The organism is Sinobaca sp. TMA16-18 (assembly GCF_059510535.1).
The window spans coordinates 57,672-285,424 of the sequence record NZ_JCAKFM010000003.1; the positions used below are offsets into that span (position 1 = coordinate 57,672).

The window sequence follows — 227,753 nt, forward strand, 5'->3', positions numbered from 1 at the left end:
TTACAGTGGTCAATCGCCGGCTGTCCGGTATTTACATCCGTAAACGTAATTTCGATCATCGTATCGGCATTTGATTTTTCTATCGTTTCGATACTGTCCCAGCCTCGTACTAGCCCGCTGCTTTCCGGATAGCCTTCCAGCGTTTTGTGCTGTTTCAGAGAATCAAGCACCTTCTCGAGATCAAGTCCGTCCGGGTCATGAATGGACCCTTTGTACAAATCGGAGATAGAGACCACTTGAAAATCGGTACCGTACTGCTCTTTTAGTTTTTCTTTTTTATCGATGAGAATAGAGGCTAGTCCCTGCCCTACTCCTCCAAATCCAATAAATGCAAGCTTATGTGCCATACGCTCTCTCCTTTTCGGTTTACGTATTACTTCTTTTGCTGTGACGAAGGGCTGCATTTACTAGTATAGCTGCGCCGACTGGAAGCACTGCCTCTTCGAAATCAAACAGCGGCATGTGAAGCCCACTGTGGCTGCGCCCGGGTATTCCGGCTCCAATAAACATCATAGCCGCCGGCACTTCTTTCGCCACGTGGGCAAAATCTTCTCCCCCCAGCCCGTATGGCTCCTGCAGAATAGTCATTTCAGGAAACAGGTCTGCTACAGTATCATCTAGAAACTGCACCGTCTTCCGGTCATTTAATAAAGCCGGTTCCCCGCGGTGGGTAGAGAGCGTGTACGTTCCGCCGAGCGAATCAATAACATTAAATGCCTGTTTTAATTCCCGCTCCATCCGGCTGCGTGTGCTTTCGTAATAGCTGCGCATTGTGCCTCGTATATACACTTTGTCTGGAATTACATTGTAGCTGGACCCTGCTTTAATTTCCCCAATACTTATTACGGCAGGTTCAAGCGGAGAAATCCGCCGGGAACTTACTCCTTGAATGGCCTGCAGGAGAAACGAAAGCATCCACGTCGGATCAGTTCCCAGATGTGGATAGGCGCCGTGCCCGCCTGTTCCTTCAATAACTGCTTCAAAAGTATCCACGCTTGCCATACTCGCGCCTTCATGAAGTCTGACGCTCCCCAGAGGATGTTCCGGGTCTATATGGAGCGCATAAGCCTGGTCCACATCATCATAGATCCCGCTTTCCAGCATATAAGACGCTCCCGTTTTGCCGGCCCGGTCCGTATCTTCCTCGGCAGGCTGAAAAATAAATTTAATCGTTCCGGCTGCGTGCTCTATATTTTCAGCAGCAAGTCGTGCTGCACCCAGCAGCATAGCGGCATGAGCATCATGGCCGCAGGCGTGCATCACTCCTTCATTTTGGGAAACGTAGTGATGGTCATTTTCTTCTGTTATAGGCAGCGCGTCAATGTCTGCGCGCAGGGCGGTAACCGGACCTGTCCCCCGCTTCAGAATTCCAACGACACCGGTTTCAACCCCGGTGTCTTTTTTGCCTTTTAATACGGTCATTCCTCGGATTTTCTCCAGCTTTTCAGCAATAAAAGCGGATGTGTTTGTTTCCTGAAAGCTGAGCTCCGGGTATTGATGAAGCTCTCTTCTCCAGGAAGTAAGCTGCTCTGTCATAGCTTTTGCCTGAGTATAAATGTGGTGGCTGGAGTCCATGCATCTAGTCAACCTTTCTTTTAATAGCTTTTGGCTGCAACCGGCTCCGGCAGACACGCCAGGGCCTGGTTTAAATCTCTGATCAGGTCATCGGTATCTTCAATACCTGCAGAATAACGTACGAGGCTTTCCGGGATACCCAGTGCCGCTCTTTCTTCCGGCGTGTTTTCCACATGGCTCGTGGTTCTGGCCGGGCCTACCGTCGTTTCGACTGAACCGAGGTTTGCTGCTCTATTGGCCAGTTCCAATTTAGGAAGAAACAGCTTTACTGCCTCCAGTCCGCCTTTCATAGAAAAGCTGAACATCCCTCCGAAATCTTTCATCTGCCTTTTAGCGATGTCGTGGCCTGGGTGATCTTCAAGTCCCGGATAAAATACTTCGTCTATTTGATCATGATTTTTAAGAAACGTTGCAATTTTCATAGCGGATTCGCACTGCTGCCTTACACGGAGATGAAGAGTCTTCATGCCGCGGATCATAAGATAGGCAGCCATCGGATCCATAGTCGCCCCATTGATTTCACGATAATGATACACCTGTTCAACAAGCTCTTTGCTTCCACAGATTACGCCTCCAAGAGCATCGGCGTGGCCTCCAAGAAACTTCGTAGCACTGTGAAGAACCAGATCCACTCCGTATTCCAAAGGATTTTGGTTAATAGGGGTGGCAAACGTATTATCTACAAAAACAAGCGCTCCGGCATCGTGCCCGATTTTAACCATCTTTTCAATATCTGTAATTTTAACGGTTGGATTGGTCGGTGTTTCTAAATAAAGGACTTCGCAGCCTTTATTTACTTCTTCTTCAATCTGGGCCTCGTTGCCCGTTTCACAGAGCATAACATCTATATTCATCTGCGGCAGGAATTCGCTGAAAATCTTATTTGTCCCGCCGTACGTATCTTTAACAGAAACAACACGGTCTCCCGGGCGCAGAAACGTAGCAAGGGAGTTGCTGATGGCAGCCATTCCTGTTGAAAAGCTGGTTGCCGCTTCTGCTCCTTCAAGCTCCTGCACTTTTTTTTCAAAGGATTCAACGGTTGGATTCGTGTTTCTACCATAGATATGGCCTTTTGTTTTACCGATTGCTACATCATACCAGTGGTCTAAATCATCATACGTATAAGCCACGCTGTGTACTACAGGAACCTGGGATGCCCCAAAAGCACGGTATTCCTTTTCGCCTGCCCATACTGATTTTGTTGAGGCTTTTACGTTGTTATCTTTAAATTCTGTCATTTTAAACCACTCCTTATTCGTATACAATTTCCTGTCTACCTTTATTGTATAGAAAGATTTATTATAATCCATTCGTCAAATTGTATGAAGTTTCTGACTAAGCGTTTGACAAGTTGGATAATAGATTATCTCCCATAAACATATGCTACAATAAATGCAATAGAATACACTGTAGAAAAAAGTGGGGTGATACCTTTGTTTACCGTAAAAGATGTAATGGATCTTCCAGTGATGGATCAATCATTCCTGCTTACAGCTTATGAAGCAAGCAAACAAAACCAAGTAGAATGGGTATCAATTATTGAAGCCCCTGTAGAAGATTTTGTCCGTAAAAATGAGGTCGTGCTGACGACCGGTATCGGCTACAAAGACCATATAAACAGCCTGCTTACTTTTGTGCAGGAAGTAAGGGAGGCCGGGGCGGCCGCGCTGGTAGTGTCGATAGGCCATTACATACCACAGCTGCCGGAATCTGTCATATCCTATTGCAGTGAACAGAAGTTCCCTCTTGTTCAACTTCCCTGGGACGTACGGTTCAGCGAAGTAACCCAGCAGATCTCTTCTGCTTTAAACCAGGAAGAACGGGACGCTGTGAAGCGATCCGACGGCATTCGAAAAGAACTGCTGGAGATCGTCCTTCGCGGAGAGGGGCTTGGTGAAATCACCTTTTATCTTCAGCAGCAGCTGGAGATGCCGGTCATTGTGACAGACCGCCGCGGCCGTTTGAAACACCAGACACGAAATGCCGAAAGGCTTAAATTGCTTTGGAACGATTATCTTCTTAACCAGGGAGATCCTCTTTCCTACTCCTATGAAGACGGCGTGGACGCAAAGACCCTTCCAAGCAACATGCATTGGATCAGCACCAGCCAATCCAGCATCCTGCAGCTGACAGTGCAGACAGCACGGGAAATTCAGGGGTTTATTTTAATTCAGTGGCCTAGTAAAGGAATAAAAGCGGAAAAAGAACTGCTTGACCACCTCATTCTTTTAGAACATGCAGCGACAACGTCTGCTTTATGTTTTCTGCATGACCAGACGGCACTGGAAACCGAGCTTCGCTTAAAGGATGATTTTGTATGGAGCCTGGCTAAAGGAACGTTTGACTCGCTCGATGACGCTTTATCGCGGGCCAAATCTTTGAACTATGACCTGGATACAGAATATTTATGCCTGATCGCAAAGCCGGAAAACAACAGCCAGCTTTTTAAGCACGGCAATCACGCGTCGCATTCTTATTCTACCTGGCTCCGCTCCATTGGGGACGTTCTTGAGGAAGAAACGTACCATGCCGGGCGCACTATGAACATAAAAACAATGAGCACCTTCCAAAAAGAAGAATTGATCATATTTGTGGAACTTTTCACCGAAAAAAGCATTGAAACCGCCTATCCTTTTATTGACCTGCTGCAATACCGGCTTGAACAGAAAAACCCCCAGGCTGTTGTATCCTGGGGAGTGGCAAAAACGTATGGACGCTACTGCTTTAACGTTAGTTTTCAGGAAGCAAAAGCGGCGCTTGATATCGGGCATGCCCACAAAGAGAAGGGATTTATCAGCACATTTGCTGACACTCGTTTTGACCGCGCTTTATTTGCCATGACGGAAAATGAGGAACTTGAAGAAATTACAGAGATTACTATCGCTCCTCTCCGGAAGTATTCAAAAGAAAGGGGAATAGACCTCGTGCACACTTTTGTCGTCTACAATCAGCATAAAGGAAATGTGAGCCAGACGGCACGGGCATTGAATCTTCACCGCCAGTCCCTTTTGTACCGGTTGAAAAAAATTGAGAACCTTACCGGCTGCAGCCTGGATGACTCTGACGAACTGTTTCTTATTGATTTATCCGTAAGACTTCATATGCTTCGTTCCGGAACGCCCTACGGCTTTTCGTCTTTGCATTAAAACGTATAATCTTCGGCTGCTTTCTGCAGTGTCTCGAGAGACTTCTTGTCAAAAGGAGTCTCTTTGTTTTCCAATTCCTCAAAATAGGCAGTGTATGCCTGCTTTAATGTTTCGTTGTAGCTGCTGCCGCACAGCTCGGCCTCTTTAACCATAGCAGTTGGAATCCAGACTTTTTCAAATTCCGCCAGCGCTTTACGCTCGTGAAACATCGCTACATCCACCTGATTCGGATTATGCAGGTCCCCCTGTTTTGGATGTTTACGAACTTCCCGGACTTTGATCAGTGATTTATCGTTTTTTTCATCTATTTTCTCTCCGATGTATACCCCTGTTTTATAAGGAACACGAACAATAGCTGTTTCCATAGTATCTCTTCCTCCTGTTTAGTAAATGTTTCAGCCTCCGGGTGTTATCAGCACAAACCAATCCCACAGTCTTTCAGACCAGGGAGTTAACGTGTCATCTGCAAACGGACGGAGACTGCTTAGTCCGAACACTTCGTCTGCTACTATAATAGCAAAGGAAAGCATAACCGTAATAATGGTGGCAGTCAGAATCAATACAATCACCGCAGCATAGACGGCTAGTATTCTAAGTAGAAATTTCCATGCTTTTTTCATAATTTCCCTCGTTTATTTAAGTGTTTTTTTCATCTTACCAAAGTTTTGCAAAAAAATCATTTTTAATATGGTTTGTGAAATTATATAAAATGCCTAAAAGAAACACCCGGCTGCCCGGGTTATTCTTTTATACTAAATTGGTTGCACCCATTAAATATCTATCGCATTCTCTGGCTGCTTCACGGCCTTCGTTAATAGCCCAGACGACAAGGCTCTGCCCTCTTCTGCTGTCACCGGCTGCAAATATGCCTTCACGGTTGGTTACATATTTACCGTATTCCGCCTTCACGTTGCTGCGGCTGTCGGTTTCTATTTTCATATCTTTTAAGATGCCCTGCTCCGGTCCGGTAAACCCTACCGCAAGAAGAATCAGTTCAGCTTTCCAGACACGCTCTGTATTTGGAATTTCTGTACGGATTTTTTCTCCGTCTTTCCATTCCGTTACTACATCAATCGTATGAAGCTCTTTTACATTCCCATTTTCATCGCCGACAAATTTCTTTGTCATCACTTTATACGCACGTGGATCTTCTCCAAACACAGCTTCTGCTTCTTTATGCGCATCTTCTTTGCTGTGAACGATTGGATAAAGCGGCCATGGATTGTTTTCTTTTCTTTCCTCATCTTTTTGCACGTTAATATCAAATTGAGTAAGTGACGTACAGCCGTGGCGGAGAGATGTTGTTATGCAGTCTGCTCCGGTGTCCCCGCCGCCGATTACGATGACATTTTTATTTTCCGCATTGATATATTTATTATCGGAGTACTCTGAATCAAGAAGGGATTTCGTATTCTGGCGTAGAAAATCCATCGCATAATGAATCCCTTTGAGATCATTTCCTTCTGCCGGGACGTCGCGGTGTACTTGAGAGCCCGTGCACAAAATAACAGAATCGTAGTCGTTGGTCAGCTCTTCTGAAGAAATATCTTTGCCAATTTCTACGCTGGTGCGAAATTCAATGCCTTCTTCTCTCATAATATTCAACCTGCGGTTAACAATATGAAAAGGAAGTTTCACGTCAGGAATACCGTATGTCAGTAAACCGCCGATCCGGTCATCTTTTTCGAACACCGTCACCGAATGGCCGGCTTTATTGAGCTGGGCGGCAGCGGATAGGCCGGCCGGCCCTGAGCCGATCACGGCTACTTTTTTGCCGGTTCTTTTCTCAGGAATCTGTGGTTTAATCCATCCTTCTTTAAAGCCTTTTTCTACAATTTGAAATTCTATCGATTTAATGGAAACAGGATCATCGTTGATAGCTACCGTACAGGAACCTTCGCATGGTGCCGGGCAGACTCTTCCAGTGAATTCCGGAAAATTGTTCGTTTTATGAAGCCTTGTTAATGCTTCTTTCCATTTCCCCCGGTACACTAAATCATTCCATTCAGGAATAAGATTGTAAACAGGACAGCCAATATCGCCGGAACCAGGCATGGATGTACCTGTCTGACAGAAAGGGATTGCGCAGTCCATACAGCGCGCTGCCTGCTTTTCTACTTTTTCTTCAGGCATAATAATCGTAAACTCCTGCCAGTTTTTCACTCTGGCAAGCGGGTCTCTCTTTGATGGAGTCTCTCTTTTATACTCCATAAATCCTGTAGGTTTCCCCATTTCCTTCACTCCAAACATTCTTTTCTAGTCAATCTATGTGTGAAAGCAGGGGAAGAAAAACGTCTTCCCTTATCCTGCCTTTTTAGTTTTTACCAGCTTCCGCCTTGCTGAGCTTGCTTTCATCAAAAGCCTGCATGATCGCTTCCTGCTCATCAAGTCCGCTGTCTTTTGCTTTTTCAATAAACGACAGCATCTGCTTAAAGTCATGCGGTATTACTTTTACAAATGCATTCACTTTATTGTCCCAGTCCTGTAGAAGACTCTCTGCAAGGGCACTATCTGTATATTTGAGGTGGTTTTCCACCATCTGCTTTAGTTCCTTTTTGTCTGCGTCGGTTTCCACTTTCTCAAGATGCACCATTTCTGTATTGCAGTGGGTTTCAAAATGACCGTCTGTATCAAGAGCATACGCCACTCCGCCGGACATTCCAGCTGCGAAATTCCGTCCGCAGGTGCCCAGGTTCACGACAACTCCGCCGGTCATATATTCGCACCCGTGGTCTCCAACGCCTTCCACAACGACATTTATACCGCTGTTTCTAACGGCAAAGCGCTCTCCCGCCATTCCACGTACATAGGCTTCACCGGAAGTAGCTCCATAAAAGGTGGTGTTTCCAATAATAATGTTTTCCTCTGCAATGAATGTAGCCTCATCGGGCGGCACTACAGTGATCTTTCCACCGGATAAGCCTTTTCCGATATAGTCATTGGCATCGCCTATCAGGTTCAGCGTCATCCCTTTTGGAACGAATGCACCAAAGCTCTGGCCGGCGGACCCTTTAAAGGTAAACCGGATCGTATCATCCGGCAGCCCGGCACTTCCATACTTTTTCGTAACCTCACTGCCGACAATGGTTCCTGTTACCCGGTCCGTATTCTGAATTGAAAATTCTCCGAATACCGGCTCACCGTTGTCAAGAGCTGGCTTTGCGGCTTTCATCAGCGTTGTGCGGTCAAGTGAAACATCAAGGGAGTGATCCTGTTTGATTGTTCCAAAATGCTTGGACTGGTCCAGCTTTCTTGGACGATACAATAAATTAGTCAGATCAACTGTACTTGCTTTCCAGTTGTCTACTTCCTGTTTCTGCTCCAGAAGGTCCGTGCGTCCTACCATTTCATCGATGGTTTTAAAACCAAGCTCTGCCATGATCTCACGCATTTCTTCTGCTACAAATTCCATAAAATTGACTACATCATCCGGTGTGCCCATAAACTTCTTGCGAAGTTCCGGGTTCTGCGTTGCTACGCCGACCGGACACGTATCCAGGTGACAGACTCTCATAATAATACAGCCGAGAACAACAAGCGGTGCCGTAGAAAATGCATATTCCTCTGCGCCCAGAAGCGTAGCAATAGCTACGTCTCTTCCGGTCATCAGCTTTCCGTCTGTTTCCACTGTAATACGGTCCCGAAGGTTATTAAGCACCAGCGTCTGGTGGGTTTCCGCCAGGCCGATTTCCCACGGAAGGCCGGTATGCTTAAGGCTTGTTCTGGCAGCTGCTCCCGTTCCTCCGTCGTATCCGCTGATTACGAGATGATCGGCACGGCCTTTGGCAACACCGGCAGCGATCGTTCCTACTCCGGTTCCGGAAACAAGCTTTACACTCACCCGGGCTTCTGGATTGGCATTCTTCAAATCATGAATCAGTTCCGCCAGATCTTCAATGGAATATATATCATGGTGAGGCGGTGGAGAAATCAGGCCTACTCCAGCCGTGGTGCCTCTTACTTCTGCTACCCATGGGTACACTTTATTGCCGGGAAGCTGGCCGCCTTCTCCTGGCTTGGCTCCCTGCGCTATTTTAATTTGAATTTCGTCGGCATTTACCAAATAGTGACTTGTCACGCCGAATCTTCCGGACGCTACCTGTTTAATCGCACTTCGTTTCAAGTCTCCATTTTCTTCCGGATTAAAACGCTTCGGGTTTTCCCCGCCTTCTCCTGTATTGGACTTTCCTCCAATTCGGTTCATGGCAATCGCTAATGCTTCATGGGCTTCTTCCGAAATCGACCCAAAAGACATTGCTCCTGTTTTGAATCGTTTTACAATATCGGATACCTGCTCTACATCTTCGATAGAGATCGGGTTCAGGCCATTCTTTTTAAAAGCAAGCAGCCCCCGGAGCGTCGTTTGATCTTTTTCCTGCTTATCGATTGCTTCGGAATATTTCTTGAATAACTTATAGTCCTTGCGTTTAGTTGCATGCTGAAGCATATGGATCGTATGCGGATTATACTGATGCGGTTCACCATTTCTTCTCCATTGCAGATCATCACCCGGATCGAGGGTTTTGTCCTGTCCTGCAAGTTCCGTATAAGCACGGCGGTGCCTCATCATCACTTCTTCACCGATCATATCAAGCGTTACGCCTCCGATACGTGAAGGTGTCCACGTAAAGTAGTCGTCCACCACCTGCGTATCAACACCGATCGCCTCAAATATCTGGGCGCCGCGGTAGCTCTGAATAGTGGATATGCCCATTTTGGACAGTACTTTCATAACTCCCTTTGTAACGGCTTTAATATATGTCTGAACGGACTCCACGTAGGAAGTATCTTCGAGCAGGCCGTCCCTGACCATTCCATCAAGGGAGTCGAACACGAGATAAGGGTTCACTGCTTCTGCACCGTAGCCCAATAGCACGGCAAAATGGTGTACTTCTCTTGGTTCTGCCGATTCAACCACCAGACTGACCTGCGTACGCAGACCGTTACGGATTAAGTGATGGTGCAGTCCGGACAAGGCAAGGAGTGCTGGAATTGGAGCATAGTTTTTGTTAACATCCCGATCGCTTAAGATAAGGATGGTAGCGCCCTGCTCAACGGCACGGTCAGCTGCATGAAACAACCTGTCCATCGCAGGTTTCAGGCCTCTTGCCCCTTTTTTGCTTTTAAATACCATAGAAAGCGTGACGGACCTTAAGCCTTCAGTTCTATTTGACCGAAGTTTTGCTAACTCTTCGTTGTTAATAAACGGCGTTTTCAAATAAAGATGTCTTGCACTTTCCGGTTTCGGATGGAGCAGGTTGCCCTGACGTCCAATTGAAGTGCCGACAGCCGTTACCAGTTCTTCACGTATTGCATCAATAGGCGGATTGGTCACCTGGGCGAAAAGCTGTTTGAAATAATTGTACAAAAGCTGCGGACGTTTAGAAAGCACCGCCAGCGGGGAATCGTATCCCATAGAGCCAACAGGGTCTGCTCCTTCGAGCGCCATCGGTTTGATCATTTTTTCCATTTCTTCATACGTATAGCCGAAAGCGAGCTGTTTTGTTTCAAGCTGCTCGAAATCCGTATTGTAAACCTCACGGCTTTCCAATACATCTTCCAGATCAATCATATGTTCTTCTACCCACTGCTTGTAGGGCTTTTCGGAAGCAATTTCGTGTTTGATCTCTTCATCCGGAATGATTCTGCCTTCTTTCATATCTACAAGCAGCATCTGACCGGGGTGAAGTCTTTCTTTATAAAGTACATCTTCCGGCTCAATATCAAGAACGCCAACCTCGGAAGACATGAGTATGTGATCATCTTTAGTTACATAGTACCGGGCAGGACGGAGTCCATTCCGGTCCAGACAGGCTCCTACCTGGCTGCCGTCTGTATAGGCTATCGCTGTAGGGCCGTCCCACGGCTCCATCAGCGTGCTGTGGAATTGGTAAAATGCTTTTCTTTCTTCGCTGATTGAAGCATCATTCTGCCATGGCTCCGGGATCATCATCATTGCTGCATGAGGCATTCTGCGGCCGGCAAGCGTCAAAAACTCAAACGCGTTGTCAAACATAGCCGAGTCGCTTCCGCTTTGGTCGATGACAGGAATTTTATTAATATCTTTTTCGAACACTTCTGAACGAAAAATAGCTTCTCTGGCGTGCATCCAGTTTACATTTCCTTTGATTGTATTGATTTCGCCATTGTGAATTAAATAACGGTTCGGATGGGCTCTTTCCCAGCTTGGAAATGTATTCGTTGAAAAACGCGAGTGAACAAGCGCCACCGCTGTATCAAACGAAGGATTAGAAATATCAAGATAAAATTCCTTTACCTGTGCTGTTGTAAGCATGCCTTTGTAGACAATCGTCCGCGAAGAAAAGCTGGCAAAATAAAACGCATCATTTTCCTGAAGCCCGTTTTGCGCTTCATCTTCGCTGCGCTTTCGTATAACATACAGCGCCCGTTCAAATGCTTCCCTGCTTTTTATATGATCAGGACGTTTCACAAACACCTGACGGATCGTCGGCATCGCTTTTAAGGCAGCTTTTCCGAGCGTGCTGTCATCATGCGGCACATCTCTCCACCCAAGAAGTTCTGCACCTTCCTGGCTGATTATATCTTCCACCTGCTGCTCGCACTTTTCGCGTCTTGATGCATCATTGGATAGAAAGGCCATTCCTACTCCGTAAAAGCCTTCCTCAGGAAGAGAAAATTCTAAGTCCGCTTCTTCTTTAAAGAAACGATGCGGAACCTGCAGCAGTACTCCTGCGCCGTCTCCTGTGTTTGGCTCATCACCCTGGCCGCCTCTATGTTCAAGATTTCTTAAGATCTGCATCGCTTTTTCTACTATATCGTGCGACCTTTTTCCTTTAATGTTTGCAAGAAAACCAATACCACAGTTATCATGCTCAAATTGAGAGTCATAAAGACCCTCCCTCCGTGAATATACAGGCTTTGTCATTGCCCTCTCCACCCCTCTGCTACTATATATAATTCATTTACTTCTTATTTAATATACAAAAGCATATCATTTTTCTGACATTTCGGCAAATTATATCCCATGAAAAAAAAGTATTGAAAACGCTTTCTTTAGGGGTTTAACAGAATTTTTTATTTATTCAACGAATGTATAGTGATAAAAGCTATTACATATTTATACAACTACTTCTGCCAAACATTTTCTGTCGTAAATGTAATCGACCGATCCCCGTCAGCCTTTCCCTCTTCGTTTACGAGCCGTTCTGTAATCTCTACTCCGCCTTTGTTATTCATTAACAAAATAGTTTGAGATCTTGTTCCGTATTCTTTCATTTTAATAAAAACCGAGGAAAGGTTCTTTTCCAGGTCTTTTCCCACCCCGGTATCAGGAAGGTCCGGCTCTTCATACTTCCGTTCGCTTGACAGGCAGGAAAACAGCTCTTCTCTGCTGATCTTATCACGAGCGGCAGCTCTACTTACCCCTGCCTTTAATTCCTCTACTTTCGGCCACGGGGTATCAAGCGCTGCGTTACTCAGGCCGTAAAGCCCTTTTTCAAGCCGCACAGGCTTTTGGTCGCTTTGGTTGGAGTGATAATACACTTCTTCAAGGCTGCCCGTGAGCAGATTATACCCCGAGTAACGGTACCTGCTTGTATGAAGCGCTTCTAAATAGCTCTCCAGATTCTCCGCTTCCAAAGCTTCCTTCACAATAAATCCTCTCGACAGATCCCCCGGCTGTTCCAGTGGATTTCTTACATTTGTGACGAGGGCAAAACGACCGGCTTTTGTCACTCCCATCCAGGTGCCGCCAAGCTTTAAGTCTTTGCCGGCGATAATAGGAGAGTCTGTCCATTCATGGAGCGGCTCTGTCGGTCTCTCGAAAAATTCATCACGGTTGGCGGCAATGATCAAAGGATAATCTGATCTCATGTTATAGCTTATTGTCAATAAACACATGTACGTCTCTCCTAATCACTCATCTATATAGTTTACTTTTCTTCTTTTCTTATATGTTTCAAAAACGCCGTGATAATGCAGAATTTCCGCTTCTCCCTGCTTCCAGCATAAAAGAACCGGACTGCCGTCTATCTTGGCCGGAAAATCCACGAGACCCTGATCAATGCTTTTTACAAAAATGCTCTGCTTCTCCAGCTGCTGTATAAGCTGGCGGGACTGAAACTCCCAAAAATCTATTCTTGCTTCCAGCATAAACAGTTGTTCTTCATCTGCCTGACTGCCGGCAGAACTTTCCTGCTTGTGATGAAGACGCACGGCCAGCAGTTCCCGGTATTTCAGCTGCAGTTTCTGCAGGGCGAGCATTTCCTCAGCCAGGTCTTTCAGTGTTTTATTTGCTTCTTCAAGGGTAAAATAATAGGAAAACACGTTAAACGCTCCTTTTTTATAACAAACCGCCTTCTATCTGTTTCTACTGGTTTATCCAATGAAACGAGCGATGAGGTTAATCGTATCTAATAATGAGGAAAATAGGAAGTCATTTGCACACAGTTTCCGGCAAAATGATATAATATTTTCAATATAGATGAGAATGTTTTTGAACGAATCCAAAGGAGGATACAAAATGGATACGAATCAACACCTGAACGCAGATAAAGAAAAAAGTACATCCAAAGAGGCGGAAAAGTTTATACAGCGTTTCCGTGAATCTAAAGATACAGATGCACTGCTCACATCTCTTGGCGGACTGGGACAGTCTGAACAAAAAAGCGCCGGGGATTCCCTCGATTCACTAAAACGGCCTGTAAAGGAAATGATGAATCAGGAGGGAAATGATCTCCCGGACAGATTGTACGAGCTTAAAGGAATGGTCAGCGAGCTGGAGCCTGAATATTTAAATGAGACAAAACTGCAGAAAACCTGGAACAAGCTGCTCCGCCGGAATCCGATTGAACAGTATTCCAAGAAATATGAAACGGTAGAAGCCCAGGTGGAAAACATTGTGGAAGCCCTGCTTATAGGGCGCGATAAGCTGCAGGAAGATAACCTGATGCTCGATCAGCTGAAAATAACAGCACGTGAACGGATACTAGACCTCGAAAAGCAGATTGAAACCGGACGGCAGCTTAATGACATGCTTGAACAGGAAATGACAACGGAGGAATGGAAAGATAACCCGGCTGAACTTCAAAAAGGCCAGGTGAAAGTGATTTCACGCGTTAAAAATATGAGCCAGGCTGTTATGGTACTTCAACAATCCCTGGCAAGTGTCGATCTTATTAAAGAAAACAACGAAAAGCTGGAAGAAGCCGTATTTAACGCGATTACGATGACGAAGAATATTATTACGGTAACAGCATCCATTCAACTGGCCCTCGGCAATCAGCGTAACGTTATAAATGCAGTTAACAGCGTCAATGAAGCAACGGAGAACATGATATTAACGAACGCACAGATGCTCAAAACCAATACGGAAGACACACTTCGCACGCTTGAAGAACCGGCAGTGGCTATGGAAACATTCCGAAAAGCCTACGCCGATGTGCAGGCAGCTATTGAACTAACCGAACAGTCCAACGAGCGCATTGTCCACTCCGGCAAACAATTTATTTCCGAGCTGGATGAGTTGAATAAACAAATGAAAACAAAGCTGCTCGATTAAGTGAAAGCAAAGAGGTGGTAGACATGGCGAAGAATTGGATGGCTCATCCATGGGTGGACCGTTTTGTTCCAGACCACCGTCGACAAGTAGAAGATCAGATATTTTCCGATGCACACGGTCTTGTCATGATTCAGGATATGGAGGCGGCACTTGACCGGCTCATTGAGTTTGGCAAACAAGTTAAAACAACCCAGACCTTCAAAAAATCCGGGAAAACATTTTACTTCCGGCTCCGCGTTAATCAAAAAAGGATGCGGCTGCTGAGTTATGAAACGTATAAATCGGAGGCGGCCATCAAAAAGCGCGTCACGATTGAATATGTCCGAAAAGCTTACAATCCCGGTTCAAAACAAAATCGTTTCAAAGAAGCCTATATTCAATACCGTAAAAATGGCGAAACGTATTTACGCAGCATCCGAAAATCCCGTTTTTTTCAAGGGGTATTTTATAAACTGGAGCAGCTCGATGACCAGCTGCTCGGCAGAATTCCCGCGGCTGAACCGACAGCTTCTTCTGCTCTTACCACAGAAGACAAGCACTTTGTCGATTCTTCCGAAGAGCCGTTTCAGTTTATTTATAAAACAGAAAGCCACATTAAACTGGCCCGCTCCGGATTGTCGCGTGCTTCGGAACGCTGTCTTATGGAAATTGTGCAGGAGGCCCGGGAAATCACCAAACATTACGAGCTTCTTGATCTTGAGGAACGGTATACGGTTAAGCGCATGCTTCAAAAAGACATTCCTTCCCTGCTCGAAGCTTACCGCCTTCTTTCTCCGGACAATCAGCTTGTACGACAGGAAGAACTCACCTCTACTTTGCGGCAGATGCGTTCCACACTTGAAGAACTTCATCATAAAGTGGACACGCTGAAGGCAGAGCGTGTTGATTATTTGTTTAAGCTTCATGAAAAACGATACCCTCCAAAAGACCAGCGGTAGCCTGCGCCGCTTTTTGGTTTTATCTTTTTTGTAAACCCTTACATAAAAAAGGAGTGACACGATGGATCAATTAAAAAATATGACAAAGCTGGAAAACGACTTATGGATTTCAGATGGGATGGACTTATCGGTGCCGGGACGTACAGGTACCTATGTTTTACCGGGTGACAGCCTCGCAGTGATTGAAACGGGTCCAAGTTCTTCTATTTCCCATTTAAAAGAAAACCTTCAGGAAATTGGGTACTCTTTTAAAGATATCCGCTATATTATTTTGACGCATATTCATCTTGATCATGCCGGTGGAGCCGGCCTGCTGCTTCGGGAATGTCCGAATGCCGAAATTATCGTACATCCAAAAGGCGCCCGGCATTTAGCAGACCCATCCAGGCTTATAAAAGGCGCCAGAGGAGTTTACGGCGATGATTTTGACCGGCTTTTTAACCCGGTCCTTCCGGTGCCTGCAGCCCGCATCATATCCGCAGCGCCTGGGGAAACCCTCTCTTTATCCTCTGAGAGAACGCTGACTTTTTATCATACACCCGGACATGCTGCTCATCATATCAGTATCCACGACAGCTCTTCGAATGGCATTTTCACAGGGGATACGATCGGCATCCAATATGTCGATGCCACCGCTCATAACAGACAGATATTTCTTCCCACTACATCTCCCAACCAGTTTGATCCAGAACAAATGCTTGCTTCACTGGACTTTCTTCTCTCACTACAGCCTGCCGCTATTTATTTCGGGCATTTTGGCAGGAGTGAAGACATTACAGCAGTCAGCAGCCAGATCCGCTATTGGCTGCCTGTGTTTGTAGAACGGGCAGAAAAATTCTCCGGTGAAGATAATGCCCTGGAAAATCTCCAGAAAGATTTATACCGGGAAATTCTTGACTATTATGATCTTCCCCTGCTCGCAGAAGATGATCCGTTAACATATCTTCTGCAGCTGGATATGCACGTCTGTGCGATGGGACTTCTTGATTACGTTAAAAAGAAACAGCAGAATAACTAATTCTTGCGAAAAGCAGCCAAAATTGCTTATAATGGTTACATTTCCATGAACGATAAATAGTTATATATATGCAATTGGAGGTTTTTTTGTGAATCGAGCAGATGCAAAGCAACAACAGGGCCGGACCGTTTTGATTGACCTTGGAAACGAAGGGACATTTTTTGCTACATTACATTCGATCGTAACCCCGCCCCAGCAGGTATGGAATGGAGAAGTGACAGTGACCGGTATTTTTACACTGCCTGTCTTTTCTAAAATCGATACTCTGCTGGATAAGCCCGGCAAAACAATGCACGTCAACGGGCAGAAAATATTCCCGGTTTCTCCGGACCGTCAGCAGGTTTCTTTTTCTGTTACACTATCCGAAGCGATTGAAGATAAAAAAGCACAGATTACAGAGCGGAGCAGACAGAACTCCCTTGAGATGAAGCAGTACAATGATATACTCCGCCAGCTGTCCCCAAAGGATGCCGCTCTTCATCCTCCTATCGATGACGTCCACTATATTTATTATAAAATAGAAAGATCCAAAGACGTTATTTATTTAACCGAACCTAAAATGGGAGACGTGCTGGAACTGGCAAACTGCCCTTTTCAGCTGGAAGCAGCCGATCCCAAGCAGGGATGGATCAACGTCACCCATATTAAAGGGTTTCGTTTTGCCGATGAAGCCGGTGATATTTTGACACTTCGCAACCATGATTGGGTACGTATCCATCCAGAACAGTTTGAACCGTATACCATTCTTTTAACTGAACTGGATAAAACATCCCGCCAGGGCTTAAAACAGGCGCTTGTTCATTTTTCGCTAACAGACAGCGACCTGCTTGAATGCCATAACCGTCTTTTGTATGAGCTGCTGCAGAGCAGCCCGGAAGCCACGTTGAAGGGCGTTAATTTTATTTCCTACCAGCGTAATGGTTTGACGGTTATGATTCAGCATCACTACGTACGCCATATTCATAATAAAGAAACAGATTATGTATATGACCGGTTTGAATGCACCGCAGACAACGGGGAACGTAAAATTTATGTGTATACAAACAATGCGTATACAAAAAACGAGAAAACCGATCAATAATTTATAATAAAAAAGAAGTGCGTGCAGTTACTCTGCAGGCACTTCTTTTATTTTTGGTGCTTCTGAAAACCATTGAAGAAGCTCTTCTCCTTTTTTATCCTCTGTATCGCGGAGGTGAAATTCCCTGCCGCCGCTTGACGATAAAATATCGACCGTAATGGAACATAATTGATGCCTTTCCTGTAAATAATGATGCTGTTTTGTATAAGACTGGATGGCGGTTTTTGGAAGGACCGCATGCTGTTTGCTGACAAGACGGTTCTGCAGCACGAGCTTACTGCTGTTTTCAAACAAACCGGCCGCGCGGTACTGATTCCAGCCCAGCCAGCATAGTAGCAGCGGCAGCACAAACAGAATATAGCCATAAGGCACCCAGATAGCTGCGGCACCCGCCAGCAGCCATGATATCCAGGATGCCCTGAACATATAGCGCCTCGCCGCCCGCTTTGGTACATGGGAGAGATCCGGCTCCATCTGCAGATCGGGGCGGACGTGGCGAATTATTTCTTCTGCTGCGTGCCGCGGCCCAAGCGGAAGCAGTACGGTGGAAAATGATTCTTTTTCCGATCCGCCCCCCGCGCTGTCAATATAAATTCTCCACAAACCGAGCATCTGCTGAAATGGATTACACGTATAGCGGACGCTCGTAATTCGTTCGGGCCGGAGGGTAAGCTGCTTTTTCTCGAGCAGCCCCCGTTTAATAATCATTTCTTTATTAATCAGTGTAATTTCAAACTGGCCGTACTGCAGCATTGTTACAATTGTCGAGCCGGTCCAGGCAATGATCGCAATTAAAAATAAAAATAAAACAAGAAACCACAAGCTTAAATCCAGAATATACCCAACGGTGCTTTGGTAAAAGGATTCAGGAATAAATTGATCAAACTGCGAAAAGACAGCCGCCGCCGCTGAAAAAAACAGCCCGACCTTTCCGGAGGTAAGCCCTGCCAGAAGAATGTAACGGGTTGGTATTTTTTTTTGGTACGTTATTTCTTCCCGCGTTACTTCCTGCTTTGGATCTGTATCCAGCGCTTCGGCCTCTTCCAGATCTGCAGAATCCGGCGTTCCATATAAAAGAGATTCCCGGATTTCTTCTGCTTCTTCTTTTGTAAGTGCAATAATGCTTACCTCGGGAATGGTGCCGCCGCCTGCTGTTTCAATTTTAATTTTCACAAGGCCGAACGCCCTTTGGATAATTCCTGCTGATATATCCACAGACTGGACTTTTTTGCGCTGTATGTACCGCTTTTTTTTCACAAATATTCCCTGTTTAATGCGAAGTTCCTGTTCTTCCAACCTAAAACGGAAAAACAGCCAGGAAAATAAACTATGCAGAAATAAGATAAGCAGCAATGCTGGAAATATCCACTGCTGACCAAATAAAGTACCTGTACCGCCCGCGAAAAACGTTAAAATCAGCGGAAAAATAAAATCTTTTATCCGTGATACAAAAAGAACGGCTATGGCAGCTCCATGCATTCGCTTCCATTTATTCATCATCCGCATCAGCTTCTTTCCTGCTGTATAAGCTGTCTTCTGCCTCCGCCAGCCTGGAAATATGGTCCCTCAGCTCCTGCCCGACTTCCTCGGAAAGCGCCGGGATTTCATGAATACCGGCTGCAGTGGAGATGGTCAGCGCGGAAAGTCCGTATTTTTTATAAAGCGGTCCCTGGGCTGTATCTACGTGCTGGATGCGCGACATCGGAATAAGAGTATGCCTGGTGATGACTACACCGCGCCGCAGCTCTACCTCTTTTTCATATACTTCGTAGCGCCAGCGCTTCCAGGTCATTGCCGGAAAAAACCAGGCTTTCCATACGGCAAAGACAGCGATTACAGGAAACACCACGCTTACAAGCCATACCGGCCAGTCCTGTCTGATTGTAAAAATAAGCAGAGCAGTCGGAAGCGCCAGATAAACCAGCGCTTCGATCGCTCCTTTTATTCTCCATACAGATAATGCTTTTTTAGATATTTTTTGGGAAGGAAGAGGACGGGAATTCATTCGTCATCCTCTTCCACATAAATAATTGTGACGCCTTCGTTTTCCAGAACAGCAAGCGTTTCCCTGTTTAATTCTTCATCAGCCAGCAGGCCGAGCGAGCGCACCAGCTCGAGTTCATCCAGATGGCCTTTTTCCGCATCTTCCACGAGTTCCAGTGCTTCCTGCAGCTGCTTTTCTCTCAGCTTGCTTTTTACTTCGTCTTTTGTCATCGAAATTGCCTCCCGCCCTTAAATTATTTACCTTCTGACATCCGCTCGGTCATTTGTTTCCATACAGAGCCTTTTGCTTCTTCCCCGCCTTCAATACGCTCGAGTGCCATCTGCGCCTGAAGGGCCACTTCAAACTCCGTGTCTTCTGCAGCTTTCTTCAGGGCAGGCACAGCAGAATGATCCCCTACTTCATAAAGAAACATTGCTGCACGCCAGCGCACAAGTTTATTCTTGTCTTCCAGCGCCTCAATCATAGCAGGAGTGCCGCCGGTGTCGCCTAAATCGGAAAAACAGTCTCCGGCGGTCCGTCTGACGGTTACCGACTTGTCGTTTAACCCTATAGTCAAGTAGGGCAGAATAATCGGATCTTCTATCATTCCCAGATACATGACAGCCAGCCTTCTAATGGACGGCTTTTCATCGTGCAGGGCTTTCTCCAGAACCGGAATATCTTCTTTTTTGGGATCCATTTGTTCGAGCAGCGCGTACCGTTCTTTCCAGTCCGGAGCATCCAGCATATCAAGCGTTACTTTTTTAAAACGCTGGGCATACTGTTCGCTGTTTTCTTCTTCGGACAATGCCATTTTCACCAGACGGTCCAGCCGATCCTGGTTGTAGACAGCAGAGATCTCTTCCGCTACTTCTTCTCCAATCGCATCCAGGTCGTTTCCGTAACGAATGCCGTGCTCTTCCCATTTTCTCTGCAGAACAATGTTATCTTCTTCTTTCTGCGCCTTGAATGCTGCTTGCTGAAAGCGCTCAGGAAGTCCCTGTCTTTTCTCTTCTTCTCCGGCCATAATTTTCAGCTGCATCGGAATTCCTTTAAACATCTGCTTTTGGATCATAACTTCGCCAAATGCTTCCGTTCCTTCTTCTCCCCCATCAGCAGATACTTCCGCTTTTTCGCCGAATAAATTCCTTACCTTGGGAAGCAGTTCTTTCCAGTCTGCTTTCGGGTGGCGTTCAATTGCCATGAAATCGGCTACGTGATAAACGCCTTTAATTCCTTCTACCGTAAAAATATTCTGGATTACCTCCGGAGCCTCTTCTTTATTTTTCAACGTGAAGTTGTGGCTTTTTCCAGCCTCCAAAGACTCATCGAGCGTCAACTTCATCGTGTTTGGACTTGGTGTTGGTTCTATCGAAGTAATTCTCATTTTATCATCCTGCCTTTCCTGTCGTATCAGGTTTTCTTTCTTTTAAATTGTAACATACCCACGTTTCAGACAGCCAATCTCCACTATTTGTTTTCAAAGGAATATGTGGAGATTCATGTATGAAAAAGCAGGGATAGGGTATACTAGTAAAGAATTCAGCTGTACAGCTGTTAGAGGCAGTAGCACAAGGAGGTCATTACGATGAAAGTAGCCGTCTTATCCGACATACACGGAAACGCCAAAGCATTAAAAGCAGTTCTCCGGGAGCTTACGGACCGGAATATCGACAAAATGTACATCATCGGGGATTTGAGCTTTAGAGGTCCTGAACCAAAAAACGTCCTTGAAACCGTACGCTCCACTCCAGCTAAAGTATTAAAAGGCAATGCGGATGAATGGATCACAAGAGGCATAAAAAAAGGCGAAGTGCCGGACCGGGCGCTTGGCCTGATGAGCCAGGAAAGGGACTGGGCGCTGGAGCGTCTGACAGAAAACGATCTAACTTACCTGGCAAACCTCCCCACTTCTTTTTTGGACGAGCTTGAGGGTGGTATTACGATGCATGCCTTCCACGCTGTTCCATCCAATCCCTTCGATGTCGTGCCTGCAGATGCAAGTGATGAAGAAATGCTCGATAAGCTTGCTTCGGCTGAAGAAGCCGATATTTATATTTACGGGCATATTCATACGCCTTTTGTCCGAAAAATTGGAAACAAGACGATTGTAAATACAGGAAGCATCGGTCTGCCGTTTGATGGGGATCCCCGTCCTTCTTTTGCACTTCTTACGATAGAAAACGGCCAGGTGGAAGCTGTGATAGAACGCGTTGATTACGATAACACGCGCGTCATTCAACAGTATGACGCAGGCGATTACCCAAATAAAGACCAGATGAAAAACATCGTAAAAACTGGCAAAAAGCCCAAGTAAGGCTTCTTGGAACTACAAGCAGCTTTAAAATCCCGGACCAAACACAAAAAGAGAGACCTTTTGCCAATGGCATGGTCTCTCTTTTTATTTATTTAACGCTTTATTAACTGATGAATCCCTTGGATAATTTCCGGAAAGGAAGCTTTGTCCGAATAGCTTTTCTGTATTTCCAGATGTTCGTCCAACAGGAAAGTAGTCGGTACTCCACCGCATTGATAAGCATCATATACCTTGGTGCCGTTATCCTTTAAAACAGGAAAGTGGTAGCCCGTCTTTTCCAAGAAACGGACGGCATCGTCTTCCCTGCCTTCTCTGCCCGTTACGTTAATGGTTAAAAACCCCATAATGTCTTTATCCATTTGTTCATAAAACAGGTGTTTATAATGAAGGTCTTTCATGGAATCCGGACACCAGGATGCCCAAAACGTCAAAATCAGCGGTGTCCCTTTCCATTCTTCCAGCCGATGCATCGTATCACTGTGTATATCCGGCAGTTGAAAGTCCGGTGCGTTCATTTTCGATAACTCCTTATTTCAGCATGCTTTGCAGCTGTCCGTGAAGCTGTTCCAGCACATAAGCCGGATTGTCAAATGTATGCATTTTCTTTACAGACTTTCCATTTTTGAAAACAATCAGGCAGGGCACGCTCTGAATTTTTTCTGTCACAGCTTCCTGCGGTATTTCATTAATGTTTACTTTATAAAAAGGAACGTCATATAACTTTTTCATTGGTTCTATTACCCGTTCGGCAATTTGGCATGTTCTGCAGAAAGGAGACGCGTAAAACACTGCGCCGGATGGCTTTTCTTTCAGCAGCTTGAGATCTGTTTGATTAATCTGCTCCATTTTCTCCTCTTTCTACGACTCGTGGACGGCGTCATTCCACTTCTTTATATCATTGGCGACTTTAGGGAAATCTTCTGCAAAAGGATATTCTTTTAAGCTCTCTTTGCGGTCGAGGTCACTCATTTTGTTCCATACTGCCTTTAATTCGTTAGCAGCTCTGGTAAATTCCTGTAGTTCTCTTTTTAATTCACTCATAGGTTCTGCCTCTTTTCTTCAAAGGGTTTGAAACGCTTCAACTAATGCTTTACCGTATTGGGGAAGGTCAGGCGGACGGCGGCTCGATACAATGTGGCCGTCTGTAACGACCGCTTCGTCTTTCCAGACCGCTCCTGCGTTGGTCATATCGTCTTTAATTCCTGGTGTACTCGTTACCGTGACGCCCTGCAGAATCCCTGCACTGGCAAGTACCCAGCCGGCATGGCAGATCTGGCCGATCACTTTCTTGTTTTCATCCATATGCTTTACAAAGTTCAGGACTTCTTCATAGCGGCGCAGTTTATCCGGTGCCCATCCGCCCGGGACAAGAATTCCATCAAACTGGGCTGCGTCAAGATCTGTGAAAGCTGCCTCTGCTTCTGCGGGAACGCCGTATTTTCCTTTATACACACGGCCCTTCTCTTTTCCTGCAAGCACCACTTCGGCGCCTTCCTCACGGAGCCTCATAACCGGCACCCAAAGCTCCAGGTCCTCGAAATCATCTTCTACTAATGCAATCACGCGTGTATTGGTTAAACTCATATCCAGTTCCCCTTTCTCTTGCTGTGCTGTTACTTATTTCCCCTGTTTTTCCTATACGAAACGAATTTTCTGGGGCATTACCTGGAGCTCTGCTGTACTGACCGCTTTGTTTCCTTGCTGCCACATATCTTTCGGCAGTTTTCTGCCTTGAATCGTAAAACTAAAAGAATCCAAAAAGGGAAAAGGCTTCATCTGCACAGACGAGCTGTCCTGCCAAAGCGGATACACTTTTTTCTTGCCGAGAAAAGAAAAGCGGTGCCGGAATCCCTGCTGAAACCAGCTGATTTCCTCTGCTTTTGGGGTGCCTGCTTTGTTCATGCAGGCATATAATGATACATCATCAAAAAACTGGAGAACGCTCAAATGCCTGTCCAGACGACTTGTATCTTTTATTCTTTTTTTCCAGTCTTTCTGCCGTTTCTGCTCTCCTTCAAAAAAAGACACGCCTGCTGCAGACGTATCATTTTTTAGAAAGGAAGCATAATGCATACTCAACAGAATACCGCTGTACAAATCTTCTTTTCCTGCCGCTTCGATTCCTTTTTTATATGCATCCAGCTTCTCCTCGAGCGGGTAATTCAAAAAAGAGTAAGGATGACCTTCCGGAGAAGAGAGAACGACCCGGTCCAGAGGAATCCAGGCGTTGTCATGCCGGCGGATTGCATATAAAAGCGAATCCCACTTTTTGTCTTCTTTCCAATTCGGATTATTAATCTGCGCGGCTGCTTCTGCACTGAGCCGGGCATGTTCATGCTGTTCTATTAAAAAATAATATGAGGAGAATTCCTGGACAATCATGCTCTCGGCCTCCTTTTAAATCAAGAAGTTAAATAAACTTTCCTCTTTATCGATTTCTTTGTAGGAAAATCCTTTTTTGTTAATTCGTTCAATCAGAGGTTTATAATCTTTCTGGTTTTTTAACTCAATGCCGACGAGAGCCGGTCCATTTGCTTTGTTGTTCTTTTTATTATATTCAAACCGGGTAATATCATCGTCGGGTCCGAGAACTTCATCCAGAAATTCACGCAGTGCCCCCGCACGCTGAGGAAAAACAACAATGAAGTAATGCTGGAGTCCCTCATAAATTAAGGATTTCTCCCGCATTTCTTCCATTCTTCCAATATCGTTATTTCCTCCGCTTAAAATGCAAACGACGTTTTTTCCTTTGATTTCCTCTTTGTAAAAATCAAGCGCTGAAATAGGCATAGCACCGGCCGGTTCCGCCACAATCGCATTCTCATTGTACAGCTCCAGAATCGTCGTGCAGATTTTGCCTTCCGGCACGAGCTTAATTTCATCAAGAATCTCTTTGCATACTTCGTACGTAATATCTCCCACCCGCTTAACGGCTGCTCCATCAACAAACTTATCTATTTTCTGAAGTTCCGTGACGCCGCCGTTATCAAATGATGCTTTCATTCCAGCTGCTCCGGCGGGCTCGGTGCCGATAATCTTCGTGTTCGGGGAGATGGATTTAATATAGGTACCAACGCCGGAAGCAAGTCCGCCGCCGCCGATCGAGCAGAAAAGATAGTCGAGCGGCTCTTCTATGTCATTCATAATTTCCAGGCCTGCGGTCCCCTGGCCTGCAATTATTTTTTCGTTGTTAAATGGATGAATAAAAGCCATTTGATGTTCGTCACAGTAAGCCATCGCTTCCTTATAGGAATCATCAAACGTATCTCCCGTCAGAACAACATCTACATAATCGCCGCCGAACAGTTTAACCTGTCCCACTTTTTGGCGCGGAGTAGTCGTTGGCATAAAGATGCGTCCTTTCACTTTTAAGGCGCTGCAGGAATAGGCTACCCCCTGCGCGTGGTTCCCTGCACTAGCACAGACTACCCCATTTTTCATCGTTTCTTCGGAAAGGCTGTGCATCAAATGATAGGCCCCTCTGATTTTAAAGGACCGGACTACCTGCTGATCCTCTCTTTTTAAGTAAATATTAGCCTGATAGCGCTCAGACAAAACCTGGTTCTTCTGGAGAGGCGTATGATTAACAACGTCCTTCAGCGTTTGGTTCGCAATAATGATATCTTCTATATGAATCCTGCTCATTTGTCATTATCCTTTCTGCCTCACAAAACTATCCTGCACACATTCCATTATGCGCCTGCTGTCTTCTGTGTTCAACTGCTGTACATTGTACTACATCTGGGAACCTTTGAAAATAAAATGGAGAGGAAATACAGTGCTTAATTGATTAAATACAAAAAATTCACTATACTATATAATAGGTAAGCAGTTTTGTGTTATGTTTTACATAAGTTAAGCATTTTACAGGGGGTAAGCGTATGTACAAGTGGATGGCTGCATTAATGACAGCCGCAGTTCTAGCTGTTTGGCCTGCTTCAGCCCACGCATCTGTAAACGCGTGGAATGATGCAGAACCTTTATTACTTGTCGTATTGACTGTTTTTTCTATTGTAAGCATTATGGCGTTTATCTTTTTCATGGTGCGGGATAACGGTTGAAGAAGGGAAAATAAGCTTCCTGCAGGGACGGACTAATTCTGTTTCGGGGGGCTTTTTTCTTTTACCGTGTTCGTTTCTCCGTTCCTGCCGATTAAAATGAAAAAAACAGGGAATATAAATACAAACAAAACCGGAAGGACTGACGATAATGAATGATATGTTAAAAAGAGGCTTTTTTCTAGGTCTGGGAGCCGCAGCATACAGCCGGGAGAAAGTGCAGAATTATTTGGATGACTTGGTCTATAAAGGAAAAATCACACCTAGAGAAGCGCAGGAGTGGAAAGAGGAATTAATCCAGCGCGGCCGGGAAAAAGAAAACAAGTGGAGTGAAAAACGCAAGGATAAAACCGAGCAGTCTTTCAAAGATATGGGCCTTGCTACGGAATCCGATATTCTCCGCCTCGAAGAAAAGCTGCATGATATTGAACAAAAGCTTGCTGAGAGGCCGAAAAAAGACGGATGGGATCACCCGGCTGAGTGATACAGGCTGAGGAAAGGAAGCAGGAACCATGGCTATTACGAAAGGACTAAAGCATGCGAACCGATACAGACAAATTGCAACAACGCTGGCCAAACACGGCTTTGGTTATATACTGCGTGAGGTAGGACTATTCCATATCCTCTCTCTTCCTAAACGATTGTCTGCAGAATCGGATGATTTTAACGCGCAGTCGATCGGTACGAGGCTTCGACTCGTCATCGAAGAACTCGGTCCTACCTTTATCAAACTCGGCCAGCTTGTCAGCATGCGCAAAGATATTTTCCCCCCTTCTATTATAGAAGAACTGGAGAAACTTCAAGCTGAAGTTCCTCCTTTTTCAGTAGAGCTTGGAAAACGCATGATTGAACACGACCTTCATGCACCGGTAGACGAAATTTTTCAGTCCTTTACAGAAGAACCTCTGGCTGCAGCTTCTATCGGACAGGTGCACCATGCCGTTCTACATACGGGGGAAGAAGTAGCTGTTAAAATATCCAGACCCCACATTAAAGAAATAATTGAAAAAGACATTGACGTTCTCCGGGATCTTGCCAGGCTCTTGTGCCAGCGTTTCCACTGGGCCAGGTACTACAGGCTTGATACGATCGTGGAAGAATATGTAGAAGCTATACGTGATGAAGTCGACTATTACATCGAAGCACGTAATACGCAGAAAATAGCTAGAAATATGGAAGAATTTTCTTCCGTTTACATTCCTCATATTTATGAAGAGTACTGCAGCCGCCGTGTGCTTACGATGGAATTTATACAAGGCGAAAGCCTGCATCATTTGGAACATTCCCCGATAAAGTATGATAAGAAAAAACTGGCACGTCAGCTCGCTGATTCTTTTCTTCATCAAATGATGATTAATGGTTTCTTTCACAGTGATCCTCATCCCGGAAATATTATTTTTACAGGGAAAGACACGGCCGCCTATATTGATTTCGGACAAATTGGCCGGTTAAGCCGTTCGATGCGCTGGGAATTTGTCAACTATGTCATCGCCATGACTAAAAAGAAGCCGGATGAAGTGACAAAAGCTATATACGAAATGGCAGATTTTCCGGACGACCTGGATACCGAATTATTTACAGAAGATATTGAATACCTGTTATCCAAATACTACGAGACGCCCTTACATGACATGAGCATCGGAAAAGCCATAAATGATATATTTGCCACCGCCCACCGCTATGAGATTAAAATTCATAAAGAGTACGTTATGCTGGCCAAAGCCGTGATTACGATTGAAAGTGTCGTAGAAGAGCTTGATCCGGATCTCAGCATTATGGAGCTTTCCGAGCCTTATGGAAAACGACTTTTTAAAGAAAAAATTCATCCCAAACGGTATATGGATGAAGCAGTAGACGAAGCAAAAAAACAATCTGAATATTTATGGGACATGCCTAAACACATGCGCGATTCACTCGAGAGAGTGGCTAAAGGAAAAATCGGCGTTGATATGGATATTCCGGAAATACATTTTATTCTTAATAAAATGGACCGAATCAGCAACCGGCTTTCCTTCAGCGTCATTCTGCTTGCGTTTAGTATTATAATGGTCGGGCTGATCATCGGCTCCACTTTCGGCGCTTCCTCTTCTCCGCTTGTGCAGATCCCGGTTATTGAAATTGGCTTTATTATTTCCTTTTTTATGTTCATTTGGCTGTTATTTGCGATTTTTCGTTCGGGACGCTTTTGACGGACTTGCCAATAAACGGCAAATCATTTATTATAATGAGACTTTGTTTTATTGATTATACAGAGATTTGGCTTATCAGCCGGGTCTCTTTTTTATGGGCGGAGTAAATACCGGAAGAGGGCGGATGCAATGATTTCATGGGAATTATTAAATATTATTGGTACGATTGCTTTCGCTTTAAGCGGCGTGATTGTAGCGATGGAAGAACGATATGACATTATCGGTGTGTATATATTAGGTTTTGTGACGGCTTTTGGAGGGGGCGCGGTGCGTAATCTGTTGATCGGGGTGCCCGTTTCAGCTCTTTGGGACCAGGAGCTGCTTTTTACCATTGCTTTTCTTCTAATGACAGGGGCCTTTTTTCTGCCCCAGATCTGGTTCCGGCAGTGGACGAGATGGGGCGTCCTGTTCGATGCGGTAGGTCTTGCTGCATTTGCCGTCCAGGGGGCTATATTTGCTGCACAGATGGATCTGCCGCTGAGCGCTGCAATTGCTGCAGCCGCATTAACGGGAGCCGGTGGCGGGATCATCCGTGACCTTCTCGCCGGCCGCCGCCCGCTCGTATTGAGTCGTGATATATATGTAGCCTGGACGATTCCTGCCGGTTTATTAATAGGCAGCGGACTCATTGATCAATTCTTAGGCTATGTTCTTATTCTCGCCTCCATTGTTGCGCTCCGCATGTTGAGCGTTTATTATAACTGGCAGCTGCCCCGAAGACAGCTTCCAAGTTCATAAGCAAAGCCCGGTGCTTTCCGCACCGGGCTTTTTCCTATTTGTTTTCGTTTGTCTCAATCGGGAGATCCGGGTAGGAGGACCAGTCGCTCCAGCTGCCTGCATAGAGCCGCACATGATCAAATCCGGCTTCTTCCATGGCCAGGACGTTTACAGCCGCAGTTACGCCGGAACCGCAGTAAGAGACCACCTGATCATACTCCCCAAGCTCCTGGAAGTGTTCTTTGAGCTGGTGCGGGGTTTTCCATGTGTCTGACCCGCTTACAACATCACTCCAAAAATAGTGATCTGCGCCCGGAATGTGGCCGGCCTGCGGGTCTACTTCGTCTTTTTGTCCGGAATACCGTTCATAATCCCTTGCATCAATGAGCTTTGTTTTGTCATCATGCAGAGCTACTTTTACTTCTTCAATATGAACGAGCATATTCGGCTTTAATTCGGTCGTAAATATCTTTTTATCCGGCGCCGGAATGTTTGTATCTACCGGTCGCTTTTCTTTTTCCCAGGAAGAATAAGAACTGTTGAGCACATATACATGTTCATGCCCGAGATAGCGCAGCATCCACCATAGTCTGGCTGCCATTGCCCCGTTCTGATCGTCATAAACGACTACCTCTGTAGTAAGATCAATGCCCCACTCTCCTGCTTTGACAGCAAAGCTGTCCATATCCGGCAGCGGGTGCCTGCCTCCATGCTCTTCAGCAATATCAGATAAATCTTCTTCCAGGTGTGCATAGACTGCTCCCGGTATATGTCCTTTTTCATACTCCTGCCGCCCCTGTTCCGGCTCGCCAAGTGTAAAGCGGCAGTCTGCTATTACTGTTTTTGTTCCGAGCTTTTGTTCCAGTTCATCTGCTGTAATAAGATGCTTCACCTTTATCCCCTGCTTTCCTTCTCTTTCCAGGCGCTTTCCAGGCTCCGGAGTACATAATGGATAGATTGGTTCATCTCTTTAAATCTTTTTTCCTTTGTGTCCGGCTGAAAACACGTAACAGAAGCGATCGTCATATTCTCGTGCGTATCTTCGAGCTGCTTTTGATGCAGATAAACCGGCTGTTCTTTTAGTACCCATTCTGAAGCAAGTGAAAACCACTCATCGGCGAGCGTTTTCACTTTATCAGCAAAAGGTTTGACCGTTTCAAAAAAATAGTCTCTATTTTTCGCATGTTCCATGCGTTCTTCATAATAGCGCAGCATCGCTTCATTCTGCTCAAGAAGCTCTTCTGTCACTTCGATTAGTCTATTCATGCCAAAGCCTCCTTAATCGTTTTCATGAAGTCTTTGGGCTACCGTTTCCGGCTGAATCGCGGAAAGCATGACGTGGTCACTGTCTGATAGAATAATGCTTCTTGTTTTTCTGCCATTCGTCACGTCGATCAGCATTTTTCTTTCTCTTGCTTCCTGTATCATCCGTTTTGTCGGCGCTGAATCAGAACTCACAATCGATACGATCCGATCCGAAATAACCATGTTTCCAAACCCTATATTAATTGCTTTTTCTGTCATGATATCCCCCTTTTTCTTTCCTATGTAATCGTAACATGAAAGTTCATTCCTCTGTCCACCCCCCGCCGCATTCTTCTGATTCTCACATTGTGCAGTTTGTGCTATTATAGTAGAGATGTCATGCCATTCGTAAAGCAATGAAAGGAGCGAATCATTAATGGCATTCCGTTATCCAAATGGAAAAAAATATACACCGCTCTCCCATGAGAAGAAAAAAAAGCCTGTCCCTGTCTCTGCCAAAGATTATGCAAACCGGGGCATGTCGCTTGAAGAAGATATTAACGCCACTAATGAATATTATCTGGAGATGAATATAGCCGTTATTCATAAGAAACCGACGCCTGTACAGATCGTTAACGTCGATTATCCTTCCAGAAGCGCCGCCAAAATCACGGAAGCTTATTTCAAACAGGCTTCCACTACCGATTATAACGGCCTTTATCAAGGACGCTATATTGATTTTGAAGCAAAAGAAACCAGAAACAAAACATCCTTCCCGATGCGTAACATCCATGATCATCAGGTGGCGCACATGAAACGGATCATAGATCAGGGAGGGATTGCATTTCTGCTCATCCGCTTTACGTTGTTAGAAGAAGTATACTTTTTTGAAGCCCGCCACTTTCTGGAATGGTATGACAATAGTGACACACGTAAATCCATTCCTAAAGCAGCGTTCGAAGAAAACGGCTACCTTGTTCCCCAAAGCTATCAGGCCAGAGTCGATTACTTACAGATAATCGATTCCCACTACACATAGGAATGTAACTTTTTTAAAAGATCAGCGACTAACGGCTGCTGATCTTTTTGAAAGCAGGATCGAAGAAAGGAAGAATAACTACATGAGTAACGAATACCGTTCCCGCCAGGATAGGCGTAAATCTTCAAAAAGCAGAGGCGCTGAAAAGAAGCCTGCCAAGAAAAAAAGAGGCCTGCCTCTATGGAAGAAATTATTTATGGCTTTGATCGCCGCCGCCCTTATCGTAATGACCATCGGGGCCGTAACCGCCGTTGCCATGATCAGCGGTGCACCGGACCTTGATCCGGAGCAGCTTGTTCTCTCGGAAGCGGCGGAAATATACGACCAGAACGGGGATCAGATTACGCGTCTGCAGTCCGGGGAAAACCGGACGCTTATCGATATTAATGAAGTACCCGATGATGCAAAAGCGGCGTTTATCGCCGTAGAGGATGCCCGGTTTTATGATCATTTCGGCATAGATTTCCGCCGTCTCGGCGGTGCCCTGCTCGCTAACGTTTCCGATGGATTCGGGGCAGAAGGTGCCAGTACGATTACCCAGCAGGTTGTTAAAAACGCCTTCTTATCTCCAGATAAAACAGTCGCAAGAAAAGTTCAGGAACAGTATCTGGCTGTCCAGCTTGAACAGCAGTACAGCAAGGATCAAATCCTGGAGATGTACTTGAACCTTATTTATTTTAACCAGGGAGCCTACGGCATCGGCGAAGCCTCCAGTATTTACTTTAATAAAGAAGCAGCCGAGCTGGAAATTGAAGACGCAGCATTACTCGCTGCTATCCCAAGACGCCCAAGCTACTATGACCCTCTTCAGAATCCGGAAAATTCGCTGGAGCGCCGGAATCTTATTATTCATCTAATGGAAGAACAGGATTTCATTACAGCGGAAGAGGCGGAACAGGCATCCAGCGTTCCGTTGGAAGACCAGCTTGACCATACCCCTTCCGAGGAAGGTGCTGTCTATGATTCCTTTATCAGCCATGTGCAGAATGAACTTGAAAACATAGAAGGAATTACTTCCACCGATTTATATTCTGCCGGCATGCGGGTGTATACGACACTTGACCGCGATGCTCAGGATTATGGTGAAGAAGTGGTTCAGTCCAATGAACAAATAGCGGGCTTTCCGGATAGTGAAGAATTTCAGGTCGGCTATTCATTAATAGACACCGAAACCGGTGCCATCAAAGCGATGGTCGGCAACCGCCAGGGAGCTGATGTTGCCCGCGGCTTTAACTACGCGACCGGGGCGAACGCCGATGCCGGCTCGACTATTAAGCCTATCGTCGACTACGGTCCGGCCATTGAGAACAACCAATGGTCCACGTATCATCAGCTTACGGATGCAGAACACTCTTATTCAGATGGCACACCGATACGAAATGCTTCCAGAAACTACGCCGGGGAAGTCAGCATGCGTGAAGCACTGACCCGTTCATTGAATATTCCGGCACTTAAAGCTCTTCAGGAAACCGGCCTTCCGGAAGCAGAGGAGTTTGCTGAAGGACTCGGCATTGAATTTGATGAATTCTACGAATCCGCCGCCCTTGGTTCATTTGAACCCGGCGTGTCAAGTCTTGATATGGCCGGAGCCTACGCGGCTTTTGGCAATGGCGGTACGTACAATGAACCACATGCTATTACCCGGATTGAATTTCCGGATGGTCGTGAAATAGAAATGGAGCCGGAATCCACTGAAGCGATGAGTGATTACACGGCTTACATGATGACAGATATGTTAAAAGATGTAGTGTCTGAGTCATCCGGAACCGGACAGGCAGCAAACATCCCTGGTCTTCCTCTTGCAGGAAAAACCGGGACGACCAACTTTACCCAGGATGAACTTGATGCGAACGGCATTCCGGAAGGCGGCGTGCCTGATGTCTGGTTCACCGGCTATACGAGCCGGTATACCGCTTCCGTCTGGACCGGATTCAGCGGCCAGCGCGGAGCCAATTATATGAATGAATCCGAACGGGAAATTGCGAAAGAAATATTCAGGCTTACAATGGATGATATCTCTGCCGGAATCGATACACCAGATTTTGAAATGCCGGATTCTGTAGAGGAAGTAGATTTAGTTAAAAGCACAGGAGAGCGGGCCACCGGCTCCACGTCTTCATCTGATATTACAACCGAGCTGATTGTCAAAGGCAGCAATCAGGACTTGACCGCTCCACCTTCCGAGCCCGACATCGGCTCCAGTGATGATGCCGGCGAAACGGATAATGCACCAGTAGAAGAAGTTCCGGTAGAAGAACCGGTCCAGGAAACAGAAGAAGCACCAGAAGAAGAGGCTCCTCCTGAAGAGGAAGCAACCGAAGAAGAGGAAGTTACGCCGGAAGATGAACCTGAAGATGGGGAGTCTTCCGACGGAACAGATGGCACGACAGAAGAAGAAAGCACAGAAACAGAGGATGAACCTGCTGACTCAGGCGGTACGGAAACAGAACCTTCCGAAGACAACGGCGGCCAGAACAGTGGTAACACCGAAGAAGGCAACTCCGGTGAAACCGATCAGGGCAGCGGCGGGTCTTCCACGGAAGAGTCAAGCCCCGATGAAGGAGCAGAATCCAATAGTGCACCAGAGGATGAAGGATCTGCTTCATCCAACAGTGTGCCCGATTCTTCAGAAGAAGAATCAACCGATTAAGCAGTATTATATAAATACAAAAAGAGAGCAGCCTGCCGGGGCTGCTCTCTTTTCGGATTGTCGAGAAACTATTTCACCTTGGATATCTATATATGATATCGAATTCTATTAATACTTTGTTGGAGGGGTGACTCCTGCAGAACAGCCATTGGTGAAGATAAAGAGGTCGTTCTTTTCCTCTTTAGCTGAGGTATGACCTGCGGAAAGCACCCCTATATAGGCTTTTGTATAAAAATACGTATTTATTGTCTTTTTGTACGTCGTTAGGTTTTATTTCCAAATACTTTTACTGGTTTTCAAATTCGGCTTTCAGCCAGTCTGCTTCTTCTTCGATAAAAGATTTTTTGTTAATATCGTAGAGCCATTTCAGGCGCTCCAGCTCATCGTTCAGCTGCTGTTCGAAGCCTTGAGCGGCCCTGGTTTCCAAATCAGCCGTAATCGCTTCTGTTTCTTTTACAAGCAGCTCCTGGTAAGTTTTGACGATCGTATTCATCTGGGAACGAATATCGCCGGACACCTGCTGTTTCATATCCAGGTTCACTTTATTTTCAAAAAAATCACGGCTCGAACGAAACATTGACACGTACACTTCTTCTTCAAGAGACGGGAAGGTAATCGGTGTTTCCCATTCTTTCCACTCCACCTCCGGAACATCCAGAAGCGGCAGTTCTTCTTTCCATTTATCTGCGGTAAGATTCATTTCCTGCATCGTTTTTTTCTTTACAAGGGATTCTATCCGTATATGCAGGGTTTCTTTTTCCTGCATCACAAACTGGCGTACAAATCCATCCACTTCTCTAATACCATTTCTCAGCTGCTCTTTCTGCTGCTTCTTGGATGAGGCCGAAATGACAGCAGGATTCACTGCCATCGAGAAGTAATCGTTCATTCCGAATGTTACCCGGTCAATTAAGTAAGCACACTGTTCCTCAATTTCCTGCAGAAAGGTCGGCAGGTGCGGGTGCAGGGAAAGCTCCTGCAGTTCGCTTTTTTTAGCATGAACAGCCTGTTCCTGTTTCCGCTTTTTATTTTCCAGCTCAGCTGTGTCCCTATTCATAGCCTGCAGCGTACGCTGCAATTCTTTTGTTATGCTGGAAATGCGGTTTTGGATAGCTGCCAGATGGCTGGAACGGAGGTCGTGCCAGACTGAATTAGTGAACTGTGTTTCAAAGTCCTGAAACCCGCTCGATACAGCCCTGTTGCCCTCCTGTTTATCCGTTAACGCCTGTTTGCTTGATACAGCAGTAAGACGCGGTGCTTCAAATCCATTCCGCTTTAACTGATCGCGCACATGGCTTTTTACTCCATTTAGTTCGGCAGGGCTGTCCGCGAGATCCGCTGCATTTATTAGGAAAAACAGCTTATCCTGGGAGAAGCTCTCATTAGCCCGGTTCAGCTGCTGCAAAAAGATCTGGTCGGCTTTGGAAAAAGCATGGTTATAGTACGTTACGTAAAAAATAGCATCGGACTGTCTGATCTGCTCGAAGGCGACATTCGTATGCCTTCCGTGAATGGAGTTAACTCCGGGTGTATCAATAAGTTCCAGACCTTTTCGTGTCCAGTCGCAGTCATAATATACGATTACCTCTTTAATCATGGAGGCTTTCTCTTCCTGAGCCACCCAGTCCTGAAGCTCGTCCAACAGAATGGTTTTTTTCGTTCCCAGGTCCTGTTTGTAGCGGTTTATACTTTGCTGCAGCGTGTATAAGTGCTGATAGTATGTCCTCAGCCGGGCATTAGCCTGCTGGCCGGATGGGCGTTTCCAGTTTTTCAACGTGTGAAACGTCCAGCTTTCGCCGATTTCTTTGGAGACAGCCTGTATTTCTTTATCCAGAAATAATTCTTCTTTTAAATGCAGATCCACCGTTCCGTGTTCATGCGTATCATCACTCTTCAGCACACGGTTTATCGCCGCGGTCGTTGGGTGTGGAGACACCGGAAGCACATTACTGCCGAGCATCGCATTAATAAAGCTTGATTTCCCTGCGCTGAATGCCCCGAATAAAGAAATTTTAATATGGTTGTTATTATACTGGTTTACTTCACGTCTTAAGGCCTGCTTCTCTTTTTGAAACAGCGGCTTTTCAATAAATTTTTCTAAATAAGATTCTACTGCAGGAATAACCGATTCATCCATTTGTCTAACTGCCGCTGCTTCCTCCGTATATTCTTCTGCGCTGATCAGGCTTTCCGTCTCCTGCACGATGTGCATTTCCGGAATGTCCTGAGGCGCTTCCTGTACGGAGGCCTGTTCAATCTGCTCCTGCAGTGCTTTGGATTCGTTTTGTTTCAGCCAGTTTCGGGCCGCCTGTTTTTTTGCTTCCAGCTGCTGTTTTGTTTCTTTCCACTGCTCCCACCACTGTTTGTACGCCGCGGAATGCTCTGCTTCCTGCTTCTGTTGGGAGGCACGATTTTCATAATACGTATGCACCGCTTCCTGCAGCGTATCAAACAGATCAGCTGACTGTGTTTTTAAATGGCGGGCTGCGGACTGGGATACCTGATCGATAAATGTATACAAAAATTGGCGGTCGGTCGTCTGGGAAGAAATAAACGAGCGTAGAAATGCAGAGTCTGCTTCAAACGATACACGTTGAATGGCTTCTTTATTTGTATTAAAAAGCTCTTCATCATATGTTTCCATTTGATTTAACAGATCGCGGAGGTGAAAGACCATTTGTTTTTTAATTTTTTCGTTTAGATCCGCACAAAGTTCTGCTTCCCTTTTTTCTCTTTCCGCTTCAATTTTTTTCTTTGATTTAAGTAGTCCTCCTGTTTTGAAACCGGGATCCATACTTTCCAGCCATGATTTTGCTTTTTCAGTCGTTGTATGTGGAAAAAGAATCGCATTTTCCAGTATCTGCTTTCTTTCTTTTGCCGTGTGCGCCAGCTTTTCTTTTTTCTCCGCTTCTTCTTTGGAACGGTCTTCACCGGCTCTGTCTATTTTCTGAAGAACCGCCGGGTCCATGCCCTCCGCCTGCACTTCTTCTTCCCATTTCTCCCAGGCTTCTTCCTGCTCATCTTCAAGCTGTTCGAGAAGATCATATACGGCTGCTGTTTCGAGTGCCTGGATGCTTGGCGCTTTCAAGGATTCGCTGTGATACAGAACGGACTTAATAAACCGGGTAAAGTCCTGTTTTTGATTTAAAGGGTGGGACTCTTCTTTCATCGAAGTAAAAAACAGCGATAAAATACGTATATTGGATTTTGCCAGCATATTTCTTACCGCATTTTCAAACGATTGGATGCTTAACTCTTTGTCATTATGTTTATCAATTTGATTAATAACGAGAACAATTGGTTTTTTCTCTCTGGATAACTGCTGCAGAAACTCAATATTTGTTTCGGACTGTACATGATTGTAATCGGTCACGTATACAATCATATCTGTCGTAAACAGCTGGGAGGCTGTTATTTTCTGATGGTCCGGGTCCGTAGAGTCCACACCGGGCGTATCAATAATGGCTGCATGGTCGTCAAGAAAAGGAAACGGCCCGTAAATTGTCATTTCTTTAATCGCATTGCCGTCCATTCCCCATTTTCTTGCTTTATCCCAGGGGATTTCCTGCTCCCATTTGCGCGTGCTGCCACCCTGGTCCACCAGCTCAAGCGCCACCTCACCCTTTTTAATCGAAATAATGTTGGCACTGGTTGGAATAGGACTTGTAGGAAGTATGTCATGGCCGAGAAGATCATTGATTACGCTTGATTTACCGGCGGAGAAATGACCGCAGAACGCGAGTTCAAAAGAGTTCTTTTCAGACTTCTCCTGTAGTGCCTCCCTCCGGCGGAGGCTTCTTTGTTCAAATAAATCTTCCCAGGTTGATACCGCTGTGTTTTCCACCTTGAATGACCCCCCTCTTTCTTTTTCTTTACTGGTTACGTTTAAGTACAGCAGCCTTCCGGCGGCATTCTTCATAAAGTTCATTAAGCTGGGCAAAACTGTGATGATGCACGGGCCGGCTGCAGATAAAGTCGATGCGTTCCCTCCCGTTCACAGGAAGTATGTCCAGTTCGTCCCAGCTGCCTGCATCAAGGCCCGCCGGCCGGCCGTTCATCCAGAAAAAACTTTCTATTAAACCGGAGATGGCGGGAACGATTAATGGATTGGCTTTTTTTCCTTCTCCTGCGGCAATAAGGTCTTTTATTTCTGTTTTTGTCTGCTGCCAGTACAGCTGCCACTGCTCTATCGAAGCAAATGGATCTTCCCATAAGGCGAAACCCTCGTGGCCATTTTGAAAAGCAATTTCAGCTAAAAAGGGATAAATGCCCATTTCCTCTTTCCAATCGGTGGAACCCGCCTGAATTGAAACAGCCTCTTTTTGATAAAAAGGAGGGGTTTTCCACTCGGAATAAATCATTAATTCAGGCATGGGCCTGGAGTTTCTTCATCCGCTTCGTGCCTTCACGGCAGAGAAGGAGAAGAGGACAATCCTCGCACTTGGGACGCTGGGCCCGGCAGTGATAGCGTCCAAAGAAAATAAGCCGGTGATGGGAATCAGACCACTTTTCTTCCGGTATTTTCTTCATAAGGGTCTTCTCGACTTCTGTCACGGAGTCTTTCCAGCGGCAGATACCAAGCCGTTTGGATACCCGCTCTACGTGTGTGTCTACCGCGATTGCTGGCATTCCAAAGGCGACGGATGCCACTACGTTCGCTGTCTTTCTTCCTACTCCGGCAAGTTCCATCAGCTCCTCACGCGTTTTCGGGACTTCGCCGTTGTGCTGTTCGATCAGCGATGCACAGAGCTTCTGGATGTTTTTTGCTTTGCTGCGGAACAGGCCGATCGAACGGATATCCTTTTCAAGTTCTTCCTGCTCGACTTTTGTATAGTCTAAGGGGCTTTTGTATTTTGCAAACAATCCAGGGGTTACTTTGTTTACTAAAGCGTCCGTGCACTGCGCCGAAAGCACGACCGCAATCAGCAGCTCAAATGGATTGGCATGAACCAGTTCGCATTCGGCCTCCGGGAACATTTCCTCAATGATATCCATTGCCTCCGTCGTTTGTTTGTTCGTCAGCATGCTGTTTTTCCTCCATTATTCATCAAGCCAGTTTATATTCGGATACGAAGCCGGCTTGTTTTTTTCTTTCTGCTGGGGGGGCTGAACCTGGTTTCTCCGGTACGTATCATTGTGCGCTTTTGCCTGTTCTTCGGTCTTAATACCGCGCCGGTGCCATTCAAGCAGAATCCGGTCAATGTAGCGCAGGCTGAGCGTCTGTGACATCACGGCTTCTTTCAGTGCTGCTTTGATCATATCCGGTGTATAGTGGTCCTGGTCAAACCATACGCTGATTGTTTCTGACTCCATCGGCGAAAGCGGACGGGACAGTTCTTTTTCAAACATTGCGTAGATTTCTCCTTCTTCGGTTACATCTTTATGGGCCTTCTGCTGCTGCCTTTCTGATGTAATGGACTCCACGATCCGTTCGTAAAGCGGGCGCAGCGAATAGGTTTCAAAGCGCACCCGCTCGTTATTTTCCCGTTCCTCTATCGTAATAAAGCCGTGGGCGACCAGGTGGCGGAGTGCTTTTGCGCACTGTTCGGCTGTAATTGTCATTTTTGCTGCAATGGCATCGGGTGTCGGGAAAAATTCTCCTTCTTCCATAAAGCGGTGCAGATGAAGCAGGATCATCATTTCAGAATCAGAAATGTCCATCTGATTGTAATGATCAAATAAAAATTTAGGGACACTTAAATACCCGCTGTGCATAATATCAATAATATCCGATTGTTCCATGAGCCGATCTCTCCTTCTGCCATGTTTCATTTTATCATTTACCTATAGGACTTAAAAGCAAAACCCTCACAGTAGAGGGCTTTGCTTTAAGGGCTGCAGCTATTGGTTTATGGGTAAAGCCTGTTTAACAGACGCGGGAATGGAATGGTTTCTCTTACATGTTCAATACCGGACATCCATGCAACGGTCCGTTCCAGTCCCAGACCAAATCCGGAGTGCGGTACAGATCCGTACTGACGAAGCTCCAAATACCAGCGGTAAGCATCTTCGGAAAGACCGTGTTCTTCAAACCGCTGTTCGAGCAGATCGAAATCGTCAATACGCTGACTGCCGCCGATAATTTCGCCGTAGCCTTCCGGTGCAATAAGATCCGCACACAGCGCTACTTCCGGATTTTCAGGATCCGGCTTCATATAGAACGATTTAATGCCAAGCGGATAATGCGTAATGAACACCGGCTTGTCATAAGATTCTGCGATAGCCGTTTCGTGAGGCGCACCAAGGTCTTCACCCCAGGTAATATCAAATCCTTTTTCTTTTAGAAAAACGATGGCTTCATCATATGTGAGGCGTGGAAACGGTGCCTGGATCTGCTGAAGCTTCGTAATATCGCGTTCCAATGCTTCGAGTTCCAGCGGACAATGGTCGATAACGCTTTTTGCAATATGCGATACGTACTGCTCCTGGATCTGCAGACTTTCTTCGTGATCCGTAAACGCCATTTCCGGCTCTATCATCCAGAATTCGATTAAATGGCGGCGCGTTTTTGATTTTTCGGCCCGGAATGTAGGGCCAAATGAAAAAACGCGGTTGAATGCCATCGCGGCGGCTTCAAGGTAAAGCTGCCCGGACTGGGAAAGGTAGGCATTCTCATCAAAATATTTAGTGTGAAATAAGTTTGTTGTGCCTTCTGCTGAATTACCTGTCAGTATAGGCGGGTCAATTTTGACAAACCCTTCTCTGTCAAAAAAGGCATATGTTGCCCGGATAATTTCGTTACGGATACGCAGAATAGCATGCTGTTTTTTGGAACGCATCCACAAATGGCGGTGATCCATTAAGAATTCCGTACCGTGTTCTTTCGGAGTGATCGGATAATCGACGGCTTCATGAATAATTTCAAGCCCTGTTACCTGCAGTTCGTAACCGGACGGAGAACGTTCGTCGGTTTTTACGATTCCTTCCACGTACATAGAGCTTTCCTGTGTTAATCCCTTTGCTTTTTGAAACAGGTCTTCGCCTACATCACTTTTGACTACAATTCCTTGAATAAAGCCTGTACCGTCCCGAAGCTGCAGAAAAGCAATTTTTCCGCTTGAACGTTTATTGGCAAGCCAGCAGCCAAGCGTAATCGTCTGATCTACGTGCCGGCTGATTTGTTCTATCGTTGGTTTCATTTTCCGGACCTCCTGTTAATCCTTAATCTTTTCTAAAGCTGTAGCGCTTAATAAATTCTCCGTCTGCCATCCGGATATAGTAATACTGAAGCCTGCCGTCTGCTTCGTATACTCCCTCATAGACCGGTACGCCGTCTTCTATTCCCGGCGTCACTTTATTTATTCGTTCCAGGTTGTTGTCTTCCATAATACGGGATTCAGCTTCTTCCACCGTAAGCGCCTCTGCGGCATTTATCCGGTCGACTGCCTCTTCTTCATTTAAAAATACCCAGTCGCGGCTGTCGTCTTCATTTGTGACTAATGTACTGTATAAAAAAGTGCTCCCATTATATATGAACACGTCATCCACGCTTTCGACATTTTCTTCTTCGAGCGCCAGTTCTTCGCCCTGGGCTCGTTCTTCCAGAAGAGGTCCTCGTGCAATCAGAAGAAAAATAAACACTGCAGCTAAAAACAAACCAGCTGCTGCAGGCAGAATAACATACCATTTTTTCAGCATAGATCTGCCTCCTTTATGTGCGGTAGATCGTAAATACCATATACTCCGGATCTTTTTCATCCAGAGAAAGCCCAAACATTAAATCATCGTCTTTTAAGGTTCTGTTTAAGGTGTCTACTATTTTGTACACGTCATCTGCGGCTTTAAACCGCGTTGTTGCCATTACTTCAATTTGATCACTCATGTTAATCCTCCTATTTTCTGCTTTGATATACTTTCTCCAGTTTATCAAACTGCCGGTTTACGTTATAGAGGATTTTTTCTTCATCCATCGTAAGCAGCTCCCGGTCTTTCATTAAACGATGCCCGTTTACAAACACATCCGTTACATCCCTGCCGGAAGCAGCGTAGACGAGATGCGAGGAAATGTTCTGCTTTGGCTGCAGATGAAGCTCCTCTGCATTAATAAACAGAAAATCAGCATCTGCCCCTGGTTCCACCGTACCCGCATTTCCAAATCCAAGGGTCTCCGCCCCATTTTTAGTCGCCATTTTATAAAGTTCTTCAGAGGAAATGACAGCTGGATTTTCATGAGATGCTTTCTGCATAAATCCGGCCATCCGCATTTCCTCAAACATATCCAGGTTATTATTGGACACGGTGCTGTCCGTACCGATAGAAATCGCCAGGCCGTTTTCTTTCATCTGCATCATCGGCATGATGCCTGAGCCCAGTTTAGCGTTGCTCATTGGATTGTGGGAAATATAAGCAGGCTTTTCTTTAAGCTGCTGCATTTCCTTTTCGCTCATATGAACCGTATGCGTAAGAATGGTCTTTTCCTCGAAAAATCCCATATTCATCAAATCCTCAAATAAATCGACGCCGTTTTCTTTCTCGTAATCTGTTTTCTCGCGGCGTGTTTCCATTAAATGAATGCCGAGCGCCCACTTTTTGTCATGGGCGGCCTTTACTACTTCCTTCATGAAATCCGGTGGACACGTATAGGGGGCATGTGGAAACATCATTCCTTTAATACGGGATCCGCCTTCTGTGTCCCATTTTTCTCCAAGGTATACAGCTTCATCGAGACGCCGCTGCTGTTCAGGCTGATCAACTAAACCAATCATGGCACGTGCCAGCACTGCCTTTAAACCGGAATCCTGAGTGGTATGGAAGACCGCATCCATATCGACGTGATACATATCCTGAAACGCTACCGTTCCCGAACGGATCATTTCAGCCTGAGCCAGCATGGTTCCTGCCTCTGACACTTCTTTATCAAACAGCGCTTCCCTTGGCCAGATGTTATTGCCAAGCCATTCCTGCAGCACGACATCATCGGATACGCCGCGCAGGAGCGCCATTGGCGTGTGACCGTGGGTATTGTACATGCCCGGGGTCAGCCACCTTCCTTTTCCGTCAATGATTTCTTCTCCAGCCTGCAGATCAGGCTCTCCACTGCCTATGGCTGCAATTTTTTCGTCTTCAACCCGAAGCCATTGATCATAAGAGACAGCATTATCCTGATCTCCTCGAACAATATGAACATTTTTTATAGTGTAACGCATGGTTATCTCCTTTATTAATTAATTTCGTTATAAAAATCATGAATATAGTTTAACAGCGCATCTGACTGTTTATGCACAACCGGCATATCCGGCAGGGAATCTAAAAACGCCGGCCCGTACGACGCTGTCATGATTCGTTTATCAAGCACGACGACGGTCCCCCGGTCCGAGTGTCCCCGGATCATCCGGCCGAACCCCTGTCTAAAACGAAGGATTGCCTGCGGCAGAGACATTTCCTGGAATGCACTGCCTCCCCGTTTTTCAATCCGCTGCATTTGAGAATGAATAAGTGGATCTCCGGGGGGAGAAAATGGCAGCCTGGCAATAATTAAACAGCGCAGCTGATCTCCCGGTAAATCAATTCCTTCCCAAAAAGCATTTGTTCCTAAAAGAATCGTCCGCTTGTTCTGCTGGAACGTTTTGAGCAGTTTGCTTTTACTGCCGCTCTGAATGCCCTGGGCTATAATGGTGAAACTATTCATTTCATCCCAGTCCCGGAGCATATAATACGTGTCGGACAGCATATCAAAAGAAGTAAACAAAATAAGCACTCTGCCTTCTGTAACAGAAGCGGTATGATAAATAAAGTCAGCCATCGCTTCTACATACCCGCTCGCCCGAACGCCGGGGAAATCACTTGGTATGAGAAGAGCGGAGCGGTTCTTATATGAATACGGCGAAGGAATGTACAACGTTTCCGGTGTAAAATCCTCCAGTCCCCATTTTGATACAGCATAAGAAAAGGACTGTTCGACCATCAGCGTAGCAGACGTCATAATAACACTGCTTTTGGCGCCGAACAGTTTATCTGCAAGATCATCTGAAACATCCAGCGGACGTTTGTAAACAGCTACTCCGTTTGCAGCCCCTTTATGGTCAGCTTCCATCCAGTACACGTGGTCTTCTTCCTGCACGAGTGTTACCTGGCTGAGCTCGCTGAATGCCTCACTAAGGTCATCTGCGGTCTGCTGAAAATCCGTAAGCAGGGCTTCATTATAATCTGAATGGATCGTATTTTTCTGTAGAATCTGCTTAAAATACGTCCATTCTTTTTTCTCCTCCTGAAAGATCATCTCGAGGCGGTGGACCGCTTCCCTCGCTGCTCTCCAGGCCGGTCCGTTCTGAGCCGCGGGCTCGTAGCGGTAGAGCATTCGTCCTACATCCGTGCGCCCGGAATGGCTGTTTTTCATACAAATCTGCCGCAGAAGTCGAAACAGTTCACTGCACTCATATTTCAAGAGGGCGATGTGGTCCCGGCGTTTTTGATACCAGATTTCTGTCAGTGCATGAACGGTTTCTTCTTCGATTAACTGCAGTTTAAAAAAACTGCCCTTCCCGGTACCGGCATCGATTTTGTTTAATAAATACTGGAATGAATAATAATCAACGTCTGCTCCGAGATGTTTGGAAGCCGCTTCTTCGATCTGATGCGCTTCATCTATAATAAGTCTGTCATAGGGCGGCAGTATACTGTTTCTGCGTTTCACATCCGAAAAAAGCAGGGCATGATTGACGATCACAATCTGGCTTTCGGCTGCCTGTTTTTTGGCACGTTCGTAAAAGCAGTAAGGAAACCACGAAGAGCCGGGTCCTGGTGCAGTCGCTCTCCGGCTGCATATTTTCTGCCAGATCGCATGATTATCTCCTCCGGCCCGGTTTAATTCATTTAAATCGCCGGTCTGTGTTTCAAGCAGCCATACGGTTACCTGCGCGAGGGCCAGTGCTTCATCGTGCGTGGCCACAGGTTCCTGCCACTGCATGGAAAAGCGGCGCAGGCATAGATAATGCTGTCTTCCTTTAAGAATAGATGCTTTGAATGAAAATGGCAGCATCGTTTTTAAAAAAGGAATGTCTCTTTCATACAGCTGTTCTTGAAGCGCATTTGTATAAGTAGAGATTACAATCTGCTCCTGCTGTTCAAGACTGCGGAAAACAGCAGGCGCTAAGTAGGCTAAAGATTTACCAGTTCCCGGACCCGCTTCGATTAAAGCATGGGAACGCTGAGAAAAGCAGGCCGTTATTTTATCTGCCATTTCCTGCTGGCCTTCCCTGAATTCAAACCCATCCCACTTCTCTGAGAAATAGCCGTCCCTGCTGAAAAGGGGCGGCATGGAAAGAGAAGGAAGCGTTTCTTTTACAGACGGTGCCTGTGGGGACTTTAACGCTATATTGTGTATTACTTGAATGTTCTCCGATTCTTTGAGCCGGAGGTTATTTTTTGCCTGCATAAATACCGGCTCCAAGTGGCTCTGCATGTATCTGGAAGCCGTCATCAGCTTCTGAAGGGCAGGAACCGGCAGTGTTTCTATTTTTCTTTTTATGGCAAGCCAGATTTCAGCCGTAACGATTGCATCGCTGTCTGCCTGATGCGGCCTGTCGTGGGAAATATCGAGCCAATCAGCGAGCTGGGTCAGCTGATAGCCGGGTGCTGTTGGGAACATGAAACGCCCGCATTCAACCGTATCAAGCGTCTGGCCCTGAAACAGAGGCAGACCGGCATTGGCTAACTCCGCGTTTAGTACACTTAAATCAAACGGAACGTTATGAGCTACCAGCACCGCATCTTCAAGCCAGGCAAGCATGGGTGCTGCTGCAAGAGCAAACGGTTCTGCTTTTTCCACATCTTCGTTTGTAATCCCTGTCAGCTCCATAATAAACGGGGGGATCGAATGAGCCGGGCGGATATAAGCAGAAAACGTGTCAACGATGGAATCATCTTCCATTAACACGGCTCCTATTTGAATAATATTATCTCCGGCCTGCGGCGCATTTCCTGTTGTTTCCGTATCAATTACTACATATTTTGGCAAGCTCATTCACCCCGTTATTATCGTTGCACGTTAACGTTCTGTTTCCAGCGTCGCTGCGTGTATTTCTTTATTAATGTACTGCTCAATTTTATTCTCTGCATTCAGCACCGCTATTTTAGGCTGCCACGAAGCAGCCTGTTCTTCTTCTATCATCGTATAGGCGATAATGATTACAGTGTCGCCCGGCTGCACAAGGCGTGCTGCTGCCCCGTTAAGACAGATGGTGCCTTCGCCCCGAGGTCCGGTTATAACATACGTTTCGAAACGTTCTCCATTGTTATTATTTACGATCTGCACTTTTTCGTTTTCCAGCAGATCGACGCTTTCCATTAATTCTTCATCAATCGTGACGCTGCCGACATAATGAAGGTTCGCTTCGGTTACTGTGGCCCGGTGCAGCTTTGATTTCATCATTGTTCTATACATGGCTCTTCTCCTTTTTTCCTGTCTGAACGTAAGGGGATACTGCTGGTACCGTTATATTGTCGATGAGCCGCGCTTTATTAAAATAAACTGCGCAGGCAATCACCCACATTTCACTTGTAGTATCCGATGGATCAAGAGAAGGAAAAGGCAGCGCCTCCACGTAGTCAATGCGTCCCGTCGTATGTGTGGTTAGATGCTCTTTTACAGCAGCCACTGTCTTCTGCGGCAGTTCACCGTTCTCCCAGAGCGTCCCGGCTTTTGTCAGAGCTGTATAGATGTGGGCCGCTTCCTGCTTTTCGCTGCTGCTTAAATACACATTGCGGGAACTTCTGGCCAGGCCTGATACTTCTCTTACGGTATCACAGATAATTAACTCTGTGTCCAGATGATAGTCACGAATCATATTTATCAGCACGGCTGCCTGCTGAATGTCTTTTCTGCCAAAATAAGCACGATCAGCCGGAACAATATGCAGTAGTTTATTAACGACAGTGGCCACCCCGTCAAAATGGCCCGGCCGGCTTTTTCCGCAGAGTACATCGGCCCCTTTTTTCACATGGATCACCGTCGTCATCGGGCGGGGGTACATTTCCTGAACGGACGGCAGAAACAAGAGGTCCACCCCATGCTTATCGGCTGCAGCGATGTCTTCTTGTTCAGACCGCGGATACGCCTCCAGGTCTTCGTTCGGACCGAACTGCAGGGGATTTACAAATATACTGGCCGCAGTGTATTTATTTTCTTCAGCCGAGCGTTTAAAAAGGGATGTATGCCCTTCGTGCAGAGCACCCATCGTAGGAACAAATCCGAGCGAATGGCCCTCTGCTTTCAGCCGGCTGACTTCTGATTTCATTTCCTGGATCGTACGGATTATTTTCATATGCCGGCACCTGTTGTTACTTTTTCCAGAATAGCTGTGGGCATCGTAAACGTATGGGACGCATCAGGAAACGAGCGCTCCTTTACTTCTTTTACATAATCCGCAAGCCCCGTATGAATGGATGGTTCCAGTTCAACAAATGCTTTGACAAAAGAGGGTACGTGCCCGTTTCCTATACCGAGAGCATCATGGTACACAAGCACCTGTCCATCCGTTTGGCTGCCGGCTCCGATTCCGATAACCGGGATAGAAAGGATGGATGTAATGTACGCTGCTAATTCACCGGGAACACACTCGAGTACAAGAGCAAAAGCCCCGGCCTGCTCCACCTGCTTTGCGTCTTCAATTAAGCGCGAGGCTGATTCTTCACTTTTTCCCTGTACTTTATAGCCTCCAAGCACAGCAAACGACTGCGGCGTTAATCCGAGATGGGACATGACGGCTACGCCTCCTTCTGTAAGAGCGGCAATCAAAGGAACAAATCCTCCGGCTCCTTCGATTTTTACAGCATCCGCTCCGCCGTCCTGAATCGTACGCCTTACGGCCGACACGGCTTCACCACGGCTTCCGCTGCAGCTTAGAAAAGGCATATCCGTGACGGTAAAAACATCAGGTGCCCCGCGTTTCACCGCCCGCGTATGCAATATCATATCATCTACTGTGACGGGCACCGTCGACGTGTATCCATGGATGACCATCCCTGCAGAATCTCCAACTAACAGCAGATCCATTTCTGCCTGCGCGCAGGCAGCAGCTGATGGGGCATCGTATGCGGTCATCATCGCTATCGGGATATGTTTCTGTTTTAACTTTCGTAATGTTGATGTGGTATGCATGCTAATCTCTCCTCCTAATTTATAGGGAGAAGGATGAAATACAAGATTCATCAAGTAATTATGCTTTCATCTTTCTCCGTCCCCGTCCATTGCCGGATCAAGGCAGACCAACCATTCGTCGTATCGGGCAGGCGGTACAGTTCGATAAAATCGATACTGTCCTTAAACGTTGAAGATGCATTTAGTATATCAAATTTTATTAAGAACTGCGCTATTCATGAATGTCTGCACTGTAAATATATTCTATTTTTCCGTCCTGCGTTTCAAGAAGAAGTACGCCGTCTTTTGTAATGCCTTTGGCAAGTCCGTGCATTGTTTTTTTCGAAGTGACTGCTGTAATTTGCTTTCCAATGGTAACAGCCAGAGACTCCCATTTTTCACGCACAGGGCCAAATCCTTCATCGAGCATTTTAAAATACCAGTATTCATATTCTTTTAATATTTCTGCGAGCAGCCGGGCCCGATTGTAGAGCTGATTTCCCTCTAATGCAAGCGAAGTTGCACGGTCCTGGATGTCCTCTGGAAAGTCCTCTGTTTTCTGATTTATGTTTAAACCGAAACCAACGATCACCGCGTGGATCTGATCAGGATCTGACTGCATTTCAATGAGAATTCCTGCTATTTTTTTATCCGCAATTAATAAATCATTCGGCCATTTAATATCCACAGGAAGACCGGTTACTTTTCTTACTCCTTCTGCAATAGCGACAGCTGTTAACAGCGTGAGTTGAGGGGCCTGCTGCGGAGGAAAGGAAGGACGCAGAATCAGGCTGCACCAGAGTCCGGTTCCTTTTGAGGAGTGAAAGGGCCTGCCCAGCCGCCCCTTTCCTTTCAGCTGCTCTTCTGCCACCACAATGGTTCCTTCCGGCGCCGCTTCTCTTGCCGCTTCATGGGCGGGAATCTGGGTCGAAGCCACTTGATCAAACGAATGAATAACCCGGCCGAACGCTTTAGTTTCCAAATGGGCGTTGACTTCGTCAGCGGTTAAGGAGTTGGGAGTATATTCGATTTGATAGCCTTTTTTCGTTACCGCATTTATTTTATAGCCTTTTTTGCGCAGTTCTTCGATATGCTTCCATACGGCCGTTCTGGATATTCCCAGCTTATCGCTTATTTCCTGTCCGGAAACAAAAGAGCTGTCTGATTCATTTAACAATGCCAATAGCTTATCCCTCACTATTTTCCCTCCCTCTTTTTGTTGTATAAATACCGGCTTCCTCCAAAAGTGTATGTTTTTCGTTGGCGATTTCTCCAGTTACTACTTTTCTTTCCAAAAAACGAAGCAGGCTGCTATAACGGGAAGACGAAAGCTCTGGAAACTGCTTTTGAATATCTTTTCCGTTTACGGCTAGATCTCTGATTGATTGTATAGGAACGGCGTTCAACCGGCTGTCAAATACTTTTAGTTCCTGTTCATCCGGAGTATACTGATACTTCCATTGATGCAGCGTATAGCCGCGTACGGCCTGCTCGCGTCCTAGTGTATAAAGAGTGTACAGATCCTGCTTGTACCCTGGATCTTTTACTGCCTCCAAAAGCCGTCGGATTTGTTTTTTCTGCTGGTTGGAAAACGGCCAGCTTCCTAAAATCACCGATCCCGCCTCTCCATACAGCATAAGAAACAGACCCGTCCAGCGCAGGAGTTCATCGTCTAATTTTTCACTCGGGTACCGCCATAAACAAAGCGGATGCGATCGAATCATCCCGGGAAAAAACTGAAACACCCGGAATTCATCTGCTTTTTGAAGCGCACTGGCTGCAAATCTGCCTTCAAGAAGAAGCGAACATTCTTCTTTTATGCGTTCAACAGCTGTTTCCTGCAGGGTTTCTGTCTCCTTTTTGCAGACATCTTCTGTGTCGGTATCTATACGCCAGCCGAACTGGGCTTTAAATCGAAGCGCCCGCAGAATCCGAAGCGGATCTTCCTGTACACTGCGGGTTAAATCAACGGCTTTAATTAAACCGGACCTAACAGCACTTATGCCATCGAAAGGATCCACCAGCTCTCCATCTGCATCAACCGCCATCGCATTGCATGTAAAATCCCTGGAAGACAAATCCTCGTGGATGCCCGCGCCTTTCAACTCTGTTAACTCATAAATATGTCCCCCGCGCCTAATAATAATCGTTTCATGCCTGTTGGACATACGGTGTGCTTTGCCGAACTTGCTTTTTACTTCCTGGGCGGAAGCATCCACTGCTATGTCGATATCCCGGGGGATAGAATCCCAGCCATTTTTCACCCAGTCTCTTACGCATCCCCCGGTCAGCCAGCCTGTTATACCCCGCTTCTTTAATAACGAAAGAAACGCTGCTGCTTCGTTATAAACGTTCTCCATCAGCAAGCACCCTTTTGTACACGTCTTCGTATTGCTGGACGATTTTTAATGCTGAGAATTCTTCATTGGCACGCTTTTTTGCTTCACTGGAAAAAGATTGAAACGTATCGCGCCCTGCCATGATCTGCAGGGCTGCCTTTCCTGCCGCTTCCGGATCTGCTGCCGGAACGATCAAGCCTGAGCGGCCGTCTTCGATTACTTCCGGAATGCCGCCCACATCGGTTCCCACTACAGGAACCCCGCACGCCATTGCTTCTAAAGCAGCCAGTCCAAAGCTTTCTTTTTCTGATAATAAAAACATCACGTCCGACATATATAAAAAGTCGGATATATTCTTCTGATTCCCTAAAAAAAGAACGGACTCCGCGATGCCAAGTTTTTCTGCGAGCTGCCATGCTTTATTCAGATCCGGTCCATCTCCAAGCATCAGCAGGGTGGCTTTTTGTTTCAGCTGCACCGTATAAAATGCTTTAATAACATCCTCGACCCGTTTGACCGGACGGAAGTTGGAAATATGAATCAGCACTTTATTGTCTTCAGGAATTTTGTACTCCTGTTTCCACCATTGTCTGCTGTGTTCTTGAACGGCATCGGTATGATCAATAAAATTATATATACAGTCAATCGGCGCTTTAATGCCAAGCATATCTTTTGTCTGCTGGGCGAGCGACCGCGACACGGCTGTGACAGCATCTGATTTTTCTATTGCATAATAAATGGATTCTTTCAGTGAAGCATCGTTTGCAAGGACCGTGATGTCGGTTCCATGAAGCGTTGTTACTACCTTTAATCCAGTCTGGGCCATGTCTTTAGCCAGCAGAGCACAGACCGCATGAGGCACAGCATAGTGCACGTGAAGAATATCCAGCTTTTCCCGTTTGGCGACTTCTGACATTTTACTTGCCAGCGTTAAGGTATAAGGAGGATATTGAAACACTTCATATTGATTTACTTCCACCTCATGATAATAAATATTCGGGTATGTTTTATTCAGGCGGAATGGCATACTTGTTGAAATAAAATGAACCGTATGCCCTCTTTCTGCCAGTTGTTTTCCAAGTTCTGCTGCAACGACTCCTGATCCGCCTACTGTCGGATAGCAGGAGATACCAATATTAAGTTTCATTCTTCTTTCCTTCCTGGCAGTTCATTTAATAGTACGGGTGAATAAGGAGTGAAAGCTTCTGCATAGGAAACAGAAGCCTGCTTGCCCATAAGAAGATCACGTGCCCGCACGGATTCAATATACATGCTCGTAAGCGGTGTCTGTACACTTTCTTCGCCTAAAATAAATTGACTTTCATAGCAGAGCAGTGCCTTTTCTTTAACCTGTTGAACATTTGAAATATCTATATAGAAGCCGGGGCGGTTTATCATTCCGTTTATGCTGTACTGATAGGAATACGGCACGCGCCATGCCTCTCCTCCCGCTTCCGTATATCTGCGGATTCCCGCATCAAACAGTGCCTCTTTTATAATGGTGCCGCACATGATGTGATCCGGATGGCGGTCTTCATGCCAGGGGAAAAATACGAGATCCGGCTGCAGGGAACGGATCAGCGTCACTATTTCTGCATACTCCGGGCTTTCTTTTGTTAATTTTCGATCGGGAAAATTCAGCTGGTACCGCTCTTGTGCCCCGATCACTTCCGCCGCCCGCGCCGCTTCCTTCTGCCTTGTTTTGATATCCCCATTGCTTGAAAGCTCAGCTCTCGTTAACGCACAAAAAGCTACTTTATCGCCTTTTTGAGCATGAAGGGCGGCCGTGCCTCCCATTCCAATTTCTATATCATCCGGGTGGGCGCCAAACGCCAGCAGGGTCAACGAAGCAGCCATTATAAGTCCGCTTTCTTTGGTGCATTACGAAAATCAAGGAGCCCATCTTCGATTCCTTTAATCAGGACTTCCGCTGTAGCCATATTTGTAGCCAGCGGAACACCGTGTACATCACAAAGTCTGAGCAGGGCTGATACATCCGGTTCATGCGGCTGCGCAGTTAACGGATCGCGGAAGAATAAAATACAGTCCATCTCGTTTGTTGCCACAAGGGCGCCGATCTGCTGGTCGCCGCCGATCGGACCAGACTGAAAGCAGTGAACGTCAAGACCTGCTTCTGTCTGGATCCTTTTTCCTGTCGTTCCGGTGGCAAACAGCTGATGTTCCTGCAGTATACGGCTGTATGCCTGGGCGAATCCGACCATGTCTTCTTTTTTCTTATCGTGGGCGATCAAGGCAATATTCATGTTCGTCCTCCTACATTATGTTTTCTAAACCGTACACAAGCACGTTGTTCTCTACTACATATTCTACAGCCAGCTGAACGCCCGGCATAAAGGATTCACGGTTGATGGAATCATGCTTGATCGTAAGCGTCTGGCCTGCTCCTCCAAACATTACCTGCTGGTGGGCTACAAGTCCCGGCAGCCGGACGCTGTGAATTTTCATTCCGTCTATATCTGCCCCTCTGGCTCCGGCAAGCGATTCGGTTTCTTTTTCATGTCCCTGTTTACGAGGTTCACGATTTTCTTTGATCAATTCAGCTGTTTTGATTGCCGTCCCGGACGGGGCATCCAGTTTACGGTCATGGTGCATTTCCATAATTTCTACATCCGGCATGTAGGCTGCTGCCATTTTGGAAAATTTCATCATCAGAACAGCACCAATAGCAAAGTTAGGAGCAATAACGACCCCAATCTGCTTTTCTTGCGCTTCGCTGCTCAGTTTCTCAATATCGGCTTCTGTAAAGCCGGTTGTGCCTACAACAGGTGCTACACCGTGCATGAGAGCCGCTTCCAAATGCTTTCTGCCGATTTCCGGATTGGTTAAATCGATCAGTACGTCTATTTCATTTTCCTGAAAGCATTCGTGGATGTCAGTATACACCGGTATATCCAATGCCGGCATGCCGGCAATATCCTTTAAGCGGCTTCCATTATTTTTAGAGTCGATAACGGCACGAAGATCAAAATGCTCTGTCCGGTCTGCAAGCTTCACTGCTTCTTGTCCCATATTGCCGCGCGGGCCTGCTACAGCTATACGTATATGTTTTGTCATCAATCATTCTCTCCCTGTTCTTTTTTTGTCCAACGATCTGCATCCCGTGATTGAAATTTATCCATAACGAGATCAAATGCTTCATCCAGATCAATATGTAAAGAGTTTGCAAAGCATATTAATACAAATAGGATATCTCCCATTTCCTGTTCCATTGAATTTTCCTGTTCCTCTTTCTTTTTGGGCTTTTCCCCATAGGAATGGTTGACTTCCCGGGCCAGTTCGCCGGTTTCTTCACTTAATCGGGCCATCATGGCAAGCGGGCTGAAGTACCCCTCTTCAAACTGGCCGATATAGCGGTCTACTTCCTGCTGCATGTCCTGTATCGTCTTTTTACTCATTTGGTTATCCGCCTCCTGCTGATATCGTATCTGATTCCCTGCTTATTGACAATCCGAAACAAATTGTCTCCGAGTGCCTCTTCGCTTATACTGGTAAAGGCTGATGGAATAAAGGAGGAAATCTCGATGAAAACGAGCACGCATTTGACTAACATTGCTTTTGTTATTTTCGGCTCTGCCGTGATGTCTTTTGGACTTGTCTATTTTAACATGGAAAACAATCTCGCTGATGGCGGGCTGACTGGTATTGCATTAATTTTATATTTTATGTTCAACATAGATCCCGCTTGGTCAAACCTTATATTGAATATTCCGCTTCTATTTATCGGCTGGAAAGTACTCGGCCGGGTCGTATTCGTCTATACTATTATCGGCACGTTCAGTATCTCTTTATTTTTATGGCTCTTTCAACGCTTCCCTCTCGTTCATCTTCCCCTCGCGGAAGATTTGACGCTTGCTGCCTTGTTTTCCGGGGTTCTTGTCGGTTCCGGCCTGGGCATTGTTTTCCGCTTTGGAGGTACGACGGGAGGGGCTGACATTTTGGCCAAAGTAGGCTTCCGCTATTTCGGGTGGAGCATGGGCCGGACACTGTTTTTATTTGATGCCGCTGTTATTACGAGCTCACTTGTTTATTTAAACTACCGGGAGGCTATGTATACGCTTGTGGCTGTTTTTGTTGCTGCAAAGGTCATTGACTTTATCCAGCAGGGGGCATACTCTGCGAAAGCATCGTTTATTATATCGGATTATACAGAAGAAATATCTGCTGCCATTACGAAAGAGATGGGCCGCGGTGGAACAATGCTTAAAGGGACAGGATCTTTTACCGGATCCGATAAACAAGTGCTGTATTGTGTCATCGGCCGTAATGAACTCGTCCGGCTTAAAAACCTGGTGGAAAACATCGATCCGCATGCCTTTGTGACCGTAAACGACGTGCAGGACGTGATTGGTGAAGGATTTACGCTGGATGAAAACAAAAAGCCGATTCATATTTCATAGCTCTAAACAGAAGGAAAGCCGAGAAGATCTCTCTTCTCGGCTTTTTTCTATACTGTTTATTAGTCGTCCATCATAAAATACATGGCGATGAATCGCACAAGTTCCAGGACAGCGACTAGTGCTGCGGCTACATACGTTAATGCAGCGGCATCAAGTACTTTTTTTGTTTCTTTTTCTTCGTTGTTTTTTATAATTCCAGTACTGACAACCTGGGTCATTGCCCGGCTGCTGGCATTAAATTCGACCGGAAGTGTAACCACTTGAAACAGGACAGCTGCACTCATGAATACAATACCGGCGAGCAGCATACCCTGTGACTGTAGAAGCACACCGGCAATAATAAAGATAAACGAAAAGTTTGATCCTGTCGTAGCGGCAGGTACCAGCTTGCTGCGGACACGAAGGAAAGCATAATCTTCTGCATCCTGAATCGCATGGCCGACTTCATGGGCTGCGATCGCCTGGGCCGCTACTGTACGTTTGTTGTAGTTCCCTTCAGAAAGACGCACTACTTTTTTACTTGGATCATAATGATCGGTAAGCTTGCCTTTTACTGGCTCTACTCTCACATCGTATATACCATTTTCATGTAAAATCCGCTGCGCTACTTCCGCACCCGTCATCCCGGACGAGTTCGGCACGTTGGAATATTTCTTGTACGCTCGTTTTACCTTTGCCTGTGCCCAAAGGGGAATTCCCATCAGCAGCAGGAAGTAAATAATAAATGCACCTATTCCCATAGTGTCTTTGACCCCTCCATAATTAGTGTATACATTAATTTTATGTAAAACGTCAAAGAAAGTCAATCACTACGCTTTAAAGGTTTTGACGATTATATGACAACGCTGGCGCAGGCTTACATGGGACTCATCGTTTTTCTTCGGTTCCGCACGCCGAAGAAATACACAGCTCCGACAGATAGCATACCCAGCCAAAACGTAAAATACCCGATATGGGAGATGTACTCGCTTAAGGCCGGGGATAACCAGGGATACATCCCGTACACATAGTCAATAATATCGTTATGGACCGTCCAAACTGCCGCCACTGAAAGGTGCCAGGCTTTGATACGGTAAAAAGGCATATATAAAAATGCCTGTAACGCCATACCTGCATGGGAGGCGATGAGCATATAGTGCTGCCATTCAAGGGCCCCGCCGGAAAGGCCGGCTGCGGTATTCATCACTACCGCCCATATTCCGTATTTAATAAGCGTAACGGCAGCAAGTGCTTCTATCAGCCCATTCTGTTTTCGAATAATAAACAAGAATAAGACAAAACAAAAAAACAAGCTTGCTGTCGGGCTGTCCGGGACAAAGGGAAGAAATATAGGAGGGGTTGCCGCCAGTTGATATGCGTACCAGTAATACCCATAGAGCGTCCCGAACACATTAATTGTAAGCAGTATCCATAGTACTGGAGAATAGGTCATCCACCGGAGAAAAATCATATAGTCCCTCTTTCCAATAGCATTTTTTCCATACAAAATCGTCCTATAAACGATATCGTTTACAGGACGATGATGTCAATGCTTTATTCTTCTTCTTCGCCCTCTTCTCCGCCTTCTTCCCCACCTTCAGGGTTTCCACCGGAAGCGATATATTCAGCAAGCGTCTGAAGATCTTCATCGCTGCCTTCAAATTGATCTGCCGGCATTTCACCAATACCATTAACTGCGATATCTGCTACACCTTCTGCATCATAAGGTACATCAAATATAGGCGGTCCGGCAGCACCTGAACCCTGCAGCTGATCGCCGTGGCAGCCAATACAGCCCTGCTCCGAGTATATTTCATACCCGGCAGCTTCCATATCGACACTTTCCGCGGCTTCCATTTCCTCTTCATCAAGCATTTCGCCCTGCGCTTCCGCTTCTTCCCAATCGTGGCTGTCTACTGATTCCCACGTGAGATAAACAGTGGCCAGCACACCCAGCACCATTAATGAAGTAGCAATAGGACGTTTAGAAGCTCTGCGCTCCGGTCCTGTATCCAGCCATGGTGCCAGCAGAAGTGCTCCAAAAGCCAGTCCCGGAATAACAACGGCGCCAATAACAGTAAGTTGTCCAGAAGCGTATTCGTATTTTAACAGCTGGTACAAAAACAGGAAATACCAGTCAGGAAGCGGTATGTAGCCTGAATCCGTAGGATCAGCCAGCCTTTCCAGCGGAGCCGGATGGGCAATAGTTAAACATAAGAATCCGATAAGGAATACGGCACCAACGAGCCACTCCTTAAGAAGGAAGTTTGGCCAGAAAGCTTCCGTATTTCCTGGAAACTCCGAATAGTCTTTTGGGATATTCGGTTTTTTATTGTCAGGCACACGGGAGTCTCCGACAAATTTCATGCCTTTTCCTCTATGCATCGTTTATATCCCCCCAATCAATATATTCTTCACTGTCCTTTACAATGGACCAGAAATACCTTGTTTTCTAATCATAATAAAGTGGGCAGCCAGCAATCCGAGCAGTGCACCCGGCAGGAAGAATACATGAATGGCAAAAAACCTGGTTAATGTCTGCGCCCCAATAATATCAGGATCTCCCGCCAGCAGTGTCTTCGTCAGTTCCCCAACGATAGGAACACTCTCTGCGATTTCAAGTCCAACAACTGTTGCAAAATAAGCTTTCATATCCCAGGGAAGAAGATACCCTGTAAAGCCCAGTCCAAGCATAACGAAAAATATAAGTACACCAACTACCCAGTTTAATTCACGGGGCTTTTTATAAGATCCGGTAAAAAAGACACGCAGAGTGTGAAGAAACATCATAACAATGACGAGACTCGCTCCCCAGTGGTGCATCCCCCGGACAATTACTCCAAATGCCACTTCCCCCTGGAGGTAACGAACGGATTCATACGCATTTACAATATCTGGAACATAATACATCGTTAAAAACATACCGGATAAGATCTGAATCACAGTAATAAAAAAGGTAAGGCCGCCGAAACAGTATACAAAAGCGGAAAAATGGTGGGCCGGGTTGACGTGCTCCGGCACTTCATGGTCCGCTATGTCCCTCCACATAGGAGTGATATCGAGACGGTCGTCTACCCAGTCGTACACGCGCTGCAACATATGTAATTCACCCCCTATAATTGTGGTTCTGCTGTACCTAAGTAAACTGTGCCGTCCCGTACTTCTGTTACAAACTTATGAAGCGGCTCTGTAGGCGGTGTTCCCGCCACATTGGTTCCGTCTTTTTCAAAACGGCCGAAATGACAAGGGCAGAAGTACTGTCCCGGGTAATCTTCATTGGCATCCCAGTTGACCGTACATCCTAAATGCGTACAGGTAGGTGAAAGTGCAACGATATCGTCCCCTTCTCTGTAAATCCATGCAGTTTCAGTAACTTCTGACTGATACCATGCATCGACCTGCTCGAAGGAAAAGTCAAACCGCTGCGGCTCTTCCGTTAAATCCGCCAGTTCAGCAACCGCGTACATATCGCTTTCCGCCCCCGCTTTCAAAATCGGGTCTACTGCAAATCTCGCCATAGGCAGTATCACTCCTGCCGCCATAAATCCGCCAACTCCAGTAAGCGTGTATGTAAGAAACTGGCGCCTGGATACATTATGCTTTTTTTCACTCAATCTATTTCCCTCCCCCATTTAAAAAGAAATAAAGCCCTTACAAAACAAACGAAAAAAAGAAACATCATTCTGCTTTTTTGATTTGTTATTGCAGAGACACGCCTTTAAAGGCAGAACTACACCATTTTCGTAACCTGGTTCGTTAACTATAGTATAACAGAAAACAATCCCTCTTTCCTGTCTTTCTGGATAAAAAGAAAGCTGGGATACATTTATAATATCCCAGCTTTTAACTATATGTCAACGTTGTCTCCAAACCGCGTTAAAACGCGCCGGTTATTCGTTCCATTTCATTGTAAGCAGGGGCAGCAGTTGTTTCATCTGCTCTGAAATAATTTGTTTTTTATAAGAACTTTCCAGGTTTTCAAAAGGCACAAACGGCATCCATAAAAGCATCCCGTCCAGGTTTTTTTCCACCTGTTTCCAACTGGCATCCGACGTGACAAATATAATATGGGAAAAGCCGCCCTGCTTCGCCTCTTCTATCCATTTCTGGATTTCCGGCACCTGCTCTTCCACCGATTCTTTTTTTAAATAAGGAAAGGCGGGAGAGAGCATGATCCTGCCTTTGAACTGCTTTTCTATTTCCCAGGTTAATGCTTCTACAAATTCCTGCATCGAGGCACTTTGTTTTATTTCGTCTGTAAATGATACAGGCTGCAGAGGCAGCAGCAGTGTATCTATATATTGTTTTTCCCTGTGAAAAACGGTCACATCATCTGCGGTCCATTTCAATACAAACCCTCCTATTATTCCTGTTCCAGCTCCTCAAGTCTAAGCACTGCCGCCTGATTATCCGGCTCTTCTAAAAGAAGCTGCTTCCACATCATAATCGCTTTGTCTTTATAACCCATCTCCAAAAGCAGTGCCGCGTATTCATCAAGAAACACGGTGTTTTCTTTCAGTTCAGGATAAATTTTTTCAAATAGAGCAAGTCCTTCTTCCAGATCATCTCTGCCTGCATATGCTCTGGCTTTATTCCAATCAAACAATACATCTGTTTCTCCAAGATTCTGGAGGTGCTCAGCCAGATCAATCATCTGGTCATATTCATCATTTTGATGCCACATAGAAAATAAAACGGAGGCTGCTTCTGCATTAGCCGGGTTCAGAGCAAGCGCTTCTTTTAAATATCCTTCGGCAAGCTCTGTATTTTCAAGAGAGCCTTGGACAATGCCTGCTTCTACATAAAGCTGATCATTAAAATTATCTACTTTCAGCCCTTCCTGAACTGCTTCAAACGCTGCTTCCCATTTCTTCTGATGCTTGTAGGCCTGAATTAAATAAGGGTATAAAGAGGCGTATTCATAGTCCATCGCTTTTAGTTCTTCAAATTTCTGTGCTGCCAGTTCATAGTCCTTCACCTGAAGAGCCGTATACGCATAACCGAACAGCGCGTTCATTTCACGCTTTTCTTCCAGGCCCGTTTTGTAATATTTCATGGCATCTTCAAACTGGCCGGTAGCACTGTAGGCTTCGGCGAGACGTAAAGACAGGCTGCCTTCCGGGTATTGAAAGCCATGCTGTTCTGCCTGTTTTAAATAAGGAATCGACTTGGCAAAATCTCCTCTTTCCAGGTAGTACTCCCCCAGCCCGGCAAGCAGAACCGGCTCTTCCGGTGCTTTCTGCAGCGCCTGCAGAAGCCTTGATTCTGCTACTTCATCAAGTCCCTGCAGCTGATACAAATCAGCCAGCAGCATTTGGGCCTGCAAGAAGTTTTCATCTTTTTCTTTTATTTCCAGCAGCCATTCAATCGCATCTTCCTCCTGGTCGAGGTCAATTGCATTTTCTGCTGCAATTAAATACAGTTCGGTTTCATCAGGGTAATGCTGAATAAGCTCATCAATAATAGGCTTGGACTTATCTGCAAGACCGAGCTCTTCATAAACCTGCAGGATGTCGTATTTTTCCTGGTGTGATGCGGTTTTCTCAAGTGCTTCAAGCTTTTCGAGTCCTTCTTCTACTTTGCCGTTATTTATCATATCGTAAATATTTATTAAATCCACTGGTTTAAAACCCTCCATCGTTCTTTCTGTATTCCTCTTTGCCTCGTATAGTATATCAAATTATACAGTTTAGTTCGACCGGCGCCTTTTATGTAGGAACACGAAAAAAAGACCTGATTCGTAAACGCTTACAAATCAGGTTAGCAAAAAATTGCTATTCAATTGAATGAGTATGGATAGGAGTGGAGAGAAACCATACGCTAACTATATTCTATCAAAAATTTCCATATTGTCAACTCTTTTTAGAAGAAAAACCGCCTGAAAAAAACAGACGGTTTACAAATTATTATTCAGCTAAATACGTATCATATAAGGAATACTGAAGGAATCGGCTTCCCTCTTCCCGGTCTTTTTCCGAACGGAATGTCAGCTGAAGAACACCGGTAATATCTTCTCTGGTTTCCATAATACGAATATTAATAATGCTGATATTATTCTTCGCAAGAATGCCGGTGACATCCGAAATGACCCCCGGATGGTCCGGAACATCTACAAATAAATCATAAAAAGACTGCAGTGCTCCTTTTTCCCGTGTTGGCAGTGTATCGCGAAAACTTTTCGCTTCTGAAAAGTAATCCAGAATGTTGTTGCTGTCTTCTTCTTCTATGAGCAGTTCCATTTTATTCATTTGAACTTTCCAATCAGCAAGAAGCTTCAGGAGCATTTCTTTGTTCTGCAGAAGTATGTCCCGCCACATGATAGGGTTGGCAGATGCAATTCTCGTAATATCCCTGAAGCCTCCGGCTGCCAGCTGGCTTGCCATTCCGTCTTTCTCTCCGGCATCCCGGACCTGGTGGACAAGTCCGGCAGCTATGATATGAGGAAAGTGGCTGATAAGACCGGCCAGCTGGTCGTGCCTCTGCGGCGCCATTTCAATAAATCTTGCCGACGTGCCTTTCAGCCAGTTCTGCAGCTGAATGACCCGATTCATGCCGGTGCCGCTCACGGGTGTCAGTACATAATAAGCGTTCTCGAATAAATGTGGTTTGGCTGCCTGTACCCCGCTTTTATGCGATCCTGCCATAGGGTGGCCTCCGATAAAGGTAACCCCCTGGTCTGCAAAATCTGCTGCTGCGCAGATTTGCTGCTTCGTGCTTCCAACATCGGTAATGATAGCTCCCGGCTTCAGCTCAGTATCCTGAAGCCGTTTTAGTATATTGACGGTTTTTGTTACGGGCACAGCTACGACGATCAGATCCGCTTCTTTCACTCCCGTCTCAAGCGATTCGGCACAGACGTCAATCACACCCAGTGATTTAGCCAGGCGGAGCTGATTTTTGTCTACGTCGACACCCGTTATTTCAGCATGATGTTCTTTTTTTATCGCCAAAGCAATGGAACCGCCTATCAGGCCCATTCCAATGACACTTACTTTTTTATTTGCCACTTTTGTACTCCTTTAAGCGTATCCTTTGTTACTTGGAAGATACGTTGACTTCTTCTAAACAGGCAGCGAATGCTGTCATAAATGCTTTATTTTGTTCTTTTGTCCCTATTGTTACCCTAATTGCTTCCGGAAAGCCAAGTGCCTGACCGGATCGGACGATAAACCCTTTCTTAAGGAGAGCATCAAACATTACATCTCCCGGCACTTTAACGTAAATTAGCAGAAAGTTTGCCTGTGTAGGCAGGTACGTAAGGTTGTGTTTGCTGCAGAATGCCTGCAGTTCTTCCAGCCCTTCTGCATTATCTGCTACACACTGCTTAATATGCTCCTGGTCCTCTAGTGCTTCAATCGCAGCAACCTGGCTTGTTGTCGTTAAGTTGAACGGCGGTCGCACTCTATCCACAAGAGAGATCAGCTCCGCTGAAGCGATTCCGAAGCCTACCCGCAGGGAAGCCATCCCATATGCTTTAGAAAACGTGCGCAGCAGCATTAAATTCGGCGTGTCAGCCAGCATAGACATCGTCTGTGGGTAATCGTCTGCTGTAACATATTCAATATACGCTTCATCCGATACAATCAGCACGTGCTCCGGTACCTGTTCGACAAATTTTCGAAAAGCTGCATCGTTTACATACGTACCGCTTGGATTATTCGGATTGCATACCCATACGATCCGCGTCTGCTCATCGATTGCTTCAAGCATCGCATCGAGGTCATGTACTCCGTCCTGCAGAGGGACTTCCCGAATTTCAGCGCCTTCAATTAACGCGTTGTGTTTATACTGCGAAAAAGAGGGCGTAGCCATCACGGTGTTCGTCGTATGATCAAGAAAGGTACGGCAGAGCATAAGAATCACTTCATCGGAACCTGCTCCAAATACGAGCTGCTCCCCTTTCACTCCAAGAAAATCAGCTGTTTTTTTACGCAGTGCCGCAGCATAGCCGTCCGGGTATATTTCCAGACGGGAAGCGGTTTCTTCAAGCGTATGCTTTACCCGGTCGGAGGCCCCGCGAGGATTTTCATTGGAAGCAAGCTTAGTTACTTCTGAAAGACCAAGCTCTTTTTTTACTTCTTCTATCGGTCTTCCCGGTTGATACGGTGTCATACCGTATATCTGCTTTTTAGCTTTCATTTGGATTCCTCCATTTATTGTTGGTGGGAGGAAGGGACCGCTAATAAACCTTCTACATACTGCTGTATGGACTCAAGCGCATCCCTGCGTTTCGCTTCATGCTCTAATTCAGCCTGAAGTCCTTCCACTTTTTTCATAATCGCACTACCAATAATAACCCCATCGGCTGAGCCTTGCAACCTCTTCACCTGCTCGGGGGTGGAAATGCCGAACCCTACGGCAACCGGCACTTCACTGCTCGCTTTTACCTGTTCGATAAAGGTATAGGCTTCAGGAGGAAACTCATCTCTTGTGCCTGTAACGCCCAGGCTCGAGACACAGTATAGAAATCCTTCCGCCTGCGCTGCGATTTTTTCCAGCCTTGTGCTTGAAGTCGGAGCCACAAGAGAAATATTAGCCAGATTTTCTTTTTTAGTTAAGGTGCTTAATTCTTCACTTTCCTCTAGAGGAAGATCCGGAATAAGCACGCCGTCTGCTTCATTTTCTTTCAGCTTTTCTATAAAGGTCTCAATTCCCATTCGCAGGACCGGATTATAGTAGGAAAAAATAATAACCGGAATCGTTAGTCCTCTTTTTCTCATTTCAGGAATTAATTCAATAGCAGCAGTAAGCGACATTCCGTGCTTAAGAGCACGCAGGGCGGAACGCTGCAGGACGGGACCATCAGCCAGCGGATCAGAATAAGGAATTCCCAGCTCCAGTATATGGGCTCCGGCTTTCTGCATCGTCACTGCCAGCTCAATCGTCGTTTCTTTATTTGGGTCCCCTGCCATAATAAATGGAATAAACAGCGGATAGGAGGCGCCTTCAGCGGCCTCCCGGACGGTTTGTCTTGTCATGACTTATCCTCCTGTTCCAATGATTCCTTTATCGTGTTTACATCTTTATCGCCGCGGCCGGAAGCACAGATAACCAGTATTTGATCTTTAGACATCTTTTTCGCCTGGGCAAAAGCCAAATGAAGGGCATGCGCCGTTTCAATCGCCGGAAAAATGCCTTCTGTCCGGGTTAATTCTTTAAGGGCTTCCAGTGCTTCATCGTCTGTTACCGCTTCGTACTGTACCCGGCCGCTTTCAGCAAGATGCGAGTGTTCCGGACCGATGCCCGGATAATCAAGGCCGGCTGAAATAGAATACGGTTCAATAATCTGTCCGTTTTCGTCCTGAATTAGATAGGTAAGGGAACCGTGAATCACCCCTTTTGTGCCTTTGCTGATAGTCGCGGCATGCTGGTTTGTTCCGATTCCCATGCCGGCAGCCTCAGCGCCGTACAGCTCTACATCGTCTTCCAAAAACGGATAAAACATGCCAATGGCGTTACTGCCTCCTCCGACACACGCTACTGCTGCATCAGGCAGGGACTGTTCGATCTTCTGGAGCTGCTGCTTTGTTTCATCGCCGATAATGCGTTGGAAATTGCGGACAACTTTCGGATACGGGTGGGGCCCTACGACAGAACCTATCAAATAAAAAGTGTCTTCTACATTGGATACCCAGTAACGAATGGCTTCGTTTGTCGCATCTTTAAGCGTTTTGCTGCCGGAAAGTGCAGGGACGACTTCTGCTCCGAGCAGTTCCATCCGAAAGACATTCAGCGACTGCCGTCTCATATCTTCTTCTCCCATAAACACTTTGCATTCCAGCCCCATGCGCGCGCAGACGGTCGCCGTAGCCACTCCGTGCTGACCGGCTCCGGTTTCTGCAACTATTTTCTTTTTGCCCATTCTTTTTGCCAGAAGCGCCTGGCCGACAGCGTTATTTAATTTATGCGCGCCGGTATGAAGCAGGTCTTCGCGTTTTAGGTAAATTTTAGCGCCGCCAAGTTTTTCTGTCAGGCGTTCGGCATACGTAAGAGGAGTTGGACGACCGGCAAATTCTTCCAGCGTATGATGGTAATCGTTCATAAATGCTTCATCATTCCATGCTTCTTCAAAGGCCTGTTCCAATTCTTCCAAAGCATACATTAGTGTCTCCGGGACAAATTTCCCTCCAAAAGCCCCGTACCGTCCTTTATCATCTGGATATACTTTACTCATTTTTATATAACCTCTTTTCCAGTTGTCGTACTTTTTCCGGATCTTTTTCTCCACTGCTTTCGAGACCGCTCGAAAGATCAATTCCCCACGGCTCATGGTCCAAAAGCTCCTGCACATTATCAGGCGTTATGCCTCCGGCAATAAACAAAGGCACATTCAGGCGGTTTCCATACTCTATATAACGGCCGGCATGCGACCAGTCAAAGGATTCTCCAGTGCCGCCCCAGGCATGTTTTGCTTTGGCATCAATAACAAACCCATCTACATTATTTAAAAACTGTTCCAGTAACAACAGAGAATTTGGATCATGATGAATAGCTTTCCATATGTCTATATCTGGAAACGCGGTTTTGACGACAGCTGTCTGTTCCGGCGTTTCGGAACCGTGCAGCTGAATGACATCCGGACGGACAGTCTGCACAGCCTTTTTTATCGTATCCATCGTTTCATTCACAAATAAAAACACCACTTTTTTGTCCAGGTCCGGATAATGCTCCAGCCATCCTTTTACTGTATCAGGGGAAACATACCGCCTGCTTTCTGCCATCACAAAGCCGATGTAGGAAGCCTGCGAATCAACGGCTGTCTTCAACCCTGCTTCTGAATGCACGCCGCAGAATTTATATACCGGTTGAGACATCGTTTTCTCCTAACAGCTTTCGCAGCGCCTGTTCCACGTCCGGCTGACGCATCAGCGACTCTCCAACGAGAACGCCGCGCGCTCCTGCCTTTTTTACTTCCAGTACATCTTCATACGTGGCAATACCGCTCTCGCTGACTAAAAGGCTTCCTTCCGGCAGCAGGGCGGATAAATCCCTTGTCGTATCAAGCGACGTGTAAAAGGTTTTCAAATCCCGGTTGTTGATGCCGATAATTTCCGGCTCGAATTCGTCCAGAAGCGCTGTTAACTCATCTTTGGAATGGCACTCCACAAGAACGTCCAGACCGGAGCCTTTTGCTTCTTTATACAATTCATGAAGACGCTTCGGCTTCATTGCTTCTGCAATCAATAGAATGGCATCTGCTCCAATGCGCCGGCTTTCTTCAATCTGCTTTTCATCGATAATGAAATCTTTACGGAGCACCGGCAGGTGAACAGCCTGTTTTACCGACGTAACGTATTCTTTTGCACCTTGAAAATAGGTGACATCCGTTAGCACGGACAGCGCCGCGGCACCTCCTGCTTCGTAGCTTTTAGCAATGCTGACTGGATCAAAATCCTGCCGGATCACACCTTTGGAAGGAGAAGCTTTTTTTACTTCGGCGATGACGCGGATCACACCCTGCTTTGTTTCGAGTGCTTCTTTTAACGAGTAAAAAGGCACCTGCACCCGTTTTTCAAGGGTAATTTCTTTTATCTCCTCTGCTTTTGTAGCAAGAATCTTATCAAGCATGACTTTCTTTAACCCCGCTTTCCTGTAAACGATGAAGCTGTTTTAAAAAGAGTCCATCCTCGAGTGCTGCTTTTGCTTTTTGGTAGCCCTCTTTAATAGAAGCCGATTCATCTGACACATACAAAGCAGCAGCCGTATTCAACAGCAGAATATCGGTGGCGGCACGGCCGGCTTTGTTCGCAAAAATCTTTTCTATTAATGCCGCACTTTCCTCGGCGGTTTCCACCTGTACTTCTTCAATAGAGGCCGATACAGCTCCGATGTCTTCCGGCGTTATCGTATATTCAGAGATCTTTCCATCTTTCAGCTCAGCTACGTACGTTTTTCCGGTGATTGTGATTTCGTCGAGACCATCCGCTCCGGTTACAAGCATGGCCCGCTTAGCTCCGAGGCGCTGCAGCGTTTCGGCCATCTGCAGTCCGGCTTCTTTTTTGAAAACGCCGATGACCTGGGCATCTGCATTTGCCGGATTGGTTAACGGGCCCAGCAGGTTAAAAATCGTACGAAATCCTATTTCTTTCCGGGGTGCGACGGCATGCTTCATGGACACATGGTACAAAGGAGCAAATAAAAACGCCATCTGCTTATCTTTGAGCGAACGGGCCGCTTCTTCCGGGGTGGACTGTACAGAAATATTTAACTTTTCCAGCACATCCGCGCTTCCGCTTTTGGAGGAAACCGAACGATTTCCGTGTTTTGCCACATTAACCCCCATAGAAGATAATCCAATGGCCGCAGCGGTGGAAATATTAAACGTTGAGCTTAGATCTCCTCCGGTGCCGCACGTATCCACTACAAACGGCTGTGTATGGTCAATCTGAATAACGTGTTCCTTCATAGCTCTTGCAAAACCCGTCATTTCATCTACGGTTTCCCCGCGGTAGCGCAATATAGAAAGCAGGCTTGCTATTTGGCTTTCTGTGGCTTCACCTTTCATAATAACGTCCATCGCCTCATAAGCTTCTTCTTCGCTGAGCCTGTTTCCTTCTATACACGAAGCCAGCAGTTTTTTAAGCATCTTGTACCGTCTCCCCTTTCTCATAAAACATTTCCTCGGCCACTTCAATCGCGCGAAGCAGAGCCGCTGCTTTATTCTGTGTTTCTTCATATTCCAGTTCCGGAACCGAATCTGCGACAATACCGGCGCCTGCCTGAATACGGGCTTTTCCTCCTTCTACTACCATTGTTCTAATGGAAATGCAGGAATCAATATTGCCATCGTAGCCTAAATAGCACACCGCCCCGGCATAGATTCCCCGGCGCGTCGGCTCCAATTCTTTTAAAATCTGCATCGCTCTGATTTTGGGCGCACCGGATACGGTACCGGCCGGGAAAGAAGCCTGAAGCGCCTCAATAGGAAGCGTACCGTCTGCAAGGCGTCCTGTTACTTTGGAAATGATATGCATAACGTGGGAAAACCGTCCCACTTCCAAAAGAACCGGTGTCTGCACAGAACCATATTCAGCTACTCTTCCTACATCATTTCTCGCCAGGTCAACGAGCATATAATGCTCCGCTCTTTCTTTTTCATCGGCAAGCAGGTCTTTTTCAAGTGCCAGGTCCTCTTCCTCGCTTTTTCCGCGCTTGCGTGTGCCTGCTATCGGATGAATCTCTACATGTTCATTATCGACCTGTATAAGACGCTCTGGTGAACTTCCGATAACTTCGCGGTCATCCAGCTTCAAATAAAATAAATAAGGGGAGGGGTTAACCATCCGTAGAATCCGGTACAACTGAAATCCGGTCACGTGTATATCCCGCTCAAAACGCTGGGAAAGAACCGCCTGAAAAATGTCGCCGGCTTTTATATATTCTTTAATCGTCCGGACATCTTCCAGAAATTTTTCTTTTTTATAATTAGAGACAACGTTGGAAAAATCAACATCCTGATTAGCATCATATGGAGATAAAAAGGTATCTGCTTTTTTATTTTCCTGCATCAGGGCCATTAAACTCTCCACCGTGTCCCGGGCGTTCTGATAACGGACCGTCGGCTTTTCTTGTTCATTATTTTCGTAATGAACAAAGGAAAGTTCTTTCGTGTCATGGTCAAGGGCAATAATAGTCTCGCAGAATAACAACAGCACGTTGCTGTCGTCTTCGTTTTTACCTATCGGCTCAATGCCGTCCTCGAACTGTTCAATCGTATCGTAGGCTACCACTCCTACTGCACCACCTTTGAAAGGAAGCGAAATTGACGGGATACCGGGATTAATAATCGACAGGCTTTCTTCAAATAAGGCAGCAAGGCTGGCGTTTTCTGCTTTCACCTGCCTGGAGGTTTCCTCCACAAATTGAAACAAGCCGTTTTTTTCCTGGATCCGATAAGATGGATTCAGTCCGATAAAAGAATAACGGGACCAGGAGGATGCCGGGTCTTTACTCTCTAAAATAAAAACAGCCTGTTCTTCAACATTTTTAAATAGTTCAATAGGGGTTAATAAATCTGTGAAAAAAGTACGCACGTAGGGTACAAGCGGATGGCTTTCAGCCTGTTTTTGGAAGGACTCCATCGATGTTTCTGTCATCATAATGCTCCTCTCAAGAACAGAAGTCCGGCAGAAAAGGAGAATGAGGGTGGGTACAGCAAAAAGCGGGCGGGTGTGGCCCGCACGTTCTGCTGCTTATTAGTCATGCTTTTTTGCGGGTCATGGTTCATCTCTGTCTAAGCTCCACTCATCTCTGCTGCTGCTCTGCTTTACTCTGCTCTTTATCTATTCTGACTGCTCTTCTAATCTTATCAATAATCCTACTCTTATTCTTTTGTATCTGTCAACTCAAGGTCAGGCCTCAGCACTACCGCTTTATTTAAGTAAATATGATGCATTTCTTTTTGTGCTTTCCGGGTATCCGCGGTAAGCATAATACGAATGCACTTTTCCAGACTTCCCGGAACCGGGATCTCTCTGGCACACATGACGGGTACGTACTCCCACCCTGCAAACTGTCTGGCTGCTTTAGCTGGAAAAGCAGCATCAATGTCTTCCGTAACAGTAAACCAAACGTGTGCCACCTGTTCAGGGGAAATGTCGTTTTTTTCAATCATCTGTCCGAGAAGTACTTCGGTTTCCTGTGTAATTTCCTCGGCATCATTGCCTTCTACCGTTGTTGCTCCCCTCAGTCCTCTAATCATTCAATCTCCCCCTTTCCAATAAATGACTTCAACAGCCTGTGAACGGTTTCGTCCGGCATCTGCTTTGTAATTGTTTCGCCCGGCTCCGTCACAAGCACAAAGGTCAGCACACCAGCTGACGTCTTTTTGTCTTTTTTCATAGCTTCCATCAGACTCGAAGCTTTCATTTCTTTCGTATCAAGCGGATAGCCCAATGAAAGCAGCCACGTTTTCTCTTTTTCGATGTCCCAGTTCGATAAACCTTCATCGTTGCTGACCTGCATGGCAAAGAGCATACCTGCCGCCACGGCTTCACCGTGAGCCCATTTGCCGTAGCCGGCTGTGCTTTCTATAGCATGGCCGAGCGTATGGCCGAAATTAAGATGCGCACGTACTCCTGTTTCTCTTTCATCAAGAGCAACGATATCGGCTTTGATTTGAATGGAACGTTTAAGCATCGAGACAGCTGACGTTTTTACATCTTCAATGCTTGTTATATGACGCTGCAGCCATTCGAGAAAGGAAGCGTCTTTAATGTAGGCATGTTTCATCATTTCAGCAAAACCGGAGCGCCATTCTTTGTCTGACAGTGTCTGCAGCATCTCTACGTCATAAATGACCGCAGCCGGCTGATGAAACGCACCAACCATATTTTTACCCAGGGGGTGATTGATCCCGGTTTTTCCGCCTACACTGCTGTCATGAGCCAAAAGAGTCGTCGGCATCTGGACAAATGGAATCCCGCGCATATACGTTGCCGCTGCAAAGCCTGCCAGATCTCCTACTACGCCGCCGCCGAGTGCAGCCACTACAGACTTACGGTCCAGGCCGCTTTCAAGCATGGCTGTTAAAATACGCTCATACACCGCAAAGGATTTAGATGCTTCTCCGCTTTCCACCGTAAATGTAAATACTTCTATGCTGCTTTGAAAAGACTGCACAACACCCTCCAAATACAATGGAGCGACAGCACTATCCGAAATAATAAATACTTTTTCCGCGTCTTTTGCTTCAGAGAGGAGTAAATCCCCCGCTCTGCTTCTGATTCCTTCTCCAATATAAACCGGATAAGAGGCAGCAGAAGCATTAACGAAGAGCCGCTCCATTAAAAATCACGCGCCCATTCGTTGTGTTTTTTCATATTTCCCTGAATCGCATCGATACGGTCCGCTCCAAACATTTCCAAAATCGCATTAGCTACTTCAAATGCAATCACATTTTCCATTACAACAGAAGCAGCCGGTACAGCACAGCTGTCCGAGCGTTCAATGCTTGCTTCAAAAGGCTCTTTCGTTTCAATGTCGACGCTGCGTAACGGTTTATACAACGTCGGAATCGGCTTCATTACACCTTGGATGACGATAGGCATTCCAGTCGTCATGCCGCCTTCAAAACCTCCGAGGTTGTTGCGGCTGCGGTAATAGCCGCGGCCTTCTTCCCAAAGAATTTCATCATGCACTTTGCTTCCAGGCATGCGTCCGGCTTCAAAACCTAAGCCTACTTCCACTCCTTTAAACGCATTGATACTCATTACCGCACCGGCAATTTTCGCATCAAGCTTACGGTCGTAGTGCACGTAGCTCCCTACTCCTGCGGGCATACCGGTAATAACGGTCTGAACGATGCCTCCGATGGAATCCCCGTCTTTTTTAGCGTCATCTATCGCCTGCATCATTTCCTTTTCGGCGTTTTTATCTAAACATCTCACTGGAGACGCTTCTGTACGCTCCTTTAGATCATGGATATCTGTATAGTCACGATCTTTGGACTCAATTCCGCCGATTTCCAGCACCTGCCCGCCTACTTCGATACCTAATGTCTTGAGAAGTTTCTTGGCTACCGCTCCAGCGCTTACTCTTGCTGTTGTTTCTCTTGCAGAGGAACGCTCCAGCACATTTCGCATGTCCCGGTGGCCGTATTTAATAGCACCGTTTAAGTCTGCGTGGCCCGGGCGCGGCCTGCTGATGACACGCTTCATTTCCTTTTCCTCTTCTTCGGTAAGCGGGTCTGCTCCCATAATTTTTGTCCAATGTTTAAAATCATCGTTTTCAACGATTAAGGCTAATGGTGCGCCTGTTGTTTTTCCATGTCTTACGCCGCCAGCGATCGCGACGGTATCTTTTTCTATCTGCATGCGCCGTCCTCTTCCGTGGCCGCCCTGTCTCCTTTTTAATTCTGTGTTAATATCTTCCTGAAGCAGTTCCAGCTGTGATGGAACCCCCTCTATAATTGTTGTCTGCTGAGGGCCGTGTGATTCTCCCGCTGTTAAATATCTCATCGTTTATTCTCTCCTATTCCATACGCTCCATGAGCTCTTTAGTGCTTTTATGCATTAAATTGTAACATAATTCTTTTAGTGGTGCTTTATTATACGTATTTTGTGTTTGAAGATTTTATCTATTCTGTCTACAGCAGCTTACTGTTCTTTTTGTATAAAAAAGGCCCCGCTGTTTCAAACCCAAACTGCTGCGGCTGAAAAATCTGTTCGGTGCTTCCGACAAATAGAATGCCCCCGTCTTTCAGCGAGTGATAAAACTTTCTATACAGATCGGCTTTCGCTGATTCGGTAAAATAAATCAGCACGTTTCGGCATGAAATAAAATCAAATTGCCGATCAAATGCATCGCCAAGAAGGTTCAGCTGTTTAAATGTTACTTTGTTCCGCAGATGTACCGGCACTTCGTATCCGCCTTCCGTCTTTTTCAGCAGTCCCGGCCTTGCCATATGTACAGCACTGAGTGTATGGGACGTGTAGACTCCATTTTCAGCGGTAAGCAGGGCATTCGTATCAATATCGGTCGCGAGAATCACGTAATGGCTGCAATAAGGAGCTTCATTTAAAATATGGGAAATCGTATACGGTTCTTCTCCTGTGGAACAGGCAGCCGACCATACTTTAAATGCCGACGAACTGTCGCATAACGAAGGGAAAATCGTCTCTTTAAGCTGCTCCCATCTGGCTGGATTGCGGTAAAACTCCGATACATTTATCGTCATGCGCTCCAGAAATTGATGAAACAGCTCATCTTTTTTCATCAAACCTTCATCAAAAAAAGAAACAAAGTTCGAAAAACCTTTTTTCTCATAAAAAGTCTTCAGCCTACGCTTCATTTGATCTTCTTTATATAAGGACAAATCAATGCCCGTTTTTGTTTTGACTTTTTCCGTAAAAACAATATAATCATCGGTCGCAAGGCCTGATCTCCGTGGTGGAGGGGAAGCACTGGTTTCTCTGCTCTTCATTGGTTTTTTTCATCCTTTTCAACTCATTCGCGGTTTGTTTCGCAATGTCTATCATATCATGAGTAAAAGCTTCCGGAGAAGAGCAGAGCCTGCTTATTCGTAAAAATAAATACCGGCTGCCGCAGAATGAACTGCAGCAGCCGGCATGTAATTATTCATTTATACCCAGGCCGACACTTGTTTTTCGTAGCCGGTCAATTCATTTTCGTTAAAAAATAGATTAATTTCCCGCTCTGCGCTTTCCGTTGAATCCGATCCATGGATCACATTCATACTGATGCGGACACCATAATCTCCTCTAATCGTTCCTGGAGCAGCGTCCTGCGGATTTGTTGCCCCCATGAGCTTTCTGGCAGAGGAAACAACTTCATCTCCTTCAAGCACCATCGCAAAAACCGGCGATGACGTAATAAACCCAACAAGCTCTTCGAAAAATGGTTTACCTTTATGCTCACCGTAATGCTGTTCTGCAAGCTCTCTGGAAATACTCATTAATTTAGCGCCTTTGAGCGTGTATCCTTTTTTTTCAAAACGATGCACAATTTCCCCGATTAAATTTCTTTGTACTCCGTCCGGTTTTATCATAACAAATGTCTGCTCCATACTTGTTCCTCCTTATGTAAATGAAAGCGTTCAACCTTTATGATTATATCAAACCATGTAAGCGTTAGCAATGTTCAATTAAAACAGGAACTTTATCCGTCTGGCGGACAAAGTTCCTGTTTTAATGTTTGCGGCCGCCTATATACGTCGCTACTTCTCTGAGCGATTTAGTCGCCTTAATGTCCGGCAGACTATCCAGGGCACTGTATGCTTTGTTCAAATACTTGCGGCTCAGTTCTTTCGAATACTCAATGCCGCCCGACATTTTAATTGCTTCTATAATCGGAGTAATATCCTGGGAACTTGATGCTTCATCCTCAATTAAATGAACAATTTCCTTTTTGAGAGCCGGGTCTCGGTCCATCGCATAGAGGGCAGGAAGCGTTACATTCCCCTGCCTCAGATCGCCTCCGGCCGGCTTGCCAAGCTGCTTTTCCGTGCCGGTAAAATCAAGAATATCATCAATAATCTGGTATGACATGCCTACATTATATCCATATTGATACAGCCGGATCTGTTCCTGTTTTGATGCCCCCGCGCTGATCGCTCCGAGCTGACAGCTTACTGCAATAAGCAGCGCTGTTTTCCGGCGTATTCTGCGCAGATAGATTCTCATATTCTGCTCCCAGTTGTACTGGTCCCGAATTTGTTCAATTTCCCCCAGACACATTTGAATCATGGCGTGGGAAAGAATGGAATTAATACTGCCATCATTAAAAAAAGTGGTTTTTTCCACTGCTTTTGCGAAAATGTAATCGCCTGTGTACATCGCAACCCGATTATCCCATTTTGCTTTAATCGTCTGTGATCCCCGGCGCAGTTCTGCATTATCTATTACATCGTCATGCACGAGGGAGGCCATGTGGATTAATTCCAGCGAGACGGCGATATGCTTTACGCGTTCTATATCATAATCCCCGTATTTTGCCCCAAGAAGGACGAATACCGGCCTGATACGCTTGCCTCCCGCCTGCAGAAGGTGTAGAGAAGCGTGTTTAAGGGCAGGGTGCTCCGATAGAACGGACTGCTCCAGCTCTTTTTCAATTTTTTTAATATCTGCGTTTAAATACATATACAAATCTGCTAATTTCACCGCGTTTACTTTCACTTTGAAGACTGCACCTCTCTTCCGCTTCCCCATATGTTTAATGCATGTATTGGTTTATCAATAAATCCATACTTATATGCTAACGAATAATAGTAAAGGAGTCCACGTTTTTCGTCTTCTCCGAACACATAATGAATTCCTTTGTAGTAGCTTTCCCAAAAAGCAGGGTCTCCTCCCATACTGCCGGAAACTTCGAGCGACAGCTCTTCGTATTCATCAGCATGAGCCGTGTCACGGCTGCGGGCAAACTCCCGACTCAATAAAGAAAGCAGGCCGGGGCTGGAACGAAGCGCATCATTCTGTACTGCGAATACCGCATACGTCATCGGCAGGCCTGTATGAGTGAACCATTGTTCTCCCAGGTCATAGTAGTAATACTCTGTATGTTCCCGTCGTGCTTTTATGGCATCGTCTCCAATAAGTACACACGCATCATAGGACTCCATCATTTTAGTCAAATCCGGAGAAACCGTTTCGAAGTGAAGCGTCTCGAAGTGGTAAAATTCTTTAAGCAGGATCTGTACGAGATGAACGGATGTGGCACTGGCTGATGTCAGCGCTATATCCGCTCCTTCCAGTTCCAGAATTGGCTTTTTGGAAATCAAAAATATCGAACGAACTTCTCCTTTTGAAGAAACACACAAATCCGGAAGCAGAGAGAGCCTGTCGTAATTTTCTGCATACGCAAAAGATGAGACAGCCGCAATATCAATGGTTCCTTCCGCCAACGACTGATTCAGCGAAGACGGCACTTCATAATAAAATTGAACGCCTCTGCCCCGCAGTTCTTTTCTGTCCAGGTAATGAAAAAAAGGGAGAATGTTCGTGTAGGATATTTCACCGAGATGCAGGCTCATCGCTTTTCCCCCCATCTAGTAAACAAGGTGTGCTCCACGTGAACGCTGTCGAGCACTTTTCCAGCTACGAAGTTGATCAAGTCATCCATGCTGTTAGGCAGGTGGTAGAAGCCGGGCATAGCTGGAACAATATGGGCCCCGGCCCGATCTGCCCGGACGAGGTTTTCCAGGTGAATTCCATTTAACGGTGTTTCTCTCGGAACGATTACCAGTCTGCGTTTTTCTTTAAGAATAACATCCGCTGCGCGTTCAAGCAGGTTTCCTGAATTGCCATTCGCAATTTTAGAGAGCGTCCCCATCGAGCATGGCACAATGATCATCGCTTCTGTTTTATACGATCCGCTCGCAATCGGGGCGGTAAAGTCTCTAAGTCCGTGCACAAGAAGGTCGTTTTTATCATAATCCCCAAATAAACCGTTTAAACACTGCTGCCGGTCGGATGTATCAAGCTCCATTTCCAGCCTGAAAACCTCCCAGCCGGCTTCGCTGATAAGAAGGTGCACCCTGCAGTCAGCTTCCAGCAGCTGTTGAGCGACTCTAATTCCATAAACGGCACCGCTTGCACCGGTGATGGCTACTGTAAATATTCGTTTTGTGTTGTTCATATCAGCAGATCCCCAATAGCAAAAACCAGCATGGTAATACTAATAATTCCATTCATCTGGAAGAAGGCCACGCCGACTTTCGTTAAATCCGTTGGTTTTACCAAGGAGTGTTCGTAGACCATGATCGCGCCTACTATAATAACTCCAATCATAAACAACCACCCGAGCGGAGAAAATATACTGAGAAGCAGCAGTGATGCAAAGCTGATCAAGTGAAAACCTTTTGAAATACGAAGGGCTTTTTCAATACCAAACCGTGCCGGAATGGAATGCAGCTTAACCCTGCGGTCATAATCAGCATCCTGAGTCGCATAGATAACATCAAAACCAGCTGTCCAAAAAGTTACCGTCAAAAAGAGAAACAGCAGTTCCACTGAAAACTGGCCGGTCGCTCCAATCCAGCCGCCAACCGGCGCCATCGCTATTGTGACACCAAGAAATACGTGACAGAGCCACGTAAAGCGTTTCGTATAGGAATAAAAAGTGAGCAGAAATACAAATAACGGAAGCATTAGTACGGTTAACGTATTAAGCGAAAAGGCTGCGATAAACAGCAGCGCAAAAGAGGCCCCGATGAACAGCAGGCTCTGGGGAACGGATACTTCCCCGGCCGGTATGGCCCTGTCTGCCGTACGTGGATTCTTTTTATCGATGTTGGCATCAATAACGCGGTTAAGCGTCATCGCAGCACTTCTGGCTCCGACCATCGCCAGTGTAATAAAGATCCATTCCATAATAGTCGGCCAGGTTCCTTCTACAGTCATACTTCCAAGAATAGCTCCAAGAAAAGCAAACGGCAGAGCGAACACGGTATGTTCAAACTTTATCATTTCCAATATCACTTTAATTTTTTTCATTATAAGCATCCTATCTATTGATCCAATTGTTTATGTGCAAAATGCGCTGCAGCTGCTCCCATTGAAAAAGAATGAACGGTTACGGTTTTAAAACCGGCCTGTTTAAACATAACGGCAAGGGCCATTTTGTTAGGGAAATTCATCGTCGATTCCTGCAGCCAGGAATATTCATCAAAACGTCCCGCCAGGTACTTTCCTAGCCTTGGCATAATATACTTAAAGTAGAGAGAGTATACTTTTTCGACCGACTTTTTTTCCGGTTGGGAGGTCTCAAGGCATACTGCCATTCCTCCCGGCTTCAGCACACGGTACATCTCCCGCATCGTCTGATCGTAATCAGGGACATTGCGCAGGCCGAATCCTATCGTAACAAAATCAAAGCTGCTGGACGCAAACGGCAGGTCCATCGCATTGCCTTCTACCAGCTCTATCGTATCCCAGCCGGATTGCGTGACTTTACGCTGTCCAATTTTTAACATGTTTGCGCTGAAATCAAGGCCTTTGACCTGTCCTTCCGGCCCGGCTGCTTCCGCAAGGCTGAGCGTCCAGTCGGCAGTCCCGCAGCATAAATCCAAAGCGGAAGCTCCTTTGGGAACGTTCATCTGCCGCATCACTTCTTTTCTCCAGGACTTATGCAGGTTAAAACTGATAATCGAGTTCATTGAGTCGTATTTTTCATAAATAGTTTCAAATACGTCATGCACGCGTTCTTCTTTAGACTGCCCCAACATACGCCCTCCTTACTAAATAAATTTATTCTCATACTGTGAGATGGTATTGTTTAAATGCCTGAAAATCAAAGAAGTTTCCGGTACCCGGGCTGCATACCGCTGCAGTTCAAGAAAATAGTTCTCCCGAAGATCCTGCAGCCAGTGAAGCTCTTCAAGCCCAAGAACCGCATCTTCCTGAAGAGAAGCCTCGACGTCGTTCGTCCAATACGCATGAACCGCCGCCATAAAGGCGGATAAAGGCTGCTGCTCCTGAACCTGCAGTTCGTCATTTAAACGCTTAAACATAAAAAATGCGTTCGCAGCTTCCGCCGTTTCTTTCTGCCCGTAATACATGGCGATATTCTGCAGGAAACCCGATTCAATCGTTTCCAGACGTTTCAGAAAATCGGCTTTGCCCGTACTTTCTGCAAGATGAAGCCGCATTTTTTCTTCGTTGATAAGCTGGATAGAAGTACTGAACACTTTTAAAATCGGCGCGTGTATTTGGTGGGCAAGCATCGAATAATAAAGACTCCAGTGATAGTCCCCTGCCAAAATTGTTAACTGGCGCTTTTTTTTCTGCAGCGCAGACTGCACCGGTGCAATCTGCACATGCTCATGTGTTTCAAAAGCTCCGTCTACCATAAGTGCCGCTACGATTTGTTCCTCTTTGTAAAAAGGGTCTAAATCCACATGCTGCATAATATCAAGCAGAAAATAGATCATGCTCTTATTTACGGCTATTTCACCTGTAATCGTTGACACATATTGATGAGAGGCTTTGGATCGAAAAAGCGCTTCAATCCGTTCGATATCAGCTTCCCTGAATGTTTGATCTGTCATTGCATTGTCCCCCATTGACATGTTTTCGAAAAATGCTGTCGCTTTCATATAAAGCAGGAAAAAGGCGCCTGCTTCGTTATTTTATACATGCAATGCGCCTTTTATTTATGTCTGGGAATCCGTATGAACTTCCCCGTGGCTCGTCTGGACAAGAGCTTTGCCTCTGATTTTAATAGCGGACGTATGCTCTGTAAACTGTGCTACCATCACTTCGCCTTTATCAAGCTTTTCGGAATGATGAAACTTTGTGTCTGTACCTCTGGTTAAACCAATCACATTTACTCCATCTTCCTCTGCTTTTACTACAAAAAAATCCTGCGCTCCGCTCATTTTTAGTTCCCCTGCCTTTTTTGTTTTTACCCTTTGTTTATTAAAGAAAAGACTTCAGCTCTAGCGGCTGCGTCCTTTTGTAAACTTCCTCTTACGGCTGAGGTTACCGTCATCGCTCCTGGTTTTTTCACTCCGCGCATCGCCATGCACATGTGTTCTGCCTCTATGACGACTATCGCTCCATGGGGCTGAAGCGTTTCTACTATTGTATCTGCAATCGTTGATGTAATCCGCTCCTGCAGCTGTGGTTTGCTTGCTACCGACTCTACTGTTCTTGCAAGCTTGCTGAGGCCGGTCACCTTGCCGCCTTTGGGTATGTAGCCTACATGGGCTTTACCAAAAAATGGAACTAAATGGTGTTCACACATAGAATAAAAATCAATATCTTTTACTAAGACGAGTTCTTCATGCTGTTCTCCGAAGACGGTTTTTAAATGATTGGAAGGGTCTTCGTGAATACCTTTGAATACTTCCTGATACATTCTTGCCACTCTTTTCGGCGTATCTTCCAGGCCTTCCCGATTCGGGTCCTCCCCAACTGCTTCTAATATTAATGTAACGGCTTGTTCTATTTTTTTATGATCAAAAGGAGCCACTACTCTTCCCCCTACCCTTATTTTATCTTTGTCTTTGAAAATTTTAGCATACCGCTATTTATAAAGCAAAGCTAGCACTTCAAGGGATTGGCAGGAATCTTGTATCTGATATTTATATTATGTAAACTATCACCGGGCATTACAGCTCGCCCGGCTCTTCTTCACCTGTTAATACAGGTTCACCGTTTTCATCCAGTTCATAAGTACCGGAAAAAGCCGGCACGACCGGATAGTGTTCGACGAGTACGGTTCTTGCATCTTCTCCCTCTTCTATCGAGGCACCATGTACTTCAAGCGCACGGTTAATATCGATGGAATAGTCAACGATCGCTTCGCCGTCTGCGTTGATAAGAAGCGGCAGGCTCGTGTTAAAGTAGGGACTCGCTACCGTCGGCTGCTCATCATATTCCAGTTTTTCAAGGTCTGCTTCAAATATTCCCGGAGCCACAGCTTCTTTAATAGGGGCAAATTCGTTTTCTGCTATGTAGACACCGACTCTTTGTTCAAACTCCCTGATCTCACGGGTCATTCGAAGGTCGATTACTTTCACTTCCGCATCGTCTTCCGGATCTACAATCATGTACTGGTAGCTTCCTCCGCTTTCAAAAGAGTTGGCAGGAGGCTCCTGCATATAGCGCGGCATTAATTCCCTGAAATCAATCACGTACCGTTCATACAATGGGGGATTGTGTTCCGGGGTACGAATAGGTAAAAGGTTGATTTCATCTTCTCTGTACTGGTCTACGGCCTGCTGCACGGCAGCAATCTGGCTTTCATCCGGCCCCTGTCTTTGTTCAGCTCCGCTGTTGGGATAAAAACAGCCACCGAGCAGCAAAAGAGGAATAAATCCCAAAATAACGGCTTTTTTTTGTTTATTCATCTGGTTTTCCCCTTTCTGGTATTATTCTGCCAGAGGCCCTCTAAATACGACAATAAAGACGATAAGCCCCGCGATAACCAAACAGATAAACGAGAACGTCATCACGATAAAACGGAGCACCCCTGTCAGCTTTTCTTTGCCGAGTACTGCGGCAGCCGTAGAAACAAACATTAAAAACAATCCAATAAACGACACCCACATATTTTGAAGCGCTGTCATTTTACATCCTCCTTTTTTCTATAAAGGAAAAGAAGCGGCCTAACTTTCCCGGCCGCCTTCGTTTCTTCCCATAAAAGAGCTTTCTTCTTCATTCTTTTTCACTCGGCCCATCAGCCGGTCCGCCGCCTGCAGAGGCGGTTCTTCTTCAAACAGGACGCTGTACAGAGCCGACGTAATCGGCATTTCGACGTTCTCTGCTGCTGCCAGCTCAAACACCGCTTTTGTCGTACGGACTCCTTCTACGACCATGCCCATCTCATCAAGCACGTCATCCAGCTTCCTGCCCCGGCCGAGAAGACGGCCGGCTCTCCAGTTTCTGCTGTGTTCGCTCGTGCAGGTCACGATTAAATCACCAAGACCGGAAAGACCTATAAAAGTCATCGGATTGGCGCCGAGAGCAACACCCAACCGGGTAATTTCTGCAAGCCCTCTCGTCATCAGCGCCGCTTTCGTATTATCGCCATAGCCGAGGCCGTCAGTCATGCCAATGCCCAGCGCAATAATATTTTTTAACGCGCCTCCGATTTCCACGCCAATCATATCTTCGTTTGTATAAACGCGAAAATAGTTATTCATAAATAAATCCTGGACAGAGGCTGCTGCCTCCAGATTTTTGGATGAAACAGCTACCGTAGTCGGCTGTTTAATGCCTACTTCTTCAGCGTGACTTGGTCCCGATAATACAGCTACAGCTTTATAGGATACCCCTTCAAGCTCTTCTTCCATCATTTCGGAAATCCGCTTAAACGTTCCCGGCTCGATGCCTTTGGACGCATGGACGAGGATGCTGTTTTCATGAAGAAGCGGGCGAAGCTGTTCTATCGTCTCCCTGATAGCTTTTGTCGGCACGGCGCAGATAATATAATCATTATCCGTGTCGGTTGCCGACAAATCACTGTAAGCCTTAATAGTAGAATCGAGCACCACATTAGGCAGGTAGCGTGAATTAATATGTGTCTCATTAATTTCTACAGCCAGTTCATTCCTTCTGCCCCAGAGCTGGACGCTGTGTCCATTATCAGCAAGCACCTGGGCAAGAGCGGTTCCCCAGCTTCCTGCCCCGATAACGGCTGCTTTCACTTTTGACATAGTGATCCTCCTTTATTTCGCTCCCAGTTTGTTTTCCTGTCCCTTAAGAAGCCGGTCTATATTGGAACGATGGGTCCATACGGCAAGCACGGACAAGATGATGCTGAGAAAAATATAGGACACCGGATGGGTGCCGGACCCTGCTGTAATAATTAACAGCAGCGATGTGCCGAGAATAAACAACAGGGATCCAAGCGAGACGTAGCGCGTTATGAGAATGACAACGATAGCAACGATACCAGCGTAAACTGCTGGAAAGAAAAACAGCGTACTGATTACGCCAATCGTTGTTGCCACCCCTTTACCGCCTTTAAATCCAAAATATACCGGCCAGTTATGGCCGAGAATGACAGCCAGTCCGGCTGCCGCTGGTGCAAGCCCTTCAGCACCGGAGGCCAGGAAGGGTACAGCCTCCAGCCCGGCTGCAATCCATACTGCAGCAATCCCTTTTGCTATATCGAGCATCAGGACCAGGACAGCCGGGCCTTTTCCCAGCACCCGAAGGGTATTGGTCGCTCCGGCATTGCCGCTGCCATGCTTTCTAATATCGATTTTTTTAACCCTTTTAGCGATAACATAGCTGAAACTGATCGAACCGATCAGGTAGGCTATGATAATTGACAGAATGACTCCCATTCGCTTCTGCTCCCTTACAGTAGACTATTCGTTCTTTTTTCTCGCGTATATCTTAAGCGGTGTGCCTTCAAAATGAAAAGCTTCCCGCAGCTTATTTTCGATATAGCGTCTATAGGAGAAGTGCATAAGTTCCGGTTCGTTTACAAACAACACCACTACCGGTGGAGCAATCGCTACCTGTGTTGCATAATTAATCCGCAGGCGCTTATTATGCTCAGTTGGCGTTGGGTTCATCGCAACGGCATCGGAAATAACGTCGTTTAAGACGTTTGTCGGCACACGAAGGCTGTGGTTTTCTGCTACTGTTTTTACAATTGGAAGCAGATTTTTCATTCTTTTTTTCGTTTTGGCGGATAAAAATACAATGGGGGCATACGACAGAAACTGAAATTCTTCCCGAATCTTCTGCGTGAATTCCTGCATTGTTTTTTCATCCTTTTCCATCGCATCCCATTTGTTAACGACAATAACGATGGCCCGTCCTGCTTCATGGGCATAGCCGGCAATTTTTTTATCCTGTTCTTTTATTCCCTGTTCCCCGTCAATCAGCGTGAGCACAACATCTGCGCGCTCCAGTGCTTTCATCGCACGGAGTACACTGTACTTTTCCGTTGCTTCATATACTTTACCCCGGCGTCTCATGCCGGCAGTATCAACGATGACGTATTCCTGGCCGTCTTTTTCAAACGGAGTGTCAATAGCATCCCGTGTAGTTCCTGCGATCTCGCTTACGATGACTCGTTCTTCACCAAGAAGCGCGTTTACAAGGGAGGATTTTCCGACGTTTGGCCGTCCGATCACTGCCATTTGAATGGTATCTTCGTCGTATTCTTTTTCCGATTGGTCCGGAAAGAATTCAAGGGCACGGTCAAGCAGGTCACCAAGGCCGATGCCGTGAGAACCAGATACCGGATACACATCCCCGAATCCCAATGAATAAAATTCATACATCTGCGTCTGCATAGCCGGGCTGTCAATTTTATTTACTGCTACTACTACGGGCTTTTTTGAACGAAGCAGAAGGTTTGCTGCTTCCTGGTCAGCCGTCGTGATTCCGTCCCGGCCGTTTACTACAAACAAGACAACATCCGCCTCGTCGATTGCAATTTCAGCCTGGGCTCTCATCTGATCAAGAAACGGCTCGTCTCCGAGATCAATTCCCCCGGTATCTATAACAAAAAATTCTCTGTTCAGCCATTCCGCGTTATTATATAAACGATCACGGGTAATACCCGGCTCATCCTGGACGATAGCCACCCGCTCTCCTATAATCCGGTTAAAAACGGTTGATTTTCCTACGTTCGGTCTTCCTACTATTGCTATTGTTGGCTTTGCCATCTTACTCCCTCATTCCTATCCCTTAACAAAAACTCTGTCATTTATTTGTTCCTCGTTTATTATACTAGATTTTCACCCTCTACATAACCATAGAAAGAGCCGGTTCTATGTTTTTTCATAGAACCGGCCTCCTCCTGCCGTTATTTTGCTCTTGCAGCATAGCTTTTTGTATCAAATCCTCTTTCTTTTAACCAATGTGCTGTTGCTCCTGAAAGAACAAGAGGAGCCCGCTGTAACGACCGAATATCTTCTGCACCGACGGCCGTCATAATATACGTCAGCTGTTCAAGCACCGCATTCAGGTAAGCGGTGCCTCCTTTTGTCCCGTTCTCATGAACTGCTTCTAGTACTTTCCCTGCAATGCCTACTGCAGAAGCACCGAGTGCTATAGCTTTCGCAGCGTCCAATGCATGCCTGATACCGCCGGAACCAATGATGTCCGCCTGTTTATGTACAAATGCAGACTCTGCTACGGTAGCTGCACTGCTGATGCCCCATTGATCAAAAAAAGACCATTTGGCTTCCCGCCTGCTGTTTTCGACTGCAGAAAAGTTGGTGCCTCCGCTTCCGCCCGTATCAATCACTGTAATGCCTGCTTCTTCAAGCGTTTGAAATGCTTCCGCCGACATACCAAATCCTACTTCTTTTACGATAATAGGTATGTTCAGGCTTTGACGCACTTCCTGAATACGATCCAGCGCCCCTCTAAAATCCCTGTCTCCTTCAGGCATAACCAGTTCCTGAATAACATTCAGATGAATCTGCAGAGCATCTGCTTCAATCATATTTACAGCCTGCGCGGCCTGCTGAGGCGTCGCCTCGCTGCCCAAATTGGCAAAAATAATACCATCAGGATTTTCATGGCGTACGACCTGGTAAGATGCAGCTTCTGCCGTATCTTTAATTGCTGACATCTGAGACCCTACTGCCATTGCAGTGTTAGTAGCTTTCGCCGCCTGTGCCAGCATCCGGTTAATCGATTCTGTTTTTTCTCCGCCGCCTCCGGTCATCGCATTAATAATAATCGGCGAACTTAAGGAAAGTCCGCCGACATTAGTAGTATAGCTTATATTGCCCACTGAGGAGCCGGGGAGACTGTTGTGTACAAAACGAAGATCATCATAACTCGATGCATCAGCGAACCCTGTCGCTAATGCATGAGTGATGTGGTCCTGTTTACGCTGTGCTCTTGACACGACACATCGAACCCCTTATTTTTTATATTTTTTCAGCTGATCGCCGATCATGTCTCCGAGAGAAAATCCAGAGTGATCGTCTTCCGGTGCATCGTACTCCTGTTGTACTTTCTGATCTGGTTTGTCCGCTTTTTCCAGTTCACGGATGCTTAAGCTGATCCGCTGCTCGGAAGGAGTAATATCCAGTATTTTCACTTTCACAGCCTGGCCTTCTTCGAGCACTTCACCCGGCGTACCAATATGACGATCAGCGATTTGAGAAATGTGAACCAGTCCTTCTACACCTGGTGCCACTTCAACAAATGCTCCGAAAGAAACAAGACGCTTTACCTGACCTTCGATAATATCGCCCGGCTCCATTTGTCCTTCTATCGTGGTCCATGGTCCAGGAAGAGTGTCTTTAATAGAAAGGGAAACCCTCTCGCTGTCAGTATCCACTGCCAGAATTTTCACCTGTACTTCTTCACCCTCTTTAACAATCTCACCTGGAGATTCTACACGGTGATGAGCCATCTGTGAAATGTGAACCAGTCCATCTACTCCGCCTACGTCAACAAAAGCACCAAAGTCAGTCAAACGCTGCACGGTACCTTTCACGGTATCGCCAACCTGAAGCTGTTCGAGCACGTCTTTTTTCTGACGGTTTGCCTGCTCATCCAATACCGCTCTCTGGGATAGGATTAATTTGTTGTCCGCAGAATCAATTTCAATGATCTTTAAAGAAAGGGTGCGTCCTTTGTAATCAGAAAAATCTTCGACAAAGTGTCTTTCCACTAATGAAGCCGGGATAAATCCACGTACGCCAAGATCAACTACAAGGCCGCCTTTAACTACTTCTGCTACTTCTGCCTCAATAATATCACCGTTTTCAAACTTGGATTCCAGTTCTCCCCATGCTCTATCAGCGAGCGCAGCTTTTCTTGAAATAACCAGTTCATCATCTTCTATCTTTGTAACCTTACACTCAATCTCGTCCCCTTCTTTCAGGACGTCTTCTACTTTTTCCACGTGAAGACCGGACAGCTCACTTATTGGAATAACTGCATCCACCTTGTATCCCACATCAGCAAAGGCCTGCTTTTCTTCAACCTTTGTTACCTTGCCTTTGACGATATCTCCTTCTTTAATATCATTCATTCCAGCTAACTCGTTGTTCATTTCATCGACCATTGTCCATTGCCTCCTTCTACTTTTCCTCGCTACTATATCTATTATAATAAAAAATAGGCCATAAGCAAAAGAAAATACCTATTTCTTTGTTATTTCAATAGAATCTGGGACTCTTTCAGCTCTTTAATACTCTTCATAATTACTTTAGTTGCTGTTTCAGCGTTGGCTTTTTCCTTGCGGAGCTTCGACATGTTAACCGGAGTTCCGTAGGAAATTTTCACTTTTCCAAAAGGCTTGAATTCTCCTGTTATGGCAACCGGTACGACAACAGCTGAGGAGCGGAGCGCGAAAAAGCCTGCTCCTGAGAGTCCCTCTCCTATTGCACCGGTCTTACTTCTAGTACCCTCTGGGAACAAACACAAAACCTTTCCATCTTTAAGTATTTGCAGACCCTGCTTCAAAGCCTGCCTGTCCGCCATTCCTCTTTTTACCGGCATGACCTCCAGCCTGGAGATAATCGGTCCTGCAAAACGGTTCGTTACCAATTCTTCTTTTGCCATAAATACGACATCCCGTTTAATAAACGTCCCTACCAGCGGGGGATCAAAATTGCTTACGTGGTTGGAACAGATTAAGACCGGTCCTTCGGAGGGGAAGTTTTCTTTCCCTTCTATTTCCACTCTGAGGGCAGCCCGGAAAAAAATGCTGCATAATGCTTTTCCGATCGTATATAATCTCATGCTTTAGACGTCCTTTCCTTTACCATTTCCAAAATCTTCTCTACCACTTCATCTATTGATAAATTTGTCGTATCAAGCTCTACTGCATCATCTGCTTTGATCAGCGGAGAGACGGCTCTCGTAGAGTCTTTTAAGTCGCGCTCGGCAATTTCCTGCTGTATCGTCTTCAGCCGGGATACAATTCCTTTAGCTGTATTTTCTTCATGACGCCTGCGTGCTCTTTCTTCTACACTCGCCGTCATAAAAATTTTCACCTCTGCGTCGGGAAGAACGGTCGTGCCAATATCTCTGCCGTCCAGTACAGCGCTGCCGGCTGCCGCCAGCTCCCGCTGTTTTTCCACCATTCGTTCGCGGATAAGCGGATGAGCCGATACTGCCGACACGTTTGCGGTTACTTCCCCCGTGCGGATCGCAGCTGCTGCGTTCTGTTGATTAATATAAATAACATTTTCTCCTTCTTCCTGCTTCCATTCAATTTCAAGATTCTGAAGAAGCGGCAGCAGTTCTTCTTCTTTTTCCGGATCTGCCTGATTTTCTAGGGCGAGGTACGTAAGCGCCCTGTACATGGAACCTGTATCAATATATGTATAGCCAAGCAGGTAGGCTGTTTTCTTTGCTACGGTACTTTTTCCGGCGCCTGCAGGGCCGTCTATTGCAATACTAACTGTCATTTTCAAGCTCCTCTTCTACTCTTTATTCACGTCTATTCTATTGAATTTTAACATACTATCCCCTGCCCTGTTTTAACAGAAACAAGAAAAACGAAAAAGCAGCCTGCTGCTTTTTCGTTTTCATTCGTTTCTCTATTATCTGCCGGAAGACAATACGCTGAAGTATCGTCCTTCCGGATGGGAAAATACCATAGCGGATACCGATGCTTCCGGTTCCATCATGTACTCCTCGGTCAATTCCACACCGATTTTTTCCGGCTGCAACAGGCGGAACAGCTTGGCCTGATCTTCCAGATTCGGGCAGGCCGGATAGCCAAAGGACACACGAATTCCGTGGTATTTCGCAGAAAATCTATCTTCCATTGTAAAGTCTGTAGGGTCGGAAATACCCCACTGGTCGCGCATAATCTGATGCACACGTTCTGCAAAGCCTTCTGCTAATTCAAGCGCTGCTGCCTGAATAAGATGGCTGAATAAATAATCGCCTTCTTCTTTCGCTTTATTGGCTCTCGCACGCACCCCTTCACCGGCTGTAACTGTTAAAAACCCAATGTAGTCCATGACACCCTGTTCTTTGGGTTTTACAAAATCAGCCAGACATAAAAATGGCGGCTTGTTCTGGCGTGGAAACGTAAAACGTTCCAGCTCTTTTGTGCCTTCATTATCTGCATAAACGATGATTGTATTGCCATCTGCCTGTGCCGGGAAGAATTGATACATGCCGTGTGCGCGCAGAATCTGCTCTTTTTTCGCACGCTCCATTAAGTCATCAGCTTTTTCTTTAAGCTCTACCGTCTTTTTATCTTTTTCAGCCAGCAGACGGCTGACTTTTCCCTGTACACCGAGATGACGGCCTAAAAGCATCTGCATATTAACATATGGCTGCAGGTGGCTGATGCTGTAATCTTTCAGCAGATGCGGCTTCAGATCGGGCGGTACGAGCAGAGGCGTAGTAGTAGAAACTTCCGAACGGGCCGGTGCTTCCGCAACAGCCGTAGCCGCTTTTGGTTTTTCCACTGCCTTATTAAGACGTTTCTCCCGTTTTTCCGCCCACTCCACCTGCATCTGTTTCATATCATCGGGACGTGCAAGTCTATTGGCCAGATCAAGGCCATTCATGGCATCTTTTGCATAAAGTACCATGCCGTCGTATTCCGCGCTGATTTTTTCTTCTGTGAACTTCCTTGTCAGCGCCGCTCCGCCTACCATAACCGGGATGGAGATCTGCTGGTTTTTTAAATCCTGGGCAGTCAACACCATCTGCTGGGCTGATTTCACAAGAAGACCGCTTAATCCGATCGCATCCGGATTCTCTTTAGCAACGGCTTCAATCAGTTCATTGGAAGTCACTTTAATACCTAAATTTACAATTTTAAAGCCGTTATTGGATAGAATAATATCAACAAGGTTTTTGCCGATATCATGCACATCGCCTTTAACGGTGGCAAGCAGAATTTTCCCTTTACCTGTATCATCGGCCGCTTTTGTTTCCATATACGGCTCAAGGTGCGATACTGCTGCTTTCATTGCTTCGGCGCTCTGCAGTACTTCCGCTACAATCAGTTCATTGTTGTTAAACAGCTTGCCTACTTTATCCATACCTACCATCAGCGGGCCGTTAATAATACTTAACGGCTCATCGTATTTGGTCAAGGCTTCATCGAGGTCTTTATAAAGGCCCTCTTTTGTCCCCTCTACGATATATTCAGCCAGTCTGTCTTCCAGCGAAAGATTCTGCTCGACCGTTTTCTTTTCTGCTTTTTTCCCCCGGTAGTGAGCTGTGAAATCAGCAAGAGTCTGGTCTGACGTTTCAAAAAGCAGTTCTTTTGCCATCGTTTTCTCTTTTTCCGGAATGCTCGCAAAACGCTCGAGCTTTTCCGTGTTAACGATAGCATAATCCAGTCCGGCATTTGTGCAGTAATACATAAAGGAGGCATTAAGCACTTCTCTTCCCACAGGTGGCAGGCCGAAGGAAACGTTGCTTATACCGAGTATAGTCAGACAGTCCGGAAGTGCCTTTTTAATTTCTTTAATCCCGTTAATTGTCGCTTCGGCGGAGCCGATGTACTGAGCGTCTCCGGTGCCGACCGGGAAAACGAGCGGATCAAATATAATATCTTTCGGATTCATCCCGTATTGGTTAACGAGAATGTCATGGGAGCGTACGGCTACTTCCACTTTTCTTTCCGTCGTAACGGCCATTCCTACTTCGTCAATCGTCCCCACTACTACAGCGGCTCCAAACTTCTTTAAAATCGGTACAATATCTTCAAAGCGCTCTTCTCCGTCTTCGAGGTTGATGGAGTTAATGATAGCCTTTCCCTGGGAGTACGTAAGTGCTTTTTCAATAACCGCTGCATCCGTGGAATCAATCATAAGCGGCACCTTTACTTTGTTAATAACGTGGCTTAAAAAGACTTCAATATCATCCATTTCTTCCCGGTCCGGGTCAGCCAGACACACATCAATAACGTGGGCGCCTTTTTTCACCTGCGCCCGTGCAATTTCTGAAGCTTCTTCAAATTTGCCTTCGTTGATCAGCCTTTTAAATTTCTTGGAGCCGATAACGTTCGTACGCTCCCCTACGAAAAGCGGACGCATATCTTCTTCGTATACAAGCGGCTCAATGCCGGACACGACATGAGGATGTCCTTGTGAAGGCGTACGCGGTTCAAATTTGGTTAACGCTTCACGCATTACTTTAATGTGCTCGGGCGTCGTGCCGCAGCAGCCGCCGACTACATTCAGCCAGCCTTTCTCAGCAAAGCCTTCCAGCTTTGTCGTCAGGGATTCCGGTGATTCATGGTAATGTCCCTCTTCGTCCGGCAGTCCCGCATTAGGATAACAGTGGACATACGTCGTCGAAAGTTCGGACAGAGAGCGCAGGTGATCTCTCATGAATTCAGGTCCGGTTGCGCAGTTTAACCCGACAACAATCGGGTTCATATGCTCTATTGATATATAAAAGCTTTCCATGGATTGACCGGCAAGCGTCGTGCCCATCGGCTCAATCGTTCCTGAAATCATTAATGGCAGTTCAATACCAAGCTCCTGCTGGGCCTGCTGAATGCCTAAATAGGCCGCTTTCACGTTTCTAACGTCCTGGCTTGTTTCCAGCAGAAATAAATCCACTTCGCCTTTGATCAGTCCGGAAGCCTGCTCCCGGTATGTTTCCGTCAGTTCTTCAAATGTTGTTCCTCCGGTTACAGAAAGGGATTTTGTCGTCGGCCCCATGGCACCGGCCACGTAACGCGGAAAATCTTCTGTCTCTATTTCTTTGACAGCGTCTTTCGCAAGCTTAGCTGCCGCGATATTTAACTCTTCCGCCTTATGCTGCAGGTCATAATCTGCAAGAACAATGCTCGTGGCTCCAAACGTGTTCGTTTCAATAATATCCGCGCCTGCTTCCAAGTAATCCCGGTGAATTTTTTCAAGAACATGAGGTGCGGTCACATTTAAATACTCGTTGCAGCCTTCGTATTCTTCTCCACCGAAATCATCTGCGGTTAAATCAGCGTTCTGCAGCATGGTTCCCATTGCTCCATCTAAAATGAGAATAGATGTTTTCAGCCTGTCCTGGATTGCTATTTTAGGCATTTGATTCCCTCCACTCTGTTCACTTGCTTTTTTCTTCTGTTCGTACCGCTGCTTTTTCTCTAATGTATTCGGTTAAACGGCACGTAATATCATAACGAAGAAATGGAGTAATTAAATAAATGCCGTTAAAATATTCCATCGCTTCGTCGATAAGCGTTTTCGCTATTGTGATTCCTTCTTCCGCTGCAAGCCCGCGGTTCTCCCCGCATGCAGACATACTTTGGCGGATCGAATCCGTCAGCTTAATGCCGGGCACTTCATTGTGTAAAAATTCAGCATTCCGGCTGCTGACTAAAGGCATGATGCCAATATATACCGGTACGTCCATATGTTTTGTCGCTTCATATATTTCTTTAAACTGGCCTTCTCCGAAGACCGGCTGGGTCATGAAGTAATCGGCGCCGGCGGTGATTTTCTTTTCAAGCCGCTGTACAGCCCGGTCTACATTCCGAACATTGGGGTTAAATGCTGCTCCTACGGTAAACGTCGTATTCTGGCCGAGCGACTTTCCGGAAAAAGATAACCCTTTGTTCATTTCTTTCATTAAATGAATTAAGTCAAAAGAGTTCGCATCATATACGGAGGTAGCTCCGGGAAAATCCCCGACTTTCGTGGGATCGCCGGTTACGGCAAGAATATCATGAATACCGAGAGCATTAATTCCCATCAGGTGGGACTGGAGGCCGATAAGGTTTCTATCGCGGCAGGCGACATGAAGCAGCGGCCGGGCCTGGGTCATGCTTTTAACGAGTGCTCCCATTGCCAGATTATCAATCCGGGGACTTGCCAGCGAATTATCCGCCATCGTAACGGCGTCTGCGCCGGACTGATACAAAGCCTGGGCTCCTTCCACGAACTTGGACGTTGCCAGCTTCTTAGGCGGATCCAGCTCCACGATAACCGTAACGGATTGCTTTGCTTTTTCTCTCAGGTTCGGCTCGGTCGACGGAGGTTCTACGACAGAGAATTGTCCCGCTTTCTGGGCAACAGCCTGCGCCGTCCTTGTTTTTGGGGCTGTATTTTTAACAGCTGCAGCTATTTGAGCGATATGCTCCGGCGTTGTACCGCAGCACCCTCCGATAATGCCGATTCCCTGATTTTGAAAATCAAGTGCTTTTTCATAAAAATAGTCCGGATTTGACTGATACACAAAGCGCCCATCATCGATGTCCGGCAGGCTTGCGTTAGGATGCACCGCATACAGCGTCTGTTCGTCAAGCGGTGTCATCTCCAGTGACCGCAGGATGTGATACGGTCCCATACGGCAGTTTACTCCGACAGCATCCGCTCCGGCTGCCGTCATTTGTTTAAATGCATCGCCAAGCGGAAGCCCGCTGTGCATAACACCTACTTCACCGAGCGCCACCTGGGCAATTACAGGCAGATCTGTTTTGCTTTTCACAAGCTTAATGACCGCTAAAATTTCCTGGAGGTTATAGAACGTTTCCAGAATAATTCCGTCCGGCTCTGCTTTCAGCAGGGCATCCAGCTGTTCGGAGAAAGCGCTGCTTATCTCTTCTTCGCTTTCCTCAATTTTCTGGAGCCCTTTTATGCCTCCTATTGTAGCAAACACGAAAGCCCTGCCTTCCGCAGCCTCCCTGGCTGTTTCAACGCCAAGTCTGTTTATATCGTCTGTTTTACCTTCCAGCTGATATTTAGCAAGCTTGATGCGGTTTGCTGCATACGTATTGGTCTGAATAATATCAGACCCTGCTTCTACATATTCTTTATGGATGTTTTTAATTAGACCGGGATTTGAGAGATTTAATGCTTCATAGGAGCCGCTGTATCCTTTTTCGTATAGATACGTCCCCATTGCCCCGTCTCCAATTAACATACGTTTTGAATATTCCTCTGCCAAATTCACTGCGAGCCACTCCCCTGGTTCGTGATTTTCTTTTACAGGCGGTCGAGCGCCTGCTCTAAATCTGCGATAATATCTTCTTTATTTTCAATACCTACAGAAAAACGAAGCAGCCGGTTGCAGACGCCGTTGGCAATCCGGACTTCCTCCGGCACATCCGCGTGTGTCTGTGTGGCTGGATACGTCATAAAGCTTTCCACACCGCCGAGGCTTTCTGCAAATGTGACAAGCTCGAGTCCGCGCAGAAGGGCGTCGACCCACTGCTCGTTTTCAATCCGAAAGGAAAGCATGCCGCCTTTTCCGGTATACAATACGTCCGTTACTTTTGGATGTGTTTCCAGGAACTCTGCCACTGCCCGTGCATTTTCAGTATGTTTTTCCATACGCAGGGACAGTGTCTTCATCCCTCTCATCAACAGCCAGGAATCCATGGGCGACAGAATCGTTCCCATGCCGTTATGAAACGCTGTAATCCGGGCGCTGAGCTGTTCATCTTTTGTAACGATCAGGCCGGCAATAATATCATTATGGCCGCCGAGGTATTTAGAGGCACTGTGTATAACGATATCGGCTCCCATATCAAGCGGACGCTGGAGAATTGGTGTGTAAAACGTGTTATCCACAATCAACCAGAGGCCGTGTTTTTTGGCCAGTTTAGACATTTCAGAAATATCTGCTTCCTGCATTAATGGGTTTGTCGGTGTTTCAATAAACAGCGCTTTCGTACGGTCTGTGATTTTTTGTTCAAAGGCTTCTATGTTTCTCGGGTCCCCATAAGCAATCGTAATACCCCAGTTTTTCCATCCTTCTTCAAAAAGCCGGTACGTTCCCCCATATAAATCCTGGGAAGCAAGAATTTCATCATCCTTGTCAAAAATGGCAAACAGCGTTTGGATTGCTGCCATTCCTGAGCTCAATGCGTATCCTTTTGCCCCGTTTTCCAGTCCGGCGATAGCCCGTTCCAAAATGTCCCTTGTAGGATTTCCGGTACGGGAGTAGTCAAACCCTGTCGACTCGCCCAGCCCTTCGTGGCGAAAAGCGGTGGACATATGAATAGGAGCGCTGACGGCTCCTGTTCTTGGATCTTCTTTGTTTCCAATTTGTACTAAATTTGTTTCAATGTGAAATTTCTTATCCATTATTGTCACCCTTTTTTGCAGCTGATTACTATATAGTGGCCGGCATATCCTGATTTATCATTCCGCTAAAAGACCTTCCTCTAAAAGTAAGAAGAAGGTCTGCGATTTATAAGAGCACCTCTTCTTATCTCTCGGGCATCTTCTGCCCGGCGGATTTAGCACCTGACCTGTATAGGCTGGTTGCTGAGACTTCATAGGGCCTGATCCCTCCGTCTCTCTGGATAAGAAAGCTTTATTTATATAGTTGTGTAGTAAAACCTTACAAGATTAACGATCGAAATGCAATCAAATTGTGTGAATTTGTTGAATTTATTCAGGAGCCGTGTCTACATATAAATGGCTGCTGTTGCCGCAGATACAGCGGACAAAACCAGTCTGCACCGTGCCGTCTTCTTTTCTGCTTCCCTTTAAAACAAATTTCTCCCCGCACTGCGGGCATCGTATGACGACGCGATATCGCTTTTCCTCTATCATAGGCCGTCTATTCTCCTTCCATCTGCTCAAACCTTTTTCCGGTTTCCTGTCTTCTTACAGCTGTCCACCATAAAAGAAACCCTAAAGGCAGCATGGGGTAGACTATGTACTGCCGGTCGATTAATAATAGCAAATCGTACGTGCCGTGTAAAACGAACGGGACCGTCAGACCTAAAAACAAAAACATTTTTCTTACAGTACCTTTCAAAAAAGACGCTTTCCCTATATAATATCCCATAGTACAGGCAAACAGAGCATGACTGGCTACCGGCAGAAACGCCCTTCCAAACGCTATATCCACGCCATACGCTGCAAGGTAAAGAATGTTTTCTGCTGCGGCAAAACCGAGTCCTACAGCAAGCGCATAAAGTGTCGTATCATAAATGGAACGAACACGGATAAAAGGAATAACGGCGGCGCATAGAATAAACCATTTAAAAAATTCCTCGAGCAGCCCGGCATATAAAAAGGCCTGAAAGAAAACCGAAGCCTCCGTTCGTGTCTCTTCTGTAAGCGCATATTGTACGGTTACAATAGGAAACACGAGCAGCATGCCGATGAGAAAAGCACGGGCCGTTTTATAGAAAGAACGGGACGCGGTTTCCTGGGTTAAATAGTAGTAGCTTAGAAATGCAATCGAAGGCGCAAGGGCCGCAGTTATGATAGCAAACACTCACGCATCCGTCCTTTCCTGCTCTGTAATTGACCGATTAACCATAAATAGAAAAGAGGTACTGTCATGAAGCGGATTTTAACCATACATACCGGAGGCACGATCTCCATGAAAGAAGACAAACAGACTGGAAGTGTAGCACCCGGCGAAAAAAACCCGCTGGATCAGTGGCATGAAGAAGCAAAACAGGTGGCTGATATTACTGTTATCCCTTTCTTTCATCTTCCTTCACCACATATCACTCCGGAAAATATGTTTGAACTGTCGTCTTTTATTAATGAAAAACTGGCTGACCACTTATATGATGGGATTGTTATTACGCACGGAACGGACACGCTTGAAGAAACCGCCTACTTTCTCGATCTTCTTCACCAGTCCCCAATCCCCATTATTCTGACAGGTGCTATGCGTTCAAGCAATGAATTAGGGGCAGACGGCCCTTACAATTTTCTTGCTGCGATAAGAACAGCTTCTTCAGAACAGGCCAGAGGTAAGGGGGTGCTCGTTGTTATGAATGATGAAGTTCACTCTGCAATCAACGTAACGAAAACACACTCTTCCAATGTGGCTACATTCCAAAGTCCTCAATTTGGCCCAATCGGGCTCGTCACGAGGCGCGGAATCCTTTTTCATCACACCCCCTCCGCCAGAGAGCAGTTTTCTATCTCCTCTTTAACGAAAAAGGTGTTTCTGCTTAAGGCATACGCCGGCATGGAAAGAGAAACAATCGATTTGCTTGAATCTGCCTCCCCTTCCGGACTTGTGCTAGAAGCATTCGGCCAGGGTAACGTACCGCCGGCTATCGTGCCGGCAATAGAAGCGCTTATAGCAAGAAATATTCCCGTAGTTTTAGTATCAAGGTGTTACAGCGGCATCGTCCAGGCTACCTATGAGTATGCCGGCGGAGGCATGCAGCTTAAACAGAAGGGAGTTATCTTCTCAAACGGGTTAAACGGCCAGAAAGCGCGGCTTAAATTAATGATTGCCCTCGAAGCAGGAATCACCGGAACGGATCTTACCGATACATTTGAAAGCTGGCCGTCATAATGACGAAGGCCAGCTTTCTTTTTCTTTAATATGGGAGGCAATCTGTGCGCCGTGCCATCTGCCGTTTTCAATAAAAATTTCGTTTGCATTATCCCCGGCTGCTATAACGCCGGCAATATACAGACCCGCAACGTTTGTTTCCATCGTCTCCTGGTCGAAAAAAGGCCGTCCTGCCTCTCCGTTAAGAACCCCCGCCTTTTCAAGAAATGAATGATCCGGGTGGTAGCCCGTCATCGCAAACACAAAATCTGCTGGAAGCCGCTGCTTTCGTCCGTATTGTATATACTCCACGGCTTCTTCTGAAATAGCCGTTACGTCCGCTTCAGAGAGAAGATTAATTTTCCCCTGCCTGACAAGCGAATCGAAATCCGGAAGAATCCATGGTTTCACGTGCTCGGAAAAGGAACTGCCCCGATACAGAACGGTTACAAAAGCTCCTGCTTTTTCAAGCGCCAGCGCTGCATCAACGGCAGAATTTTTTCCGCCTATTACAGCAACATTCCGATGAAAATATGGATGGGCTTCTTTAAAGTAATGGGAAACATGCGGGAGGCTGCCTCCCTCAATTTCCAGTTTGTTCGGCTGCCCGTAATAGCCGGTTGCAATAATAACGTAATCCGGCCTGTACTGTTTTTGTATACCGTTCATAGTGTATGACGACACGAGAAAGCTTTCGGGTTTCTTTTCAATCGAATGCACGGTTTCATACGAATGAATGCGGAGGTTTTCCTGCTCTACTACGCGCTTGTAATACACTAAAGCTTCCTGTCGTGTCGGCTTTCGGTTAATGGAGGTGAAGGGGATATTTCCTACCTCCAGCCTTTCGCTGGAGCTGAAAAAAACCTGGTGCACCGGATATTGGTAAATAGCGTCGACAATATTCCGTTTCTCAATGATAATCGCATCTATACCTTTGCGCTTCAGCTCAATCGCAGCTGCTATTCCACATGGTCCTGCTCCTACAATCATTACTGTTTCTCTGCTCATATACTGCACCCTTTTAATTCTTTTTGTTTTCCATTTTCCTATTCAATACGTTGCTGATCCATTTATCCCAGTCAGCTGTATTCGAACCGACCAGAAAACGGCTGTATTTCTGCACCTTGTCTACATCCAAATACTGAACGGCATGCCCCCCCATTCCAATATTCAAATGAGGATGCTGTTCCTCCAGTTCCGTAATAAATGCGAGCGACGTTTCCAGGTTTTCCAGCAGCGTACAGGAGGTAAAGAAAATGCTGCTGTCTATTTCATCCATGACCTGTATTAGATCTTCTTCCGGAATGCCAACGCCTAAATAAATGACTTCAAACCCTTTGCGTTTTAAATACAACGTGAAAAAAAGCAGGCCGAGTTCATGGTTTTCGTTTGGGCCTGCCGCCGTTACGATTTTAGGTAGAAATCCTTTCACGTTATAGGAGTGCATGATACTTCCGATCTTCGTACGGAGAAAAGAAGTAATGTAATGCTCATGGGCAATGGTAATTTGGTCCGTTTCCCACAAGGTACCTACTTTTACTAAAAGGGTTCCTAATATATCTGTCGTTACTTTCTCCAATGTAAACATCGAAAAAGCTTTATTCAGCGTCTCCTGGGCATCAGCCTCTCTAAAACGCAGCAAATGTCCGAGAATTTCTTCTGCGAGTGTATACGTATGGTCTACTTCCATTGGATGAACGGCCATACTGTCTATTTCTTCGAATTTATCCAAAAGACCTACCGCCTGGCTGACAGTAAACCCGCTGTTCGTTTTATCAAGAATCCATTTGAGAACTGCAGCATCTTTTTCCGTATACAGCCGGTGCCCTGCTGAATTTCTATGCGGATGAACAATATTATATCTTCTTTCCCAGGCACGAAGCGTGCCCGCCTGGATACCTAGCATGTTGGAAATAGCCTTTATGTTATATTTGCCTTCCATAGGTTCCATTTCTTTTCCCCCCGCGCCTCTTTATTTCAATCCCCTGCAGATACCAAAGTAATAAAATGAGCTTCTGCCCTTGCTCCAAAACGGAGCGGCAGAAGTGTCGTTCCGTATCCATTGCTTACCAGATAAGTTAAACGGCCGGTCTGCTTCCACCCTCCGGGAGTGCGTAATCCCCACGGGCCTAGACGAATCTGTCCTCCGTGGGAATGGCCGGTAAGCATAAAATAAGCATCCGACCGGGACGCGGCCTCTAAAGCCGTATCCGGATAGTGCGAAACCAATATTTCAGCTTTTGTCCAGCTGCTGTCTGCTCCGCGGATAGTTTCATCAAAACCGGCAATAGACAATTCCCGGCCCTGAAGCTTCCATGAGTACATATTTCCTGCGAGAATCTCGATTCGATGGGATATTAAAAGACTTTCCAGTTCCAAAGCCCGTTCTTCTTTATCGTGATTGCCCCATACAAACAAAATGGGGTTTCCTTTTTGCAGTTGATGCAGATTATATTGTGTCCTGGCGAAAGGCACGCCTTTTTCTCTAATGTCTCCGCCTATTATAATCATATCCGCTTTTGCGTTTACCTGCCTGCTTAAAGACTTGGATATTTTTCTTCTATGTATGTCAGAAATAAAAAAGATAGTTTTTCCTGAAAATTGTTCAGGAAGCTCCTTTATAAAAAACTGTTCCTGCTTTACAACAGCCCGGTGGGCAGTAAAAATCATATACAATAGTAAACCTGCTGCTGCTGAGAAAACCGCGATTATCCATTTCATTATATCGTCCTTTTACCGGTAATTTATCTATTCACATATTCCCTCTATCTTACTATCATAAACCAGCGCCGGCTTGTTCAACTCATGAACGGATTGTGTCTATTTGCTGTAGAAACCCTGTACCGGACTGTTTTTCGTTATACTGGATATAACGCATGAACAGAAAGGAGATCTATTATGGATTTTGCTGTATTTCTTATAGGTACGCTGATGTTTGGAGCAGGTTTTGTACTGCTGCTGTTTTTTCTGGCTAAAAAAATCTCGCTCCTCATTCCATTTATTTTGATGGGAGCGGGTGTGATTATCTGTTTTGTCGGCCTCATTCTATCTTCACCTCTGACTGACCAGGACCGCAGTGCATCGTTAACAGAATATTCCGGTGCACCTGAAGTCTTCAGCCTTAAAGGTTAATGATCAATGCTGCACTCACTACAATAAGGAACACAATGCCTAAAAAAATAATAAACAACAGGTGTGTCATCGTGACCGGCGCATTTTCTTCTTTTTCCTGTTTGCGTGCAGCCACTCTTCGAACCGGTGCTTGTTCAGGCTGCATGTCATAATTCTGGTTGTTTTTTTCCTGTTGTTTCCATTCTCTTTTCAAACGGGCTTTTTCTTTTTTCCTTTTTATTTTTTTTCTGTGCTTTTCTTCTTCTGCCTGTTTTCTCTGCTCCTGCTTTTTCCTTTCTTCTTCCATTCGTTCCAATCTTTTTTTCTCCGTTCGTTTACCAGGCCTCTCTTCCATCATTAGTCCTTCTCTCCTTTTTCACTCCCGGGGTCAGCAGCTATCAACAGTTCTTTCAGCCTTTTTCTCCAGGAGAGTTCAAATATTTCATTTTTTTTCCTGCTTTGATGGGAACCGGGGGCCACCCAGTCGGCACTGCATAAATCGCAGCATTGTTCGGGCTTCTTTTTTAGTACTTCCCCAAAGTAGTGAAGCAGAGCTATGCGTCGGCAGTTCGATTCCTGCAGCCATCTCTCCATGCTGTGCAGCTTCTGCTGCTTCCATACCGTGCGCCGCTCTTTCACTTCTTTTATTTTATTCGGCAGTGAACCGCTGGACTCCTTTTTCCATTCCCGGTAATAATGCAGGAAAAAGCGCAGATGATTCTCCTCCCAGCCGCGATTTTGGGCAAGCTCTGCCCACCGGCTTTCCGGTGCCTCCTTATCAGCCAGAACATGGGACACGAGCCAGTCTATTTCTTCTTCTGCAGGAAACTCCATCTCAATAAAAAAACGCGGCAGGTAAATATCATCCTCTTTATATAATAAAAGAGCACTGCTTTTTTTTCCATCTCTTCCAGCCCGTCCAATTTCCTGAACATAAGACTCAAGATCTTTAGGGTAATGATAATGAATAATGTACCTGACGTCGGGCTTGTTTATACCCATGCCAAACGCATTCGTGCAGCATACAACGTCCAGCTCGTCCTGAAGAAACTGCTGCTGTACGAGAATTCTATCCTCCTGAAGCATTCCACCATGATAGGCTGATACACGTTTATTCGTATGGGCGGTAATAAATTCACTCATCTGCTCTGCTGCAGTCCGGCTGGAGAAATAAATCATGCCGGGATCCGGTGACCGTCTCACCACCTGCAGAAGTTCTTCATTTTTTTCTTCATCGGAGCTCGTTTTTTTTACATGAATCGATATATTCGGGCGATTGGTTGATTCTTTTACGACGAGCGGCTCTTTCATTTCCAACTGCCGGACGATGTCTTCCTGCACTTCGGGGGCTGCCGTTGCCGTAACCGCGAGTACCGGCGGGTTTCCCATTTCTTTCCGGGTTTCTTTAATTTTCAGGTAGTCTGTTCTAAACTCATGTCCCCACTGGGAAATACAGTGTGCTTCATCCACCGCAAGCAGTGATACAGCCACAGAACCGAGTGCCCGCTTTACTTTATCAAGCTGCAGGCTCTCTGGTGAAATAAACAATATTTTTAATTCAGGCAGTTTTCTCAATACGTCTTCTTTTTCGGAATAGGTTAAGAAACTGTTGTACATATCCACCTGCTTCATTTGCTTTTGCTGCATTTCCTGCATTTGGTTTTCCATTAAGGAAAGCAGCGGCGAAATAACAACGGTAAGACCGGACTGAAGATAAGCCGGCAGCTGATAGCAGACGGATTTGCCTGAGCCGGTCGCCATAACCGCAAGTACGTCCTCTTTTTGAAGCAGGGAACGGATAATCGTTTCCTGGCTGTTTCGAAACGACGCATAGCCAAAGTATGTTTTTAATTCATGTTGAAGATTCATCTGTCTTCCCTCCATAAAAGGCAAGCGTTAATCGTATATGAAAATAAGTAACATCATCAGGTAACTGCTCTTTAAGTTCTTTCATCTTTCTCGTCCGCCGGCTCTCGGATACTGCTTTAATTTTCTCCGCGTAGGCAGCCGGCACATAATCATCCAGCGGAAATGAACTGCTTTCCGAAGCAATTTCAATAATATGATCTTCAATCGTGCTTTGTTTTAAACGCCGAAGCTGACTGACTTTATCGAAAGACCAGCCTTCATCGAGAAGCCGCTTTGTTTCTGCTGCTGTTTTCGTCAGCCGGATCGAAGAGTCAACAGATGGAAGCATGCCTGCCAGAAGCGGAAAAGAAGGTGAATTCTGCTGAAGTACTTCTATTATATAGTGAAGAATTCCGTTGAACCTATATATTATTTCTTCTTCTTCCTGTTCCAATGCTTTAGCTATCTGCGAAAATGTCAGTCCCGTCCTGGCAGAACCGCCCAGCTTGTTTACTAAAATGGCAGCCTCCTGCTCGTCGGCTCTGCTCAGCAGTCTGTCCAATTCATGAAAGAGGGCCGCCGCCAGTTTTGTTTTTGCTTCCTTTCCCGTTGGCCATATCCGCTTAAGCCAGCGCAGAACAGCTTTTTCTTTAGTCACAGGGATAAAATGCCCCGAACCGGCCATGGAAAAAGACAAACACTGGACAAGCAGGGCCAGTCGGTTCCAGAAAATTTCGGCTGCAGCTCCATATTTCCATTGATTATATAATACCGGGCGCGAATATACAGACCAAAAGGCTTCGTCTATTTCTTTTGCCTCGGCTGATGTTTTGATAAAATCAGCAGAGACGAGCAGAAGATGGTTCTTCTGCATGTGAGAAATGTCGTTTTGAAACATTTCCATCGAAAGTTTAGGGAACACTCCGTACCATTCAGTCAATCCGTACCATTTCATATCCTGAATGGACTGGGAGCTTTTCTTGCCAGTTAGTATATGATAAACTGCCCCCGGCGTTCTGTCGCCTTCGAGTTTTAGTAACACGTGCAAAATGAGACGCCGCCGGAAATTCCATTCCATTCGCAGGTTTCCCCCTTGTTATCGCATGATTCCCCTGCGGGATTTCAGAAAATTAACGTCTTTAACTGTTGAAAAGTTTACCACGAAAGAATACAATATGAAATAGACGTTTGGGTTCTCCAGAAGAGCCCTGTTATTATTTTCACCTGATTAAATGAAGTAGGAGGTTATCGAAAATGGCTAAGTTTACAATCGTTGATAAAGATACATGCATCGCCTGCGGCGCCTGTGGTGCTGCTGCTCCCGATATTTATGACTATGACGATGAAGGTCTGGCGGAAGTAATCCTTGACGACAATAAAGGAATTACAGCAGTCCCTGAAGATCTTGAAGAAGATATGCTCGACGCATTTGAAGGCTGTCCGACCGATTCTATTAAAATCGCGGATGAAACCTTTGACGGCGATGCGCTTAAATTCGAATAAATGTTTGAATCCCTGTGAATAAGCAGGGATTTTTCCATTTGTACCGGCTTTACTCCTTATAGGCGAAATTGACACCTTTGTGAAGGTATGATACATTGCAATCATCTAAAAAGACAAATGTCCTTTTGAAGAGAACACCTGACTCCTGCAATGAGGGTAGTATCACGAAAGCTTCTGCCTCTCACGATGATTTCGTGCGGGCGGAAGCTTTCTATATATATTTAGAGAAAAATAGATTGAGGGAGAGTGGAGAGCACTATGATACAACATTCTACAACGGAAGATCAGCAGTCATCATCTGTCAAAGGACATTACCGCATTCTGGTTTCTGATGCGATGAGCAGTGAAGGGCTGGCCCCTTTACTGGAAAACAATCAGGTGGACTGCGTACAGCAGACTATTGAAGATACATCTGATCTACACAGCTATGACGCTTTGCTGGTCCGCAGCAGTACAACCGTAACAGCAGAATTAATGGACCAGATGACAAATTTAAAAATTGTAGCCCGTGCCGGTGTCGGTGTCGACAACATCGAAATTGAAGAAGCTACAAAGCGCGGTATTGTCGTTGTCAACGCCCCGGATGGCAACACGATTTCTACAGCTGAACATACCTTTGCGATGATTATTGCACTTGCCCGGAAAATCCCCCAGGCAAATGCTTCTATAAAAAACAAGAAATGGGATAGAAAATCATTTCAAGGCTCGGAGCTTAGAGGAAAAACGCTCGGTATTATCGGATTCGGCCGTATCGGTTCGGAACTGTCCAAACGTGCCCACAGTTTTGATATTAATGTGCTCGTTTACGATCCATTTCTTACGAAAGAACGCGCTGATAAAATGGGTGTAGAGCTAGCAGACCTGGATGCCATTCTCCGTGCATCTGACATTCTTACCGTACACACTCCTCTTACGAAAGATACAAAAGGACTTCTTGGCGAAGAAAATATTAAAAAAACAAAACCCGGCGTATTTCTTATTAACTGCGCACGCGGCGGCATCATAGATGAAAAAGCTCTTTACAACAACCTCGAAAGCGGTCATGTAGCAGGCGCGGCTCTTGATGTATTTGAAGAAGAACCGGCTAATGAAAATCCCCTGCTGGCATTTGATCAGGTCGTAGCTACACCGCACATTGCAGCCAGCACAAAAGAAGCCCAGCTGAATGTAGCCTCGCAGGTATCAGAAGAAGTGCTGCAGTTTTTGAACGGCATGCCGGCATTAAATTCCATCAACCTGCCGACCATGTCCAAGGAAATTTTCGATACGCTGCAGCCGTACTATGAGCTGACAAGAAAAATGGGAAATATCCTTTCCCAAAGCATGAAAACACCTGTTCAGGACATTGACGTACACTACAGCGGCGAAGTCACCGAACTTGAAACGAGCGTTCTGACAAGATCTCTGATCGCCGGATTTCTCAGCTCCCGCGTCGACGCTCCTGTAAATGATGTAAATGCAACCATCATTGCCAAAGAACGCGGTATCACGTATGGTGAAAAGCACCGCTCCGATGAGTCCGGTTATTCCAATCTAATTAAAGCGACGGTAAAAGGCGAAGGAAAGAAATTCTCCATTTATGGAACGTACGTTAAAGCATACGGTCCCCGTATTGTCCGCATTAACGACTTTAACGTTGACTTTTATCCGACCGGCCACTTAATTTATATTCAGCATACCGACCGTCCCGGCGTTATTGGGAAAATGGGACAGCTGCTTGGGAAGCACAACGTAAACATTGCTACCATGCAGGTGGGCCGCCGCCAGGAAGGTGGAGAGGCTATTATGATGCTTGCAGTCGATAAAGAGCCTAACCAGAATGTACTGGATGACTTAACGTCCATTGAAGAAATTATCATGGCAGATAAAATAGAAGTATAATAAGCAAAAAAAGCAGGGGCCGCCGCCTCTGCTTTTTTATCTTGTTCAGGTTTATTATAGACTATACACAGCTACTGCTTTTTCTTACGGGAACCCTTGAACACGATCGCACTTCTTTCGTATTCAATATCTGCTACTTTTTCTCTTGCATTGACTACCCGCGCAGCTGCAAAGAAATAATCAGACAGACGATTTAAATACTTAAACACATGTTCATTAATAGGCTCTTCTTTCATAAGCGACGCTGTAAGCCGTTCGGCTCTTCTCGTAACGGTGCGGAGAATATGCATTTCTGCTGCTGCAATTGAACCACCCGGCAGAATAAACCGCTGCAGCTCCGGTGCCTGTGGAATGTATTCGTCAATATGTTCTTCAAGGGCAGTGACCATTTCCGGCGTCACTTTAAATTCTGCATCTTCTTTCACATTGGCCAGGTCGCTTCCGCAGTCAAATAATTCATGCTGAATACGGATCAATTCACTTTTCATATCCGGAAACAGCTCATCGTCGAGCAGAGCAATCGCACGTCCTACAAATGAATTTAGTTCGTCGCAGGTCCCGTATGCTTCCACCCGAATATGGTCTTTATCCCGGCGTCCTCCAATAATACCTGTTGTTCCTTTATCTCCGCTTCTCGTATATAGCTTCATTTTATCTCATCCTTTCCATTTTACAGGCAGGCCGTACCAAACTTCATACACCTGCACTGCTTCTGTCATGAATCGTTGATACCATAATCCTACCGCATCACGAAGCTGTCTGTCTTTTTTTTCAACTGGAACGATTCCTTTGTTTAAATCTGTTCCAATCACCACCAGTTTTCGACCGGTATAGCTATTTTCCCATTTTATCAGGGTGCCATACCAGATATAAAAGGTCTCCGGTTCATCCAAATATCTCTTTACAGCTTCATCAAATGCTTCGATAACTACTACCCCTGTGTATTCATCTGGAAGATCGCAGTCTGACACGTCTGTCTCGTAAAAAGAATACCAGGCCCGTATCGGTTCTTCTTGATAATGTCGATACGCCCATTCTTTTTTTCCGTTCGCTGTGCCGCCTAAAATAAAATCCACTTATTTTCACCTTCCCTATATGATTACTGCTATAACAGCGGCAGTCCACCAGAGCAGAACTTCCGTTCCTTCCAGGGCAGCTCCTGCTGTGTCCCCATTCACGCCTCCAAGCTTCCGGACAAAAAAACGGTACAGTGCTGCTGTGCATAGGATAGTAACAGCTGCAAGACTTAGAGTAAAAGCAATCGAGAAGTAAAAAGCAGGCAGCAGAGATAACAAAGTGATACCGACGAGCCAGCGCATATCCGACGGTTTCCTGCCCTCTTGAAAAGAAGCTGCCAGCCCTACAGCAGACAACAGGGCTCCCCGGCTGACTACGACCGCCATTCCAGCCCGCGACAGCACGGGAACAGCAAATAAAGCTGCATAAAATAACGGGAGCGAAGTGTCGAGCATAACAACAATGGCCGTGAATTTTCCAGCCAATAGTAAAATAGTTGTCCATACAGCCCCGGAACCGACTAAAGGATCTTTCATTACGGCCAGTTTTTCTTCCCGCGGTTTCCAGGAAAGAACCGCATCGCTCACATCCATCCACCCATCCAGATGAAGCCCGCCTGACACGATGACAAAAGATGCGAGCACGAGAAAGCCTGCAGCATAAATGGGGAGGCCTATGCTTAACAGCCCTGTTCCCACAGCGGCAGCGATAACGGCAGCAAGGGTCCCGCATACCGGAAAGCTGAGCAGGGCCCGGCGCATCGCTGCAGGAGTCCATTCTACGGAACGGGTAACTGGAAATACGGTTAAAAAACCTACAGCCAGAAGCAGCCCCTCATACAGATGTTTTATATTTTTTGTCATCGGCTTTGTGTCTCCATTAACTCAATTAAATCATCTACGCTGATATGCTGTTCAAATGCAGCAGCAAGCTCGTCAAGGCGCTTATCTTTTTCTTTTTCATAGTAGACGGGCCTAAGCTGCGGCAGGCCTTTCTGCTTTCGCACCCGATTGAGCCAGCAGTTGCGCCATTCATCGTTATGAAACACATGATGAAGGTACGTGCCTGTTACTCTGCCTTCGTTACTTACAATTCCTTCCGGTCCACCGTCTTTATCAGAATAAAATAGCGGTACGTTCTCTGCCGAATATGTAATCGTAGAACGGCCGGTATGAATCTCATATCCATTAATAGGCTGATTGCTTCCTTGTGTACCGGTCCAGCGTTTTGTTGTTTTTTCTGCTTCAAACGACGTAACGACAGGCAGAATGCCAAGTCCTGCTGCGTTCATTCCGACTGTTCCGCTGTCATGGCCCCCGTCATCCATTAAGTTCTGTCCGAGCATCTGCAGGCCTCCGCAGATACCAACTGCCGTGCCTCCATTGGCAATATAACTCGTTAACAGACCGGCTGTCCCGTTTTTTTCCATATGATGCAGATCCAGAATCGTACTTCTTGTCCCAGGTATAATGACGGCATCCGGCTCACCAAAATCCTCGCCCGCATAGACGAAACGAATCGACACATCCGGTTCTGCTGTAAAAGGCTCGATGTCCGTATAGTTTGAAATATAAGGAAGCGCGATCACTGCGAGATCGATAGCGGATGCAGCCGTTTTTTCACGGGTCAGGCGGCTGAGCGATAGCGAATCTTCCCGCTCCATTTCAACATCGAGTTTAGGAAGCACGCCGAGTACTGGAGATACATGTTCTTCGATCCAGCTTACCCCGTCCGTAAACAAAGCCGGATCCCCGCGGAAGCGATTCACAATTACTCCTGAAAGCCTCTGCTGATGCGCAGGCGGAAGCAGTTTCTCCGTTCCGTACAGCTGGGCAAACACGCCCCCCCGCTCTATATCCGCAACCAGAACAGCGGGCACCGCCGCCATTTCAGCTGTATACAAATTAGCTAAGTCCGTATCCATTAAATTGATTTCAGCCGGACTGCCGGCGCCTTCCATAATAATAAAATCATATTCCTCTTCCAGCCGTTTAAGTGACATTTGGATTGCCTCTTTTGCCCGCGGCATAAACTCTCTTCGATAATCACCGGCCTGCGGGCTGCCCGAGGATACACCGCGGATAATCACTTCTGCTGTACTGTCACTTCGCGGCTTGAGCAGAACTGGATTCATGTCCACTGTTGCTTCCGTTCTGCATGCTTCGGCCTGTAATCCCTGTGAACGGCCGATTTCCCGGCTTTCTGCAGTAATATATGAATTATTGGACATGTTCTGCCCTTTAAAAGGAGCAACGGATAACCCCCGGTTGGCCAGCGCTCTGCATAGTGCTGTCACGATGTAGCTTTTTCCGGCATCAGAGGTGGTTCCCCATACCATTAATCCTTTCATTGCCATTCTCCTTTCATGGGACGGAGGCATCCGTAATTAACGGTTCCAGCCAGATCTGCTTTTTCCACGAGCCGGCAGGACAGCCATCCCTGTATTTTCAGAAAATGCACCATATCCGGATGAACCGCAGGCTGATGACTGATATCACTGCTGACAATCAAAAGAGTCGCACTTTTTTTCTCGAGTGCAATGACAGCTTCCAGCATATGAGCTGGGCTCTTTCGCCCGTCCCATCTATCCGACACAAACATCTCATTTCCGAGCCAGGTCGTTAAGCAGTCCAGCAGCACATGATCTCCCGGGTTTATATGCTCCAGAGTCTGCTCCAGATCATATGGCTGTTCAATGGTAACCCACGGTATATGTGCGTTTTTTCTTGTCAGCTGGTGATCCCCAATACGCCTTTCCATCTCTGCATCCTGCGGATCTGCTGTGGCAAGGTACACTTTGCGCCCGTTGGCTCTTTCTTGAATATAACTTTCGGCAAATGACGTTTTTCCGCTTTTTGCTCCGCCTTCGATAAAAATTAACATTCCGTCAGGTCTTCCTTAAGCATATGCAGCAGCCGGTCATTATCCTGTTTTTGTTTAACAGCTATCCGGATATAACGGCCTTCAAGCCCTCGAAATGAATACGTATGGCGAAGCATAAACCCCTGTGCTGCGGCTCTTTTTAGTACCGGAAGCATAGAGCTCTGCCCGGAACGGCCTATTAAATAATAGTTCACCGTGCTCGGACTTACATAGTAACCTGCTTTTTTTAATAAAGGCAGCAGCCGTGAACGTTCTGCTTCTACAAATTGAGCTGTTTGTTCCCTGAAAAAGTCCAAGCCGGAAGCAAACCGCATCGCTTTTTCAGCAGTAGATCCGATGTTCCATGACGGCGTCCGCTCCTGCATTTTTTTAATAAAGGCCGGCGGAGCTACCGCATATCCAGCGCGGATTCCCGGCACCGCGTACATCTTGGTTAGAGACCGCAGGATAATAACGTACGGATTCGATTGATCAGCCGTCATACGGTATGTTACCGGATTTGTCTGAAAATCAAAAAATGCTTCATCAATAACAAGGTATATCCCGCGTTCTTCGCACGCTTGCATGACCGCAGCCATCGTTTTTCTGCTTTGAACGGTTCCGGTCGGATTGTTTGGATTGCAGAGCCAGACCGAACCTACACCGTCCAGTGCCCCTTTAAAAGCAGCCGAATCGATCTCCCAACCGTCCTCTTCCAATGTTAAAAAACTCTGCACCTCCCCCCCATAAGCCTGCAGAGCCTTTCGGTATTCAGAAAAAGTCGGTTCAATAATTATTGCCTTTTGATCTGCAAATAATGAAGCCGTGATATAAATTAATTCGGAAGCTCCGTTGCCCGGGTGAATAAAGGATGGTTCCACCTCGTTCCAGGCTGCCAGATCTTTGATCAGATCTGTATACTGATAATCCGGATAGTGGTGAATATCAGCGGCCCAGCCCGGCAGTTCTGCGAGCAGGGCTGGCGGAGCTCCCAATGGGTTCGTGTTCACGCTGAAATCTATTATGTTCTCCGGGGCAGACTGTTCTATTTTTTTCATAAAAGCAGCCGGCATTGCTCCATGTTCAGGCCAATCCAAGATAAATCACTCCTCCTATCCACGCTGCTGCAAGAAAAAGTATAATCGTCATATCCCATACGAACATACTTTCCTTAATTCTTTCCTTATTTAATGGAAGCGTTCCCACTCCTAAATAAGGTCGGTTCCTGACTGTACCGTGGTAGACAGCAGGTCCTCCCAGCTTAGTAAACAATACAGCTGACATTGCCGACTCTCCGAAACCTGCGTTTGGGCTTTCATGGAGCCGGGCATGGGCTGCCGTGTCTTTCCATGTTTTCAAAAGCGTCTGCCTTTTCAGCCATACTGAACCGAATCCCATAAGAAAAGCAGTCAGGCGGGCGGGCAGTAAATTTAGCAGATCATCTGTTTTTGCAGCGCCAAAGCCAAAAGAAGCATGCTTTTCCGTTTTATAGCCAATCATTGCATCAGCTGTATTAAAAAAGCGGTAGCAGACCGCAAGAGGCGCTCCTCCGAGAAGTGCATAAAAAAGCGGTGCCGTTACACTATCCGAAGCATTTTCTCCTGTACTCTCCACGACGGAACGGGAAATCTGCTGTTCTGTCATAGCCGATGTATCCCTGGACACGATATAAGACGTTAAAAGTCTCGCTTTTTCCAGGTGTCCATTGGCTAATTCCTGGTGAATATCTGCAGCCGAGCGCTTCATACTGCGACCGCCGATCATCAGCCAGATAATTACAGCTTCTACTACAATACCCGCAGCCGGTGCCAGAGCATAAAACAGGCTGATGAAACCAAATGCCGCCCCGGTTAAACCTAAAGCAGCTGCGTAAACGAGTACAAGGCCTTTAATCTGTTTGGCCCGTTCTGACCCTCTATTTCCCTGCCTATCCAGAAAATGAAGGATGTTTCCCATGAGGATAACCGGATGCCAGCCTTTATGAGGGTCGCCAAACAGCTGATCAAGCAGATACGCAGCAGTCACTGCGGTCAGATGAAAGATTAGTATCATGATTTTAAAGCCTCTTTCTTTTAGTTCCTATTTTTCCAATGCATGATACACACTGTCGTATACAGCTTTTGCCACATGCCTGCCCAGCACAGTAGCCGTGCCGCCATAAGGGTGATGCATCCCTTTCTGCGTAGCAGCTACCATCAGGCTGTCTGTCGACGTTCCAGTCGCTGCAGTGCCCGTTACCTGGTCTTTAATATTCCGGTCCATAAGCGCTCTTGTTTTTGCTTCGGTAGCTGTCATCATAACCTGGGCAAATGCCGCTTCCGGCAGCCAACCGTCTATAAATATCCAAATATTTATTGTGCCTATCTCCATTTGAATATGCTGTTCGTAAGCCCTGGAGGCATCAAGGGCATTGGAAACACCCGCTGTTGCCATCACCCAGACATCAGCGCCTTCTATCGTTCTTCTTATATCCCTGCCGTTTTCCAGCCTGGCTGCTGTCATCATCCCCACCGCTTCATCCGGATCAATCAGCTGTTTTTTCATATAATCGATATATTCCTGCTTTGCATCATCAATATTATAATCAAGCGCTACGTGACGGTTCACGAACACTTTGTGCCAGCCGAACCCCTCTCCAATAATTGAAGAAGAGAACGTTTTCCAGTAGTCCTCAGATGTTATCTGCACAAGTTCCAGACTTCGCTGGACGTTCATCCGGTCGATAGCAGCTTCTTCTTTATCTTTAGCAGCTCTTGGGGTTAACGTAATTAACGGGCTCGGAACAGCCGGGTGGGCTTTTCGGTGAACCGAAGCCGAATATACCTGCTCAATTTTATCTTTTTTCAGAACAGCTCCCGGTTTACCTGTTCCCGCATCCCGACCTTCGTTAAGAAGCATCAGACGATCACAAAACATCGCTGCCATATTCAAATCATGTAAAATAGCGACCACGGTTATTTTTCTCGCGCTTGTCCATTCCCGAAGGGTATTAAGCAGATTCATCTGATGGGAAATATCCAGATGATTTGTCGGCTCATCCAGAAGCAGAATCTGCGGCTCCTGAGCGAGGGCTCGGGCTAAGAGTACCCGCTGTTTTTCCCCGCCGCTTAGCGTTTCCATAGGAAGATCTGCAAATGGTTCTACTTTGGTTTCCTGCATCGCCTGTTCCACGATTCTTTTGTCTTCTGCCTTGGCATTGTTAAACCAGCCGCTCTGATGCGGATAGCGCCCGAGTTCCACAACCTGCCTGGCCGTATAGGAAAAAGTGGTTTCTGTATGCTGGGGAAGCACGGCGATTTTTTTGGCCAGATCTTTATTGGAAAAGGCTGAAAGCGGCCTGCCGTCTATTTCAATGGAGCCTGAATTGGTTTCCAGCCCGCGGTACATACATTTAAGAAGAGTGGACTTTCCGCTCCCGTTCGGCCCAATAATACCAAAAATTTCATGCTCTTTTACAGCTAAGGAAATATTTTTAATAATATCTTCTCCACCGTACCCTGCCGTAAGCTGGTGAACGTTAAACAGCATCTGTCTACCTCCTTTTTCCAATTTGTCTCGTCAGGCGCCGCTGCTGGAAAAGCAGCAGCCCAAAAACAGGAGCTCCTGCTACTGCTGTAATTACCCCGATCGGCAGTTCCGTCGGCGCAATAATCGTACGGGCCAACAGATCCGTCAGAGCCAGAAACCCGCCGCCGATAAGCATAGAGAGCGGCAGCAGATGACGATGATCCGGTCCCCAGATCAGCCGGGTTAAATGAGGAATAACGAGTCCGACAAATCCAATCGTTCCGGACACAGCCACCGCGGATCCGGTAATAATCGACGCGGCAGCTAATATAGCCATCCGCCGGACTTTTGTATTTACGCCAAGTGTCTTCGCCGTCTCTTCTCCAAAAACGAGGGCGTTCAACTCTTTAGCATTCCATAATAAAATCAGGCACCCTACGATAAAGAAAGGCAGGACCAATCCTACGTACTCCCATCCTCTCATCGCTACACTTCCCATGAGCCAGCTGATAATCTGCCTGAGCTCATCTCCTGTTAAAGCAATCATTAACGAGATTAATGATCCTAAAAACGAGCTGAAAATAATGCCGGCTAAAATAATGGTCTCTGTAGAAAGGCTCCGTTCAATCGCTTTAACAAACCCAAGCAGCAGAAGCAGCGTTATCATTCCAAACAATACGCTTACTGCCGGCAGGGTGAAACGTCCCAGACCCGGAATGGAAAGCCCTAAAAACAACACGGTTACCGCTCCCAGGGAGGAACCTGAAGACACTCCGAGAGTGTAAGGATCGGCAAGCGGGTTTTTTAATAATCCTTGAAAGGCAGCGCCTGCAATTGCAAGCCCTGCCCCTACAAGTACCGCTAACAAAACTCTAGGCAGCCTTATTTCTTTAATAATATTAACAAATGTTGTATCAAGGTGAGGCGGAAAGTCCAGTCCGAGCGCCGTGCGCCCGATAATTTCGGCACTGGCTGCAAATGGCACCTGCACGCTTCCAACAGAAACCCCCACTACAATACTTGCCGCCAAAAAGACTAAAGCTGCAATGTATGCCGCTGGTTTATTGTTCTTCAGTGAAGACATCCGGATACACCACTTCTGCCATATGCTGCAGGCCATCTGTCAAACGTGGCCCCGGCCGGCTTACCAGATCACTTTCCAAATCATAAACTTCCTCATTTTCAATGGCAGGCACATCCGACCAGCCATCACGGTTTAAGATATTTTCGGTGGAATTTTCCACTCTAAATCCGTATGTTGTAACAATAACATCCGGGTTCAGTGCAACAGCATCCTCTTCTGTATAAGGGACCCAGCCTTCTTCTTCGGCGGCGGCATTATCTGCCTGAATGATATCGAGCATTTCATCCATAAACGTATTTTGACCGGTAGTATAGATATTCGGCGGCGCGTCCACCTCTACCCAGACGGTTTTGCGGTCTTCTTCAGAGATTGCAGAGGCTGTTTCTTCAATAGAAGCGACATCCTCTTCCATCGTCTCTATCATAGCATCTGCTTCTTCTTGTGTTCCTGTCGCCTGTCCGATCATGTTGATCGTATCGTACGTCTCTTCAAATGATGTCGCATCATTTACTACGAGAATTTCCGCTCCGGCGTCTTCCAGCTGATTTAATCCTTCTTCTGAATTTTGAACAGCAGAAGAATCGGCCAAAATAAGATCCGGCTCAAGAGAAAGAACCGTCTCCACATCAAAATCAAGACCGCCGACACTCTGCTTTTCCTGAGCTTCTTCCGGATACGTATCAAAATCGGTTACTCCGACAATTTGTTCTTCCAGTCCGAGAGCAAACGCAATTTCCGTATTACTTGGCAGCAGGCTTACAATATTTCCCGGCTTTTCTTCGATCGTCATTTCTTCTCCCATGCCATCGGTCAAAGTGACGGGATACCCTTCCGACTGCTCGGTGCTTTCTTGTTCAGAGCTTTCCTGCCCTTGTTCTTCTCCTGTTTCTCCGCCGCAGGCAGCGAGTGCAGCAGCCATTCCCGCCGTCATTGTTAATAATAACGTTTTTTTCATGTCACATTCCCCCTTGAGTGGTATGTCCTACAAATCCAGAAAATCAGGAGCCTATTATTGAGCTCTATGTAAGATAATAAGAAAAGCTCTTCCCTAAAGTGGGAAGAGCGGACATACGCCCCTGCTGCATGCAGCGGAAACGTTTTATATCCGGCATCCTCTTATCCCCGAGAGTGCAGCACCGATTACATATATGGCAGGTATCCTGACTTATGCCCAATTCAAAGATCCTTCCCGTTCTTACAGAACAGTGGAGTACTTCTTTGAAAGCTGCACTTACAGTGGCGGGACCGTACCGGCATTTCACCGGTTTCCCTTTTAACGGAAAGAGCATTCTTTCCGACCATATATATTCTATTCTATTCATTTATAAGGACAATCTTCTTTAGTATACATTATCGGTCTTCGATACACAGCAATTATCGGACAAATCCCTTATCCTTTTTTCCGGCAGATAAAAATCTGACGGGGAGATCTGCTGTGATCGTATTCTGCAGCATTGTAATCCCCAAAGAAATACACAGGCTCCAGCTGGTATCGTTCAAGCATACGCCGCAGCTGCTCTTCTTCATAAAGCTTGACCCGTTCCACGTAACGTCTCTCTGCTCCGTCTTCTTTAATCGTAATCTTCTTTTCCACATAATCTCTGCCGGCATGCCTTTCCTGGATAACCGTCATTCCATCTTTTTCCGATTCATCAAATGCAACAATATTTTCACGGATGTACGATGGATTCAAATAATCAAACAAGAACCATCCGCCGGGAAGTAAAGCATCCGCTGCTTTTTGGAACACGAGCTCGTTTTCTTCGTCTTCCAGAAAGTAACCGAAACTGGTAAAAACGTTAAAGGCGGCCTCAAATTCCTGTTTGAGCTCAACGGTGCGGATGTCAGCACGCCTGTACTGCACCGGTAAATCATTTGTAAGGTCAATCGCCTTTTTTAAAAGTGCCGGAGAGAGATCAATCCCTGTCACATCGATTCCTTTTCTGCCCAGCCATCTGGCGTGCCTGCCGTTTCCACAGCATAAATCAACAGCCTTCATTCCTTTTTCCATTGGCATGTAGGACATGAGCGACTGCAGTTCTCCAGCCGCTTTTGTTTCATCCCGGTGATCGTATACTTTCAAATAATCTTCCTGAAAATGTTCCTCAAACCAGGCTTTCATTTTTTCCCCTCCTACAGTTCTTCATATTTTTCATTATCCGAAGGGATATAAAAACGAAAGGTCGTTCCCTCGTTCATTCTGCTCTGCGCAGCAATATAGCCGCCGTGTGCTTCTACAATATTCTTGGCGATAGCCAGACCGAGCCCGGTGCCCCCCTTGCTGCGTGTCCGCGCTTTGTCTGCTTTATAGAACCGCTCAAAAATAAATGGCAGGTCCTCTTCCGGTATTCCTGTCCCGTTATCAATAACGGCGGCTGATAAGCCGTCGGCGTCATTCGTCATTTCCAGAAGAACACGGCCTCCTGCTTCTGTATGCCGGATCGCATTATGGACGAGATTTGTTAATACTTGTTCTATTCGATCCGCATCAGCCAGAACAAATGCTTCCTCTCCTTTTACGGAAGACTCCAGCGTCAGCTCTGCTTCTGATGACAGTCCCTGAAACTTCTTTTCCATTTTTTCTGTTAACATTTTAACATCCATCCACTCTTTTTCCAGATGAAGATAGCCTGCTTCCATCCTGGCCAGATCCAACAGTTCATTGACAAGACGTCCCATACGCAGCGACTCTTCATAAATAATCTGCCCGATTTCTTTTTTCTCTTCTTCTGTTGCAGCAATACCATCTACGATCGCTTCGCTGTAACCCTGCAGCATCGAAATCGGTGTTCTTAGTTCATGGGAAACATTCGCAATAAAGTCTTTGCGCAGTTTATCGTGCTGACGTTCCTCCGTCATATCACGGATAACCGCTACGGCACCCCTGACAAACGTTTCATCATATAAAGGCGTCATTAGTACAGCGTAGCTGCGTCCCTGAACATCGACCTCAGCGAGCTGCTCCTGTTCCATGCCGACCACCTGCTGAAATATTTTTTTCATTTCTTTCGGAAGAGGACTGGTTTTGCCCTCCTGCTCATTTTGGTACTCAAGTGCTAATAGAAATCGGTCTGCCGGCGGATTGGTCAGAACGACTGTACCTTTGCGGTCAATCGTAATTACTCCATCCGCCATGCTGAGCAGAATACGGCTGAGCTGCTCTTTTTCCTGATTGAGTTCCGTAATGTTTTGATTTAATTTCCGCCTCATCCGATTGAAGGCGTTACCAAGCTGGCCGATCTCATCATTGGAAATAACCGGCACTTTCGTTTCGAAATCACCTTTGACAACATCGAGTGCCAACTGCCTCATTTTCCGCAGCGGAGCCGTAATTCTTGTGGATAGAAAAAAAGTAAACACGGTCGTTAAAACGATGGCAATACCTGCCGACAGCAGAATAATCTGCTGCGTTTCGCCCGTAGTGTCTTCAATTACATTAAGCGACTGATATAAAAACAGCGAGCTTTCTTCCCCGTCGTTTGATACGAACGGCACGCCGACTACAAAGATTTCATCTTCTTCCTCTTCGCCGCTTCCAGAAAAGTCGCCGTGCATTGTCACGTCTTCACGCTCATTGATCACGCCGGATAAGCGATTGTCTTCATAAAATCGTTCAACCGGCAGAAATATGTTGTTGGAATGGTCAATCTCCGGATACCAGGGCTCATCCTCTGTAATAACGAGCACCTGTGTGTTATACGATGCGGCCATACGTTCAATCAGCGGTCTTGTTGTTTCTTCCTCCTGCTCTTCGAGAATGCTTACCATCACATTCGCATGATTGGTCAGCTGCTCTTCTGCTTCGGAAATATGATACTGTTCAAAAAACTGCAGAAGCAGAAACGTCAGGATAAGAAGAACGACAAGCACTAACAATAAAATAGTCAGCCACAGTTTCCCAACTACGCTCCGCCACAGCATTAGTCTTTCGCTGCCTCGAATTTATAGCCTACCCCCCACACGGTTGAAATCATGTTCGCTGCTTCTTCGGAAATACGGCTTAATTTTTCACGAAGACGTTTTACATGCGTATCCACGGTGCGCAGATCACCGAAAAAGTCGTAGTTCCACACATCTTTTAACAGCTGCTCTCTGGAAAAGACTTTGTCCGGCGACTGAGCCAGGTACAGAAGAAGTTCGTATTCTTTTGGTGTAAGGCCCACCGCCTTTTCGTTCACCGTCACGCGGTGCGCATCGTTATCAATCGTAAGATGAGGAAATACCAGTATATTTTTCGCTTCCGTTTCCGTCTGCAGGAATTTTGTTGCTGAGGACCTGCGCAGAAGTGCTTTAATCCGCAGAATCACTTCCCGCGGGCTGAACGGTTTGACAATATAATCATCCGCACCAATTTCAAAGCCCTGCACCCGGTTGGCTTCTTCTCCTTTAGCGGTAAGCATAATAACCGGAGTCGCTTTTGTTTTTCTAAGCTCCTGACAGACTTCTTCCCCGTCCATGCCTGGAAGCATTAAATCCAGAAGGATCACATCGAATTCTTCGTTTAACGCTGTTTCCAGCGCCTCTTCCCCATTTTCAGCTTCCACTACGATAAATTCTTCTTTCTCTAAATACATTTTCAAAAGACGACGGATGCGGTCTTCGTCATCTACTACCAATACTCTTGTTTCCTGTGTCATATATTGCTGCCTCCTTATTGCCTTTTACTCGAACTCTCCTGCCTATTTTAGCACGATTCGCTCTATTCTCTCATCTCCCGCCACTTATCGCAGCCACTCTTCTATAGATTGTAAAAAAAGACTTCCCCCGTGAAGGTTCAGTCTTTTCGGTAAAAGTCATGCATATGAATGCAGACCGGCAATAACTAAATTAACAAAAACGAGGTTGAACATAATAATAGCAAAGCCAATTACGCACAGCCAGGCTGAGCGTTCCCCATGCCATCCGCGGGTTAAGCGGAGGTGAAGATAAGCTGCGTAAAACAAAAAGGTAATCAATGCCCATACTTCTTTAGGATCCCATCCCCAGAACCGTGTCCAGGCAATCTGGGCCCAGATCATCGCAAAAATAAGCCCTCCCAGTGTAAAGATAGGAAATCCTATTGCTATCGCTCTGTAGCTCAGTTCGTCAATCTTATCCGGGCTCACGCCGCGGATAAGCGGCTGCAGAAATTGACTTAACGGCTTGCGCAGCACAAGGCGTACAATGAAATATAAAACAATGGCTGCCGCAAATGTCCAAACGAGCGTGTTGGCATCATCGCTTCGTATCCATTCCGGAAGAAGGAAAAGAGGCTCCCAGCTTCCCTGTTGAATGAGCTCACCGTTGTTTGGCCCGAGAATCGGAGGCAGTTCGTAAATCATTTCTGCCTGCATACCGTTTTCATCTGTGTACTGGAATACCGTCTGATAGCCAAATAGATTAAACGCGTAGCGTATTATCACAAAGGCTACAACGGTAAGCATACTGAACATAATAAATTCCAGCCAGAATACTTTTTTTCCGCCCCTTTTAAAATCAACCGTTCGGATCAAATAAATCAGGCCGGCTACAAACCCAATCCCCAGTATGCCCTGGCCAAGTGCCGTTGTGGTTACATGAATCTGCAGCCAATAACTCTGCAGAGCAGGTATTAACGGCTCTACTTCCGTTGGAAAAATGGAGGCATAGGCGATAATCAGCATAATGATCGGCATAGCAAACATGCCCAGTACATTGGATTTGTAAATGGAATACAAAATCAAAAAGGCAAATCCAATCGCTATACCGAGAAACGTCGTATATTCAAACATATTGCTGACCGGAGCATGACCGGAAGCCATCCAGCGTGTAATGAAATAGCCTATGGCAAATAGAAAGCCGCCTAAAGCTGCCAAAAATCCGAGCGTCCCCCATTTATTCCCATTCATATCACCGAATTTATCCCGCCATTTTCTGCCGGTTACAGAGACGGCAAAAAGAATAGTCGCGAGTAAATAAAGGAAAAAAGCCGTCAATAATAGATTTCCGCTGAGCTGCTCCATCGCTAGCTTCCCCCTTCTTGTTGTTTTTTCAGTTCTGCTTCTTGTTCTTTTTCAGCTACCTGGTCTACAGGAGGAGAAATACCAGCTTCTTCGTATAATGCGTCAAAATCACGCTTTAATGTCTGCCAGTGCTTGTTTGCGTGTCCCGCATACAGAAGTTTTCCGTTTTCCTTCTTCAGCCATATTCTTCGGTGGGACCAATAAGACCCCTGTGTTAAACCGATCATGAATATAATGCCTCCGACTGCAATAAAGGGAAGTGTGTTATCTTTTCGTACCGTCAGCCCGGTTACGTTTTTTGTTTCCACGTTCTGAAAACTCATCTCATAGTCGTTTTCCCCAAACACATCCTCGTTTCTCTGGATGCCTACAAAGCTGTACTCTCCTTCTTCCGCATGCTCTGGTGAAAACATTTGGAAGATAAACGCAGGATTATCAGGAATACTTGATGTCGTAGCCGGCTCTCCCTCTTCGTTGAATTCAAAGTTAGGGAAGTAAGAGTCAATGACGACGCGGTACCCGTCTCCTAAATCATACTCATTTTCAGGATTGAACAAATCGATGCGCAGCTCGCCTGCGCTTTCTCCGGTTTCTCTGTTTACCATTTCGAGGATCATTACATTTAATTCATTTAATTTATAGTCCACCTGATATAGGCTGAATCCGTCAAAAGCGAGCGGTTCATTTACCCGGATTTCATCACGTGTCACTTCCTCGAGTTCCGGTTCTTCGCCGATCGTTCCGCCTTCTTCACGCTGATAAACGACCGCATTGGTCTGGAAAGTCTCAACAATGTTTCCTCCGGCTCTCTCCAGAGCGGTAGCAAAGGTTTCATCTTCTTCATCATACATTTCCAGGAAGAACTGCTCGTTTTCTATGAAATATTCGCCTTCTGTCCCCGGCACCACTTCGGTTTCTCCTTCACGTACCCAGACGACTTCATCGACATACATTCCCGGAAAAAAGCGCAGCATCGCACCGGTTAAAAATATAATCAGCCCTACATGGTTGACGTAAGGACCCCATCTCGAGAAGCGGCCTTTTTCGGCCACAAGGTTATCTCCCTCTTCACGGATCGTAAATTTTCTTTTTTTCAGTACATCTTTCGCCGCTTCCAGCTGATTTTCGTCAGCTGGTACCGCCATTTCTCCGAACACCCGCTGTCTGCGCAGAAACCCTTCATTTCTAGTAACTTTCTGATGCTTTAATACCCGGTAAAGTGGTACAACCCGGTCAAGGCTTGCAATAATTAACGAAATTCCTAAAGAGGCAATCAGCGCCATATACCACCAGGAGCTGTACATATTATGTAATCCGAGCGTGTAATAAATTTGTCCGAGCACTCCGTATTCTTCCTGATAGTGATCGGCTGCTGATACGTTATTTGGAATGTACATTTCCTGTGGAAAAATAGTGCCGAGAGATGATGCGAGTAACGTTAGTACAATAATCCATATGCCTACTTTTACCGAAGAAAAAAAGTTCCAGATTTTATCGACAATGGATTTATTATATGTCTGGGAACGCCGCGCGACTCCCTCATATCTCATATCCACAAGCGTCTGCTGTTTTGCTTTTTCATTCAACGGTTTTCCGCATGCTTCACAAAGATCGGTTCCCTCCGGATTCGAGTAACCGCATTCACAAATCACTTTAGCCATAGAAACACCCCATTAGCTTACCCTGCCGGGCATCTGTTTCTTTATTTATTTGATAAAGCAGGCTTTCTGCTTGTGTAACGGAACAGAAAGCCTTTTATTATTCTTTTTCAGCCAGGTCACGCAGTTTTTTTATTTCGATTGGCTTTAGTTCTCTTGAATCACCGGGCTCAAGTCCCTGCAGTGTTAGAAAAGCGTAACTTTCTCGCTTCAGCTTAATCACCTTATGACCGATATGTTCAAACATCCGTCTGACCTGCTGGTTCTTTCCTTCGTGAATAGAAATTTCAATAATAGAAGAGTTTCCTGATTTATTGGATGATTTTACATTCACTTTGGCAGGAGCTGTTTTTCCATCTTCGAGATGAATGCCGCGCTCCAGTTTTTTAAGGTTTTCTTTTGAAGGTCTTCCTTCAACTTTCGCAATATATGTTTTCACAATTTTATTGCGGGGATGCATCATCAAATGGGCAAAGTCTCCGTCATTTGTTAAAAGAAGCACTCCCGACGTCTCATAGTCCAGGCGCCCTACCGGAAAAATACGCTGCTCTATATCCGGAAGAAAATCATTGACTACCTTACGTCCTTTATCATCACTTACAGCTGAAATAATCGATTTAGGCTTATATAGAAGAAAATAGACCGGCTGCTCCTTATCCAAAGGGACACCATCTACTTCCACCAAGTCATTTCCAACCGTTACCTTTGTTCCTAATTCTTTTACTACTTCACCATTTACAGTCACACGGCCTTCTTCCATCAGCTTTTCTGCTTTTCGTCTGGACGTAATTCCTGCACTTGCTATTACTTTCTGCAATCTTTCCATTTACTTCACCTCATCTTCTATATCATACGCATCATGCTGGGGAACCACAACCTTTTTCGGACCGGGAGCGCTTATCTTTCGTCTTCTTCCCATGTACCAATCCGGCTGAAAAATTGATCCGGTTCTTCCGTCTTTTCTTCGGTAAACTGATGAATATCCGGAAGCTCCTCCAGGGAGGCAAGCTCAAAGTATTCCAAAAAGCGTTTAGACGTACGATAAAGAATCGGCCGTCCTATTTTATCTGCTCTTCCTGCCTCTGCTATCAGTGCTTTTGCAACCAGTGTCTGGATAGAACTGCCTGAGCTGACGCTTCGTATCTCATCAATTTCGGTTTTTGTAATCGGTTCGTTATAAGCAACGATTGCCAGGGTTTCCAAAGCAGCCTGAGAGAGCTTCGGCCGGTCCGGTGTGATAACATATTGTTCAATATACGAAGCAAACTCGTCTTTCGTTGCCATGTGATAGGAAGTGCCTGCCTGTTTAAGGCACAGGCCGCCTTTTTTCTCTTCCATCTGCTGTTTCATTTCCTCCAGCAGAACAGAGCATTCTTCCAGGCTGATCTCCAGCAGAGCAGCAGCCTCTTCTACCTCTACTCCCTGCTCTCCGCTTACATAAAGCAGGGATTCCAGCACTGCCTTTTGTTTTTCATTATTGATCATACATCGTTCCTCCAGCGGTATGTACCTCTATGTCAGAGAAATTGCCATTTTGTGTACAGATAATTTTTTGCTGCTTCATCATTTCCAGCATAGCCAGAAAAGTAACGACCACTTTTGGTTTATCAGCTTCCCGAAAAAGATCCGCAAATAAACAGCTGCCATGCCGTGATGCTAAAATGCTTTCAATAGAACCAATCATTTCTTCTACAGAATAGGATTCCGGCTTGATCACTGCAGAGGAAGGTTTATTAAACGCTACGCGTGTCTGCAGCCTCTGCAGGGCATCGATCATATCATAGATCGTGACGTTATCAGGCAGCGCCGTATCTTCTTTCGTATCTTTATAATCCTGCCATGATCCGGAAAAAGGCTTTGTATAATAAGTGCCGGCTTCGGCTTCCTGCTCTTTTAAATAGCCTGCTGCTGCTTTATATTTTTTATATTCGGATAAACGGTAAATCAGTTCTTCCCGGGGGTCATAATCCATATCCTCTTCTTCCCCGGTGAAAATCGGAGCCGGAAGAAGCATGCTGCTCTTGATCTCGAGGAGGGAGGCCGCCATCACTAAATACTCACTTGCTACATCAAGCTGCAGTTCCTGCATCGTCCGGACATAATCTAGATACTGGGCTGTAATGGCCGAAACAGAAATATTATAAATATCTACTTCTGATTGTTGGATTAAATGCAGAAGCAGATCGAGCGGTCCCTCAAATGCATCTATTTTTACGCTGTATTTCTTCATTTCTTTTCCCCTCTGCTCACTTTCACACATATAAATTATATCATATCCGTCCGCTGCTTAACGATAGGCGAATTTATGACGTTTAACGCCTTGGAGTAGATTAATGAAAAGCACTTGTGGTAAAGTTTAAAATATGTATTATGCTGTGTTTCAAAACTTTGTCAAAGAAAATATTCGACGAAAGCGAGGGCATGCTATGCCTCCTGTTTACTCTGACAGCTATATTCAATTTCTCATTCAATTTCACGGGTATCGTGACTACTTTGAATGTCATGAACTATTAGAAGAACACTGGAAAGAAAAAGAAGCAGGAATGCGCGACAAGCACTGGGTCGGCCTGATTCAGCTTGCCGTTGGCCTGTATCATCAGCGCCGCGGTAATTTCGCGGGCGCAGAGAAAGTTTTGCTGCGTTCTTCCGGCATCATTGCCGAGCACTCCTCTTCCCTGCAGCAGCTTTCCATTGATACAAATGAACTGCTGAACCGGATTTATTTACAACTCGATCTGCTTGCATCAAATGGGCCGTACGCGGATTTAAATATTCCGCTGACGGATGCCGGCCTTCTTCAGCACTGCAGGCAGGAATGCACAAGCCGACAGCTTGTCTGGCAGAATAAAAGCAACATGGATGATAAAGAATTAATTGACCGCCATACACGTCGGGACCGTTCTGATGTGATTAAAGAACGCGAGGAGCAGAAGCAGCGCAGACAGCAGGCTTCGAGCCGCTTCTCGTTTTAGTCCTCTTTCCCATGAAGAAAGCGTCCGCCTGTTACGAAGCGGACGCTTTTTTTACGTACTTTGAATTTCTTCCGGGCGACAGGAATCAAAAAAACTTTTCACTGCCTCGGAAGGAACCATATTTTTTTGAAGACGCTGCTGCATGTCCTCCACCATTCTTTTCCCCAGGCCTTCCCCGCGGTAAGATGGATTTACGCATAAATGCTGCAGCCTGACTGTTTTTTCATCTTCATTTACAAAACCAATAACCCCTACGATATCTTCCTTTTCTTTCCATAAAAAAAGCTCCCAGCTGCTTTCTGTTTCATACTTCTGCACGGTTTCAAGCAGTACTTTAATGCTCTTCTCATCCGGCGTGTAAGACAGCAGCCCCATTGCAATTTTTCGTTGTGCAGGTTTGAATTTCATAAACATATACATATACCCCTCATTACTTTAGAAAAATAGAAGACATATGCTTCTCAGCGGAATAATGCCCTGAAACAACACGAAAACATGGCGGTTGAGTCCGCCATGTTTCATGATTTATCGATATTGTACATGATTTAAATCAGTTTATCAAGATTCGCCATTTCAATTGCCGCAAGCGCGGCATCTGAGCCTTTATTACCGGCTTTTGTCCCGGCTCGTTCCACCGCTTCTTCAATCGTGTTCGTCGTTAATACGCCGAATATAACTGGAAGATCATAATTCATCGCTACATGCGATACTCCTTTGGCGGCTTCGGAGCAGACATAATCAAAATGAGGCGTCGCTCCGCGGATAACAGTCCCCAATGTGATGATCGCATCATATTTTTTCGACTGGGCCAGTTTTTTGGAAGCATAAGGAATTTCAAATGCGCCCGGCACCCACACCGTATCGATATTTTCTTCTTTTACTCCATGACGTTTTAAAGTACCAACAGCGCCTTCAAGCAGCCGTCCTGTAATAAAATCGTTAAAGCGTCCGGTTACTACTGCAATTTTTAAGTCCTGCCCTGTCATAGATCCTTCAAAATGTTGTCCCATGTCTGAAAACTCCCTTATCCTGTAGTGTATATTTTTTAGAAATGAAGCATATGTCCCATTTTTCCCTGTTTGGTGCGCATATATTTCTCGTTATCCTTGTTGAACGGCAGCTGAATCGGCACACGGTCGATCACTTCTAGATCATAGCCTTTCAACCCGGTAATCTTTCTTGGGTTGTTGGTAAGCAGATTCATTTTCTTTACCCCAAGGTCTCTAAGAATCTGCGCACCGATGCCGTATTCCCGAAGATCAGGTGCAAATCCAAGTTTTTCGTTAGCTTCTACTGTATCATATCCCTGCTCCTGAAGCTCATAGGCTTTCAGCTTATTGATCAGACCGATGCCTCTTCCCTCCTGGCGCATATACAATAAAATCCCGCTTCCCTCCTGTTCAATCTGGTGCAGGGCCGCATGAAGCTGTGGGCCGCAGTCGCAGCGGTGGGAACCAAATACATCCCCGGTCAAACATTCAGAATGCACACGTACAAGCACAGGCTCATCGGGAAGGATACTTCCCTTTACAAGCGCAATACTTTCTTTTTGATCAATAACGGAGGTGTACCCAAATGCCGTGAACTCTCCAAACTCTGTTGGCAGTTTCACTTCTGTTTCTCTTATAACGAGCTTATCTTTTTTATGGCGGTATTTAATAAGGTCCTTGATTGTAATCATTTTGACTTCATGCTTTTCAGCGATTTCCAAAAGTTCAGGTACGCGGGCCATTTCTCCGTCTTCTTTAATAATCTCGCAAATGACGCCCGACGGCTCGGCACCGGAAAGACGGGCCAGGTCAACCGCTGCTTCCGTATGTCCTGCTCTGCGGAGAACGCCGCCTTCTTTGGCAATCAGCGGGAAAACATGGCCGGGACGCTTCAGGTCAAGCGGCCGGGTTTTTTTATCAACAAGCGACAGAATTGTATCCGCCCGTTCTTTTGCAGAAATACCGGTTGAAGCACTTTTATGATCCACACTTACTGTAAAAGCAGTGCCGTGGGGATCTGTGTTATGGTCTACCATTGGAACGAGTTCCAATTCTTTGGCTCTTTGTTCGGTTATAGGCGTGCAGACAAGGCCGCGCCCGTGGGTAATCATAAAGTTAATTGTTTCCGGCGTGACTCTGTCGGAGAGCGCAACAAAGTCGCCTTCGTTTTCTCTATCTTCATCATCACATACGATAACTGCTTTCCCCTGCATTAATTCATAAATAGCTTCCTCAATTGTATGAAACATGGATTCATTTTCCATGATGCACCTGCCTTCTTTCTGTTGGAGTTTTACGCCTTTTTGTATTTTGTTTCAAGCAGGCGTTCCGTGTATTTCATTAACACATCGCATTCTACGTTGATAGGATCATTTATCTGCTTAGTAGACAAGTTTGTTTCTTCCCATGTATGCGGGATAATTGAAACGCTGATAGTAGATGTTGTATCGTCCACTCCAAATAACGTAAGACTTATGCCGTCAAGCGTCACAGAGCCTTTCAGCATCATATATGGCATCAGTCGTTCCGGCACTTCAATATGGATATACACCGCGTTTGCCAGCGGCTCCATGGATGCAATTCTTCCTGCCGCATCAACATGACCACTTACGAAGTGTCCGCCAAACCGGTTATTGGCTGCCATGGCTCTTTCCACATTTACAGGACTTTTCTCCTGAAGAGCCTGTAGACTGGTGCTTTTCATTGTTTCGGGCATAACATCCACCTGAAACATGTCTTCGTTAAAATCGGTTACCGTAAGGCAGACACCGTTAATGGAAATGCTGTCTCCTTCTTTCATATCCTGCATAATTTTTTCAGCTTTTATTTTCAGTTCCATATGCGATTCATGATCATTCATATGAGCGATCGTCGCTTTTTCTTCTATAATTCCTGTGAACATAGCATTCATCCTTCCTTTGGAAAAGCCGTCATCTTGATGTCTTCTCCCAATGTTTCCGTTGATTCAACGACCAGTTCCGCAGCGTGTTCCATTAGTTCAACTCCCCGTCCCCCAAATACTGGAAACGCGTCTTTTCCACCAATCAGCTTTGGCGCTATATAGTAGTGGAGTTCTTGAAAAGCAGCGGCTTCCAAAAAACTGCCGTGCACAGCGGCTCCACCCTCTACATATAAAGACTGGATATTTGTTTCACCCAGTTTTTTAAGAAGAACAGGAATGGAAATGGTGTCATCTAAAAGCTGGATTATTTCTGCTCCTGCCGCTTCCAGTGCCTGCTTTTTCTTTTCTTCCGCCCGGCTTCCGCAGACAACCCAGACGGGCGCCCCGCCGTCCTGCAGCATTCTCGCAGTCGGAAGCGTCCGCAGTGACGTATCCAGTACAATCCGGATCGGCTGCCTGAACGCGTGCTCGAGTCGTACATTTAGAGACGGATCATCTGCCGCGGCGGTTCCTGCACCGACTAATATTGCGTCGTGCTTCATACGGTTTAAGTGAACATCTTTTCTTGCATCTTCCCCTGTAATCCATTTACTGCTTCCGGCATAAGTAGCCGTTTTACCATCCAGCGTTGCTGCAGCTTTAAGGGTCACATATGGGGTTCCTGTCTTCATATAGTGAAAGAAAAAACGGTTGATGTTATCTGCTTTTTCTTTCAGCACGCCGACATCAACAGGAATACCTGCAGCTCTCAGCTTTTCGATTCCGCTGCCTTTTACTTTAGGGTTCGGATCAACAGAAGCGACAACGACTCTCTGTACCCGGCTTTTAATCAAGAGTTCGGCACAGGGAGGGGTTTTCCCGTAATGGCTGCACGGCTCTAATGTTACATAGGCTACAGCGCCTTCTGCCGCTTCCCCTGCCATACGCACAGCATGCACTTCTGCGTGAGGCGTTCCCGCCTTTAGATGAGCGCCCATGCCGACGATTTGATGATCTTTCACTAATACTGCTCCAACTAAGGGGTTCGGTGAAGTCTGTCCGGAAGCAGAAACGGCCAGATCCAGCGCAAGCTTCATATAGGTTTCATCGTTCATTGTTATTACAGCCTTTCCCGCTGCCTCGATTAACAGACTTCGAGGCATATAAAAACCCCCGAAGGACTTTTCCTTCGGGGGAGTAATTAATCACGTTTAAATAAGCCCTGTGAACAGGTGCAAAAGGCCGCTGCTGCTCCACGTGTGTTTACACAGCAGGACAGCCTATTTAAACATGGTTTCCTTCTCCCATCCAGACTTTACTGTCGGCTTCGGAATTTCACCGAATCCACCGCTCTGCCTAAGCATTACGGGTCACGGACTAAAAAGAGCGAACTCTTTATCACCGCCGGTTGGGACTTTCACCCGACCCCGAAGGAACTGCCGCACGGCAGGTACCAATGTTATTTTCTAAAAAGTGTATACCTTATCATATGATAATCCAATAAGAAACGTCAACTAAAAATGCCTGACGGCCCCACTATATAAAAAAAGGCGGGAAATACATAATTTATAACAAAGTCTGTAAAGGGTCGCTTTCCGCAGGACGAGCCTTAAGCTACAGAGGAAAAGATCAACCTCTTTAACTTCATCGATGGCTGTTCTGCAGGAGCCTCCATCTGCCTTTTGCTTCATTGTTGACAAACGTTCTAAAGGATTCAAGATCTTGTATAGATATACGTGATGGCATGATGTCTCGACAATCTAAAAAAACCGGCATTCCGCCGGTTTTTTTAGTCTGTTATATAAGCAGCCTCGTGTATCCAGTGCAGCCCCTTTTACACGATAGAACCATTTACTCGCTCCAGACCTTTACTTCCTGCATAACGTCGCCCTGCTTGATTCTATCTACAGTATCGAGGCCTTCCGTTACTTTACCGAAAACTGTATGAACGCCGTCTAAATGAGGCTGTGGTTCAAAAAGAATAAAGAACTGGCTTCCGCCTGTATCTTTACCGGCATGCGCCATAGATAAATAGCCTTTACCGTGCTTATTAGGATTTCCTTCTGTTTCGCATTTAATAGTATAACCAGGTCCGCCTGTTCCATTGCCGCTTGGGTCTCCGCCCTGGGCTACAAATCCAGGGATTACACGGTGAAAGTTCAATCCGTTGTAAAAACCTTTATTTGCAAGAGTTTCAAAGTTTTCTACTGTTCCTGGTGCATCCTGGTCAAAGAACTCAATTTGAATTTCTTCTCCATTTTCGAACTTAATGCTTCCTTTTTTCATTACAATCAACCACCTTTTTTTAAATGTAGAGCCCGGCTGGATAAAACCGGCTGTTCTATTATACCCTCTCTGCTGAGCGAAGGGGCAAATCATTTTTTAATAAATCTTCATACGTTTCTTTTCTTATAACAAGCTGAGTCGATCCGTTTTCTGCAAAAACGACCGGCGGCCTTGAAAATCGATTATAGTTATTGGCCATGGCGTACCCATAGGCTCCTGTGCAGAAGACTGCCAGCACGTCATCTTCGGCAGGTTCCGGAAGAGGAAGATCCCAAATCAGCATGTCTCCGGATTCGCAGCATTTTCCGGCAATGGCAAACGTATCTTCTGCTTTGTCATTTGCGCGGTTGGCAAGTATCCCTTCATACTCTGCATGATACAGGGCAGGACGAATATTATCGGTCATTCCTCCATCGACTGCCGCGTAGCGGCGGACACCAGGAATGTTTTTCTGGGATCCAATCTTATAAAGAGTGGTTCCAGCGTCTCCGGTCATTGCACGGCCGGGCTCAATCCAGATTTCCGGCAACTCCAGGCCGTGCAGCTCGCTCTGTTCCTGCACCGTATGAATTAAAGAGGTAACGTACTCCTCCGGCAGCAGCGGTTCGTCCCCTTCTACATAACGGATTCCAAAACCTCCTCCGGCATTGAGTACTTCCGGCTCAAAATCAAGTTCTTCTTTCCAGCGGATAATCTGGCTGAACAGCTTTTCAATAGCCATTGAAAAACCATGGGTGTCAAAAATCTGTGAGCCGATATGGCAGTGAATTCCTTTTAACTGCAGATAAGGATGATCTTTCAGACGTTTAATTGCTTCGTCCGCCTGTCCGCTCGTTAAGTCAAAGCCGAATTTAGAGTCTTCCTGTCCCGTTGAAATATATTCGTGCGTATGCGCTTCGATTCCAGGAGTTGTACGGATCAGCACGTGCGGAGATTTTTTCATTTTTTCGGTCTGCTCTTTTAGCATATCGAGTTCATGAAAATTATCTACCACAAAACAGCCGACATCCAGATCAAGTGCCATTTGAATTTCCTCAAGAGATTTATTGTTTCCATGGAGGTGTACACGCTCCATCGGAAACCCTGCCCGCTTAGCCGTCAGCATTTCTCCGCCTGACACAACGTCCAGACTTAAGCCCAGTTCATCGGCAAGCTGAACCATCGCAATGCAGCTGAATGCTTTGCTTGCATAAGCTACCTGATACTGCATGCCTTCTGCTTCAAAAGCTTTTTTAAAGCCTCTTGCCCGGCGTCGTATAAGCTCTACATCGTATACAAAAACAGGCGTCCCGTATTCTTTTGTAATATCCATCGTATCTACGCCGCCTATTTCCAGGTGGCCTTTATTATTTATTTGGCTGGTGCCGTGTAAATACATCGCTTTTCCCCCTACTCCCATTCAGTGATTTATATTGTAGCATCTATTTGCAGGAGTACAAAGAAAAACTCTCGCGGCTGTTTTTACGTCCTATTTTATACGATCGTGTCGTGAATAAGCGGCTCGGGTACAACTTCTGAATCGGAATATTCATAAGCCTCTCTAACAATAGCCGAAGCCTCTGCAGCTTCCGTCTGATTGGCGTGCAGGACAGCCAGCACATCGCCTGTCTGGATGCGGTCTCCGATTTTTTTGCGGAGTTCAATTCCCACTGCGTAATCAATTTCATCTTCTTTTGTGGCCCGGCCGGCTCCCAGGGTCATTGCGGCACGCCCTATTTCTGACGCTTTCATTCCACTCACAAACCCATCTTTTTCTGAAGTGACTTCTATTAGATGCGCGGCATTGAGCAGAAGGCCCGAATCGTCCACTGAAGAGGCGTCACCGCCCTGTGCTTCAATAAACTGCTTCATTTTTTTCAACGCTTCTCCATTGTCAATCACCTGCTCTACCAGTTTCACGGCTTCCTCCAAATTGGAGGCTTTATCAGCCAGCACGACCATATGGGCAGCAAGCGTAACGCTTAAATCATGAAGATCTTTCGGTCCTTTTCCGTTTAATGTATCAATAGCTTCTTTCACTTCGAGCGCGTTGCCGACAAAACGTCCCAGCGGCTGATTCATATCGGATATAACTGCCATGGTTTTCCGGTCCAGGGATTTCCCTATATCGACCATTGCGCCTGCAAGCTCTCTTGCTTCTTCGACGCTTTCCATAAACGCCCCGCTGCCTGTTTTCACATCAAGCACAATAGCATCGGCCCCAGCGGCAATTTTTTTGCTCATTACCGAGCTTGCTATTAATGGAATGGAATTTACTGTGCCCGTTACATCCCGGAGCGAATACAGCTTCTTGTCAGCCGGCGTCAGGTTACCGCTTTGTCCGGCAAGCGCAATCTTGTTCTCATTAACAAGCTTAATAAACTCGTCCTGGCTGATTTCTGTTTGAAATCCTGTAAAAGCTTCCAGCTTATCAATTGTTCCTCCTGTATGACCGAGGCCGCGTCCGGACATTTTTGCTACCGGTATGCCAAGTGCAGCCACAATCGGACCTAGAATAAGAGTTGTTTTGTCTCCTACTCCGCCGGTCGAATGTTTGTCGACTTTGACTCCTTCGACGGCAGACAAGTCAAGCTGGTCACCGGAAGCAGCCATAGCAAACGTGAGTGCTGCGGCCTCGGACTGGGTCATTCCTTTAAAATATACAGCCATCGCAAAGGCCGCTGCCTGGTAATCAGGCACCGTACCTTTCGTATATTCGTTAATAAACCATTCTATTGCTTCCTGCGGAAGTTCTTTTCCGTCCCGTTTATCTGTAATGATATCAACCATTCTCATCGCATCTGCCTCTTTTCGTTTAAAATCATTCTACGCCGACATCTCTTTTACAATTTCTTTTACTAACGAAATAAATTTAGGCTTCGTCCGTGCGGCTGTTTCCATCACTTCCTGATGGGTCACACCCTGCAGATCTTCACCGACTGCCATGTCTGTGACGCAGGAAATACCAAGCACGTTCATTCCGCTGTGCCGGGCCACAATGACTTCCGGCACCGTGGACATGCCTACAACATCCCCGCCGAGACGACGGAGCATAATCAATTCTGCTGCAGACATGAAATAAGGTCCGGTAATGCCGGCATATACGCCCTGCTGCAGTGTTAAGCCTTCTTTTTTGGCACAGCGGTGGGCAAGTTCCTGAAATTCTTTATTGTACGCTGTACTCATATCAGGAAAACGGGGACCGAATGCCTCCAGGTTTTTCCCAATAAGTGGATTGTCGTTTGTCATGTTTAAATGATCTTTTATCACCATTAAATCGCCGGGCTGAAAGCTTTTGTTCATGCCTCCGCATGCATTGGTTACAATCAGATTTTCTGCTCCAAGACTTTTCATCACCCGGACCGGGAAGGTGACTTCCTGCATCGAATAACCTTCATAGTAATGAAAGCGTCCCTGCATGGCAATCACTTCTTTTCCCTGAAGCTTTCCAATAACAAGGCGTCCTGCATGGCCTTCCACCGTAGACACGGGAAAGTATGGAATCTCATTGTACGGAATATAAACGGGCTCTTCTATCTCTTCTGCCAGATCACCGAGACCAGACCCCAGAATCATAGCGACAGCAGGAGCTTTATTTATTTTAGACTGAATAAAATCAGCTGCTTCTTTTACTTCTGCTTCGGGTATACTCATTTACAGCTCTTCCCCCGTCCGCTTAACGATGTTTTTCATCAATGCTAAAAATTCCGCACGAACAGCTGTCGTTGTTTCCATTACTTCGTCGTGGCTGAGCGGCTGGTCCAGAATGCCGGCTGCCATGTTGGAAATGCAGGAAAGCCCGAGTACCTGGATGGATGAATGAGCCGCTGCAATAACTTCGGGAACGGTGGACATGCCTACAGCATCTGCCCCAAGCACCCGCAGCATTTTTATTTCCGCAGGAGTCTCATAACAAGGTCCTGTATTTGCTGCATACACACCCTCTTTTAAATCAATTTCGAGCTCTTTAGCAGCTTTATTGGCAATATGGGCCAGTCTTTCAGAATAAGCATTCGACATATCCGGAAAGCGGGTTCCAAATGATTCTTCGTTTTTGCCGATTAACGGGTTTGCTCCCATTTGATTAATATGGTCTTTAATTCTCATTAAGTTGCCCGCTTTAAATGATTCGTTAATGCCGCCGGCAGCATTCGTTACAAACAGTGCTTCTATGCCAAGCATATGCATAACGCGCACCGGAAAGGTGACTTCCTGCATCGAATAGCCTTCGTAATAATGAAAACGGCCTTTCATTGCTGCAACTGCAACCCCTTCAAGCTTTCCAATCACAAGCTCGCCGGCATGGCCTTCAACGGTTGAAACCGGAAATCCTGGTATTTTTTCATAAGGAATGACTACAGCCTCTTCTATTTCATCAGCGAGAATACCGAGGCCGGACCCTAAAATCAAACCAATCTTCGGCTGTATTGTTGTATAGGACTGAATCGCGCTGCCTGCTTTTTGAACGTTATCTATTATGCTCATTATTTGTCTCCATTCTTATTTAAAATTGATAAAAAGCTGCTGCCATACTCCGGCATCGGTACATTAAAGTTTTCGGCGATAGTAGCACCTACATCAGCAAACGTCTTCCTTGTGCCCAGATCCCGTCCGGGCTGAATAGAAGGCGAATAGGCAAGCAGCGGCACGACTTCTCTTGTATGATCGGTTCCCGGGTGAACCGGGTCATTTCCATGGTCTGCGGTAATAATAAGAATATCGTTCTGATTCATGTTCTCCAGCACTTCCGGCAGCCTTTGATCAAACTCTTCTATTGCTTTGCCATACCCGATCGGGTCACGGCGGTGGCCGAATTTCGCATCAAAGTCGACGAGGTTTAAAAAGCTGAGTCCGGTAAAATTCTGGTGGACCGTCTGCATCAATTTATCCATCCCATCCATATTCGATGTCGTGCGCAGGGAATTGGTAATGCCTTCATTATCAAAAATATCGCTGATCTTCCCTACAGCCAAACTGTCCAGGCTGCTGTCCTTTAAATAGTTCAGTACGGTCTGCCCAAACGGCTTTAATGCATAATCATGCCGGTTGGAGGTTCGTTCAAATGCACCGTCCGCTCCAGTAAAAGGCCTCGCGATGATTCTTCCCAGCATATAAGGGGGATCATAGGTCATTTTCCGTGCTTTTTCACAGATATCGTACAGCTCTTCAAGCGGCACAACGTCTTCATGGGCGGCAATCTGCAGGACTGAATCTGCAGAGGTATACACGATTAAATCGCCGCTGTTCACATGGGCTTCGCCGAGCTCTTCTATAATTTCCGTACCGGATGCCACTTTATTGCCTATCACTTTCCGTCCGGCTGCTTCTTCTAGTTTTCCAATCAAATCTGGAGGAAATCCTTCAGGAAATGTCTGAAACGGCTCGCCGATGTAGAGTCCCATCATTTCCCAGTGACCTGTCATCGTGTCTTTGCTCTGCGACGCTTCTTCCATAATGCCGTATGAAGCAGTCGGAGAAGACACTGGTGAAATCCCCGGCGCTTCTTTGATCATTCCCAACCCTAGTTTTTCCAGGTTAGGTACGTGCAGCCCATTCATTTTTTCAGCAATGTGGCCCAGCGTATCAGCGCCTTGGTCGCCAAACTGTTCAGCGTCAGGTGCTTCTCCTATTCCTACTGAATCCATCACTACAACAAACATTCGCTTGAACGGATAATCATTCATATTTAGTCTCCTCTTTTTCGTTATGCCCTTGGATGATAATGTAAATAGACATCTTTGAGTTTATGGGTTGATACGTGAGTGTATATTTGGGTGGTCGAGATATCAGTGTGCCCGAGCATTTCCTGCACTGCTCTCAGGTCAGCTCCATTTTCAAGAAGATGGGTGGCAAAAGAGTGTCTCAGCGTGTGCGGTGTGAGCGGCTTTTCAATTCCAGCCTTTTCTGCAGCTGCCTTTAGTATTTTCCAAAACCCCTGCCGGGAAAGCGGATTTCCGTGATGATTCACAAAAAGGGTGTCATGCCGCTTTTGCTTCATCAGCTCCAGGCGGCCGTTCCCTGCATATGTCTCCACTGCATCCGCTGCGACTTTTCCAAGAGGGACGATCCGCTCTTTGTTTCCTTTTCCGAGGCACTGCACAAATCCCATTTCTAAATGAATATCCCCACTTTTAAGCTCACACAGCTCCGTGACACGGAGGCCGGTCGCATACATCAGCTCCAGCATGGCATGATTTCTTCGTGAAAAAGCAGTCGTTCCTTTAGAAGCCTCCAGAAGACGGTCTACTTCCTGCGACGTAAGGACAGAAGGAAGCTTTCTGCTCTTCCTGGGCGTTTCAATAAGCTCGGACGGATCCTTTTTTGCTTTTCCGTCTCTTAGAGCAAATTGATGGAATGCACGAATCGTTGATAAGTACCTCGACAACGTAGCGGTCGTGCGGCCCTCTTCTTTTTTTGCATGAAGATAGTCCAGGATATGCCGCCTTTCCACGTCAGCTGTTTTGGACACACCTGCTTTTTCCACACTTGCTATGTAGTGCTTCAAATCCCTTTGATAGGATTGAACCGTATTTTGTGACAGTCCTTTTTCCACCTGGCAGTAATGCAGAAAATCCATGATATCCATCTTCACCTCAAGTCCGCCTTCCTTCCATTTACAAATCGTACAGGCATATCATAACATAAGCAATAAAGCGTCATCATCCTTATCCCTCCATCAATTTCAACTTCTAAAAAGTTCTATTTTTCTAACAATACGGCAAAATAAAAAACCTTCTCATTTCTGAAAAGGTTTAACGGACTTTCACCTGATTTTTCTTTTTCGGTTTCTTTTCTGCATCTGATTCCTGCTCTGTGCTGTGGCAGCGGTGGCATACGCCGTGAAACGTCAGACGGTGGTCTTTAATTTTGAAATTCCAGTCTTTTTCTACAATCTTTTCTACATCTCCAAGCAGGTCATCCTGGATCTCATCAACCGTTCCGCATTCAATACATACAAGATGATGATGGAAATGAGCGGCGCCTTCTTTTCGGAGATCATACCGGGAAACCCCATCCCCAAAGTTTATTTTATCAACAATTTCCAGTTCATTTAAAAGCTCAAGGGTGCGGTAAACGGTAGCAAGACCGATTTCCGGTGCTTTTTCTTTTACGAGTAAGTATACATCTTCTGCACTGAGGTGATCTTCTTCATTTTCCAGCAGAACACGAACCGTTGCTTCCCGTTGAGGAGTTAACTTATAGCTTTTGGAATGTAGCTGATTTTTTATCCGGTCAATACGCTGTTCCATTTTATCCTCCTCCTTCTCAATCAATCTATACTCACATTATAATAATGCTAAAGAAGAGTGTCAATTAATAATGATAATTAATACCACTTTATAATTATTATTAACTGATAATCAACTACAGCTTATTGATTCTCAGTCTCAAATATTGAACAGCATACATTGTTTTCGCATCGTGTATCAGATTCTGTTCGATGGCTTCTTCCGCTTCCTTAAGTGAAATTTCTTCCACCTGTACAAATTCATCTTCATCAGTAAACGGGGTGCCCGGCTTATCGATGTCTGCCTCGTACAAATGAACCAGTTCATCACAAAAGCCGGGAGCCGTATAAAAAGAAGCAATTTTTTTCAGGCTGAGCGGTTTATAGCCGGTTTCCTCTTCCAGCTCACGACCTGCGGTAACGTGGGGCTCTTCGCCTGCTTCCATTTTACCTGCCGGTATTTCCAGAATTTCTTTTTCCAATGCTTTTCGGTATTGGCGCACCATCACAATGTTATCGTCCTGCGTCACAGCGATTACTGCTACTGCTCCGGGATGGCGTACCAGTTCCCTTTTGCTTGTTTTTCCATTTGGGAGACCGACCTCTTCTACATCTACATTAATAACCTTGCCGCTGTATATTCTTTCTCCTGAAATCGTCTTTTCTGTAAAGTCCATGTCGTTCCTCCTCAGATATTTTCCTCAATAACCTGTTCCATTCGCTCGTATGTAACTTCTCCGGCAATTTTTTCAATAATAATACCATCTTTATCGATAATAACTGTAGTCGGAAGGTATTGAAGCTGATACGCATCTGCCATATCTCCATCCATATCGATTGCAGAAGGGGACGCGGAAAGATTGAATTCTTCTGCGAACGTTTCTGCCTCTTCCTGCGTCCGTTCGTAGGAATTCATGTTCATTGTAATAACCTCGACATCCTCTTCACTGTAATCCTCATGGATATCCAAAAGCGCCGGGAGCTCTCTGACGCATGGCTCACACCATGAGGCCCACATGTTGAGCACCACCAGGCTTCCCCGGTAGTCACTCAGTACGGTATCCCCGCCGGTGCCATAGGAAGGAAGCGAAAAATCAGGAGCCCTGTCCCCCGGTTCTGATCCGACCTGTTTGGCACTGCCGCTGATAATAATATACAAAGCAGCAGCGGCTGCCAATCCAATAATTACAAGGGTAATCTTTTTTTTATTCATTCCCTCACCTGCCCGCTCATTCTCTCTCTATCATACATAGTTTGACGGTATTTGTGTTTGTCATTTTTGTGATTCAGCAGAGTTGAAGACCAAAATCCCCTTTTTTATTGCCCGTTGTTTTGCTAAAATAGCATTTGTTAGAGAAAAAGGAGTGAACGTATTGACTATTATTGAAGCACTGATATTTGGAATTGTTCAGGGCATTGCTGAATTTCTCCCTATATCAAGCACAGCACATATTGTTATTGCACAAATGCTTTTTGGCTATACATTTCCCGGGTTGTCTTTTGAAGTTATCCTTCATTTAGGATCTGTAGCAGCGGTCATCTTGTTTTTCCGGAAGGACATTATTCATCTGATCCAGGTATTCTTTCGTTATTTACTAAAACGGGACATAGAAGACAAGCCGGAATTTCTTTTCAGTATATTCATTATTATCGCCACGTTTATTACGGGAGCATTAGGTATTCTTCTTGAAGGTGCGATTGGCGAAGGGATCAAAACGCCTTTTGTTATCGCAGGTTCCCTGACACTGACTGGTATTTTCCTTATTCTTATTGAACGGTTCCACCGCATTGGCATTCGAACGGAAAAAGAAATGACGATACTCGATTCTATTGTAGTAGGCCTTGCCCAGACGCTTGCTGTCCTGCCTGGCATTTCACGTTCAGGTACAACTCTAATTGCCGGCTTGTACGCTGGTTTGAGCCGGAAAACGGCCGTACGGTATTCTTTTCTATTGTCCATTCCCGTTATTGCCGGTTCTTCCGTACTGGCTCTTGGCGACCTGACTTCCGGCCAGCTTGGCGTTATCGGATACGGACCTATTGCAGCAGCGTTAATTGCTTCTTTTATTACTTCCTATATAGGAATCATCTGGCTGATTGACTTCTTAAACAAAGGCCGTTTGATTTATTTTGCTGTTTATTGTTTTGTGCTCGCTGCATTAGTTATCGGATTTCTTGATGCCGGCACTGTTATTGATGTATAAAAACAGCATACGAACTTCTTTTATTGCAATTGCATAAAAAAAAGAGGCAGCCGCTGACACGCGCTGCCTCTTTTTAATTTATATTTAGTTAATAGAGCCGTAATAATTTAACCTTTAACCGTCACAGTCGCCATATCAGTCTCACCGGCGGTTACTTCCGTCTGAGTGTGAGCCGTAATATCCTGAATCTGATCTCCTTCAGTGAATACGACAGGTGTAATAAGGCTCTTGGCTTTTTCTTTAATGTCAGCAAGCGTAAATTCCACCAGCAGGTCACCTGGGTTTACTTTATCACCCTCTGAAATATGGGTCGTGAAACCTTCTCCATTTAAAGCTACTGTTTCCAGGCCGATATGAATCAACACGTCCAGGCCTTCGTCAGACTTAATGCCGACCGCGTGCTTTGTAGGAAAAACCTGTACTATCTTTCCTTTAACAGGAGATACAATTCTGCCTTCAGAAGGCTCTACTGCAAATCCTTCACCCATCATTTTTTCTGAAAAGGTCGGATCCGGCACGTCTTTTAAATCCACAAACTTACCCGTTGCCGGGGATTTAATCGTTACTTCTTTCGGTTCGCTTTTTGATCCGAATAATTTTTTGAACATATTTCCACCTCATCTTCATATTGTGAATGCTCTTTCTTCGTTATACCCTTAATTATTTATTCTCAATCTGCTTTAAAGGGGATTCTTCCAAGTCTGTTTTAATATACCATGAGCCGGTAATGAGAAGCCACATCGAAGCAGCAATAAAACCTCCCATCACATCGCCCGGATAATGAACCCCTAAATAGACGCGGCTCAGTCCGATCAACAGAATAAGCATAGCTGAAGCGGCTACAATAACCGTTTTCACCGCTGCATTTTCTATAGCCAGTACAATAATGATGGCAATTATTCCGTACATCGCAAGTGCATTCATCGCATGCCCGCTCGGAAAGCTGAATCCGTCTGCTTCAATAAAACGGTTCACAACGGGTCTGTCTCTCGAGAAGAAACTCTTTAAGCCATAGTTTATGGCTCCGCTTCCCCCGACTGCAATGGCGATAATCCAGCCTTTTTTCCATTTCTTCTGAATCCAGAACAACAGCGTAAGAAGCGTTGTTACAATCGTCGTAAAAATGACACTCGCAAGCGACGTTATAAATTTAAATACTTCTATCGTAAATGTATTGGTCCAGCTTCGCACAGCCTCGATGATTGACTGTTCCCAGGCTGTAGATGTTTCTCCGGCTACATCCTGTGCTAAAATAATAAAAGCGGCTATGCCGCTCAGACAGACAAACAGGATCCATTTCTTTTCCAACATGTTATCAGCGCCTTCTATTTCATAATGGGCATAGGTCAGCTGAAGAAAAAGGAGCGCTAACGCTATGCAGGAATCTTCTAAAAACAGCGTTCTGGATTTTTTATTTTTCTACTATAACAGACGGCTGTTAAAAAAACACTTTTATCAACTATTGTACAGAGAATCCGCACCTGTTCCCTCCGGTCCTGTATTATTTTATGCCAACCACAGCAACTGGTGGGACGGCCTCGTCCTGCATTACATAAACCATGCTCATTTCAAAAAAGAGGCTTTTGCAATGATTGATGAAGAAGGTCTCAGACAGTTCCCATTTTTCCGAAGGCTCGGCGCCTTTTCGATAGACCGGTCCAGCGGGAGAAAAATGCTGCAGTCACTGCAGTATGCCAAAGACAAACTCCACAGCAACAATGCCGTATGGATCTTCCCCCAGGGCCGGGAAGAGCATCTTGAAAAAAGACCGCTCGGGTTTTCTTCCGGTATTGCCAGAATTGCCGCCGGGCATGAGAATATTCCAGTCATACCCGTATCGCTTTACTACAGCTACTTTCATAAGCAGACACCTTATCTATTCATTGAAACCGGCCAGCCGATATACTTGAACAGCAATACGGGCGGATCTTCTTATTCCAGCATTACCACGTATTTGGAAGACCGGCTGACAGCACAGCTCGATCAGCTCGCGTTCGATGTGATCGAGGAAAAGCAGTTGGATTCTTTTGAGTCGCTGCTAAAAGGAAAAGCTACCGTAAGCGAATCTTTCCAGAAAATATTCCGCCGTTCCAACCAGTAAGGAGATGACTTTAATGATTGTTTTATACAGCGCCTTACTGCTTTGCTTTTCGCTATGGCTTGTAGGGAATCTGATGTTTATGCCGCGCCCCGCTGCTTCAACGAATACCAAAGCGCCCGTGACGGTGAGTGTGCTCGTTCCCATGAGAAACGAAGAGAAACATGCCGAAGCGCTTCTTCATAATTTAAAACAAATAAACACCCCGCACGTCCGCTTTCTTTTTTTGGATGACAGTTCGGAGGACAGCACGTTATCTATACTCCGGACGCAGACTGCCGGTTGGAAGGAAGCCGAAGTGTTAACCGGCAGACCGCTGCCGGCCGGATGGACCGGTAAAAATTTTGCCTGTCATCAGCTTGCCGAAAAAGCTGACACTGACTTTTTATGTTTTATCGATGCGGATGTCCGTCTCACACCGGAAACCATTGATGTGTTTCAGGAAACCGCCCGCTCCAGGCAGGCAAAGCTGCTGACAGGGTTTCCAAAATTTCCGGTATCCGGTATCCTGGCCGCCCTGCTTGTTCCTATGCAGCATTTTGTCATTGCCCTTCATCTTCCACTGCTGCCCGCAAATTATACGATGCGTCCTATTTTCACGGCGGCTCACGGTGCCTTCATCTTTGCAGAACGGAAGGCATATGAGCAGGCCGGCGGCCATTCCTCCGTTAAGGACGCTATTGTTGATGATGTTGCCCTCACGCGCCGGTTTAAAGCAAACGGATTTCGAAGCCTGCTATTGAATATTACGGAACATGTTACCTGCTATATGTATGAATCAAACCGGGACGTCTGGCAAGGATTCGGTAAAAATATATTCCCCGGCATCGGCAGATCTTTTCTTCTTGCAGTCCTGCTGACTCTTTTTTACACTTTATTCTTTATCGCTCCGCTTCCTCTTTTCATTTACGGTGCTGTTGCTTCCAACTGGCTGTTTTGTCTGCCATTCCTGCTTGTTGTCTTTATGAAATTATACACCGATATCCTGTTCCGCCAGAAAAAATGGCTCTGCCTGTTTATGCCTTTTTCTGCAGCGGCCCTTCTTGCTGTTCTGTTCTATTCTATCTACCTTACCGTACGACAAAAAGGCTACACATGGAAAGGACGAACCTACCAATGACAAAATCTATTATTGTTGGTGCCGGGCTTGGCGGCTTATCCTGCGCTGTCCTGCTTGCCTCACACGGCCATGATGTTTCCGTTTACGAAAAAAATAACACTGCCGGTGGAAAACTGCGTTCTTATACCTTTGGATCCCATACTTTCGATTTTGGGCCGAATACGATTACGATGCCCTGGGTATTTAATCACGTGCTGGAGCTGGCCGGCTTGACCGCCTCTGACTATTTTCAGTTTCAGCGGCTGTCCAAACATACCCGCCACCATTTCTCAAACGGAAGCCGGCTTGATTCTGAGGACAGTCTGGAAGCCGCAGCCGAATCCATCAGCCGCTTTTCCGGGGAGAAAGATGCGAAGCGGTTTAAAAAGTATATAAAACGCACCAGCCGTTTATTTCATACCGCGTCTTCTTCCTTTTTTCCGAGAACGTTTCGTTCTCCCATTGATTATCTGTCGCCGGAATTATTCAGCGCCCTCCTGAAAGTAAAACCGCTGCAGACAATGCACCGTTTTCATGCCTCAACTTTTAAAGATACGCGTCTGCAGCAGCTGTTTGACCGTTACGCGACTTACATTGGTTCTTCGCCGTACCGGGCTCCTGCCACATTTTCTTTAATCAGCTATCTGGAATGGGCGGACGGGGTGTACTATACAAAAGGCGGAAACACCGCTATCGCAGCCGGATTGGAACAAGCGGCCGTAGATCTTGGCGTCCGTTTTTACAAAAATACGGAAGTGACTGAAATCCTGGTGGAACAGCAGCGTGCTGTCGGTGTTCGAACAGCCGGAGAAACCGAACCGGCTGATCATATCGTCCTAAACGGCGACCTGCTTACGCAGTTTCCGTCTTTAGTAGAGGAAAGCCTGCGCCCCCGATTTACTGATCGAAAAGCAGAAAACACAGAAGCTTCCATTTCCGCCTTTGTTATTATGGCGGCTCTTGACACAAGACTTCCTCAACTAAAGCACCATCAGGTATTTTTCAGTTCTGATTACAAACAGGAATTCCAGAAGCTGTTTGCACATAATCAGTATGCAGAGGAGCCTACAATTTACATCAGCAACTCTTCTTATACTGATCCTTCTGTATCGCCTGAAGGCGATAACTTATTTATCCTTATCAACGCCCCTTCGCTTCCCGGGGGTGCCCTCACCGCTTCCGAACAGGCGGCATACAGAGATACCATTTATGACCTGCTGGAAGAAAAAGGTGTTTTTATTCGTCCGCATCTTGTACACGAAAAAATTATTACTCCGGCTGAGATGGCCGAAGACTATTACGCTTTCCGGGGGTCTATATATGGGGCTGCCTCGAACAGGCGCCGTGATGCTTTTTTAAGACCATACAACGAGCCCGCTGACATCTCCCGTCTATCCTTTACGGGCGGTTCCACCCATCCGGGCGGCGGGTCCCCTATGGTCGTGCTCAGCGGCCGGGAAACGGCCAGAACCATTCTAAAAAAAGACGGCATTCTGCTCGATTATACCTCCTTCTAAACAAACGATCTCCAGGCAGTCAGCCGGAGATCGTTTTTAGTATATTCTTTTTGTCATCATTGGATACAACCATCCGCTGCTGAAACACATTATACTCATTTTTGCGGGCCGCATGAAGAATAGCCCAGTACATATATGCAGAAGCTTTAACAGGGAACCGGGCGTCTTCCGGATACTCCTCTATGGAGACAAGCCCTTCTTTATATAAATCTTCGGCCCGGACCGCTACTTCTTCCCACGCCTGGATGAATGAAGCCGTTTTTTCTTTGTTTTCCAGCTGTTCCGGGGTGTAATGATGCTTTTTCATAATATCTTCTGGAAAGTAAATCCGGTTTAAGTAAAGATCTTCTCCAATGTCCCGAAGAATATTCGTAAGCTGCATCGCCGTTCCCAGCGACACAGCTCCCTGCTTTAAATGGTCAAAACCCTGCGGGGATAAAATAGGCAGAAGCATTAACCCTACGGTTCCTGCCACATAATACCCGTAGGTCTCAACTTCTTCAAGGGTTTGATACCTGGTTTTCACTAAGTCCCAGTGCTGGCCTTCCAGCATATCCAAAAAGGGATATTTCTCCATAGGAAAGTGGGTAAAAACATCATCCAAAGCCGTCCACAAAGAAACACTGCGGTCCCAGTTCCCATCGAAAAATTGGAGCAGCTCTTCCCGGAAAGCCGTCCACTCTTTTTCTTTATTCGTTCCTTCGTCTATGATGTCATCCGCCGTACGACAGAAAGCATAGACCGCCCAAACCGCCTGCCGTTTTTTTTCCGGCAGTAAATCAAAGGCTTTTGCAAATGTTTTGCTGTTTTTCAAGATAATCTGGTGGCAGTCAGAATATGCTTTCTCCAGAGGTATCATCACTGTTCCTCCTTTAGCTTTTCCAATACTAATTTTTATTCAGGCTTTAAATGCTGTGCCAGCAGCCGGGCTCCCTGCATCACAATCGGAACGCCTCCGCCCGGATGAACAGATGCCCCGACGGCAAAAATGTTATCCGCTTTAAACGGCTTCAATTGGGGGCGGAATACAGCTGACTGGCCCAGGGTAGGCTGAATGCCAAAGCTGCCGCCTTCATACAAACCATCCGCTTCCGCCTGGTCAGGTGTGCGGATTTTTTTCCAGATAATATGACTGCTTAAACCGGGATATCCACGGGCCTCTACTAACTCAATCATTTTATCGGCATATTCTTCTTTCTTTTCCCAAAAAGAGCTGTCTGTCCCTGAGGGAACAGGAATCAGCATATAAAGAACGCTCTGCCCGGACGGCGCAAGTGAGTCATCCATCACTGAAGGGTTGAACACATAAATAGAAGGATCATCGTGGAGCTGCCTGCGTTTGAACACATCTTCCATATGCTCGTCCAGGTTTCCTCCCATGAAAAACTGGTGAATGCCTTCTTCTGTATATACTTTATCCATACCCAGATATATCAGCAGGCAACCCGATGATGCTTCATAGGACGTTTCTTTTTGTTTCGTTATCAGCTGCTTGGCTTTCGGAAAATCACCGTTTAATACAAGCTGGTCTGCCTGTATGCGTCCTGATGGGGTGAGTACAGATTCAAACTGCCGGTTTTCCGTGTAATCCACCTGCAGCACTTCTTCGTTTAACCTGATATCGACCCCGCGTTCCCTGAGCTCTTTCTCCAGAACGGTTATGAGGCTTGCATACCCTCCTTCGATATACCATACTCCGTGAAAATGCTCGCTGAATGTGACCAGTGAATAAAGGGCGGGAGAATGGGAAGGATGGCCCCCGATATAGAGCGTTTGAAATTGAAAAGCCTGCTGCAGCATGGGGTGATTGAAATATTGCTGCGATTGCTTTTTTACATTTTGATAGGCTTTCATTTTAAGTAGCGAGCTTATGTTCTTTTTCGTGAAAAACGTGTATTTTTTGTAAAAGCTGTTTTCCAGAAAAGCGGCTTTTCCTGATTCAAAGCGATCTTTCATATCATGCATAAACTGCAGATAGTGTTCTTCTTCTCCGGGAAAGCAGCGGGTGATTTCTTCCAGCTGCTTTTCTGTATCGCTCCACTTTGTAAAAGAAGGGCCATCCCGAAAGTGCATCGTATACAGGGGATCAAGACGTTTCATTGGTATCTTGCTTCTATCTACTCCCGCTTCTTCCAGAATCGATAAAATCACTTCCGGCAGAAGAACAATCGTTGGACCTTCATCTACTTTAAAGCCGGCTTCTTCTACAAATTTAATTCTGCCGCCCAGCGATGGTTTTTTCTCTAATAATAACACGTCTTCCTGATAATGGGACAGGTATAAAGCTGTTACCAGTCCGCCGATGCCTCCTCCGGCAATAATTGTTTTCATTCTGCTGCTCTCCCCTGTCTTTCCCTGCGCTTGATTTCGCCGGCCGTAATACGTGCGGACTGAATAATAGTCGGAAGCCCGCTGCCTGGATGCGTCCCTCCGCCCACCAGCCAGCAGTTCCCGATATCTTCAAATTTATTATGGGGACGGAAATACATCATTTGATCAAGCGAATGAGCTAAATTAAAGGTTGCCCCGTTATAAACAAAATAATTTTCTTCCCAATCCTTTGGGGTAGTGATCATTTCTGTAACAATGTGATCTCTAACCCCTTTAAATGCTGTCCGCTTTTCCAGAATATCCAGTGCAAGATCCCGGAACCGCGGTTTTTCTTCTTCCCAGTCAATTCCGCTTAAATTGTTTGGAACCGGAACGAGAATGTATAGAGCCGACTGTCCTTCAGGAGCGAGCGAATCATCTGTTACCGACCCATTCTGGACATAAATGGATGGATCCTTGGAAAGAAGCTTAGTACCTGTGATTTCTTCCACATTATGTTTGTAGTCGTCAGCAAACACAATGGTGTGATGCGGGGCATCATACGTCGTATCCAGTCCAAGATAAAGCATGAATGTGGAACAGGAGTATTCCATACTGTCCAGTTTTTTCTGATTCCATTTTTTTAAGTCACCTTTTTCAAAAAGAGTGGAAGCGGCATGGGCAAAATCGGCATTAATAATTACTTCATCGGCTGCCATCTGTTCGCCGGACTCGAGTTCGACTCCGGCGGCCCGTCCATTTTCCACAATGACGCGTTTGACGCCGGTTTCTGTCCTTACCGAACCCCCATCTTCACGGATGGCCTCTGCCATTGCTTCAGAGAGTTGATTCATTCCCCCAAGCGGATGAAACACCCCGTATTCGTATTCCATATACGATAGTATACTGAAAGCGCCCGGACAGTTCCATGGAGACATACCTAAGTATTTAGACTGGAACGTAAACGTCAGCTTTAATCGTTCATCTGTAAAATAATCGGAAAGAACGTCGTACAACGATTTCCCTAAAGCAAGCTGAGGCACCGCCCGCAGCGTTCGAAGCCGTAAATAATCCCTCCACTGGCCGTGCGTATTCTGCAGAATAGGCATCAGTTTATCAAACCTTTTTTTCGTGCCTTCCATAAACGCATAATAGCCCTCTTCATCGCCTGGAAAGTGCTTTTTTATACGATTGTACATTTCCTGTTTGTCTGTCGTAGGGAAAAACGACATGTCATTAAAAACGAGTTCATACATCGGTTCTATTTTTTTTAATGTAACATAATCATGAAGGTTTCTTCGGCTCTCCTGAAATGCCTCTTCGAGAATATGCGGCATGTTTAGAAAGGTCGGTCCCCGGTCGAATACATAGCCGTCTCTTTCTATTCTGGACGTTCTTCCGCCCACGTATGGCTGTTTTTCGAGGACGCTGACCTGAAAGCCTTTAGATTGAAGCAGCATGCCTGCTGCAAGGCCTCCGGGGCCTGCCCCTACTACAATAATGTGTTTGGCCGCCATGATGCGTTGCCCCTCTCTGTTTGACTGTCCTATTTCATTTTTATGGTTTGGTAGATAGTAGTGTGGATGAGGCTTAAGTTCTGTCCAACATTTGTACAACTAAATATACCTCAGTTTGCCTTTTTTATACAAGCAGAAACGACTGCCGGATGATGGCCCGCGGGTGCCTATGTATAAAAAGAAAGTTCCTGTTAAAAGAAACAGGAACGTAAGCTGTTATTATTTTTTTTGAAGTTCGAGCAGGTACCAGCCGCCTGCTTTTAATACAGGTTCTACTGATACAAGTTTCAGACCGCTCTGTTTCCCAAGATCCCGGATTTCCTTTTCACTCGGAAGCGGATGTAAATTTTCATGCGCCGACATAAAGCTGTTGAAGGCTGTCGAAAAGGCCCTTCCGTGTTTGGAATCATGAAGCGGTGACATAATGAGCAGGGTGCCTTTTTTGGCCAGTATTCTGGCAGCATGGTCAAAAACATCCTGCCGTTTCCCTGGAGAGAAATAGTACAGCAGGTTATTCATCATGACCATATCCTTGCGGGCTTTCATATGCACATAATGATCGAAGTCTTCATGATGGAGCGTAATAGAAGTGTCTTTGCACCGCTCTTTAGCCGTTTCATAAAGCTCATCATGCATTTCTACGCCGGTCAGCCGTATATCAGGCTTTTGGTTGTGGATTCTGTATAAATAGCCGGCGTAGCCGCAGCCAATGTCGATAATAGACTTTACTTTTCTCTTTTTGATTATTTTCATAACTTTTGGAAATGCCAGCGTTTCCAAAAGAGCCGACGTTTCTGCTACTGTTTTGCCATAGTCTTTCTCCAAATAGGTTACTTTGTCGTAGCCGCGCATTAAATCTTTATAAGCAAGAAGCGTTGGCACATGAAGCTCCATCATTTCTTTTAAAATAACTCCTACTGATTCCGGACTTTTCTTTGATAAGTATGTGTAAATCGAAGCTTCTGTTTTCACCTTACCTCCCCGTTTTTTCTCCAGATGCCCTAAAGAGAGACCAACTTCAATCCACCTGGAAAGAAGTACACTGTCCAATTGGTGAGCTTCTGCCACTTCTTCCGGCTTCACTGCCTTTTCAAAATAGTCAAATAAATGAAGGGCATGACCGATGTGGGCATGCCACGTTTCCAAAAACGTTTCATTTTTCTGCATCCACTTTTTTGCCTGCCATAGTCTTTTCCATTCGTTGAGCATGACTTCACCTCTTTACTGTTGTAGGCCGGACCATTCATGTCGATTCTAACGCCTCTAATAGTAAATCTTCCCTCCTCTTAAAAGGAATAAACCTGCCGCAGCGCTTTTCAGAAAGGCCCGCGCCATGAAAAAACAGCCCTGTTTTCAGGGCTGTCAGACGGCTGGAGAGTTTCTTCACTCTGTTTATTTGTTTACTTTGGAATAACGCTGCAGCACCTGATCTACGGAAGCGCCGTAAGTTTCACCGAAAATATTTAAATGTACAAGCAGATAATACAACTGATAAAGCGGTTTACGCTCATTAAATTCCTTTGAAAAAGGATAGATGGATTCATAAGAATCATAGAAAGCGTCGGAGAACCCTCCAAATAAATATGTAAAGGCGATATCAAATTCCCTGTCTCCATAAAAGACGGCAGGATCCATTAGACAAGGCATGCCCCCGGGGCCTCCAATCCAGTTGCCGCCCCATAGATCACCATGTACTTTAACCGGGGCACCCTTTGAAGGAATCCATTCCGACAGCCGGCTCATAATATCAAAGGCATTGCGTTCCCTTTGAAGCGTCAGCCTTCCCATCGACCGGGCCAGGTCAAGCTGAGGCATTAAACGTTTTTCCCTGAAAAAAAGGAGCCAGTCCTCTTCCCAGCCATTCACCTGAGGCAGTTCTCCAATGAAATTATCTTCTTCGAGACCGTAAAAACTGCCCGTTTGTGAATGAAGCGCTGCGATGCCGGCGCCAAGCCGTTCTTCTGTCGTCCGGCTTTTTTCACCTGATACAAATTCCATTACAATGTATTTCTTGCTCCACGTATGCACTTTTGGAATATACAGGCCGTCGGTTTCTCTTATAAAATCAAGTCCGGCAGCTTCCTGCTTGAAAAAATCCTGCGGTGCCTCTTCATGCCACTTTACAAAAAACTCTCCTTCAGAAGTTCGTACCCGATAAGCGGTGCTGATACTACCTCCGCTTACAGGTTCTATACCTATGATGGTAAGACCGCTATCAATTGTCTGGACAGCCTGTTCTATTTTTGATTTCATAGACCCTCTCTCTTTCTCACCCAGTTTAGCAATGGCTTACAGCTTTGCTCTATCATATCATAGACCCCTGCAAAATCACCTGAGAAATAAGGATCGGGCACATTCATATTGCCTTGTGCGCCTGGATGGAATTCGAGCAGCCGGCAGACTGCTTTTACCGAATCCGGAAAAAGAATGGACCGCACGGTTTGTTCGTTGTCCTCATCCATTACGATAATATATGTTTCTTTCGTGACTTTTTCTTTATCAAACAAGGAAGCCTGCAGCGCTGTTGTATCTATTTGATGCTCGTTTAATACATCCAGCGTCTTTTCATGGGGAGGGCGGCCGATGTGCCAGTCCCCGAGTCCACAGGATTCTATTTTCAACGTCTCCTCCAGCTTTGCGTCAACCGCATAATGACGGAATACAGCTTCAGCCATTGGAGACCGGCAAATATTGCCAAGACAGACAAATAACACATGAGTTTTCATGAAAGTCCCTCCTTGACGGTATTTTAACACGATTTCCTTCTCTATAAAAACAGCCGGTGCTCCATAGAGCTGCCGGCTTAAATCACTAAAACTATATGCATCTTTGTATCATTGACCAGTCACCGGCATTCAGGCGTATAGATGAACGAGCAGCCCTTTTACAATGCCGGCCTGCTCGAGCACATCCAGACGTGTTTTTTCCTTATCAAAAACGGCTTTTGACAGGTCAAGCATGCTTTCTTCCAGGTCTTCTGCAGGTTTCCACAGCTTTAACGAACGCCTGTTGGAGAATTCATGCTCTTCCGTAAACTCAAAACCGCTTTCTACTGTTTCTTTTAAGAACTGCCTGACCAGGTCTTTATATTTCTGAAGAGCGCCGAGGGTTCGATGCTCCGCCAAATACTCTCCCTGCTTTTGAAGAGCCTGTTTTACGTTCTCGAGTTTCTCTGTATGATAGCCTTTCGCAGAGCTCTGCAGCATGTCAGAAAAAGCCCTGGCAGGTTTTGCCGATGTATCGGCAGCCGGCCTTATTCCTTCTGCTCCCCATTTTCCCTGCTTTTGAAGTCCGGTTATATCCATGCTCATCATTCCCTTGGTCATTGTACTTATAGTATCGGCCTGAATTCTATATAGTTAACCAGGGCCGGCTGATTTGATAGTACAAATTATTCAGAAGCGCTGTGCTTTATAATGGATAGCACGACTTCAGTAATCTTCACCAGCTCGCTTACAGGCATTTTTTCATTTTTTGTATGAATTTCTTCATAGCCGACGGCTAAATTGACTGTAGGCACACCATAACCGCTTATAATGTTGCCATCGCTTCCTCCACCGCTCGTCAAGAGCTCAGGAGTTCTGCCTGCTTTTCTAATACCATGCTGGGCCGTTTGGACAACCGTATCCTCTTCAGAAAGCTTATAGCCCGGATACATAATATCAATATCCACCTCGGCCTCTGCTCCCATTTCTGCCGCTGCTTCTTCAAACCCTTTTTTCATATCCGCTACCTGCTTATCAAGCTTTTCCCTTACAAGCGAACGCGCTTCCGCCAGAATATAGACTTCATCGCATACAATATTCGTCTGGGAGCCGCCTTCAAACCGGCCGATGTTTGCCGTCGTTTCTTTATCAATTCGTCCCAATGGCATTTTGGAAACGGCTTTGGAGGCAACTGTAATAGCAGAAATACCTTTTTCAGGAGCCACTCCGGCATGCGCCGTTTTCCCTCTGATGACGGCTTTTACTTTTGCCTGCGTCGGGGCGGCAACAATAATATTTCCTACATCTCCATCGCTGTCCAGCGCATAGCCGTAATCCGCTTTTATTAAGCTCGTGTCCAGCGCCTTGGCGCCTACAAGACCGGACTCTTCTCCTACTGTAATAATAAACTGAATATCCGCATGAGACACATTCTGTTCTTTTAGCTGACGGATCGTTTCCAGCATAGCTGCAATACCCGCTTTATCATCTGCTCCCAGAATCGTCGTTCCATCAGTCTTAATATAGCCTTCTTCGATAAATGGCTTGATGCCCTTTCCCGGTACGACGGTATCCATATGAGAAGTAAAGTATAATACAGGGCCTGATTTTTTCTCGCCCTTTAACGTAATGACCAGGTTTCCCGCCTCATGTTCTGTTGTAGAAGCGGCATCATCTTCCTGCACCTCGCAGCCAAGTGCTGTGAATTTTTCTTTGAGCACGAGAGAAATTTCTTTTTCGTTTTTTGTTTCAGAGTCTACTTTAACCAGTTCTATAAATTCATCTACGATTCGCTGCTCATTTACCATAACTGTCATCAGTCCTCTTTGTTTGATTTATCGCATAGTTCCACCAGCACCCGTCCGCTGTCTCCAGGATGAAGAAACGCAACGAGCGCTCCTCCTGCTCCGGGTGCTGCGTGCTCCTGCAGAGTCCGGATACCGTCTGATCTTATCTCTTCAAGCCGATCTTCCACACTGGTTACACCGAGAGCCACATGATGAATGCCTTCTCCCTTTTTTTCAAGAAACGTGTAGATCGGTCCTTCCGTTCCCATCGGTTCCAAAAGCTCTATTTTTGATTCGCCGATAGACAGAAAGGCTACTTTGACGTGCTGCGTTTCCACCGTCTCCGTTCCTAATAGTTCCAGTCCAAGCACATCTGTGTAAAATGGCAGTCTCTGTTCAATGGAACGGACGGCAATTCCAATATGATCTAATTTATGAGGCGGCTGCTTTAACATAATCAGTCTCCTTTCCATATTGAAGAGGGCTGGAATTCATCCTCTTTTCTGTGGTATGATGGCAGATATGAATTGCGCCTGGAATCGGGAAAGCATATATGAGTCAGGAGGGTGAAACGTGCCTAAAAACTTCCAGAAAATCATCATTTACATCATGATTATAACATTAGTAGTCGGCAGCTTGTTTACAGGGGCTGCAGCATTTTTTTAAATTCTATATACAAGATAAAAACCCGGTATTACATTTCCGGGTTTTTATTTTTTTGCTTTTTTTTATTCAAATCCCTTGTGAGGCGCTTTCCCGATACATTATGCGTACGCTTTGGATCCGGCTTGAACATCTTTTTAATTGTCAAATATTCATCCAGCTCATGCAGAATATAAAAAAGGCTGGAACGCACTTCAAATTCTTCTCTTGTCTGCGGAAGCGGCATTTCTTTAATTTCCTCCCGCAGTTCATCAAGGCGTATTAAAAAGTATCCGGCAGTGTTACCGGGACTGACTGCTTCACTTAACTCTTCCATAAATTCAGCCATTTTTTCTCCCTGTATGACGGTATCTCCGAGACTGGAAATGAAGGGAAGAATACTTTCAAGCACGTCGAACTGCTTTTCCCTCATCGCAAAATAGTGATAAAAATAATCATCGTAGCGAAGGTAATGATTATCAATATTACGTAGTGCTTTGCTTTTTCCATCGCTTAATAACGTTGAGGCCGTGGTAATCTCTTTACCGTCCCAGGACGAGTCGCCTTCCTTTAAATACTTCGCATATTCTTTCCAGATGGTTCGAAAACAGTCCTCTACTTTCACCTGATCCCAAAGAAGATCACGCTCTGCGTTTGGCATGTATAGATTCATGATCAGAGCGACCCCTATTCCTATTCCAAGCAGAGCGAGTTCATTGACCCACAGGGCGGCGCTTGCCTCTCCTACAGTATAAACGTGCAGAATCAAAACAGCCGATGTGACTATTCCTTTTTTAGCCCCTACGCTCACTGCTGTAGGAATAAACAATAAAAACAAAATAGCTATGGACACAGCGTGATAGCCGATAAATTCAAAAATCAATGTAGCGTAGAGCAGGCCGATCAGGCACGCTACGATACGCTCACCGGATATTTTCAGTGAATCCCGCTTCGTAATCGATATACATAAAATTGTAATAATTCCAGCAGAAACGTAAAAGTCCAGCTGCAGCAGCTGCGCCAGAAAGATGGACACCGCTGCGCCAAGAGCTGTCTTAACGGTTCTGTACCCTATCGTGAATCTGGCCATATGCAGTTCCCTTTCAAGCTTCATTTATACCGCTCGGTTTTATTATAACGCAAATACTTTCCTACTTTCAGTACATTTTCCGTTCTTTCTCCAGTAGAAATAAAAAACGAGCTCCCTTTGCAGAGGAGCTCGTTCATTGTTATGTATTGGCGCGCCTACCAGGATTCGAACCTGGAATACGAGAACCGGAATCTCGCGTGATATCCCTTTCACCATAGGCGCATTAAGAAGCAGCATTTATTATTTTAATAAAATAAACGGCTGATGTCAACGCCTTTTCAATAATTAGCTGTCTTCTTTTTTAGATCCTTCTTCAAGCATAGACTCAAACCGCTCACGAATCGCTTCTTCGCCGTATCCCAGCTGATTAATACGCTTTGTAAAGTTCTGGGCATACATTGTCGTACGATCTGCCATTTTACGATATTTCTTCGCCTGGGAGCTGTTTCTTTCTTCCTTGGCCCGGTTTTCTGCGTTGGACATAATACTCTCTGCTACAAACAGACCTTTCCATAGTTCATCTTCAGAAAACTGTTCTGCATTCTCATCAAAATGCGAAATTACGTTTTGGTAGTAGCCCCGGAATTCCTTGAATGGAATTTCATCATCCATGTTCAAATATTCCTGTACCTGCTTGTACATTTCTTCCATGTTTACCCGCCGCCTTTTATGTATGAATACCAGATGAAATTATACCATAATTAAGTGTAGGATAGTCAATAAAAAAATAAATTACTGCAGTAAAAAACCGAAGAGATGGAAATCTCTTCGGTCACTCTCTATCAGCAGTATTCGTCAAATGCTTTCTCGAGCTGCTGTACTACTTCAATTGGTTCATGGCCTTCAATTTCGTGGCGTTCCACCATACGTACAATTTCTCCATCTTTCAGCAGTGCAAAGGACGGGGAAGAAGGCGCGTAGCCGGTGAAATAAGATCTGGCTTTTTCGGTGGCTTCTTTATCCTGGCCGGCAAACACCGTAACAAAGCGATCCGGCTGCTTTTCGTAGTTTCTCATGTAGGCTGCTGCCGGGCGGGCAATCCCTCCGGCACATCCGCATACAGAGTTAACCATAACAAGCGTTGTTCCTTTATCAGTTAATGTAGTATCTACATCATCAGTTGTTGTTAAAGGCTCGTATCCAGCTTCTTCCATTTCTTTTCTTGCCGTTTGTACGACATCATTTATAAAATAATTAAAATCCATTTGCAAGCACCCTTTCTTCTTTATCACTAGTGTACATTCCTATTGTACATAAATAAAGAAAAAAGTAACAAGGATCTGCACTTATCTACTAATTGTTCAATGCCTGATCAAGGTTGCTTACATTCTGTTCCATTAAGCTGAAATAATCTTCCCCGCTGTCGAGTTCCTCCTCGGACAGGGATTCGAGGTTATGCAGGTCCAGTGCTTCCGCTCCTGTTTCTTCCTGAACGACATCTGCTGTAGTAGAAGGGATATTCTGTTCCACCATGACATGATTTAAATTATTTTCTTCTGCGAGCGCTATAATATCCTGAATCTGCCGCTGGGATGGCTCATTGGATGGAGAAAGACCGGTGATTCCGATCTGGTGGATGTTGTACCTCTCTTCCCAGTAGCCATAACCCGCGTGGGAAACTAAAAAGGAATCCTTTTCAGAACTGGATGCCATTTCGGCAAACCTGCTGTCCAGGCTGTCCAGTTCTTCAGATAAAACATCATAGTTTTCCTGGAACACAGCTTCCTGTTCCGGATTCTTCGCAGCCAGCTCATTTTTTATGGCTTCTGCAGCTTCTTTTGTAAGAACAGGATCGAGCCATACGTGCGGATCCTGATCCCCATTGGCATCATGATTTTCTTCTTCTTCCTCCTCTTGACTATGCTCCTCATCGCTGTGGCTGTCTTCCTCCGCATGACTATGATCATGTTCATAAGACGCCAGTTCCATTCCATGTGTCACTTCCAGGCTTGTCACTTCTTCATTTTCAATAGAGTCATTAATCGCGCCTGCAAATCCTTCCATTCCGGCTCCTGTATACACAAACAGATCGGACTCGGCAATGTCGACCATCGTCTGGGCCGTTGGTTCAAAGTTATGTACATCTGTACCCGCGGGTACAATATTATTCACCTGTACATGTTCTCCCCCTATCCGCTCTGCCATATATTCCCAGGCATAAAGTGTCGTATATACCTGAAGGGCTTCTTCATCCTGGGCTCCGGACGGCTCGGGGCTCTCCTCTTCGCTTTCCCCACATGCAGCCAAAGTAAATGAAGCTCCAGCCAGTAAAGAATACAATAATGTTTTTTTCATATGTTTTACCCCTTTTTTTAATCATTTTTGTTCATTGAAAAAAGCATATCGTAAAAGTTACGATTTGTAAACAGGAATGATTCCTTTTTATAAACAGAAAAAAAACCTCCTGCATGGAGGCTTTTTTCTATTGTCGTGAAACCATTTCAATTTGTATATCTATACACGATCTCGAATGCTTTTAACACTTTGTTGAGAAGAAGAGAAGAAAAAGAAACAGGGGTGACTCCTGCGGAAAGCACCCCTGTATAGGTTTTTGTATAAAAATACGTATTTATTGTGTTTTTCCTTATTAAAACATTTCTATGTATACTGATTCCGGCTTCCGGAAACAGCGGGTGTTGCCATCCGCGCCGAAAAGGAAGAGAACATGCTCGTCTCTTCCGCCGCGCTGTCTCATCCGGCTGTCTGCTACAAAGAAATTTGTTCTAATTTATTTTTCACACTCTGCAGAAAACGGCCGCAGACAAGACCATCCAGAGCCCGGTGATCAAGGGATAGACAAAGATTTACCATGTGCCGGATAGCGATCATATCCCCCGGCATAACGACCGGGCGTTTTACGATCGACTCTACAGACAAAATAGCAACCTGGGGCTGATTAATAATAGGAGCAGACTGAATGGACCCGAAAGAGCCGGTGTTGTTGAGCGTAAATGTTCCACCACGCATGTCTTCTCCTGAAAGTGTTCCTTTTTTCACTTTATCGGAAATAGAAGCCACGTCTTTAGCCAGTCCTTTAATATTTTTTTCATCTGCATGCTGAATAACAGGCACATAAAGCGCCTCATCTGTAGCTGCCGCTATCGATATATTGATATCCTTCTTCTGGATAATTTTATCTTCCTGCCAGTAGGCGTTTAAAGCTGGAAATTCTTTTAGTGCTTCTGCAACAGCTTGTATGAAAAACGGAAGAAACGTAATAGAGTAGCCCTCTGACTGCTTAAAAGACTCTTTTATACTATTGCGGTAATTCACAAGATTGGTTACATCCACCTCTACCATTGTCCATGCGTGGGGGATCTCTGACTTGCTTTTACTCATATTTGCAGCAATAGCTTTTCTTACTCCCGTTATCGGTATTTCTATATCCCCTGCGGCTGTTTTTTCAGGTGCAGCTTTCACATTCTGTTGTTTCTTATCTGGTTCCTGAACAGTTTTTTGAGGAGCGGGATTCTGCTGGGCCGCTTCCACATCTTTTTTGGTCACGCGTCCGTTTCGACCGCTTCCCTGAATCGCTGAAAGATCGATTTGATACTGTTGAGCGAGCTTTAATACAACGGGAGAGTACCTATTCCCGCCTGGCTGCTCTTGTTTATTTTCCATCGTCGCTCCGGCTTCTACCGGAGGGTCGGGCTTTGCTTCCGGTTCGCTCGAAGCGGTCCCTTCTGCTTCTATATAGCAGATCAATTCACCTACTGCAACCGTTTCATCCTCTTTAGCTACAAGCTCCTGAATTGTCCCATCGAACATAGACGGCACTTCCGCATTCACTTTATCGGTCATCACTTCAGCCAGCGGATCATATTTTTTCACTTTATCCCCCGGCTGTACGAGCCACTTGGTTATTGTTCCTTCCGTGACGCTTTCACCAAGCTGGGGCATTGAGATTTTTTCTGCCATATTTTCATCCCCTTAATATTCTGCTAGATCTCTCATTGCGGTTTCTACTTTATCCGGATTCATCATAAAATATTTTTCCATAGGCGGAGCGTATGGCATAGCCGGCACGTCTGGACCAGCAAGTCGTTGAATAGGAGAATCCAGATCAAACAGACAGTGTTCTGCAATAATCGCAGCAACCTCACCGATGATACTGCCCTCTTTATTATCCTCGGTAATCAGCAGCACTTTTCCTGTCTTTTTTGCTGCTGCAATAATCGCTTCCTGATCAAGCGGATACACGGTACGCAGATCGAGAATGTGGGCGGAATGCCCTTCTTTTTCCAGCTTTTCAGCCGCCTGCAGCGCAAAATGAACACAAAGTCCGTACGTAATGACGGTTATGTCTTCTCCTTCTCTTTTAACGTCTGCTTTGCCAATAGGAACCGTATAGTCTTCATCAGGAACGTCTCCCTTTATTAAACGATACGCCCGTTTGTGTTCCAGAAATAAAACTGGATCATCATCACGAATGGCTGCTTTCAAAAGCCCCTTCACGTCATAAGGCGTCGACGGCATCACGACTTTAAGTCCCGGCACAGAGGAAAACAACGCTTCAATGGACTGGGAATGATACAACGCTCCGTGTACCCCGCCTCCGTATGGAGCGCGGATTGTAATGGGGCAGTCCCAATCGTTGTTGGAACGATAGCGGATTTTCGCGGCTTCAGATACAATCTGATTAAATGCCGGCATAATAAAGTCAGCAAACTGCATTTCTGCTACCGGCCTCATTCCATACATGGCAGCTCCTATAGCAACACCGGCTATAGCAGATTCAGCCAGCGGCGTATCCATTACACGTTCGTCTCCAAAGGTGGCATGCAGTCCGTCTGTGGCACGAAACACACCGCCTCGTGCACCGACATCCTCACCCAGGACAAAGATATCCTCATCCCGGTACATTTCCTCTTCAAGTGCTTTTGTGACGGCTTGAATGTACGTCATCACCGGCATTATGCATTCCCTCCTTCTTTGTATACGTGTTTGAGCGTATCTTCCGCTCTGGCATACTCTGCTTTTTCCGCAGCTTCCGTCGCAGCGTCAATATCTATATTGATGCGCTCAATCATTTCCCGCTCCACCTCATCGGTAAGAATACCTGCGTCTCTTAAACGAACGGCAAACGTATAAACAGCGTCTTTCGTTTTTGCTTCCGCCACTTCTTCTTTTGAACGGTAGGAACGATCGTCATCATCGCTTGAATGCGGCGTCAGCCTATAGGAAACCGTCTCAATCAAGGTAGGGCCTTCTCCATTCCTTGCGCGGTCAGCGGCTTTTTTCACCACATCATATACAGCCAGCGGGTCATTGCCGTCTACCGTATACCCGGGCATTCCATATCCTATTGCACGGTCTGATACCTTTTCGCAGGCCAGTTGTTTTTCTATCGGAACACTTATCGCGTATTTATTGTTTTCACACATTAAAATCACCGGCAGCTTGTGCACTCCTGCAAAGTTTGCGCCTTCATGAAAATCTCCCTGATTCGAAGAGCCTTCTCCAAAAGTAGTAAAAGCAACAAATCCCTTTTTTTTCATTTTACTCGCAAGCGCAAAGCCAACCGCATGCGGAACCTGGGTCGTAACCGGGGAAGACCCTGTAACGATCCGGTTCTTTTTCTGTCCGAAATGGCCCGGCATCTGCCTGCCCGCTGAATTAGGATCGTCTGCTTTGGCAAAACCGGACATCATCAGATCCTTGGCAGTCATCCCAAAAGTAAGAACAACGCCGATATCTCTGTAATAAGGCAGAACATAGTCTTCTTCTGTGTTCAGTGCCATTGCAGCCCCAACCTGAGCTGCTTCCTGTCCCTGACAGGAAATGACAAACGGAATCTTTCCGGCACGGTTTAGAAGCCACATGCGTTCATCAATTTTCCGGGCAAGCAGCATTTTTTCGTACATTTCAAGAACCTGTTCGTCTGTAAGACCGAGGTTCCGGTGGGTTAGTGCTTCCATTGTTTCCGCCTCCTTTATGAATGAATTGCTAATCCGTCCACCGCCAGCGCCGCTTCGCCAAACGACTCCGACAGCGATGGGTGAGGATGGATGGTTTCTTTTATTTCTAAATGAGAAGCATCGAGTATTTTCGCCATCGCGGCTTCACTTATGAGCTCCGTTACACCATTTCCAATCATATGAACCCCTACTAAATCGTCTGTTTTTTCATTAATGATCATTTTAACAAAGCCTTCTGTGTTTCCATTTACGAGAGCTTTTCCAATCGCCTGAAAGGGAAATGAGCTCGTCTTTATCTGCAGGCCGAAACTTTCTGCTTCTTCTTCACTCAAACCAATGCTGGATACTTCAGGGCTGCTGTAAATGCAGCGCGGCACCGTCTTAGAATCAAGAGGCAGCGGGTTTCTATTCAGCATATGATCCACCGCAATGGCTCCTTCTTTTGAAGCAACGTGAGCCAGCTGCAGGCCGCCGATCACGTCACCGATCGCATAAATGTGCGACTCTTTTGTCTGGTACATGTCGTTAACCTTGATCACTCCGCCGCTTACTTCAATATCGGTGTTGCTGAGTCCGATATCTTCCACATTGGCTTTTCTTCCAACCGAAATAAGCACCTGCTCCGCTTCAAAGGACTGTTCGTTTCCGCTGCTGTCTTCTGCATGGATCGTAACCTGGTCTTCTTGTATTTGTGTTTGTCCGGCTTTTACTTTTGTTCCTGTAAGTATCGTTACGCCTTTATTTTCCAGAGCTTTCTGCATCGCTTTGGAAACAGCTCCATCTTCTCCCGGAAGAATTCTGCCGGCGTATTCAATTAACGTTACGTTTGTACCAAAATCATTAAACATGGAGGCCCATTCCACCCCAATTACTCCTCCGCCTATGATAACAATAGAAGCAGGCAGTGTATCCAGTTCAAGTACGTGTTCTGAATGGAGAATACGTTTCCCATCCACAGGCAGGCCATCGAGTTCTGCCGGCCTTGACCCCGTAGCTATCATTACCTGTTTTGGAATAAGCATCGTGTTTTCTTCTTTATCGGTGCGTTCCACGGAAATCGTGCCGGCACTCGGTGAAAAAATAGACGGACCTAAAATCCGGCCGTACCCATCAAATACATCTATCTTTCCTTTTTGCATCAAATGCTCGACACCTCGGTGCAGCTTGTCCACGATCTCATTCTTTCTTTTCTGGACTTTATCAAACGCAAGCGTTACATTATCAGCCGTCACTCCGTAGGACTCACTATGCTGCACGGCCTGATACATTTCCGCACTTTTCAATAAAGATTTACTTGGAATGCAGCCTCTGTGCAGGCAGGTGCCGCCTACTTTATCTTTTTCTACAATCGCTGTTTTTAATCCTGCCTGTGCGGCTTTTATCGCAGCTACGTAGCCACCGGTGCCGGCTCCTAATATAACCAGGTCATACTCTTCGGCCATAACTGAACTCCCCCTGTTAATATGTTTTTGCTTTGATTCCTGTGTCCCATATGTTAAAAGCGCCCGTAAATAAAGCGGCTATTTCATCTTCTCCGGGGTAATGCAGGACAGGAGCTATCCAGCTCGTGTAAGACTCAAGTTCGGAGCAGACCCACGCGCTGTTGGCAATCCCTCCGGTAACAATTAACGCATCGACACGGCCTTTTAGAACCGCGGCCATTGCGCCTGCTTCTTTAGCCGTCTGATAAACCATCGCTCGCAGCACGGTTTCAGCCTTTTTGTCTCCTGCATTTTTTTGTTTCTCCAATGCAGCCGTATCGCTTGTGCCAAAATAGCTTTTCAGCCCGCCGTTTCCTACATACCTTTTTTTGAGCTCGTGTTCGGTATACATTCCTGAAAAAGCTTCCGTAATAACGTCTCCCACCGGAAGCGTTCCTGCCCGCTCCGGAGAAAAAGGGCCTTCGCCGTCCAGTCCGTTGTTAACATCTACAACGTTTCCGTATGAATGGGCCCCGACCGAAATGCCTCCCCCCAGATGAATAACGATCAACTGCAGCTCTTCATATTCTTTGTGCAGTACTTCAGCGGCTTTTTTAGCAGCAGCTTTTTGGTTAAGGGCATGAAAGATGCTTTTTCGTTCCATTGACCGCATACCGGTGTACCTAGCAAGCTCCCCGAGTTCATCTACCACTACCGGGTCCGTTACATACACCGGAGCTCCTTTCGTTTCCCGGCTCAGCTCCACTCCGATAACAGCTCCTAAATTGGACGCATGTTCCCCATATTTATTTGTCGATAAATCCGAAATCATTTTATCATTAACTTCGTAGGTTCCGCTCTCTAAAGGCCTCATCAGTCCGCCGCGGGCTGTAATCAGCCCAATATCGGAAAGACCTACCTGATGGGCTTTCAGACATTCGATTACCGCCTCTTTGCGGTCCTGCTTTTGTTCTTGTATACGCTTGTCGAGCACTTCCTTCTCCTGCATATGGGAAATCGTTTCTCTAAACATTTCCCTTTCGCCCTTATAAACAGCAATTTTAGTAGAGGTGGAGCCCGGATTTATAATCAATGTGTATAAATCATCAACGATTTGTGTTCGTTCTTTCATTACCGGTCCCGCCTGCTTAATGTATGCTGCTGTTTTGTAAGAAACTGTGCAGTGGACCGTCTCATGAACTCAATACGCTCTTCTGCCATTCTGTCCGCGGCTGCATAAGTTGGAATCTGGTCTCTTTTGGAAATTTCCATTACTTTTTTTATGTTATCATAAACGCCTTCCACCCGTTTGAATGCACGCTCTTGATTGTATCCATGCAGCTCATCAGCCACGTTGATTACCCCGCCGGCATTAATGACATAATCAGGCGCATACACAACTCCTCTTTCATGAAGCAGGTCCCCGTGTTTGTTGTCCTGAAGCTGATTATTGGCAGCACCTGCGATGACTTTTGCTTTCAATCTGTCTATCGTGTCGTCATTGATAATGGCCCCAAGCGCACATGGACTGAATACGTCACAGGCTGTATCGTAAATATCTTCTGGATCGACTGCTTTTGCATTGAAATCCTGGACTGCTCTCATCACAGCATCTTTATGGATATCTGTCACGATAATCGTTGCGCCTTCTTCATGCAGGTATTTGCAAAGCTGATAAGAAACGTTTCCGACCCCCTGTACTGCTACCGTTTTCCCGGCCAGGTCATCACTTCCAAATGCTTCATTTACGGCAGCTTTCATGCCTACATATACACCATATGCCGTGACAGGCGATGGATTCCCGCTGGATCCGAATGCAGGCGAAATCCCTGTCACATAATTTGTTTCTGAGTAAATCATATCCATATCCTCAACGGTCGTCCCTACATCTTCAGCTGTAATATAGCGGCCCGCAAGTCCCTGTATATAACGGCCGAATGCCCTGAACATAAATTCGTTTTTGTCTTTTCGGGGATCCCCGATGATCACAGCCTTTCCCCCGCCAAGATTGAGTCCAGCAGCTGCGTTTTTATATGTCATTCCTTTAGAAAGACGAAGCACATCTTCAAGCGCGGCTTCTTCGCTCGTGTAATTCCACATGCGCGTCCCACCCAGTGCCGGTCCTAGTGTCGTGTCATGGATAGCTATAATCGCTTTGAGTCCGGATGTCCTGTCCTGACAGTAGACAATCTGCTCATAGTCATGCTGCTCGAGCTTTTCAAATAATTTCATATTTAACGACCCCCTGCTGCGATATTTTGTTCAAATTCAATCATATGGCAAGCCATAGCGATGGAATAAAGCTTACTTTTGTTGGAATCTGCTCTTGAGGTAAGCACAATTGGAGCTTTTGCGCCGGCTATAATACCGCCTACTTTTGCTTTGGAAAAATAAACAAGCGATTTATAAAGCGTATTGCCTATTTCCACAGTAGGGACTAACAGAATATCTGCGCGGCCGGCCACTTCCCCTTTTATTCCTTTGTAAACTGCCGCCTCTATAGAAATAGCATTATCAAGCGCAAGCGGTCCGTCTACTGTACAGTGTTTAATCTGTCCTCTATTGTTCATGGCAGTAAGCACCGCCGCATCAAGCGTTGACTGCATATCCGGATTAACCACCTCCACGGCCGCCAGTGCCGCTACTTTAGGATGTTCAAACCCCATTGCCCTGGCCGCGTGAACCGCGTTTGCTATAATATCGGCTTTCTTCGTTAAATCCGGGGCGATATTCATGGCAGAGTCCGTTAAAAAAATAAATCGTTCGTATGCCGGAATCTCGAACATCGCTACATGCGAAAGCGTTTTGTTTGTCCTTAATCCATATTCTTTATTTAATACTGATTTAAGAAGGGCGCTTGTCGGAAGCATTCCTTTCATCAAAATATCGGCTTTCCCTGATCGTACGGCTGTTACCGCCAGTTTTGCCGACTCTTCCATATCTCTTGTCGGGATCACTTTTATATGGTTATATTCATTTAAACCAGCATCGTGTAAAAGCCGGCGTATTTTCTCTTCGTCTCCATACAGGCGGAAGGAACCTAATTTGCAGTCCAGGGCTTCCTTTACTCCTTCAATGACTTTTTCATTGTCAGCGGCTGCCACTGCTATCGTTTTTTGAGGATGGGCGTGCACTTGCTGCATTACATCATCTAGATTCATGAGCCTCTCCTTTTTTATGTATTCAAGTAAAACTAATGCAATCTTTATGCCATATATTCACCTTTACAAAAAGGCTCCATACGCTTGCTGTTATGCACATTTTTTCACACCTTGCAAAAAAATGCATGCAATATTATTCAATTCCATATTTTTCAATTTTATTATACAACGTCCGCAGGGAAACCTGCAGCTGCCGGGCTGTTTTTGTTTTATTTCCCCCGCAGGCATTCAATGCTTCAAGAATCGCAGCGGCTTCCGTTTTGTTCATCAGCTGTTCCAGACTTTCTTTCTGCCCATCAAAAGCAGCCTGCGGCAGTAACCTGCTGTCCGGTTTCTCGACGTCCAGTACCGGAAGATGGTGGTGTTCCATTACTTTCTCCTGGGCTCCCATCGTAATAACAGCACGTCCCAGTATGTTTTCCAATTCCCGCACATTGCCGGGCCAGTTATAGTCAGCCAGCTTTGAAAAAGCAGACGAAGCTATTGTTTTCACTGAACGCCCGTATTCTTGATTAATACGTTCTAAAAAATAATAGGAGAGCTCGGTAATGTCTTCCTTTCTTTCGGAAAGAGAAGGGATCGATATAGGCATAACGTGCAGCCTGTAATATAAATCTTCACGAAAGGTTCCCTGCTTGACTGCTTTTTCCAGTGGTTGATTGGTTGCAGCAATAATTCTGGCTTCTACCGCTATACTTTTTACGCCGCCCACCCGCACCACTTCTTTTTCCTGCAGGACACGAAGCAGTTTGGACTGCGCGGAGAAGCTGAGTTCCCCAATTTCATCCAGAAAAATGGTGCCGTTGGCTGCTTCTTCAAACAATCCCTTCTTCCCCCTTGGGTCTGCCCCGGAAAAAGCACCTTTTTCATAGCCGAATAATTCGCTTTCGATTAAAGTCTCCGGTATCGCAGCGCAGTTGACCCGGACAAATTTATCATACTTTCTCGAACTTGCATTATGTATCGCATGGGCAAATAACTCTTTCCCGGTTCCGGAATCTCCTCTAAGCAGAATCGTCACGGGAAGATCTGCACTCAGCCGGGCCTGTTCAATGGAGACGTGCAGTGCTTCCGACCTGCCGACAATGTCTTCAAATGTATATTTCGCCTCCAGCGTACGGAGCCGCTGCCTCGTGCGCTCTAATTCTTTTGTCAGCTCCTTGAGCTCTGACACGTCCTGAAGAATACCCACGCTTCCTTTCAGCATGCCACCTACAATAATCGGCGATACATTGACCAGCACTTCTTTATGCGACGGCCCTACTCTCATCGGCACACGCCGAAACGATTTTTTCGTTTCCAGTACTTTCATATGCATACTGCTGCCTTCTACGATATCAGTGTGGGCGGGTTTTCCGATAATGTCTTTTTCCTCCAGCCCGGTTAACCTTGAATAAGCCGGGTTGATAACCATGCCGTTTCCTTTTTCATCTACAACGGAAATAGCTTCATCTGAAGATTGAATAATTGATTCAAGCATCTCCTTTACGCGCTGAAGGTCTGTTATCTTAGCAGCCATTTTTTCGATATCCGTTGTATCCTTGAATATAGAAAAGGCTCCAATGCACTGATCTTGATAATACAGCGGCATACGGGTGGTGAGGATCGAGATGCCGTTTGAAAACCGCATCACCTGGTTTACCTGCCGTTTTTTCGAAGCGAGTACTTCCATCAGGCCGGTTTCCGGCAGCACTTCTTTAATCCTTGCACCTATCGCGTCTTTTTGGGCGATGCCGGTCATGAAAGATGCTGCTTTATTAAACAGAACAACTCTGCCGCTTTGGTCTACTGCTATAATACCATCATTAGCTGCTTCTATGACCAGATCATTAATTATTTTATTTGATTTTTTATTCATCTGCGCCTCCTTAGGATAAAGGTTGTTCATCACACGGCTTATACGCTACAATAACAGGATACAGGAAAATTATACATAAATGCCGGGAGAGATTTGTATGCGCTTTATCGCTTTATTGATATTGGTTATACCGGGATTTCTGGCGGCCTGGGGAATTAAGCTGATGCGGGACATGCTTTTTCAAATTCTGCAGCCGCCTTTTCCCTTTTTATGGCTTCAGTTTATCACAGGACTTCTTTTATTAATCGGAGGTATTTGGTTTATTGCCGGATTTGTGCTTTATCGGGACCGTAAAAACAAAAAAGCAGGAGTGAAGTAATCACCCGGAAATGGGGAGACTACTTTCACTCCTGCTTTTTTATCAGCGGGACTGTCGTGCTGCAGGCAGCTGGTCGGCAGCCACTGCTATAAATTCGGAGTTGGATGGTTTTGCTGTAGTGTCTTTTCTGTGGGCAAATACTACACCCAGCTTGTTTATCTGTCCTTTAGCCCAGCATACTTCAATCGCATGCCGGATCGAGCGTTCCACTCTGCTCGCTGTTGTATTGTGCAGAAAAGCAATCTGTGGATACAACGACTTCGTAATTGCTTTTAAATAATCCGGATCCTTCTTCACTAAAACAATCGCATCTTTTAAATACATATATCCTCTAATATGAAGAGGAACACCTATTTCTTTTAAGAAAGCTCCGGCCTGTTCTTCTATTTCGGGAAGGTAGGTTTGTTCATCCGCTGAGGACACGGCCGCAGCGGCGGATGGTACGTGTACCCCTCTAATATGAGCAACAAGCGCCTCCATGTCAAAAGGCTTTAAAATATAATAGGAGGCTCCCAGTTCTACCGATTTTTTAGTGATATCTTCCTGGCCGAATGCTGTCAGCATAATAATTTTAGGAGACCGGCCCCTGCGGAGATCTTTTATCTTTTGAAGAACAGCAAGGCCGTCGATATGCGGCATAATAATATCAAGCACAAGCACATCGATGGGTTTTTCGAGAATCATGTTTATGCATTCCTGGCCGTTGTAAGCCCAGCCCGCTACTTCCATATCGTCCTGGGTGCCTATATATTCTTTCAGCAGTTCAATCAATTCTTTATTGTCATCTGCGATCCCTACTCTGATCTTGCTCATAGTCCATTATCCTTTCCAGCTTCTTCTCCAGGCCGGTTTGTCTTCTGACATCTATTTGTTAAGAACTTTCATCTTTTCCGCCATCGACAGGATTTCATTTGCATTTTCTTTTGTAAGGTCTGTCACTTCCACACCAGAAATCATCCGGGCAATTTCATCAATTTTTTCTTGTTCCGGCAGCGGTGTTACCGTCGTGATCACTCTGTTTTCATTTTCTTTCTTTTCGATATACAAATGGTTATCTGCCATCGCTGCCACCTGTGGAAGATGGGAAATACAGAGAACCTGTGAACCTCTGGATACGCGGTAAATTTTTTCGGCAATCGCCTGAGCGACCCGGCCGCTTACTCCGGTATCTACTTCATCAAAAATGAGAGACGTAACACTCTGGAAACCGGACAAAATCGTTTTCATGGCCAGCATAATTCTGGATATTTCTCCGCCGGATGCAACTTTTGCCAACGGCTTAAGCGGTTCCCCGGAATTAGTGGACAGCAGAAATTCCACTTTGTCCTTGCCGTTTTCGTTAAAATATACTGTTTTATGCTTGGTCTGATACTCCTGGCCCCGTGACGGTTCCGTAATCTCCACTTTCAGCCGGGCACTTTTCATAAACAGGGACTGCAGTTCTCTTTGCACATCCTCAGCCAGCGCCAGGCCTGCCTGCACGCGTATATCGGTCAGCGTTTCGGCATCCGCTGATAAGTCCAGAAAAGATTGATGCATTTTTTGCTCGTACATCTCCAGACGCTCATCTTTATTATCCAATGATTCTATCTCTTCTTCAATTTTAGCAGCGTATTCAAGTACTTCATCCACCGAACTGCCGTATTTTCGTTTAAGCTGGCGGATTTCGTCAAGTCTTTTTTCAATATCATTCAGCCGATCCGGATCGAAAGCAAGCGAATCAGCATGTTCTCTTAATGAATAGGTGGCTTCTTCCAGCGCGAAATATGCGGAGTTAACCGACTCGAGAAGTTTCTGCAGAGACTCATCGATGGAAGCGGCGTCTTCAATATTCGATACGGCCATGCCCGCCCAGTCCAAAGAGCGCCCTTCTCCGTATAAGCTTTCGTACGCTTCATGAAGGGATCTGTAAAGCTTTTCACTGTTGGCCAGCACATAGCTTTCTTTTTCCAGCTCTTCGTCTTCACCGGGACGGAGCTCCGCCTGTTCAATTTCATTTAGCTGGTACTTAATGAAGTCGAGCCTGTTTGCCGTCTCCTGATCGCTTTCTTTCAGCTGGCTCCACTTCTTTTTCCAGGAAACAAATGCTTCATACCGGTCTTTATAATCCTGACGGGCTTCCTGCAGAACACTTCCTGCATACCTGTCCAGCATGGATAAATGCTTTTCCGTCTGCATTAGTTCCTGATGTTCATGCTGGCCGTGTATATCCACCAGGCTTTGTCCCATTTCACGAAGAATGGCCAGCGTAACAAGTTTTCCGTTAATGCGGCATATACTTTTCCCCTGGTCCGTAATGTCGCGTCTTAAAACGAGCATTCCTTCTTCTAATTCAATTCCCGCTTCAACCAGCTTGTCTTTTGCAGGGTGGCTGCTGCTTATATAGAACAATCCTTCAATTTCCGCACGTTTTTCTCCGTGTCTTACATACTCTACGGAACCGCGGCCTCCAATAAGCAGCCCTATCGCATCTATAATAATCGATTTCCCGGCTCCGGTTTCACCTGTTAAAACGGTGAGTCCTTCCGAAAATGGGACGGTTAATGACTCAATAATGGCAAAATTTTTGATAGATAATTCTTCCAGCATTAGCACGCACCTCAGTCAGCACATATAGAATTTAAAGCATATCTAAAAAGCGGTTGGAAATAGTCATCGTATGCTTTCGTTCCTTGCAGATAATTAAAATAGTGTCATCTCCGCAGATCGTCCCCATGATCTCTTCCCAATCCAGATTGTCAATAAGCGCTCCCACCGCATTAGCATTGCCGGGCAGTGTTTTCATCACAATCAGGTTTTCGGATTGATCAATGCCCACAAAACAGTCGATCAGTGCTCTTTTTAACTTTTGGAGAGGGTTAAAGCGCTGGTCGGCAGGCAGGCTGTATTTATATCGTCCATCCATCATAGGTACTTTCACTAGATGCAGTTCTTTAATGTCACGGGAAATAGTGGCCTGAGTAATGTTATACCCGGCATTTTTTAATCTCTCCACCAGGTCATCCTGCGTTTCAATATCTACATTCGTAATCAATTCTCTAATTTTTATATGCCTTTGTCCTTTGTTCATTGTCGTTCCTCCCTGAGCAGTATACATTACATCTATCATACCTAACTATTTATATTTATACAATATGATGTTTTATTCATGCATACCTATGAAATGAAACACTCAGGAAAGAAAGCTGGCATGGGCCTCTTCCACAATTTGAGCCAATGCATCTTTTGGCAGTTCATCTTCCTTATGCATACCCTTTTGCAGATAGAGAAGAAATTCAATGTTTCCTTCTCCTCCCGTAATAGGCGAGTAATTTACATCCCGGCACACAAAGCCGGCAGCTGATGCCATAGCAGTAGTGTTTTCCAATACTTCCAGATGAACAGCAGGATCACGGACAATACCTTTTTTTCCTACTTTGCCGCGTCCGGCCTCAAACTGCGGCTTTACGAGAAGCATGGCTTCACCGGTTTCTCCAAAGATCGAATATAACGGCGGAACAATCCACTTTAAAGAAATAAAAGACACATCTGCCACTGCAATATCCGGTGTGCCTTTTTGGAAATCGTCCTTTACGGCGTAACGAAAATTCATCCGCTCCATCACTTCTACTTTTTCATGATTACGCAGGCTCCATGCCAGCTGATTGTAGCCTACATCACAGGAATAAACAAAATCAGCTCCGTGCTGGATAGCGCAATCTGTAAATCCCCCCGTGGAAGCACCGATATCAAGGACTGTTTTTCCTTTAAAGTCAAGATGAAAGGACTTAATGGCTTTTTCAAGCTTAAGTCCTCCTCTGCTTACATATGGCATGGTGTCGCCTTTAACGCGTAAAGGAGCCTCCACATCAACTCTGGCTCCGGGCTTATCCACACGTTCCTCTTTCACGAACACAAGCCCGGCCATTATTGATCTTTTTGCTTTTTCTCTCGTTTCAAAAAAACCTTTGTTTACTAAAAGCACATCAATTCTTTCTTTTTTCATCTTCAGGCCCTCTGACGCTTTGCCGGAGCCATATCTCTAAGCGTCCCCGCTACGTTCTCCGGTGTCAGCCCTATTTCTTCATAAAGCTCCGGTACACTGCCGTGCTCGATGTAACGGTCAGGGATGCCCATCCGGTTAATAACCATATTGTGCTGGTTCAAGTCATGGTAATGTTCAAGCACTGCGCTGCCAAAACTGCCTTGCAGAGCAGCTTCTTCCAACGTCAGTATCGCGCCTTTTTCTTCGTAGAGCTCCTGAAGAATATCGGCATCAAGCGGCTTGGCGGATCGTGCGTTCACGATTCGCACATCGATATTTTCTTCTGCAAGAATGGCTGCCGCTTCTTCTGCGATAGGAAGCATCGTACCAAAGGATAATATCGTTAATTCTTTCCCATCCCTTACAACTTCCCATTTTCCAATATCGATCTTTTTTAATTCGCTGTCCATTTCAATACCATAGCCATTACCGCGTGGGTAGCGGACAGCGATAGGACCGTCATGGTAAACAGCTGTATAGAGCATATGCTGAAGCTCATTTTCATCTTTAGGCATCAGTATAGTCATGTTAGGCAGATGGCGGAGATAGGCAATGTCAAAAACCCCCTGATGGGTTTCTCCGTCGGCCCCTACAAGCCCTGCTCTGTCAATAGCAAATACGACATGAAGGTTTTGACGACAGACGTCATGGACTAATTGGTCATACCCTCTTTGAAGAAACGTCGAGTAAACGGCAAACACCGGCTTCATTCCCTGGGTTGCCATTCCGGCAGCCATCGTAGTAGCATGCTGTTCGGCAATACCTACATCAAACATTCTATCAGGAAATTTCTCTGCAAAAGAATCAAGCTTTGTGCCGCCCGGCATTGCTGCAGTAATAGCTACAATATCAGGATCGACCGCGGCCATCCTTTGGAGCGTAGAGCTGAAAACACCGCTGTAGGCTGGTGGTCCGGGCTTTTTAACTACTTCTCCGGAATCGATCTTATAAGGCCCAAGACCATGCCACGTTCCTTTAGCATCATTTTCAGCCGGAGCATAGCCTTTTCCTTTTTTCGTAATGGTATGCACGATTACAGGACCTTTTGTCTGCTTGGCAAACGCTATATTTGAGCGCAGGTCATTAAGGTCATGTCCATCTACCGGCCCCAAATAGGTGAATCCCATTTCTTCAAAAAACATACCCGTCGTCACCATAAACTTCAGGCTGTCCTTCAGGCGTTCGGCAGTAGCCGCAATTTTTCCGCCGAAAGCCGGTATTCTTTTTAGAAGATCCTCTACGTCTTCTTTTGTTTTCTGGTAAGTATTCGCTTTTCTCATACGTCCTAAAATACCGTGCAGTGCCCCTACGTTCGGAGCTATAGACATTTCATTATCATTTAAAATAATCGTCAGATCGGTTTGTTCATGGCCAATGTGGTTTAGCGCTTCCAAAGCCATTCCACCAGTAAGCGCACCATCACCGATAACAGCTGCTACTTTGCTGTCATTGCCTTTAATCTGACTGGAAAGAGCCATGCCCATTGCAGCCGATAAAGAAGTGGAACTGTGTCCTGTTTCCCATACATCATGATCGCTTTCATTACGTTTAGGAAAGCCGCAGAGCCCTTTGTATTTTCTTAATGAATCAAATTCACCGGCACGCCCTGTTAAAATCTTATGCACGTAGGACTGGTGGCCGACGTCCCAGATCAATTTATCTTTTGGGGAATCATACAGCGAATGCAGGATGAGCGTTAATTCCACTACGCCCAGGTTAGGACCCAGGTGCCCTCCTGTAACAGATAGCTTGCGGACGAGAAATTCTCTTATATCAATTGCAAGCTCCTTTAATTCCTGTTGGCTGCAGTCTTTTACAAATTCTGGGTTCTTGATCGTTTCAAGATTCATTACTGAACCCTCACTTTCCATCAATTAAGCTTTCTTTTTCTTCTGCTTTTTGCTGAATATCTTTAGTTTAAACTTGGTTTCCATTACGTAGAAAAATTTACCGACCTGAAAAATAATGCTTGTTGCAAATTGTATCGCAAACGTTTTCCCCAGAGCTTTACCACCTACAGTAAGAGAAGCCACTACTGCTGTGAAGACAACATTTAATACAGCCTGCAATGTGCTTCCATCCTGGGATCCCAGTACGACAGCCAGCTGAATAACAACGGCGGACGTTGCAGCACCACTGACCACACCGGAAATATCCCCTATTACGTCGGCACAGAAATTGGCTACCTTGTCTGCATTTCTAGTTATTACCATACTTTGGTAAGCACCAGGGACTTTCTTGGCAGCCATCGCGTGGAAGGGCTTTTCTTCAGCAGCCGTTGCGGCCACACCGACCATATCAAATACGACACCGATAAGTACAATAAATAATACGATCAGCATGCCAATGGCCCATCCTACTCCTGAAAGGACAGCTGTAGATACAATTGAAAAAATAGCCGCTAACACCAATGTGATAACGGCAATAAAAAGACTCCAGTTTATCGATTTTTTCCATACAGTTTTCATAGTATTATTTATATCACCTAGACAGTATATTCACTTTATTTTTGTTTCGTAAACCTTATGTAACAAAATCGGAGGCCATCCAGGGCGTAAACATTATGGCTTAGGTCCAGTAGGTTTTCCCAACCAGCTGCCCGAACGTCGCCGTTCCGGCGGTTTCCCTTTAAAGCCGGCTTGATGCCGTCTCCGGACATCAGACTGGATTGCCACTCAGACCACACTGCAATCCACCCTGGACGTTTTTCAAACAGTCTAGGAGTTTTCCCCAGCAATTCCGTGCCACTTTCTTAGCCTCTTTTGCAGAGCAGGTTTCAGATGTTAAAAAGCAGGTCGTTGGCCGACAAACCATACTCTCAAAAGAACATCATCCCCGCTGCTCCACTCAAGGCAGGCTACGCTGCGAGATTGGCTTCCCTTGCCTCTCGTCAGGTCTTACCTTTTCCAAGGGCATATAATCTGTTACACGACTACTTGGAAAAGGCCTCCGCGGTGAAAGGGTTCACGCCCACATGCCATTGTGGATCGCCCTTAGCACCTTTACTCCCAGCAATGACCCAAGGCTGGGCGCCTCGAGCCAAAGCGAAGAACTTCATCGATGTGCCCTTCAGCGGATTTTTAGGCCCGCCCTCGAAAATGGAGAATCGACTAGAATACTGCGCCATCCGATTTTGATGTAGCAATAGTATATCATGAATAAATTTGATTGTACAAAGCTCTGGCCCTATTTCGTCCGGTGCTGAATGTACTCCACGAATTCATTAAGAATTTCACTTTCCCCGTTCAGCTGCCGGGCATATTCTTTTGCTTTTTGGGCATGCCAGCCCAGCTTTTCTTTTGCCCCTTCGAGGGAAAGAAGCTTTGGATACGTACTTTTATCTTTATTTTCATCGCTGCCTGCAGGTTTTCCCATTTCTGTTGAGTCGCCTTCCACATCAAGAATATCGTCTTTTATTTGGAAAACAAGGCCCAGCTCCCTGCCGAATGCCCGCAGTTTGGAAAGATCTTCTTCGGGCGCTCCGGCCATAATGCCTCCGGCTATAATAGAAAATCCAAGCAGATCACCGGTCTTGCGGTGGTGGATTGCTTCAAGTTCCTCAAGATTGAGAGCGGATTTCTCCCCTTCCATATCTGCGACCTGTCCGCCTACCATACCTTCTGCTCCTGCCGCCCTGGATAGTTCAAGAATCAGCATTACTTTACTGTGATCGGACGTATCAGGAAGGGCGGCCAGCAGTTCAAATGCTCTGGTCAGCATCGCATCTCCTGCAAGAATTGCATGTGCTTCCCCATATACTTTATGGTTTGTAAGCTTTCCGCGCCGGTAATCATCATTATCCATCGCCGGCAGGTCATCGTGGATCAGGGAATATGTATGAATCAGTTCTACCGCACAGGCTGCCTGCACCACATTTTCCCTGCTCTCTTTATACGACTGAAAGGCTGCAAGCAGGAGAAGCGGGCGTACTCTTTTTCCGCCTGCTTCTATGGAATAAAGCATAGATTCTTTTAAAGCTTCGGGTATGGACAGATTTTTTACGGTCTGCGGGAGAACCTCATCAATTCGCACTTTATTTACAGATATAAATGCTTCAAGTTCTTTATTCACCTGCATCCTCTCCATCTATAGTCAACGGTTTAATTTCTCCATTTTCTTCTATAATAACGTCCATCTGTTTTTCTACTTTTTTTAGTTTTTCGTGGCAAAGGGAGGAGAGCTTCATGCCTTCCTGGTACATGTGCAGTGCTTTTTCAAGGGGAACGTCCCCTTCTTCCAGCTTATTTACTGTTGATTCCAGCTGCTCAAGAGCCTCTTCAAACGAAAGTTCTTTATTTTCACTCATTATGTTCACCTTCCTTTTTTTCGAAATCCCATTTGCGCACAGGGGTGGTTTCTATTACATTCGTCCGTACGGTTCCATCTTTCATCTGTACGTCAAGCCTGCTGCCCGGAACCGCCTGTTTAACGGAGGACACCAACTCTCCTTTTTCATCAAACGACACCTGATAGCCTCTTTCTAAAATTTGAAGAGGGTTAAGCAGGTTCAGCTTTTGAATCATATGGTAAAAGTCGCTTTGCTTACTCTGCAGGTACCTGTTTTTGACTTTTTCAAGACGGTCCGCTGTCTGCAGGTATTCCTTCCGGCTTGCTTCAAGTTTTCTCTCAGGATGCTGAAGCTCCAGTCTTTTTTTAAGTACTTGATACGAAGACAAACTGCCTTCCAGCGTGAGAAGCCGCCGTTGCTCCAGCCTGTCCATCAGTCTGTCCAACTCTTGTTCTTTCTGTTGAAGAAGCTGCATCGGATAGCGGAATGCATAGGAGGACTGCAGCCTCTTTAACCGTTCGGCGCCATGCTTTTTATGATTGTTCATAGCCAGATGAAGCCGCTGTTCAAACGAGGTAATCTGCTGTACCACCTCGATCAATGAAGGAACCGCTATTTCTGCCGCTGCGGTAGGAGTAGCCGCTCTTACATCTGCTGCAAAATCTGCGATCGTAAAGTCCGTTTCGTGTCCTACTGCCGAAATAATTGGAATGGTTATTGAGTGAACAGCCCGGGCTACTATTTCCTCGTTGAAAGCCCAAAGTTCTTCAATGGAGCCTCCCCCTCTGCCTGCAATCACTACGTCTATTCCCGGATGTTCCTCTGCCTGCTTCAGTGCGCGTACAATCGAGGGGGCTGCTTCTCTTCCCTGAACAAGCACGGGGTAGAGAATAATTTCAGCCGGAGGATACCTTCTTTTTATAGTAGAAATCACATCCCGTATCGCGGCACCTGTTGGAGAAGTAATCACCGCAATTTTTTTAGGGTAGGCCGGCAGCCGTTTTTTCGTATCTTCACGGAAAAGCCCTTCTTGTTCGAGCTTATTTTTCAGCTGTTCGTATTTTATGAATAACTGCCCAATGCCGTCCGGCTCCATATCATTAACATACAGCTGATACTGGCCGAAAGGTTCATAGACAGAAACCCGTCCTCTTATTAATACCTTCATCCCATTCTCCGGTTCAAATGCCAGCGATTTATTGCTGCCGGCGAACATAACAGCGGAGATTTTCGAACGTTCATCTTTTATCGTAAAGTACATATGGCCTCTGCTGTGTTTTTTGAAGTTGGATATTTCACCTCTCAGCCAAACGGACTGCAGATCAACGTTATGCTCAATGGTCTGCTTGATGCGGGCGGTCAGCTGAGAAATGGAAATCCAGCGATCTTCCATAGCAGTCATATTTAAAGGGACCGCCTGTTGTATTCCCGGATGGCTGATTCGAGTGTATTGAAAAGCAGCATTGTAATCGTCATTGGCCCTACGCCGCCCGGCACAGGTGTAATAAAGGATGCTTTTTCTTTTACTTCGTCAAATAATACATCGCCGCATAACTTTCCATTTTCTTTACGATTCATGCCGACATCAATAACGACAGCTCCGTCTTTTATGAAATCTTCGGTTACAAACTCCGGGATTCCAATCGCTGCGATAACAATATCTGCCTGTCTGGTATAGCTTTTCAAATCAACCGTTCTGGAGTGGCAGTAGGTGACAGTAGCATTTTTATTCAACAGCAGCTGTCCCATCGGCTTGCCGACAATGTTGCTTCTTCCAATCACTACGGCATGTTTCCCCTCGATGGGAATATTTTTGTACTCAAGCATTTTAATAATGCCGTACGGGGTGCAGGGAAGGAACGCTTCCTGGCCGGTCATCATCCGCCCAATGCTGATGGGGTGAAAGCCATCTACATCTTTATCAGGATGGATCGTTTCGATTACTTTCTTTTCATCAATCTGCTTTGGAAGAGGCAGTTGGACAAGGATACCGTTAATGGCTTTATCCTCGTTATACTGCTCGATGACGTCAAGAAGTTCCTTTTCTGAAATAGTATCAGGCAGTTCATGCAGCACCGAGTGAATACCGGCTTCTTTGGACGCCTTGTCTTTTCCTTTAACATAAGACATGGAGGCGGGATTTTCTCCGACTATAATCACGGCAAGTCCCGGCTCCACTCCCTTTTCTTTCCACCGGGCTACTTGTTCTTTTATATAGCTTCTCGTGGAGGCGGCTACTTCTTTACCGTTGATCAGTTCAGCTGTCATGACTCCTCCTCCTTTTTTAGTTCACACTCTTTTAATACGTTTGATAAAACGCCGTTAATAAAGCTTCCTGATTCTTTGCCTCCAAAAGCTTTGCCAAGCTCAATCGCTTCGTTGACACTTACATGCAGGGGAATATCTTCCACAAACAGCATTTCATATACAGACTCGCGCAGAATATTCCGGTCAATGTTGCCGACTCTTGTGATGGTCCAATTATCAAGATGTTCCGTCAGCCGGGCGTCAATGCCTTCTTTTTCATTCAGCGTTCCTTCGATAACAGTTGTCAGAAATTCATCTGGAATTTCATCTTCCTCTAACGTGTTCTCCAGGGCATGCTCCCACTTCACTCCCGTCAGATCCACCTGATATAAGACCTGTACTGCTCGTAATCGTGCTAACCTTCGATTCATTGCCCATTCCCTCTTCCACTTATTCAGGTACTCTATACTGCAGACCTGCTATTTTTACGATAAATAAAACCTGACCCGTGCCAGGCAGTGATTTATTTACCTTTTAAGAATAAAAAACTGCTATAACAGGGTGAGCTGTTATAACAGCCTATATTCACTTTATTTTTATTTGTTTGGTTCCTTCGGTTCAGCCTGCTCAAGCTGGATACCGGACACATAAATATTGATGGAGTCGATCGCTACAGAAGTCATTGTCCTTAAAGCCTGATAAATAGCGTTTTGAAGCTCCTTAGCTACTTGAGGAACGGCTACACCGTAATGCATTGTTACCGAAACATCAATTTTAACACCCATTTCTCCCAGCTCCACCTTGACTCCCTTACTAACGTTTTTCCGGCCGAGCTTTTCGGCTACGTCGAATGCGAAACTCCCTCTTAATGAATGAACTCCGCTGACCTCCGATACGGCAAGGGCAGTAATTACTTCAATTACATCAGGCGCTATTTCAATACGTCCAAGTTCATTCCACTCTTCTTTTATATCCAGTACTTTTTCATTACTCACGGCAGAGCCCCCTCTAAAATATGGTCTATTTTATTCCGGCTTTTCTGCTTCAGCTTTCGCTTTTTCTGCTTCTCTGGCTTCCAATGCTTCTTTTTCCGCCTGCTCTTCCTGCTTCTTTACAAACTCTTCTTTATACTGTCTGAATACAGGGAATTCTGACAGGTTATCCGGAATTTTATCATTTTCCAGCAGAATAATTTTAACCAGATTTTTATTTCTCGCCATATGGTATTTTTCTTCGTATTCGTTTTCTCTGACAAATTTCTTAAGGTTCTCATAGTCTTCTTCCTGGATGGAAACAGTGTATGAACCGCTGCCTTCACCGTATTCGTGGCTGAAGCCGACTTCAAATTCCACAATTTGAATTTGGTCATTCTTCATGTTCCTCGTCTGCTCTAATACTGCTTTTGCACCTTCTGTTAAGTCGTTCCAATCCATTATAATTCCTCACTTCTCATTTATATTATATACAGTTCGTTTTTTCACGTGTTGATTATACCACGCAGGTATGTTTTTTTCATCTACCCATCCCTGCTCTTTCACCCCACAGCCGGCTGCTTTTTTTGAGTCATCAGGCTGATCCCTACATAGCAGAATAAAGACAAAAGAACGGGAATCGTTACGGAATGCATGCCAAGCAGATCAGGCGAAAATTGATAAATAAGGATGTAGGATCCGACGCCGCTGATAATGGAAGCCAGCGCGCCGTGCTTATTCCCCTTTTCCCAATACAATCCCAGGACAATCGGCCAGATAAATGCTGCTTCCAAACCACCGAAGGCAAATAAATTTAACCATATTAAAAGATCCGGCGGATTCAGGGCGAGGATAAAAACGGCAGCCCCTAAAAGTATTGTTACTGAATAGGTTACTTTTTTTATGCGCTGGTTGTCTGCATCGGGCTTTACATAGTTTAAATAGACATCCTTGACTACCGTGGAGCTGACAAGCAGCAAAAGAGAGTCAACGGTTGACATAATTGCGGCCAGCGGCGCGGCCAGCACAATACCTGCAAGCCAGGCCGGCAGAACTTCCAGCACGATCAACGGCATTACCGTATCCGGTGCCTCTATTCCCGGTAAGATCGGTCTCGCAAGTACTCCTGTAAGATGAATGCCAAACATCATAAACGCTACAACAAATGTTCCAATAATCAGCGCACGGTGCATGGAGACAGAGTTTTTATAAGACATCGCCCGGACGGCTACCTGCGGAAGCCCCACTACGCCAACACCGACAAGAATCCAGAAGGAGGACACATAAAGCGGGGTCAGCTCTCCCTCTGCCCCAAACGGGGAAACAAGCGCGGGATTTTCCGCCGTTAAATCTGCCATAATGGCTGGCAGCCCCCCTCCGGCAATGATTGTTCCTATTAAAATAATCAGGGTACCAAAAAACATTATTATGCCTTGTATCGTATCGGTTACTATAACGGCCCGGAAGCCGCCGATTGTAACATAGACAAGAATAGTAACAGCAAAAATAAATAAAGCCGTCGTATAGGAAAGGCCGGTGATCGTTTCTACTAGCCTGGCCCCGCCTATCCACTGGGCTGCCATAGCGGAAAAAAGAAACAACACAATGCTTGCTGCACTAAGTATAACGACCGCCTTGCTTTCATAGCGGTTTTTCAAATAATCTACCAGCGTAATCGCTTTGTACTGCCTTGATTTGATGGCAAAGCGCTTTCCGAGAATCATGAGTGTGAAATAGCCGGTCACCACCTGAGCCATAGCCAGAAGCACCCAGCCCAGTCCCTGGGTATAAGCGGCCCCGGGCCCGCCGACGAAACTACTGGCACTGCCATAAGTCGCAACCATCGTCATGGCGAGGATCAGTCCCCCCATTTCCCGGCTCCCCAGAAAGTATTCCTGCAGGAAGTCACTTTTAGTGGAAATTCGTTTTGCTGACAAAAAGCCGACGATAAAAACGACGGCTAAAAATAAAAGCAGAGGAATTATTACCGCTGTATTCATCTTTCTTCTTCCTCTTCTTCCAAGGATATGTCAGTAAAAAAGAACCGGACGGAAAAGGCCACCAGAATAATAACGAATACCGGAACGACGACACAGCTGTAAAAGAACCAGGCCGGCATGCCCGCTATATATTGGTATTCTGCAGGCGGACCTGAACCAAGGCCGTAGGCAAAACCAAACCATAAACAGAAGTGAAGTACCACAATGCCTACTCCAATCAGCGCTTCTCTTGCTGTGATGCTCCAGCGCTTTTTTATGGACGTTTTTTTGTTCATATCTCCCTCTCCTTTCCGGCTTCTGCTGTTTAGATCAATTACCCCGATTCTATTGCCAAAAGAAAAAAGGCCGCAAAGTGTCTTCCACTTTTAGGCCTTTTTTATCTACGCTCTTGAAACGTAGTTACCGCTTCTCGTATCAATAATTAAGCGGTCGCCCTGGTTTACAAAGAATGGCACCTGGACAGTTAATCCTGTCTCAAGAGTGGCCGGTTTTGTCCCACCGGAGGACGTATCCCCTTTTACTCCAGGCTCCGTAGCAGTGACTTCGAGTTCTACTGTGTTTGGCACTTCCACCCCAAGGGTCTCCGTACCATACGTGTTTACCTGTACTTCCATGTTGTCTTTTAGATAGTTTAGTTCATTTTTCAGCTGATCGCTCGCAAGTTCAAGCTGCTCGTACGATTCATTGTCCATGAATGTATGCATGTCACCATTGGCATACAAGTACTGCATACGGCGGCGTTCAATGTGGGCACGCCCTACCTTTTCACCAGCGCGGAATGTTTTTTCCTGAATATTACCCGACCGCAGGCTTCTTAGTTTAGACCGTACAAACGCTGCTCCTTTTCCAGGCTTCACGTGCTGAAAGTCTACTACTGTCCAAATATCGTTATCTACTTCAATGGTAAGTCCTGTTTTAAAATCGTTTACTGAAATCATTGCCGTTCCTCCATTTTTTATCAATTCGGTCCTTACTATATCACACTAATCATTCTCCTACTATCACTAATTCCTTCGGGGCGTAGGTCAGCAACTCATTACCGTCTTCTGTAATCACTATATCATCTTCTATTCTTGTGCCGCCTGCTTTTGGCACGTATATTCCGGGTTCTACGGTGACTACCATGCCGGGCTCAAGTACCTGCCTGCCTTTAGGAGAAAGCCTCGGCCCTTCATGTACTTCCATTCCTAGTCCATGTCCCAGGCCGTGGCCGAAGTATTTCCCGTATCCTGCCTGCTCTATATGAGACCTTGCAATTTGATCAGCTTCTATTCCCGTCATCCCGGGTTTAATCTGCTCAACAGCCAACAGCTGCGCTTCCAGCACAGTCTGGTATATTCTTTTCAGCTCACTCGTCGGTTCACCGACTGCAATCGTACGGGTAATATCGGAGCAGTAGCCTTTATAGTAGGCGCCGTAGTCAAGCGTAACCAGCTCTCCGCCTTCAATCACCTTGCTGCTGGCCACACCATGCGGCAGCGCACTTCTCCAACCAGACGCTACAATTATATCAAAAGAAGAGGAAACCGCCCCTTCTTTTCTCATAAAGAATTCCAGCTCGTTGCTTACTTCTATTTCCTGCATGCCGGGTTTGATAAACGTGGTGATATGATCAAATGCTCTATCTGCAATTGCTGCCGCTTCTTTTAGAATCGCTATCTCTTCAGGCGTTTTATACAGGCGTCCCTGCTCTACTATAGACGAAGTAGGGATAAGCGCGGCAGTTATTTCTTTTTTCATCTGTGTGTACTGTTGATAGGTGACATAATCTTCTTCAAACCCGATTGTTTTGAGCGAATGACGCTCTGCAAGCCGGGCAGTTTCAGGAATAACGCCTTTTTCATGCCTGACAATTTCAAATGCAGGACATTCTGCGGACGCCTGCTCTATGTACCTGAAATCCGTGATCAAATATGCGTGCTCTTTCGTGATCAACAAAGCACCGGCCGTTCCCGTAAAACCGGATAAATACCTTCGATTCGTCGGGCTTTCTATAAAAATGGCTTCTATTTCTTTACTTTCCAACTGCGCTCTTACTTGTTGAATCAGCTTTTGCATATTGCCCTCCTACAGTCATCCATTATTTATCACGGCTTTATTTTATCATATATCAGGAAGCTGCGGGCAATCAGGGACATCTGGACCGGGCATAAATTCCAGGTGTGAAATAAGTAAAAAAGGGAAGATACCTATATGCCTTTTATTATGGTGGATGTCGATATTGTTGTAGTGAATGCCTTTAAAATGGTGTAAAATTAGAAGTAAGACACCAATGCCATCTCATTGGCATGGATGGGATGATACTATGACCGAACTGAAAAAAACAGCTTACGGAGGCCAGGCTATTGTGGAAGACGTTATGTTCGCCGGAAAAACAACGACCGTAAGTGCAATCCGCCGCAACAACGGAGACATCGAGTACTATGAAGTAAAGAAAAAAAGCATTCCTGTCCTCCGTTTCTTAAAAAAAATATTCATTGTTCGGGGAATTGCTGGATTAATTGAAGCCAGTTCAGTAGGAATGAAGCATTTAAATTACGCTTCGGACCGGTATGACGTCAATCCCGAGGATGATGAAACACTCCCGGTCGAAAAAGCCTCCTCTTCTAAATGGGGAATGGTGCTTGGTACCGCGGTAGTGGGTGTGACATCATTTTTGTTCGGGAACTTTATTTTCACCGTTCTGCCGGCCGTTGCAGCAGGGGGATTTACTCCTGTATTTCCCGGCCACGTAGCACAAAACCTTCTCGAAGGATTTTTCAAACTTATTCTGCTTTTCCTCTATATTTATCTTATTTCCCTGACTCCTATGGTTAAAAGGCTGTTTCAGTACCACGGGGCAGAGCATAAAGTAATTAACACCTACGAAGCAGGGGTGCCGCTTACCGTTCAGAATGTGCAGCATCACTCCAGGCTCCATTACCGTTGTGGCAGCAGCTTTATTTTATTTACTGTCGTAGTCGGGGTGCTTATTTATTTGATGGTGCCATTTGATTCCCTCGCTGAGAGAATCGTGCACCGGCTGGCTCTTATACCTGTAGTTCTTGGTGTGTCCTATGAAGTCCTGCAGGGCACTAACAAAGTAAGAAATATTCCCATTCTTAAATGGCTTGGCCTTCCCGGACTTGGTTTGCAGCTCCTTACGACCAAGCCTCCTAAAGATGACCAGGTGGAAGTAGCAATACTGTCTTTCGAAAAACTTCTTGCAGAAGAAAAGCTCTCAGCCGAGCCAATTGATCATAATGCTGTATAATGAATAGTAATAAAAGTTGTGTCTTGCAAACCTGGTTTCCCAGGTTACTCTTAATGGAGGTGATCATATGTCGCGCATTCTTCGCCGGCCCTTCTTACTGCTGTTGTTTGGACTCGCCGCCTTCGGTCTTGGTAACCAGCTTTTAACCAATCCTATATCTTTTTTAATCTCATTGGCAATCGGTCTCGCTATCGCAGTAGGCCTGTATTTCCTTTTTACGAAAGTTATTATGAAAAAAATGACACAACGGCAGTACCAGTCTCATGCCCCTCCAAGATCAAAAGCAGCTAACGCCCGCCGCGGTGGATCTGCCGCTCCTGCTAAAAGCCACTACAAAGCCGCAGGCTCGCAGGCAAGACCCGTTAAAAAGCGTCCCACAAAAGCAATTGCCCGTAAACGAAGTGACACGCACCTGACTGTCATTGAAGGGAAAAAAAACCGAAAAAAGAACCGGGCTCTCTTCTAAAGCCCGGCTCTTTTTATACATAATTGTTTACTATGCTTCTCGTTTTGAATGACAGAAGGAGGAAATACTTTCATGATGCCGATGTTGATGATTAGCGTTTTGTCCGGCCTTCCTTTATCTTTTTTAAATATTTTTTTTCATCCGTACCTATATTTCATTGTTATCCCCGTCATTTATTGGTGTTTTCATAAGCAGCTCGGTTTTAGGCTTTTGTTTATTATGGCTTTTTCTTTCTATGTAAATATTCTTCTTTCTTCTATCTACCCTTTTGGAACATCGGTACTGCTTGATCAGCAGTTTACTGGTATGCCTGTTGCTTTTCAAAGCGCAGTTGTTTTCTGGGGATTTCTTATACCGGAAATATCCGACCGGCGTTATACGATAACAGCTGCCATTATCATCGCCTTAGCAGGGTTTCTCGCTTTCCTTGATCCAACTTATGCGATTACTGATATTTTTTATGCCGGCCTGATTGGTTTTTTTATAATTTTTATTTTGTACCGCTCGCTTGACTGGATAGGCGGCGCACCTGACTTTCTTTTATTAAGCGTTGCTGTTCTTTTAGGACTGTGCCTGTTTCTTTTAGAACCGCAGGCAGCCTGGTTTGCCGGCCTTCTTCTCGGCTCCAGCGCGGGCTTCGACATTGAAACAATTAAGAATAGAATGAAGTATCCTGCGTCGTTTCTTTCTAAACTAAAGGCCTCCGTGGCCGGGCTGTCCGGTGCGGTGATTATTCTGCTGGTATTTGGATTTGCCAGTGCGCCGGCTGCTATGTTTTTCTCCGGGGTTGTACTGGGTTTTTGGATTACTTTGTTCGCACCGGTTCTTTTCATAAAAATGGCCTTCTCTAAAAGAGAAGGCGGCATTCTTTCGAGCAGAAAAAGCTAATCTTTTGGCTTTTCCTGCTCATTTCTATTTTGTACTTCGCGAAGGTCTCCCACTCTTTTAGGATCTTCTTCAAAATATTGAACAATATCTCCAATTCGATCAATGGCGTCCCAGCTTAGGTGATGCTCAATGCCTTCTACGTCCGTATAGATGTGTCCGTGCTCCACACCGATAATCTGCATAAAATTCTCCAGCAGTTCATGTCGGTATACCAACCGTTTCCCAATTTTTTTCCCTTTTGCTGTTAGGATTAAGCCTCTGTACTTTTCATAAACTAAGTATTCCTGTTTATCTAGTTTCTGAACCATTTTCGTAACGGAGGAAGGATGGACTTCCAGCGTTTCGGCAATATCTGATACTCTGGCATATCCTTTTGCTTCAATAAGCTGATAAATTCGCTCTAAATAATCTTCCATACTTGGAGTAGGCATACTAAGTTCCTCCATAGACTTCATAGTTTACGACACATTGTTGCGCTCTCTTATTGTACATGAATAAAAGAGAGTTCACAATTTAAATTCCCATATTGTTCTAGAGGGGAATTTTTTTTCCTTAAAGCAAATTTTTATAAAAAAGAAGCCGGCTTTTGCAGCCGGCTTCTTTTTTATATTTATTTTATAGTCCACATTTCAACTGGGCGCTGCAGTTTGTGCAGGTGTTGCAGCCTCCAATATCTTCAATGGAACCTTCCCGGCAGACCGGGCATGTGTCCCCAATTTCATTACCAAAGTTAACAGTAGTAGAACGGACATCTTTAATCGTATCTACAAGTACTACTTTCTTTTCAGGTGACGGTGTTGATTCTTCTTTTGATTCAAACGTATTATCTTCTGCTTTTAATGTTAATACCTGTGCATCCCGGCTGCCATCCACATACACAGTGCCGCCTTTGGCACCGCCCTTGTAGAGGCGTTCATATACTCCCTGTACCTGCTCTACTGTATAGCCTTTAGGAGCATTGACCGTTTTAGAAAGTGAACTGTCCACCCATTTTTGAATCACGCACTGGACATCTGCATGATTTTCCGGCAGCAGTTCCATTGCAGAAATAAAGAATTCTGGAAGATCATCTTTATCTGCTTCCGGGTTTCTATCCAGGTATTCTTGTACGATTGCTGCATTCACTTCAATGAATTTGCCAAGACGACCGCTTCGATAGTATTTAAAAGAGAAATATGGTTCCAGTCCCGTACTCACTCCTACCATCGTTCCCGTACTTCCAGTTGGTGCTACAGTAAGAAGGTGTGAGTTGCGGATACCATATTCTCTGACTCCATCCAGAATATCCTGCGGCATTTTCTTCATATATCCGGTTTCTGTGAAAGCCTGGCGCAGACGATTTGTTTCTTCTGTCGACGATGCTTCCAAATAAGGGAAACTTCCTTTTTCTTTAGCGATTTCAATACTTGTACGATATGCAGTCGTTGCAATCGTTTCAAATATTTGATCAATCAGTACATTGCCTTCTTCTGAACCGTACGTTGTTTCCGTATAGATTAGAAGGTCATGCATACCCATAACACCAAGGCCTACCCGGCGCTCTCCTTTTGCTTGTCTTGTATTATCTTCAAGGAAATACGGGGTGGCATCAATGACGTTATCCTGCATTCTTACACCGGTGGCAACTGTTTTCCGGAGTTTATCAAAGTCTACTACTTTTTCATCTTTGTTAGCCATTTCAGCTAAGTTCACTGCAGCAAGGTTGCAGACTGAATAAGGAGCGAGCGGCTGCTCTCCGCAAGGATTGGTTGCTACTACTTTCTGTCCATAGCTCTGCGCGTTTGTCTGTTCATTTGCATTGTCTATAAAGAAAATACCCGGCTCAGCTGAATAGGTGGCGCACACATTGATCAGCTTCCACAGTTCCCGCGCTTTAATAGTACGGTACGTACGAACTGCATGTCCTTTTTGTTCCCATTCACGGACATCGCCGCTTTCCTGCCATTCCTGATTGTATTCTGCCATTTCTTCCTTCGAGTAGTTTTCTACATCGGGAAAGCGCAGCGAGTAGTCTGCATCATTTTCTACAGCTTTCATAAAGTCATCAGTAATACAGACGGAAATGTTTGCCCCGGTTAAAAACTCCGGAGAATTAACGGTATATGCGCCTCCGGTATTAAGCTTATCTTCGGCTTCCTGAAGAATCTTGTTGTTGAATCCACCTTGTCCCGGAATCGACTGATAGTTAAGAATGCCTTGATACATAGCTTCTTCCGTTGGAGATAATGGAGTGAATTTAAGTTTTTCCTGAATAAGCTTTTTAATCTGTTCATCTTCTGTATTTTCGAGCAGAAAGCGCAGAATACGCGGGTTCTGCATTTTGGATACGATGAATTCTAGAATATCGGGATGCCAATCTGCAAGCATAATCATCTGGGCGCCTCTTCTTGAACCGCCCTGCTCTACTAAATGCGTAAGCTTTGCAATATCATCAAGCCAGGAAACCGAACCGGAAGATTTACCGTTAACCCCTTTTGCAAGAGTGTTTCTCGGTCTTAAGGTCGAACCGTTCGTTCCAACACCGCCGCCGCGGCTCATAATTTCCATTACCTGTTTGCGGTGTTCGGAAATTCCTTCTCTGGAATCTGCAATATAAGGCATAACATAACAGTTAAAGTAGGTTACATCTGTTTCTGCACCGGCTCCGTATAACACCCGTCCTGCAGGGATGAAGTTCATATTCACCAGTTCTTCGTAGAATTCCTGAAAGGACTGACGGCGTCTTTCTTCTGTCTTTTCCACACTCGCAAGTCCTGTAGCATTACGCTTGGCGATCTGCTCATAATATATTTCCAAAGGCTTTTCAATGACATCAAGAGAACGGATAACCGTTCCTTTCTCAGCTTCCTGTTCATTAAGAAGCGGGAGGAATTCATTATCTACTCTTACTTCCGCTGTATTATTTCCACGGTCAAGTGCAATGACAAACCCGAATCCTCTAGCAGGGAACTTTGGATCTTCCTTAACAGTTAAAATAACAAAATCATTTTCTTTCAGCGTTTTCTTTTCCGTGTCCTTAAATGTATAACGGTCGAGCATGACCAGACGGGAAACACCTGATTTTGTCATCTTCATGTCTTCTGTTACGGGATGCACCTGCGGGAACAGGGATATATCTTCATTTAGCTGGACTGTGTTTACTTTAGGCATTTGTTTTGTTGCTGTACTCATGTAAATTCCTCCTGTTTCACTTCTCGATTTTTCGGCATCGAACCGACGGACCCGGCTGTTTTTTCTGTTTAATAAAAGAAAACCACCAGACAAATCAAGTATGCGGCTGATTTAAAGCTCTTTCTGAATGATACCATACGATCTTCCTTTAAATCAATATATAGTATTTATAATTTATATATTGACACTATATATAGTTTTTAAACCTCTTTTTATAAATTTGTCAATTTCATAAAAGGGCAAAATAAGAAGCAATCGGCTCCTAAACTCCCGCAATCTGTTAAAAAACCCGATATTTCATCAATTTCATTTCTTGCGTAAAAGAAGAAAATTTGTATGTAGGTTTTTATTGTTTTTCATGGTATCTTAGAAAAAAAGCCGGAGGTAATATAATGGACTATGTATGGAAAAAAGGCAATCTAATAGAACGCAGTAACGCTGATGTTTCGTTTGAAGACCGCGGATATTATTTTGGTGACGGTGTATATGAAGTAGTCCGCCTTTATAACGGCGTCTGCTTTCAGCTCGAAGAACATTACACACGATTTGTACGCAGCACCGAAGAAATTGATATTCCTATTCCGTTCAGCCTTGATCAATTTAAAGAAATTATTGATTCACTATCAGAGGAAAATGATATTTCCGATGGCTATGTTTATATTCAGATTACGAGGGGCGAGCAGGAACGTAATCATTTATATGAACGCGGGCTCGAACCGGTCGTAACTGCTTTTGCAAAAGAAGCTCCGATTCCACTCGAAAAGCAGAAAAATGGTATTTCGCTTTACGCGTTGGAAGACATCCGCTGGCTCCGCTGCGATATAAAAACCATTAACCTGCTGGGAAATGTGATGGCTAAACGAAAAGCGGAGGACAATGCATGTGATGAAGCTCTTCAGCATCGGGGAACGACTGTAACAGAAGGGTCTTCAACCAATATTTTTATTGTTAAGGACGGCGCGGTGCATACACATCCTGCCAACCAACTTATATTAAACGGTATTACCCGGCTTTTTATTAAGCAGCTCGCTGAACAACAAGGCATTTCTTTTGTTGAAAAAACATTCTCTGTAGAAGAAGCTTCCCGGGCTGATGAAATGTTTATTTCAAGTACTACAATGGAAATTACGCCGGTTGTCCGGATTGAAGGCTCTTTTCAGGCAGACTATTCCATCGGCCCGGTTACTAAACAGCTGCAGGACGCGTTCTCCGCAGCTGTCCGCCCCCCTAAAGAATCTTCTCATCTAAAATAAACGAACAAAAAGACCCGCTGAATTGCGGGTCTTTTAATTATTTACATCTTTTTTACCGGCGGTAATTCCAGTCATCTGACTCGTACCGCTCCTGCGCCAGAGCCTGAACTTCTTTTTCCTGCTCTTCTGTCAGTTTATAGTCCACCCAGTTTACGTTTAATCCATCAGCAAAACCTTTGTGAAACGCCTGGACCACATCTTCGTGCGACACAGGTACTGTTTTTATTTCGTTGATCGCTACCGCCTTCCTGCGGAAAGCACGCTGCATTCGTTCCCGGACCCGGTCATTTGAATACGTAAAGACATCAAACAACATGTCTTCATCCAGATCAATAATAATCGAACCGTGCTGAAGTATAACACCCTTTTGTCTCGTCTGGGCGCTGCCTGCAATTTTGCGTCCTTCCACTACCAGCTCATACCAGCTTGGAGCATCAAAGCAAACCGCCGACTGGGGGTTTTTTAGTCCCTGCTCTTCTTCTTTGCTTTTCGGCACAGAAAAATAAGCATCCAGCCCCAGGTTTAAAAATCCCTGAAGAAGCCCTTCGGAAATAACCCGATAGGCTTCTGTCACCGTAGCAGGCATCAGCGGATGTTCTTCCGAGACAATCACGCTGTACGTTAATTCCTTATCATGCAGGACGGCCCTTCCCCCTGTCGGCCTTCGGACGAAACCGAGTTGGTGCTTATCTACCGCGTCTAAATCGATATCTTTATGTACCTTCTGAAAATATCCGATTGACAAAGTAGACGGATTCCAGCCGTAGAACCGGACGACAGGAGGAATTTTTCCCTCGCTGTGCCAGCGGAGGAGCATTTCATCCATTGCCATATTGTAAGCAGGGGATTGTTTCCCTGAGTCTATGAAATACCACTTTTCTTTTTCCATTTCTGCACACCTTTCTTTTTTCATCTTTAGTGTACCAAAGCTTTTTCTATTTCTAAAGAAGTTACGATTTTTCTTGATTATTTGCTTTCTATAATAGATTTCTTTTGCTTCTTGAGGCAAAGATTATTATAATATTCCTTGTGAGCTTTTTTTAAAGGAGAGGAACAATTATGGCTTGGATCCTATGGGGTATTATTATCATCATGTTATCATTTCTGTTATACAGAAGGCTTGTAAAGCCTAAGTTTCTTACGGAACTGACAGAAGAAGAATTTAAGCAGGGCTACAGAAAGGCTCAGCTGATTGACGTTAGAGAACCCCGTGAATATAACGGCGGCCATATACTAGGCGCCAGAAACATTCCGCTGTCCCAGTTAAAACAGCGCATTACTGAAATCCGGAAGGACCAGGCGGTTTATTTATACTGTCAGTCCGGGTCCCGAAGCAAGCAGGCAGCCCGTGTGATCCAAAAGAAAATCGGTAATGAGGACATCTATCAATTAAAAACAGGCTTTAAAAAATGGACTGGCAAAATTAGAAAGTAAAAAGCTGTCTCCCCTCGGAGACAGCTTTTTTTATGACTGGTAGGCTTCTTCTTTTTTAGGAAATTCATGACGGAGAACCGGTTTTCTGGCAGCCAGCGTTTCATCCAGTCTTTTAATAACTGTCGTATGGGGCGCCTCCTGGACCGTTTCCGGGTTCTCTTCTGCCTCTTTGGCGATCGTAATCATGGCGTCTGCAAATTCATCAAGCGTTTCTTTTGCCTCGGTTTCTGTCGGTTCAAACATCATACACTCTTCTACATTGGTAGGAAAATAAATGGTAGGGGGATGATAGCCGAAATCCAGCAGCCGTTTGGCAATATCAAGCGTTCTGACCCCAAGCTGTTTCTGTCTTTTACCGGAAAGAACAAATTCATGCTTGCAGTGTCTGTTGTATGGGAGATCATAATACGGTTCGAGAAGTCTCATCAGATAGTTTGCATTCAGTACCGCGTATTCAGATACTTTACGAAGGCCCTCAGCCCCCATCGTACGGATATACGTATGCGCTCTTACATTAATGCCGAAATTTCCGTAAAAGGGTTTCACGCGTCCAATAGAGTCCGGACGTTCATAGTCCCATTTGTACGCTCCGTTTTCTTCTACAAGCAGCGGCTTGGGCAGATAGGCGATTAAATCCTTTTTCACGCCTACAGGACCGCTTCCCGGCCCGCCTCCCCCGTGTGGGCCTGTGAATGTTTTATGCAGGTTCAGGTGAACGACATCAAATCCCATATCACCCGGCCGCGCTATTCCTAAAATAGCGTTGGAGTTTGCTCCATCATAATACAGCTTGCCCCCGGCCTGGTGAATAATAGCTGCCATTTCCTGAATGTCTTCTTCAAATAGACCGAGCGTATTCGGATTTGTCAGCATTAAGGCTGCCGTATCTTCTCCGACTACCTCTTTTAAATGAGCAAGGTCCACAAGGCCGCGTTCGTCGGTTTTCACCGTCACTGAATCAAATCCGGCTACCGTAGCCGATGCTGGATTTGTTCCATGTGCAGAATCCGGGACGATGACCTTTGTTCGTTTATGATCCTCATTTGCTTCGTGGAACGCTCTAATCATCATAAGACCGGTCCATTCACCCTGTGCTCCCGCAGCAGGCTGCAGCGTTACTTCGTCCATGCCGGCTATCTCTTTAAGCTCTTCCTGCAGTTCAAACATCAGCTGCATGGCACCCTGAACCTGATAATCCGGCTGATAGGGATGAAGATGGGCAAAGCCTTTTAACCTGGCGGAATCTTCGTTCATTTTGGGGTTATATTTCATCGTACAGGACCCAAGTGGATAAAAACCGGAATCCACCCCGTGATTTCTAGTGGACAAAGCCGTATAGTGCCTCATAATCTGAAGCTCTGATACTTCGGGCAGTTCCGGACTGTCTGTACGCTGCATTTCTTCAGGCAGAATTGTATCAATATCCACATCCGGCACTTCCAGCTCCGGAAGCGAATAGCCGGTACGTCCAGCTTTACTGTATTCAAAAATCAGCTTTTGTTCTGTATTCATGCCAGCACCTCTTTCAATTCTTCCACAAAGAAATCAATCTCTGCTTTGCTGCGTTTATCCGTTACACAAAGAAGCATCTGCCCTTTTTTACCTGCCTTCGTCTGCTCCAGGTCATATCCGCCGATAATGCCGCGTTCGAATAATCCACGATTTATTTTGTCCACGGCATCCGGGAGCTGGATAACAAACTCATTAAACACAGGCTGCTCTGCTGCTATGTCTATCCCTGCCTGTTGAAGCTGTTGTTTCATATAGTGTGTTTTTTTAACGTTTTGTACAGCCATCTCTTTTACACCCTGTCTGCCCAGAGCCGTCATGGCAACAGAGGCCGCCAGCGCATTAAGTGCCTGATTGGAACAGATGTTGGATGTCGCTTTTTCTCTGCGGATATGCTGCTCTCTCGTCTGAAGGGTCAGTACAAATCCGCGGATCCCGTCTTCATCTTCCGTCTGGCCAACAAGCCGGCCCGGTACTTTACGCATTAATTTTTTTGTCGTCGTGAAATATCCGCAGTGCGGTCCCCCAAACTGGGTGGGAATGCCAAACGGCTGGGCATCGCCGGTAACGATATCGGCACCAAATGAGCCTGGTGATTTCAATACGCCCAGCGCCAGAGGATTACTGGATACGATAAATAAAGATTTATGCTGATGGATGAGCTGTTCGGCGGTCTGTAAGTCTTCCACCGAGCCGTAGAAATTAGGGTACTGCAAAATAACACCAGCTGTGTGTTCATCGATTTGTTTTTCCAGTGCTTCCATATTCGTTTTTCCATCCGTAAGCGGAATTGTTTCCACAATAATTCCGGGACCGGAAGCATAAGTTTCTATTACATGCAGCGATTCCGGGTGCACCCCTTCTGATACTAAAATTTTCCGCGATGGGCTTTTGTGCTGGCTTCCTGCCACCAGCGCCGCTTCTGCCAGTGCGGTATGGCCATCGTACATAGAGGAATTGGCAATATCCATGCCGGTTAGTTCGCATATCATTGTTTGAAACTCAAAAATTGCCTGCAGCTCTCCCTGGGAAATTTCCGGCTGGTAAGGCGTATATGCCGTGTAAAACTCTGAACGTCTGATGACGTGATCCACAATGGAAGGAATGTAATGATCATAGACCCCTGCTCCTAAAAAAGAAGGGTATGACTGAAGGTCAGCGTTTTTATCACTCAACTGCTGTAGTTCTTTCATTAATGCTGTTTCATTTAAAGGCTCGCGGAGTTTCATTTCTCCTTTGTAACGTATCTTTTCCGGAATATCGGCAAAAAGTTCTTCTGTAGTGGACACCCCTATGGTTTTAAGCATTTCCTGCTTATCGGTTTCTGTCATGGGCAAATAGCGAAAATCCATTCCTATTCCTCCTCTTTCTTATCCTTTTTTATAAAATGGGACCGGTACGACTTTTGCTTTTTTATTCTTGCCTCTAACATCCACAACGACTTCACTGCCTATCTCTGCAGCTTCCGTTTCTATTAAAACGAGACCAACATTTTTCCCAAGGGTAGGCGACTGCGTCCCGGAGGTCACAAATCCCACTTCTTGATGATCAGGGGAAAATACAGTGTAGCCGGTACGAGGTATGCCTTTATCAATCATTTCAATACCGGCAAGCTTTCGCGGAATTCCGGCATCTTTTTGCTTTTGAAGCGCTTCTTTTCCAATGAACTCCCGGGAATCCTTCAGCTTTACAGCAAAACCCATCCCTGCCTCCAGAGGAGAAATGGTATCAGAAAGTTCCTGGCCGTACAGCGGAAGCTTCGCTTCAAAACGAAGCGTGTCTCTGGCACCGAGCCCGGCCGGCAAAAGACCGTTCGAGCTGCCGGCTTCCATTATCGTCTCCCAAATCCCGGCAGCATCCTCTGCATTACAGTAAATTTCAAATCCGTCTTCTCCGGTATAGCCTGTACGGCTTGCAAGCACCCGGCACCCGGCAATTTCTGTCTTTTCAGAAAATCGGAAAGGCTTGATTTCTTTTAAATTGGTCTGGGTTAAGGCCTGGAGAATTGCTTCTGCTTCCGGTCCTTGTAAAGCAAGAAGAGCGGTATCATTTGAAATATCTTTTATTTGAACGTCGGGACCGGCATGATCTGTTAGCCAGTTGATATCTTTTGATGTATTGGCCGCATTTAGTACGAGAAAATACTTTTCTTCATTCAGCTGATAAACAAGAAGGTCATCGACCGTTCCCCCTTGTTCATTGCATAAAAAAGTGTACATTGCCTTGCCATTTTCCAGCGCAGCCGGATTGTTTGTAAGCATCGTCTGCAGAAAAGTTTCTGCGCCTTTCCCTTCGACGATGGCCTCCCCCATATGGGAAACATCAAATAATCCAGCTTTTGTTCTTACCGCTTCATGTTCTTCTTTAATACTGCTAAAACGAACCGGCAGCTCCCAGCCTCCGAAATCCGTTATTTTTGCCCCGTACTTTTCATACAGTGGGTAGAGCGGTGTTTGCAATGGCATATATATCCTCCTTCGTTTGTAAAACAAAAAGACAGAGAAACCCCTGATGCGGGGTTTCTCTGTCCTAAAACCAGAAAGTTTCATCTCTGCGTGAGACTGTCTTCGTGGGTGGCTCGTTTACCGAGCACTCTCCAGAGATTCGTCGGATAAAAGTCTGTTTGCCTGAGAGATTCACTGCTGCTGCAGGTTGCTCCTTCGGCGCCGCTTCTCTGCATGCGGGCTCTCCCTTTATCGTCATCCGTCGTTATTCACTTTTTATATGCTTGGTGCCCCGCTGATTAACGTCATGACGGAAAACCATCCAAAAACTAAAAAAGCGACTCCTGCAAAACCGACAGCAAAAAAGTTACGGCGTCTTAATTCTCTTACTACAGCGAGAGCACACAGGATTGCCACTATTAAAAGTGTTATACCTAAAGCCATGCAGTCTACCCCCTTTAATATGTACATTAGTCTATTTACATTTTTCAAATAATTATGATATTGCTTTAATTATACCGTTTGTTTTCTTATTTTGCACCTATATTTTTTTTAACGTACAATAATCAATAGACCGGCAAACGAAAGGAGTCCTCTTTATTATGGATTGGAAGCAAATACCGTTAGGCCCTCTACAAACAAATTGTTATGTGTTGTTTAATGAAAATAAAGAAGCTGTTATTTTCGATCCCGGCGGCCATGGTGATGCGCTGAATACCTGGCTGTCCGACAACAACCTTTATCCTCAAGCTGTTCTGTTAACCCATGCTCACTTTGACCACATTGGTGCTGTAGAAGATGTGAGGCAGAAATGGAACATTCCTGTTTACCTTCATGAATTGGAGCAGGATTGGCTTACAGATCCCGAAAAAAACGGGTCATCCCGCTTTCTCGGTGATGAAGCGATTAAGGCAGAACCCGCTGATGTGTTTATTACAAAAGAATCCGAACTTCACATCGGATCTTTTCATTTTACGCTGGTTTATACTCCTGGACACTCTCCAGGCAGCGTTTCTTTTTATCATAAAGAAACAGAAACGGTTTTTTCAGGAGATGTGCTGTTTGAAAACGGCATTGGCCGGACTGACCTTCCGGGGGGAGATTACGAAACGCTTATCAAAAGTATAAATGAAGGTTTAATGCCCCTTCCTGAAGAAACAGCAGTCGCCTGCGGTCATGGGAACGTTACTACAATTGGAAATGAGATGGCCTCTAATCCTTTTCTTCATGGATTTTCTTAAAGCAATACTGGAATACAAAGCAAAAAGGCTCTCGAGGAGAGCCTTTTGTTTTGGAAAAAAACGGCTTTTCTAATGAAAACCGGTTTCCATCATAAATGTAGTGTAATAAGTAAATCCTACAAAAAAGACGGTTAAGTAAATGCCAAAAATATAAACATACATTCGTTCAGATAAGTTCATGAAGCCCAATCCCAGAAAAACAGCGGTCTGCGCGAAAAAGAAAACAGACATTTGAAACATGTCCCCTACAAAGAAAAGCACTGCAAATACAGTCGTCCAAAAAGAAATCACCCGAAACATGCGATCCATTCAACATACCCCCTTTTCTTATCATTAGCGCTATTATGTATGCCCTTTAAATAAGAGTAGTTGTATATAGTATATAGCAGAAAACTTCTATTTGTAAATGCTTTCAAAGCTTTAGTTCGCTGATTCATAATAAAAGGAGTGGCTTCGTTCCTTTCCGTTCTCCAGCTGCGCTGTAATCTTGATACGTGACCTGCCGGATACCGGAGCGGTAGAGTCCACCACCGCCATTGCTTCCGGAAAAATATATTCTTGTTTTCCCTCCTGCTTTCCATCCTGATACCATTTCTTTTCTGCATTTTGAAGCGTCCATTCCAGCCTGATACTTTGTTCATGAAGCACAGCATTTTGTTTGTGTATGGCATAGCTTCCGACCATGAGCAGGGCCAGCCCGGCACAGAGCGCACATACGGCTGCAGCTATCGGCATCATTCCTCCCTTTTGATCCAGCCTCCATCCCTCCCTATAACCGACAGGCGGAATCCTGCAGCCGTCTCCCACGTACGTCCATTTTTTTCTGTTACTGTAATATAAGCACCGTAGTCTCTTGGCTCCACGTGAAAGGTTTCCACGTTCTGGAGAACAATTTCAAATCCTTCATTGTTTTTTCTCCGTACAATCCGGTCCTCCCGCTGCTCGTAAAGACGTTCATCTGCCGGCTCTTTTATGACCAGGCGGCTGTCTTCTATTTCTAATTCATGCGCGTAGTCAAAATCTGTTTTAAGCTGTTGAAAAAACATCGGAATGTCCTGCCTTCCTTTTATCAAATCATTTGAAAATACTCCTATGAATGGGATAATCAGCACAACCACAATAAGCGTTATTGCCAGAGACAGTACTGTTTCAATAAGAGTAAAACCTGACTCTTTATCCGTGTACATATAAACATTTTTCCGCAGTTCGTTTATTTTGCGCCTCCCATTCTACACAAACCGTTGTTCCGCCCTTTTCCTTAGAGCTGTGTACAGAATATATGCCCTGTCGTCTATTTAATTGATAGGGCTGTTTCGTGACATCTGCTGTGTTTACGAGCCAGGCTTCTTCTTCCAGAACGGCCAGCGCTTTCTGCTCTTCCTGCACCGAACGTATTTCTATAGAAGCGGTGGTATACAAAGGAAGCACAAACAGCCCGGCAAAAAGTATTAAAGCAAGGGCCCCGGTAGATTCAAGCAGCGTAAACCCCTCATCCCATTGGTTCAATATAAAACCTCCCGCTGCCGAGAAGAAAAACAAGCCTGTATCGTTGATTTGGTGTATCAATTGTTAAAGTTCCCGGCCGGCGGATATTGCCGTTTGCCGTAAAAACGACATCTGATTCTTTTAGACTGGCACTTTCTACAGACACCCCTTTCGGCATTTTTTTTGATTCTACAGCTGATGAATGAAAGGGCTTAATACTATAGGATCCGAGGCTGGAGTTAAACAAGAACTGGGTTACCTCTTCGTGGGAATACGCGTAGTGCTGGGCAAACAACAAATCTTCTTCAAGCGTATGCAGAAACCGCTCGATTTCTTTTTCCTGGTAAAACGTATAAAGGCTGTGAATGGGCCAGGCCGTGAATATGACGAGCATTAACAGCACAATAAGCATTTCAGTCAGCGTATGCCCTTTTTCATTAAAACCTGCTGCCATTAAGACCCTTTGCGTACTTTCCCGTTTTCCAGAACGAGCGTCGATTCATCCGGGCAGGTTATTCTATCGACATATTCTGCCTGCTGAAGTTCGCTGAGGGAAGACGGGGCTTTATTATACTCCACAGCGTATGCGGCCGCCTGGGATTCCAGCAGTTTAATCGTGGCGTCGCAGCCTTTATTCTGCGCCACTCCGTTATTGGTAACCACATTGGGGATGGCTATTAATAAAAGGACGGTAATAATCAACAGGACAATAAGCATTTCCACCATCGTAAATCCTGATTCTTTCCTATTTCTTTTTCTCATGCGCCGTTTCTCCTTTGAATAATAATTTTTAACAGGGCTTCAATATTTTCTTCCTGAATCTGCTCAAGTTTTGTTACCTTTTCCTGCAGTATGATAAATTCTTCTTCTGCAAATGGTACTTTTTCTGATATAACCGGCATCTGCCTGCCTCCTTTTTAAATAGCGTTCATTAGTTCAAACATAGGTAAAAATACAGCGAGAAATAAGCTGAGCACAATAAAACCAACAGCCGAAAATAAAACAGGCTGAAAAATCATTACCGCTTTTTTGACCTTTTCTTCAAGAAGATGCAGAAGCCTTTCACTATAAAACGATAAATGACTTCCCAACTTACCGGAGGCCTGGCCGTGGGCTATAACAAATTTCATCTCTTCCTGGAATACGTTTAGTGCTTCCAATGCATCGGCTAACGGCTGGCCTTCCCTAAGGCGCTCTTTCAGCGCATGTCCCTGTTCCTGAAAAAATAAAAAATGATCCTGTTTTTCAAACACAAGGCAGGCATTATGTATAGACAGTCCTCCTTTCAACAGACTACTCATTTGAAATGAAAAATACTGGGTAAGAAATAATCTAATGTAAGAGGAAAATAGAGGAATCCGCATGAGAAGTTCTACTTTTTTCGTTGGGGAAATCCGCCTGAAGTAAACAGCCCACCAAAGCATCAGCACTATCCCTCCTGCGATAGGAGGAATAAGCAGATAAGGCGCATAGCGGACGCCTATAAACACTGCATTCGTAAATAGGGGCAGCTCTACATGCAGGGAAGTGAACAATTGTTCAAATTGGGGGAAAAGATATTGCAGCATCACAAATCCAATCATAAAAAGAATCCAAATTAACAGCAGAGGATACATCGACATTTTCTTTAGTTCGTGCAGAACGCCAAGTCTTCTCGCATAGTGTCTGCCGGCATCTTCGAGTCCCCGGTTAAGCGTGCCCGACTGCTCCGAAAAATAAACAAATGCGGTAACGTCAGCCGGGAAATGAAGCGGAGCCAGCAGATCATGAAAGGAACTTCCTTTTTTTAATTCTTCTATCATCCATTCCACTTTTTCTTTAATATGCTGCGGCTGTTCCCACGTAAGCAGATGAAGGGCTTGATCAAGGGTATATCCATTTGTGAGCAGTTCTCCGCATTTTTCCAGAAAAGATGCTTTTTCTTTCTTTTTCCACTTATCTTTCACTGGTTTCCTCCTTTTCGAGGAAATAGTGAGCCGGCAGCAGTTGAAAAGCCGCTGCTTTTGTTAATTGACGGCGGTAAGCCGGGTTGGATTGATGGGAAGAACGGAGAGGGTTCTGAAGAGCTTCTTTCAGGCTGGAGCCCGTTAACATGTCATAGACGGGGAATCTGGAGGCATGCTGATGGTTCGAGCATAACGGTGAGCAGGGAGCCGGGGAACACCAGCTGCAATAACGAAGCATGAGCTGCTGGGTAGATACTGCAAGCAGCGTTTCCGTGAGGTCAAGGCTGGAACAACCAAAGTCATAAAACCGCTGCAGCGCACTGACCGGTGATTTAGCATGCATCGTAGTCAGTACCAAATGTCCTGTCAATGCAGCACGTATGGCGAGGCGGGCTGTTTCCGCATCACGGATTTCTCCTACCATAATAACGTCCGGGTCCTGGCGCATCGAGGCTTTTAATAATTCGGTATAGGTCAGTCCGGCTTTTGTATTGACGCTCATTTGGATGTAAGCATCGTTTTTTATTTCTACCGGGTCTTCTATACTGATAACCCTTACACGTTTTTTTATTTCATTCATTAACGTATACAAAGAGGTGGTTTTTCCTGATCCTGTAGGACCTGTTAGTACAATCATACCGTTGGATTTGTTCATAAGGGAGGTAAATACTTTTCTAATGTGGGAGTCAAATGACAAATACTGCATCGTCTGACCGGCCGTTTGAGGTAAAATGCGAATCGAGAGGCTTTCTTTAAACTGTGATGGAATCGTAGAAAATCGTAGATGAACGGGCGGTGAAGTATAGCGGATAAATATAGAGCCGTTTTGGGGACGTCTTTGTTCTCCTATATCCATGCCCGCTCTAAACTTAAAATGGGCTGTCAACCTGTCGGATTGACGCGATGAAATAGCGTGACTGAAATAAAGCATTCCTTTAACCCGAAAATAAACAGCCGTTTCCTTGTCTTTCGGATGAAAGTGAATATCTGAGGCATGCAGCGCCAGCGCTTTATCTATCAGCAGCCTGCTTTGTTTTTCAATATCCTGCAATCACTGATTCACCTGCTTTCCTGTAGAATATTATTAGTGTACTCTATCTAATAGAATTTGAAAAGCTTTCGAACTAAATAAATTCTATTTTTTTACTTTTTAACACATCTTTATACCTAATATTCATCTGCTGTTTCTAAAAAGACGGCCATTCTCCGTTGTGTGAACGGAAAACAGCCGCATTGCTTTTACATTTTATTTTGCACAGACTCCAACTTTCTTTTCATCTGCTTTCCTTCTTTATCGCGGCGGTCATCAATTCGAATATTGGTAGAAACCCGCTGCGCTCCTCTTTTGAATGGAATTTCATGAATTTCTTCTATAATTGCCAGAAGATCTTTCATGTCCCCTTCAATCAATGTACTCATTGGTGTCAGCTGAACATCGATTTTATCTGTGTGCTGATTCAGTACTTTCTCAATTTCTGCCACGTCTTCGCTCATTCCTGTGTCTTTTCCAATTGGTACTACTGTAATATCAATAATTGCCATAGTATCCCCTCTCTTTTTTCTGTAGAAGTTGATAAGCCAGAACAGCAGCTCTGATATGTTGTTCTGCCGGCTCCGCACACGCTATCTGCTTTTGAGTCCAGTAGGACATGCGCAGAAACCATTTGTGCCATAGACTCGTGCTGGCTTTGTAGAGCCAGGTATAGCCAGCAAAGGCAAAAGCTGCATTCAGCCAGGCACTTACTGCCGCTGCTGTGGATAGTCCTAACAGACCCCACAAAGCACCTGTACACATAACAAAACCTGCAAAATAGAAAATCACTGCATTGGTTGAACAATAGCGGTTTGTTATAACTGCTTCTTTTATTCCATTAACGTTTTGAATTGTTTTTAAACCTGTATAAGAAAAAACTTTGTGTTCCGCCCCATGATATTGTCTCCACTCTTTCGGAAAAATAAAATGGGAGCCGAAAAAAAGGAGTACAGCTGTATAAAAAGGAAGTCCTGCTATCTCCCACCCTCCAACGCTTATCCCGCCTGCCGCTCTTATACCAAGCAGAAGTACCAGTAAAAATAAGCCTGCTTTGTAACCAGCAGGCAGGGACTGGAGTAAGATCCAGCTTATTTTACACATGTTTATTTTCGTTTTGTTTAACGCATACACATTCTGCCGTCCCTGGTGCTGGATACAAATGCTTATGTGCTGCTTCCCGAAAAACATAACGCCTTTTTGAAAAGAAAGGCCTTTCATCAGGGTGTCTCCTCCGTCTGTACAAATTGTTCCGTTACCCAGTAATCCCCGTCCATATCGTCCGTTTCTTCAAATACCGGATCAAAAAAGCGAAGGTCATCCGTATTCATTTCCTCATGCTCTTTCCATGTATGCAGATAGGTAATAACTGCTTCTTCGGCTTCGGTATTGTTCAGAACAACTTCAATACTGCCGTCATTACCGTATGTTTCGTAGTCATCTGCCTGGTTGGGAAACGTAAATAAAACTCCATCTTCTTTTATTTCCCCTGTATCTTCAAAGATCATTTCCTCACTATGCCGAAGTGTTATTACTGCTTCACCTATTTCGCTGCCGGCCAGCGCTTCTCCATGTCGGTCCAGAAAAGTAACGCCTATGTAATCCGTGCCTGTAATGCCGTCATCCGGCGAAGCCTGCCAGCTCCACTCCGCCTCTAATAAAGTGCGTTCGTCTTCTTCTGTAAGCTGTGGAGTCCAGTTGACGCTCTCGCTGAGTTCTTCATTTGTTATGGACTCTGTCTGATTAAGATAATACATACCGCTGGCAAACATAAATACTGTAAGAATAAGCGGAAGTATAACAACTAGTTTGTTGCTTCTAAACATACGCGGCTCCTTTCTGCAGATACAAAGAAAAAGGCTCCTTGGAAAACCGGAGCCCTGTTTTTAGTCCTGATACATAAATTTAGCTCCTGCAATGCCAGGGTTGGTCATCTCTTTGGCATTCAGTATTTCATCGAGCTCTTCTTCAGAAAGAATTCCTCTCTCCAGGCAGATCTCCCTTACGCTCCGCCCGGTTTCAATGGCCTCTTTAGCAATTCTTGAGGCAGCTTCGTAACCGACATGCGGGTTGATAGCTGTAATAATCCCTACACTTTTCTCTACCAGGTCTTTATTATGCTCGGTGTTTGCTGTGATTCCATCTACGGCAAACTCTTTAAATACTTCCAGTCCATTCTGCAGGATCGATAAAGACTGCAGCAGGTTAAAAACGAGCACTGGCTCCATTACATTTAACTCCAGCTGGCCGGCTTCGGAAGCCAGACTGATTGTGTGATCATTTCCGATAACCTGGAAGGAAATCTGATTAATGACTTCACACATGACCGGGTTTACTTTCCCGGGCATAATAGAAGAGCCGGGCTGACGAGACGGCAGGTTAATTTCATTAAATCCGGTCCGCGGCCCCGAACTCATTAACCGAAGATCGTTGGCAATTTTGGATAAGTTTATCGCATGCACTTTCAACGCAGCCGAAAGTTCCGTATACGCATCCGTATTCTGTGTCGCATCAACAAGATTTTCCGCGCTGAAAAATGGCATATCGGTAAGGTTAACAAGATGCTTGGCTGCCCGGACAATGTATTCTGGTTTTGCATTCAAACCGGTACCTACTGCCGTAGCCCCCAGATTAATTTCATACAAATGCTCTACGGCCCGTTTAATACGTCTTAAATCACGGCCCAGTACTCTTCTGTAAGCGCCGAACTCCTGGCCAAGTCTAATAGGAACAGCATCCTGCAGATGTGTTCGTCCCATTTTTATAACATCATCGAACTCTTTTTCTTTGATCTCCATTGCCGAAATTAACTCTGCCAGCGACTCCTCCAGCCCTTTTGACAGGTGCAGCGAGGCAATATGAATCGCTGTAGGGAAAGCATCATTCGTAGACTGGGCCATGTTCACATGCGTATTAGGACTTACCATAAGGTACTGTCCTTTTTCACCGCCCAGAATTTCAATTGCCCGGTTGGCAATTACTTCATTGGCATTCATATTAAATGACGTGCCGGCACCACCCTGAATGGCGTCAACAATGAATTGATCATTAAATCTGCCTTCTATTACTTCATCTGCTGCCTGTACAATGGCTTCGGATATGTTTTCACGCAGGACACCAACTTCGGTGTTGGCAAGGGCGGCCGCTTTTTTTACATATCCAAATGCTTTAATTAATTCCGGATGCGGCGGATAGCCGGTAATAGGGAAATTTTCCTTAGCACGTATCGTTTGGATGCCGTAATATGCTTCTGCCGGTACCTGCTTTTCACCTAAAAAATCTCTTTCCGTCCTGAATTCAGTCATTTTTTTACTCCCTTTATTTTAGTTTTTCTCCAAATAATGATCCCATAAGTGCTACAGCAGCCTCTGCCGTCTTGTTTCTTTCGTCCAGGATCGGGTTCACCTCAACAAACTCTGCACTTGTAATGATATCAGCTTCTGCCAGAATTTCCATCGCTAAATGGCTTTCCCGGTAACTCATTCCCCCGGGAACCGGCGTGCCGACTCCTGGAGCATCATGCGGATCAAGGCCATCCAGGTCCAGACTCAGATGGACTCCATCGCATTCGCCCACATGCCGAATCGTTCTGTCCATCACTTCTGCCAGGCCGAGGCGGTCTACTTCATGCATTGTAAACACAAGCATTCCGGTTTCTGAAATATAGTCTTTTTCTCCGTCATCCAAATCTCTTGCCCCAATAATAACAACACGTTCCGGCTTTATTTTTGTTCCGTTCTGATGAATATTCACCAAGTCTTCATGGCCCCTGCCAAGAGATACCGCAAGCGGCATACCGTGAATATTTCCGGAAGGGGAAGTTTCTGCTGTATTTAAATCTCCGTGGGCATCGTACCAAATAACCCCCATTTTCTCAAAATGAGCAGCAGCGCCTGCGATACTGCCAATGGCAATACTGTGATCTCCCCCTAAAATTAAAGGGAAACGGGAGTTCATTAAAATGCGGGAAACCCGCTCTGCTAATTTTTCACTCGTATTCCGCACTTCAGTAAAATTTGTAAGGTTTTCTTCTTCCGGTGCTTGGGCACCGGCCGTGTTCGATACTTCTATATTACCAGCATCTTCGATGTCGCACCCGATTTTTCTGAGCCTTTCTACAATTCCTGCATATCGTATGGCACTGGGGCCCATATCGACGCCTCTTCGACTTTGTCCTAAGTCCATAGGCACGCCGAGCATCGTAATCTGCTTTTTCATATGTATTCCCTCATCTCTTTCTGAAAATGTTGCTATTTTCACTTTAACTAAATGTTTTTTTGGCCAGCCAGGCGGCACCGATTACTCCCGCATCATTTCCAAGGGAAGCGGTTGAAAATTCCACGCTGTCTCTGACTCTTTCAAGTGCATACGTATCAAAATGAGAACGAAGCGCCTGCAGCAGACTTTCTCCTGCAGCGGAAACTCCACCGCCGATTATAAATTTTTCCGGATTTAGTACGTTTCCTATATTGGCTGCGGCAAGGCCGAGATAATGCAGCGATTCATGTATAGAAGCCCGGGCTGCCTCATCACCGGCTGCGGCAAACTCAAATAATTCTTTCGTCGTAAGTTCTTTTCCCTGCGCCAGATGTTCTGCAAGAACAGAAGTGGGGTTCTCTGCCGCTGCTGCTTTCGCAAGCCTTACCATTCCCGTTGCGGAAGAAACGGTTTCCAGGCAGCCGGTTTTGCCGCAGTTGCACGGAGCCCCGCCCTCGGCAATAACGGTCACATGCCCTATTTCCCCAGCCATTCCCTTTGTACCGTGAATGATCTCTCCGTTAATGATGATACCCCCGCCGACACCGGTGCCAAGCGTTAGAAAAATCACGTCATCGGCACCGCTTCCGGCGCCCTGCCAATATTCTCCAGCAGCTGCCAGGTTGGCATCGTTATCTACTACAACCGGAATTCCTAATGCTTTCGATAGTTCATCTGCGATAGGATATTTTTTCCACCCGACATTGACAGCCAGATCGATAATTCCGTGTTCCATGTCAATGAAACCAGGGACTCCAACACCGGCTGCTGTGCAGTCTTTTTTATCGATACCTGCCTTTTCCAGATGTTTTTCTGCAGATGCAGCGATATCCTGAACAATAAAGCTGCCGGCCTCCGCTTTATTTGTTGGAATGGACCATTTATCCACCATTTTTCCTTCCGTTGTAAATACAGCCATTTTTACCGTGGTACCGCCAACATCAATGCCTATAAGGTACGTTTTATTCATTCCTGTCTGCCCCTTTTTTGCTGCTCTATTTGCTTTTCACTTGAGATAATTCGTTTTGCCTGCAGGTAAGCTGTTTTATCTACCATGCCCTGCTGATAAAATTCAGTGAATTCCTGATCCATCATGTCCAGATCCACCATCCGGTCTCTCGTATAGATGATCGTTCCTCTATTAATGAGCCATTTCCTCACATCTGCTATTGTTTTCATATTCTCGCTGAACAAGCTCAAACCCTTCTTTCTTAGGAAATCTCTTCCAGCCTCTCTTCGACCAGATCAAAATCCAATTCCTCTTCCGGCGGGCGCTCCCCCTCGGTTCTTCTTGCTTCAGTAAGGGCTTTCTCCGCTTGTTCCGGCTGGGAAAGCTCTATATACGTTAAGGCCAGATTATAGTGAGCTTCGGCGAAATCCGGTTCAAGTTCAATCGTCTGCTCAAAATAACGGCCTGCCTCTTCATAATTTTCTAAATAGGATTCTGTATATCCTAGTAAAAATATGGTCTGGACGTCTTCCGTATCACTATTTTCCCGGGTATTCAAAAGAAGGTTTCTGGCTTCCTCATATTCTCCGTCTTCCGCAAGGTCTCTTGCCATCTGCTGGTCCATCATAGCTGATCCGGCTTTGTTTTCGTTGGTCATTCCAAACCAATACAATCCCATCGTCAGGACTGCTGTTCCTACTAAAAGGGGAAGCTGTGTTTTTCTGCGGCCGCTGTTAGGAAGATGCACCGCTCCCGCTGCAAGAAATCCACCGATTAACCCACCGATATGGGCACCATTATCTATAGCGGGTACTGCAAATCCAAACCCAAGGTTAATCGCAAGAATAATCAGCACGTTAAATCCCATCGTCCGGAAAAACAGTTTCTTATGAATCCATCCAAAATAAAGCAGGGCTCCAAAGCATCCGAAAATAGCGCCGGATGCTCCGGCCGACACTTGCTCATTAAAAGAAAAACTGGCAAGCGAACCTACTGCAGCTGCAGCTGTATAAATAAACAAAAAGCGCCGGGTGCCGAAAATTCGTTCCACAGCCCCTCCAAGGTAGAACAGCGCTAGCGAATTCATAAATAAGTGGAGAAAACCAATATGAAGAAAAGCAGCAGACAAGAGTCTCCACCACTCCCCGTCCATAATTGCCGGGTTGTATTTCGCACCATAGTCAATCAACGTAGCCATGTTCATACTGCCTCCGGCCTGTTCAAGCAGGAAAAACATGATAAAAATCGAAGCCAGCAGGGCATAAGTAAGCAGCGGTTTCCCATACAAAAAAAGGCTGCGCTCTTTGGTTTCGATTTCTTCCTGCTGCCTTTCCACTTCTTCCCGGTAGCCGCGGGTCCGGGCTTTTAGCTCCTCTTCTGGTTCTTCTACATTCCAGATGGACCGTTCTTCTTCCCAGCCTGACTCTTTTTTTAATATAATCGACAGGACGCTGCCCGGAAGATCGGCAATCTTTCGTTCTCCGTCGTTTGATAACAGAAAGGACTGCTCAAACACTTTCGAATCCAGCATAGCTTTACAAGGGGCGTCCATATCAACAGGCGGATAGGATGTGATATATACATTATAAAATAGGATTTTCCTTGTTCCCAGCGCTTTTTTGATCGCCGGTGCTGCCTTTTCCGCCTCCTCCTGGTCTTTTTCAAGGCGGTTGAACCAGTCGTACTCGACGCGGGCTACACGTACAAGCACGGTGCCTTCTGCTGTTTCCTTTTCAAGCCATATCTGCTTTTTATCTTTGCTTTTTTCAAAAACCCTGAAACGTTCATGAACGACTAATCGATGAATAAATTTCCAGTATATGTGCGTTTGCAGGGCAATATTCATGATAGCTATCCTCCTGGGTTTATCCGGCTGATAATCGAACGGGCTGCTTCCTCGAAATGCTCATATTCTGCAAGCGGAGGCTTCCCTTCCTGCCGAGGTTCTTTTCTTGTGTTTAAGTAAATGCATTCCATGCCCGCTTCCATCGATGCTTGTACATCAAGCGGCCACGAGTCCCCCACATAGAGACTTCTGGAAGGCTGACTATTAGTTTTTTCAAGTACTTCCGTAAATATTTCGCTGTTTGGTTTTTTAATTCCCAGCTCTGCTGAAATATGCACTCGTTCCTGCGGGATATACTTTTCAACATGAAGCGCTTTCCATTTATTCAGCTGTGTCTCTTTGTTTCCGTTCGTTATAATTCCTAAATGAACATCCGCCTGGTGCAGCTCTTCAAAAAGTTCTTTCAAACCCTCGTAAGGTTCAACGAATTTGGCTACTTCTCTTTCATACTGGTCATGGAAAAGCATCGCTTCTTCTTTATTCATTTCAATATTGTAGCAGTTCATCGTTTGGGTAAAACGCTCCACCCGATACTGTTCGTAGGTTAATATATCCTGTTCCATTTCTGTCCAAAGCTTGTCGCAGTAATATTTAAACGTGGTAAACCATTCTTTCTCATCTATATGCCCCATCGCCGCATCGGGATGGTATCTGTTTTGAAATGTATAAATAATTGATTTCTCAAATGCCAGTTCATGACTGTATAACGTGTTATCCAAATCAAAAAAAATGCTTTCCCACCTCATAATTGCCCCCTCTTTGCTTCTCTATTATAGCAGGGGTTTCCGCTATTTTCGACTTTTGGCATCTATCGTATAAGCCAAAAGATCAGCAGACACAGTCCGCCGCCGGTTACTGTACAAATCGTATTCACTACTTCATTATCCGCCCATTTCCATCCCCCGGCTTTTAATGTGCCGAGACCGCAGTGCGATTGTTTTTCAGTTAAGATTCCGCACCGTCGGCATCGATAGGTCACTTGAAAAAAAGCGCCCGCCCCGGTGTCCGCCAGGTTGCCGGCAAATCCTGCTGCAGCAACGATCACCGCTGTTGCATAAATGGAAGAAAATGATGATGAAAATAAATAAGCTGCCGCACTTCCTAAAAAAGCTGCTCCCAGCAATGCAGCAGCTGTTCCCGGAGCTGTTACGGCCCCAGACGTTCCTGGGGGCACCTCCTGCCCTCCCGGAAAAAGGTACGCCCGGCTGTTCGAGCGGCTCCCCCACTCAGAGGCCCATGTATCTGAAGCCGCCGCTGCCAGAGATCCCGCGAAAGCGGCAATCCACAGCTCGCTGCCGGTAAACCAATAAAGCAGAGCACTGACAGCTGCTGCACCTCCATTGGCCAATACCTGTGCGGTCCGCTTTGCTCCTTCTCCTGCATTAATTTCCTCCGCTTCCTGATTATCCGGAAGAAAAGAAAACAAAGAAGAGGTAACAAAAAAAAGCAGCAGCAGTGAAAATCCCTGCCAGCCTAAGCCAAACCAAATTACGCTGCCGAGTAAAGCCGCTGTGCAAGCCCCGCCAGCCGTTAATGCGGCTGCTTTATATGCAGCCGCGGCACCGCCAAATATGAAAAGATATGCCGTGATCATTTGTAAATAACGCCCTTTTCCGTAATGACCGCCTGTACGGGTATATCATGCGCTTCTCTTGGAACGTGCTCGATCAGCTGATAGTCAAAAGCAAGAGAACACGTATACGTTCGGCAGTTCTCCAAAAATCGGTCGTAATAACCACCACCGAATCCAACGCGGTACCCTTCCCGGTCAAAAACCATTCCCGGAACTATAATCAGATCAAAGTTATTTTTATTCCATTCCTCTTTTCCATGCGGTTTTGGTTCCATAATTCCCGCAAAGCCTTCCTCTAAATCATGGAAGGAATCAATGCTGTAAAAATGAAGGGAGCGGTGCATGGGATCCACCTTAGGTACCGCTATCTGTTTATGCTGTTTCCATGCCTTTTCAATGATGGGCTTTGTGTCGATTTCCCTGCCTGTCGCTAATGTGACTGCTATTTTATCCGCTTGTTTCCAAATATCAGAAGTAAATAAATATTCATACACCTGATGCTGCATTGTTTTATGTAGAACCGGGGTCAGTGTGTTGGAATGCTGGTGCATTTTTTCTCTTAATTTCCTTTTATCGTTCATTGCTGCCTCCTTGACGTTACGGATTCAAATTTCATTATATCGCGCATTCACCATAAAGGCTGAGATCTTTTTTTCCAAAAAAAATAAGCAGAGGAGATAATCTCCTTCTGCTTATTTTGTTTCGCGGTGGATCGTATGCTTTCTTAAACGCGGGCTGTATTTTTTCATTTCAATACGCTCTGGGTTTGTGCGCTTGTTTTTAGAAGTCATGTAATTACGATCTCCTGTTTCCGTGCAGGCCAGGGTAACTTGTACTCTCATAACAATATCCCTCCCCTTTCTTTATCTTCAATCATACTTAACAATGATAGCAAATCCCATCTTGTCTATCAAGTGTTTTTTCTTTTCAGCACTTCCATTTTCCATATTAAATTTCAGCAGGAAGCTTATTCGTCTGTTTCTTCTGTTGTTTCTTCTGTTGTTTCTTCTGTTGTTTCTTCTGTTGTTTCTTCTTCTCCCTGCTGTTCAATCACTTCTTCGTTCTCGGCATCTACTTCCGGCCGTTCTTCTTTAAGTTCGAAGTAGGCATCCATCGCCTCGCGTGCGATAGTATTCGCTACGCCATTGCGGCCGCCGTTTTCTGCCAAATACGTATAGGGTACAATAACCGCAATGGCTACTTCAGGGTTGTCATACGGCGCATATCCAACAAAAGCCTGGTTTACCGCATTCTCCACGAGCTCGCCTGAACTTTCGCTTCTAACCGTCACCTGTGCAGTTCCCGTCTTTCCGGCTGCTTGGTAAGGCGCATCGCCAAAGTAGCTGCGGGCGGTTCCACTGGATCCTTCCACGACCTCAAGCATCCCTTCCTGGGCCATTTCTATATACTCGTCGTCAACGCTTAATTTATTCATTATTGAAGGCTGTATCTGCTGGGAGATAGCTCCCATATTGCTTTTGTCCGGATCGGATCGGCGCACTTCTTTTACAAAATGAGGCTCAATCCGATACCCGTCATTGGCAATTGTAGCTACATACTGAGCAAGCTGCATCGGCGTATACGTATCAAACTGGCCGAAGCTCAGGTAAAGAAGATTTCCCGGATCTCCGTATCCTCCGGAAATCCCGGCTGATTCCGATGGAAGGTCAATACCTGTTTCTGTGCCAAGGCCGAATTGATTGTAATAATACCGCAACGTATCATAAGCTTCCTGCACGTTACCCGTATCAAATGAACCTCCGCGCTCATAATTGGCCAGTCTCATCGCAATCTCTGACATGTAAATATTGGAAGACTGCTCCAAAGCTCCAAGGTAATTAACATTCCCAATACTGTCAGACGCTGAACTGATCGAAGAGGTTCCCGGGAGATTAATTGGTGTATCATTAATATACGTATCCGGCGTTACTGCGCCTTCCTGAAGACCTGCCAGCACTGTGGCCATTTTAACGGTTGATCCCATTTCAAACGAACTGCTGACAGTCCCCACCTGATCCCGGTAGCCGGAGGCAGCAAGTACTTCTCCCGTACTTGGTTCAATCATAACTGCATAGGCGTCTTCCTCGTTTACGAAGTTGCCGGACTGCCCGCCTACTTGTTCATCTACAATCGTTTCCAAGTCCTGCTGCAGCGCCATATCTACGGACAACACCAGGTCATTGCCCCGTCGTCCCGTCGTTTCTGCACCATTACCTGCAGCTTCCTCTGAGTTCAGCAGCTCTCCTTTTACCCCGCGGAGCGCACTTTCGTATTCTTCTTCCAGAAAGCTTGTTCCAACCAGATCGGAGCGATCGTAGCCGAGAGCCAGGTATTCATCAATTGTTTCACGAGGGATGGAGCCAACAGAACCGAAAAAGCCGGGAAATGACTCATCAAACACATACTGCCTGTTCGAATCTCTTAGTAAATCCACTCCCGGCAGTTCTTCAAGGCGTACGCTTACTTCATGCGCTTCTTCTCTCGTTAAATTTTCTTTTACTCTTTGCGGTGAATCATTATACCCGGATATCATTTCCCGCCATACTGCCACGGTTTCAAGCTCTGTCCCTTGAATATCATTTAACTGTTCATCCGTAATTCTTTCCAGCTGCAGGTCATAAGGATCTTCTCCATCTTCTCCTGCTGCTGCCATTTCTTCTTCGGAGAGAAGAGCTTCCGCTTCTTCTTCCCGTGTAAGAAGCCAGTAGTCTCTTAAGTCTCTATCCGTAATTCCCTCTGTATCCATTTCCAGATATCCGCTCAGCTTTTCAGCAATATCCAATCTTTCTTCATCAGATACGCTTGATGAGTTCGTATATGTAAGTGAGAGAATTAACTGATTGTCTACAGCGATTTCGCCGTTTCTGTCATACATCACTCCACGAGGCGCATCAATTCTTGTTACAGGTTCGCTCGCTTCTTCCAGATCTTGTTCAAAGCTGTCCCCTTGTACGATTTGTATAAATCCCAACCTTAATATTAGTGCAGAAAAAAGTATAAACACTGCGAAAAAAAGCACATTCAATCGTCTAGGAAGATGACTTTTTCTGGTTTTTCTTGATGCCACTGCAATCCCTCTTTCTTTGATACGGACTCGTACGATTTGGATCTTTAGTGTCCGGGCGCGTACCCTGATTTTACCATACTCTACGTACGATAAAAAGAAAGCAGATGGTTCATCTTTTTCAAAAGAAAAGGTAATGACAAAAAAAGACACCGATTATCATTTATCGATAATCGGTGTCTGCTTTAACTTATTAAGGCTGTATTGCTGCATCCTGCAAAATAAATTAATTATTTAGCTTCTGAATAACGCTTTTCTACTTCATTCCAGTTAATGATGTTCCAGAATGCATCAATATATTCAGGACGACGGTTCTGGTATTTAAGGTAGTATGCATGCTCCCATACATCCAAACCTAAGATAGGCGTTTTGCCTTCCATGATTGGGGAATCCTGGTTAGCTGTGCTCATAATCTCAAGCTCTCCGCCGGATAGTACGAGCCATGCCCAGCCGGATCCAAAGCGGCCGGTTGCTGCAGCTGCGAACTCTTCCTGAAATTTCTCAAAGCTGCCAAACTTGCTTTCAATTGCACTTGCAAGATCTCCGCTTGGCTTGCCGCCGCCATCCGGGCTTAGGATCTGCCAGAAGAATGTATGGTTGGCATGGCCGCCGCCGTTATTTCTAACTGCTGTACGGATATTTTCAGGAATGGAATTAAGGTCTCTAATAAGGTCTTCTACATCTTTACCTGCAAGATCGTCATGACCTTCCAATGCTGCATTAAGTTTTGTTACGTAAGTGTTGTGATGCTTGTCGTGATGAATCTGCATCGTTGTTGCGTCTACATGAGGCTCTAGTGCGTTTTCTGCGTAAGGTAGTTTAGGTAATTCGTAATTTGACAATTAAATCTCCTCCTTGGAATGTAAACGTGTAATAAAAATCAAAGAATATAGCTTTCAGCTATACAACATAAATAAATGTAACAAAACAGTGACAAATTTACAATCAATATGCTGTTTCTGCCATTTATTTCTATTGTAGACACTAATCTCTATACCCAGCCCTATTATTCTTTAAACTAAAGAAAACACAAAAAAAGCACACAGATGTGTGCTTTGAATAATTGTAATGGTGGACCCTGTAGGACTCGAACCTACGACCGGACGGTTATGAGCCGTCTGCTCTAACCAACTGAGCTAAGGGTCCTTCACATGGGGCGGCTGATGGGAATCGAACCCACGAATGCCGGAACCACAATCCGGTGCGTTAACCACTTCGCCACAACCGCCATGTAAGTATTCTTTTTTTAATATGGTAGCGGCGGAGGGAGTCGAACCCCCGACCTCACGGGTATGAACCGTACGCTCTAGCCAGCTGAGCTACACCGCCATATGGCTCCACAGGCAGGATTCGAACCTGCGACCGATCGGTTAACAGCCGATAGCTCTACCACTGAGCTACTGTGGAATATCCTGTTACTATGTATAAACGTCTTCTAACAGCGACATTTATCATAATACCACGATAATAATAGAACGTCAATGCTTATTTTTTAACAACAGATCAGGTAAAAATAAGATATAGAAAGTAAATACCGTTTCCTACGAGCAGCACGCCTTTCAGCACAACACTCACTAGAAAACCAACCAAAGAACCGGTTCCAACCCGGCCCAGCTTCTGCCACGATTTTTCCCCGGAGATGATTTCACCAATAACCGCTCCTACAATTGCACCGATTAACACGCCTACAATTGGAATGATAAAGGGACCGACAATTAAACCAATGATACTTCCCCACGTGGCCGCTTTCGATCCACCGGTCCGTTCTATTCCATAATACTGCACCGCATAATCAATAATAAACAGCAGCGCTGCAATAATAATCTGGCTTATCCAGAACCAGGCGGTAAGCGTACCGAACCCTTCGGCTGCAGCAATCAAAACAACGGCTGCAATAAAGAAAATCCCGCCGGGAACAATCGGGTAAATTAATGCGATCAGGGCAAGTGCATAAGCCATAAAGGCCAGCGCATAAAAAATATAGTCCATTTTTTTCCTCCTTTTAAAAACGTCCGCTGCCTTTGAAAGGTCAGCGGACGAAATCATTTGGTTATATCATACGATATTAATCGCGTTCATGTAAAACGGCTTCAGCAATATTTACACTGTGATCGCCGATTCTTTCCAGGTTGCTGATAATATCTACAAAAACAATACCAGCTGATCCGGAGCAGCGACCTTCGTTCACACGTAAAATGTGCTTTTTACGAAGCTTACGTTCCATTTTATCGATTTGTTCCTCGAATTTGATAACCTCTCTGGCACTCTCATGTGCTTCTTCCATGTTGTCATTTTCCAGTGAACTAATGGCTTTCTGGAGAGTTTTAATCGTTAAGTCAAACATCTCTTCCATATCCTGGTAGGCATCTTCTGACATCGTTACTTTGTTTGTCATCTGATAATCCACAAGTTCCATCACGTTTTCCATATGATCGCCTACACGCTCAATATCCCGTACTGTATCCATAAGCATTGAATGCAGCTTGGAATTTTCATCCGAGAGCGAACGCTGGGAAATCAAAATCAGATAATCCGTTATTTTTCGGTCCAGGTTGTTAATTGCTTCTTCAAACTGCACCGTAAGTTCTGCATGGCGTTTATGATTTGTTTTCAAATACTTATGGGATTCTATTAATCCCTTTTCAGCAAATTCAGCCATCCGCATTGTCTCCGCTTTTGCCTGTCCGAGTGCCACCCCCGGCGAGCGCTGGATAAAGGAAGGATCCAAATGCTGTGCTTTGTATTCAATTTCTGTGTCTTTTCCTGGAATCAGCTTGGTCACAATAATTGCAAGTACTGCGACAAAAGGCAGCTGAATGATTGTATTCGACACGTTAAAGATACCGTGGGCAAACGCAATAGTCATAGGTGCATTCAGGTTCAGGGCATTCTGAATGCCTCCTATCATGGCGGTATACGGCACAATTAAGATAATAACGATCGTTGCTCCGATTACATTAAAGATAACGTGTGTCAGTGCTGCGCGTTTCGCTGCAAGAGAAGCACCTAGAGACGCGAGAACCGCAGTAATCGTCGTTCCAATATTATCACCGAACAATACTGGCATAGCAGCAGCAAGCTCTATAGCTCCCTGGTCATAAAGCTCCTGGAGCAGTCCGATAGAAGCAGAGGAGCTTTGCACGGCAACGGTAAATACGGTACCGATTAACACACCAAGCAGTGGATTCTCACTTACGCTTACCGTAAGCTCACGAAAAGCTGGCAGTCCTTCAAGCGGCTCTACTCCATCTCCCATTAGAGAAAGGCCGAAGAAAAGCGCTCCAAATCCAAAAACAGCCTGACCGATATTGTTCATTTTTTTATTTTTAAAGAAGAAAATTAATACGGTTCCTATGAAAATAATAGGCAGGGCATAATCTTCAATTTTGATACCAATAATAAAGGCTGTAACTGTCGTACCAATGTTCGCGCCCATAATAACACCGATCGCCTGGGAAAGCGTCATAAAACCGGCGTTTACCAGCCCGATCGTCAGCACTGTTGTTCCTGTGCTCGTTTGTATAAGTATAGTTACAACAATTCCGGCCACTACACCCATAACCGGATTACTCGTAAATTTGTCGAGAATATCCCTTAATTTATCCCCGGCAATCTTCTGCAGGCCATCCCCTAAATATTTAATACCAAATAGGAAAATACCTAATCCCCCAAAAAAAGTAAATAGTATCGTTTGAAGATCCAACACCCTCATCCCTTCGTTTTAAAAATTCCCCTAAGACAAACCTTCATCAGCGTACTTGTTTAATATTGAGTAAAGATTGAGTTTTTGTAAAGATTATATTACATTTTATTCTGCTTTTATTTTCCCTGTTTACCTGAGCGATATTGTGGCTTGTTTCTATTTACGTTAGAATAAGTCTCGCAGGACATAGAGGAGGCAGTAAATGTCTATTATTCAACTATTTATAAAAAGTTTATATTCCCCCCTTCACATTGCAAGGTTCCGCTTTCAAAAAATAGGCCGAACAATTCTTTATATATTTTTTCTCATGCTGCTGGCAAGTATACCAGCAAGCATCGCCCTGTCTCAATCGCTTTCGCAGGTGTCGGATGAACTGGATACCCTCTTACAGGAAGAGGTGCCTGATTTCAGTATTGAAAACGGCCAGCTCGTCAGCGAAGCCGAAGGCCCTCAATACATTGGAGAAGGTGACGATGAATTGGTATTTGACCCAAGCGGCGAAGTAACAGCAGAAGAAATGGCTGCAGCCGACCAGTCGGCGCTTCTTCAGGAAGAAGTCGTGATCGGAAGCGGCGGAGACAGCCAGGTTTATTCATACAGCCAGGCCGGCAATATTTCATTTACAAAACAGGAGCTGTCTAATTTGGCTTCATCGCTGCAGGATGTGCTCTACATTTTAATTCCTGTTGCTGTTATCGGCTTATACTTACTTAATACGACGCTGAAATTCATCGGCATCTTTGCGCTTTCCGTATTTGGATTGATGATTCGTAAAGCCTCCCCTATTCCGTTAAATTACCGATTCATTTGGATAATGAGCGCTTTCGCTGTCACACTTCCAACGATAGCCATTACTCTTTTAGATCTGCTTCCTTTTCAAATTCCTGTGGGATTCACTATTTACTGGCTGTTGGCTTTCTTTATGCTGTATCGTGCCTACCGCTCCCTTCCACGCCCAAAGAAAAGCAGCAGTCCGGCTTAATGCCGTACTGCTGCTTCTTTTTTTACGAAGACGTCTGGGAGGCCTGCTCTGCTTTTTTTACTAAAATTCTTGTACCGTCAGCAGATACTACCTCTATCTCGACTCCGGACTCTATCCATTGCCCACCGCTTGTAGCACTGTAACGTTCTCCTTCAACTTCAATAGTGCCGGTCGGCCGGAAAGCAGTAAGTGCCTTTCCTTTCTTTCCAATCAGCCCTTTGTAGGATTCATTCATGGAATTATAGCCGGAGTCGCTGCTGAGCTTATCCTTAAGCGTAAGCTTGTCCCAAAGTCCTCTTCTTGGGAACACTTTCAAAAACACGAGTGCTCCGACAATACCGAGCAGAAAGCCGAATACAGCCAGTACTCCGTATAAAATACTTGGTGTCGGCACAGCCACACTTAAACTCATCAGAATAATACCGATCACTCCAAACGTGCCATCCCCTGTCACTTTACCATCAAAAATAATGAGCATTAATCCACCCGCATACAGAGCTACAATCCAAATGCTGGCTGCCCCATCAATGTGATGGGCAAAAAATAATGTAATAAAGGCAAGTCCCAGGATTCCGAATAGACCTTTTGTTTTCACTAGCAGTTCACCTATAAGAAACAATGTCGCGAGAAAGACGACGATAAAACCGACGCTTGCCTGATCGAGCCATTCCATTCCTTTCAGCTCCTTCGTTTTCATCTGGTTGTCTATATAATACGATTTTACCGTTGTTAGGTTTCAGATTCAATTTATCTCTTCTTTATATTGGAAATATTTTTAAAATTGGGCGCTGTTTTTGTCCATTTAACGAAGTGCTCCCTTTTTGCATAAAAAAAGAGAGCCGTTTAAAAAGCTCTCTCTACTTTATTTCTATTTCATTCAACTGTTGGATTCTGATTCAGAAGAACCACCGAAAATGGAGTCAATAATACCGGTAATGAAATCCATAAAGCTTGCAAAGAATGACTGGGTTTCATCACTGTTTACAAATTCACCGATATTATCCTGAACTTTGCTTATCTGGTCCTGTACCTGGCCCCAGTCAACATTTAAGTCTTTCATACGGTCAAATAAAGATACAAGGCCATCTGTTTCTTCCTGCGTTAATTCAATATTCATATCCACCGCAATATTTTGAATCAGCACGCGTATATCCTCGGAGCTTTCAATATTCTGTTCACTGATTTCCTGCTTTACTCTTGTGATCAATTCTGTCGCTTCTTCGGTACCGATGCTTTCACTAAGCTCTGCCGTTTTAACGACTTCTTCGTTGGCCACCTGCTTCTGCTCTTCCGGAATGGTTACATCATTTTGTACTTCATATGCTTTTAAAATACCGGTAAGGGCTCCGGTTCCCGATACATCCATGGGAGCTGTTACGTACACTTCAGCGTCTTCCACGCCTGCGGTAATCATCGCGTTGGCATACATACCTTCTGATATTTTTGTTATATTGTTTGTTTCTACATCAATCCCGTCACCGGAGCCGGCTGTTGTAATCTTAGCGGAAGAAAGAGCTCTCGTTCCGATATCACGCGCACTCATATAATCGCCGAGATATTCATGTTCCTCTTCATTTGATACCGTAATTGTTTCCACTTCAGAACCGGCGTCCATTTCATTTAAAAGCTGTTCCCGCTGTTCTGTCGTTAAGTCTTCCCCGAGGGTGACAATCTCGTCTCCTTCGGCTGAATCGGCGAAAGCTCCCGCCGTTGGAATTGTCAGCATAATCGCTGCAGCCATTCCTGCCGCTGTAAAGGTTTTTTTCTTGTTCATTGTGTTCTCTCCTTTTATGATGGTGCTTGTTTTTTAGTATCTGTACTACAGGCAGTTCCCTGCTGCCTTTTATGTTTTCAGGAATATTTATATTCCCACCTCATTAGTCGACGCTTTTTAAAATTGGTTACACTTCTGCTGTGAAAAAAGGATACCGAAACAGCACTTTAAACGGATATGCTTGCCAAACAGATTCAAACGCTGATACAATAGCAATGCATAAGATTTGGTTACGATTGGTATGTATTGTGAGATGCATGCTTCATACTGGACCGAAAAATTTATTAATCTGAAGGGGCGAATGGATACATGAGCCAAGTAACGCATCGTTCCAAAACAAGACCAGTAAACGTAGGAAATCTGGTTATTGGCGGCAATGATGAAATCATCATTCAAAGCATGACAACGACTAAAACACATGATGTAGACGCAACAGTGAGCGAAATTGACCGATTAGTAGAAGCAGGATGCCAAATCGTCCGTGTAGCATGTCCAGACATGCGTGCAGCTGAGGCAATCCCTGAAATAAAAAAACGTATTACTATTCCACTAGTAGTAGATATTCATTTCGATTACCGCCTTGCCCTTAAAGCTATTGAAGGCGGCGCAGATAAAATCCGCATCAATCCCGGTAACATTGGAAAACGCGAAAAGGTAGAAGCTGTCGTAAAGGCCGCTAAAGCAAAAGGCATTCCTATTCGTATTGGTGTAAATGCAGGATCCCTTGAAAAGAAAATTCTTGATAAATATGGTTACCCTACCGCGGACGGTATGGTAGAAAGTGCCTTGTATCATATCAGCATTCTTGAAGAACTCGATTTTCATGATATTATCGTATCGATGAAAGCATCCGATGTTCACCTGGCTATTGAAGCCTACGAGAAAGCTTCCAAAGCGTTTGATTATCCACTACACCTTGGTATTACAGAGTCGGGCACGCTCTTTGCCGGTACGGTAAAAAGCGCAGCAGGTCTCGGGGCTATTGTGAACATGGGTATTGGCAATACAATGCGTATTTCTCTAAGCGCAGACCCTGTGGAGGAAATTAAAGTAGGCCGTGAACTTCTAAAAACCTACGGTCTTGCAGCAAATGCAGCAACCCTTATTTCCTGCCCTACCTGTGGACGTATTGAAATTGACCTAATCAGTATTGCCAACGATATAGAAGAATATATTTCCACAATTAAAGCACCGATCAAAGTAGCCGTGCTTGGCTGCGCGGTAAACGGCCCGGGTGAAGCCCGTGAAGCCGATATTGGTATTGCCGGTGCACGCGGCGAAGGTCTTCTCTTCCGTCACGGAGAAATCATCCGAAAAGTGCCGGAAGAAATAATGGTTGATGAACTGAAAAAAGAAGTCGACATACTAGCAGAAGAACATTATAAAAAAGAAGCAGAAAAAGCAGCTTCGCTTACTAATTAACACATGACCCGGCCGGTCTGAATCCGGCTGGGTTTTTATATGTAAAACAGCGCACCCATTCGCGGATGCGCTGTTTTGCTTTTATGCCATCACTTTGGACTTAGCCTGACACTCTTCGCAGTACCCGTATATTTCGAATTTATGGGATGTTACGGCAAAATCAGATTCTACGTTCTCTTCCAGCCAGTCCATCGGGCAGGAATGAATGTGCTTTGTTTTACCGCAGTCGAGGCAGATCAAATGATGGTGGTGCTGGGTTGTCGCGCAGCTGAAACGAAACTTTTTTTCTCCGTCCAGCTCCGTCATTTCCAGAATTTCTTTTTCAGCAAACAGTGATAAATTCCGGTACACCGTGTCAAAGCTCACTCCCGGGTAATCTTTCTGCAGTTCCACGAGTACATCCTTTGCGGACAAATACCGTTTTTCTTTAGAAAACAGCTCCAGCATATGCTCCCGCTTGCCTGTATATTTAAATCCGTCGCTTTTCAACTGTTCCAACGCCTGTTCTACGTTCATGCAAATCTCTCCCTTTTTCTCATAGACTTCAGCCGTTTTCCCGCTAATACCACAAGCAGAAGAACCGCGGAAAGAACAACGATCATGCCTCCGGTGGCAATGTTAAACTGGTATGAAAAATAAACACCGGCCAGAACGGCAGCTTCCCCGAACAGCACACTGAACAATAATAGCTTTTTGAAGCTTTTGGCTACGTGCAATGACGCTGCTACAGGCAGTGCAATTAATGCGCCTACTAACAAAATACCTACTACCTTCATAGACATGGAGATGACAAGCGCAATTAATAAAGAAAACAAAAAGTTGATTCTCTTTAAGGGAATGCCGGACACTTTGGCAAACTCCTGATCAAAAGAGACAGAAACAAACTCTTTAAAAAAGACAGCTAACAAAATAACGACGAGACCGGCCGTTCCCATAATAAACCAGAGGTCTTCCATCCGAACGGAGACAATACTGCCGAAAAGGTATTCGTACCATTCTGTGTAGCCGCTGCCGGAAGCGCTCATAATAACTGCGCTTACCCCCACTCCGGCGGATAAAATGATGGGAGCAGCAAGTTCCTGAAAACGATCATATATCTGACGGAGCTTTTCAATTAATAAGGAGCCGATGAGTGCAAACAAAAATCCCGTATACAATGGATTAATATCCGTCACTGTCCAAAGCTGGCCCATTAATACTCCTGCGGAGATACCTGTCAAGGTAACGTGGGAAAGCGACTCCGATATAATGGTAGACCGCCTTACAGCAAGAAAAGCCCCAACCATCGGAGCAATAGCCCCTACCAGCAGGGCAGCTATGATTCCACGTTCTATAAATGATAACTCTATCATGACATCAACTCTTCTATACGTATATTTTACAAGAAATAAACCAATGCGACAATTGAAAGGCTAGGCTTTTTTCCATTCCAGCGCTTTCCGGCCGCGGATTTTCCGGATTCCCATGCCTGCAGCTTTTCTGCTTCCTATAACGATCAGGAGAATACTAAGTGCAATGAGTACAATCATTCCTCCCGGCGCCACGTTCAGATAGAAAGCGGAAATCAGTCCGCTTATCACAGATATTTCCCCAATAATTACAGAGTATATAAACATCTGCTTGAAGCTTTTGGATAATTGAATGGCGGCTGCAACCGGCAGGGTAACCAGAGCCGATACGAGTAAAATACCAACAATTCTCATGGAAGATGCAATGACAAGCGCCGTCATAATAATAAATAAGAAATTCAGCCATTTGTTTGGTATTCCGCTGACTCGTGCCTGCTCTTCATCAAAAGCCAAAAACAGCAGCTCTTTATAAAATAAAAGCAGCAGTACAGTCACTACTACGAGCACCGTGGAAATAGCCGTTAAATCGGCCTTCGTTACAGCAAGGACGCTTCCAAATAAATAGTTGAATAAATCATTGTTAAACCCATCGGCGAGGGAAATAAACACAACGCCGAGCCCAATACCGGAAGACAAAATAATCGGAACCGCAATCTCCTGATAATGCTTGTATACGTGACGCAGTTTCTCCATTAAAATAGAGCCGCCTACTGAAAAGGCCATGCCCATATATAAAGGGTTTAACGCCTGCAGAAATACAACACTCTGGCTGAGCAGCAGATGAAATGCAATGCCTGTCAGCGTAATATGAGACAAAGCATCTGTCACAAGTGCCATGCGGCGGACAACAATAAACACGCCCAGGACCGGTGCCAGAAACCCAATAATAATGCCTGCTAAAAATGCGTTTCGTAAAAACTCGTAGTGAAAAAATAAATCAAACATTTAGTGGCCGCCTCCCCCATGTTCATGGGTCAGCAGATGCACATCATGGCCGTACAAAGAAGACATATCACTTTCTTCAAAATCTTTCGTACTGCCGTGAAAATGCAGGCTTTTATTTAAACAGGCGACTTTGGTTACGTAGCTCGTCATCGCTCCGACATCGTGCGTTATAAGCAGAAGCGTTATGCCTCTTTCTTTATTTAAATGACTGAGCAGTTCGTAAAAGGCTTGAACAGAAGCTGCATCCACTCCGACCGTCGGTTCATCAAGAATGAGTATCTTCGGGTCGCTGACCAGGGCCCTGGCAATGAACACCCGCTGCTGCTGGCCGCCGGAAAGTTCACCGATATTTCTATCTTTAAACTCCAGCATACCGACCCTGGTTAATGTTTGTTTAATTTTCTCTTTATGCGTCTTGTTCAAAAAACGAAACAAGCCGATTTTCCCATATAGTCCCATCGCTACAACTTCAAACACGGTAGCTGGAAAGCCGCTGTTAAAACTGTTTGCTTTCTGGGACACATAGCCTATTTGATCCCATGCTTTGAATTTTTTTAAAGGCACACCAAATAAGTTCACGGTTCCGCCTTCTGGAACCTGCAGCCCCAGTAGAATTTTTACAAGCGTGGATTTCCCGGATCCATTAGGACCTACCAGGCCGAGGAAATCTCCCTTTTTAATGTGCAGCGTAATATTTTCAAGAACAGGCTGACTTGCATAATGAAAAGACACCTGATTAACCGAAATAATAGAAGATGATGCTGAAGCTGTTTTATTCATGTGGAGGCTCCTCCCCCTTTTAGTTAATGATTATCCGTTAAGAACCATTACGATTTGACTCACCAAGTATACAGGAGGAAATGAGAGATGTAAATATTCGCTGCTTCCTGTCATACTATATCTATATGAAGAAAAAGGAGACAATATCATGCTGAAGAAAATCGCTGTAATTGACATAGGTTCCAACTCGATTCGAATGGTTATTCATGGAATGAACGGAAAACGAGGCCTTCGGGAATTACATAACGTAAAGGAAGTGGCCCGGCTGAGCTCGCATATGGATAAGAAAAATAATTTAACGGATGAGGGCTTCAGCATTCTTCGTTCTGTCCTCCTCCGCTTTCAGGAAGTAATTGCCTTTCATGAAGTTGAAATCGTTCAGGCCGCCGCCACGGCAGCTATTCGAAATGCTTCAAACTGCGAAGAAATTATTCAGTTCATAACAGATGAAACGAACATGCCCGTGCGTGTGCTCAGCGGAGATGAAGAAGCCTACTACGGTTTTCTCGCTGTCCAGCAGTCTACCTTTTTAAATGACGGTATTACTGTTGATATCGGCGGCGGCAGTACGGAAATCACGCTGTTTCAAAACAAGAAAATTATTCATTCCCACAGTTTTCCATTTGGTGCTTTAACGTTAAAAAAGGAGTTTGTGGATTCTTATAAAAAAGAACATAAGGCATTGGAAGCTATTAAGGACAAAGCCAAAAGTGAATTCAAAACACTTCCCTGGCTCCTCTCAACTGAGGAGCTTCCGATTGTCGGCATAGGCGGCAGTGCCCGTAACCTGTCTTTAATCCACCAGGCGTCTATCGATTACCCTCTTTCCGGTCTGCATCAATATACAATGACACCGGATGATATGGAGTCTGTTATTGGACTTCTTTCCGATACGCCGGAAGAAAAGCGCGACTCTATCGAGGGATTATCCAAAGACAGGTCCGATACCATTCTGCCGGCGGCTGTCATTATCCAATCGCTTATTGAATACACCAGTTCACCTTACTTTTTGATGAGCAATAAAGGGCTCCGTGACGGTTTATTAATGGAAGAAATGCAGAAAGAACATCCGGAGATCGAAACAAAAGAAGTCGAAGAAGAAAGCTTCTATCAGCTGAAAGAAGAATTTGAAGTCAATAATGTCAACGTAGATCAGGTAGGTTTTATTGCCGACAACTTATACACGCAGCTTCTGCCGCATCTTCCAGAGGAGCTCATTGCAAACAATCAGCAGGAATTATTAAGAAAAAGTGTAAATGTTCTCTATATTGGGGAATATATAAGCTACGAAGCCAGCAGCCAGCATACTTTTTATTTGTTAACAAACCGATCCATTGACGGCGTTTCCCACCAGGATCGAATGGCTATGGCGTTTATCGCTTCTTTTAAGTCCAAGTCATGGCTGCAGTCCTTTTCCAAACCGTTCAAGCAGCAGATAGATGATAAACTTCTTACACAGTATGAACTGCTTGGCAGCATCTTAAAACTTGCGTATGCCCTGAACCGCACAAACCGGAACGTTATTGACCGGCTTGAGGTTCAAAGCGAGCGCAAAGAACTGCACTTCACTTTTTACAGTTCCAAGGATATTTCTCCTGTATTTGAAATGATGAAAAGTGAAAAGCACAAAAAACATTTAGAAAAAGTGCTTGACCGTCCTATCACTCTTCACTTTTTGTAATAAAACATTCATACGGGGTTTACATTCCTGTGCTAATGTTTGCTTTGGAGCCTTCTTTGCGCTTCCAGAATCAATAATAAAGAAGAGCCGTCTGCAGAAAGGAAGATCAGCCTATGACACCCCCTAAAAAACAATCCATTGACTTCAGCTCTCCCGCCTACTACAACAACAGAGAATTAAGCTGGCTCTCTTTTAATGAAAGAGTTCTTCAGGAAGCAGTGGATGAAAGAACTCCCCTTCTTGAACGGCTTAAGTTCCTTGCTATATTCAGCTCCAATTTAGATGAATTTTTTTCCGTGCGGGTAGCTGGATTGAAAGACCAGGTAAAAGCCGGTTACAACCGGCCTGAAAATAAAGCCGGACTGACACCGAAACAACAGCTCGCAGCGATTACAAAACGAACAAGCGCACTCGTGCAGAAACAGGATGTCTTCTTTACAGAAACCATCCTGCCGCTTCTGGGCAAGGAAGGCATCCAATTACTAAGCGTTCAGGAGCTGAACAACCGCCAGCAGACCTACGTGGAAAATTATTTCCGCAGCTATGTATTTCCGGTTTTAACTCCTATGGCTGTGGACAGCTCAAGGCCTTTTCCTATGCTTTTGAACAAATCGCTTCATTTGGCCGTGAGACTTCAGCATAAACATGACGAAGAACAGGCAGAGAGCTTCGCGATCGTCCAAATCCCCGCAGTGCTTTCACGATTCATTGAGCTTCCGGCCGCCTCCGGGGAAAACCGTTTTATGCTTTTAGAGCACTTATTAATGGAATATATGCCTGAATTATTTAAAGGCTATGATATTATCAGTGTTTCCCCTTTTCGAATCACAAGAAATGCTGATTTAACTATTCACGAAGAAGGAGCCCGCGATCTTCTTCAGGAAATAGAAAAGGAATTGAGGAAAAGGCGCTGGGGGGCCGTCATTCGTTTGGAATACCAAAAAGGACTGATGGATGAGAAAACCCTCCGTTACCTTGTACAGACCCTTCATGTCCACGAGGACGATGTCTACAGGACAACCGGTCCGCTGGATCTGTCATTTCTTTTCGCACTGTATTCGAATTTATCCGAGGAACGGGAGCATCTTGTCGATGAAACGCTTATTCCCCAGACCCCGGAAGATCTTATTGATGAACCCGATATTTTTGAAGCTATTGAAAAAAAGGATATCTTTTTTCATCACCCCTATGAATCGTTTCAGCCGATCGTGGACTTCATTACGGCTGCCGCCCATCATCCTGAAGTGCTTGCCATTAAACAGACGCTTTACAGAGTCAGCGGAGATTCCCCGATTATTAAAGCACTGCTCGAGGCAGCTGATAACGGCAAGCAGGTTACGGTACTCGTAGAACTTAAAGCGCGCTTTGATGAAGAAAACAACATTATCTGGGCAAAAAAACTGGAAAAAGCCGGCGCTCACGTTATTTTCGGGGTCAGCGGCTTAAAAACACACAGCAAAATTACGCTTGTAGTGAAAGAGCATAAAGGAAAAATTAAACGCTATGTTCATTTGGGTACGGGAAATTATAACGATTCGACCGCTAAACTGTATACTGACATGGGAATTCTTACGATGAACACTTCTTTTGGAGAGGACGCGACGAATTTCTTTAATCATATCAGCGGGTTTACAAAAAAGCCGAAATGGAATCAGATATCCACGGCGCCGACGGACCTGCGTGATGACCTTCTTTCTTTAATCGACCAGGAAATCGCCTACCAGAAAAAGCACGGCGACGGTCGTATTATCGCTAAGATGAATTCATTAACGGATAAGCCGCTTATCCTGAAACTGTATGAAGCTTCAGCAGCCGGCGTTAAAATCGACCTGATTATCCGGGGTATCTGCTGCTTAAAGCCCGGCATAAAAGGCGTCAGTGAAAATATTTATGTTATCAGCATCATTGGTAGGTTTCTGGAGCATTCCCGTATCTTCTTTTTCCATTCCCATAAAGAAGAAAAAATGTACTTATCATCGGCCGACTGGATGACAAGGAATATGGATAAGCGCATCGAAATTATGTTTCCCGTTTTTTCGCCCCCTATAAAAAAACGGTTGAAGAAAATCCTTGAAACGTATTTAAAAGACAACGTAAAAGCAAGGTACCAGGATAATACCGGCACCTATCATTATGTTAAATCAGATCATAAAGCCGTGAACAGCCAGCTTGTATTTCATGACTGGGCCTCACGCTTTGTTGATTCAGATGGAGAGTAAATATGTTATAACAAAAGGACCCCGGCTTCCTGCCGGGGTCCTTTTTAGATTGTCGAGAAATCACTCCATCAAGTATATCTATACAGGATCTGAATTCTTTAGAACGTCTGTCAACAATGAAGCAAAAAACAGGGGGAGACTCCTGCAGAACAGCCATCGGCGAAGATAAAGAGGACGATTTTTTCCTCTTTAGCTGAGACATGGCCTGCGGAAAGCGACCCCGTACAGTTTTTTTATAAAAATACGTGTTTTCTGCCTTTTTCAACAGCCTGAAAAAAAGCCCCGACTGTTCTGCCGGGGTCCTTTTGTTCATTTATTCCGTGGCGACCAGCTCCTGGCCTTCTGCTTTTTCCTGTATTTCCACGGCGTACCAGCTTTTGGCATCACCGTTTTCTTTCATGTAGGCATTCATTCCTGCTACACCCCGGTGGTAGGCCGTTAAGGCTTTATTCCAGTCTCCATCATATTTGTTGTGCAGATAATCAAGATACTCTACCGATAACCGCATGGAATAATACGGATTGTAGAGAAATTCTTTTTCATAATCGATGTCTGCCATGTCTGCAATCCATGGTCCGGTGTTGGTCATGAATTGTGCCATTCCATAGGCCCGGCCGTATTTCGTTTCCGGCCCTACGAGATCAGGATCAAACGTTTCGCCTGTCTCTACACTGAGCAGTTCGTATACAATGGCCGGGTCAATGTCTTTATTATGTGCATGATAAGACATAAATACGCCCCAGTCTTTTTTGAACAGCCCATCGCTTTTTTCATAAAAGTCTTCCGCTTCATCTTCCGCTTCTTTCAACTCATGATACGTTATTTCACTGCTGATCGGCTGGATTTCCTCCGGATATAATTCTTCTGCTTCCATTTTTTCTGCACGTTCCAGCTCTTCCTGCTTTTCATCCAATACGTCTAAATGCTGATGAACCTGCTCTTTTTCTATTCCACTGAGCATGAACAAAAATGGGATCGCCAGTATCGAAAATTCACTCGTTACATTCACGGTAAAGTCCCCCTGTTTTTCGCCTTGCTGCTTGTAGGCTTCGGTTTTTTTCTCACGTTATAAGGTTTTACCGGAACTTACGCAAAAAGTCAAGGGGGCCGCAGCGGCCTTCCTTGACTCCCATTTTTCTTTATATGCGTGTTACGTATACTGTCCCAGGACTTCGTCTTTTAAATTTTCATTGAAAGTCTGTTCGGATAACATTTGAATTTCATGATGGTACGGCGGTTTTTTATCCTTTTTTTCTTCACCGATATACGGTGTTTCCAAAATCTTTGGAACGTCTTTAAATCTCTCGTGGTGAACAATTCGATTCAAGGCTTCGAAGCCAATATAGCCAAAGCCGATATTTTCATGACGGTCCTTATGGGCCCCAACATCATTTTTACTGTCGTTAATATGGAGCACCTTTAAACGATCCAGCCCAATCAGGCGGTCAAATGACTCCAGTACGCCGTCAAGGTCATTGATAATATCATAACCGGCATCATGCACGTGACATGTGTCAAAGCAGACGGATAGCTTATCATTATGATGAACCCCGTCAAAAATAGCAGCGAGCTCTTCGAACGTTCTTCCACATTCCGAACCTTTGCCGGCCATTGTTTCAAGCGCTATCTGCACGTTCTGCTCCGGGACAATAACTTCGTTGAGTCCTTCGATAATCTTCTTGATTCCTTCATCCGGTCCTGCTCCGACATGGGCACCCGGGTGCAGCACAATTTGTTTTGCACCGAGTGCTTCGGTCCGCTGGATTTCAGACGTTAGAAAATCAACGCCGAGCTGGAACGTTTCCGGCTTTGTCGTGTTGCCGATATTAATAATATAAGGTGCGTGCACGACTACTTCCTTAATACCGTTTTCCCGCATGTGCCTGGTGCCTTCTTCAATCTGCAGGTCTTCAATCGCTTTACGGCGGGTATTCTGCGGAGCGCCTGTGTAAATCATCATAGCCGTAGCATTATAAGAGGCGGCTTCTTCACTCGAACCGAGCAGCATTTTCTTGCCGCTCATGGAAACATGGGATCCTAGTAGCATGTGGGGTTTTCTCCTTTATCAGCGCTTATCTTTGCGTTTATTTAATCTTTTCTCACGGCTCTGCTGATGGCTGAGCTCCTGCTGGGCTTTTTTCTTGTAGCCCGGTTTTACGTTTTTCGGTTTTGGTTTTTTAGGCAGTGCCTTCTGGTCCTGCTTTTTAGATGCGGCACGGAAACTTTTCCGGTCCACTGTTTTTACGAACTCCCCTTTGCGAAGCTCGACCAATTCACACTTTATACCTTTCTTTTCAAGCTTTTGAAGAGAGGCCAGCTCATCTTTTTCGATAAGGGTATAAGCTTCTCCGCTCAAACCGGCACGTCCCGAACGGCCGATACGGTGGACATAATATTCCAAATCGGTAGGCAGGGTGTGGTTAATAATGTGCGTAATACCCGGAATATCCACTCCGCGTGCTGCCAGATCGGTAGCCACTAAATACTGGATTTCCAAACTGTGCACCCGGCGCATAACCTGTTTTCTTTCTCTCGGAGACAGTCCTCCGTGAAGAACGTCTGCATTCAATCCCTTTTCAAGGAAAGCCGCATGCACTTCATCTGCTTCTTCTTTCTTATTGGCAAATACAATTGCTAAATAAGGCTGAATCGAGGAAGCGATACGTACCGTTTCTTCTGTGCGGTCCTTATGCTTAAGCGGTAGAAAGTAGTGATTGATTTCTCTTGGTG

237 protein-coding genes, 5 tRNA genes and 4 riboswitches (2 of these 246 cut by a window edge) are annotated in these 227,753 nt (G+C 45.5%); of the genes, 34 read left to right on the forward strand and 208 right to left on the reverse strand.

The window, feature by feature from the left end; translation table 11 throughout:
- The 3 genes in view from AC5W14_RS06500 to AC5W14_RS06510 are tightly spaced (at most 59 nt apart) and all read right to left on the reverse strand, a layout consistent with a single transcriptional unit that may run on beyond the window.
- Window positions 1–347, reverse strand: partial view of a homoserine dehydrogenase gene (locus AC5W14_RS06500; RefSeq protein ID WP_496058529.1) — the 5' end (the start) only. The gene continues 685 nt to the left of window position 1, outside the view; 347 of the gene's 1,032 nt are visible here — the first part of the coding sequence; it begins with the start codon at window positions 345–347; its stop codon lies off the left edge, out of view.
- 19 nt (window positions 348–366) lie between these two features.
- Window positions 367–1,536 carry a M20 metallopeptidase family protein gene (locus AC5W14_RS06505; protein ID WP_496193963.1) on the reverse strand — a complete coding sequence of 390 codons (1,170 nt, stop codon included), beginning with the start codon at window positions 1,534–1,536 and terminating at the stop codon, window positions 367–369.
- 59 nt (window positions 1,537–1,595) lie between these two features.
- Window positions 1,596–2,813 (reverse strand): cystathionine gamma-synthase family protein, encoded by a 1,218-nt coding sequence (locus tag AC5W14_RS06510; protein ID WP_496058531.1) that lies wholly within the window; start codon window positions 2,811–2,813, stop codon window positions 1,596–1,598.
- 186 nt (window positions 2,814–2,999) lie between these two features.
- On the opposite strand from AC5W14_RS06510, the gene AC5W14_RS06515 reads away from it, so the two are divergent.
- A complete protein-coding gene (locus tag AC5W14_RS06515) occupies window positions 3,000–4,721 on the forward strand; it encodes a PucR family transcriptional regulator (RefSeq protein WP_496193964.1) in 1,722 nt (573 codons plus the stop codon).
- On the opposite strand, the gene kapB is transcribed toward AC5W14_RS06515, so the two are convergent.
- The 6 genes from kapB to AC5W14_RS06545 all read right to left on the reverse strand — a co-directional run bounded on the left by kapB (window position 4,718) and on the right by AC5W14_RS06545 (window position 13,028).
- On the reverse strand, window positions 4,718–5,086 hold the full coding sequence (kapB, locus tag AC5W14_RS06520) for a sporulation phosphorelay system protein KapB (protein ID WP_496058533.1): 369 nt from the start codon (window positions 5,084–5,086) through the stop codon (window positions 4,718–4,720). The two genes, AC5W14_RS06515 and kapB, sit on opposite strands and share 4 nt — an antisense overlap.
- Before the next feature lie 30 nt (window positions 5,087–5,116).
- Window positions 5,117–5,341 carry a hypothetical protein gene (locus AC5W14_RS06525; RefSeq protein ID WP_496058534.1) on the reverse strand — a complete coding sequence of 75 codons (225 nt, stop codon included), beginning with the start codon at window positions 5,339–5,341 and terminating at the stop codon, window positions 5,117–5,119.
- A 127-nt stretch (window positions 5,342–5,468) separates the two neighbouring features.
- Window positions 5,469–6,953, reverse strand: a complete 1,485-nt coding sequence (locus AC5W14_RS06530) for a glutamate synthase subunit beta (protein ID WP_496058535.1) — start codon at window positions 6,951–6,953, stop codon at window positions 5,469–5,471.
- An 82-nt stretch (window positions 6,954–7,035) separates the two neighbouring features.
- On the reverse strand, window positions 7,036–11,628 hold the full coding sequence (gene gltB, locus AC5W14_RS06535) for a glutamate synthase large subunit (protein WP_496193965.1): 4,593 nt from the start codon (window positions 11,626–11,628) through the stop codon (window positions 7,036–7,038).
- A gap of 200 nt (window positions 11,629–11,828) precedes the next feature.
- Window positions 11,829–12,602 (reverse strand): NRDE family protein, encoded by a 774-nt coding sequence (locus AC5W14_RS06540; RefSeq protein ID WP_496058537.1) that lies wholly within the window; start codon window positions 12,600–12,602, stop codon window positions 11,829–11,831.
- A gap of 15 nt (window positions 12,603–12,617) precedes the next feature.
- Window positions 12,618–13,028: a DUF2203 domain-containing protein gene (locus AC5W14_RS06545; protein WP_496058538.1), complete on the reverse strand. Its 411-nt coding sequence runs from the start codon at window positions 13,026–13,028 to the stop codon at window positions 12,618–12,620.
- 196 nt (window positions 13,029–13,224) lie between these two features.
- Here AC5W14_RS06545 and AC5W14_RS06550 point away from each other — a divergent pair, with 196 nt between their 5' ends.
- The 4 genes from AC5W14_RS06550 to AC5W14_RS06565 all read left to right on the forward strand — a co-directional run bounded on the left by AC5W14_RS06550 (window position 13,225) and on the right by AC5W14_RS06565 (window position 17,299).
- Complete coding sequence (locus AC5W14_RS06550) at window positions 13,225–14,262, forward strand: toxic anion resistance protein (protein ID WP_496058539.1); 1,038 nt, start codon at window positions 13,225–13,227, stop codon at window positions 14,260–14,262.
- Window positions 14,263–14,285: 23 nt separating this feature from the next.
- The gene (locus AC5W14_RS06555; protein WP_496193966.1) at window positions 14,286–15,200 is read left to right on the forward strand and encodes a hypothetical protein; all 915 of its coding nucleotides are present in this window, start codon (window positions 14,286–14,288) and stop codon (window positions 15,198–15,200) included.
- A 61-nt stretch (window positions 15,201–15,261) separates the two neighbouring features.
- A complete protein-coding gene (locus tag AC5W14_RS06560; protein WP_496058541.1) occupies window positions 15,262–16,218 on the forward strand; it encodes an MBL fold metallo-hydrolase in 957 nt (318 codons plus the stop codon).
- Window positions 16,219–16,306: 88 nt separating this feature from the next.
- Window positions 16,307–17,299: a DUF2777 family protein gene (locus tag AC5W14_RS06565; RefSeq protein ID WP_496058542.1), complete on the forward strand. Its 993-nt coding sequence runs from the start codon at window positions 16,307–16,309 to the stop codon at window positions 17,297–17,299.
- A 27-nt stretch (window positions 17,300–17,326) separates the two neighbouring features.
- Here the strand turns inward: AC5W14_RS06565 and AC5W14_RS06570 are convergent, their stop codons facing one another.
- The 4 genes from AC5W14_RS06570 to AC5W14_RS06585 are packed head-to-tail and all read right to left on the reverse strand — an operon-like array spanning window position 17,327 to window position 20,670.
- Window positions 17,327–18,799 (reverse strand): PH domain-containing protein, encoded by a 1,473-nt coding sequence (locus tag AC5W14_RS06570; RefSeq protein WP_496193967.1) that lies wholly within the window; start codon window positions 18,797–18,799, stop codon window positions 17,327–17,329.
- Window positions 18,789–19,304, reverse strand: a complete 516-nt coding sequence (locus tag AC5W14_RS06575) for a PH domain-containing protein (protein ID WP_496193968.1) — start codon at window positions 19,302–19,304, stop codon at window positions 18,789–18,791. The genes AC5W14_RS06570 and AC5W14_RS06575 overlap by 11 nt, the downstream gene beginning before the upstream one ends.
- Entirely contained in the window at window positions 19,301–19,513 is a 213-nt protein-coding gene (locus tag AC5W14_RS06580; protein ID WP_496058545.1) for a hypothetical protein, read from the reverse strand. The genes AC5W14_RS06575 and AC5W14_RS06580 overlap by 4 nt, the downstream gene beginning before the upstream one ends.
- Before the next feature lie 23 nt (window positions 19,514–19,536).
- Window positions 19,537–20,670 carry a conserved virulence factor C family protein gene (locus AC5W14_RS06585; RefSeq protein ID WP_496193969.1) on the reverse strand — a complete coding sequence of 378 codons (1,134 nt, stop codon included), beginning with the start codon at window positions 20,668–20,670 and terminating at the stop codon, window positions 19,537–19,539.
- Between the two features lie 201 nt (window positions 20,671–20,871).
- Between AC5W14_RS06585 and AC5W14_RS06590 the strand changes: the two genes are divergently transcribed.
- Window positions 20,872–21,600: a metallophosphoesterase family protein gene (locus AC5W14_RS06590; RefSeq protein WP_496193970.1), complete on the forward strand. Its 729-nt coding sequence runs from the start codon at window positions 20,872–20,874 to the stop codon at window positions 21,598–21,600.
- Between the two features lie 92 nt (window positions 21,601–21,692).
- Here AC5W14_RS06590 and AC5W14_RS06595 read toward each other — a convergent pair whose 3' ends face one another.
- Genes AC5W14_RS06595 through ilvA form a run of 6 tightly spaced genes read right to left on the reverse strand, consistent with a single transcriptional unit; the run spans window position 21,693 to window position 25,245 of the window.
- Complete coding sequence (locus tag AC5W14_RS06595; RefSeq protein WP_496193971.1) at window positions 21,693–22,115, reverse strand: TlpA disulfide reductase family protein; 423 nt, start codon at window positions 22,113–22,115, stop codon at window positions 21,693–21,695.
- A 13-nt stretch (window positions 22,116–22,128) separates the two neighbouring features.
- Window positions 22,129–22,446, reverse strand: a complete 318-nt coding sequence (locus AC5W14_RS06600; protein ID WP_496193972.1) for a thioredoxin family protein — start codon at window positions 22,444–22,446, stop codon at window positions 22,129–22,131.
- A 12-nt stretch (window positions 22,447–22,458) separates the two neighbouring features.
- Entirely contained in the window at window positions 22,459–22,641 is a 183-nt protein-coding gene (locus AC5W14_RS06605) for a hypothetical protein (RefSeq protein WP_496058550.1), read from the reverse strand.
- Window positions 22,642–22,659: 18 nt separating this feature from the next.
- Window positions 22,660–23,184, reverse strand: a complete 525-nt coding sequence (locus AC5W14_RS06610) for a type 1 glutamine amidotransferase domain-containing protein (protein ID WP_496058551.1) — start codon at window positions 23,182–23,184, stop codon at window positions 22,660–22,662.
- A 51-nt stretch (window positions 23,185–23,235) separates the two neighbouring features.
- A complete protein-coding gene (locus tag AC5W14_RS06615) occupies window positions 23,236–23,982 on the reverse strand; it encodes a DUF3891 family protein (RefSeq protein ID WP_496193973.1) in 747 nt (248 codons plus the stop codon).
- A gap of 15 nt (window positions 23,983–23,997) precedes the next feature.
- Entirely contained in the window at window positions 23,998–25,245 is a 1,248-nt protein-coding gene (gene ilvA, locus AC5W14_RS06620; protein WP_496193974.1) for a threonine ammonia-lyase IlvA, read from the reverse strand.
- 236 nt (window positions 25,246–25,481) lie between these two features.
- Here ilvA and AC5W14_RS06625 point away from each other — a divergent pair, with 236 nt between their 5' ends.
- From AC5W14_RS06625 to AC5W14_RS06640, 4 genes are all read left to right on the forward strand, one after another.
- The gene (locus tag AC5W14_RS06625) at window positions 25,482–25,661 is read left to right on the forward strand and encodes a hypothetical protein (RefSeq protein ID WP_496058554.1); all 180 of its coding nucleotides are present in this window, start codon (window positions 25,482–25,484) and stop codon (window positions 25,659–25,661) included.
- A 148-nt stretch (window positions 25,662–25,809) separates the two neighbouring features.
- Window positions 25,810–26,142, forward strand: a complete 333-nt coding sequence (locus AC5W14_RS06630; RefSeq protein ID WP_496058555.1) for a phasin family protein — start codon at window positions 25,810–25,812, stop codon at window positions 26,140–26,142.
- Between the two features lie 28 nt (window positions 26,143–26,170).
- Window positions 26,171–27,847 (forward strand): ABC1 kinase family protein, encoded by a 1,677-nt coding sequence (locus AC5W14_RS06635; RefSeq protein WP_496058556.1) that lies wholly within the window; start codon window positions 26,171–26,173, stop codon window positions 27,845–27,847.
- 132 nt (window positions 27,848–27,979) lie between these two features.
- Window positions 27,980–28,585: a trimeric intracellular cation channel family protein gene (locus AC5W14_RS06640; RefSeq protein WP_496058939.1), complete on the forward strand. Its 606-nt coding sequence runs from the start codon at window positions 27,980–27,982 to the stop codon at window positions 28,583–28,585.
- 34 nt (window positions 28,586–28,619) lie between these two features.
- On the opposite strand, the gene AC5W14_RS06645 is transcribed toward AC5W14_RS06640, so the two are convergent.
- From AC5W14_RS06645 to AC5W14_RS06655, 3 genes are read right to left on the reverse strand one after another with little or no spacing between them, the layout of a single operon-like run.
- On the reverse strand, window positions 28,620–29,456 hold the full coding sequence (locus tag AC5W14_RS06645) for a sulfurtransferase (RefSeq protein WP_496193975.1): 837 nt from the start codon (window positions 29,454–29,456) through the stop codon (window positions 28,620–28,622).
- A 2-nt stretch (window positions 29,457–29,458) separates the two neighbouring features.
- On the reverse strand, window positions 29,459–29,830 hold the full coding sequence (locus AC5W14_RS06650; RefSeq protein WP_496058558.1) for a YppE family protein: 372 nt from the start codon (window positions 29,828–29,830) through the stop codon (window positions 29,459–29,461).
- Between the two features lie 12 nt (window positions 29,831–29,842).
- On the reverse strand, window positions 29,843–30,088 hold the full coding sequence (locus AC5W14_RS06655; protein ID WP_496058559.1) for a DUF370 domain-containing protein: 246 nt from the start codon (window positions 30,086–30,088) through the stop codon (window positions 29,843–29,845).
- Between the two features lie 157 nt (window positions 30,089–30,245).
- Between AC5W14_RS06655 and recU the strand changes: the two genes are divergently transcribed.
- Window positions 30,246–30,848, forward strand: a complete 603-nt coding sequence (gene recU, locus AC5W14_RS06660; RefSeq protein WP_496193976.1) for a Holliday junction resolvase RecU — start codon at window positions 30,246–30,248, stop codon at window positions 30,846–30,848.
- A gap of 82 nt (window positions 30,849–30,930) precedes the next feature.
- Complete coding sequence (locus tag AC5W14_RS06665; protein WP_496193977.1) at window positions 30,931–33,498, forward strand: transglycosylase domain-containing protein; 2,568 nt, start codon at window positions 30,931–30,933, stop codon at window positions 33,496–33,498.
- A gap of 286 nt (window positions 33,499–33,784) precedes the next feature.
- Here AC5W14_RS06665 and AC5W14_RS06670 read toward each other — a convergent pair whose 3' ends face one another.
- The 19 genes from AC5W14_RS06670 to AC5W14_RS06760 all read right to left on the reverse strand — a co-directional run bounded on the left by AC5W14_RS06670 (window position 33,785) and on the right by AC5W14_RS06760 (window position 53,330).
- Window positions 33,785–37,426, reverse strand: a complete 3,642-nt coding sequence (locus AC5W14_RS06670; protein WP_496193978.1) for a dynamin family protein — start codon at window positions 37,424–37,426, stop codon at window positions 33,785–33,787.
- Window positions 37,371–37,871, reverse strand: a complete 501-nt coding sequence (locus tag AC5W14_RS06675; protein WP_496193979.1) for a YpoC family protein — start codon at window positions 37,869–37,871, stop codon at window positions 37,371–37,373. Before AC5W14_RS06675 ends, AC5W14_RS06670 begins: the two co-directional genes overlap by 56 nt.
- Entirely contained in the window at window positions 37,864–38,523 is a 660-nt protein-coding gene (gene nth / locus AC5W14_RS06680) for an endonuclease III (RefSeq protein WP_496058564.1), read from the reverse strand. The genes AC5W14_RS06675 and nth overlap by 8 nt, the downstream gene beginning before the upstream one ends.
- Before the next feature lie 15 nt (window positions 38,524–38,538).
- Window positions 38,539–39,240 (reverse strand): DnaD domain-containing protein, encoded by a 702-nt coding sequence (locus tag AC5W14_RS06685; RefSeq protein WP_496058565.1) that lies wholly within the window; start codon window positions 39,238–39,240, stop codon window positions 38,539–38,541.
- 107 nt (window positions 39,241–39,347) lie between these two features.
- Complete coding sequence (gene asnS / locus AC5W14_RS06690; RefSeq protein WP_496193980.1) at window positions 39,348–40,637, reverse strand: asparagine--tRNA ligase; 1,290 nt, start codon at window positions 40,635–40,637, stop codon at window positions 39,348–39,350.
- Window positions 40,638–40,659: 22 nt separating this feature from the next.
- Window positions 40,660–41,136 (reverse strand): hypothetical protein, encoded by a 477-nt coding sequence (locus AC5W14_RS06695; RefSeq protein WP_496193981.1) that lies wholly within the window; start codon window positions 41,134–41,136, stop codon window positions 40,660–40,662.
- 13 nt (window positions 41,137–41,149) lie between these two features.
- Window positions 41,150–41,320: a YpmA family protein gene (locus AC5W14_RS06700; RefSeq protein ID WP_496193982.1), complete on the reverse strand. Its 171-nt coding sequence runs from the start codon at window positions 41,318–41,320 to the stop codon at window positions 41,150–41,152.
- Window positions 41,321–41,330: 10 nt separating this feature from the next.
- Entirely contained in the window at window positions 41,331–42,644 is a 1,314-nt protein-coding gene (locus AC5W14_RS06705; RefSeq protein ID WP_496193983.1) for an amidohydrolase, read from the reverse strand.
- A 14-nt stretch (window positions 42,645–42,658) separates the two neighbouring features.
- Entirely contained in the window at window positions 42,659–45,460 is a 2,802-nt protein-coding gene (dinG, locus tag AC5W14_RS06710; RefSeq protein WP_496193984.1) for an ATP-dependent DNA helicase DinG, read from the reverse strand.
- A gap of 24 nt (window positions 45,461–45,484) precedes the next feature.
- Complete coding sequence (gene panD, locus AC5W14_RS06715; protein WP_496058571.1) at window positions 45,485–45,880, reverse strand: aspartate 1-decarboxylase; 396 nt, start codon at window positions 45,878–45,880, stop codon at window positions 45,485–45,487.
- Window positions 45,873–46,760: a pantoate--beta-alanine ligase gene (gene panC / locus AC5W14_RS06720; RefSeq protein WP_496058572.1), complete on the reverse strand. Its 888-nt coding sequence runs from the start codon at window positions 46,758–46,760 to the stop codon at window positions 45,873–45,875. The genes panD and panC overlap by 8 nt, the downstream gene beginning before the upstream one ends.
- Window positions 46,757–47,596: a 3-methyl-2-oxobutanoate hydroxymethyltransferase gene (gene panB, locus AC5W14_RS06725; RefSeq protein ID WP_496193985.1), complete on the reverse strand. Its 840-nt coding sequence runs from the start codon at window positions 47,594–47,596 to the stop codon at window positions 46,757–46,759. The genes panC and panB overlap by 4 nt, the downstream gene beginning before the upstream one ends.
- A gap of 211 nt (window positions 47,597–47,807) precedes the next feature.
- Window positions 47,808–48,776 carry a biotin--[acetyl-CoA-carboxylase] ligase gene (locus AC5W14_RS06730; protein WP_496194115.1) on the reverse strand — a complete coding sequence of 323 codons (969 nt, stop codon included), beginning with the start codon at window positions 48,774–48,776 and terminating at the stop codon, window positions 47,808–47,810.
- The gene (locus AC5W14_RS06735; RefSeq protein WP_496193986.1) at window positions 48,763–49,935 is read right to left on the reverse strand and encodes a tRNA nucleotidyltransferase/poly(A) polymerase-related protein; all 1,173 of its coding nucleotides are present in this window, start codon (window positions 49,933–49,935) and stop codon (window positions 48,763–48,765) included. Before AC5W14_RS06735 ends, AC5W14_RS06730 begins: the two co-directional genes overlap by 14 nt.
- Complete coding sequence (bshA, locus tag AC5W14_RS06740; RefSeq protein ID WP_496193987.1) at window positions 49,919–51,061, reverse strand: N-acetyl-alpha-D-glucosaminyl L-malate synthase BshA; 1,143 nt, start codon at window positions 51,059–51,061, stop codon at window positions 49,919–49,921. The genes AC5W14_RS06735 and bshA overlap by 17 nt, the downstream gene beginning before the upstream one ends.
- Window positions 51,058–51,771, reverse strand: coding sequence for a bacillithiol biosynthesis deacetylase BshB1 (bshB1, locus tag AC5W14_RS06745; RefSeq protein ID WP_496193988.1), 714 nt, complete (start codon window positions 51,769–51,771; stop codon window positions 51,058–51,060). Before bshB1 ends, bshA begins: the two co-directional genes overlap by 4 nt.
- Window positions 51,771–52,178, reverse strand: a complete 408-nt coding sequence (locus AC5W14_RS06750) for a methylglyoxal synthase (protein WP_496058577.1) — start codon at window positions 52,176–52,178, stop codon at window positions 51,771–51,773. The genes bshB1 and AC5W14_RS06750 overlap by 1 nt, the downstream gene beginning before the upstream one ends.
- Before the next feature lie 10 nt (window positions 52,179–52,188).
- Window positions 52,189–52,989, reverse strand: coding sequence for a 4-hydroxy-tetrahydrodipicolinate reductase (gene dapB, locus AC5W14_RS06755; RefSeq protein ID WP_496058578.1), 801 nt, complete (start codon window positions 52,987–52,989; stop codon window positions 52,189–52,191).
- Window positions 52,989–53,330 (reverse strand): nucleotide pyrophosphohydrolase, encoded by a 342-nt coding sequence (locus AC5W14_RS06760; RefSeq protein ID WP_496058579.1) that lies wholly within the window; start codon window positions 53,328–53,330, stop codon window positions 52,989–52,991. The genes dapB and AC5W14_RS06760 overlap by 1 nt, the downstream gene beginning before the upstream one ends.
- Before the next feature lie 126 nt (window positions 53,331–53,456).
- Here AC5W14_RS06760 and AC5W14_RS06765 point away from each other — a divergent pair, with 126 nt between their 5' ends.
- A complete protein-coding gene (locus tag AC5W14_RS06765) occupies window positions 53,457–54,332 on the forward strand; it encodes a YitT family protein (protein WP_496058580.1) in 876 nt (291 codons plus the stop codon).
- 59 nt (window positions 54,333–54,391) lie between these two features.
- Here AC5W14_RS06765 and AC5W14_RS06770 read toward each other — a convergent pair whose 3' ends face one another.
- The 42 genes from AC5W14_RS06770 to AC5W14_RS06975 form a co-directional block, all read right to left on the reverse strand.
- On the reverse strand, window positions 54,392–55,072 hold the full coding sequence (locus AC5W14_RS06770) for a zinc metallopeptidase (protein ID WP_496058581.1): 681 nt from the start codon (window positions 55,070–55,072) through the stop codon (window positions 54,392–54,394).
- A gap of 116 nt (window positions 55,073–55,188) precedes the next feature.
- A complete protein-coding gene (gene lhaT, locus AC5W14_RS06775) occupies window positions 55,189–55,764 on the reverse strand; it encodes a lipoprotein heptaprenylglyceryl N-acetyltransferase LhaT (protein WP_496193989.1) in 576 nt (191 codons plus the stop codon).
- A gap of 101 nt (window positions 55,765–55,865) precedes the next feature.
- Window positions 55,866–56,696: a menaquinol-cytochrome c reductase cytochrome b/c subunit gene (locus AC5W14_RS06780; RefSeq protein ID WP_496193990.1), complete on the reverse strand. Its 831-nt coding sequence runs from the start codon at window positions 56,694–56,696 to the stop codon at window positions 55,866–55,868.
- A gap of 39 nt (window positions 56,697–56,735) precedes the next feature.
- Complete coding sequence (gene qcrB / locus AC5W14_RS06785) at window positions 56,736–57,410, reverse strand: menaquinol-cytochrome c reductase cytochrome b subunit (RefSeq protein WP_496058584.1); 675 nt, start codon at window positions 57,408–57,410, stop codon at window positions 56,736–56,738.
- Window positions 57,411–57,424: 14 nt separating this feature from the next.
- A complete protein-coding gene (locus AC5W14_RS06790) occupies window positions 57,425–57,925 on the reverse strand; it encodes a QcrA and Rieske domain-containing protein (RefSeq protein ID WP_496193991.1) in 501 nt (166 codons plus the stop codon).
- Window positions 57,926–58,201: 276 nt separating this feature from the next.
- Window positions 58,202–58,660 carry a YpiF family protein gene (locus tag AC5W14_RS06795; protein ID WP_496058586.1) on the reverse strand — a complete coding sequence of 153 codons (459 nt, stop codon included), beginning with the start codon at window positions 58,658–58,660 and terminating at the stop codon, window positions 58,202–58,204.
- A gap of 14 nt (window positions 58,661–58,674) precedes the next feature.
- Window positions 58,675–59,931, reverse strand: coding sequence for a tetratricopeptide repeat protein (locus AC5W14_RS06800; RefSeq protein WP_496193992.1), 1,257 nt, complete (start codon window positions 59,929–59,931; stop codon window positions 58,675–58,677).
- Window positions 59,932–60,217: 286 nt separating this feature from the next.
- Complete coding sequence (locus AC5W14_RS06805) at window positions 60,218–61,318, reverse strand: prephenate dehydrogenase (protein WP_496058588.1); 1,101 nt, start codon at window positions 61,316–61,318, stop codon at window positions 60,218–60,220.
- Window positions 61,319–61,346: 28 nt separating this feature from the next.
- Window positions 61,347–62,450, reverse strand: coding sequence for a histidinol-phosphate transaminase (gene hisC, locus AC5W14_RS06810; RefSeq protein WP_496058589.1), 1,104 nt, complete (start codon window positions 62,448–62,450; stop codon window positions 61,347–61,349).
- A 14-nt stretch (window positions 62,451–62,464) separates the two neighbouring features.
- On the reverse strand, window positions 62,465–63,289 hold the full coding sequence (gene trpA, locus AC5W14_RS06815) for a tryptophan synthase subunit alpha (RefSeq protein ID WP_496058590.1): 825 nt from the start codon (window positions 63,287–63,289) through the stop codon (window positions 62,465–62,467).
- Window positions 63,286–64,485, reverse strand: a complete 1,200-nt coding sequence (gene trpB / locus AC5W14_RS06820) for a tryptophan synthase subunit beta (RefSeq protein ID WP_496058591.1) — start codon at window positions 64,483–64,485, stop codon at window positions 63,286–63,288. Before trpB ends, trpA begins: the two co-directional genes overlap by 4 nt.
- Window positions 64,478–65,125, reverse strand: a complete 648-nt coding sequence (locus AC5W14_RS06825) for a phosphoribosylanthranilate isomerase (protein WP_496058592.1) — start codon at window positions 65,123–65,125, stop codon at window positions 64,478–64,480. Before AC5W14_RS06825 ends, trpB begins: the two co-directional genes overlap by 8 nt.
- Window positions 65,106–65,879, reverse strand: a complete 774-nt coding sequence (gene trpC, locus AC5W14_RS06830; RefSeq protein WP_496058593.1) for an indole-3-glycerol phosphate synthase TrpC — start codon at window positions 65,877–65,879, stop codon at window positions 65,106–65,108. The genes AC5W14_RS06825 and trpC overlap by 20 nt, the downstream gene beginning before the upstream one ends.
- Window positions 65,872–66,897: an anthranilate phosphoribosyltransferase gene (gene trpD, locus AC5W14_RS06835; RefSeq protein ID WP_496058594.1), complete on the reverse strand. Its 1,026-nt coding sequence runs from the start codon at window positions 66,895–66,897 to the stop codon at window positions 65,872–65,874. The genes trpC and trpD overlap by 8 nt, the downstream gene beginning before the upstream one ends.
- A complete protein-coding gene (gene trpE / locus AC5W14_RS06840; RefSeq protein WP_496193993.1) occupies window positions 66,890–68,410 on the reverse strand; it encodes an anthranilate synthase component I in 1,521 nt (506 codons plus the stop codon). Before trpE ends, trpD begins: the two co-directional genes overlap by 8 nt.
- A gap of 224 nt (window positions 68,411–68,634) precedes the next feature.
- Window positions 68,635–69,012 (reverse strand): chorismate mutase, encoded by a 378-nt coding sequence (aroH, locus tag AC5W14_RS06845; protein ID WP_496058596.1) that lies wholly within the window; start codon window positions 69,010–69,012, stop codon window positions 68,635–68,637.
- Complete coding sequence (gene aroB / locus AC5W14_RS06850) at window positions 69,009–70,097, reverse strand: 3-dehydroquinate synthase (RefSeq protein WP_496058597.1); 1,089 nt, start codon at window positions 70,095–70,097, stop codon at window positions 69,009–69,011. Before aroB ends, aroH begins: the two co-directional genes overlap by 4 nt.
- Window positions 70,097–71,269 (reverse strand): chorismate synthase, encoded by a 1,173-nt coding sequence (gene aroC, locus AC5W14_RS06855; RefSeq protein WP_496058598.1) that lies wholly within the window; start codon window positions 71,267–71,269, stop codon window positions 70,097–70,099. Before aroC ends, aroB begins: the two co-directional genes overlap by 1 nt.
- A gap of 128 nt (window positions 71,270–71,397) precedes the next feature.
- The gene (locus AC5W14_RS06860) at window positions 71,398–72,234 is read right to left on the reverse strand and encodes a CheR family methyltransferase (RefSeq protein WP_496058599.1); all 837 of its coding nucleotides are present in this window, start codon (window positions 72,232–72,234) and stop codon (window positions 71,398–71,400) included.
- A gap of 159 nt (window positions 72,235–72,393) precedes the next feature.
- Complete coding sequence (gene ndk, locus AC5W14_RS06865; RefSeq protein ID WP_496058600.1) at window positions 72,394–72,837, reverse strand: nucleoside-diphosphate kinase; 444 nt, start codon at window positions 72,835–72,837, stop codon at window positions 72,394–72,396.
- Between the two features lie 121 nt (window positions 72,838–72,958).
- Window positions 72,959–73,930, reverse strand: a complete 972-nt coding sequence (hepT, locus tag AC5W14_RS06870; RefSeq protein ID WP_496058601.1) for a heptaprenyl diphosphate synthase component II — start codon at window positions 73,928–73,930, stop codon at window positions 72,959–72,961.
- Between the two features lie 11 nt (window positions 73,931–73,941).
- Window positions 73,942–74,802 carry a menaquinone biosynthetic enzyme MqnA/MqnD family protein gene (locus tag AC5W14_RS06875; RefSeq protein ID WP_496058602.1) on the reverse strand — a complete coding sequence of 287 codons (861 nt, stop codon included), beginning with the start codon at window positions 74,800–74,802 and terminating at the stop codon, window positions 73,942–73,944.
- Window positions 74,799–75,407 carry a UbiX family flavin prenyltransferase gene (locus AC5W14_RS06880; RefSeq protein ID WP_496058603.1) on the reverse strand — a complete coding sequence of 203 codons (609 nt, stop codon included), beginning with the start codon at window positions 75,405–75,407 and terminating at the stop codon, window positions 74,799–74,801. Before AC5W14_RS06880 ends, AC5W14_RS06875 begins: the two co-directional genes overlap by 4 nt.
- The gene (locus AC5W14_RS06885) at window positions 75,404–76,264 is read right to left on the reverse strand and encodes a UbiA-like polyprenyltransferase (protein WP_496058604.1); all 861 of its coding nucleotides are present in this window, start codon (window positions 76,262–76,264) and stop codon (window positions 75,404–75,406) included. Before AC5W14_RS06885 ends, AC5W14_RS06880 begins: the two co-directional genes overlap by 4 nt.
- 14 nt (window positions 76,265–76,278) lie before the next feature.
- Window positions 76,279–76,992 carry a demethylmenaquinone methyltransferase gene (locus tag AC5W14_RS06890; RefSeq protein WP_496058605.1) on the reverse strand — a complete coding sequence of 238 codons (714 nt, stop codon included), beginning with the start codon at window positions 76,990–76,992 and terminating at the stop codon, window positions 76,279–76,281.
- A gap of 15 nt (window positions 76,993–77,007) precedes the next feature.
- The gene (locus AC5W14_RS06895; RefSeq protein WP_496193994.1) at window positions 77,008–77,865 is read right to left on the reverse strand and encodes a heptaprenyl diphosphate synthase component 1; all 858 of its coding nucleotides are present in this window, start codon (window positions 77,863–77,865) and stop codon (window positions 77,008–77,010) included.
- Window positions 77,866–77,922: 57 nt separating this feature from the next.
- The gene (gene mtrB, locus AC5W14_RS06900; RefSeq protein WP_496058607.1) at window positions 77,923–78,147 is read right to left on the reverse strand and encodes a trp RNA-binding attenuation protein MtrB; all 225 of its coding nucleotides are present in this window, start codon (window positions 78,145–78,147) and stop codon (window positions 77,923–77,925) included.
- Window positions 78,148–78,173: 26 nt separating this feature from the next.
- Window positions 78,174–78,743, reverse strand: a complete 570-nt coding sequence (gene folE, locus AC5W14_RS06905) for a GTP cyclohydrolase I FolE (RefSeq protein ID WP_496058608.1) — start codon at window positions 78,741–78,743, stop codon at window positions 78,174–78,176.
- Window positions 78,744–78,882: 139 nt separating this feature from the next.
- Window positions 78,883–79,623, reverse strand: a complete 741-nt coding sequence (locus tag AC5W14_RS06910; protein ID WP_496058609.1) for a YphF family lipoprotein — start codon at window positions 79,621–79,623, stop codon at window positions 78,883–78,885.
- A gap of 21 nt (window positions 79,624–79,644) precedes the next feature.
- Window positions 79,645–79,842 (reverse strand): DUF2768 domain-containing protein, encoded by a 198-nt coding sequence (locus AC5W14_RS06915; RefSeq protein ID WP_252313344.1) that lies wholly within the window; start codon window positions 79,840–79,842, stop codon window positions 79,645–79,647.
- Between the two features lie 39 nt (window positions 79,843–79,881).
- Window positions 79,882–80,931, reverse strand: coding sequence for an NAD(P)H-dependent glycerol-3-phosphate dehydrogenase (locus tag AC5W14_RS06920; protein WP_496058610.1), 1,050 nt, complete (start codon window positions 80,929–80,931; stop codon window positions 79,882–79,884).
- A gap of 12 nt (window positions 80,932–80,943) precedes the next feature.
- Window positions 80,944–81,567 (reverse strand): glycerol-3-phosphate 1-O-acyltransferase PlsY, encoded by a 624-nt coding sequence (plsY, locus tag AC5W14_RS06925; RefSeq protein WP_496058611.1) that lies wholly within the window; start codon window positions 81,565–81,567, stop codon window positions 80,944–80,946.
- Between the two features lie 24 nt (window positions 81,568–81,591).
- On the reverse strand, window positions 81,592–82,905 hold the full coding sequence (der, locus tag AC5W14_RS06930; protein WP_496058612.1) for a ribosome biogenesis GTPase Der: 1,314 nt from the start codon (window positions 82,903–82,905) through the stop codon (window positions 81,592–81,594).
- Window positions 82,906–83,045: 140 nt separating this feature from the next.
- Complete coding sequence (fni, locus tag AC5W14_RS06935; protein WP_496193995.1) at window positions 83,046–84,101, reverse strand: type 2 isopentenyl-diphosphate Delta-isomerase; 1,056 nt, start codon at window positions 84,099–84,101, stop codon at window positions 83,046–83,048.
- Window positions 84,102–84,116: 15 nt separating this feature from the next.
- A complete protein-coding gene (gene rpsA / locus AC5W14_RS06940) occupies window positions 84,117–85,271 on the reverse strand; it encodes a 30S ribosomal protein S1 (RefSeq protein WP_496058614.1) in 1,155 nt (384 codons plus the stop codon).
- An 89-nt stretch (window positions 85,272–85,360) separates the two neighbouring features.
- The gene (locus tag AC5W14_RS06945; RefSeq protein WP_496058615.1) at window positions 85,361–85,951 is read right to left on the reverse strand and encodes a lysophospholipid acyltransferase family protein; all 591 of its coding nucleotides are present in this window, start codon (window positions 85,949–85,951) and stop codon (window positions 85,361–85,363) included.
- Window positions 85,948–86,628: a (d)CMP kinase gene (cmk, locus tag AC5W14_RS06950; RefSeq protein WP_496058616.1), complete on the reverse strand. Its 681-nt coding sequence runs from the start codon at window positions 86,626–86,628 to the stop codon at window positions 85,948–85,950. The genes AC5W14_RS06945 and cmk overlap by 4 nt, the downstream gene beginning before the upstream one ends.
- A 129-nt stretch (window positions 86,629–86,757) precedes the next feature.
- On the reverse strand, window positions 86,758–90,219 hold the full coding sequence (gene metH, locus AC5W14_RS06955; protein ID WP_496193996.1) for a methionine synthase: 3,462 nt from the start codon (window positions 90,217–90,219) through the stop codon (window positions 86,758–86,760).
- Window positions 90,220–90,238: 19 nt separating this feature from the next.
- Window positions 90,239–92,086, reverse strand: coding sequence for a bifunctional homocysteine S-methyltransferase/methylenetetrahydrofolate reductase (locus AC5W14_RS06960; RefSeq protein WP_496193997.1), 1,848 nt, complete (start codon window positions 92,084–92,086; stop codon window positions 90,239–90,241).
- A 32-nt stretch (window positions 92,087–92,118) separates the two neighbouring features.
- A complete protein-coding gene (locus tag AC5W14_RS06965) occupies window positions 92,119–93,222 on the reverse strand; it encodes a methionine biosynthesis PLP-dependent protein (RefSeq protein ID WP_496058619.1) in 1,104 nt (367 codons plus the stop codon).
- Window positions 93,223–93,343: 121 nt separating this feature from the next.
- A riboswitch (SAM riboswitch) is annotated at window positions 93,344–93,450 on the reverse strand.
- A gap of 81 nt (window positions 93,451–93,531) precedes the next feature.
- Entirely contained in the window at window positions 93,532–93,696 is a 165-nt protein-coding gene (locus AC5W14_RS06970) for a hypothetical protein (RefSeq protein WP_496058620.1), read from the reverse strand.
- A 7-nt stretch (window positions 93,697–93,703) separates the two neighbouring features.
- Entirely contained in the window at window positions 93,704–94,369 is a 666-nt protein-coding gene (locus AC5W14_RS06975) for a PrsW family glutamic-type intramembrane protease (RefSeq protein WP_496058621.1), read from the reverse strand.
- Between the two features lie 66 nt (window positions 94,370–94,435).
- Here AC5W14_RS06975 and AC5W14_RS06980 point away from each other — a divergent pair, with 66 nt between their 5' ends.
- Complete coding sequence (locus tag AC5W14_RS06980; protein WP_496193998.1) at window positions 94,436–95,416, forward strand: asparaginase; 981 nt, start codon at window positions 94,436–94,438, stop codon at window positions 95,414–95,416.
- Here AC5W14_RS06980 and AC5W14_RS06985 read toward each other — a convergent pair.
- From AC5W14_RS06985 to AC5W14_RS06995, 3 genes are read right to left on the reverse strand one after another with little or no spacing between them, the layout of a single operon-like run.
- Window positions 95,411–96,403, reverse strand: a complete 993-nt coding sequence (locus AC5W14_RS06985) for a YpdA family putative bacillithiol disulfide reductase (protein ID WP_496193999.1) — start codon at window positions 96,401–96,403, stop codon at window positions 95,411–95,413. The genes AC5W14_RS06980 and AC5W14_RS06985 overlap by 6 nt on opposite strands.
- A gap of 13 nt (window positions 96,404–96,416) precedes the next feature.
- On the reverse strand, window positions 96,417–97,346 hold the full coding sequence (locus AC5W14_RS06990; protein ID WP_496194000.1) for a MerR family transcriptional regulator: 930 nt from the start codon (window positions 97,344–97,346) through the stop codon (window positions 96,417–96,419).
- A 26-nt stretch (window positions 97,347–97,372) separates the two neighbouring features.
- Window positions 97,373–98,116, reverse strand: coding sequence for a metallophosphoesterase (locus AC5W14_RS06995; RefSeq protein WP_496194001.1), 744 nt, complete (start codon window positions 98,114–98,116; stop codon window positions 97,373–97,375).
- Between the two features lie 177 nt (window positions 98,117–98,293).
- Between AC5W14_RS06995 and AC5W14_RS07000 the strand changes: the two genes are divergently transcribed.
- On the forward strand, window positions 98,294–98,527 hold the full coding sequence (locus AC5W14_RS07000; protein ID WP_496058626.1) for a hypothetical protein: 234 nt from the start codon (window positions 98,294–98,296) through the stop codon (window positions 98,525–98,527).
- Here AC5W14_RS07000 and AC5W14_RS07005 read toward each other — a convergent pair.
- From AC5W14_RS07005 to AC5W14_RS07015, 3 genes are read right to left on the reverse strand one after another with little or no spacing between them, the layout of a single operon-like run.
- Window positions 98,517–98,864: a hypothetical protein gene (locus AC5W14_RS07005; protein WP_496194002.1), complete on the reverse strand. Its 348-nt coding sequence runs from the start codon at window positions 98,862–98,864 to the stop codon at window positions 98,517–98,519. The two genes, AC5W14_RS07000 and AC5W14_RS07005, sit on opposite strands and share 11 nt — an antisense overlap.
- Window positions 98,864–100,375, reverse strand: a complete 1,512-nt coding sequence (locus AC5W14_RS07010) for a RecQ family ATP-dependent DNA helicase (protein WP_496194003.1) — start codon at window positions 100,373–100,375, stop codon at window positions 98,864–98,866. The genes AC5W14_RS07005 and AC5W14_RS07010 overlap by 1 nt, the downstream gene beginning before the upstream one ends.
- Entirely contained in the window at window positions 100,359–101,432 is a 1,074-nt protein-coding gene (locus AC5W14_RS07015) for a YpbB family protein (RefSeq protein WP_496194004.1), read from the reverse strand. The genes AC5W14_RS07010 and AC5W14_RS07015 overlap by 17 nt, the downstream gene beginning before the upstream one ends.
- A gap of 176 nt (window positions 101,433–101,608) precedes the next feature.
- Between AC5W14_RS07015 and AC5W14_RS07020 the strand changes: the two genes are divergently transcribed.
- Both AC5W14_RS07020 and serA read left to right on the forward strand, forming a co-directional pair.
- Window positions 101,609–101,857: a ferredoxin gene (locus AC5W14_RS07020; protein WP_496058630.1), complete on the forward strand. Its 249-nt coding sequence runs from the start codon at window positions 101,609–101,611 to the stop codon at window positions 101,855–101,857.
- A 258-nt stretch (window positions 101,858–102,115) separates the two neighbouring features.
- Window positions 102,116–103,738, forward strand: coding sequence for a phosphoglycerate dehydrogenase (gene serA, locus AC5W14_RS07025; protein ID WP_496194005.1), 1,623 nt, complete (start codon window positions 102,116–102,118; stop codon window positions 103,736–103,738).
- 71 nt (window positions 103,739–103,809) lie between these two features.
- Here the strand turns inward: serA and AC5W14_RS07030 are convergent, their stop codons facing one another.
- The 18 genes from AC5W14_RS07030 to AC5W14_RS07115 all read right to left on the reverse strand — a co-directional run bounded on the left by AC5W14_RS07030 (window position 103,810) and on the right by AC5W14_RS07115 (window position 122,077).
- Window positions 103,810–104,388: a cob(I)yrinic acid a,c-diamide adenosyltransferase gene (locus tag AC5W14_RS07030; protein ID WP_496194006.1), complete on the reverse strand. Its 579-nt coding sequence runs from the start codon at window positions 104,386–104,388 to the stop codon at window positions 103,810–103,812.
- A gap of 6 nt (window positions 104,389–104,394) precedes the next feature.
- Window positions 104,395–104,814, reverse strand: a complete 420-nt coding sequence (locus AC5W14_RS07035) for a bifunctional adenosylcobinamide kinase/adenosylcobinamide-phosphate guanylyltransferase (RefSeq protein ID WP_496194007.1) — start codon at window positions 104,812–104,814, stop codon at window positions 104,395–104,397.
- Between the two features lie 15 nt (window positions 104,815–104,829).
- Window positions 104,830–105,618, reverse strand: coding sequence for an adenosylcobinamide-GDP ribazoletransferase (locus tag AC5W14_RS07040; RefSeq protein WP_496194008.1), 789 nt, complete (start codon window positions 105,616–105,618; stop codon window positions 104,830–104,832).
- On the reverse strand, window positions 105,615–107,105 hold the full coding sequence (locus tag AC5W14_RS07045; protein ID WP_496194009.1) for a cobyric acid synthase: 1,491 nt from the start codon (window positions 107,103–107,105) through the stop codon (window positions 105,615–105,617). Before AC5W14_RS07045 ends, AC5W14_RS07040 begins: the two co-directional genes overlap by 4 nt.
- Window positions 107,102–107,638, reverse strand: coding sequence for a bifunctional adenosylcobinamide kinase/adenosylcobinamide-phosphate guanylyltransferase (locus tag AC5W14_RS07050; RefSeq protein ID WP_496058636.1), 537 nt, complete (start codon window positions 107,636–107,638; stop codon window positions 107,102–107,104). Before AC5W14_RS07050 ends, AC5W14_RS07045 begins: the two co-directional genes overlap by 4 nt.
- Complete coding sequence (locus tag AC5W14_RS07055) at window positions 107,632–108,714, reverse strand: pyridoxal phosphate-dependent aminotransferase (RefSeq protein WP_496058637.1); 1,083 nt, start codon at window positions 108,712–108,714, stop codon at window positions 107,632–107,634. Before AC5W14_RS07055 ends, AC5W14_RS07050 begins: the two co-directional genes overlap by 7 nt.
- Entirely contained in the window at window positions 108,701–109,669 is a 969-nt protein-coding gene (gene cbiB / locus AC5W14_RS07060; protein ID WP_496058638.1) for an adenosylcobinamide-phosphate synthase CbiB, read from the reverse strand. Before cbiB ends, AC5W14_RS07055 begins: the two co-directional genes overlap by 14 nt.
- A 27-nt stretch (window positions 109,670–109,696) precedes the next feature.
- Window positions 109,697–111,145, reverse strand: coding sequence for a heme ABC transporter ATP-binding protein (locus AC5W14_RS07065; RefSeq protein WP_496194010.1), 1,449 nt, complete (start codon window positions 111,143–111,145; stop codon window positions 109,697–109,699).
- Between the two features lie 4 nt (window positions 111,146–111,149).
- Window positions 111,150–112,208: a FecCD family ABC transporter permease gene (locus AC5W14_RS07070; RefSeq protein ID WP_496194011.1), complete on the reverse strand. Its 1,059-nt coding sequence runs from the start codon at window positions 112,206–112,208 to the stop codon at window positions 111,150–111,152.
- Complete coding sequence (locus tag AC5W14_RS07075; protein ID WP_496194012.1) at window positions 112,186–113,163, reverse strand: ABC transporter substrate-binding protein; 978 nt, start codon at window positions 113,161–113,163, stop codon at window positions 112,186–112,188. Before AC5W14_RS07075 ends, AC5W14_RS07070 begins: the two co-directional genes overlap by 23 nt.
- 178 nt (window positions 113,164–113,341) lie before the next feature.
- Window positions 113,342–113,526, reverse strand: a riboswitch (cobalamin riboswitch).
- Window positions 113,527–113,598: 72 nt separating this feature from the next.
- Window positions 113,599–114,330 (reverse strand): class I SAM-dependent methyltransferase, encoded by a 732-nt coding sequence (locus tag AC5W14_RS07080; RefSeq protein ID WP_496194013.1) that lies wholly within the window; start codon window positions 114,328–114,330, stop codon window positions 113,599–113,601.
- A gap of 11 nt (window positions 114,331–114,341) precedes the next feature.
- Complete coding sequence (locus AC5W14_RS07085; RefSeq protein ID WP_496194014.1) at window positions 114,342–116,129, reverse strand: ATP-binding protein; 1,788 nt, start codon at window positions 116,127–116,129, stop codon at window positions 114,342–114,344.
- Entirely contained in the window at window positions 116,129–116,845 is a 717-nt protein-coding gene (locus AC5W14_RS07090) for a response regulator transcription factor (RefSeq protein WP_496058644.1), read from the reverse strand. Before AC5W14_RS07090 ends, AC5W14_RS07085 begins: the two co-directional genes overlap by 1 nt.
- 156 nt (window positions 116,846–117,001) lie before the next feature.
- Window positions 117,002–118,189, reverse strand: coding sequence for a c-type cytochrome biogenesis protein CcsB (ccsB, locus tag AC5W14_RS07095; RefSeq protein ID WP_496194015.1), 1,188 nt, complete (start codon window positions 118,187–118,189; stop codon window positions 117,002–117,004).
- Between the two features lie 2 nt (window positions 118,190–118,191).
- Window positions 118,192–119,850: a cytochrome c biogenesis protein ResB gene (resB, locus tag AC5W14_RS07100; RefSeq protein WP_496058646.1), complete on the reverse strand. Its 1,659-nt coding sequence runs from the start codon at window positions 119,848–119,850 to the stop codon at window positions 118,192–118,194.
- A gap of 97 nt (window positions 119,851–119,947) precedes the next feature.
- Window positions 119,948–120,673, reverse strand: a complete 726-nt coding sequence (locus AC5W14_RS07105; protein ID WP_496058647.1) for a pseudouridine synthase — start codon at window positions 120,671–120,673, stop codon at window positions 119,948–119,950.
- Between the two features lie 71 nt (window positions 120,674–120,744).
- The gene (gene scpB / locus AC5W14_RS07110) at window positions 120,745–121,332 is read right to left on the reverse strand and encodes an SMC-Scp complex subunit ScpB (protein WP_496058648.1); all 588 of its coding nucleotides are present in this window, start codon (window positions 121,330–121,332) and stop codon (window positions 120,745–120,747) included.
- On the reverse strand, window positions 121,322–122,077 hold the full coding sequence (locus AC5W14_RS07115; protein WP_496194016.1) for a segregation/condensation protein A: 756 nt from the start codon (window positions 122,075–122,077) through the stop codon (window positions 121,322–121,324). Before AC5W14_RS07115 ends, scpB begins: the two co-directional genes overlap by 11 nt.
- A 196-nt stretch (window positions 122,078–122,273) precedes the next feature.
- On the opposite strand from AC5W14_RS07115, the gene AC5W14_RS07120 reads away from it, so the two are divergent.
- Window positions 122,274–122,819 (forward strand): DUF309 domain-containing protein, encoded by a 546-nt coding sequence (locus tag AC5W14_RS07120; RefSeq protein WP_496194017.1) that lies wholly within the window; start codon window positions 122,274–122,276, stop codon window positions 122,817–122,819.
- A 51-nt stretch (window positions 122,820–122,870) separates the two neighbouring features.
- On the opposite strand, the gene AC5W14_RS07125 is transcribed toward AC5W14_RS07120, so the two are convergent.
- The 15 genes from AC5W14_RS07125 to AC5W14_RS07195 all read right to left on the reverse strand — a co-directional run bounded on the left by AC5W14_RS07125 (window position 122,871) and on the right by AC5W14_RS07195 (window position 136,396).
- Window positions 122,871–123,227 carry a GNAT family N-acetyltransferase gene (locus AC5W14_RS07125; protein WP_496058651.1) on the reverse strand — a complete coding sequence of 119 codons (357 nt, stop codon included), beginning with the start codon at window positions 123,225–123,227 and terminating at the stop codon, window positions 122,871–122,873.
- 137 nt (window positions 123,228–123,364) lie between these two features.
- Window positions 123,365–123,829: a 6,7-dimethyl-8-ribityllumazine synthase gene (gene ribH / locus AC5W14_RS07130; protein WP_496194018.1), complete on the reverse strand. Its 465-nt coding sequence runs from the start codon at window positions 123,827–123,829 to the stop codon at window positions 123,365–123,367.
- 35 nt (window positions 123,830–123,864) lie between these two features.
- Window positions 123,865–125,058, reverse strand: a complete 1,194-nt coding sequence (locus tag AC5W14_RS07135; protein WP_496058941.1) for a bifunctional 3,4-dihydroxy-2-butanone-4-phosphate synthase/GTP cyclohydrolase II — start codon at window positions 125,056–125,058, stop codon at window positions 123,865–123,867.
- Between the two features lie 44 nt (window positions 125,059–125,102).
- Window positions 125,103–125,711 (reverse strand): riboflavin synthase, encoded by a 609-nt coding sequence (gene ribE / locus AC5W14_RS07140; RefSeq protein ID WP_496194019.1) that lies wholly within the window; start codon window positions 125,709–125,711, stop codon window positions 125,103–125,105.
- Between the two features lie 5 nt (window positions 125,712–125,716).
- Window positions 125,717–126,805: a bifunctional diaminohydroxyphosphoribosylaminopyrimidine deaminase/5-amino-6-(5-phosphoribosylamino)uracil reductase RibD gene (gene ribD / locus AC5W14_RS07145; protein WP_496194116.1), complete on the reverse strand. Its 1,089-nt coding sequence runs from the start codon at window positions 126,803–126,805 to the stop codon at window positions 125,717–125,719.
- Between the two features lie 177 nt (window positions 126,806–126,982).
- Window positions 126,983–127,129, reverse strand: a riboswitch (FMN riboswitch).
- 412 nt (window positions 127,130–127,541) lie between these two features.
- Window positions 127,542–127,976, reverse strand: a complete 435-nt coding sequence (locus AC5W14_RS07150) for a peptidylprolyl isomerase (RefSeq protein WP_120193303.1) — start codon at window positions 127,974–127,976, stop codon at window positions 127,542–127,544.
- Window positions 127,977–128,034: 58 nt separating this feature from the next.
- On the reverse strand, window positions 128,035–129,354 hold the full coding sequence (gene lysA, locus AC5W14_RS07155) for a diaminopimelate decarboxylase (RefSeq protein WP_496058654.1): 1,320 nt from the start codon (window positions 129,352–129,354) through the stop codon (window positions 128,035–128,037).
- Window positions 129,355–129,449: 95 nt separating this feature from the next.
- On the reverse strand, window positions 129,450–130,751 hold the full coding sequence (locus AC5W14_RS07160) for a pyrimidine-nucleoside phosphorylase (RefSeq protein WP_496194020.1): 1,302 nt from the start codon (window positions 130,749–130,751) through the stop codon (window positions 129,450–129,452).
- 30 nt (window positions 130,752–130,781) lie between these two features.
- Window positions 130,782–131,609 carry a purine-nucleoside phosphorylase gene (locus AC5W14_RS07165; protein ID WP_496194021.1) on the reverse strand — a complete coding sequence of 276 codons (828 nt, stop codon included), beginning with the start codon at window positions 131,607–131,609 and terminating at the stop codon, window positions 130,782–130,784.
- Complete coding sequence (locus AC5W14_RS07170) at window positions 131,610–132,440, reverse strand: purine-nucleoside phosphorylase (RefSeq protein ID WP_496194022.1); 831 nt, start codon at window positions 132,438–132,440, stop codon at window positions 131,610–131,612.
- Window positions 132,440–133,639, reverse strand: coding sequence for a phosphopentomutase (deoB, locus tag AC5W14_RS07175; protein WP_496058658.1), 1,200 nt, complete (start codon window positions 133,637–133,639; stop codon window positions 132,440–132,442). The genes AC5W14_RS07170 and deoB overlap by 1 nt, the downstream gene beginning before the upstream one ends.
- Before the next feature lie 20 nt (window positions 133,640–133,659).
- Window positions 133,660–134,547 carry a site-specific tyrosine recombinase XerD gene (xerD, locus tag AC5W14_RS07180; RefSeq protein WP_496058659.1) on the reverse strand — a complete coding sequence of 296 codons (888 nt, stop codon included), beginning with the start codon at window positions 134,545–134,547 and terminating at the stop codon, window positions 133,660–133,662.
- A 160-nt stretch (window positions 134,548–134,707) separates the two neighbouring features.
- A complete protein-coding gene (fur, locus tag AC5W14_RS07185) occupies window positions 134,708–135,205 on the reverse strand; it encodes a ferric iron uptake transcriptional regulator (protein ID WP_496058660.1) in 498 nt (165 codons plus the stop codon).
- Window positions 135,206–135,320: 115 nt separating this feature from the next.
- Complete coding sequence (locus AC5W14_RS07190) at window positions 135,321–135,860, reverse strand: NUDIX hydrolase (RefSeq protein ID WP_496058661.1); 540 nt, start codon at window positions 135,858–135,860, stop codon at window positions 135,321–135,323.
- 11 nt (window positions 135,861–135,871) lie between these two features.
- Window positions 135,872–136,396 (reverse strand): TlpA family protein disulfide reductase, encoded by a 525-nt coding sequence (locus tag AC5W14_RS07195; RefSeq protein ID WP_496194023.1) that lies wholly within the window; start codon window positions 136,394–136,396, stop codon window positions 135,872–135,874.
- A 151-nt stretch (window positions 136,397–136,547) separates the two neighbouring features.
- Between AC5W14_RS07195 and AC5W14_RS07200 the strand changes: the two genes are divergently transcribed.
- Window positions 136,548–137,387: an undecaprenyl-diphosphate phosphatase gene (locus AC5W14_RS07200; RefSeq protein WP_496058663.1), complete on the forward strand. Its 840-nt coding sequence runs from the start codon at window positions 136,548–136,550 to the stop codon at window positions 137,385–137,387.
- A gap of 107 nt (window positions 137,388–137,494) precedes the next feature.
- Here AC5W14_RS07200 and AC5W14_RS07205 read toward each other — a convergent pair whose 3' ends face one another.
- Both AC5W14_RS07205 and AC5W14_RS07210 read right to left on the reverse strand, forming a co-directional pair.
- Complete coding sequence (locus AC5W14_RS07205; RefSeq protein WP_496194024.1) at window positions 137,495–137,995, reverse strand: PTS sugar transporter subunit IIA; 501 nt, start codon at window positions 137,993–137,995, stop codon at window positions 137,495–137,497.
- A gap of 52 nt (window positions 137,996–138,047) precedes the next feature.
- Complete coding sequence (locus AC5W14_RS07210) at window positions 138,048–138,698, reverse strand: phosphatase PAP2 family protein (protein WP_496194025.1); 651 nt, start codon at window positions 138,696–138,698, stop codon at window positions 138,048–138,050.
- Window positions 138,699–138,762: 64 nt separating this feature from the next.
- Here AC5W14_RS07210 and AC5W14_RS07215 point away from each other — a divergent pair, with 64 nt between their 5' ends.
- Genes AC5W14_RS07215 through AC5W14_RS07225 form a run of 3 tightly spaced genes read left to right on the forward strand, consistent with a single transcriptional unit; the run spans window position 138,763 to window position 142,101 of the window.
- Complete coding sequence (locus AC5W14_RS07215; protein ID WP_496194026.1) at window positions 138,763–139,488, forward strand: lysophospholipid acyltransferase family protein; 726 nt, start codon at window positions 138,763–138,765, stop codon at window positions 139,486–139,488.
- A 13-nt stretch (window positions 139,489–139,501) separates the two neighbouring features.
- The gene (locus tag AC5W14_RS07220; protein ID WP_496194027.1) at window positions 139,502–140,605 is read left to right on the forward strand and encodes a glycosyltransferase family 2 protein; all 1,104 of its coding nucleotides are present in this window, start codon (window positions 139,502–139,504) and stop codon (window positions 140,603–140,605) included.
- A complete protein-coding gene (locus AC5W14_RS07225; RefSeq protein WP_496194028.1) occupies window positions 140,602–142,101 on the forward strand; it encodes a phytoene desaturase family protein in 1,500 nt (499 codons plus the stop codon). The genes AC5W14_RS07220 and AC5W14_RS07225 overlap by 4 nt, the downstream gene beginning before the upstream one ends.
- A 19-nt stretch (window positions 142,102–142,120) precedes the next feature.
- On the opposite strand, the gene AC5W14_RS07230 is transcribed toward AC5W14_RS07225, so the two are convergent.
- From AC5W14_RS07230 to mce, 9 genes are all read right to left on the reverse strand, one after another.
- The gene (locus AC5W14_RS07230; protein WP_496058669.1) at window positions 142,121–142,960 is read right to left on the reverse strand and encodes a phytoene/squalene synthase family protein; all 840 of its coding nucleotides are present in this window, start codon (window positions 142,958–142,960) and stop codon (window positions 142,121–142,123) included.
- Between the two features lie 35 nt (window positions 142,961–142,995).
- Window positions 142,996–144,432 carry a phytoene desaturase family protein gene (locus tag AC5W14_RS07235; protein WP_496194029.1) on the reverse strand — a complete coding sequence of 479 codons (1,437 nt, stop codon included), beginning with the start codon at window positions 144,430–144,432 and terminating at the stop codon, window positions 142,996–142,998.
- Window positions 144,429–145,928: a phytoene desaturase family protein gene (locus tag AC5W14_RS07240; protein ID WP_496194030.1), complete on the reverse strand. Its 1,500-nt coding sequence runs from the start codon at window positions 145,926–145,928 to the stop codon at window positions 144,429–144,431. The genes AC5W14_RS07235 and AC5W14_RS07240 overlap by 4 nt, the downstream gene beginning before the upstream one ends.
- A gap of 219 nt (window positions 145,929–146,147) precedes the next feature.
- On the reverse strand, window positions 146,148–147,137 hold the full coding sequence (locus AC5W14_RS07245; RefSeq protein WP_496058672.1) for a class I SAM-dependent methyltransferase: 990 nt from the start codon (window positions 147,135–147,137) through the stop codon (window positions 146,148–146,150).
- Window positions 147,138–147,320: 183 nt separating this feature from the next.
- On the reverse strand, window positions 147,321–148,181 hold the full coding sequence (locus AC5W14_RS07250; RefSeq protein WP_496058673.1) for a fructosamine kinase family protein: 861 nt from the start codon (window positions 148,179–148,181) through the stop codon (window positions 147,321–147,323).
- Window positions 148,178–148,654: a low molecular weight protein-tyrosine-phosphatase gene (locus tag AC5W14_RS07255; protein WP_496058674.1), complete on the reverse strand. Its 477-nt coding sequence runs from the start codon at window positions 148,652–148,654 to the stop codon at window positions 148,178–148,180. The genes AC5W14_RS07250 and AC5W14_RS07255 overlap by 4 nt, the downstream gene beginning before the upstream one ends.
- A 129-nt stretch (window positions 148,655–148,783) precedes the next feature.
- Entirely contained in the window at window positions 148,784–149,233 is a 450-nt protein-coding gene (locus AC5W14_RS07260; RefSeq protein WP_496058675.1) for a YaaR family protein, read from the reverse strand.
- 86 nt (window positions 149,234–149,319) lie between these two features.
- Complete coding sequence (locus AC5W14_RS07265) at window positions 149,320–150,441, reverse strand: M20/M25/M40 family metallo-hydrolase (RefSeq protein WP_496058943.1); 1,122 nt, start codon at window positions 150,439–150,441, stop codon at window positions 149,320–149,322.
- Window positions 150,442–150,449: 8 nt separating this feature from the next.
- Window positions 150,450–150,875, reverse strand: a complete 426-nt coding sequence (gene mce / locus AC5W14_RS07270; protein WP_496058676.1) for a methylmalonyl-CoA epimerase — start codon at window positions 150,873–150,875, stop codon at window positions 150,450–150,452.
- A 118-nt stretch (window positions 150,876–150,993) separates the two neighbouring features.
- Here mce and prli42 point away from each other — a divergent pair, with 118 nt between their 5' ends.
- Window positions 150,994–151,086 (forward strand): stressosome-associated protein Prli42, encoded by a 93-nt coding sequence (gene prli42 / locus AC5W14_RS07275; RefSeq protein ID WP_170146907.1) that lies wholly within the window; start codon window positions 150,994–150,996, stop codon window positions 151,084–151,086.
- Between the two features lie 28 nt (window positions 151,087–151,114).
- Here prli42 and AC5W14_RS07280 read toward each other — a convergent pair whose 3' ends face one another.
- From AC5W14_RS07280 to AC5W14_RS07340, 13 genes are all read right to left on the reverse strand, one after another.
- On the reverse strand, window positions 151,115–152,176 hold the full coding sequence (locus tag AC5W14_RS07280; RefSeq protein ID WP_496058677.1) for an aromatic acid exporter family protein: 1,062 nt from the start codon (window positions 152,174–152,176) through the stop codon (window positions 151,115–151,117).
- Window positions 152,177–152,299: 123 nt separating this feature from the next.
- Window positions 152,300–152,374 (reverse strand) — tRNA-Arg (locus AC5W14_RS07285).
- 63 nt (window positions 152,375–152,437) lie between these two features.
- Entirely contained in the window at window positions 152,438–152,803 is a 366-nt protein-coding gene (locus tag AC5W14_RS07290) for a hypothetical protein (protein WP_496194031.1), read from the reverse strand.
- 131 nt (window positions 152,804–152,934) lie between these two features.
- Entirely contained in the window at window positions 152,935–153,357 is a 423-nt protein-coding gene (locus tag AC5W14_RS07295) for a BrxA/BrxB family bacilliredoxin (protein WP_120193329.1), read from the reverse strand.
- A gap of 88 nt (window positions 153,358–153,445) precedes the next feature.
- On the reverse strand, window positions 153,446–154,447 hold the full coding sequence (locus AC5W14_RS07300) for a metal ABC transporter solute-binding protein, Zn/Mn family (protein WP_496194032.1): 1,002 nt from the start codon (window positions 154,445–154,447) through the stop codon (window positions 153,446–153,448).
- 411 nt (window positions 154,448–154,858) lie between these two features.
- Window positions 154,859–156,070 (reverse strand): dihydrolipoamide acetyltransferase family protein, encoded by a 1,212-nt coding sequence (locus AC5W14_RS07305; protein ID WP_496058680.1) that lies wholly within the window; start codon window positions 156,068–156,070, stop codon window positions 154,859–154,861.
- A 12-nt stretch (window positions 156,071–156,082) separates the two neighbouring features.
- Window positions 156,083–157,066, reverse strand: coding sequence for an alpha-ketoacid dehydrogenase subunit beta (locus AC5W14_RS07310; RefSeq protein ID WP_496058681.1), 984 nt, complete (start codon window positions 157,064–157,066; stop codon window positions 156,083–156,085).
- On the reverse strand, window positions 157,066–158,070 hold the full coding sequence (locus AC5W14_RS07315; protein ID WP_496058682.1) for a thiamine pyrophosphate-dependent dehydrogenase E1 component subunit alpha: 1,005 nt from the start codon (window positions 158,068–158,070) through the stop codon (window positions 157,066–157,068). Before AC5W14_RS07315 ends, AC5W14_RS07310 begins: the two co-directional genes overlap by 1 nt.
- A 14-nt stretch (window positions 158,071–158,084) precedes the next feature.
- On the reverse strand, window positions 158,085–159,512 hold the full coding sequence (gene lpdA / locus AC5W14_RS07320; protein ID WP_496194033.1) for a dihydrolipoyl dehydrogenase: 1,428 nt from the start codon (window positions 159,510–159,512) through the stop codon (window positions 158,085–158,087).
- Between the two features lie 16 nt (window positions 159,513–159,528).
- Window positions 159,529–160,623: a butyrate kinase gene (buk, locus tag AC5W14_RS07325; protein ID WP_496194034.1), complete on the reverse strand. Its 1,095-nt coding sequence runs from the start codon at window positions 160,621–160,623 to the stop codon at window positions 159,529–159,531.
- On the reverse strand, window positions 160,623–161,723 hold the full coding sequence (locus AC5W14_RS07330; RefSeq protein WP_496194035.1) for a Glu/Leu/Phe/Val family dehydrogenase: 1,101 nt from the start codon (window positions 161,721–161,723) through the stop codon (window positions 160,623–160,625). The genes buk and AC5W14_RS07330 overlap by 1 nt, the downstream gene beginning before the upstream one ends.
- 2 nt (window positions 161,724–161,725) lie before the next feature.
- Window positions 161,726–162,670: a phosphate butyryltransferase gene (gene yqiS, locus AC5W14_RS07335; protein WP_496058944.1), complete on the reverse strand. Its 945-nt coding sequence runs from the start codon at window positions 162,668–162,670 to the stop codon at window positions 161,726–161,728.
- A 115-nt stretch (window positions 162,671–162,785) separates the two neighbouring features.
- Window positions 162,786–164,510, reverse strand: coding sequence for a sigma-54 interaction domain-containing protein (locus AC5W14_RS07340; protein WP_496194036.1), 1,725 nt, complete (start codon window positions 164,508–164,510; stop codon window positions 162,786–162,788).
- Between the two features lie 97 nt (window positions 164,511–164,607).
- On the opposite strand from AC5W14_RS07340, the gene AC5W14_RS07345 reads away from it, so the two are divergent.
- Window positions 164,608–164,829 (forward strand): DUF2627 domain-containing protein, encoded by a 222-nt coding sequence (locus tag AC5W14_RS07345; RefSeq protein WP_496058687.1) that lies wholly within the window; start codon window positions 164,608–164,610, stop codon window positions 164,827–164,829.
- A 42-nt stretch (window positions 164,830–164,871) separates the two neighbouring features.
- Here AC5W14_RS07345 and spo0A read toward each other — a convergent pair whose 3' ends face one another.
- From spo0A to AC5W14_RS07430, 17 genes are all read right to left on the reverse strand, one after another.
- A complete protein-coding gene (spo0A, locus tag AC5W14_RS07350; protein WP_496194037.1) occupies window positions 164,872–165,642 on the reverse strand; it encodes a sporulation transcription factor Spo0A in 771 nt (256 codons plus the stop codon).
- A gap of 51 nt (window positions 165,643–165,693) precedes the next feature.
- Window positions 165,694–167,418 (reverse strand): DNA repair protein RecN, encoded by a 1,725-nt coding sequence (gene recN, locus AC5W14_RS07355; protein ID WP_496058689.1) that lies wholly within the window; start codon window positions 167,416–167,418, stop codon window positions 165,694–165,696.
- Between the two features lie 31 nt (window positions 167,419–167,449).
- Window positions 167,450–167,899, reverse strand: coding sequence for a transcriptional regulator AhrC/ArgR (gene ahrC / locus AC5W14_RS07360; RefSeq protein WP_496058690.1), 450 nt, complete (start codon window positions 167,897–167,899; stop codon window positions 167,450–167,452).
- Window positions 167,900–168,001: 102 nt separating this feature from the next.
- Window positions 168,002–168,820, reverse strand: a complete 819-nt coding sequence (locus tag AC5W14_RS07365) for a TlyA family RNA methyltransferase (protein ID WP_496058945.1) — start codon at window positions 168,818–168,820, stop codon at window positions 168,002–168,004.
- On the reverse strand, window positions 168,817–170,703 hold the full coding sequence (gene dxs, locus AC5W14_RS07370; protein ID WP_496058946.1) for a 1-deoxy-D-xylulose-5-phosphate synthase: 1,887 nt from the start codon (window positions 170,701–170,703) through the stop codon (window positions 168,817–168,819). Before dxs ends, AC5W14_RS07365 begins: the two co-directional genes overlap by 4 nt.
- A 24-nt stretch (window positions 170,704–170,727) precedes the next feature.
- Window positions 170,728–171,321, reverse strand: coding sequence for a hypothetical protein (locus AC5W14_RS07375; RefSeq protein ID WP_496058691.1), 594 nt, complete (start codon window positions 171,319–171,321; stop codon window positions 170,728–170,730).
- Between the two features lie 718 nt (window positions 171,322–172,039).
- Window positions 172,040–172,924, reverse strand: coding sequence for a polyprenyl synthetase family protein (locus AC5W14_RS07380; protein ID WP_496194038.1), 885 nt, complete (start codon window positions 172,922–172,924; stop codon window positions 172,040–172,042).
- The gene (locus AC5W14_RS07385; protein ID WP_496194039.1) at window positions 172,917–173,159 is read right to left on the reverse strand and encodes an exodeoxyribonuclease VII small subunit; all 243 of its coding nucleotides are present in this window, start codon (window positions 173,157–173,159) and stop codon (window positions 172,917–172,919) included. The genes AC5W14_RS07380 and AC5W14_RS07385 overlap by 8 nt, the downstream gene beginning before the upstream one ends.
- Complete coding sequence (gene xseA / locus AC5W14_RS07390) at window positions 173,152–174,543, reverse strand: exodeoxyribonuclease VII large subunit (protein WP_496194040.1); 1,392 nt, start codon at window positions 174,541–174,543, stop codon at window positions 173,152–173,154. The genes AC5W14_RS07385 and xseA overlap by 8 nt, the downstream gene beginning before the upstream one ends.
- A 2-nt stretch (window positions 174,544–174,545) precedes the next feature.
- Entirely contained in the window at window positions 174,546–175,409 is an 864-nt protein-coding gene (folD, locus tag AC5W14_RS07395) for a bifunctional methylenetetrahydrofolate dehydrogenase/methenyltetrahydrofolate cyclohydrolase FolD (RefSeq protein ID WP_496058694.1), read from the reverse strand.
- Window positions 175,406–175,819, reverse strand: a complete 414-nt coding sequence (gene nusB, locus AC5W14_RS07400; protein ID WP_496058695.1) for a transcription antitermination factor NusB — start codon at window positions 175,817–175,819, stop codon at window positions 175,406–175,408. The genes folD and nusB overlap by 4 nt, the downstream gene beginning before the upstream one ends.
- Window positions 175,820–175,984: 165 nt before the next feature.
- The gene (locus AC5W14_RS07405; RefSeq protein ID WP_496194041.1) at window positions 175,985–176,383 is read right to left on the reverse strand and encodes an Asp23/Gls24 family envelope stress response protein; all 399 of its coding nucleotides are present in this window, start codon (window positions 176,381–176,383) and stop codon (window positions 175,985–175,987) included.
- 30 nt (window positions 176,384–176,413) lie between these two features.
- Window positions 176,414–176,821, reverse strand: a complete 408-nt coding sequence (locus AC5W14_RS07410) for a hypothetical protein (RefSeq protein WP_496058697.1) — start codon at window positions 176,819–176,821, stop codon at window positions 176,414–176,416.
- Window positions 176,822–176,922: 101 nt separating this feature from the next.
- On the reverse strand, window positions 176,923–178,359 hold the full coding sequence (panF, locus tag AC5W14_RS07415; RefSeq protein WP_496194042.1) for a sodium/pantothenate symporter: 1,437 nt from the start codon (window positions 178,357–178,359) through the stop codon (window positions 176,923–176,925).
- Window positions 178,356–178,634 (reverse strand): YhdT family protein, encoded by a 279-nt coding sequence (locus AC5W14_RS07420; RefSeq protein ID WP_496058699.1) that lies wholly within the window; start codon window positions 178,632–178,634, stop codon window positions 178,356–178,358. Before AC5W14_RS07420 ends, panF begins: the two co-directional genes overlap by 4 nt.
- A gap of 105 nt (window positions 178,635–178,739) precedes the next feature.
- The gene (gene efp / locus AC5W14_RS07425) at window positions 178,740–179,297 is read right to left on the reverse strand and encodes an elongation factor P (RefSeq protein ID WP_496058700.1); all 558 of its coding nucleotides are present in this window, start codon (window positions 179,295–179,297) and stop codon (window positions 178,740–178,742) included.
- Between the two features lie 49 nt (window positions 179,298–179,346).
- Window positions 179,347–180,417: a M24 family metallopeptidase gene (locus AC5W14_RS07430; protein WP_496194043.1), complete on the reverse strand. Its 1,071-nt coding sequence runs from the start codon at window positions 180,415–180,417 to the stop codon at window positions 179,347–179,349.
- Between the two features lie 247 nt (window positions 180,418–180,664).
- On the opposite strand from AC5W14_RS07430, the gene AC5W14_RS07435 reads away from it, so the two are divergent.
- From AC5W14_RS07435 to AC5W14_RS07445, 3 genes are all read left to right on the forward strand, one after another.
- Window positions 180,665–181,612: a DUF1385 domain-containing protein gene (locus AC5W14_RS07435; protein ID WP_496194044.1), complete on the forward strand. Its 948-nt coding sequence runs from the start codon at window positions 180,665–180,667 to the stop codon at window positions 181,610–181,612.
- A 67-nt stretch (window positions 181,613–181,679) separates the two neighbouring features.
- The gene (locus AC5W14_RS07440) at window positions 181,680–182,078 is read left to right on the forward strand and encodes an SA1362 family protein (RefSeq protein WP_496058703.1); all 399 of its coding nucleotides are present in this window, start codon (window positions 181,680–181,682) and stop codon (window positions 182,076–182,078) included.
- Window positions 182,079–182,150: 72 nt separating this feature from the next.
- Window positions 182,151–182,966: a hypothetical protein gene (locus AC5W14_RS07445; protein WP_496194045.1), complete on the forward strand. Its 816-nt coding sequence runs from the start codon at window positions 182,151–182,153 to the stop codon at window positions 182,964–182,966.
- Here AC5W14_RS07445 and mntR read toward each other — a convergent pair.
- Complete coding sequence (gene mntR / locus AC5W14_RS07450; protein ID WP_252314857.1) at window positions 182,963–183,397, reverse strand: transcriptional regulator MntR; 435 nt, start codon at window positions 183,395–183,397, stop codon at window positions 182,963–182,965. The genes AC5W14_RS07445 and mntR overlap by 4 nt on opposite strands.
- Window positions 183,398–183,581: 184 nt before the next feature.
- Window positions 183,582–186,137, reverse strand: a complete 2,556-nt coding sequence (locus AC5W14_RS07455) for a vitamin B12-dependent ribonucleotide reductase (RefSeq protein WP_496194046.1) — start codon at window positions 186,135–186,137, stop codon at window positions 183,582–183,584.
- Between the two features lie 392 nt (window positions 186,138–186,529).
- On the opposite strand from AC5W14_RS07455, the gene dat reads away from it, so the two are divergent.
- The gene (gene dat, locus AC5W14_RS07460) at window positions 186,530–187,390 is read left to right on the forward strand and encodes a D-amino-acid transaminase (RefSeq protein WP_496194047.1); all 861 of its coding nucleotides are present in this window, start codon (window positions 186,530–186,532) and stop codon (window positions 187,388–187,390) included.
- A 52-nt stretch (window positions 187,391–187,442) separates the two neighbouring features.
- Here dat and AC5W14_RS07465 read toward each other — a convergent pair whose 3' ends face one another.
- A complete protein-coding gene (locus AC5W14_RS07465; RefSeq protein ID WP_496058707.1) occupies window positions 187,443–188,279 on the reverse strand; it encodes a lipoate--protein ligase family protein in 837 nt (278 codons plus the stop codon).
- A gap of 170 nt (window positions 188,280–188,449) precedes the next feature.
- On the opposite strand from AC5W14_RS07465, the gene AC5W14_RS07470 reads away from it, so the two are divergent.
- Window positions 188,450–188,824, forward strand: coding sequence for a rhodanese-like domain-containing protein (locus AC5W14_RS07470; RefSeq protein WP_496058708.1), 375 nt, complete (start codon window positions 188,450–188,452; stop codon window positions 188,822–188,824).
- Window positions 188,825–188,854: 30 nt separating this feature from the next.
- On the opposite strand, the gene gcvPB is transcribed toward AC5W14_RS07470, so the two are convergent.
- The 4 genes from gcvPB to AC5W14_RS07490 all read right to left on the reverse strand — a co-directional run bounded on the left by gcvPB (window position 188,855) and on the right by AC5W14_RS07490 (window position 193,221).
- Entirely contained in the window at window positions 188,855–190,336 is a 1,482-nt protein-coding gene (gene gcvPB, locus AC5W14_RS07475; protein WP_496058709.1) for an aminomethyl-transferring glycine dehydrogenase subunit GcvPB, read from the reverse strand.
- The gene (gcvPA, locus tag AC5W14_RS07480; protein WP_496058710.1) at window positions 190,333–191,685 is read right to left on the reverse strand and encodes an aminomethyl-transferring glycine dehydrogenase subunit GcvPA; all 1,353 of its coding nucleotides are present in this window, start codon (window positions 191,683–191,685) and stop codon (window positions 190,333–190,335) included. Before gcvPA ends, gcvPB begins: the two co-directional genes overlap by 4 nt.
- 18 nt (window positions 191,686–191,703) lie before the next feature.
- Entirely contained in the window at window positions 191,704–192,798 is a 1,095-nt protein-coding gene (gcvT, locus tag AC5W14_RS07485) for a glycine cleavage system aminomethyltransferase GcvT (RefSeq protein ID WP_496194048.1), read from the reverse strand.
- 140 nt (window positions 192,799–192,938) lie between these two features.
- Window positions 192,939–193,036: riboswitch (glycine riboswitch) on the reverse strand.
- A gap of 17 nt (window positions 193,037–193,053) precedes the next feature.
- Entirely contained in the window at window positions 193,054–193,221 is a 168-nt protein-coding gene (locus AC5W14_RS07490; protein ID WP_496058712.1) for a DUF2759 domain-containing protein, read from the reverse strand.
- A gap of 158 nt (window positions 193,222–193,379) precedes the next feature.
- Between AC5W14_RS07490 and AC5W14_RS07495 the strand changes: the two genes are divergently transcribed.
- Window positions 193,380–194,018 (forward strand): MBL fold metallo-hydrolase, encoded by a 639-nt coding sequence (locus AC5W14_RS07495; protein ID WP_496058713.1) that lies wholly within the window; start codon window positions 193,380–193,382, stop codon window positions 194,016–194,018.
- A gap of 69 nt (window positions 194,019–194,087) precedes the next feature.
- On the opposite strand, the gene AC5W14_RS07500 is transcribed toward AC5W14_RS07495, so the two are convergent.
- From AC5W14_RS07500 to AC5W14_RS07640, 29 genes are all read right to left on the reverse strand, one after another.
- Window positions 194,088–194,327, reverse strand: coding sequence for a DUF2626 family protein (locus tag AC5W14_RS07500; RefSeq protein WP_496058714.1), 240 nt, complete (start codon window positions 194,325–194,327; stop codon window positions 194,088–194,090).
- A 111-nt stretch (window positions 194,328–194,438) separates the two neighbouring features.
- Complete coding sequence (locus tag AC5W14_RS07505) at window positions 194,439–194,756, reverse strand: hypothetical protein (RefSeq protein WP_496058715.1); 318 nt, start codon at window positions 194,754–194,756, stop codon at window positions 194,439–194,441.
- The gene (locus tag AC5W14_RS07510) at window positions 194,753–195,205 is read right to left on the reverse strand and encodes a competence type IV pilus minor pilin ComGF (protein ID WP_496058716.1); all 453 of its coding nucleotides are present in this window, start codon (window positions 195,203–195,205) and stop codon (window positions 194,753–194,755) included. Before AC5W14_RS07510 ends, AC5W14_RS07505 begins: the two co-directional genes overlap by 4 nt.
- The gene (locus AC5W14_RS07515) at window positions 195,192–195,524 is read right to left on the reverse strand and encodes a hypothetical protein (RefSeq protein WP_496058717.1); all 333 of its coding nucleotides are present in this window, start codon (window positions 195,522–195,524) and stop codon (window positions 195,192–195,194) included. The genes AC5W14_RS07510 and AC5W14_RS07515 overlap by 14 nt, the downstream gene beginning before the upstream one ends.
- Window positions 195,508–195,957 carry a competence type IV pilus minor pilin ComGD gene (gene comGD / locus AC5W14_RS07520; RefSeq protein WP_496058718.1) on the reverse strand — a complete coding sequence of 150 codons (450 nt, stop codon included), beginning with the start codon at window positions 195,955–195,957 and terminating at the stop codon, window positions 195,508–195,510. The genes AC5W14_RS07515 and comGD overlap by 17 nt, the downstream gene beginning before the upstream one ends.
- The gene (comGC, locus tag AC5W14_RS07525; protein ID WP_496058719.1) at window positions 195,957–196,265 is read right to left on the reverse strand and encodes a competence type IV pilus major pilin ComGC; all 309 of its coding nucleotides are present in this window, start codon (window positions 196,263–196,265) and stop codon (window positions 195,957–195,959) included. The genes comGD and comGC overlap by 1 nt, the downstream gene beginning before the upstream one ends.
- Window positions 196,262–196,405, reverse strand: a complete 144-nt coding sequence (locus tag AC5W14_RS07530; RefSeq protein WP_496058720.1) for a hypothetical protein — start codon at window positions 196,403–196,405, stop codon at window positions 196,262–196,264. The genes comGC and AC5W14_RS07530 overlap by 4 nt, the downstream gene beginning before the upstream one ends.
- Window positions 196,406–196,420: 15 nt before the next feature.
- Window positions 196,421–197,449, reverse strand: a complete 1,029-nt coding sequence (gene comGB / locus AC5W14_RS07535; RefSeq protein ID WP_496058721.1) for a competence type IV pilus assembly protein ComGB — start codon at window positions 197,447–197,449, stop codon at window positions 196,421–196,423.
- Window positions 197,439–198,500: a competence type IV pilus ATPase ComGA gene (gene comGA / locus AC5W14_RS07540; RefSeq protein WP_496058722.1), complete on the reverse strand. Its 1,062-nt coding sequence runs from the start codon at window positions 198,498–198,500 to the stop codon at window positions 197,439–197,441. The genes comGB and comGA overlap by 11 nt, the downstream gene beginning before the upstream one ends.
- Window positions 198,501–198,688: 188 nt before the next feature.
- A complete protein-coding gene (locus AC5W14_RS07545) occupies window positions 198,689–198,991 on the reverse strand; it encodes an MTH1187 family thiamine-binding protein (RefSeq protein WP_496058723.1) in 303 nt (100 codons plus the stop codon).
- Entirely contained in the window at window positions 198,978–199,700 is a 723-nt protein-coding gene (locus AC5W14_RS07550) for a DUF1385 domain-containing protein (protein ID WP_496194049.1), read from the reverse strand. The genes AC5W14_RS07545 and AC5W14_RS07550 overlap by 14 nt, the downstream gene beginning before the upstream one ends.
- The gene (locus AC5W14_RS07555) at window positions 199,700–200,305 is read right to left on the reverse strand and encodes a hypothetical protein (protein WP_496194050.1); all 606 of its coding nucleotides are present in this window, start codon (window positions 200,303–200,305) and stop codon (window positions 199,700–199,702) included. The genes AC5W14_RS07550 and AC5W14_RS07555 overlap by 1 nt, the downstream gene beginning before the upstream one ends.
- A 60-nt stretch (window positions 200,306–200,365) precedes the next feature.
- Window positions 200,366–201,784 carry an aspartate ammonia-lyase gene (aspA, locus tag AC5W14_RS07560; RefSeq protein ID WP_496058726.1) on the reverse strand — a complete coding sequence of 473 codons (1,419 nt, stop codon included), beginning with the start codon at window positions 201,782–201,784 and terminating at the stop codon, window positions 200,366–200,368.
- Window positions 201,785–201,797: 13 nt separating this feature from the next.
- Window positions 201,798–202,697 carry an arginase gene (gene rocF / locus AC5W14_RS07565; RefSeq protein ID WP_496194051.1) on the reverse strand — a complete coding sequence of 300 codons (900 nt, stop codon included), beginning with the start codon at window positions 202,695–202,697 and terminating at the stop codon, window positions 201,798–201,800.
- A gap of 43 nt (window positions 202,698–202,740) precedes the next feature.
- On the reverse strand, window positions 202,741–203,706 hold the full coding sequence (locus tag AC5W14_RS07570) for an ROK family glucokinase (protein WP_496194052.1): 966 nt from the start codon (window positions 203,704–203,706) through the stop codon (window positions 202,741–202,743).
- Window positions 203,703–203,915, reverse strand: a complete 213-nt coding sequence (locus AC5W14_RS07575; RefSeq protein WP_496058729.1) for a YqgQ family protein — start codon at window positions 203,913–203,915, stop codon at window positions 203,703–203,705. The genes AC5W14_RS07570 and AC5W14_RS07575 overlap by 4 nt, the downstream gene beginning before the upstream one ends.
- 32 nt (window positions 203,916–203,947) lie before the next feature.
- Window positions 203,948–205,531, reverse strand: a complete 1,584-nt coding sequence (locus AC5W14_RS07580) for a rhomboid family intramembrane serine protease (protein ID WP_496058730.1) — start codon at window positions 205,529–205,531, stop codon at window positions 203,948–203,950.
- A gap of 5 nt (window positions 205,532–205,536) precedes the next feature.
- A complete protein-coding gene (locus tag AC5W14_RS07585; protein WP_496058731.1) occupies window positions 205,537–206,277 on the reverse strand; it encodes an HAD family hydrolase in 741 nt (246 codons plus the stop codon).
- 62 nt (window positions 206,278–206,339) lie between these two features.
- The gene (locus AC5W14_RS07590; RefSeq protein WP_496194053.1) at window positions 206,340–207,125 is read right to left on the reverse strand and encodes a DUF92 domain-containing protein; all 786 of its coding nucleotides are present in this window, start codon (window positions 207,123–207,125) and stop codon (window positions 206,340–206,342) included.
- Window positions 207,122–207,685, reverse strand: a complete 564-nt coding sequence (locus AC5W14_RS07595) for a 5-formyltetrahydrofolate cyclo-ligase (RefSeq protein ID WP_496058733.1) — start codon at window positions 207,683–207,685, stop codon at window positions 207,122–207,124. The genes AC5W14_RS07590 and AC5W14_RS07595 overlap by 4 nt, the downstream gene beginning before the upstream one ends.
- Before the next feature lie 111 nt (window positions 207,686–207,796).
- Window positions 207,797–207,946 (reverse strand): 50S ribosomal protein L33, encoded by a 150-nt coding sequence (gene rpmG / locus AC5W14_RS07600; protein ID WP_120193388.1) that lies wholly within the window; start codon window positions 207,944–207,946, stop codon window positions 207,797–207,799.
- 125 nt (window positions 207,947–208,071) lie between these two features.
- Window positions 208,072–210,171, reverse strand: a complete 2,100-nt coding sequence (locus AC5W14_RS07605) for a peptidoglycan D,D-transpeptidase FtsI family protein (protein ID WP_496194054.1) — start codon at window positions 210,169–210,171, stop codon at window positions 208,072–208,074.
- Between the two features lie 227 nt (window positions 210,172–210,398).
- Window positions 210,399–211,010, reverse strand: a complete 612-nt coding sequence (locus tag AC5W14_RS07610) for a superoxide dismutase (protein ID WP_496058735.1) — start codon at window positions 211,008–211,010, stop codon at window positions 210,399–210,401.
- 227 nt (window positions 211,011–211,237) lie between these two features.
- A tRNA-Ile gene (locus AC5W14_RS07615) sits at window positions 211,238–211,314 on the reverse strand.
- 6 nt (window positions 211,315–211,320) lie between these two features.
- Window positions 211,321–211,396: transfer RNA gene (locus tag AC5W14_RS07620), tRNA-His, on the reverse strand.
- A gap of 24 nt (window positions 211,397–211,420) precedes the next feature.
- Window positions 211,421–211,497 (reverse strand) — tRNA-Met (locus AC5W14_RS07625).
- Window positions 211,498–211,500: 3 nt separating this feature from the next.
- Window positions 211,501–211,575: transfer RNA gene (locus AC5W14_RS07630), tRNA-Asn, on the reverse strand.
- A 96-nt stretch (window positions 211,576–211,671) separates the two neighbouring features.
- Entirely contained in the window at window positions 211,672–212,157 is a 486-nt protein-coding gene (locus AC5W14_RS07635; RefSeq protein ID WP_496058736.1) for a DUF456 domain-containing protein, read from the reverse strand.
- A gap of 76 nt (window positions 212,158–212,233) precedes the next feature.
- Window positions 212,234–213,880 carry a Na/Pi cotransporter family protein gene (locus AC5W14_RS07640; RefSeq protein ID WP_496194055.1) on the reverse strand — a complete coding sequence of 549 codons (1,647 nt, stop codon included), beginning with the start codon at window positions 213,878–213,880 and terminating at the stop codon, window positions 212,234–212,236.
- A 193-nt stretch (window positions 213,881–214,073) separates the two neighbouring features.
- On the opposite strand from AC5W14_RS07640, the gene AC5W14_RS07645 reads away from it, so the two are divergent.
- Window positions 214,074–214,853 (forward strand): DUF1189 domain-containing protein, encoded by a 780-nt coding sequence (locus tag AC5W14_RS07645; RefSeq protein WP_496194056.1) that lies wholly within the window; start codon window positions 214,074–214,076, stop codon window positions 214,851–214,853.
- 22 nt (window positions 214,854–214,875) lie between these two features.
- On the opposite strand, the gene AC5W14_RS07650 is transcribed toward AC5W14_RS07645, so the two are convergent.
- Both AC5W14_RS07650 and AC5W14_RS07655 read right to left on the reverse strand, forming a co-directional pair.
- Entirely contained in the window at window positions 214,876–215,550 is a 675-nt protein-coding gene (locus AC5W14_RS07650; protein ID WP_496194057.1) for an NfeD family protein, read from the reverse strand.
- Between the two features lie 180 nt (window positions 215,551–215,730).
- Window positions 215,731–216,627 carry a DUF1002 domain-containing protein gene (locus tag AC5W14_RS07655; protein ID WP_496194058.1) on the reverse strand — a complete coding sequence of 299 codons (897 nt, stop codon included), beginning with the start codon at window positions 216,625–216,627 and terminating at the stop codon, window positions 215,731–215,733.
- 309 nt (window positions 216,628–216,936) lie between these two features.
- Here AC5W14_RS07655 and ispG point away from each other — a divergent pair, with 309 nt between their 5' ends.
- Window positions 216,937–218,049, forward strand: coding sequence for a flavodoxin-dependent (E)-4-hydroxy-3-methylbut-2-enyl-diphosphate synthase (gene ispG / locus AC5W14_RS07660; protein ID WP_496058741.1), 1,113 nt, complete (start codon window positions 216,937–216,939; stop codon window positions 218,047–218,049).
- 81 nt (window positions 218,050–218,130) lie between these two features.
- On the opposite strand, the gene AC5W14_RS07665 is transcribed toward ispG, so the two are convergent.
- The 4 genes from AC5W14_RS07665 to AC5W14_RS07680 are packed head-to-tail and all read right to left on the reverse strand — an operon-like array spanning window position 218,131 to window position 221,123.
- Window positions 218,131–218,565 (reverse strand): Fur family transcriptional regulator, encoded by a 435-nt coding sequence (locus AC5W14_RS07665; protein ID WP_496058742.1) that lies wholly within the window; start codon window positions 218,563–218,565, stop codon window positions 218,131–218,133.
- Complete coding sequence (locus tag AC5W14_RS07670; RefSeq protein WP_496058743.1) at window positions 218,562–219,401, reverse strand: metal ABC transporter permease; 840 nt, start codon at window positions 219,399–219,401, stop codon at window positions 218,562–218,564. The genes AC5W14_RS07665 and AC5W14_RS07670 overlap by 4 nt, the downstream gene beginning before the upstream one ends.
- Before the next feature lie 60 nt (window positions 219,402–219,461).
- Complete coding sequence (locus AC5W14_RS07675; protein WP_496058744.1) at window positions 219,462–220,343, reverse strand: metal ABC transporter permease; 882 nt, start codon at window positions 220,341–220,343, stop codon at window positions 219,462–219,464.
- Window positions 220,344–221,123 carry a metal ABC transporter ATP-binding protein gene (locus tag AC5W14_RS07680; RefSeq protein WP_496058745.1) on the reverse strand — a complete coding sequence of 260 codons (780 nt, stop codon included), beginning with the start codon at window positions 221,121–221,123 and terminating at the stop codon, window positions 220,344–220,346.
- Between the two features lie 148 nt (window positions 221,124–221,271).
- Here AC5W14_RS07680 and AC5W14_RS07685 point away from each other — a divergent pair, with 148 nt between their 5' ends.
- Both AC5W14_RS07685 and AC5W14_RS07690 read left to right on the forward strand, forming a co-directional pair.
- Window positions 221,272–222,804, forward strand: coding sequence for a Ppx/GppA phosphatase family protein (locus AC5W14_RS07685; RefSeq protein ID WP_496058746.1), 1,533 nt, complete (start codon window positions 221,272–221,274; stop codon window positions 222,802–222,804).
- Between the two features lie 113 nt (window positions 222,805–222,917).
- On the forward strand, window positions 222,918–225,023 hold the full coding sequence (locus AC5W14_RS07690; protein WP_496058747.1) for an RNA degradosome polyphosphate kinase: 2,106 nt from the start codon (window positions 222,918–222,920) through the stop codon (window positions 225,021–225,023).
- A 313-nt stretch (window positions 225,024–225,336) separates the two neighbouring features.
- On the opposite strand, the gene AC5W14_RS07695 is transcribed toward AC5W14_RS07690, so the two are convergent.
- The 3 genes from AC5W14_RS07695 to AC5W14_RS07705 all read right to left on the reverse strand — a co-directional run.
- On the reverse strand, window positions 225,337–226,032 hold the full coding sequence (locus AC5W14_RS07695) for a lytic transglycosylase domain-containing protein (RefSeq protein ID WP_496194059.1): 696 nt from the start codon (window positions 226,030–226,032) through the stop codon (window positions 225,337–225,339).
- A 141-nt stretch (window positions 226,033–226,173) separates the two neighbouring features.
- Window positions 226,174–227,070, reverse strand: a complete 897-nt coding sequence (locus AC5W14_RS07700; protein WP_496058749.1) for a deoxyribonuclease IV — start codon at window positions 227,068–227,070, stop codon at window positions 226,174–226,176.
- An 18-nt stretch (window positions 227,071–227,088) separates the two neighbouring features.
- Window positions 227,089–227,753, reverse strand: the 3' portion of a protein-coding gene (locus tag AC5W14_RS07705) for a DEAD/DEAH box helicase (protein WP_496194060.1). The gene runs 649 nt beyond the window's last position; the window shows 665 of its 1,314 coding nt (coding positions 650–1,314); the start codon falls outside the window, past its right edge — the gene reads right to left on this strand; the stop codon is at window positions 227,089–227,091.

What these genes read in the sequence shown, in the direction of transcription:
- lhaT (WP_496193989.1), bottom strand. Translation starts at nt 55,764, where the DNA reads ATGACCTATTCTCCAGTACTATGGATACTGCTTACAATTAATGTGTTC.
- AC5W14_RS06510 (WP_496058531.1), bottom strand. Translation starts at nt 2,813, where the DNA reads ATGACAGAATTTAAAGATAACAACGTAAAAGCCTCAACAAAATCAGTA.
- AC5W14_RS07685 (WP_496058746.1), top strand. Translation starts at nt 221,272, where the DNA reads ATGCTGAAGAAAATCGCTGTAATTGACATAGGTTCCAACTCGATTCGA.
- bshA (WP_496193987.1), bottom strand. Translation starts at nt 51,061, where the DNA reads ATGAAACTTAATATTGGTATCTCCTGCTATCCGACAGTAGGCGGATCA.
- AC5W14_RS07410 (WP_496058697.1), bottom strand. Translation starts at nt 176,821, where the DNA reads ATGGATTGGAACGACTTAACAGAAGGTGCAAAAGCAGTATTAGAGCAG.
- AC5W14_RS07165 (WP_496194021.1), bottom strand. Translation starts at nt 131,609, where the DNA reads ATGAGTATACCCGAAGCAGAAGTAAAAGAAGCAGCTGATTTTATTCAG.
- AC5W14_RS07150 (WP_120193303.1), bottom strand. Translation starts at nt 127,976, where the DNA reads ATGAAAAAAGGAAGCATTAAGTTCGAAAATGGAGAAGAAATTCAAATT.
- AC5W14_RS07310 (WP_496058681.1), bottom strand. Translation starts at nt 157,066, where the DNA reads ATGCCGGTGATGACGTACATTCAAGCCGTCACAAAAGCACTTGAAGAG.
- ilvA (WP_496193974.1), bottom strand. Translation starts at nt 25,245, where the DNA reads ATGAGCAGGATTCATATAGAAGATATCATTATTGCGAACCAAACGCTG.
- AC5W14_RS07020 (WP_496058630.1), top strand. Translation starts at nt 101,609, where the DNA reads ATGGCTAAGTTTACAATCGTTGATAAAGATACATGCATCGCCTGCGGC.
- ribE (WP_496194019.1), bottom strand. Translation starts at nt 125,711, where the DNA reads ATGTTCACAGGAATTATAGAAGAAAAAGCGACGATCGCTCATATGAAT.
- panF (WP_496194042.1), bottom strand. Translation starts at nt 178,359, where the DNA reads ATGAATACAGCGGTAATAATTCCTCTGCTTTTATTTTTAGCCGTCGTT.
- fur (WP_496058660.1), bottom strand. Translation starts at nt 135,205, where the DNA reads ATGGAACAGCGTATTGACCGGATAAAAAATCAGCTACATTCCAAAAGC.
- AC5W14_RS07550 (WP_496194049.1), bottom strand. Translation starts at nt 199,700, where the DNA reads ATGAAAGGCCTTTCTTTTCAAAAAGGCGTTATGTTTTTCGGGAAGCAG.
- AC5W14_RS07295 (WP_120193329.1), bottom strand. Translation starts at nt 153,357, where the DNA reads ATGGATTTTAATTATTTTATAAATGATGTCGTACAAACGGCAAGAAAA.
- AC5W14_RS07070 (WP_496194011.1), bottom strand. Translation starts at nt 112,208, where the DNA reads ATGTCTTCACTGAAGAACAATAAACCAGCGGCATACATTGCAGCTTTA.
- hisC (WP_496058589.1), bottom strand. Translation starts at nt 62,450, where the DNA reads ATGAAAGCTAAAAAGCAGATATACGGTATGACACCGTATCAACCGGGA.
- AC5W14_RS06670 (WP_496193978.1), bottom strand. Translation starts at nt 37,426, where the DNA reads ATGAACTTTATGAAGAATGCCGCCGGAAGGCTGCTGTACTTAAACGTA.
- AC5W14_RS06560 (WP_496058541.1), top strand. Translation starts at nt 15,262, where the DNA reads ATGGATCAATTAAAAAATATGACAAAGCTGGAAAACGACTTATGGATT.
- AC5W14_RS06580 (WP_496058545.1), bottom strand. Translation starts at nt 19,513, where the DNA reads ATGACAAAAGACGAAGTAAAAAGCAAGCTGAGAGAAAAGCAGCTGCAG.
- dinG (WP_496193984.1), bottom strand. Translation starts at nt 45,460, where the DNA reads ATGAGCTTGCCAAAATATGTAGTAATTGATACGGAAACAACAGGAAAT.
- AC5W14_RS06875 (WP_496058602.1), bottom strand. Translation starts at nt 74,802, where the DNA reads ATGAGCCTGCATCTCGGTGAAATATCCTACACGAACATTCTCCCTTTT.
- AC5W14_RS07120 (WP_496194017.1), top strand. Translation starts at nt 122,274, where the DNA reads ATGCCTCCTGTTTACTCTGACAGCTATATTCAATTTCTCATTCAATTT.
- AC5W14_RS06995 (WP_496194001.1), bottom strand. Translation starts at nt 98,116, where the DNA reads ATGAAATGGATAATCGCGGTTTTCTCAGCAGCAGCAGGTTTACTATTG.
- AC5W14_RS07015 (WP_496194004.1), bottom strand. Translation starts at nt 101,432, where the DNA reads ATGGAATGGAATTTCCGGCGGCGTCTCATTTTGCACGTGTTACTAAAA.
- AC5W14_RS07045 (WP_496194009.1), bottom strand. Translation starts at nt 107,105, where the DNA reads ATGAAAGGATTAATGGTATGGGGAACCACCTCTGATGCCGGAAAAAGC.
- AC5W14_RS07050 (WP_496058636.1), bottom strand. Translation starts at nt 107,638, where the DNA reads ATGTTAATTTTTATCGAAGGCGGAGCAAAAAGCGGAAAAACGTCATTT.
- AC5W14_RS06885 (WP_496058604.1), bottom strand. Translation starts at nt 76,264, where the DNA reads ATGAAAAAAATTAAAGTGATATTGGAAATGATAAAGTTTGAACATACC.
- AC5W14_RS07455 (WP_496194046.1), bottom strand. Translation starts at nt 186,137, where the DNA reads ATGAGTACAGCAACAAAACAAATGCCTAAAGTAAACACAGTCCAGCTA.
- AC5W14_RS07650 (WP_496194057.1), bottom strand. Translation starts at nt 215,550, where the DNA reads ATGAAAACGAAGGAGCTGAAAGGAATGGAATGGCTCGATCAGGCAAGC.
- AC5W14_RS07250 (WP_496058673.1), bottom strand. Translation starts at nt 148,181, where the DNA reads ATGAAATCAAAAATAGAACAGGCTGTCCAGACAATTGATAGCGGTCTT.
- AC5W14_RS06765 (WP_496058580.1), top strand. Translation starts at nt 53,457, where the DNA reads ATGAAAACGAGCACGCATTTGACTAACATTGCTTTTGTTATTTTCGGC.
- AC5W14_RS07690 (WP_496058747.1), top strand. Translation starts at nt 222,918, where the DNA reads ATGACACCCCCTAAAAAACAATCCATTGACTTCAGCTCTCCCGCCTAC.
- AC5W14_RS07265 (WP_496058943.1), bottom strand. Translation starts at nt 150,441, where the DNA reads ATGGTAAATGAGCAGCGAATCGTAGATGAATTTATAGAACTGGTTAAA.
- AC5W14_RS06985 (WP_496193999.1), bottom strand. Translation starts at nt 96,403, where the DNA reads ATGAGCAGAGAAACAGTAATGATTGTAGGAGCAGGACCATGTGGAATA.
- rpsA (WP_496058614.1), bottom strand. Translation starts at nt 85,271, where the DNA reads ATGGTCGATGAAATGAACAACGAGTTAGCTGGAATGAATGATATTAAA.
- AC5W14_RS07245 (WP_496058672.1), bottom strand. Translation starts at nt 147,137, where the DNA reads ATGCTCAACGAATGGAAAAGACTATGGCAGGCAAAAAAGTGGATGCAG.
- AC5W14_RS07585 (WP_496058731.1), bottom strand. Translation starts at nt 206,277, where the DNA reads ATGAGGTGGGAAAGCATTTTTTTTGATTTGGATAACACGTTATACAGT.
- AC5W14_RS07195 (WP_496194023.1), bottom strand. Translation starts at nt 136,396, where the DNA reads ATGAATAAAAAAAAGATTACCCTTGTAATTATTGGATTGGCAGCCGCT.
- AC5W14_RS07700 (WP_496058749.1), bottom strand. Translation starts at nt 227,070, where the DNA reads ATGCTACTAGGATCCCATGTTTCCATGAGCGGCAAGAAAATGCTGCTC.
- comGC (WP_496058719.1), bottom strand. Translation starts at nt 196,265, where the DNA reads ATGAGAAAAAGAAATAGGAAAGAATCAGGATTTACGATGGTGGAAATG.
- buk (WP_496194034.1), bottom strand. Translation starts at nt 160,623, where the DNA reads ATGAAAGAACGAACACAAATCGTTGATGATTTATACACATTGATTATA.
- AC5W14_RS07220 (WP_496194027.1), top strand. Translation starts at nt 139,502, where the DNA reads ATGATTGTTTTATACAGCGCCTTACTGCTTTGCTTTTCGCTATGGCTT.
- AC5W14_RS07545 (WP_496058723.1), bottom strand. Translation starts at nt 198,991, where the DNA reads ATGGCAATTATTGATATTACAGTAGTACCAATTGGAAAAGACACAGGA.
- der (WP_496058612.1), bottom strand. Translation starts at nt 82,905, where the DNA reads ATGGCAAAGCCAACAATAGCAATAGTAGGAAGACCGAACGTAGGAAAA.
- AC5W14_RS06650 (WP_496058558.1), bottom strand. Translation starts at nt 29,830, where the DNA reads ATGAATAGACTAATCGAAGTGACAGAAGAGCTTCTTGAGCAGAATGAA.
- AC5W14_RS07315 (WP_496058682.1), bottom strand. Translation starts at nt 158,070, where the DNA reads ATGGAAGCACTAACCCACCGGAACCTCGGTCTTACAGACGAACAGGTT.
- AC5W14_RS06505 (WP_496193963.1), bottom strand. Translation starts at nt 1,536, where the DNA reads ATGACAGAGCAGCTTACTTCCTGGAGAAGAGAGCTTCATCAATACCCG.
- bshB1 (WP_496193988.1), bottom strand. Translation starts at nt 51,771, where the DNA reads ATGGCTGCTTCGTTGACCCTGCTGGCGTTTGGCGCCCACCCGGATGAT.
- AC5W14_RS07340 (WP_496194036.1), bottom strand. Translation starts at nt 164,510, where the DNA reads ATGAATAAAAAATCAAATAAAATAATTAATGATCTGGTCATAGAAGCA.
- AC5W14_RS07570 (WP_496194052.1), bottom strand. Translation starts at nt 203,706, where the DNA reads ATGAATAAAACGTACCTTATAGGCATTGATGTTGGCGGTACCACGGTA.
- ndk (WP_496058600.1), bottom strand. Translation starts at nt 72,837, where the DNA reads ATGGAGCAGACATTTGTTATGATAAAACCGGACGGAGTACAAAGAAAT.
- AC5W14_RS07160 (WP_496194020.1), bottom strand. Translation starts at nt 130,751, where the DNA reads ATGAGAATGGTTGATATCATTACAGATAAACGGGACGGAAAAGAACTT.
- AC5W14_RS07470 (WP_496058708.1), top strand. Translation starts at nt 188,450, where the DNA reads ATGGCTTGGATCCTATGGGGTATTATTATCATCATGTTATCATTTCTG.
- rpmG (WP_120193388.1), bottom strand. Translation starts at nt 207,946, where the DNA reads ATGAGAGTACAAGTTACCCTGGCCTGCACGGAAACAGGAGATCGTAAT.
- mntR (WP_252314857.1), bottom strand. Translation starts at nt 183,397, where the DNA reads ATGCCTACTCCAAGTATGGAAGATTATTTAGAGCGAATTTATCAGCTT.
- AC5W14_RS07235 (WP_496194029.1), bottom strand. Translation starts at nt 144,432, where the DNA reads ATGAAAACAATTATTGCCGGAGGAGGCATCGGCGGACTGGTAACAGCT.
- aroB (WP_496058597.1), bottom strand. Translation starts at nt 70,097, where the DNA reads ATGGAGCGGCTCTTCGTTAATGCTTCTGCTGCCTCTTATCCGGTTTAT.
- ccsB (WP_496194015.1), bottom strand. Translation starts at nt 118,189, where the DNA reads ATGGAGCAGCTCAGCGGAAATCTATTATTGACGGCTTTTTTCCTTTAT.
- AC5W14_RS06860 (WP_496058599.1), bottom strand. Translation starts at nt 72,234, where the DNA reads ATGAAGAGCAGAGAAACCAGTGCTTCCCCTCCACCACGGAGATCAGGC.
- AC5W14_RS07530 (WP_496058720.1), bottom strand. Translation starts at nt 196,405, where the DNA reads ATGCCGGTTATATCAGAAAAAGTACCATTTGCAGAAGAAGAATTTATC.
- AC5W14_RS06570 (WP_496193967.1), bottom strand. Translation starts at nt 18,799, where the DNA reads ATGATGAATAAATGGAAGCGAATGCATGGAGCTGCCATAGCCGTTCTT.
- AC5W14_RS07010 (WP_496194003.1), bottom strand. Translation starts at nt 100,375, where the DNA reads ATGAATCTTCAACATGAATTAAAAACATACTTTGGCTATGCGTCGTTT.
- AC5W14_RS07085 (WP_496194014.1), bottom strand. Translation starts at nt 116,129, where the DNA reads ATGCTGTGGCGGAGCGTAGTTGGGAAACTGTGGCTGACTATTTTATTG.
- comGD (WP_496058718.1), bottom strand. Translation starts at nt 195,957, where the DNA reads ATGGCAGCAGGTTTTAATGAAAAAGGGCATACGCTGACTGAAATGCTT.
- metH (WP_496193996.1), bottom strand. Translation starts at nt 90,219, where the DNA reads ATGCCTAAAATAGCAATCCAGGACAGGCTGAAAACATCTATTCTCATT.
- AC5W14_RS07645 (WP_496194056.1), top strand. Translation starts at nt 214,074, where the DNA reads ATGTCTATTATTCAACTATTTATAAAAAGTTTATATTCCCCCCTTCAC.
- AC5W14_RS07420 (WP_496058699.1), bottom strand. Translation starts at nt 178,634, where the DNA reads ATGAACAAAAAAACGTCCATAAAAAAGCGCTGGAGCATCACAGCAAGA.
- AC5W14_RS06665 (WP_496193977.1), top strand. Translation starts at nt 30,931, where the DNA reads ATGAGTAACGAATACCGTTCCCGCCAGGATAGGCGTAAATCTTCAAAA.
- panC (WP_496058572.1), bottom strand. Translation starts at nt 46,760, where the DNA reads ATGAAAATAATCCGTACGATCCAGGAAATGAAATCAGAAGTCAGCCGG.
- panB (WP_496193985.1), bottom strand. Translation starts at nt 47,596, where the DNA reads ATGCATACCACATCAACATTACGAAAGTTAAAACAGAAACATATCCCG.
- aroC (WP_496058598.1), bottom strand. Translation starts at nt 71,269, where the DNA reads ATGAGATATTTAACAGCGGGAGAATCACACGGCCCTCAGCAGACAACA.
- trpC (WP_496058593.1), bottom strand. Translation starts at nt 65,879, where the DNA reads ATGCTTGATAAGATTCTTGCTACAAAAGCAGAGGAGATAAAAGAAATT.
- AC5W14_RS07490 (WP_496058712.1), bottom strand. Translation starts at nt 193,221, where the DNA reads ATGGCTTTAGGTATAACACTTTTAATAGTGGCAATCCTGTGTGCTCTC.
- AC5W14_RS06575 (WP_496193968.1), bottom strand. Translation starts at nt 19,304, where the DNA reads ATGAATTCCCGTCCTCTTCCTTCCCAAAAAATATCTAAAAAAGCATTA.
- AC5W14_RS07210 (WP_496194025.1), bottom strand. Translation starts at nt 138,698, where the DNA reads ATGTTGGAAAAGAAATGGATCCTGTTTGTCTGTCTGAGCGGCATAGCC.
- AC5W14_RS07075 (WP_496194012.1), bottom strand. Translation starts at nt 113,163, where the DNA reads ATGAAAAAAACGTTATTATTAACAATGACGGCGGGAATGGCTGCTGCA.
- AC5W14_RS06675 (WP_496193979.1), bottom strand. Translation starts at nt 37,871, where the DNA reads ATGCCTGAATTAATGATTTATTCCGAGTGGAAAACCCCTCCTTTTTAT.
- dxs (WP_496058946.1), bottom strand. Translation starts at nt 170,703, where the DNA reads ATGAATCTTGAAACGATCAAGAACCCAGAATTTGTAAAAGACTGCAGC.
- nth (WP_496058564.1), bottom strand. Translation starts at nt 38,523, where the DNA reads ATGCTGACGAACAAACAAACGACGGAGGCAATGGATATCATTGAGGAA.
- AC5W14_RS06735 (WP_496193986.1), bottom strand. Translation starts at nt 49,935, where the DNA reads ATGGAGAACGTTTATAACGAAGCAGCAGCGTTTCTTTCGTTATTAAAG.
- AC5W14_RS07590 (WP_496194053.1), bottom strand. Translation starts at nt 207,125, where the DNA reads ATGATCACGGCATATCTTTTCATATTTGGCGGTGCCGCGGCTGCATAT.
- trpA (WP_496058590.1), bottom strand. Translation starts at nt 63,289, where the DNA reads ATGACAAGACAAACCGTCCGGGAGGCCGCTGAAGGCGCCTCCTATCCG.
- ispG (WP_496058741.1), top strand. Translation starts at nt 216,937, where the DNA reads ATGAGCCAAGTAACGCATCGTTCCAAAACAAGACCAGTAAACGTAGGA.
- AC5W14_RS07215 (WP_496194026.1), top strand. Translation starts at nt 138,763, where the DNA reads ATGCAGGAATCTTCTAAAAACAGCGTTCTGGATTTTTTATTTTTCTAC.
- AC5W14_RS07135 (WP_496058941.1), bottom strand. Translation starts at nt 125,058, where the DNA reads ATGTTTCATACAATTGAGGAAGCTATTTATGAATTAATGCAGGGGAAA.
- AC5W14_RS07230 (WP_496058669.1), bottom strand. Translation starts at nt 142,960, where the DNA reads ATGATACCTCTGGAGAAAGCATATTCTGACTGCCACCAGATTATCTTG.
- gcvPB (WP_496058709.1), bottom strand. Translation starts at nt 190,336, where the DNA reads ATGAATACAGAACAAAAGCTGATTTTTGAATACAGTAAAGCTGGACGT.
- AC5W14_RS07080 (WP_496194013.1), bottom strand. Translation starts at nt 114,330, where the DNA reads ATGAAAGCCTGGTTTGAGGAACATTTTCAGGAAGATTATTTGAAAGTA.
- AC5W14_RS07430 (WP_496194043.1), bottom strand. Translation starts at nt 180,417, where the DNA reads ATGCAAAAGCTGATTCAACAAGTAAGAGCGCAGTTGGAAAGTAAAGAA.
- AC5W14_RS07030 (WP_496194006.1), bottom strand. Translation starts at nt 104,388, where the DNA reads ATGAAGCTATATACGAGAAGCGGAGATAAAGGAACAACAGGTATTATT.
- AC5W14_RS07445 (WP_496194045.1), top strand. Translation starts at nt 182,151, where the DNA reads ATGATGCCGATGTTGATGATTAGCGTTTTGTCCGGCCTTCCTTTATCT.
- AC5W14_RS07330 (WP_496194035.1), bottom strand. Translation starts at nt 161,723, where the DNA reads ATGAAATTATTTGAAAAGCTCGAGCAGCATGACTATGAGCAGATTGTC.
- efp (WP_496058700.1), bottom strand. Translation starts at nt 179,297, where the DNA reads ATGATTTCAGTAAACGATTTTAAAACAGGACTTACCATTGAAGTAGAT.
- cbiB (WP_496058638.1), bottom strand. Translation starts at nt 109,669, where the DNA reads ATGATACTAATCTTTCATCTGACCGCAGTGACTGCTGCGTATCTGCTT.
- AC5W14_RS07580 (WP_496058730.1), bottom strand. Translation starts at nt 205,531, where the DNA reads ATGAATATTGCCCTGCAAACGCACATATACTGGAAATTTATTCATCGA.
- dat (WP_496194047.1), top strand. Translation starts at nt 186,530, where the DNA reads ATGGACTATGTATGGAAAAAAGGCAATCTAATAGAACGCAGTAACGCT.
- AC5W14_RS07440 (WP_496058703.1), top strand. Translation starts at nt 181,680, where the DNA reads ATGTCGCGCATTCTTCGCCGGCCCTTCTTACTGCTGTTGTTTGGACTC.
- AC5W14_RS06555 (WP_496193966.1), top strand. Translation starts at nt 14,286, where the DNA reads ATGGCGAAGAATTGGATGGCTCATCCATGGGTGGACCGTTTTGTTCCA.
- AC5W14_RS07225 (WP_496194028.1), top strand. Translation starts at nt 140,602, where the DNA reads ATGACAAAATCTATTATTGTTGGTGCCGGGCTTGGCGGCTTATCCTGC.
- AC5W14_RS06615 (WP_496193973.1), bottom strand. Translation starts at nt 23,982, where the DNA reads ATGATTGTCCAGGAATTCTCCTCATATTATTTTTTAATAGAACAGCAT.
- AC5W14_RS06760 (WP_496058579.1), bottom strand. Translation starts at nt 53,330, where the DNA reads ATGAGTAAAAAGACGATACAGGACATGCAGCAGGAAGTAGACCGCTAT.
- panD (WP_496058571.1), bottom strand. Translation starts at nt 45,880, where the DNA reads ATGTATAGAACAATGATGAAATCAAAGCTGCACCGGGCCACAGTAACC.
- AC5W14_RS07575 (WP_496058729.1), bottom strand. Translation starts at nt 203,915, where the DNA reads ATGAAAACAATAGCAGATGTGAGGAAATGGCTCATTAATAGAGGAACG.
- AC5W14_RS06895 (WP_496193994.1), bottom strand. Translation starts at nt 77,865, where the DNA reads ATGAAAGCGACAGCATTTTTCGAAAACATGTCAATGGGGGACAATGCA.
- gcvPA (WP_496058710.1), bottom strand. Translation starts at nt 191,685, where the DNA reads ATGGATTTTCGCTATTTGCCCATGACAGAAACCGATAAGCAGGAAATG.
- ahrC (WP_496058690.1), bottom strand. Translation starts at nt 167,899, where the DNA reads ATGAACAAAGGACAAAGGCATATAAAAATTAGAGAATTGATTACGAAT.
- AC5W14_RS07345 (WP_496058687.1), top strand. Translation starts at nt 164,608, where the DNA reads ATGCGCTTTATCGCTTTATTGATATTGGTTATACCGGGATTTCTGGCG.
- AC5W14_RS06530 (WP_496058535.1), bottom strand. Translation starts at nt 6,953, where the DNA reads ATGGGGAAACCTACAGGATTTATGGAGTATAAAAGAGAGACTCCATCA.
- AC5W14_RS07670 (WP_496058743.1), bottom strand. Translation starts at nt 219,401, where the DNA reads ATGATAGAGTTATCATTTATAGAACGTGGAATCATAGCTGCCCTGCTG.
- AC5W14_RS06585 (WP_496193969.1), bottom strand. Translation starts at nt 20,670, where the DNA reads ATGAGAATTACTTCGATAGAACCAACACCAAGTCCAAACACGATGAAG.
- lysA (WP_496058654.1), bottom strand. Translation starts at nt 129,354, where the DNA reads ATGTATTTACACGGCACCAGCCAAATAAATAATAAAGGCCACCTGGAA.
- AC5W14_RS07005 (WP_496194002.1), bottom strand. Translation starts at nt 98,864, where the DNA reads ATGATGGAAGAGAGGCCTGGTAAACGAACGGAGAAAAAAAGATTGGAA.
- AC5W14_RS07465 (WP_496058707.1), bottom strand. Translation starts at nt 188,279, where the DNA reads ATGGAAAAAGAAAAGTGGTATTTCATAGACTCAGGGAAACAATCCCCT.
- AC5W14_RS07170 (WP_496194022.1), bottom strand. Translation starts at nt 132,440, where the DNA reads ATGAGCATAATAGATAACGTTCAAAAAGCAGGCAGCGCGATTCAGTCC.
- AC5W14_RS07280 (WP_496058677.1), bottom strand. Translation starts at nt 152,176, where the DNA reads ATGAAGCTTGAAAGGGAACTGCATATGGCCAGATTCACGATAGGGTAC.
- AC5W14_RS06595 (WP_496193971.1), bottom strand. Translation starts at nt 22,115, where the DNA reads ATGAACGCACCGGACTTTCAACTGCCGGATATACACAGTGATACGATG.
- AC5W14_RS06630 (WP_496058555.1), top strand. Translation starts at nt 25,810, where the DNA reads ATGAATGATATGTTAAAAAGAGGCTTTTTTCTAGGTCTGGGAGCCGCA.
- AC5W14_RS06825 (WP_496058592.1), bottom strand. Translation starts at nt 65,125, where the DNA reads ATGTCTCAACCGGTATATAAATTCTGCGGCGTGCATTCAGAAGCAGGG.
- AC5W14_RS07385 (WP_496194039.1), bottom strand. Translation starts at nt 173,159, where the DNA reads ATGAGTGAAAATAAAGAACTTTCGTTTGAAGAGGCTCTTGAGCAGCTG.
- AC5W14_RS07125 (WP_496058651.1), bottom strand. Translation starts at nt 123,227, where the DNA reads ATGAAATTCAAACCTGCACAACGAAAAATTGCAATGGGGCTGCTGTCT.
- AC5W14_RS07635 (WP_496058736.1), bottom strand. Translation starts at nt 212,157, where the DNA reads ATGGACTATATTTTTTATGCGCTGGCCTTTATGGCTTATGCACTTGCC.
- ribD (WP_496194116.1), bottom strand. Translation starts at nt 126,805, where the DNA reads ATGAACGATGAAACCTATATGAAGCTTGCGCTGGATCTGGCCGTTTCT.
- AC5W14_RS06990 (WP_496194000.1), bottom strand. Translation starts at nt 97,346, where the DNA reads ATGGAACCTATGGAAGGCAAATATAACATAAAGGCTATTTCCAACATG.
- AC5W14_RS07655 (WP_496194058.1), bottom strand. Translation starts at nt 216,627, where the DNA reads ATGAACAAGAAAAAAACCTTTACAGCGGCAGGAATGGCTGCAGCGATT.
- AC5W14_RS06655 (WP_496058559.1), bottom strand. Translation starts at nt 30,088, where the DNA reads ATGACAGAAAAAGCAATTAATATAGGGTTTGGAAACATGGTTATTTCG.
- AC5W14_RS06910 (WP_496058609.1), bottom strand. Translation starts at nt 79,623, where the DNA reads ATGAATAAACAAAAAAAAGCCGTTATTTTGGGATTTATTCCTCTTTTG.
- AC5W14_RS06780 (WP_496193990.1), bottom strand. Translation starts at nt 56,696, where the DNA reads ATGCATAGAGGAAAAGGCATGAAATTTGTCGGAGACTCCCGTGTGCCT.
- AC5W14_RS06695 (WP_496193981.1), bottom strand. Translation starts at nt 41,136, where the DNA reads ATGCTGAAAAAATGGTATGTTATTCTGCCTGCAGCAGCTGGTTTGTTT.
- AC5W14_RS06605 (WP_496058550.1), bottom strand. Translation starts at nt 22,641, where the DNA reads ATGAGTGAATTAAAAAGAGAACTACAGGAATTTACCAGAGCTGCTAAC.
- AC5W14_RS06635 (WP_496058556.1), top strand. Translation starts at nt 26,171, where the DNA reads ATGGCTATTACGAAAGGACTAAAGCATGCGAACCGATACAGACAAATT.
- trpB (WP_496058591.1), bottom strand. Translation starts at nt 64,485, where the DNA reads ATGAGTAAAGTATATCCAGATGATAAAGGACGGTACGGGGCTTTTGGA.
- scpB (WP_496058648.1), bottom strand. Translation starts at nt 121,332, where the DNA reads ATGATCAATAATGAAAAACAAAAGGCAGTGCTGGAATCCCTGCTTTAT.
- AC5W14_RS06550 (WP_496058539.1), top strand. Translation starts at nt 13,225, where the DNA reads ATGGATACGAATCAACACCTGAACGCAGATAAAGAAAAAAGTACATCC.
- AC5W14_RS06610 (WP_496058551.1), bottom strand. Translation starts at nt 23,184, where the DNA reads ATGAGTTTAACCAATACACGCGTGATTGCATTAGTAGAAGATGATTTC.
- AC5W14_RS06525 (WP_496058534.1), bottom strand. Translation starts at nt 5,341, where the DNA reads ATGAAAAAAGCATGGAAATTTCTACTTAGAATACTAGCCGTCTATGCT.
- mce (WP_496058676.1), bottom strand. Translation starts at nt 150,875, where the DNA reads ATGTTAAAGCAGCCGCCTCATAAATTAGATCATATTGGAATTGCCGTC.
- AC5W14_RS06770 (WP_496058581.1), bottom strand. Translation starts at nt 55,072, where the DNA reads ATGGGAATAGGTGCATTTATTATTTACTTCCTGCTGCTGATGGGAATT.
- AC5W14_RS06600 (WP_496193972.1), bottom strand. Translation starts at nt 22,446, where the DNA reads ATGGAGCAGATTAATCAAACAGATCTCAAGCTGCTGAAAGAAAAGCCA.
- xseA (WP_496194040.1), bottom strand. Translation starts at nt 174,543, where the DNA reads ATGACTGCTATGGAAGATCGCTGGATTTCCATTTCTCAGCTGACCGCC.
- AC5W14_RS06965 (WP_496058619.1), bottom strand. Translation starts at nt 93,222, where the DNA reads ATGGATAAGAAATTTCACATTGAAACAAATTTAGTACAAATTGGAAAC.
- dapB (WP_496058578.1), bottom strand. Translation starts at nt 52,989, where the DNA reads ATGACAAAACATATACGTATAGCTGTAGCAGGCCCGCGCGGCAATATG.
- AC5W14_RS07040 (WP_496194008.1), bottom strand. Translation starts at nt 105,618, where the DNA reads ATGACAAAAAATATAAAACATCTGTATGAGGGGCTGCTTCTGGCTGTA.
- nusB (WP_496058695.1), bottom strand. Translation starts at nt 175,819, where the DNA reads ATGAATCGAAGGTTAGCACGATTACGAGCAGTACAGGTCTTATATCAG.
- AC5W14_RS07260 (WP_496058675.1), bottom strand. Translation starts at nt 149,233, where the DNA reads ATGGATATAACCGGACTTCAAAAGCAGGGAAAATGGGGAGCAGAAGGA.
- AC5W14_RS07205 (WP_496194024.1), bottom strand. Translation starts at nt 137,995, where the DNA reads ATGTTCAAAAAATTATTCGGATCAAAAAGCGAACCGAAAGAAGTAACG.
- AC5W14_RS07665 (WP_496058742.1), bottom strand. Translation starts at nt 218,565, where the DNA reads ATGAACGTAGAACAGGCGTTGGAACAGTTGAAAAGCGACGGATTTAAA.
- AC5W14_RS07105 (WP_496058647.1), bottom strand. Translation starts at nt 120,673, where the DNA reads ATGGAAAGATTGCAGAAAGTAATAGCAAGTGCAGGAATTACGTCCAGA.
- AC5W14_RS07555 (WP_496194050.1), bottom strand. Translation starts at nt 200,305, where the DNA reads ATGTTTAGAAGCAACAAACTAGTTGTTATACTTCCGCTTATTCTTACA.
- gcvT (WP_496194048.1), bottom strand. Translation starts at nt 192,798, where the DNA reads ATGCCATTGCAAACACCGCTCTACCCACTGTATGAAAAGTACGGGGCA.
- AC5W14_RS06705 (WP_496193983.1), bottom strand. Translation starts at nt 42,644, where the DNA reads ATGCGTTACACTATAAAAAATGTTCATATTGTTCGAGGAGATCAGGAT.
- AC5W14_RS06915 (WP_252313344.1), bottom strand. Translation starts at nt 79,842, where the DNA reads ATGACAGCGCTTCAAAATATGTGGGTGTCGTTTATTGGATTGTTTTTA.
- AC5W14_RS07090 (WP_496058644.1), bottom strand. Translation starts at nt 116,845, where the DNA reads ATGACACAGGAAACAAGAGTATTGGTAGTAGATGACGAAGACCGCATC.
- recU (WP_496193976.1), top strand. Translation starts at nt 30,246, where the DNA reads ATGGCATTCCGTTATCCAAATGGAAAAAAATATACACCGCTCTCCCAT.
- AC5W14_RS07500 (WP_496058714.1), bottom strand. Translation starts at nt 194,327, where the DNA reads ATGGATCGCATGTTTCGGGTGATTTCTTTTTGGACGACTGTATTTGCA.
- AC5W14_RS07505 (WP_496058715.1), bottom strand. Translation starts at nt 194,756, where the DNA reads ATGATGCCGATAGCTGCAGCCGTATGTGCGCTCTGTGCCGGGCTGGCC.
- AC5W14_RS07680 (WP_496058745.1), bottom strand. Translation starts at nt 221,123, where the DNA reads ATGAATAAAACAGCTTCAGCATCATCTTCTATTATTTCGGTTAATCAG.
- AC5W14_RS06945 (WP_496058615.1), bottom strand. Translation starts at nt 85,951, where the DNA reads ATGAGATTATATACGATCGGAAAAGCATTATGCAGCATTTTTTTCCGG.
- AC5W14_RS07240 (WP_496194030.1), bottom strand. Translation starts at nt 145,928, where the DNA reads ATGGCGGCCAAACACATTATTGTAGTAGGGGCAGGCCCCGGAGGCCTT.
- AC5W14_RS06980 (WP_496193998.1), top strand. Translation starts at nt 94,436, where the DNA reads ATGAAGCGGATTTTAACCATACATACCGGAGGCACGATCTCCATGAAA.
- kapB (WP_496058533.1), bottom strand. Translation starts at nt 5,086, where the DNA reads ATGGAAACAGCTATTGTTCGTGTTCCTTATAAAACAGGGGTATACATC.
- AC5W14_RS07305 (WP_496058680.1), bottom strand. Translation starts at nt 156,070, where the DNA reads ATGGCAGAAAAAATCTCAATGCCCCAGCTTGGTGAAAGCGTCACGGAA.
- AC5W14_RS07675 (WP_496058744.1), bottom strand. Translation starts at nt 220,343, where the DNA reads ATGTTTGATTTATTTTTTCACTACGAGTTTTTACGAAACGCATTTTTA.
- serA (WP_496194005.1), top strand. Translation starts at nt 102,116, where the DNA reads ATGATACAACATTCTACAACGGAAGATCAGCAGTCATCATCTGTCAAA.
- AC5W14_RS06880 (WP_496058603.1), bottom strand. Translation starts at nt 75,407, where the DNA reads ATGAACAACACAAAACGAATATTTACAGTAGCCATCACCGGTGCAAGC.
- recN (WP_496058689.1), bottom strand. Translation starts at nt 167,418, where the DNA reads ATGCTGGAAGAATTATCTATCAAAAATTTTGCCATTATTGAGTCATTA.
- AC5W14_RS07640 (WP_496194055.1), bottom strand. Translation starts at nt 213,880, where the DNA reads ATGAGGGTGTTGGATCTTCAAACGATACTATTTACTTTTTTTGGGGGA.
- trpE (WP_496193993.1), bottom strand. Translation starts at nt 68,410, where the DNA reads ATGATGACAGAAACATCGATGGAGTCCTTCCAAAAACAGGCTGAAAGC.
- gltB (WP_496193965.1), bottom strand. Translation starts at nt 11,628, where the DNA reads ATGACAAAGCCTGTATATTCACGGAGGGAGGGTCTTTATGACTCTCAA.
- AC5W14_RS06685 (WP_496058565.1), bottom strand. Translation starts at nt 39,240, where the DNA reads ATGGAACAATCGGATATTATTGATATTATGCACAGCGGGTATTTAAGT.
- ribH (WP_496194018.1), bottom strand. Translation starts at nt 123,829, where the DNA reads ATGGGACAACATTTTGAAGGATCTATGACAGGGCAGGACTTAAAAATT.
- lpdA (WP_496194033.1), bottom strand. Translation starts at nt 159,512, where the DNA reads ATGGCCGAAGAGTATGACCTGGTTATATTAGGAGCCGGCACCGGTGGC.
- AC5W14_RS07065 (WP_496194010.1), bottom strand. Translation starts at nt 111,145, where the DNA reads ATGCTGTTTAACGTTCACCAGCTTACGGCAGGGTACGGTGGAGAAGAT.
- AC5W14_RS07190 (WP_496058661.1), bottom strand. Translation starts at nt 135,860, where the DNA reads ATGGACTTTACAGAAAAGACGATTTCAGGAGAAAGAATATACAGCGGC.
- AC5W14_RS06920 (WP_496058610.1), bottom strand. Translation starts at nt 80,931, where the DNA reads ATGTCAAAAGTGAAAGCAGCCGTTATCGGGGCAGGAAGCTGGGGAACC.
- AC5W14_RS06970 (WP_496058620.1), bottom strand. Translation starts at nt 93,696, where the DNA reads ATGATAGAGGAAAAGCGATATCGCGTCGTCATACGATGCCCGCAGTGC.
- plsY (WP_496058611.1), bottom strand. Translation starts at nt 81,567, where the DNA reads ATGGGAGTCATTCTGTCAATTATCATAGCCTACCTGATCGGTTCGATC.
- AC5W14_RS07375 (WP_496058691.1), bottom strand. Translation starts at nt 171,321, where the DNA reads ATGAAAACTGTATGGAAAAAATCGATAAACTGGAGTCTTTTTATTGCC.
- AC5W14_RS07115 (WP_496194016.1), bottom strand. Translation starts at nt 122,077, where the DNA reads ATGAAGAAATACAGCGTAAAAATAGATGCATTTGAGGGACCGCTCGAT.
- AC5W14_RS07435 (WP_496194044.1), top strand. Translation starts at nt 180,665, where the DNA reads ATGACCGAACTGAAAAAAACAGCTTACGGAGGCCAGGCTATTGTGGAA.
- asnS (WP_496193980.1), bottom strand. Translation starts at nt 40,637, where the DNA reads ATGAAACCAACGATAGAACAAATCAGCCGGCACGTAGATCAGACGATT.
- AC5W14_RS07290 (WP_496194031.1), bottom strand. Translation starts at nt 152,803, where the DNA reads ATGGAAGAAATGTACAAGCAGGTACAGGAATATTTGAACATGGATGAT.
- spo0A (WP_496194037.1), bottom strand. Translation starts at nt 165,642, where the DNA reads ATGAGCAAGATCAGAGTAGGGATCGCAGATGACAATAAAGAATTGATT.
- AC5W14_RS07255 (WP_496058674.1), bottom strand. Translation starts at nt 148,654, where the DNA reads ATGAAAACTCATGTGTTATTTGTCTGTCTTGGCAATATTTGCCGGTCT.
- qcrB (WP_496058584.1), bottom strand. Translation starts at nt 57,410, where the DNA reads ATGTTGCAGCGCGTGTACGACTGGGTAGACGACCGTCTCGATATCACT.
- aroH (WP_496058596.1), bottom strand. Translation starts at nt 69,012, where the DNA reads ATGATTAGAGGACTGAGGGGAGCAACAACGGTAGAAGGCAATGATGCC.
- resB (WP_496058646.1), bottom strand. Translation starts at nt 119,850, where the DNA reads ATGGCTAAAGTGATTTGTGAATGCGGTTACTCGAATCCGGAGGGAACC.
- folD (WP_496058694.1), bottom strand. Translation starts at nt 175,409, where the DNA reads ATGACAGCTGAACTGATCAACGGTAAAGAAGTAGCCGCCTCCACGAGA.
- trpD (WP_496058594.1), bottom strand. Translation starts at nt 66,897, where the DNA reads ATGCTTAAAAAACTGCTGGCTTCGTGTATAGAAGGAAACAGGCTCAGC.
- AC5W14_RS07495 (WP_496058713.1), top strand. Translation starts at nt 193,380, where the DNA reads ATGGATTGGAAGCAAATACCGTTAGGCCCTCTACAAACAAATTGTTAT.
- AC5W14_RS07510 (WP_496058716.1), bottom strand. Translation starts at nt 195,205, where the DNA reads ATGTACACGGATAAAGAGTCAGGTTTTACTCTTATTGAAACAGTACTG.
- AC5W14_RS06590 (WP_496193970.1), top strand. Translation starts at nt 20,872, where the DNA reads ATGAAAGTAGCCGTCTTATCCGACATACACGGAAACGCCAAAGCATTA.
- AC5W14_RS06625 (WP_496058554.1), top strand. Translation starts at nt 25,482, where the DNA reads ATGTACAAGTGGATGGCTGCATTAATGACAGCCGCAGTTCTAGCTGTT.
- AC5W14_RS07300 (WP_496194032.1), bottom strand. Translation starts at nt 154,447, where the DNA reads ATGAAAAAAACATTATTGTATTCTTTACTGGCTGGAGCTTCATTTACT.
- AC5W14_RS07595 (WP_496058733.1), bottom strand. Translation starts at nt 207,685, where the DNA reads ATGAACGATAAAAGGAAATTAAGAGAAAAAATGCACCAGCATTCCAAC.
- AC5W14_RS06700 (WP_496193982.1), bottom strand. Translation starts at nt 41,320, where the DNA reads ATGAGTGATCAAATTGAAGTAATGGCAACAACGCGGTTTAAAGCCGCA.
- deoB (WP_496058658.1), bottom strand. Translation starts at nt 133,639, where the DNA reads ATGAATGATTATCCGTTCAAGCGAATGTTTGTTGTAGTGATGGATTCA.
- AC5W14_RS07000 (WP_496058626.1), top strand. Translation starts at nt 98,294, where the DNA reads ATGGATTTTGCTGTATTTCTTATAGGTACGCTGATGTTTGGAGCAGGT.
- AC5W14_RS06540 (WP_496058537.1), bottom strand. Translation starts at nt 12,602, where the DNA reads ATGTGTTTATTGACAATAAGCTATAACATGAGATCAGATTATCCTTTG.
- rocF (WP_496194051.1), bottom strand. Translation starts at nt 202,697, where the DNA reads ATGAAAAAGCAGATTACGATGCTCGGCGTGCCTATGGACTTAGGACAA.
- AC5W14_RS06750 (WP_496058577.1), bottom strand. Translation starts at nt 52,178, where the DNA reads ATGAATATTGCCTTGATCGCCCACGATAAGAAAAAAGAAGACATGGTC.
- mtrB (WP_496058607.1), bottom strand. Translation starts at nt 78,147, where the DNA reads ATGAGCGGAGCGCAGGATTTTTTTGTAGTAAAAGCAGAGGAAGATGGA.
- aspA (WP_496058726.1), bottom strand. Translation starts at nt 201,784, where the DNA reads ATGACTGAATTCAGGACGGAAAGAGATTTTTTAGGTGAAAAGCAGGTA.